The 227692-nt window shown below is 69.1% G+C and carries 201 protein-coding genes and 1 pseudogene (2 of these 202 cut by a window edge); 116 read left to right on the top strand and 86 right to left on the bottom strand.

Features of this window, described 5'->3' with window-relative positions; translation table 11 throughout:
* The 3 genes from HRU81_09540 to HRU81_09530 form a co-directional block, all read right to left on the bottom strand.
* On the bottom strand, positions 1 to 1602 hold the 5' portion of the coding sequence (locus HRU81_09540) for a TonB-dependent receptor (GenBank protein QOJ32329.1). 1251 nt of this gene lie to the left of the window's left edge; the window shows 1602 of its 2853 coding nt (coding positions 1-1602); it begins with the start codon at positions 1600 to 1602; the stop codon falls past the left edge of the window.
* A gap of 414 nt (positions 1603 to 2016) precedes the next feature.
* Complete coding sequence (locus HRU81_09535; GenBank protein QOJ32328.1) at positions 2017 to 4014, bottom strand: hypothetical protein; 1998 nt, start codon at positions 4012 to 4014, stop codon at positions 2017 to 2019.
* Positions 4015 to 4046: 32 nt separating this feature from the next.
* Complete coding sequence (locus HRU81_09530) at positions 4047 to 5159, bottom strand: OmpA family protein (GenBank protein ID QOJ32327.1); 1113 nt, start codon at positions 5157 to 5159, stop codon at positions 4047 to 4049.
* A gap of 695 nt (positions 5160 to 5854) precedes the next feature.
* Between HRU81_09530 and HRU81_09525 the strand changes: the two genes are divergently transcribed.
* Positions 5855 to 6652 carry a hypothetical protein gene (locus HRU81_09525; GenBank protein QOJ32326.1) on the top strand — a complete coding sequence of 266 codons (798 nt, stop codon included), beginning with the start codon at positions 5855 to 5857 and terminating at the stop codon, positions 6650 to 6652.
* A 96-nt stretch (positions 6653 to 6748) separates the two neighbouring features.
* Positions 6749 to 7546: a hypothetical protein gene (locus HRU81_09520; protein QOJ32325.1), complete on the top strand. Its 798-nt coding sequence runs from the start codon at positions 6749 to 6751 to the stop codon at positions 7544 to 7546.
* A gap of 294 nt (positions 7547 to 7840) precedes the next feature.
* Here HRU81_09520 and HRU81_09515 read toward each other — a convergent pair whose 3' ends face one another.
* Positions 7841 to 9058, bottom strand: coding sequence for a ChaN family lipoprotein (locus HRU81_09515; protein ID QOJ32324.1), 1218 nt, complete (start codon positions 9056 to 9058; stop codon positions 7841 to 7843).
* A 112-nt stretch (positions 9059 to 9170) separates the two neighbouring features.
* On the opposite strand from HRU81_09515, the gene HRU81_09510 reads away from it, so the two are divergent.
* Positions 9171 to 11888 carry a M1 family metallopeptidase gene (locus HRU81_09510; protein QOJ32323.1) on the top strand — a complete coding sequence of 906 codons (2718 nt, stop codon included), beginning with the start codon at positions 9171 to 9173 and terminating at the stop codon, positions 11886 to 11888.
* A 113-nt stretch (positions 11889 to 12001) separates the two neighbouring features.
* Here HRU81_09510 and HRU81_09505 read toward each other — a convergent pair whose 3' ends face one another.
* Positions 12002 to 15418: a M20/M25/M40 family metallo-hydrolase gene (locus HRU81_09505; protein ID QOJ32322.1), complete on the bottom strand. Its 3417-nt coding sequence runs from the start codon at positions 15416 to 15418 to the stop codon at positions 12002 to 12004.
* Positions 15419 to 15617: 199 nt separating this feature from the next.
* Between HRU81_09505 and HRU81_09500 the strand changes: the two genes are divergently transcribed.
* Positions 15618 to 16661: a hypothetical protein gene (locus HRU81_09500; protein ID QOJ32321.1), complete on the top strand. Its 1044-nt coding sequence runs from the start codon at positions 15618 to 15620 to the stop codon at positions 16659 to 16661.
* On the top strand, positions 16654 to 16878 hold the full coding sequence (locus tag HRU81_09495; protein QOJ32320.1) for a hypothetical protein: 225 nt from the start codon (positions 16654 to 16656) through the stop codon (positions 16876 to 16878). The genes HRU81_09500 and HRU81_09495 overlap by 8 nt, the downstream gene beginning before the upstream one ends.
* A 12-nt stretch (positions 16879 to 16890) precedes the next feature.
* Here the strand turns inward: HRU81_09495 and HRU81_09490 are convergent, their stop codons facing one another.
* Positions 16891 to 19305, bottom strand: coding sequence for a fatty acid cis/trans isomerase (locus tag HRU81_09490; protein QOJ32319.1), 2415 nt, complete (start codon positions 19303 to 19305; stop codon positions 16891 to 16893).
* A gap of 10 nt (positions 19306 to 19315) precedes the next feature.
* On the bottom strand, positions 19316 to 19837 hold the full coding sequence (locus tag HRU81_09485) for a nuclear transport factor 2 family protein (GenBank protein QOJ32318.1): 522 nt from the start codon (positions 19835 to 19837) through the stop codon (positions 19316 to 19318).
* Positions 19838 to 19929: 92 nt separating this feature from the next.
* On the opposite strand from HRU81_09485, the gene HRU81_09480 reads away from it, so the two are divergent.
* The gene (locus tag HRU81_09480) at positions 19930 to 21138 is read left to right on the top strand and encodes an acyl-CoA dehydrogenase (GenBank protein QOJ32317.1); all 1209 of its coding nucleotides are present in this window, start codon (positions 19930 to 19932) and stop codon (positions 21136 to 21138) included.
* 30 nt (positions 21139 to 21168) lie between these two features.
* On the top strand, positions 21169 to 22653 hold the full coding sequence (locus HRU81_09475; protein QOJ32316.1) for a tetratricopeptide repeat protein: 1485 nt from the start codon (positions 21169 to 21171) through the stop codon (positions 22651 to 22653).
* 7 nt (positions 22654 to 22660) lie between these two features.
* On the opposite strand, the gene HRU81_09470 is transcribed toward HRU81_09475, so the two are convergent.
* The gene (locus HRU81_09470; protein ID QOJ32315.1) at positions 22661 to 23836 is read right to left on the bottom strand and encodes a hypothetical protein; all 1176 of its coding nucleotides are present in this window, start codon (positions 23834 to 23836) and stop codon (positions 22661 to 22663) included.
* A 244-nt stretch (positions 23837 to 24080) separates the two neighbouring features.
* Here HRU81_09470 and mrcB point away from each other — a divergent pair, with 244 nt between their 5' ends.
* Positions 24081 to 26432 carry a penicillin-binding protein 1B gene (mrcB, locus tag HRU81_09465; GenBank protein ID QOJ32314.1) on the top strand — a complete coding sequence of 784 codons (2352 nt, stop codon included), beginning with the start codon at positions 24081 to 24083 and terminating at the stop codon, positions 26430 to 26432.
* Positions 26432 to 26932 (top strand): tetratricopeptide repeat protein, encoded by a 501-nt coding sequence (locus tag HRU81_09460; protein QOJ32313.1) that lies wholly within the window; start codon positions 26432 to 26434, stop codon positions 26930 to 26932. Before mrcB ends, HRU81_09460 begins: the two co-directional genes overlap by 1 nt.
* Positions 26933 to 27142: 210 nt before the next feature.
* On the opposite strand, the gene HRU81_09455 is transcribed toward HRU81_09460, so the two are convergent.
* Positions 27143 to 27955, bottom strand: a complete 813-nt coding sequence (locus HRU81_09455; GenBank protein ID QOJ32312.1) for an undecaprenyl-diphosphate phosphatase — start codon at positions 27953 to 27955, stop codon at positions 27143 to 27145.
* 73 nt (positions 27956 to 28028) lie between these two features.
* The gene (locus HRU81_09450; GenBank protein QOJ32311.1) at positions 28029 to 29879 is read right to left on the bottom strand and encodes a DUF885 domain-containing protein; all 1851 of its coding nucleotides are present in this window, start codon (positions 29877 to 29879) and stop codon (positions 28029 to 28031) included.
* Positions 29880 to 31408: 1529 nt separating this feature from the next.
* Between HRU81_09450 and HRU81_09445 the strand changes: the two are divergent.
* Positions 31409 to 32767, top strand: a pseudogene (locus tag HRU81_09445) (oxygen-independent coproporphyrinogen III oxidase-like protein).
* Positions 32768 to 32790: 23 nt separating this feature from the next.
* Here the strand turns inward: HRU81_09445 and HRU81_09440 are convergent.
* Complete coding sequence (locus HRU81_09440) at positions 32791 to 33663, bottom strand: neutral zinc metallopeptidase (protein ID QOJ32310.1); 873 nt, start codon at positions 33661 to 33663, stop codon at positions 32791 to 32793.
* Between the two features lie 106 nt (positions 33664 to 33769).
* Here HRU81_09440 and HRU81_09435 point away from each other — a divergent pair, with 106 nt between their 5' ends.
* A complete protein-coding gene (locus HRU81_09435) occupies positions 33770 to 36184 on the top strand; it encodes an ATP-binding protein (GenBank protein QOJ32309.1) in 2415 nt (804 codons plus the stop codon).
* Between the two features lie 4 nt (positions 36185 to 36188).
* Here the strand turns inward: HRU81_09435 and HRU81_09430 are convergent, their stop codons facing one another.
* Positions 36189 to 36752, bottom strand: a complete 564-nt coding sequence (locus tag HRU81_09430; GenBank protein ID QOJ32308.1) for a C40 family peptidase — start codon at positions 36750 to 36752, stop codon at positions 36189 to 36191.
* Positions 36753 to 36919: 167 nt separating this feature from the next.
* On the opposite strand from HRU81_09430, the gene HRU81_09425 reads away from it, so the two are divergent.
* The 5 genes from HRU81_09425 to HRU81_09405 all read left to right on the top strand — a co-directional run bounded on the left by HRU81_09425 (position 36920) and on the right by HRU81_09405 (position 42822).
* Positions 36920 to 37666 carry a DsbA family protein gene (locus HRU81_09425; protein QOJ32307.1) on the top strand — a complete coding sequence of 249 codons (747 nt, stop codon included), beginning with the start codon at positions 36920 to 36922 and terminating at the stop codon, positions 37664 to 37666.
* 124 nt (positions 37667 to 37790) lie between these two features.
* Positions 37791 to 38849 carry an agmatine deiminase family protein gene (locus HRU81_09420; protein QOJ32306.1) on the top strand — a complete coding sequence of 353 codons (1059 nt, stop codon included), beginning with the start codon at positions 37791 to 37793 and terminating at the stop codon, positions 38847 to 38849.
* 100 nt (positions 38850 to 38949) lie between these two features.
* Complete coding sequence (locus HRU81_09415; protein ID QOJ32305.1) at positions 38950 to 39921, top strand: deoxyhypusine synthase family protein; 972 nt, start codon at positions 38950 to 38952, stop codon at positions 39919 to 39921.
* A 22-nt stretch (positions 39922 to 39943) separates the two neighbouring features.
* Positions 39944 to 41920 (top strand): biosynthetic arginine decarboxylase, encoded by a 1977-nt coding sequence (speA, locus tag HRU81_09410; GenBank protein QOJ32304.1) that lies wholly within the window; start codon positions 39944 to 39946, stop codon positions 41918 to 41920.
* Between the two features lie 11 nt (positions 41921 to 41931).
* Positions 41932 to 42822, top strand: coding sequence for a carbon-nitrogen hydrolase (locus HRU81_09405; protein ID QOJ32303.1), 891 nt, complete (start codon positions 41932 to 41934; stop codon positions 42820 to 42822).
* 28 nt (positions 42823 to 42850) lie between these two features.
* On the opposite strand, the gene HRU81_09400 is transcribed toward HRU81_09405, so the two are convergent.
* Together HRU81_09400 and HRU81_09395 are read right to left on the bottom strand one after the other, a co-directional pair.
* Positions 42851 to 43537, bottom strand: a complete 687-nt coding sequence (locus tag HRU81_09400; GenBank protein QOJ32302.1) for a DUF3313 family protein — start codon at positions 43535 to 43537, stop codon at positions 42851 to 42853.
* Positions 43538 to 43589: 52 nt separating this feature from the next.
* Positions 43590 to 44849, bottom strand: a complete 1260-nt coding sequence (locus tag HRU81_09395; protein QOJ32301.1) for a class I SAM-dependent methyltransferase — start codon at positions 44847 to 44849, stop codon at positions 43590 to 43592.
* Positions 44850 to 44989: 140 nt separating this feature from the next.
* Here HRU81_09395 and HRU81_09390 point away from each other — a divergent pair, with 140 nt between their 5' ends.
* From HRU81_09390 to HRU81_09380, 3 genes are read left to right on the top strand one after another with little or no spacing between them, the layout of a single operon-like run.
* Entirely contained in the window at positions 44990 to 45379 is a 390-nt protein-coding gene (locus tag HRU81_09390) for a hypothetical protein (GenBank protein ID QOJ32300.1), read from the top strand.
* A gap of 51 nt (positions 45380 to 45430) precedes the next feature.
* Positions 45431 to 47194, top strand: coding sequence for a copper resistance system multicopper oxidase (locus HRU81_09385; GenBank protein QOJ32299.1), 1764 nt, complete (start codon positions 45431 to 45433; stop codon positions 47192 to 47194).
* Positions 47187 to 47978 carry a copper resistance protein B gene (locus tag HRU81_09380; GenBank protein QOJ32298.1) on the top strand — a complete coding sequence of 264 codons (792 nt, stop codon included), beginning with the start codon at positions 47187 to 47189 and terminating at the stop codon, positions 47976 to 47978. Before HRU81_09385 ends, HRU81_09380 begins: the two co-directional genes overlap by 8 nt.
* A 1-nt stretch (position 47979) precedes the next feature.
* Here HRU81_09380 and pdxH read toward each other — a convergent pair whose 3' ends face one another.
* From pdxH to HRU81_09360, 4 genes are all read right to left on the bottom strand, one after another.
* The gene (gene pdxH / locus HRU81_09375; GenBank protein ID QOJ32297.1) at positions 47980 to 48630 is read right to left on the bottom strand and encodes a pyridoxamine 5'-phosphate oxidase; all 651 of its coding nucleotides are present in this window, start codon (positions 48628 to 48630) and stop codon (positions 47980 to 47982) included.
* Between the two features lie 49 nt (positions 48631 to 48679).
* Positions 48680 to 49462: an SPOR domain-containing protein gene (locus tag HRU81_09370; GenBank protein ID QOJ32296.1), complete on the bottom strand. Its 783-nt coding sequence runs from the start codon at positions 49460 to 49462 to the stop codon at positions 48680 to 48682.
* Between the two features lie 85 nt (positions 49463 to 49547).
* Positions 49548 to 51671 carry a PAS domain S-box protein gene (locus HRU81_09365; GenBank protein ID QOJ32295.1) on the bottom strand — a complete coding sequence of 708 codons (2124 nt, stop codon included), beginning with the start codon at positions 51669 to 51671 and terminating at the stop codon, positions 49548 to 49550.
* Between the two features lie 145 nt (positions 51672 to 51816).
* Positions 51817 to 52710 carry a hypothetical protein gene (locus tag HRU81_09360; GenBank protein QOJ32294.1) on the bottom strand — a complete coding sequence of 298 codons (894 nt, stop codon included), beginning with the start codon at positions 52708 to 52710 and terminating at the stop codon, positions 51817 to 51819.
* Between the two features lie 74 nt (positions 52711 to 52784).
* Between HRU81_09360 and HRU81_09355 the strand changes: the two genes are divergently transcribed.
* Positions 52785 to 54521: an outer membrane protein assembly factor gene (locus HRU81_09355; protein ID QOJ32293.1), complete on the top strand. Its 1737-nt coding sequence runs from the start codon at positions 52785 to 52787 to the stop codon at positions 54519 to 54521.
* Complete coding sequence (locus tag HRU81_09350; GenBank protein QOJ32292.1) at positions 54518 to 57958, top strand: translocation/assembly module TamB domain-containing protein; 3441 nt, start codon at positions 54518 to 54520, stop codon at positions 57956 to 57958. The genes HRU81_09355 and HRU81_09350 overlap by 4 nt, the downstream gene beginning before the upstream one ends.
* Before the next feature lie 21 nt (positions 57959 to 57979).
* Here the strand turns inward: HRU81_09350 and HRU81_09345 are convergent, their stop codons facing one another.
* The 5 genes from HRU81_09345 to HRU81_09325 are packed head-to-tail and all read right to left on the bottom strand — an operon-like array spanning position 57980 to position 62315.
* The gene (locus HRU81_09345; protein QOJ32291.1) at positions 57980 to 58645 is read right to left on the bottom strand and encodes a hypothetical protein; all 666 of its coding nucleotides are present in this window, start codon (positions 58643 to 58645) and stop codon (positions 57980 to 57982) included.
* On the bottom strand, positions 58642 to 59490 hold the full coding sequence (locus HRU81_09340; protein ID QOJ32290.1) for an SDR family oxidoreductase: 849 nt from the start codon (positions 59488 to 59490) through the stop codon (positions 58642 to 58644). The genes HRU81_09345 and HRU81_09340 overlap by 4 nt, the downstream gene beginning before the upstream one ends.
* On the bottom strand, positions 59487 to 60188 hold the full coding sequence (locus HRU81_09335; GenBank protein ID QOJ32289.1) for an iron-containing redox enzyme family protein: 702 nt from the start codon (positions 60186 to 60188) through the stop codon (positions 59487 to 59489). Before HRU81_09335 ends, HRU81_09340 begins: the two co-directional genes overlap by 4 nt.
* A complete protein-coding gene (locus HRU81_09330) occupies positions 60163 to 61665 on the bottom strand; it encodes an AMP-binding protein (GenBank protein ID QOJ32288.1) in 1503 nt (500 codons plus the stop codon). The genes HRU81_09335 and HRU81_09330 overlap by 26 nt, the downstream gene beginning before the upstream one ends.
* Before the next feature lie 2 nt (positions 61666 to 61667).
* The gene (locus HRU81_09325; GenBank protein ID QOJ32287.1) at positions 61668 to 62315 is read right to left on the bottom strand and encodes a thermostable hemolysin; all 648 of its coding nucleotides are present in this window, start codon (positions 62313 to 62315) and stop codon (positions 61668 to 61670) included.
* 205 nt (positions 62316 to 62520) lie between these two features.
* Here HRU81_09325 and HRU81_09320 point away from each other — a divergent pair, with 205 nt between their 5' ends.
* The 3 genes from HRU81_09320 to HRU81_09310 all read left to right on the top strand — a co-directional run bounded on the left by HRU81_09320 (position 62521) and on the right by HRU81_09310 (position 66668).
* Positions 62521 to 63141 carry an RNA polymerase sigma factor gene (locus tag HRU81_09320; GenBank protein ID QOJ32286.1) on the top strand — a complete coding sequence of 207 codons (621 nt, stop codon included), beginning with the start codon at positions 62521 to 62523 and terminating at the stop codon, positions 63139 to 63141.
* Positions 63142 to 63145: 4 nt separating this feature from the next.
* Positions 63146 to 64153, top strand: coding sequence for a FecR domain-containing protein (locus HRU81_09315; protein QOJ32285.1), 1008 nt, complete (start codon positions 63146 to 63148; stop codon positions 64151 to 64153).
* A gap of 202 nt (positions 64154 to 64355) precedes the next feature.
* Positions 64356 to 66668, top strand: a complete 2313-nt coding sequence (locus HRU81_09310; protein ID QOJ32284.1) for a TonB-dependent receptor — start codon at positions 64356 to 64358, stop codon at positions 66666 to 66668.
* Positions 66669 to 66699: 31 nt separating this feature from the next.
* Here HRU81_09310 and HRU81_09305 read toward each other — a convergent pair whose 3' ends face one another.
* Positions 66700 to 67077, bottom strand: coding sequence for a PilZ domain-containing protein (locus HRU81_09305; GenBank protein QOJ32283.1), 378 nt, complete (start codon positions 67075 to 67077; stop codon positions 66700 to 66702).
* A 15-nt stretch (positions 67078 to 67092) separates the two neighbouring features.
* On the bottom strand, positions 67093 to 67356 hold the full coding sequence (locus tag HRU81_09300) for a DUF2934 domain-containing protein (protein ID QOJ32282.1): 264 nt from the start codon (positions 67354 to 67356) through the stop codon (positions 67093 to 67095).
* 153 nt (positions 67357 to 67509) lie between these two features.
* Here HRU81_09300 and HRU81_09295 point away from each other — a divergent pair, with 153 nt between their 5' ends.
* Positions 67510 to 68250 carry a Crp/Fnr family transcriptional regulator gene (locus HRU81_09295; GenBank protein QOJ32281.1) on the top strand — a complete coding sequence of 247 codons (741 nt, stop codon included), beginning with the start codon at positions 67510 to 67512 and terminating at the stop codon, positions 68248 to 68250.
* Here the strand turns inward: HRU81_09295 and HRU81_09290 are convergent.
* A complete protein-coding gene (locus tag HRU81_09290) occupies positions 68240 to 69172 on the bottom strand; it encodes a 50S ribosomal protein L11 methyltransferase (protein ID QOJ32280.1) in 933 nt (310 codons plus the stop codon). The two genes, HRU81_09295 and HRU81_09290, sit on opposite strands and share 11 nt — an antisense overlap.
* 98 nt (positions 69173 to 69270) lie before the next feature.
* Between HRU81_09290 and HRU81_09285 the strand changes: the two genes are divergently transcribed.
* Positions 69271 to 69777 carry an Appr-1-p processing protein gene (locus HRU81_09285; protein QOJ32279.1) on the top strand — a complete coding sequence of 169 codons (507 nt, stop codon included), beginning with the start codon at positions 69271 to 69273 and terminating at the stop codon, positions 69775 to 69777.
* Here the strand turns inward: HRU81_09285 and HRU81_09280 are convergent.
* Positions 69774 to 71828 carry a pyrroloquinoline quinone-dependent dehydrogenase gene (locus HRU81_09280; GenBank protein ID QOJ32278.1) on the bottom strand — a complete coding sequence of 685 codons (2055 nt, stop codon included), beginning with the start codon at positions 71826 to 71828 and terminating at the stop codon, positions 69774 to 69776. The two genes, HRU81_09285 and HRU81_09280, sit on opposite strands and share 4 nt — an antisense overlap.
* A 137-nt stretch (positions 71829 to 71965) precedes the next feature.
* Here HRU81_09280 and HRU81_09275 point away from each other — a divergent pair, with 137 nt between their 5' ends.
* The gene (locus HRU81_09275) at positions 71966 to 72763 is read left to right on the top strand and encodes an SDR family oxidoreductase (GenBank protein ID QOJ32277.1); all 798 of its coding nucleotides are present in this window, start codon (positions 71966 to 71968) and stop codon (positions 72761 to 72763) included.
* A 9-nt stretch (positions 72764 to 72772) separates the two neighbouring features.
* On the opposite strand, the gene HRU81_09270 is transcribed toward HRU81_09275, so the two are convergent.
* From HRU81_09270 to HRU81_09260, 3 genes are all read right to left on the bottom strand, one after another.
* On the bottom strand, positions 72773 to 74860 hold the full coding sequence (locus HRU81_09270) for a TonB family protein (protein QOJ32276.1): 2088 nt from the start codon (positions 74858 to 74860) through the stop codon (positions 72773 to 72775).
* A 157-nt stretch (positions 74861 to 75017) separates the two neighbouring features.
* Positions 75018 to 75272: a hypothetical protein gene (locus HRU81_09265; GenBank protein QOJ32275.1), complete on the bottom strand. Its 255-nt coding sequence runs from the start codon at positions 75270 to 75272 to the stop codon at positions 75018 to 75020.
* Positions 75273 to 75435: 163 nt separating this feature from the next.
* Positions 75436 to 76191 carry a class I SAM-dependent methyltransferase gene (locus HRU81_09260; GenBank protein ID QOJ32274.1) on the bottom strand — a complete coding sequence of 252 codons (756 nt, stop codon included), beginning with the start codon at positions 76189 to 76191 and terminating at the stop codon, positions 75436 to 75438.
* Between the two features lie 156 nt (positions 76192 to 76347).
* Between HRU81_09260 and HRU81_09255 the strand changes: the two genes are divergently transcribed.
* From HRU81_09255 to HRU81_09230, 6 genes are read left to right on the top strand one after another with little or no spacing between them, the layout of a single operon-like run.
* Positions 76348 to 77421: a nitrilase gene (locus HRU81_09255; protein QOJ32273.1), complete on the top strand. Its 1074-nt coding sequence runs from the start codon at positions 76348 to 76350 to the stop codon at positions 77419 to 77421.
* A gap of 32 nt (positions 77422 to 77453) precedes the next feature.
* Positions 77454 to 80234: a molybdopterin-dependent oxidoreductase gene (locus HRU81_09250; GenBank protein QOJ32272.1), complete on the top strand. Its 2781-nt coding sequence runs from the start codon at positions 77454 to 77456 to the stop codon at positions 80232 to 80234.
* 19 nt (positions 80235 to 80253) lie between these two features.
* Positions 80254 to 81282 carry a respiratory nitrate reductase subunit beta gene (locus HRU81_09245; GenBank protein ID QOJ32271.1) on the top strand — a complete coding sequence of 343 codons (1029 nt, stop codon included), beginning with the start codon at positions 80254 to 80256 and terminating at the stop codon, positions 81280 to 81282.
* Between the two features lie 21 nt (positions 81283 to 81303).
* Entirely contained in the window at positions 81304 to 81681 is a 378-nt protein-coding gene (locus tag HRU81_09240) for a nuclear transport factor 2 family protein (protein ID QOJ32270.1), read from the top strand.
* Positions 81678 to 82358, top strand: coding sequence for an MgtC/SapB family protein (locus HRU81_09235; protein ID QOJ33357.1), 681 nt, complete (start codon positions 81678 to 81680; stop codon positions 82356 to 82358). Before HRU81_09240 ends, HRU81_09235 begins: the two co-directional genes overlap by 4 nt.
* A 28-nt stretch (positions 82359 to 82386) precedes the next feature.
* Entirely contained in the window at positions 82387 to 83151 is a 765-nt protein-coding gene (locus tag HRU81_09230; GenBank protein ID QOJ32269.1) for an NAD(P)H-binding protein, read from the top strand.
* 18 nt (positions 83152 to 83169) lie between these two features.
* Here the strand turns inward: HRU81_09230 and HRU81_09225 are convergent, their stop codons facing one another.
* From HRU81_09225 to HRU81_09215, 3 genes are all read right to left on the bottom strand, one after another.
* Complete coding sequence (locus HRU81_09225) at positions 83170 to 84108, bottom strand: hypothetical protein (GenBank protein QOJ32268.1); 939 nt, start codon at positions 84106 to 84108, stop codon at positions 83170 to 83172.
* A gap of 2 nt (positions 84109 to 84110) precedes the next feature.
* Complete coding sequence (locus HRU81_09220) at positions 84111 to 84710, bottom strand: TetR/AcrR family transcriptional regulator (GenBank protein QOJ32267.1); 600 nt, start codon at positions 84708 to 84710, stop codon at positions 84111 to 84113.
* Between the two features lie 137 nt (positions 84711 to 84847).
* Positions 84848 to 85363, bottom strand: a complete 516-nt coding sequence (locus tag HRU81_09215; protein QOJ32266.1) for a cytochrome b/b6 domain-containing protein — start codon at positions 85361 to 85363, stop codon at positions 84848 to 84850.
* A gap of 182 nt (positions 85364 to 85545) precedes the next feature.
* Between HRU81_09215 and HRU81_09210 the strand changes: the two genes are divergently transcribed.
* Positions 85546 to 85947 (top strand): hypothetical protein, encoded by a 402-nt coding sequence (locus tag HRU81_09210; protein ID QOJ32265.1) that lies wholly within the window; start codon positions 85546 to 85548, stop codon positions 85945 to 85947.
* Positions 85948 to 86040: 93 nt separating this feature from the next.
* Here HRU81_09210 and HRU81_09205 read toward each other — a convergent pair whose 3' ends face one another.
* From HRU81_09205 to ubiM, 3 genes are all read right to left on the bottom strand, one after another.
* Positions 86041 to 87273: an alginate export family protein gene (locus HRU81_09205; GenBank protein QOJ32264.1), complete on the bottom strand. Its 1233-nt coding sequence runs from the start codon at positions 87271 to 87273 to the stop codon at positions 86041 to 86043.
* 1 nt (position 87274) lies between these two features.
* The gene (locus HRU81_09200) at positions 87275 to 89263 is read right to left on the bottom strand and encodes a c-type cytochrome (protein ID QOJ33356.1); all 1989 of its coding nucleotides are present in this window, start codon (positions 89261 to 89263) and stop codon (positions 87275 to 87277) included.
* A gap of 318 nt (positions 89264 to 89581) precedes the next feature.
* Complete coding sequence (gene ubiM, locus HRU81_09195; protein QOJ32263.1) at positions 89582 to 90826, bottom strand: 5-demethoxyubiquinol-8 5-hydroxylase UbiM; 1245 nt, start codon at positions 90824 to 90826, stop codon at positions 89582 to 89584.
* 202 nt (positions 90827 to 91028) lie between these two features.
* Here ubiM and HRU81_09190 point away from each other — a divergent pair, with 202 nt between their 5' ends.
* The gene (locus HRU81_09190; protein ID QOJ32262.1) at positions 91029 to 92183 is read left to right on the top strand and encodes an aromatic ring-hydroxylating dioxygenase subunit alpha; all 1155 of its coding nucleotides are present in this window, start codon (positions 91029 to 91031) and stop codon (positions 92181 to 92183) included.
* Positions 92184 to 92306: 123 nt separating this feature from the next.
* Complete coding sequence (locus HRU81_09185) at positions 92307 to 93485, top strand: NnrS family protein (protein ID QOJ32261.1); 1179 nt, start codon at positions 92307 to 92309, stop codon at positions 93483 to 93485.
* Positions 93486 to 93593: 108 nt separating this feature from the next.
* Here HRU81_09185 and HRU81_09180 read toward each other — a convergent pair whose 3' ends face one another.
* Positions 93594 to 94769, bottom strand: a complete 1176-nt coding sequence (locus tag HRU81_09180) for an aromatic ring-hydroxylating dioxygenase subunit alpha (protein ID QOJ32260.1) — start codon at positions 94767 to 94769, stop codon at positions 93594 to 93596.
* Between the two features lie 151 nt (positions 94770 to 94920).
* Between HRU81_09180 and HRU81_09175 the strand changes: the two genes are divergently transcribed.
* Entirely contained in the window at positions 94921 to 95151 is a 231-nt protein-coding gene (locus HRU81_09175; protein ID QOJ32259.1) for a PspC domain-containing protein, read from the top strand.
* 21 nt (positions 95152 to 95172) lie between these two features.
* Here HRU81_09175 and HRU81_09170 read toward each other — a convergent pair whose 3' ends face one another.
* Entirely contained in the window at positions 95173 to 95796 is a 624-nt protein-coding gene (locus HRU81_09170; GenBank protein ID QOJ32258.1) for a class I SAM-dependent methyltransferase, read from the bottom strand.
* Between the two features lie 80 nt (positions 95797 to 95876).
* On the bottom strand, positions 95877 to 97088 hold the full coding sequence (locus HRU81_09165) for an aromatic ring-hydroxylating dioxygenase subunit alpha (protein QOJ32257.1): 1212 nt from the start codon (positions 97086 to 97088) through the stop codon (positions 95877 to 95879).
* 274 nt (positions 97089 to 97362) lie between these two features.
* On the opposite strand from HRU81_09165, the gene HRU81_09160 reads away from it, so the two are divergent.
* The 6 genes from HRU81_09160 (at position 97363) to HRU81_09135 (ending at position 101918) form a co-directional block, all read left to right on the top strand.
* A complete protein-coding gene (locus HRU81_09160) occupies positions 97363 to 98499 on the top strand; it encodes a Rieske 2Fe-2S domain-containing protein (GenBank protein QOJ32256.1) in 1137 nt (378 codons plus the stop codon).
* Positions 98500 to 98618: 119 nt separating this feature from the next.
* Positions 98619 to 99395 (top strand): helix-turn-helix domain-containing protein, encoded by a 777-nt coding sequence (locus HRU81_09155; GenBank protein ID QOJ32255.1) that lies wholly within the window; start codon positions 98619 to 98621, stop codon positions 99393 to 99395.
* Between the two features lie 10 nt (positions 99396 to 99405).
* Positions 99406 to 100527: an NnrS family protein gene (locus tag HRU81_09150; GenBank protein ID QOJ32254.1), complete on the top strand. Its 1122-nt coding sequence runs from the start codon at positions 99406 to 99408 to the stop codon at positions 100525 to 100527.
* A 124-nt stretch (positions 100528 to 100651) separates the two neighbouring features.
* On the top strand, positions 100652 to 101068 hold the full coding sequence (locus HRU81_09145) for a hypothetical protein (protein QOJ32253.1): 417 nt from the start codon (positions 100652 to 100654) through the stop codon (positions 101066 to 101068).
* Positions 101068 to 101487: a hypothetical protein gene (locus HRU81_09140; GenBank protein QOJ32252.1), complete on the top strand. Its 420-nt coding sequence runs from the start codon at positions 101068 to 101070 to the stop codon at positions 101485 to 101487. The genes HRU81_09145 and HRU81_09140 overlap by 1 nt, the downstream gene beginning before the upstream one ends.
* A 107-nt stretch (positions 101488 to 101594) precedes the next feature.
* Positions 101595 to 101918: a ferredoxin family protein gene (locus HRU81_09135; GenBank protein ID QOJ32251.1), complete on the top strand. Its 324-nt coding sequence runs from the start codon at positions 101595 to 101597 to the stop codon at positions 101916 to 101918.
* Positions 101919 to 101928: 10 nt separating this feature from the next.
* On the opposite strand, the gene HRU81_09130 is transcribed toward HRU81_09135, so the two are convergent.
* Positions 101929 to 102501 (bottom strand): toxin-antitoxin system YwqK family antitoxin, encoded by a 573-nt coding sequence (locus tag HRU81_09130; GenBank protein ID QOJ32250.1) that lies wholly within the window; start codon positions 102499 to 102501, stop codon positions 101929 to 101931.
* An 18-nt stretch (positions 102502 to 102519) separates the two neighbouring features.
* Positions 102520 to 103305, bottom strand: a complete 786-nt coding sequence (locus HRU81_09125) for a toxin-antitoxin system YwqK family antitoxin (GenBank protein QOJ32249.1) — start codon at positions 103303 to 103305, stop codon at positions 102520 to 102522.
* A 309-nt stretch (positions 103306 to 103614) separates the two neighbouring features.
* On the opposite strand from HRU81_09125, the gene HRU81_09120 reads away from it, so the two are divergent.
* The 9 genes from HRU81_09120 to HRU81_09080 all read left to right on the top strand — a co-directional run bounded on the left by HRU81_09120 (position 103615) and on the right by HRU81_09080 (position 113273).
* Positions 103615 to 106026 (top strand): cbb3-type cytochrome c oxidase subunit I, encoded by a 2412-nt coding sequence (locus HRU81_09120; GenBank protein ID QOJ32248.1) that lies wholly within the window; start codon positions 103615 to 103617, stop codon positions 106024 to 106026.
* Between the two features lie 189 nt (positions 106027 to 106215).
* Positions 106216 to 106395, top strand: a complete 180-nt coding sequence (locus HRU81_09115; GenBank protein QOJ32247.1) for a hypothetical protein — start codon at positions 106216 to 106218, stop codon at positions 106393 to 106395.
* 105 nt (positions 106396 to 106500) lie between these two features.
* Positions 106501 to 106686 (top strand): hypothetical protein, encoded by a 186-nt coding sequence (locus HRU81_09110; GenBank protein QOJ30619.1) that lies wholly within the window; start codon positions 106501 to 106503, stop codon positions 106684 to 106686.
* A 21-nt stretch (positions 106687 to 106707) separates the two neighbouring features.
* Positions 106708 to 107268: a cytochrome C oxidase subunit II gene (locus tag HRU81_09105; protein QOJ32246.1), complete on the top strand. Its 561-nt coding sequence runs from the start codon at positions 106708 to 106710 to the stop codon at positions 107266 to 107268.
* Positions 107265 to 108962: a cbb3-type cytochrome c oxidase subunit I gene (locus HRU81_09100; protein ID QOJ32245.1), complete on the top strand. Its 1698-nt coding sequence runs from the start codon at positions 107265 to 107267 to the stop codon at positions 108960 to 108962. Before HRU81_09105 ends, HRU81_09100 begins: the two co-directional genes overlap by 4 nt.
* Before the next feature lie 7 nt (positions 108963 to 108969).
* Positions 108970 to 109902, top strand: a complete 933-nt coding sequence (gene cyoE / locus HRU81_09095; protein QOJ32244.1) for a protoheme IX farnesyltransferase — start codon at positions 108970 to 108972, stop codon at positions 109900 to 109902.
* A 3-nt stretch (positions 109903 to 109905) separates the two neighbouring features.
* Positions 109906 to 110733 carry an SCO family protein gene (locus HRU81_09090; protein ID QOJ32243.1) on the top strand — a complete coding sequence of 276 codons (828 nt, stop codon included), beginning with the start codon at positions 109906 to 109908 and terminating at the stop codon, positions 110731 to 110733.
* 31 nt (positions 110734 to 110764) lie between these two features.
* Positions 110765 to 112852 carry a hydrogenase iron-sulfur subunit gene (locus tag HRU81_09085; protein QOJ32242.1) on the top strand — a complete coding sequence of 696 codons (2088 nt, stop codon included), beginning with the start codon at positions 110765 to 110767 and terminating at the stop codon, positions 112850 to 112852.
* 16 nt (positions 112853 to 112868) lie between these two features.
* The gene (locus tag HRU81_09080) at positions 112869 to 113273 is read left to right on the top strand and encodes a hemerythrin family protein (protein QOJ32241.1); all 405 of its coding nucleotides are present in this window, start codon (positions 112869 to 112871) and stop codon (positions 113271 to 113273) included.
* 478 nt (positions 113274 to 113751) lie between these two features.
* Here the strand turns inward: HRU81_09080 and HRU81_09075 are convergent, their stop codons facing one another.
* The gene (locus tag HRU81_09075) at positions 113752 to 114519 is read right to left on the bottom strand and encodes a phytanoyl-CoA dioxygenase family protein (protein QOJ32240.1); all 768 of its coding nucleotides are present in this window, start codon (positions 114517 to 114519) and stop codon (positions 113752 to 113754) included.
* A 159-nt stretch (positions 114520 to 114678) separates the two neighbouring features.
* Here HRU81_09075 and HRU81_09070 point away from each other — a divergent pair, with 159 nt between their 5' ends.
* Together HRU81_09070 and HRU81_09065 are read left to right on the top strand one after the other, a co-directional pair.
* The gene (locus tag HRU81_09070) at positions 114679 to 114999 is read left to right on the top strand and encodes a metal-sulfur cluster assembly factor (protein ID QOJ32239.1); all 321 of its coding nucleotides are present in this window, start codon (positions 114679 to 114681) and stop codon (positions 114997 to 114999) included.
* A complete protein-coding gene (locus tag HRU81_09065; protein ID QOJ33355.1) occupies positions 114999 to 116099 on the top strand; it encodes a hypothetical protein in 1101 nt (366 codons plus the stop codon). The genes HRU81_09070 and HRU81_09065 overlap by 1 nt, the downstream gene beginning before the upstream one ends.
* Positions 116100 to 116124: 25 nt before the next feature.
* On the opposite strand, the gene HRU81_09060 is transcribed toward HRU81_09065, so the two are convergent.
* The gene (locus HRU81_09060; GenBank protein ID QOJ32238.1) at positions 116125 to 118449 is read right to left on the bottom strand and encodes a TonB-dependent receptor; all 2325 of its coding nucleotides are present in this window, start codon (positions 118447 to 118449) and stop codon (positions 116125 to 116127) included.
* A 175-nt stretch (positions 118450 to 118624) separates the two neighbouring features.
* Here HRU81_09060 and HRU81_09055 point away from each other — a divergent pair, with 175 nt between their 5' ends.
* The gene (locus HRU81_09055) at positions 118625 to 119566 is read left to right on the top strand and encodes an alpha/beta hydrolase (GenBank protein QOJ32237.1); all 942 of its coding nucleotides are present in this window, start codon (positions 118625 to 118627) and stop codon (positions 119564 to 119566) included.
* On the top strand, positions 119563 to 120567 hold the full coding sequence (locus HRU81_09050) for an alpha/beta hydrolase (protein QOJ32236.1): 1005 nt from the start codon (positions 119563 to 119565) through the stop codon (positions 120565 to 120567). The genes HRU81_09055 and HRU81_09050 overlap by 4 nt, the downstream gene beginning before the upstream one ends.
* A 9-nt stretch (positions 120568 to 120576) precedes the next feature.
* Here HRU81_09050 and HRU81_09045 read toward each other — a convergent pair whose 3' ends face one another.
* Positions 120577 to 121557 (bottom strand): hypothetical protein, encoded by a 981-nt coding sequence (locus tag HRU81_09045; protein QOJ32235.1) that lies wholly within the window; start codon positions 121555 to 121557, stop codon positions 120577 to 120579.
* 292 nt (positions 121558 to 121849) lie between these two features.
* Here HRU81_09045 and HRU81_09040 point away from each other — a divergent pair, with 292 nt between their 5' ends.
* From HRU81_09040 to pgl, 4 genes are read left to right on the top strand one after another with little or no spacing between them, the layout of a single operon-like run.
* Entirely contained in the window at positions 121850 to 122545 is a 696-nt protein-coding gene (locus HRU81_09040; protein QOJ32234.1) for a VIT1/CCC1 transporter family protein, read from the top strand.
* A gap of 17 nt (positions 122546 to 122562) precedes the next feature.
* The gene (gene gnd, locus HRU81_09035) at positions 122563 to 123552 is read left to right on the top strand and encodes a decarboxylating 6-phosphogluconate dehydrogenase (GenBank protein ID QOJ32233.1); all 990 of its coding nucleotides are present in this window, start codon (positions 122563 to 122565) and stop codon (positions 123550 to 123552) included.
* A complete protein-coding gene (gene zwf / locus HRU81_09030) occupies positions 123549 to 124949 on the top strand; it encodes a glucose-6-phosphate dehydrogenase (GenBank protein ID QOJ32232.1) in 1401 nt (466 codons plus the stop codon). The genes gnd and zwf overlap by 4 nt, the downstream gene beginning before the upstream one ends.
* Positions 124950 to 124957: 8 nt before the next feature.
* Positions 124958 to 125659 (top strand): 6-phosphogluconolactonase, encoded by a 702-nt coding sequence (pgl, locus tag HRU81_09025; protein ID QOJ32231.1) that lies wholly within the window; start codon positions 124958 to 124960, stop codon positions 125657 to 125659.
* On the opposite strand, the gene HRU81_09020 is transcribed toward pgl, so the two are convergent.
* Together HRU81_09020 and HRU81_09015 are read right to left on the bottom strand one after the other, a co-directional pair.
* A complete protein-coding gene (locus HRU81_09020; GenBank protein QOJ32230.1) occupies positions 125640 to 125876 on the bottom strand; it encodes a hypothetical protein in 237 nt (78 codons plus the stop codon). The two genes, pgl and HRU81_09020, sit on opposite strands and share 20 nt — an antisense overlap.
* A 161-nt stretch (positions 125877 to 126037) precedes the next feature.
* Entirely contained in the window at positions 126038 to 126943 is a 906-nt protein-coding gene (locus HRU81_09015) for a hypothetical protein (GenBank protein ID QOJ32229.1), read from the bottom strand.
* 115 nt (positions 126944 to 127058) lie between these two features.
* Between HRU81_09015 and HRU81_09010 the strand changes: the two genes are divergently transcribed.
* The 5 genes from HRU81_09010 to HRU81_08990 are packed head-to-tail and all read left to right on the top strand — an operon-like array spanning position 127059 to position 129793.
* The gene (locus HRU81_09010) at positions 127059 to 127424 is read left to right on the top strand and encodes a translation initiation factor Sui1 (GenBank protein ID QOJ32228.1); all 366 of its coding nucleotides are present in this window, start codon (positions 127059 to 127061) and stop codon (positions 127422 to 127424) included.
* 9 nt (positions 127425 to 127433) lie between these two features.
* A complete protein-coding gene (locus HRU81_09005; protein QOJ32227.1) occupies positions 127434 to 127808 on the top strand; it encodes a phage holin family protein in 375 nt (124 codons plus the stop codon).
* A complete protein-coding gene (locus HRU81_09000; GenBank protein ID QOJ32226.1) occupies positions 127805 to 128098 on the top strand; it encodes a hypothetical protein in 294 nt (97 codons plus the stop codon). The genes HRU81_09005 and HRU81_09000 overlap by 4 nt, the downstream gene beginning before the upstream one ends.
* 31 nt (positions 128099 to 128129) lie before the next feature.
* Positions 128130 to 128411 carry a peptidylprolyl isomerase gene (locus HRU81_08995; GenBank protein QOJ32225.1) on the top strand — a complete coding sequence of 94 codons (282 nt, stop codon included), beginning with the start codon at positions 128130 to 128132 and terminating at the stop codon, positions 128409 to 128411.
* Positions 128412 to 128416: 5 nt separating this feature from the next.
* Positions 128417 to 129793: an MFS transporter gene (locus HRU81_08990; protein ID QOJ32224.1), complete on the top strand. Its 1377-nt coding sequence runs from the start codon at positions 128417 to 128419 to the stop codon at positions 129791 to 129793.
* Here the strand turns inward: HRU81_08990 and HRU81_08985 are convergent.
* Positions 129779 to 130825 (bottom strand): dihydrodipicolinate reductase, encoded by a 1047-nt coding sequence (locus HRU81_08985; GenBank protein ID QOJ32223.1) that lies wholly within the window; start codon positions 130823 to 130825, stop codon positions 129779 to 129781. The genes HRU81_08990 and HRU81_08985 overlap by 15 nt on opposite strands.
* Before the next feature lie 136 nt (positions 130826 to 130961).
* On the opposite strand from HRU81_08985, the gene HRU81_08980 reads away from it, so the two are divergent.
* Complete coding sequence (locus HRU81_08980) at positions 130962 to 131756, top strand: SDR family oxidoreductase (GenBank protein QOJ32222.1); 795 nt, start codon at positions 130962 to 130964, stop codon at positions 131754 to 131756.
* 260 nt (positions 131757 to 132016) lie between these two features.
* On the opposite strand, the gene HRU81_08975 is transcribed toward HRU81_08980, so the two are convergent.
* Genes HRU81_08975 through HRU81_08965 form a run of 3 tightly spaced genes read right to left on the bottom strand, consistent with a single transcriptional unit; the run spans position 132017 to position 136078 of the window.
* Positions 132017 to 132670: an NAD(P)H-dependent oxidoreductase gene (locus HRU81_08975; GenBank protein ID QOJ32221.1), complete on the bottom strand. Its 654-nt coding sequence runs from the start codon at positions 132668 to 132670 to the stop codon at positions 132017 to 132019.
* 19 nt (positions 132671 to 132689) lie between these two features.
* Positions 132690 to 134849, bottom strand: coding sequence for an enoyl-CoA hydratase/isomerase family protein (locus HRU81_08970; GenBank protein QOJ32220.1), 2160 nt, complete (start codon positions 134847 to 134849; stop codon positions 132690 to 132692).
* Between the two features lie 20 nt (positions 134850 to 134869).
* Positions 134870 to 136078, bottom strand: coding sequence for an acetyl-CoA C-acetyltransferase (locus HRU81_08965; GenBank protein ID QOJ32219.1), 1209 nt, complete (start codon positions 136076 to 136078; stop codon positions 134870 to 134872).
* A gap of 264 nt (positions 136079 to 136342) precedes the next feature.
* Here HRU81_08965 and HRU81_08960 point away from each other — a divergent pair, with 264 nt between their 5' ends.
* Together HRU81_08960 and HRU81_08955 are read left to right on the top strand one after the other, a co-directional pair.
* On the top strand, positions 136343 to 137371 hold the full coding sequence (locus HRU81_08960; GenBank protein ID QOJ32218.1) for an MBL fold metallo-hydrolase: 1029 nt from the start codon (positions 136343 to 136345) through the stop codon (positions 137369 to 137371).
* Between the two features lie 218 nt (positions 137372 to 137589).
* A complete protein-coding gene (locus HRU81_08955; protein ID QOJ33354.1) occupies positions 137590 to 139134 on the top strand; it encodes a long-chain-fatty-acid--CoA ligase in 1545 nt (514 codons plus the stop codon).
* 11 nt (positions 139135 to 139145) lie between these two features.
* Here the strand turns inward: HRU81_08955 and HRU81_08950 are convergent, their stop codons facing one another.
* Entirely contained in the window at positions 139146 to 140147 is a 1002-nt protein-coding gene (locus tag HRU81_08950) for an NADPH:quinone oxidoreductase family protein (GenBank protein ID QOJ33353.1), read from the bottom strand.
* A gap of 16 nt (positions 140148 to 140163) precedes the next feature.
* Positions 140164 to 140778, bottom strand: a complete 615-nt coding sequence (locus tag HRU81_08945; GenBank protein QOJ32217.1) for a MaoC family dehydratase — start codon at positions 140776 to 140778, stop codon at positions 140164 to 140166.
* Between the two features lie 17 nt (positions 140779 to 140795).
* On the opposite strand from HRU81_08945, the gene HRU81_08940 reads away from it, so the two are divergent.
* The 4 genes from HRU81_08940 (at position 140796) to HRU81_08925 (ending at position 147112) form a co-directional block, all read left to right on the top strand.
* Positions 140796 to 142109, top strand: a complete 1314-nt coding sequence (locus tag HRU81_08940; GenBank protein QOJ32216.1) for a beta-ketoacyl-[acyl-carrier-protein] synthase family protein — start codon at positions 140796 to 140798, stop codon at positions 142107 to 142109.
* A 2-nt stretch (positions 142110 to 142111) separates the two neighbouring features.
* Complete coding sequence (locus HRU81_08935) at positions 142112 to 143623, top strand: acyl--CoA ligase (protein ID QOJ32215.1); 1512 nt, start codon at positions 142112 to 142114, stop codon at positions 143621 to 143623.
* 148 nt (positions 143624 to 143771) lie between these two features.
* Entirely contained in the window at positions 143772 to 145973 is a 2202-nt protein-coding gene (locus HRU81_08930) for a TonB-dependent receptor (protein ID QOJ32214.1), read from the top strand.
* A gap of 104 nt (positions 145974 to 146077) precedes the next feature.
* A complete protein-coding gene (locus HRU81_08925) occupies positions 146078 to 147112 on the top strand; it encodes an MBL fold metallo-hydrolase (GenBank protein ID QOJ32213.1) in 1035 nt (344 codons plus the stop codon).
* 19 nt (positions 147113 to 147131) lie between these two features.
* Here HRU81_08925 and HRU81_08920 read toward each other — a convergent pair whose 3' ends face one another.
* The 7 genes from HRU81_08920 to HRU81_08890 form a co-directional block, all read right to left on the bottom strand.
* On the bottom strand, positions 147132 to 147638 hold the full coding sequence (locus HRU81_08920) for a MarR family transcriptional regulator (GenBank protein QOJ32212.1): 507 nt from the start codon (positions 147636 to 147638) through the stop codon (positions 147132 to 147134).
* A 293-nt stretch (positions 147639 to 147931) separates the two neighbouring features.
* Entirely contained in the window at positions 147932 to 148537 is a 606-nt protein-coding gene (locus HRU81_08915) for a VOC family protein (protein QOJ32211.1), read from the bottom strand.
* Positions 148538 to 148667: 130 nt separating this feature from the next.
* Entirely contained in the window at positions 148668 to 149864 is a 1197-nt protein-coding gene (locus HRU81_08910; GenBank protein QOJ32210.1) for an acyl-CoA dehydrogenase family protein, read from the bottom strand.
* A gap of 33 nt (positions 149865 to 149897) precedes the next feature.
* Entirely contained in the window at positions 149898 to 151058 is a 1161-nt protein-coding gene (locus HRU81_08905; protein QOJ32209.1) for a CoA transferase, read from the bottom strand.
* Entirely contained in the window at positions 151055 to 152239 is a 1185-nt protein-coding gene (locus HRU81_08900) for an acyl-CoA dehydrogenase family protein (protein QOJ32208.1), read from the bottom strand. Before HRU81_08900 ends, HRU81_08905 begins: the two co-directional genes overlap by 4 nt.
* Positions 152236 to 153033, bottom strand: a complete 798-nt coding sequence (locus HRU81_08895) for an enoyl-CoA hydratase/isomerase family protein (protein QOJ32207.1) — start codon at positions 153031 to 153033, stop codon at positions 152236 to 152238. Before HRU81_08895 ends, HRU81_08900 begins: the two co-directional genes overlap by 4 nt.
* Positions 153030 to 153941, bottom strand: coding sequence for an SDR family oxidoreductase (locus HRU81_08890; GenBank protein QOJ32206.1), 912 nt, complete (start codon positions 153939 to 153941; stop codon positions 153030 to 153032). The genes HRU81_08895 and HRU81_08890 overlap by 4 nt, the downstream gene beginning before the upstream one ends.
* A gap of 124 nt (positions 153942 to 154065) precedes the next feature.
* On the opposite strand from HRU81_08890, the gene HRU81_08885 reads away from it, so the two are divergent.
* The 3 genes from HRU81_08885 to HRU81_08875 are packed head-to-tail and all read left to right on the top strand — an operon-like array spanning position 154066 to position 156230.
* A complete protein-coding gene (locus HRU81_08885; GenBank protein QOJ32205.1) occupies positions 154066 to 154857 on the top strand; it encodes an SDR family oxidoreductase in 792 nt (263 codons plus the stop codon).
* Between the two features lie 30 nt (positions 154858 to 154887).
* Entirely contained in the window at positions 154888 to 155850 is a 963-nt protein-coding gene (locus tag HRU81_08880) for a phosphotransferase family protein (GenBank protein QOJ33352.1), read from the top strand.
* Positions 155850 to 156230, top strand: coding sequence for a hypothetical protein (locus HRU81_08875; GenBank protein QOJ32204.1), 381 nt, complete (start codon positions 155850 to 155852; stop codon positions 156228 to 156230). The genes HRU81_08880 and HRU81_08875 overlap by 1 nt, the downstream gene beginning before the upstream one ends.
* Positions 156231 to 156268: 38 nt before the next feature.
* Here HRU81_08875 and HRU81_08870 read toward each other — a convergent pair whose 3' ends face one another.
* On the bottom strand, positions 156269 to 156469 hold the full coding sequence (locus tag HRU81_08870; protein QOJ32203.1) for a dodecin domain-containing protein: 201 nt from the start codon (positions 156467 to 156469) through the stop codon (positions 156269 to 156271).
* Positions 156470 to 156613: 144 nt separating this feature from the next.
* Here HRU81_08870 and HRU81_08865 point away from each other — a divergent pair, with 144 nt between their 5' ends.
* The 5 genes from HRU81_08865 (at position 156614) to HRU81_08845 (ending at position 160765) form a co-directional block, all read left to right on the top strand.
* On the top strand, positions 156614 to 158227 hold the full coding sequence (locus HRU81_08865; protein ID QOJ32202.1) for a glycosyltransferase family 39 protein: 1614 nt from the start codon (positions 156614 to 156616) through the stop codon (positions 158225 to 158227).
* A complete protein-coding gene (locus HRU81_08860; protein ID QOJ32201.1) occupies positions 158224 to 158973 on the top strand; it encodes a glycosyltransferase family 2 protein in 750 nt (249 codons plus the stop codon). The genes HRU81_08865 and HRU81_08860 overlap by 4 nt, the downstream gene beginning before the upstream one ends.
* Positions 158974 to 158999: 26 nt before the next feature.
* Positions 159000 to 159299: a lipid-A-disaccharide synthase N-terminal domain-containing protein gene (locus HRU81_08855; GenBank protein ID QOJ33351.1), complete on the top strand. Its 300-nt coding sequence runs from the start codon at positions 159000 to 159002 to the stop codon at positions 159297 to 159299.
* A 125-nt stretch (positions 159300 to 159424) separates the two neighbouring features.
* Positions 159425 to 160318, top strand: coding sequence for a hypothetical protein (locus tag HRU81_08850; protein ID QOJ32200.1), 894 nt, complete (start codon positions 159425 to 159427; stop codon positions 160316 to 160318).
* Between the two features lie 6 nt (positions 160319 to 160324).
* Positions 160325 to 160765, top strand: a complete 441-nt coding sequence (locus HRU81_08845; protein ID QOJ32199.1) for an aldehyde-activating protein — start codon at positions 160325 to 160327, stop codon at positions 160763 to 160765.
* A gap of 2 nt (positions 160766 to 160767) precedes the next feature.
* Here HRU81_08845 and HRU81_08840 read toward each other — a convergent pair whose 3' ends face one another.
* A complete protein-coding gene (locus HRU81_08840; GenBank protein ID QOJ32198.1) occupies positions 160768 to 162009 on the bottom strand; it encodes a DUF1015 domain-containing protein in 1242 nt (413 codons plus the stop codon).
* Between the two features lie 122 nt (positions 162010 to 162131).
* Between HRU81_08840 and HRU81_08835 the strand changes: the two genes are divergently transcribed.
* The 3 genes from HRU81_08835 to HRU81_08825 all read left to right on the top strand — a co-directional run bounded on the left by HRU81_08835 (position 162132) and on the right by HRU81_08825 (position 164705).
* Positions 162132 to 162821 (top strand): DUF642 domain-containing protein, encoded by a 690-nt coding sequence (locus tag HRU81_08835; GenBank protein QOJ32197.1) that lies wholly within the window; start codon positions 162132 to 162134, stop codon positions 162819 to 162821.
* Positions 162822 to 162951: 130 nt separating this feature from the next.
* Positions 162952 to 163923 (top strand): hypothetical protein, encoded by a 972-nt coding sequence (locus HRU81_08830; protein QOJ32196.1) that lies wholly within the window; start codon positions 162952 to 162954, stop codon positions 163921 to 163923.
* A gap of 11 nt (positions 163924 to 163934) precedes the next feature.
* Positions 163935 to 164705, top strand: a complete 771-nt coding sequence (locus HRU81_08825; protein QOJ32195.1) for a hypothetical protein — start codon at positions 163935 to 163937, stop codon at positions 164703 to 164705.
* 13 nt (positions 164706 to 164718) lie between these two features.
* Here the strand turns inward: HRU81_08825 and HRU81_08820 are convergent, their stop codons facing one another.
* The 4 genes from HRU81_08820 to HRU81_08805 are packed head-to-tail and all read right to left on the bottom strand — an operon-like array spanning position 164719 to position 167120.
* Positions 164719 to 165486 (bottom strand): phosphatase PAP2 family protein, encoded by a 768-nt coding sequence (locus HRU81_08820; protein ID QOJ32194.1) that lies wholly within the window; start codon positions 165484 to 165486, stop codon positions 164719 to 164721.
* Between the two features lie 12 nt (positions 165487 to 165498).
* On the bottom strand, positions 165499 to 165936 hold the full coding sequence (locus tag HRU81_08815; GenBank protein QOJ32193.1) for a DUF1330 domain-containing protein: 438 nt from the start codon (positions 165934 to 165936) through the stop codon (positions 165499 to 165501).
* Between the two features lie 19 nt (positions 165937 to 165955).
* On the bottom strand, positions 165956 to 166384 hold the full coding sequence (locus HRU81_08810; protein QOJ32192.1) for a universal stress protein: 429 nt from the start codon (positions 166382 to 166384) through the stop codon (positions 165956 to 165958).
* Between the two features lie 10 nt (positions 166385 to 166394).
* On the bottom strand, positions 166395 to 167120 hold the full coding sequence (locus HRU81_08805; protein QOJ32191.1) for a TerC family protein: 726 nt from the start codon (positions 167118 to 167120) through the stop codon (positions 166395 to 166397).
* 128 nt (positions 167121 to 167248) lie between these two features.
* Between HRU81_08805 and HRU81_08800 the strand changes: the two genes are divergently transcribed.
* The gene (locus tag HRU81_08800) at positions 167249 to 168046 is read left to right on the top strand and encodes a methyltransferase domain-containing protein (protein ID QOJ32190.1); all 798 of its coding nucleotides are present in this window, start codon (positions 167249 to 167251) and stop codon (positions 168044 to 168046) included.
* Between the two features lie 43 nt (positions 168047 to 168089).
* On the opposite strand, the gene HRU81_08795 is transcribed toward HRU81_08800, so the two are convergent.
* The gene (locus tag HRU81_08795) at positions 168090 to 169544 is read right to left on the bottom strand and encodes an FAD-dependent oxidoreductase (GenBank protein QOJ32189.1); all 1455 of its coding nucleotides are present in this window, start codon (positions 169542 to 169544) and stop codon (positions 168090 to 168092) included.
* Between the two features lie 211 nt (positions 169545 to 169755).
* Between HRU81_08795 and HRU81_08790 the strand changes: the two genes are divergently transcribed.
* The 3 genes from HRU81_08790 to HRU81_08780 all read left to right on the top strand — a co-directional run bounded on the left by HRU81_08790 (position 169756) and on the right by HRU81_08780 (position 173484).
* Positions 169756 to 171021 carry a PD40 domain-containing protein gene (locus tag HRU81_08790; protein ID QOJ32188.1) on the top strand — a complete coding sequence of 422 codons (1266 nt, stop codon included), beginning with the start codon at positions 169756 to 169758 and terminating at the stop codon, positions 171019 to 171021.
* Between the two features lie 164 nt (positions 171022 to 171185).
* On the top strand, positions 171186 to 172343 hold the full coding sequence (locus tag HRU81_08785) for an aromatic ring-hydroxylating dioxygenase subunit alpha (GenBank protein ID QOJ32187.1): 1158 nt from the start codon (positions 171186 to 171188) through the stop codon (positions 172341 to 172343).
* 70 nt (positions 172344 to 172413) lie between these two features.
* Positions 172414 to 173484 carry a PD40 domain-containing protein gene (locus tag HRU81_08780; GenBank protein ID QOJ32186.1) on the top strand — a complete coding sequence of 357 codons (1071 nt, stop codon included), beginning with the start codon at positions 172414 to 172416 and terminating at the stop codon, positions 173482 to 173484.
* Positions 173485 to 173500: 16 nt separating this feature from the next.
* Here the strand turns inward: HRU81_08780 and HRU81_08775 are convergent, their stop codons facing one another.
* On the bottom strand, positions 173501 to 174064 hold the full coding sequence (locus tag HRU81_08775; GenBank protein ID QOJ32185.1) for a DUF882 domain-containing protein: 564 nt from the start codon (positions 174062 to 174064) through the stop codon (positions 173501 to 173503).
* Positions 174065 to 174098: 34 nt separating this feature from the next.
* Here HRU81_08775 and HRU81_08770 point away from each other — a divergent pair, with 34 nt between their 5' ends.
* From HRU81_08770 to HRU81_08760, 3 genes are all read left to right on the top strand, one after another.
* The gene (locus HRU81_08770; GenBank protein ID QOJ32184.1) at positions 174099 to 175847 is read left to right on the top strand and encodes a L,D-transpeptidase family protein; all 1749 of its coding nucleotides are present in this window, start codon (positions 174099 to 174101) and stop codon (positions 175845 to 175847) included.
* A gap of 82 nt (positions 175848 to 175929) precedes the next feature.
* The gene (locus HRU81_08765; GenBank protein QOJ32183.1) at positions 175930 to 176355 is read left to right on the top strand and encodes a hypothetical protein; all 426 of its coding nucleotides are present in this window, start codon (positions 175930 to 175932) and stop codon (positions 176353 to 176355) included.
* Positions 176356 to 176386: 31 nt separating this feature from the next.
* Positions 176387 to 177874 (top strand): DUF4397 domain-containing protein, encoded by a 1488-nt coding sequence (locus HRU81_08760; protein ID QOJ32182.1) that lies wholly within the window; start codon positions 176387 to 176389, stop codon positions 177872 to 177874.
* 6 nt (positions 177875 to 177880) lie between these two features.
* On the opposite strand, the gene grxD is transcribed toward HRU81_08760, so the two are convergent.
* On the bottom strand, positions 177881 to 178801 hold the full coding sequence (grxD, locus tag HRU81_08755; protein QOJ32181.1) for a Grx4 family monothiol glutaredoxin: 921 nt from the start codon (positions 178799 to 178801) through the stop codon (positions 177881 to 177883).
* A gap of 19 nt (positions 178802 to 178820) precedes the next feature.
* Positions 178821 to 179147, bottom strand: coding sequence for an iron-sulfur cluster assembly accessory protein (locus tag HRU81_08750; protein ID QOJ32180.1), 327 nt, complete (start codon positions 179145 to 179147; stop codon positions 178821 to 178823).
* Between the two features lie 103 nt (positions 179148 to 179250).
* On the opposite strand from HRU81_08750, the gene HRU81_08745 reads away from it, so the two are divergent.
* Positions 179251 to 179850, top strand: coding sequence for a MarR family transcriptional regulator (locus HRU81_08745; GenBank protein ID QOJ32179.1), 600 nt, complete (start codon positions 179251 to 179253; stop codon positions 179848 to 179850).
* On the opposite strand, the gene erpA is transcribed toward HRU81_08745, so the two are convergent.
* Complete coding sequence (erpA, locus tag HRU81_08740) at positions 179847 to 180200, bottom strand: iron-sulfur cluster insertion protein ErpA (GenBank protein QOJ32178.1); 354 nt, start codon at positions 180198 to 180200, stop codon at positions 179847 to 179849. The two genes, HRU81_08745 and erpA, sit on opposite strands and share 4 nt — an antisense overlap.
* 48 nt (positions 180201 to 180248) lie before the next feature.
* Between erpA and HRU81_08735 the strand changes: the two genes are divergently transcribed.
* Positions 180249 to 181310 carry an aminoglycoside phosphotransferase family protein gene (locus HRU81_08735; GenBank protein ID QOJ32177.1) on the top strand — a complete coding sequence of 354 codons (1062 nt, stop codon included), beginning with the start codon at positions 180249 to 180251 and terminating at the stop codon, positions 181308 to 181310.
* A gap of 13 nt (positions 181311 to 181323) precedes the next feature.
* On the opposite strand, the gene HRU81_08730 is transcribed toward HRU81_08735, so the two are convergent.
* Together HRU81_08730 and HRU81_08725 are read right to left on the bottom strand one after the other, a co-directional pair.
* Positions 181324 to 182700, bottom strand: a complete 1377-nt coding sequence (locus tag HRU81_08730; protein QOJ32176.1) for an MFS transporter — start codon at positions 182698 to 182700, stop codon at positions 181324 to 181326.
* Positions 182691 to 184454 (bottom strand): FAD-dependent oxidoreductase, encoded by a 1764-nt coding sequence (locus tag HRU81_08725; protein QOJ32175.1) that lies wholly within the window; start codon positions 184452 to 184454, stop codon positions 182691 to 182693. The genes HRU81_08730 and HRU81_08725 overlap by 10 nt, the downstream gene beginning before the upstream one ends.
* A gap of 81 nt (positions 184455 to 184535) precedes the next feature.
* Here HRU81_08725 and HRU81_08720 point away from each other — a divergent pair, with 81 nt between their 5' ends.
* Positions 184536 to 186794 (top strand): xanthine dehydrogenase family protein molybdopterin-binding subunit, encoded by a 2259-nt coding sequence (locus tag HRU81_08720; GenBank protein QOJ32174.1) that lies wholly within the window; start codon positions 184536 to 184538, stop codon positions 186792 to 186794.
* Positions 186795 to 186861: 67 nt separating this feature from the next.
* Here HRU81_08720 and HRU81_08715 read toward each other — a convergent pair whose 3' ends face one another.
* Together HRU81_08715 and HRU81_08710 are read right to left on the bottom strand one after the other, a co-directional pair.
* Positions 186862 to 187263 (bottom strand): DUF411 domain-containing protein, encoded by a 402-nt coding sequence (locus HRU81_08715; GenBank protein QOJ32173.1) that lies wholly within the window; start codon positions 187261 to 187263, stop codon positions 186862 to 186864.
* Between the two features lie 235 nt (positions 187264 to 187498).
* On the bottom strand, positions 187499 to 187924 hold the full coding sequence (locus tag HRU81_08710) for a hypothetical protein (protein ID QOJ32172.1): 426 nt from the start codon (positions 187922 to 187924) through the stop codon (positions 187499 to 187501).
* 299 nt (positions 187925 to 188223) lie between these two features.
* Between HRU81_08710 and HRU81_08705 the strand changes: the two genes are divergently transcribed.
* From HRU81_08705 to HRU81_08680, 6 genes are all read left to right on the top strand, one after another.
* The gene (locus HRU81_08705) at positions 188224 to 188829 is read left to right on the top strand and encodes a hypothetical protein (protein ID QOJ32171.1); all 606 of its coding nucleotides are present in this window, start codon (positions 188224 to 188226) and stop codon (positions 188827 to 188829) included.
* A gap of 376 nt (positions 188830 to 189205) precedes the next feature.
* Entirely contained in the window at positions 189206 to 190165 is a 960-nt protein-coding gene (locus tag HRU81_08700; protein ID QOJ32170.1) for an IS5 family transposase, read from the top strand.
* Between the two features lie 239 nt (positions 190166 to 190404).
* Entirely contained in the window at positions 190405 to 191118 is a 714-nt protein-coding gene (locus tag HRU81_08695) for a hypothetical protein (protein ID QOJ32169.1), read from the top strand.
* A 58-nt stretch (positions 191119 to 191176) separates the two neighbouring features.
* Complete coding sequence (locus HRU81_08690; protein ID QOJ32168.1) at positions 191177 to 192904, top strand: GH3 auxin-responsive promoter family protein; 1728 nt, start codon at positions 191177 to 191179, stop codon at positions 192902 to 192904.
* Complete coding sequence (locus tag HRU81_08685; GenBank protein QOJ32167.1) at positions 192897 to 193931, top strand: hypothetical protein; 1035 nt, start codon at positions 192897 to 192899, stop codon at positions 193929 to 193931. The genes HRU81_08690 and HRU81_08685 overlap by 8 nt, the downstream gene beginning before the upstream one ends.
* Positions 193932 to 194054: 123 nt before the next feature.
* Complete coding sequence (locus tag HRU81_08680) at positions 194055 to 195140, top strand: IS5 family transposase (protein ID QOJ32166.1); 1086 nt, start codon at positions 194055 to 194057, stop codon at positions 195138 to 195140.
* A 101-nt stretch (positions 195141 to 195241) separates the two neighbouring features.
* Here the strand turns inward: HRU81_08680 and HRU81_08675 are convergent, their stop codons facing one another.
* A complete protein-coding gene (locus HRU81_08675; protein ID QOJ32165.1) occupies positions 195242 to 196258 on the bottom strand; it encodes a hypothetical protein in 1017 nt (338 codons plus the stop codon).
* Positions 196259 to 196563: 305 nt separating this feature from the next.
* Between HRU81_08675 and HRU81_08670 the strand changes: the two genes are divergently transcribed.
* The 3 genes from HRU81_08670 (at position 196564) to HRU81_08660 (ending at position 204326) form a co-directional block, all read left to right on the top strand.
* Positions 196564 to 202860, top strand: a complete 6297-nt coding sequence (locus tag HRU81_08670) for a hypothetical protein (protein ID QOJ32164.1) — start codon at positions 196564 to 196566, stop codon at positions 202858 to 202860.
* Between the two features lie 6 nt (positions 202861 to 202866).
* The gene (locus HRU81_08665; GenBank protein ID QOJ32163.1) at positions 202867 to 203442 is read left to right on the top strand and encodes a hypothetical protein; all 576 of its coding nucleotides are present in this window, start codon (positions 202867 to 202869) and stop codon (positions 203440 to 203442) included.
* Positions 203443 to 203741: 299 nt separating this feature from the next.
* Complete coding sequence (locus HRU81_08660) at positions 203742 to 204326, top strand: hypothetical protein (protein QOJ32162.1); 585 nt, start codon at positions 203742 to 203744, stop codon at positions 204324 to 204326.
* 74 nt (positions 204327 to 204400) lie between these two features.
* Here HRU81_08660 and HRU81_08655 read toward each other — a convergent pair whose 3' ends face one another.
* The 8 genes from HRU81_08655 to HRU81_08620 form a co-directional block, all read right to left on the bottom strand.
* On the bottom strand, positions 204401 to 204823 hold the full coding sequence (locus tag HRU81_08655) for a putative toxin-antitoxin system toxin component, PIN family (protein QOJ32161.1): 423 nt from the start codon (positions 204821 to 204823) through the stop codon (positions 204401 to 204403).
* Complete coding sequence (locus tag HRU81_08650) at positions 204807 to 205040, bottom strand: hypothetical protein (GenBank protein QOJ32160.1); 234 nt, start codon at positions 205038 to 205040, stop codon at positions 204807 to 204809. Before HRU81_08650 ends, HRU81_08655 begins: the two co-directional genes overlap by 17 nt.
* Before the next feature lie 11 nt (positions 205041 to 205051).
* Complete coding sequence (locus tag HRU81_08645) at positions 205052 to 205249, bottom strand: hypothetical protein (protein QOJ32159.1); 198 nt, start codon at positions 205247 to 205249, stop codon at positions 205052 to 205054.
* Positions 205246 to 205431 carry a hypothetical protein gene (locus HRU81_08640; GenBank protein QOJ32158.1) on the bottom strand — a complete coding sequence of 62 codons (186 nt, stop codon included), beginning with the start codon at positions 205429 to 205431 and terminating at the stop codon, positions 205246 to 205248. The genes HRU81_08645 and HRU81_08640 overlap by 4 nt, the downstream gene beginning before the upstream one ends.
* Before the next feature lie 241 nt (positions 205432 to 205672).
* Positions 205673 to 205837 carry a cbb3-type cytochrome oxidase assembly protein CcoS gene (gene ccoS, locus HRU81_08635; protein QOJ32157.1) on the bottom strand — a complete coding sequence of 55 codons (165 nt, stop codon included), beginning with the start codon at positions 205835 to 205837 and terminating at the stop codon, positions 205673 to 205675.
* The gene (locus HRU81_08630; GenBank protein ID QOJ32156.1) at positions 205834 to 208308 is read right to left on the bottom strand and encodes a heavy metal translocating P-type ATPase; all 2475 of its coding nucleotides are present in this window, start codon (positions 208306 to 208308) and stop codon (positions 205834 to 205836) included. Before HRU81_08630 ends, ccoS begins: the two co-directional genes overlap by 4 nt.
* Positions 208309 to 208452: 144 nt before the next feature.
* Positions 208453 to 210639, bottom strand: a complete 2187-nt coding sequence (locus HRU81_08625) for a TonB-dependent receptor (protein QOJ32155.1) — start codon at positions 210637 to 210639, stop codon at positions 208453 to 208455.
* 144 nt (positions 210640 to 210783) lie between these two features.
* Positions 210784 to 211377 carry a hypothetical protein gene (locus HRU81_08620; protein QOJ32154.1) on the bottom strand — a complete coding sequence of 198 codons (594 nt, stop codon included), beginning with the start codon at positions 211375 to 211377 and terminating at the stop codon, positions 210784 to 210786.
* A 223-nt stretch (positions 211378 to 211600) separates the two neighbouring features.
* Between HRU81_08620 and HRU81_08615 the strand changes: the two genes are divergently transcribed.
* The 10 genes from HRU81_08615 to HRU81_08570 all read left to right on the top strand — a co-directional run bounded on the left by HRU81_08615 (position 211601) and on the right by HRU81_08570 (position 220193).
* On the top strand, positions 211601 to 212269 hold the full coding sequence (locus tag HRU81_08615) for an isochorismatase family protein (protein ID QOJ32153.1): 669 nt from the start codon (positions 211601 to 211603) through the stop codon (positions 212267 to 212269).
* Between the two features lie 50 nt (positions 212270 to 212319).
* Positions 212320 to 213261 (top strand): polysaccharide deacetylase family protein, encoded by a 942-nt coding sequence (locus HRU81_08610; GenBank protein QOJ32152.1) that lies wholly within the window; start codon positions 212320 to 212322, stop codon positions 213259 to 213261.
* Positions 213262 to 213296: 35 nt separating this feature from the next.
* The gene (locus tag HRU81_08605) at positions 213297 to 213569 is read left to right on the top strand and encodes a hypothetical protein (GenBank protein QOJ32151.1); all 273 of its coding nucleotides are present in this window, start codon (positions 213297 to 213299) and stop codon (positions 213567 to 213569) included.
* A gap of 10 nt (positions 213570 to 213579) precedes the next feature.
* Complete coding sequence (locus HRU81_08600) at positions 213580 to 214539, top strand: DUF4437 domain-containing protein (GenBank protein ID QOJ32150.1); 960 nt, start codon at positions 213580 to 213582, stop codon at positions 214537 to 214539.
* A 61-nt stretch (positions 214540 to 214600) separates the two neighbouring features.
* Positions 214601 to 215518, top strand: a complete 918-nt coding sequence (locus HRU81_08595) for a DUF4437 domain-containing protein (GenBank protein ID QOJ32149.1) — start codon at positions 214601 to 214603, stop codon at positions 215516 to 215518.
* A gap of 79 nt (positions 215519 to 215597) precedes the next feature.
* The gene (locus tag HRU81_08590; GenBank protein QOJ32148.1) at positions 215598 to 216794 is read left to right on the top strand and encodes an MFS transporter; all 1197 of its coding nucleotides are present in this window, start codon (positions 215598 to 215600) and stop codon (positions 216792 to 216794) included.
* Between the two features lie 37 nt (positions 216795 to 216831).
* Positions 216832 to 217983, top strand: a complete 1152-nt coding sequence (locus HRU81_08585; protein ID QOJ32147.1) for an aromatic ring-hydroxylating dioxygenase subunit alpha — start codon at positions 216832 to 216834, stop codon at positions 217981 to 217983.
* Positions 217964 to 218734: an EAL domain-containing protein gene (locus HRU81_08580; protein ID QOJ32146.1), complete on the top strand. Its 771-nt coding sequence runs from the start codon at positions 217964 to 217966 to the stop codon at positions 218732 to 218734. The genes HRU81_08585 and HRU81_08580 overlap by 20 nt, the downstream gene beginning before the upstream one ends.
* 124 nt (positions 218735 to 218858) lie before the next feature.
* A complete protein-coding gene (locus HRU81_08575) occupies positions 218859 to 219647 on the top strand; it encodes an SDR family oxidoreductase (protein ID QOJ32145.1) in 789 nt (262 codons plus the stop codon).
* 51 nt (positions 219648 to 219698) lie between these two features.
* Positions 219699 to 220193: an N-acetyltransferase gene (locus HRU81_08570; GenBank protein QOJ33350.1), complete on the top strand. Its 495-nt coding sequence runs from the start codon at positions 219699 to 219701 to the stop codon at positions 220191 to 220193.
* Here HRU81_08570 and HRU81_08565 read toward each other — a convergent pair whose 3' ends face one another.
* Entirely contained in the window at positions 220194 to 221144 is a 951-nt protein-coding gene (locus HRU81_08565) for a WD40 repeat domain-containing protein (protein QOJ32144.1), read from the bottom strand.
* Positions 221145 to 221244: 100 nt separating this feature from the next.
* Between HRU81_08565 and HRU81_08560 the strand changes: the two genes are divergently transcribed.
* Positions 221245 to 222318 carry a 3-deoxy-7-phosphoheptulonate synthase gene (locus tag HRU81_08560; GenBank protein ID QOJ32143.1) on the top strand — a complete coding sequence of 358 codons (1074 nt, stop codon included), beginning with the start codon at positions 221245 to 221247 and terminating at the stop codon, positions 222316 to 222318.
* A gap of 16 nt (positions 222319 to 222334) precedes the next feature.
* On the opposite strand, the gene purU is transcribed toward HRU81_08560, so the two are convergent.
* Positions 222335 to 223225: a formyltetrahydrofolate deformylase gene (gene purU / locus HRU81_08555; protein ID QOJ32142.1), complete on the bottom strand. Its 891-nt coding sequence runs from the start codon at positions 223223 to 223225 to the stop codon at positions 222335 to 222337.
* A 53-nt stretch (positions 223226 to 223278) separates the two neighbouring features.
* On the opposite strand from purU, the gene HRU81_08550 reads away from it, so the two are divergent.
* Positions 223279 to 224655, top strand: a complete 1377-nt coding sequence (locus HRU81_08550) for a glutamine synthetase (protein ID QOJ32141.1) — start codon at positions 223279 to 223281, stop codon at positions 224653 to 224655.
* A 78-nt stretch (positions 224656 to 224733) separates the two neighbouring features.
* Positions 224734 to 226509 carry an acyl-CoA dehydrogenase gene (locus HRU81_08545; protein ID QOJ32140.1) on the top strand — a complete coding sequence of 592 codons (1776 nt, stop codon included), beginning with the start codon at positions 224734 to 224736 and terminating at the stop codon, positions 226507 to 226509.
* Positions 226510 to 226548: 39 nt separating this feature from the next.
* On the opposite strand, the gene HRU81_08540 is transcribed toward HRU81_08545, so the two are convergent.
* On the bottom strand, positions 226549 to 226893 hold the full coding sequence (locus HRU81_08540; protein QOJ32139.1) for a cupin domain-containing protein: 345 nt from the start codon (positions 226891 to 226893) through the stop codon (positions 226549 to 226551).
* A 134-nt stretch (positions 226894 to 227027) separates the two neighbouring features.
* Here HRU81_08540 and HRU81_08535 point away from each other — a divergent pair, with 134 nt between their 5' ends.
* Positions 227028 to 227692: the 5' portion of a PLP-dependent transferase gene (locus HRU81_08535; protein ID QOJ32138.1), read on the top strand. Its footprint extends 493 nt past the window's final position; only the first 665 of its 1158 coding nucleotides appear in the window; it begins with the start codon at positions 227028 to 227030; its stop codon lies off the right edge, out of view.

The following is a 227692-nucleotide window of genomic DNA, read 5'->3' as shown; positions in this document are numbered from 1 at the left end:
CAGGCTCTTCTTGTGGTCCTTGTTGTAGCGCAGTTCGAAGCGGGCTTCCAGCTTGTCGGTGATGTCGAAGTCCGTGGAGCCGAACACCGACCAGGACTTCTCCTTGTCCTCGTACAGGGTGCGGTTGAGCGGGTCCATGCCGCCGTCGGGCGTGAAGGACGTGGCAAAGATATAGCTGCCGATGGCGAGCCAGGTGGGCGCTGCCACCGGTCCCAGGGCGATGTTGCCGCCCGGGCCGATGTCGCCGGGAAGCGGGCGCGTGGCGATCGGGTTGCCCGAACGGCTCTCCAGGGTGGAGTGGAAGTAGTAACCGCCCACCTGCCAGCGCAGGCGCTGGTCACGCGGCCCGGTGAACCGCAGCTCCTGGCTCCATTCCTCGACCGTGGAGCCGAACTCCTCGTCGATGAAGCCCATGGGCACGCGCGACCAGGTGTAGGGCGGGTTGCAGGCCGGCGGATTCTCGTTGGTCGACGGGTAGCAGTAGGCGAACGGCGCGGTGTCGCCGGAGCTGCGGTTGAAATCCGAGATGCTGTTCTGCCGCAGGTTCGAATAGCCGGTGATGCTGGTCAGGGTGCCGGCGTCGGTGTCCCAGGCGATGTTGAGGTTGCCGCGGGTCAGGTTGCGGTCCTCGCCGGTGGCCAGCGCGTTCTTCGGCATGGTGTCCTTGGAGATCGAGCCGGGGACCTGCACGCCGTTGGGGAACTGGCTGGCGTCGAGCATGCCCGGCAGTTCCTTGAGCTTGGGAATCCGGCCGCACCAGTTCTGCAGGCGCTCGCCGGCACCGCCGTTCACGTCCTCCTGCGTCTGCTCGACCTGGTCCTCGCAGTTGGTCAGCAGGCCGGCGACGCCGGCCTCGTCGATCTCGTCGTTGGAGCGGTACAGGCCGAGCGTGATGTCCAGGCTGTCGGCCGGCCGCCAGCGCAGCTTGCCCTGGAAGCTGCGGTAGCGATAGCCGCCGATGTCGTTCTCCGGGGCGAGCGAGTTGTCGTAGGAGCCGTCCCATTCGTCGTACATGGCGGAGACGCGGCCGGTGAGCGCCTCGCTGAAGATCGGGCCGCTGATCTCGCCCATGATCTTCTGCTTGCCGCGGTTGCCGCCCTCGGCCTCGACCTTGGAGGAGAACACGTCGCTCGGCGCCTTGGTGACATAGTTGATGGCGCCGCTGAAGGCGTTGCGGCCATAGGTGGAGCTCTGCGGGCCCTTCAGCACCTCGATGCGCTCGATGTCGAGCTGGCTGAAGTTCAGGCCCTCGCGGCCGGCGACATAGACGCCGTCGACGAAGATGGCCGCAGCGTTTTCGCCGAAGATGTCCTGCGGCACCACACCGCGGATCACCGGGGTCGGCAGGTTCTCGCCCAGGGGATTGAAGAAGGACAGGCCGGGGGTGAGGTTGGCCACGTCCTGGAGGTTGCTGATGCCCTTGGATTCGATGGCATTGGCGTCGAAGGCGGTGATGGCGAGCGGGGTCTCCATCAGTTTCTCTTCGCCCTGGCGGCGCGCCGTGACGACGATTTCGGCGATTTCCTGCGCGCCGGCCGGCAGGGTCATTGCCACCGCCAGGCCCAGCAGGGCCCCCGCCGCCAGATTCCTCTTGATCCTCATTGCCCGGTCTCCCTGGAAAAACCTGAAATGGAAACGGGGATTTGCCGTGACGCGGGTGCTCGCGCGCGCACAGGTCCGGCGATGGGCCTGTGGCTGTGCGGTCCGCTCATGGTTCGGCTGCTCCCCGGTCAGCGGGCGGTCCCGCGGCCTGTGTCGACGGCCGCCGGGCCTGCTCTATGCATATGTTGTCTGATTCACGCCGGCAACCCGGGACCTTCCGTCCCGCCCCCTGCCAGCCTGCACGACGGAACTTATCCCAATCGACATCAGGGAACAAGCCGCACCGCCGATGCAGCGCGGCCCGATGCGGCCGCGCCACAGGCGGCCGCCTCGCGGGGCGTGATGACGATGAACCAAAAAAAAGCGCCCGCGGCCGGAAAGCCGCGGGCGCCCCTGGGACGCTTCAGCCAGGCCTCAGCCTGCGCGGCGCCGGCGCAGCCAGAGTCCGCTCGCCAGCAGCGAGAGGGCCCAGGCATCGAGCGAACCGCCGCCACCGGGCAGCAAGTTGGCGGTCGTGCCGCCACCACCGCTGGGCGGTGCCGCGTTGACCGTCACGCTGACCGTGCCGGTGCCGGTAGAGCCGTCGCCGTCGGTGACGGTGATCACGCAGCTGTCGGCACCCACGTAGCCGGCACTGGAGGTGTAGGTCACCGAGGTGCCGCTCACCGCGCAGTTGCCGTTGGTCGCCTGGGTCGTCACCGCCAGCGTGTGCTGCGACACCGCGCCGTTGCCGGCGGTGATGGTCAGCGCCTTGGGCGCGGAGGCGCTGCCGGAGGTGGCGGTGACGGTGGTGTTGGCGAGCGACGGCGCCACGTTGGCGATGGTCACCGTGATGGTGCCGCTGGCGCTGTCGGGCGTACCGGGATCGGAGTCCGTGATGGTGTAGCTGAACGTATCCGTGCCGGAGAAGAACGTCGCCGACGGCGTGTAGGTGATGACGTTGCCGGCGACGCTGGTGTTGCCCTTGCTGCCGGCGCCGGCGGTCACCGTGGCCGGGGTGTCACCTAGGCTGTTGCCGGCGATGCTGCCCACGTTGACCGTGCCGCTGGTCGAGGACGGGTTGGCATTCGCGGTGGAGATGGTGATGCCGCCGGCATTGGCCACGGGCACGTTGTTGTTGACCGTCACGGTCACCGTGGCGGTGTCGGTCAGGACGCCGTCGGTGATCTGGTAGGTGCAGACTTCCGTGTACGAGGCAGAACCGGGTGCCGTGGTGGCCGGCGTGTAGTTGATGCTCGCCGAGGCAACCGGGCCCACCGCGCCGGGCGTGAAGCTGCCGCCCTGGTCACAGGAGCCGACCTGGGTGACAGTCACGTTGCCGGCGGTGAAGCCCGTGTCGTTGGCACCGACGTTGATGGTGATGCCCTTGTTGCGGGTGGTGGTGCCGGTGTCGGGGTTGGCGCCGACGTCGAGCAGCGTGATGGTCACCGTGGCGGTGTCGCTGCCGTTGGCATCGGTGGCGGTGTAGGTGAAGGTATCCGTGCCGGTCGCGCCGCTGTTGCCGGTGTAGCTGATCGAGATGCTGCCCGGTGCACCCGGGCTGCCGACCACCGTGGCCGTGCCCTTGGTCGGCGCGGTGCCGATGGCCACGGTGACGGGGTCGGTGAAGGCCAGGTCGTTGGCCATCACGCTGATGGACTTCGGCACCGTCGCGATGGCATCGGCGGCGTCGTCCACCGCATCCGGCGCGCGCGTGAAGATCAGCCAGGAGGCGCCGCTGTTGACGATCGACCCGTTGGAGATGACCAGGTCGCCGGAAGCGTCGCCGGTGCCGTCCTGCTCGATGGTCCAGAGGTTGAAGGCGCCGTCGCCCGCGTCGCAGCCACCGCCGCCGGCGGTGTTCATCAGCGTGCGCACGTTGCCCGTGCTGCTGTCATCGCCGCCGATGGTGCGCTGCACGCAGTTGGCGTTGCCGCCGACGTTGTAGACCACGGAGCTGTTGAGGACGCCGTCGGCGCCGAGGTCGAGATTGAGGCAACCGTTGGCGCCGACGCCGGCGAGGAAATTGCCCTCGAGGCACTGGTAGGTCGCGGCTGTCGTGGTCTGGGTGCCGGTGTTGATGATCAGGTCGGTGACCTTGTCACCGTTGACCGCGCTGGCCACCGCCGAACCGCTGCTGCCGATGGTCGAGGCCGCATTGAACATGCCGGTCATCGACAGCACGCCGGTCGTCGGGTTCCAGTCCCATACGGCGGTCGAGGCCGTCAGGCCCATGTTGGACAGGTTGTTGTTGGCCGGGTTGATGCAGCCCGTGGCCGACGTGTAGGTCGTGCAGCCCGACCACTTCAGGGTGCTCAGCGTGCCGCTGCTGGCGCGCTGGTGGACTGCGGTCATCCGCACCGGATAGGCCTGCGCCGTCTCGACGAGCGCCAGCGCGGCCAGCGCGATCAGTGAAAATGTTGTCTTTCTCACGAAACTACCCTCGGAAAAAGTGAAAACGGGGATCAGTTGGCGGATGCGCCGCAGTTCGTGCGGCGCAGGACGACGCGGCGGTTCTCGGCGCGGCCCGCCTCGGTGCTGTTGTCGGCCACCGGGTCGGCTTCGCCCATGCCGACGGCGGACAGCCGGCCGGCGGCGATGCCAAGGCTCTCGAGGTAGGCGGCGACAGCCTGGGCACGGCGCTCGGAGAGCCGCTGGTTGTAGGCTTCGTCGCCGACGCTGTCGGTGTAGCCGGTGACCGTGCCCTCGATGAACTTCAGGCGGGCGAGGTTCTCGGCGACCTTGTCCAGCGTGGCCTTGCCTTCATCGGTGAGCTCGGCGGAATTGAATGCGAAGCCCACCTGGCGGGTGATGTCGCAGGAGCAGCCCTGGGCGTCGACGCGGTCGCCGCGGGCGGTGTCGGGGCAGAGATCCGCGCTGTCGGCGACGCCGTCGTGGTCGCTGTCCTCCGGCTCGGGCGGGGGAGGCGGCGGCGGAGGAGGCGGCGGGGGCGGGGCGGCAACCGCGGCAGCCACCGGGACAGCGGCGACCGGGGCGGCCTTCTGGCCGAAGAAGTACTCCAGGCCGATGTTGACGCTGCTGAGGTCGCCCACGTCGGCGTCGAACCAGTCGAAGTCCAGCCGCACGCCGAGGTTCTCGGCGATCTTCAGCAGCATGCCGGCGCCGGCGACCAGGCCGCGCTCGGAGGAGTTGGAGATATTGCTGCCGTTCAGCACCAGCTCGTCGCTGAAGTCGTAGTAGCCGGCCTTCAGGTAGGCCTGGAAGTCCTCGATGGTGGTCGGGATGTAGACCAGGCCCTGTGCGGACCAGCCGTCGAAGCTGAGCTTGAGCTGCCCGGGCGGCAGCGAGGAGCTCTTCTGCTTGTCCTTGAAGTTGTTGGTGTAGTGGTAGGCGCCCTCGATGGCGAACCAGTCGTTGAGCGGGTACTGGCCGTAGATCTTGAAGCCGACCGCGTCGTCATCGATGAACTTGTTGCCGAGGGTGCCCGCCGGGTTCTCTTCGCCTTCGAAGCGGCCGAAGGCGGCCGCGGCGCCGATACGGGGTTCCAGGGCACTCTCCGCCGCCTGGGCGGCGAGGCTCGCCAGGGCGAGCAGACCCAACACTGCAGTACGCTTCATTGCAAGACTCTCCTCAGGAAAAACGGGTGGAACCTGGGCCTGCCGCCGTGGAGGCTGCGGTCGCGTCAGTAGGCCGGCACCTGCGGGTTGACGGAAACATCCGGGAGGGCGAACGGCTGCCGGGGCGCAGGGCCGGGAATGGGCCTGACGCTGTGCAATCCGCTCATGGAATCGTACCCCCCTCGGCCGACGGGCCGGTCCGGGGTTCCGCTGCCTTTCCCCGGCCTGCCGCTTCTCTATGGATGACTGCGTCGCGCCGGTGGCCCGGGACCCCTCGTCCCGCCCCCGCCGGTACACCGGGCGAAACTTAGCGCAATAAGCGGCGGGGGACAAGCCGCAGCCGGATGCTCTGTGGCAGCGGGGATGTGCGTCGCGGGGCCGCGGCAGCCGCTGCTGTCGGCAGCGCGCGACGTACGCATGCCGCGACCTTTTGCCGCACCCGTTTTGCCTTCGCGACGCAGCTTAACAATATGTTAAGAAACCCTTTACGCGATTTGGCGACGGGGTATAGAGTCGGCCTACCGTGTGAGAAGGAATACGCTCATAACCGACATACGGCAGGGGGCAAGAGGTCTGGGACAGACGCTCGCAGACGCCTGACACGACGCGAGCGAGGGGAAGCCAAGCCAGACCGCCTTTCCAGACGGCGAACGAAAGATACTTTCAACAATCGCTAACTCTCGTTTGGAGGACTCATGAAGAAGGTAATTATCGGAGCAGCGCTGCTGGCTCTTTCGAGCCAGGCCGGCGCCATCTCCCTGACGATGACCGCTGTCAACCAGCGCAGCAGCTCCGGCTCGCTGAGCACGCTGAAGTGGGACGGCTGCACGACCTACACCAGCGCCACGGGCTGCATCAACCCGGCCAACAACAACCTGTCCAACATGGGCCTGACGGCCTCGACCGCCGTATGGGACTGGAACCCGACGACCGGCGTGCTGTCGATGACCGGCATGTTCAATGCGGCCTCGACCATCGGCAGCAGCGGTTCGGCGGTGGCCAGCGCGGTCAACGGTGACAAGGTCACCGACCTGATCATCAACACCGGCACCCAGACCACGACAGCCGCGACCTACCAGTGCCTCGAGGGCAATTTCCTCGCCGGCGTCGGCGCCAACGGTTGCCTCAATCTCGACCTCGGCGCCGACGGCGTCCTCAACAGCTCCGTGGTCTACAACGTCGGCGGCAACGCCAACTGCGTGCAGCGCACCATCGGCGGCGATGACAGCAGCACGGGCAACGTGCGCACGCTGATGAACACCGCCGGCGGCGGTGGCTGCGAAGCGGGCGACGGCGCCTTCAACATGTGGACGGTGGTCTCGTACACCGGCCCCGGTGGGCAGCTGATCGTGTCCAACGGCATTCCGCTGGCCAGTGCTGGCACCAGCTACCTGACCTTCAGCGTCGCTGCCGTGCCGGTGCCGGGCGCCGTGTGGCTGCTCGGCTCGGCCATCGGCCTGCTGGGCCTGGTGCGCCGTCGCATCGCGGCCTGATTCCCGGACTCCGGGTACTGAACCCCGGGCGTGCAGGTTCTCCTGTGCGCCCGGGGGACTCCCGGAACCGGCAATGAATCTCCATCAGGAGGAATCATGAAGAAGATCATTTTCGGAGCCGCGCTGCTGGCCCTGTCGAGCCAGGCGGGGGCGATCGCCGTCAAAATGACTGCGGTCAACCAGCGCGCCAGCAGCGGCACGCTGAGCACCCTGAAGTGGTCGGGCTGCACGACCTACACGTCGGCCACGGGCTGCATCAACCCGGCCAACAACAACCTGTCCAACATGGGCCTGACGGCCTCGACCGCCGTATGGGACTGGAACCCGACGACCGGCGTGCTGTCGATGACCGGCATGTTCAATGCGGCCTCGACCATCGGCAGCAGCGGTTCGGCGGTGGCCAGCGCGGTCAACGGTGACAAGGTCACCGACCTGATCATCAACACCGGCACCCAGACCACGACAGCCGCGACCTACCAGTGCCTCGAGGGCAATTTCCTCGCCGGCGTCGGCGCCAACGGTTGCCTCAATCTCGACCTCGGCGCCGACGGCGTCCTCAACAGCTCCGTGGTCTACAACGTCGGCGGCAACGCCAACTGCGTGCAGCGCACCATCGGCGGCGATGACAGCAGCACGGGCAACGTGCGCACGCTGATGAACACCGCCGGCGGCGGTGGCTGCGAAGCGGGCGACGGCGCCTTCAACATGTGGACGGTCGTGCAGGACAACCTCGGGTCGGGTGGTACGCTGATCATCTCCAACGGCATCCCGCTCAATGCCTCGGGGACCAGCTACCTGACGTTCGCGGCAGTCCCGGTCCCGGCCGCAGCCTGGCTGCTCGCTCCTGCGGTCCTCGCCGCGGGTCGCTTCAGCCGCCGCCGCAAGGCCGCCTGACGCACCTCGACGCTTCCCTTCCGGGAAAAGAAAACCCCGCCCTCCGGCGGGGTTTTTTTTGGAAAGGAAAAGGTGTCAGAGAAAAAGGTGTCAGACATATTTTCCGGAAAAAGGTGTCGGAAAAAGGTGTCACGGAAAAAGGTGTCAGACTTATTTTCCTACGAAGGTGTCAGAGTCATTTTCCATCTTCACTGCAGAAAATAAGTCTGACACCTTTTTCCGTGACACCTTTTTCCGACACCTTTTTCCGGAAAATATGTCTGACACCTTTTTCTCTTTTTCCCCTCTTTCCGCTCAGGGCCGGATGCGGCGGATGGGGACCTCGATGTCCTGCTCGACACCGCCGCGGCTGATGCGGGCCTTGGCGCTGTCGCCCCAGCGGTAGCTGGAGAAGACACGGTTGAGGGTATTGCTGGAGTCGATGGCGGTGCCGTCGAGGCTGAGCAGGATGTCGCCCACCTTCAGTCCGGCGCGATCGGCCACGGAATCCTTGCTGACCTGGATGATCTGGCCCGTGGCCTTGCCGAAGGAGCCCATGAGGGAGACGCCGAGCGACGGGTAGACGGTGTCGCGCTCCTCGGGCAGGCCCCAGACGAAGTTGGCGTAGGAGGCCCGCACCTGCTTCACCGGCTTGCCTTCGTCGTCGACCACGGTGACCGGCACCAGCGAGCTGATGCGCCCGTCGTAGTAGGGATCGATCTGTCGCTCGGCGCCGAGGCCGTAGGTGACGTGCCCGGCGCCGATCATGACCACCATGATCGCGTCCTTGCCGCCCTGGTTCTTCAGCGCCTGCAGCGCGTTCCAGCCCATGGTGGCGTCCCACATCGTCTGCGCGCGGTACAGGCCCTCGAGCATCGGGCCCTTCATGTGCAGCGCGTCGTCCTTGCTGAAGACGCTGCGGAACAGGGTCTCGTAGGCCTCGGTCTGCGGCGCGATCTGCGGCGGCAGGTGCGCGCGCTCCTCGGGGGAGAGGGCGTCGAAGCCCTTGCTGCGCACGGTGTTCACCGCCGGCCGCGGGCTGTTGAGCGCCACCATGCGCAGACCGTGGTCACGGGCGTAGAGGAAGATGTCGCGGTAGTAGTTCCAGTTGTAGCTCCAGTTGTCGTACCAGCGGCCCAGCGCGAGGAAGCCCTCCTCGGTGTAGCGGCCGGCGACCCAGTTGTCGAGCACCGCCTGCTCGGTGTAGGGGAACATCTCCAGGCCGATCATGACCTCGCGGCCGGCCTCGTGCAGCGCCCTGATGCTGCGGAACTGCACGTGGTGGAAATCGAGGTTGGTGTGGTTCTCGCCGATGAAGAGGATGCCGGTGCCGGCGAGGCGCCGCGCCATCTCGTCCGGCGTCACCAGGTCGCCCCTGGCGGTGTCGCGGATGCCGTCGAGCACCAGCGGCAGTTCATGGCCGCTGCGGGCCGGGTCGCCGATCTTCAGGTGCAGCGAATCCTGGTTGGCCCAGGCGGCGGCAGGCAGGGTGGCGATGATCGCCGCCAGCAAGGTGTTGCGCATTGGCTTCATTGAGGGGTCTCCCTGAGAATCGTGCGATCATGCCACGGATCGGGTGATTTCGGAGCCTGCACGGTGGCCTCCTGGCCGGGCCGTGCTGCACCGCCATCGGAGGAGAAGATCCATGCGCCTGCTGCCTGCCATCCTCGTCCTTGCCGTGCTTTCGGTCCTGCCTGGCGGTGCACGTCCTGCCAGCGCTGCGGAGACCGCGGACGCGAACCCGCCGGTGCCCACCGGGCGGCTCGGCACGGCGGTCGTCCCCAGTGCCTATCGCCTGGACTTCACGCTGCTGCCGGATCAGCCGACCTTCTCCGGGCACGGCCAGATCGACGTGCGGATCGCGGTGCCGACGCGGGTCATCTATATCCATGGCAACGGGCTGGACGTCAGCCGCGCGGTGCTGGTGCCCGCGGGCGGCGGACAGCCGCTGGAGGCCCGCTACGAGCAGGTGGACCCGCTGGGCGTGGCGCGTCTCGGCTTCGACGCACCCGTCCCGGCCGGCGGGGCGACGCTCGAGTTCACGTGGACGGCGCCGTTGCGCGAGCGCGCCGACGGCCCCTACCGCTCCACGGTGGCCGGCCAGTCCTATGCCTTCACGCAGTTCGAGGCCATCGACGCCCGGCGCATGTTCCCCGGCTTCGACGAGCCGCTGTTCAAGACGCCCTTCGACATCACGGTGACCACCCGCGCGGACAACACCGTGGTGGGCAACGCGCCGGTGTCCCGCGAGGAAGCGGCGGGCGAGGGCCTGAAGCGCGTGGTGCTGGAGCGCACCGCGCCGCTGCCGACCTATCTGGTGGAAGTCGCCGTCGGACCCTTCGACGTGGTGACGGCCGGCCCCGTGCCAGCGAATGCCGTGCGCCACAGACCGCTGCCGCTGCGCGCCGTCGCCACCCGCGGCAAGGGCGAGCGGTTGCACTACGCGCTCGACAACACGCCGGCGATCCTTTCCTACCTCGAGGCCTATTTCGACCGCGAGTATCCCTACGCCAAGCTCGACCTCATCGCCTCGCCCGAGTTCGGCACCAACGCCATGGAGAACGCCGGTGCCATCGTCTACGGCGACCAGCGCATCCTGCTCGATGCGCGCAGTTCGCTGGAGCAGCAGCGCGGCTTCGGCGTCATCCACGCCCACGAGATCTCGCACCACTGGTTCGGCAACCTGGTGACGCCGAAGTGGTGGGATGACATCTGGCTCAACGAGAGCTTCGCCAACTGGATGGGCAACAAGGCCGCCAACGCCTGGCGACCGGAGCTGCAGCTCGAGGTGCTGCCGCTGCAGGAGGCACTGGCCGCCATGCAGCTCGACAGCCGCATCGCCGCCCGGCGTATCCGCCAGCCGGTGGACAGCAACATGCAGATCGGCAGCTCCTTCGATGCCATCACCTACCTCAAGGGTGGCGGCGTGCTGTCCATGTTCGAGGGCTACCTCGGCGAGGACGCCTTCCGCGCCGGCATCCGCACGTACATGCGCCGCTTCCCCTACGGTGTCGCCGATGTCGAGGACTTCATGGCATCGCTGGCGCAGGGCTCGGGACGCGCGGACGTGGTGCCGGCTTTCCGCAGCTTCATCGACCAGCCCGGCGTGCCGCTGGTCAGCGTCGGCGTTCATTGCGACGGCAAGGGTGCCAGCCTCGAGCTGAAGCAGGAACGCTACCTGCCGCTCGGCTCCCGCGGTGACCGCAAACAGGCCTGGCAGATCCCGATGTGCCTGCGCTACGGCCAGGGCACTGCGCTGGAGAAGCAATGCGTGCTGCTCAAGGACGCCTCGGCCCGCGTTCCGCTGGCCGGCAGCGGCTGCCCGACGGTGGTGATGCCCAACGCCGGCGGTGCCGGCTACTACCGCTTCGCGCTCGATGGCGCGGGCTGGCGGGCGCTGCTCGCCGATTTTCCGGCGCTGACCCAGCGCGAGGGGCTGGTCCTTGCGGACAGCCTGTCCGCCGCCTACCAGGCGGGGCAGCTGAAGACGGACGAGCTGCTGGCCGCGTTGCGCGTCATCGCCGCTGCGCCCCAGGCGGCGCTGGCGCTGGCGCCGCGCGCGGACCTGATCCGGCTGCGCGATGCGCTGGCGCCGGCCGCCGACCGCGGGCGCATCGAGGCGCTGATGCGCGAGTTCTACCGCCCGCGGTTCGAGGCGCTGGGTCCGCAGGCGGCCGAATTCGCCGTGCGCGACACCGCCCCGCCGGCGACGGCGGACGCCATCAACGCCGCATTGCTGCGCACCGGGCTCATCCGCCTGCTGGCGCTGGAGGCCAACGACACAGCACTGCGGGGCCGGCTGGCCGCGCAGGCGCGGCAGTACCTGCGCATGGGCGAGGCCGCCGGGCTGGACGAAACGGCGCTGCAGCCGGGACTGGTGGAGACCGCGCTGCGCGCCGGGGTGCAGGACTACGGCACGCCCTTCGTCGATGCGCTGCTGGCGCGCCTGTTCGCCTCCAGCGACGCGCAGTTCCGCGCCGAGGCCGCGGCCGCGCTGTCCAGCACCGACGACCCGGCGCTCGGCGCGCGGGTGCGTCAGCTGGTCCTCGACCCGCGGCTGCGGGCCCGCGAGCCGACGACGCTGCTCTTCGCGCTCGCCGCCCGTGCCAGCCAGCGGCGCGCCACCTTCGACTGGTTCAAGGCCAACCAGCCGGCCTTCACCGCGCAGCTCTCGCCGTTCGCGCTGCGCAACCTGCCACGCCTTGCGGAAGGCTTCTGCTCCAGGGCCGAGGCCGAGGAGGTCGAAGGCTACTTCAGGCCGCTGGTCGCCACCTGGCCCGGCGCCGCCCGCAGCCTCGCCGAAACCGTCGAAGGCATCGAACTCTGCGCCGCCCTCCGCGCCGCCAGACAACCTGATTTTTAGGTGCCAGGCCGGGCTTTTCGGGCTTTTCGGGCTTTCGCGTGGTTGCCTGAGTTCGCAGGCCAACAGGAAGCCCGAAAAGCCCGAAAAGCCCGGCCTGGCACCGTATTACGGTATTAGCGTGCGGTCAGCTCGGCTTCGCCTTGCTGGGGGGTGCCGTTGCGGGTCCACTCGAGGTGGACGCGGTCGCCGGGCTGGTGCTTGCGCAGCAGCTCGTTGAAGCCGCCGAGACCGGCGACGGGTTCACCGCCGAAGCGCAGCAGGATGTCGCCGGCCTTCAGGCCCGCCTTCTCGGCGGGTGAGCCGGGCACCACGCTGTCGAGGCGCAGGCCGGGGCCCTGGAAGGCGAAGTCCGGCATGGCGCCGAGCGAGACCTTGCGACGGTCGCCCGAGGCGACGGGCGGCGGCACGCCGCTGCCGACGCCCGCGCCGGTGAGCGTGAGACGCTTGTCGGTGGAGGCGAGGTATTCGATCGCCTCGGTCACCACCGACGCCACCTTCACCATGCCGGCGGCGTCGACGGTGTCCGGCGTGTCGCTCGGCCGGTGGTAGTGCAGCGTCGCGTTGCCGAACACCTGCACGCCCGGGATGCCCTGGTCGATGAACGCTTGCTGGTCCGAGGACACGCTGGCGCCGACCACGCTGCGCGTGGGGATGCCGGTGGTCGCGGTGATGCCGCTGAAGACGAACGGCCACTCGCGCGCGCTCTCGGTGGCGAGGATCGACACCGGATGCTCGCCGAGGCTGCCGACGGTGTCGAGGTTGAGGTCGGCGATGATGCCGGCGAGCGGCACCGGCGTCGGGTGCTTGACGTAGTAGCGCGAGCCGAGCAGGCCCGACTCCTCGCCGGTGAAGGCGATGAAGACGATGCTCCTCGGCGGTGGCGGGCGGGCGGCCAGCGCGCGCGCCACCTCGATCATCACCGCCACGCCGCTGGCGTTGTCGTCGGCGCCGGGATGGATCTTGCCGATGTCGCCGGTGCGCGCATCCGGCCAGCCGAAGCCGAGGTGGTCGTAGTGCGCGGTGAGCAGCGCGGCCTGTCCCGCGAAGCGCGGGTCCGAGCCGGGCAGCACGCCGATCACGTTGCGCAGCGTGCGCTCCTGCTTGTCGACGCCGCCGACGGCGGTGAAGGTCTGGAACCAGCCGCCATCGCCGGCGCCCGGCTGCAGCCCCGCCGCGGCGAACTGGTCGCGGATGTAGTCGCCCGAGGCGGCGAGGCCGGCGCTGCCGAAGCCGCGGCCCTCGCGTTCCGGTGCCGCCAGCCAGTCGACGTGGGACATCAGCCGCTGCGCCGAGTAGGCCGGCGGCGGCTCGGCCAGCGGCGCGCGCTTCGGCAGCCGCGCCATCACCACCGGCGTGCCCGCGCCCTGCAGGTTGACCAGCAGCGGGGAATCGGTCGCCAGCCACTCGCCCTTGGCGAGGCTCGCCGCATCGGCGCCGCTGAATGCCAGCCAGGAGTACTTGCCGTAGTGGGGCAGCTTGCGGCCCAGCGCGGCGATGGCGGCCGGCGGATCCGCGGTGATCCAGCCGATGGCCAGGCGCGGGTCGGCCGGATGCCGGCGCGTGATCACCAGCGAATGGCCGGCATAGGCGATGTCCTGGCCGCCGATGGTGACGCCGCTGGCGCCGACCTTCAGCCCCTGGGCGGCATCGCTGCCGAAGAGCTTCGCGGCCAGGCGGTTGCCGCGCCCGAGGATCCAGGTGCTGCGATCGGGCGGCAGCGCCTTCGCCTCGCGGTCGCTGACGATGGTGACGTGGCTCGCCGGGCTCTCCCAGCCCTTGAGCATGGCGCGCCAGGCGTCCTGCTCGGCCTCGGGCACCACGGCGGTGACCTCGCTGGCGCCGAACAGCTGGCCGATGCTCGGCGCGGTCTCGCGCGGATCGAGCACGCGGAAGACGTCGAACTCGGGATCGACCTCGACCCCGAGCGGCTTCGATGTCGTCTCCACGCGGAACGGCGTCGCGGCCTCGTGGCTGGCGATGCGGGTGATCACCGGCTCGCCGGTGGTGGCGACGACCAGCGGCACGGCGAGGTCGTAGGGCCCCGCCTGGCGCTGGCGCAGCGTGCCGGTGACGACGAAGCCGTTGCCGGCCTTCGCCACCTTCACGCCCTCGACGGCGATGTCGGCGGCGCCGGTGCGGTTCACCCATTCGTCGAAGAAGCGGCCGAGGTCGCGGCCGCTGACCGCCTCGAAGGCGCTGCGCACGTCGGCGAAGCTGGCGCGTCGGCCGCGGTCGTCCTTGTAGAACCGCACCAGCGCCTGGCGGAACAGGTCATCGCCCAGCGCGCGGCGCAGCATGTGGAAGCCCATCAGTGTCTTGCCGTAGCCGACCGCCTCGGTGGCGGCGCTGTGGCGCGAGCGGAAATCCTTCAGCGGGAAATCGCCGTTGCTGGCGGCGAAGTCGCGGTAGCGCTTGAGGGTGTCGCGGCGGTACTCGGCGCCCTGGCCCTCGACTTCCTTCAGCAGGTGGTCGGCGAGATAGGCGGTCAGGCCCTCGCACCAGTTGCCGGTGGCGTAGTCGACGTAGACGGAGTTGCCCCACCAGTTGTGCAGGATCTCGTGCGGATAGGAGGAGGTGAGGATGAAGGGGAAGCGGATGATCTGCGGCCCAAGCAGCGTGTAGGAGGGCATGCCGTAGCCGGTCTCCCAGAAGTTCTCCACCAGCGCGAACTTCTCGTAGGGGTAGGGGCCGATCAGCTCGCTGTACATGCGCAGGTAGCGGCCGGTGGCGTCGAGGTACTTCTGTGCCAGCGCGGGGTCGGCCTCGTGCAGGTAGACCTGTGCCTGCACCTTGCCGCTGCGGGCGCTGTACTCGGTGAGCGGGCCGCCGGCCAGCGAGATCTCGTCCACCGCCGAGGGCGTGCTCCAGCGCGCCTTGCCGTCGGCGCCCGAGGACACACCGTTGCCGGGCGCGATCAGGTGCCACCCGGAGGGCGTGTTGACCTCGAGCGAGTAGGTCATGAGCTCGCTCGCCACCGGCTTCACCAGCTGCGGATACCAGAGCGTGCTGCCGGCGAGATAGACGCCCTTCGGGTCGATGATGCCCGGCGTCTCGGCGAAGCTGCGCGCGTATTCCTGCTTGCTCACCTCCGGCTGCATGTCCACGAGGCCGGCGTAGTGCAGGCTGAAGCTCGTGGCACCGGCGGGCAGCGTCACGCGGTAGCGGCTGACGCCGCGGCGGCGCGCGGTTTCCTCGCTGCTGCCGTTGATGCCGGAGAAGGCCTCGTCGCCGGCCGCGGCCGGCAGCTTCTCCAGCGCCGGGTTCGCCTTGTCCACGGCGAGATTGCCTGCCAGCACGAACTCCACCGCCTGGCCGGCGGCCGCCGGCGGCACCGTCACGGTGACGTCGGCCTCCAGCCGGTGCGTGGCCGGGTCGATGCGGGCATCGATGCGGTAGTCGGTCCATTGCGTGGGCGCGGCGGCCTGAGCCAGCGGCGCGAGCGCGCTGGCCAGCCACAGCACGGCGGCGGCAGCCCGGCGCTGCGCGGTGGACGGATGGAGGAGGCGGCGGTTCCCGGCGGGGTCGGACATGTTGATACCCTGGTGTCCCATTCGTGGATGTTATGTCGCCAGTTTGCCACGGGTGGATGGCCGGTACTTGCGTCATGCTGTCGCAGCCCGCAGCGGGCTGCTTGACAGAAGACAAGCCTGGTGAAGTTTGTGCTTTCCGCGGGATGCCGCGCTCCAGTACCATCGGCTCGTCGACGTGACCAGAAGAAGGACCCGAGGCGTGCCAACAGCCCAAGGTTTCCTGCGGCGCCCGCTCGCCGCGCTGATCGCCCTCCTGTTCGTCTCCATCGCCGCGCTGCCGGCCCTTGCCGCGCGGCCCGCGCACGTTCCGCAGCGCTTCGATCGCGCCTGGCAGACCCAGCAGCGCTTCCAGCGCGTGCTGCTCCAGCGCAGCGGCGTGGTGGGCGTGGCGCTCGGCGAGAACGCCGCCGGCGAGCCGGTGCTGAAGCTGTTCCTCGAGCGCGCCGGCATCACCGGCCTGCCCGACTACGTGGACGGCGAGGCCGTGGAGACGCTGGTGACCGGCCATTTCCGCGCCGGCCAGTTCGCGCCGCAGGCCGGCGAGTCACCCGCGGGACGCTGGCCGCGCCCGGTGCCGATCGGCGTGTCCATCGGCCACCAGGACGTCACCGCCGGCACGCTCGGCTGCCAGGTGTTCCAGGGCAGCGGCTGCCACGTCACCAATTACTACATCCTCAGCAACAACCATGTGCTGGCCAACTCCAATGCCGGGCAGATCGACGACCTGATCCTGCAGCCGGGCAAGGTCGACGGCGGCAGCTACCCCGGCGATGTCATCGGCAAGCTCTACGACTTCCAGCCGGTGGAGATTTCGACCACCGCGAACAACATCATGGATGCCGCCATCGCCTATGCCGTGCCGAGCGACGTCGGCTTCGCCACGCCGGCGGATGGCTACGGCGCGCCGGTCGGCTCCACCGTCAGCCCGGTCATGAACCTCAAGGTGCGCAAGTACGGCCGCAGCACGCGCATGACCGGCGGGCGCATCACCGCCATCAACGCCACGGTGATGGTGGACTATCCGGGCGGCACCGCGCAGTTCGTCCAGCAGTTCATCGTCAGCGGCGACAACAGCCAGCCGTTCAGCGGCGCCGGGGATTCCGGTTCGCTGGTGGTGGTCAACGGTGGCAGCAACGACCGCAAGGCCGTCGGCCTGCTGTTCGCCGGCGCCGGCAACCTCACCGCCGTCAATCCCATCGGTCCGATCCTCGCGCGCTTCAACGTGCAGATCGCCGGTGACTGAGCCGGCGGCGGACGTCGATCAGGTCATCGCGCGGCATCGCGCGGCGCTGCTGGCGCTGCCCGGGGTGATCGGCGTCGGCCGCGGCGAGGCCGATGGCGCGCCCTGCATCGTCGTCTTCGTCTCCAGCCATGAGGCGACGCCGCCGGCGCTGCCGGCGGTCATCGAGGGCTTCCTCGTGGTGGTGCGGCGCACCGCGCCCTTCCGTCCCCAGGGCTGAACGCCGCGCTGCTCAGCGGTTCTCGTAGCGGTTGAGGTCGAAGATGCCGGCCTCCAGCGGCTGCAGCCGCCGGTAGGCCGCCTGGAACCAGTCCGCCTGCGCCCAGAACCCGGGGTTGGTGCGGCGCAGGCCGTAGAGCGCGACGAAGCGCTCGTAGTCGTCGCGGTCGCGGATGGCGGCGAAGCGCGCCACGAAGGCATCGATGCCGGCGGCATCCACGTCGAGGAAGAAATTCGGATAGCTGGCGACGAAGCCGGGCACCACCGTCAGGCTGTCGTGGTCGGGATTGCGCCGGTCCTCGTCCTCGAGCATCGACACCAGGTTGCGGTAGTCCTTGTTCAGCACCAGGGTGTAGGCGAGGTCGCCGGCCGGGTCGGCCCCGGTGCGCACGCGCAGGAAGCTCGCGTCCGGCAGCGGCAGCAGCTGGCGGCCGCGCAGCGCGCTGATGCGCCGCAGGGCCTCCTCCACCCGCGCCCGCACCGTATCGTCGGCCGGGAGCAGCGCGCAGCCGCTGCCGCAGCGGTTGATGCTGTCGTGGCCGGCCAGCGGACCGAGGTGCTGTTCGATCCGCCGGTAGAGCTCGCGCTGCGGGTCGTCGCCCTGGTAGCCGGTCACCGACTCGACGCTGAGCCAGTCCAGCGGCTCGGAGAACTGCTCCTGGCGCCGCTCGCGGATGCCGAGGTACCAGCTGTCGCGGATGGCGCGGCGGTGGCTCGCGGGCAGGAAGGCGAGGAAATAGTCCTCGCCCTCCATGCGCAGGAAGTCCATGTAGACGCGCGTCAGCAGCTGGTGGCCGACGTTGCCGTAGACATCGAAGCCGGCAACCAGCAGGTAGTGGATGCGCTCGAGCAGCGGGTAGTCGATGACCCAGGCGGTCTTCGGGTAATCGCCGACGAGGCCGTTCATGACGAAGGCACTGTCGGTGTGGCGGAAGATGGTGAGCGCCGCGTTGGGGTTGCTGCCGGCGCCATCCCAGATGTAGGCGAGCGCGGCATCCAGCGGTACCGCCTGCCGGCTGGCGAACAGCCGCTGCTTCGCCTCGAGGTAGGTTTTCTGGCCCTTCCAGTACTCGGTCCACAGGCTGGCGACATTCAGTGTCTGGGTGCCGCGGTCTGCCGGAATCCGCAGGTAGGCGGCGTTCTGCGCGATGAACTCCGCCTGTTCCATCACGGGCAGATGGTCCGGCGAGAGGAACAGCACCCAGAAGCGGTCGTCGATGACGTTCAGCGCCACCTGGCCGCGGCACACCGGCCCCTTGATGAAGCCTTCGATGAAGTAGCGGGCATCGTCGAGCAGGAAGCGGTAGCGGGAATCCATGGGGATGGCGGCGAAGGTGAGCAGCGGATTGCCCGCGGTCTCCGCCGTGTAGCCGGGCAGTTCGGCGATGTCCCAGTGCGTCGCCAGGAACAGCTCGGTGTAGCGCGCCATGCGCGCCGCGGACCACTCGTAGACGATGTGGTCCTTGGCGACGATGCTCTGCGGATCGAGCCACAGGCGATACCAGAAGCTCGTGCCGGGATCGTCCAGCGGCCGCACGGTGGGGATCTCCTCGATCGGCAGGCCGGGCGGGGTGCGCGAGCGTACCAGGCGGTAGAACTCGCGGTCGCCGGTGCCGGCGAGGTGCAGGTGGCCGATGAACAGGTGTTCGTAGAGGTAGCGGCTCATCAGCCGTTCGCGCGGCGTGCTGCCGTTGAGGAAACGTTCCCAGCCGGCGATCTGCTCCTGTGCCGCGGGCGACGGCCGGGCTGCCGGAGGTGGCGGTGCGCCGGTGGCGATCCAGCGCACCAGCTTGCGGTACTCGGCCTCGCCGAGGTTGGGCAGGCCATAGGGCATGCCCCACAGCGGGTTGTCGCGCGCGAAGTCGTCGAAGCCGTCCTCGGTGGTGCAGACCTGCTCGCGGTCGAGCCCGGTGGTGACGGCCCCGGGCAGCATGCCGGTGAGCGGCTGCGGGTGCAGCTGCTTGAGTCGCAGCATGCGGTAGAGCACCGACTGCTCCATGCGGCCGGCTGCGGTGGCCGCGGCCGGGCTCATCACCGGGTGGAAGCCCTTCGCCTGCCATTGCGCGGGCGTGTGCGCGTCGATGAACAGCCGGGTCGGCGCCGCGGCGCGGATGCGCGCGCCGTCGTAGACCTTCCCGGGATTGGCGCCGCGGTCGAGCCCCTCCCAGGAGGAGAGCTTCAGCTGGCAGGGCGCGTCGTAGCAGGCGTGGCAGACGACGCAGCGGCCTTCGAGCACGGGTTTCACGTCCTCGTTCCAGCGCACCGGGGCGGCGGCCGGGTCGAGCACCAGGTCGTAGTCGACCACCGCCTGGCCGGCGGTCACCGGCGGCGCCGATCCGGCACAGGCGCCGAGCAGGGCCGCGGCGGCCAGCGGCATCAGAAAGCGCAGCATCGCGGCCGCAGCGCTCCACCGGTCATGGTGCCGCATGTCGCGGTCCTCAGCGCGAGCGCAGGCGCTGCATGGCGCGCTCGTGGCAGGGGGCGAACTTCTCCTGGTCGACATCGCGCTCCATCAGCTTCGTCATGTAGCGGGTGGCGGTCATCGGCGATTCGGCCCAGTGGATGTAGCGCCAGCCGGCCGCCGTGCGTCGCAGGACGGCGCTCACCCGCACCTCCTCGCCGATGGGCGGGCGGCCGATGATCTTCATCTCGAAATGCATCCACCAGGCGGCGATGGCGAGGCCGGGCGCGGGGAACTTCACGTGGATGTCGCGCATGTCCTCGCGGATGCCCTGCACCGCCGGGCTCGGACGCGGCGGAGCCAGGTAGGCGCGCAGCGCATCCCAGCCGATGAACCAGTCCTGCTGTTCCTCGGCGAGGTAGAAGGGCAGGGGCTCGTCCGCGTCCCACAGCGCGAGCACGCGCGAGAAGTCCTGGGAGTTCCAGGCCTCGGCGGTCGCGTGGATCAGCGCCTGCACCTCGGCGCGGTCGCTCGCCGCCGCGTCGTTCTCCGCTGCCATGGCTGTCTCCCCGGCGCACCGGCGCCGCGGGGCCTACGGTAGAATGCCGGCGCCCTCGCGGGCAACCGCCCGCCCCGACAGGAGTGCCCGCCATGCCTGGTGCATCGCCTTCCGGCAGGACGCCTGCCGCCTTCGCCTGGGACGATCCGCTGCGGCTGGAGGACCAGCTCTCCGCCGAGGAGTGCCAGGTGCGCGATTCGGTGCGTGATTTCGCCGCGAACGAGCTGGCGCCGCGGGTCATCGCCGCCTTCGAGAAAGGCGAGTTCCAGCGCGAGCTGCTGCTGCGCATGGGCAGCCTCGGCCTGCTCGGCGCCACCATCCCCGAGGAATACGGCGGGGCGGGGCTGTCCCAGGTCGCCTACGGGCTGGCGGCGCGGGAGATCGAGCGCATCGACTCCGGCTACCGCTCTTCCATGAGCGTGCAGTGCTCGCTGGTGATGCATCCGATCCATGCCCATGGCAGCGAGGCGCAGCGGCGCCGCTACCTGCCGAAGCTCGCCAGCGGCGAGTGGGTCGGCTGCTTCGGCCTCACCGAGCCGGACTTCGGCTCCGATGTCGGCGGCATGCAGGCACGCGCCGAGAAGGTCGCCGACGGCTACCGCCTCACCGGCACCAAGCTGTGGATCAGCCACTCGCCGGTGGCCGACGTGTTCGTGGTCTGGGCGAAATCCGCCGCCCATGACGATGCGGTGCACGGCTTCATCCTCGAGAAGGGCATGAAGGGCCTGAGCGCGACGAAGATCCCCGGCAAGCTGAGCCTGCGCACCTCGATCACCGGTGACGTGGTCATGGATGGCGTGATCGTCCCGGAGGAGAACCACCTGCCCGGTGCCCACGGGCTGTCCGCGCCCTTCGGCTGCCTCAACCGCGCCCGCTACGGCATCGCCTGGGGCGTGATGGGCGCGGCGGAGTTCTGCTGGCATGCCGCGCGCGACTACACGCTGGCGCGCCGGCAGTTTGGCCGGCCGCTGGCGGCCACGCAGCTGGTGCAGAAGAAGCTCGCCGACATGCAGACGGAGATCGCGCTGGGGCTGCAGGCGGCGCTGCGGGTCGGACGGCTGGCGGACGCGGGCGCGCTGATGCCCGAGGCGATCTCGCTGATCAAGCGCAACAACTGCGGCAAGGCGCTCGACATCGCCCGCCAGTCACGCGACATGCACGGCGGCAATGGCATCACCGGCGAATACCAGGTCATGCGCCACATGATCAATCTCGAGACCGTGAACACCTACGAGGGCACGCATGACGTGCATGCGCTGATCCTCGGCCGCGCGCAGACCGGGCTGCAGGCGTTCTTCTAGGCGGCCGTGGCCAGCTTGCTGGATCGGGCCATGGAGGCCCACCGCGCCGGGCAGCTGGCCGAGGCCGAGCGCCTCTACCGCCGCGCCGTCGAGGCCGATCCCGCCGATGCGCAGGCGCAGCGGCTGCGCGGGCTGCTGGCCCGCGAGCGCGGCGACCTCGTGGCCTCGGGCCGCTACCTGGCGCGCGCGGCGGAACTGGCCGGCGCGGACCCGCGGCCGGCGGCGGAGCTGGGTGTCACGCGCCTGGCGGCCGGCGATCTCGATGGCGCCGAGGCGAGCCTGCGCGCGGCGCTGGTGCGGGACCCCGGATACGCCCGGGCCCATGCCAACCTGGGTGCGCTGCTCCAGTACCGCGGCCACATCGAGGCGGCGATCGCGCATCACCAGGCCGCGCTGGCGGCGGATGCGGATGATGTCGAGGTGCGCTGCAACCTCGCCCGCGCGCTGGTCGACGCCGGCCGCGGCGAGGACGCGCTCGCCTGCTGCGACGATGGCCTGGACGCGGCGCCTGCCCACCCGGCGCTGCTGGCCGCGCGCGGTGCGGTGCTCTGCGACCTCGAGCGCTGCGCCGAGGCCCTGCTGCCGCTCGAGGCCGCGCTGCTGCGCTACCCCGATGACGACACCGCGGGCATCAACCTCGCCTATGCGCGCGCGACGCTCGGCGACCTGCCCGGCGCCATCGAGGCGCTGCGCCTGGCCCTGCGCGCCAACCCCGACAGCGGCCGCGCCACCGCGGATCTCGTCAACCTGCTCGCCGCCAGCGCGGCGATGGACGAGGCGCTGGCGCTGGCCGCGGCCTTCCTCGAGGCGCATCCGGGCGAGCGCCAGGTGCTCGCCGCGCAGGGCCTTGCACTTCGCGATGCCGGCCAGGCCGCGCAGGCGGACGCGCTGCTCGATTTCGGGCGCATGCTGCGGGTGGTCGAGCTGGCGCCGCCGGCGGGCTATGCAGACCTCGACACTTTCAACACCGCACTCTGCGCGGCCATCGAGGCCGATCCCTCGCTGCTCGCCAGCCCCGCCAGCAAGGCCACGCGCGGCGGCAGCCAGACCGGCGAGCTGCGCTTCGACGCCGGCGGCGTGCTCGCGGGCTGGCGCGACGCCGTGGATGAGGCGGTCCGCGGGGTCGTCGCCGACTGCCTGGCCTCGGGCTATGCCGACCACCCGCTGATGGCCCCGGCTGCGCCGGACTGGACGCTGCGCGCCTGGGGCACGGTGCTGGAGGAGGGCGGCCACCAGGCCTCGCACATCCACCCGCTGGGCTGGCTCTCCGGTGTCTACTACGCGCGGCTGCCCGCGGGGATGTCGGCCGGCGCGGCCGGCGCCGGCTGGATCGAGTTCGGCAGGCCGCCACCGCGGATGCGGGTGGCCACGGAGCCGGTGACGCGGCTCATCGAGCCGCGGCCGGGACGGCTGCTGCTGTTCCCGTCCTGGGCCTGGCACCGCACGCTGCCCTTCGCGGCGCCGGGCCGGCGCATCAGCCTGGCCTTCGACGTGATGCCACGGCGGCGCGCCTGAGCGGCCGTCAGCGCAGGTCGCTCTCGGGCACCGGACCGAAGTACATCTCGAAGCCCAGGCCCACCCCGGGGTTGATCTCGCGTTCCTCGGCCAGCGTTTCGCGTGGCCAGGTGAGGCTGCTGCGCGCTTCGAGGAACAGCCACTTGCGCAACACCCGCACCCGGTAGCGCACTTCCACGCCGTAGTCGCGCACCGGGATGTCGGTGTTCATGACGCCGCGCACGAAGCCGGTGTAGGCGAGCGCGCGGCGGTTGCCGAGGCTCTGGAAGGTGACGAGCGAGCTGTACCACTCCAGGCGGCGCACGTCCTCGGCCAGCGTGGCGCCGTTGTCCCAGCGCAGCAGCAGCCGCTCGGTGAGCAGCTTGTCGACGCTGACCTCGGTGGTCTCGCCCCAGCCGCGGCTGTCGCGCCAGAACAGCGTCTGCCGGGCGCGCAGCGTGACGTCGTCGCTGAAGACGAAGTTGTGCCGGTAGGTTGCCTTGCTGTACGGGTCCACCGGCGTCCTCAGGCGCACGCCGGTGCTGAAGTCGAAACCGTTGTGCAGCTTGCCCTGCTTCGAGTAGCCCAGGCCCAGCAGCCAGGATTCATCCGCCACCTTGCCGAAGCTGCTCGGCAGGTTGGTGCCGGCCTCGGACTGCGAGTCCTGCTCGATCTCCTGGTCGTCGACGCGGCCGAACAGCAGCTTCAGCCGCTTCTGCGCCGTGGGCAGGGCGATGCGCGCGCGCAGCCGCACGCGGGTGCGGAAGTCGTCGCGGTCATCCCAGAACTCGGTGACGCCGAGGCGGCCGAAGGTGGCATCGGAATCCTGGTCGTAGCGACGGGTGCCGAACAGGCCGTCGAACCAGCGCGCGGTGCCGCAGACGCTCAGGTAGACCCCGCGCTGTACCAGGTCCAGCATCTCCTGGCCGTCGGAGCCCGGCTGGTCGCACTGGTACTCGGCGGGCTTGCCGGGGTCCGTCGTCGCGGCGTCGGGCACCGGGCCCGCCGTGGTATCGGGCACCGGGTCCGCCGTGGTATCGGGCACCGGGCCCGCCGTGGCGGGTTCGGGCCCGGCCGCCGCCGGCTCGGGCGTGACGGGCACCTCGGCCTGCGCCGCCGCCATGTCGGCGGCAGCGAAGCACAGCGCCAGGCCGGCAGCCGAGGCGCAGCACAGGCGATGGAAGTCGTGACGCGCACCGTCCATGACGAACAGATCCCCGTGGCTGGCCTCATCCTACCCCGGCCCGCGTCCGGCGGAATACGACAGGGTTCCCCATTGCGCTGCCGCAAGCGTGACCCGCCGCAGCGGTTATGATGTGCGACCGCAACCGTCCAGGCCGCCGGCGCCGCAGGTGCCCGGGCCCGCATCCGCATGACACGCAGCACCCGTCCCTGCAAGCCGCTCCTGCCCTGCGCGGGCCGCCGCGTCCCGAGTCGTGTCCTGAGCCGTGGCCAGGAAGGCTAGGACTCCGGGGCGACGCGGCCTGGGTGCGCGCGTCCGGGCGGGCATCCGCGGCATCGGCCGCGGCGCCTGGTGGTTGCTGCGCCTGCCGCTGGTGTGGGTACCGCTGGTGCTGCTGCTCGCGGGCTTCATCGGCTATCTCTTCTACCTCGATCATCTGGTCACCAGCCGCTTCGACGGCCGGCGCTGGAACCTGCCGGCCCATGTCTACGCCCGCCCGCTGGAACTCTACGAGGGCCGTCCGCTGACGGCCGACGGCCTCGCGGCCGAGCTGCGCCGCCTCGGCTATCGCAGCGTGGCCGTGGCGGACCAGCCGGGCAGCTTCCATCGCAGCGGCGGACGCATCGAGCTGATGACGCGGCCGTTCCGTTTCTGGGATGGCGCCCAGCCCGCGCAGGCGGCCAGCGTGGCCATCGCCGGCGGCACGGTCGGCTCGCTGCGCGGCCCGGCGGGCGGCCCGCTGCCGCTGCTGCGGCTGGACCCGCTGCTGATCGGCAGCGTGTTCCCGGCCGATGGCGAGGACCGCATCATCGTCGAGCCCGGCGATGTGCCGCCGCTGATCCCCACCGCCCTGCGGGTGGTGGAGGACCGCCGCTTCGACCAGCATCCCGGCGTCGACCTGCTGGCGATCCTGCGCGCGCTGGCGGTGAACGTGGCCTCGGGCAAGGTGCGCCAGGGCGCGAGCACGCTGACCCAGCAGCTGGTGCGCAGCTACTTCCTCAGCAACGAGCGCACGCTGGCGCGCAAGGGCCGCGAGGCACTGATGGCGCTGCTGCTGGAGGCGCACTACAGCAAGGCCGACATCCTCAATGCCTACCTGAACGAGATCTACCTCGGCCAGGACGGCAGCCGCGCGGTGCACGGCTTCGGCCTGGCGAGCCAGTTCTACTTCGGCAAGCCGCTGGCCGAGCTGCAGCTGCACGAGATCGCCACGCTGGTCGCCATCGTGCGCGGGCCGTCCTACTACGATCCGCGGCGTCACCCGGAGCGGGTGCTGGCACGGCGCAACCTGGTGCTGAAGCTGCTGGCGGAGGATGGCGCCATCACCGCCGCCGAGGCCAGCACGGCCGGGGCGCGCAAGCTCGGCGTGGTGCTCGACCGCAATGTCGGCGCCACCTATTTCCCCGCCTTCATGGCGCTGGTGCACCAGGAGCTCACCGAGCACTACCGCGAGCAGGACCTCACCACCGAGGGCCTGCGCGTGTTCACCAGCCTCGACCCGATGCTGCAGTCCACGGCGGAAGACGCCCTCGCCGACGGCGTGCGGCGCCTGCAGCGGCCGAAGAAGCCGGCACTGGAAGGCGCCGTGGTGCTGGTCAACCCGCAGACCGCCGAGGTGCTGGCCGTGGTGGGCGGCCGCCGCTCCGGCTTCGAGGGCTACAACCGCGCGCTCGAGGCACGCCGGCCCATCGGCTCGCTGATCAAGCCGGTGGTCTACCTCACGGCGCTGGAGGCCGGGCGGACACTCGCCACGCGCATCGACGATGCGCCCATCGAGGTGAAGCTCGCGCGCGGCAAGACCTGGCTGCCGCAGAACTTCGACCGGCAGGCCCATGGGGAGGTGCCGCTGCTGCGCGCGCTCGCCGAGTCGATGAACATGGCCACCGTGCGCCTGGGCATGGAAGTGGGCGTGCCGAAGGTGGTGAAGATGCTCGGCAGGCTCGGCGTCGGCGTCGATGTGGATCCCAATCCTTCGCTGCTGCTCGGCGCGCTGGACCTGGCGCCGCTCGACGTCGCACAGCTCTACAGCACGCTCGCCAGCGGCGGCTTCCGCTCGCCGTTGCGTGCGGTGCGCGCCGTGCAGGGCCCCGATGGCGCGCCGCTGTCGCAGTTCCCGCTCAGCACGGAGCAGGCGGTGGACCCGGCCGTGGTCTACCAGCTCGACCATGCGCTGGTCGAGGTCCTGCGCCGTGGCACCGGGCGCGCGGCGGGCAGCCGCCTGCCGCCGGGCATCGTCGCCGCGGGCAAGACCGGCACTTCCAACGACCTGCGCGACAGCTGGTTCGCCGGCTTCACCCAGGACCTGCTGGGCGTAGTCTGGATCGGCTACGATGACAACCAGCCCACCGGGCTCACCGGTGCCAGCGGCGCCATGTCGGTGTGGAGCGCGATCTTCGCGAAGGCGCCGCTGGTGAGCTTCACGGCACCGCTGCCCGATGGCCTGGCGATGCTGAGCATCGATTACCCGACGGGACTGGCTGCCAGCGGCAGCTGCGGTGATCCGCTGTGGGTGCCGGTGCCCGCGGGCACCGAGGTGCCGCCGCTGCCGGGCTGCGGCAGCGGTCCGGCCGGCATTGCGGAGAAATCGATCGAATGGTTGCGTGGCCTGATCCAGTGATGAATCGCTCGTCGTTCCGCGCCCGGCGTCCGCTGCGGCTCCTCGCCGCGTTGCTGCTGCTGCCGGCTGCCTGTGCGGTGCCCGTCTACGAGCCGCCGCCGGCGCAACCGGTGCCGCGGGTCGAGTCGACGCCCGTCCCGCCGGCGCCCGTGCCGGAGCCGGTGCCGGTACCCGAGCCGCCACCGCCCGCGCCGCCGCCACCGATCCCGCCGCCACCGCCCCCGGCGAGCAGCGGTGCCACCGCCTCGCTGCTGCAGCAGGGCCGCCAGTACGCCGCTGCCGGCAATTACCCGCTGGCCACGTCCTCGCTGGAGCGCGCGCTGCGCATCAACCCGAACGATGCCGACATCTGGTACGAGCTCGGCCGGGTCAAGCTCCGGCAGGGCGACCGCGCACAGGCCGAGAGCATGGCACGTCGCGCCCTCGCCCTCGCCGGCAGCGACGCCCAGCGCCGCGCGCGCTGCGAGGACCTCATCGCCGAAGCACGCCGCAGCAAATAGCGGCGATAACGGTGCCAGGTCGGGCTTTTCGGGCTTATTTTGTTGATGACGCACACAGCACAGGTCTTCGGACAATAAGCCCGAAAAGCCCGACCTGGCACCGTGATGCCCTCAGCAAAATAAGCCCGAAAAGCCCGACCTGGCACCGTGATGCGCAGCAAAATAAGCCCGAAAAGCCCGACCTGGCACCGTGATGCACCGTGATGCGGGCTACCAGTGCACCAGGCCGAGTGCCGAGGTGGCGAGCACGAGGCCGCCGAAGACGATGCGGTACCAGGCGAAGGCGGCGAAGCTGTGGCTGCCGACGTAGCGGATGAAGCCACGCACCGCGAGCAGGGCGGTGATGAAGGAGCACACCGCCGAGAGCAGCAGCGGGCCGAGGCTCGCGCCGGCCAGCAGCTGCCAGCTCTTCAGCAGTTCGTAGCCGGTGGCGGCGAGCAGCGTCGGGATGGCGAGGAAGAACGAGTACTCGGTGGCCAGCCGGCGCGACATGCCCATGCTCACGCCGCCGATGATGGTGGCGGCCGAGCGCGAGGTGCCGGGAATCAGCGCCAGCGATTGCCACAGGCCGAGGCGCAGGGCCACGGAGGGGCTCACCTCGTCGGCGAGCTGCAGCCGCGCCTCGTCCTCGCGCCGGTCCACCAGCAGGATGGCGATGCCGCCGACCACCAGCGCCGTCGCCACCGGCACCGGATGGAACAGGTAGCCCTTGATGACGTCCTGGAAGGCGAGCCCCAGCACCGCCATCGGCAGGAAGCCGAGCACCAGGTTCAGCAGGAAGGCGCGTGACTTCGCCTCGTGCACGAACGTCAGCGCCGTGTGCGTCAGCATCCGCCGGTACTCCCAGCACACCGCGAGGATCGCCGCGCCCTGGATGACGATCTCCACCGCCACCGACTGCTCGCCCTGGTAGCCGAGCAGCGAGCCGGTGAGGATCAGGTGGCCCGTGCTGGAGACAGGCAGGAACTCGGTGAGGCCCTCGACGATGCCGAGGACCAGGGCGGTGAACCAGTCGAGCTGCATGGGCAGGGGCGCCCCGTGTGGATGATGCCAAGCGCCTTGTAACCGAGGCCGCGGCGCGCCGCAACGACGGCGTTCAGGTTTCCGCCGCCGCGCCCTGGCGCACCGACTCGATCCAGCGGCGGATCTTGCCCTCCAGCACGGCGAGCGGCATGGGCCCGTCCTCCAGCACCGCGGCGTGGAAGGCGCGCGGGTCGAAGCGCGCGCCCAGCGCCTGCTCGGCCTCGCTGCGCAGCCGGCGGATGCCGAGCGCGCCCATCTCGTAGGCCAGCGCCTGGCCGGGCCAGGCGATGTAGCGTTCCACCTCGGCGGTGGCGTCGCTGCGGGCCATGGCGCTGTGGGCCAGCAGGTAGTCGATGGCCTGCTCGCGGCTCCAGCCCCTGGCGTGGATGCCGGTGTCCACCACCAGCCGCGCCGCGCGCCAGGAGGCGTTGAAGAGGTTGCCGAGCTTCATCCAGGGGTCGGTATACAGGCCGAGCTCGTCACCGAGGCCCTCGGCGTACAGCGCCCAGCCCTCGACGTAGGCGGTGGTGATGTCGGGTTCGTTGCCGAAGCTGTCGTCGCTGCCGAAGCGCTGGAAGCGCGGCAGGCGCGTGTTCTCCACGGTGAGTGCCAGCTGGAAGTGGTGGCCGGGGATGGCCTCGTGCAGGAAGGTGGTCTCGACGTCGTAGCGGGGGCAGGCCGCCAGGTCGGAGGTGTTGACGTAGAAGATGCCCGGGCGCGAACCATCGGCCGCCGGCGCGTAGTACTCGGCCGCGGCCGCGGAGCGGGCGCGGAAGGCTTCCATCGGCCGGATCTCCAGCCGCGCCTTCGGCACCAGGCTGAACAGCCGCGGCACCGCGGCCAGCACACGCTGCTCCTCGTGGCGGTAGGCATCGAGCAGCGCGGCCTCGCTGCCGAAGCGCTGCTGCGGGTCCTGGCGCATCGAGGCGGCCAGCGCCGCGACGCTGCCGCGGAAGCCGGCGCGCCCCATCTGCGCGGCGATCTGCGCCTCGATGGCCTCCACCTCGCGCAGGCCGATGGCGTGGATCTCCTCCACCGGCGTGTCCGTCGTGGTGTAGGCGCGGGCGAGGAAGGCATACCACTGCCGGCCGTCGGGCAGCGCCTCCAGGCCGATGCTGGCGCGGGCCTTCCACAGGTACTGGTCGCGGAGGAAGGCGAGGAGGCGCTGGTAGGCGGGCAGCACCGCGCCGCCGATGACATCGCGGTAGGCGCGCGTGAGGCGGGCGCGATCGGCCGCGGAGAAGGTCTTCGGCAGATTGGCGATGGGTTGCCAGAACACGCTCTGCTCGGCAGTGGCGGCGGCAATGGCGGCGACCTGCGGGATGCTGCGCTCCACCACCACCCGCGGGGGCACGATGCCGCGGGCCATGCCGGCGCGCATGTTGGTGATCGCCTGGTTCACCCAGGCCGAGAAGTGGCTCATGCGGGTGGCGAAGCGCTCGTAGTCCTGCACGGTGGCGAAGGGCTGCACGCCGTCGCCCGAGCCCAGCTGGGCGAAGAAGGCCGCCGGATTGTTGAACTGGTCGATCGGCAGCAGCAGGCCCGGGTACCGGTGGTTCTCGAGGGCGGTGCGCCGCGCGTAGTCGAAGATCTCCCAGGTGATGCGGTCGGAAGGCTCCAGCGCGGCCGGGTCGATGCCGGCGAGGCCGTCGAGTCCGCGCTGCTGCAGGGCCTTCGACGCCGCCTCGTGGGCCGCATCGGGGATCGCCAGCAGGGCGTCGTAGCGGTGGTCGCCGATGAAGGTGGCTGCCACCGGATTGAGCTTCAGGTAATCCTCGAACCAGCCCTCGACGTGATCGCGCAGCCGCTGGCCGGCCGGTGCCTGCGGTGGGGCCGGCGCCGGGGCCACCGCGGGCGGTGGCGGCGGCGCGCCACAGGCAGCGAGCAGCATCAGGGCGCCGAGCGCCAGCATCCTTGGTTTCATGTGCACGGGTCTCCGGTCGCGGCCAGGCCTCGAACGCGCTGCGGGGCGAAGTTTGACATAACCAGTGCAGGAGGCATTGCCCGGCACCCGGCAGTGGGCTAGCGTGATCACATCAATCATAACGATTCGCCATCGGGTGACCCTCATGCGTGCTTCCCTCGCGACGATTTCGCTGCTGGCCCTGGCGCTCTCCGCCTGCGGCGGTGGCGGCGGCAGTGCCGGTGTGCAGGGCGATGCGGGCACGGGTCCCGCCGCCAGCCATGCCACGGTCAGCGTGCTGATCACCGATGCGCCCACGGCCGGCTGGGATCAGGCCATTGCCACCATCACCTCGGTGGAACTCATCGGCGGTTCCGGCAAGGTCTCGCTGTTCTCGGGCAGCCGGACCGTCGACCTGCTGCGGCTCCGCGATTTCTCCGAGCTGTTCGCGGTATCGGACCAGGTGCCGGCCGGCAGCTACAGCAAGATCCGCCTGCAGCTCGCGGACCTGGTCCTCAATCGCCTGGATGACGGCGGCCATGTCGTCGAGAGCACCCGGCCGCAGCTCGTCGGCAACGGCAAGATCGACCTGAACCCGCGTGGCCCGTTCACCCTGAGTGGCGGTGACGTGATCTTCGTCGAGCTCGACTTCGACATGGACAAGGCGCTCAAGCTCACCACCACAGGCAACGGCAAGATCATCCTGCGACCGGTGGTGTTCGTGAACATCCGTACCGCGCAACTCGGCGGCCGCCTCACCCGCATCCACGGCGAGATCACCGACATCGATGCGGTGGACGGCGCGCTGCGCCTGTGCCAGAGCCGCTTCGCCTCCGGTGGCCCGGATGTGCAGCCGCTGCATGCAGGCCAGGACGCCGATGACGATGACCATGATGACGACGAGGGCAACCACGATCCGGCCGGCACGCGCTGCGTGACCGTGCGCAGCGATGCCGCCACCGGCATCTTCGACGCCGATGGCCTGCCGCAGGACTTCGCCGGCCTGGCAGTCGGCGAGGAGGCCACCGTCGTCGGCCGCCTGCGACCGCTCGATCCGCAGCCGATCCCCCACCACGACGACGATGACTTCGGCTACGACCATCGCCTGGCCCTGGACGCCGTGGTCATCGAGGAAGGCCCGCTTGGCACCTATCGCCGCATCGCCGGTGTGGCCAATTCGGGCGTCGATTCCAGCCAGGTGTTCGGCCTGGACGTGGCGGCCGGCCAGGGTTTCGGCACGGGGACCATGCTGCCGGTGCAGCTGTTCGACAGCTCCCGCATCTTCAATCGCGCCGGCCACGAGCTGCAGCCTGCCGACATCCGGCCGGGCGTGGCCGCGCTGGCCGACGGCGTGCTGCAGATCGGCAGCAGCGACCTGCTGCGCTCGCCGCTGGTCATCCTCGACGCCGGCCCGGCGCCCGGTGCCGCGCAGATCGAAGGTCCGGTGGTCGACATCGATACCGTGGAGCACAGCCTGCGGGTCAATGACGGCAGCGCCGATCGCTGCGTGGACGCGGCGCAGGCGGCCATCTTCGAGGTGACCAGCGGTGATGGTTTCAGCTCCAGCCGCGTTGGCCTCGGCGACCTCGTCCCCGGCCAGCAAGTCTCGGTGTTCGGCGTGGAGCGGCTGGACGGCTGCCTCGCGGCGGACACCATCATCGCCGACGGCGACTGAACCGGGCGGCGGGCCCCGCGCGGCGGGGCCTGCGGCGGGCGGCCGCCGGCGGGATGGCTAGAATGGCGGCGTGCAGCCGCCATCCTTTCCCTCACTGCCGCCGCTCACGCTCTACGTGCACCTGCCCTGGTGCGTGCGCAAGTGCCCGTACTGCGACTTCAATTCCCACGAGCATCGCGGCGCGCTGCCGACGGCCCGGTACGTGGACGCGCTGCTGGCGGACCTCGACGCCACGCTGGAGGCGGCACAGGGGCGCAGCCTGCAGGGCATCTTCATCGGTGGCGGCACGCCGAGCCTGTTCCCGGCGGAGGATGTGGCGCGGCTGCTCGCCGGCATCGGCGCGCGCCTGCCGCTCGTCGCCGATGCCGAGGTCACCCTGGAGGCCAATCCGGGCACGGCCGAGGCGCAGCGCTTCCGCGCCTATCGCGAGGCGGGCGTCAACCGCCTCTCGCTCGGCGTGCAGAGTTTCGACCCGGCGCGGCTGAAGAGCCTCGGCCGCATCCACGACGAGCGCGAGGCGCAGCGGGCGGTGGAGCTGGCGCAGGCGAGCTTCGAGCGCATCAACCTGGACCTGATGTACGCCCTGCCGGGCCAGGACCTGGCCGGTGCGCTCGCGGATGCCCGCAGGGCGCTCGCCACCGGGGTGGGGCACCTGTCGTTCTACCAGCTGACGCTCGAGCCCAACACGGCGTTCTTCAGCCGGCCGCCGCCGCTGCCGGATGACGACGAGGCGGCGGCCATCGAGGCGGCGGTGCACGCCGAGCTGGCGGCGGGCGGCTTCACGCGCTACGAAGTCTCCGCCTGGGCGCGTCCGGGCGCGCAGTGCCGCCACAACCTCAACTACTGGTGGTTTGGCGATTACCTCGGCATCGGTGCCGGGGCGCACGCGAAGATCACCTGGCCTGGCCGCATCCGGCGCGAGGCCCGCACCCGCGTGCCGGCCGACTACCTGCGTCGCGCGGCAGCCGGCGAGGCGGTGACGGAGCAGCGCGACCTGGTGCCGGCGGACATCGTCTTCGAGTTCATGCTCAATGCGCTGCGCCTGCCGCAGGGCTTCCCCGAGAAGCTCTTCGGCGAGCGCACCGGCCAGCCGCTGGCCGCCGCCGAGCCCGGGCTGAGCACGGCGCTGGAACGGGAGCTGCTGCTGCGCGAGCGGGGCACGATCCGCCCGACGGCGCTCGGCCTGCGATTCCTCAACGACCTGGTCGGCCTGTTCCTGCCCGGCGCCGGCTGACGCCGGCCGCGGCCGGCATGGCGCTACAGCTCGCTGGCGCCGAAGGTGTCGCAGCTGTCGGGGTCGCCGCTCTCCAGGCCGCGGCGGAACCAGCGCACGCGCTGCGCCGAGCTGCCGTGGGTGAAGGAGTCCGGGGTGACGTAGCCGCGGCTCTGCTGCTGCAGGCGGTCGTCGCCGATGGCCGTGGCTGCCGCCAGCCCTTCCTCGACGTCGCCCTGCTCGAGGATGGCCCGGGCCTGGTCGGTGCGCCGCGCCCAGACGCCGGCGAAGCAGTCGGCCTGCAGTTCCAGCTTCACGGATTTCGAGTTGGCGCCTTCCTCATCCATGGGGCCGCGCTGCCGCTGCATGCGCGAGGAGATGCCGAGCAGGTTCTGCACGTGGTGGCCGACCTCGTGGGCGATGACGTAGGCCTGCGCGAAATCGCCGGGTGCCTGGAAGCGGTCGCGCAGCTCGCGGAAGAAGTCGAGGTCGATGTAGACCTGCTGGTCGGCCGGGCAGTAGAACGGTCCCATGGCGGCCTCGCCGAGGCCGCAGGCGGAGCGCGTGGCGCCGGTGAACATCACCAGCCGCGGCGGCCGGTAGCTCTGGCCGGCATTGCGGAAGATGGCGGACCAGGTGTCCTCCGTGTAGCCGAGCACCGTGGCGACGAATGCGGCCTGCGGGTCGTCGGCGGCAGCCTGGCCGGAGGCCTGTCCCGCTTCCGGCCCGGCGGGCGAGGGCGCCGTCTCCACCGGCAGGTTCTGCAGCAGCATGGTCGGGTCCATGCCGGTGAACCAGGCGAGCAGCAGCACCACGACGACGGTGCCGATGCCGCCGCCGATCATGCCACCGCGGCTCACCGGCATGCCGCGCCGGTCCTCGATGTTGTCGCTGCGCCTGCCGCCTTCCCACCGCATGATCGACTCCTGCCGCCGGGGCCGGCGGCCATGGTGCGCATCCTGCCCGCGTTGCCGCCCCCGCATCAAGGCGCGGGCGCCGCGGGCGCTGTCGTATGATGCGCCCATGCAGGATTTCGAGAAACTCGGCGTCTTCTACCTCGGCCGGCGCCTGGACCCGGCCGCCGGCAAGCTCACCGACGACCTCATCCTCTACGACTCGAAGGACCTGACCACCCATGCCGTCATCATCGGCATGACGGGCAGCGGCAAGACCGGGCTCGGCATCGGCCTGATCGAGGAAGCGGCGATCGACCACATCCCGGTGATCGCCATCGACCCCAAGGGCGACCTCGGCAACCTGCTGCTCGGCTTCCCGGATCTCGCGCCGGCCGATTTCGAGCCCTGGGTGGATCCGCGCGCCGCCGCCGAGGCCGGGCAGACACCGGCGCAGTTCGCCGCCGCGCAGGCCGCCGCCTGGAAGCAGGGGCTCGCCGACTGGGGCCAGGGACCGCAGCGCATCGCCGCGCTGCGCGCCGCCGCCGACTTCGCGCTGTACACGCCGGGGAGCACCGCCGGCCTGCCGCTCTCGGTTCTCAAGGCCTTCGCGCCGCCGCCGGCGGCCCTGGCCGAGGATGCCGAACTCTGGCGCGAGCGCCTGCAGGGCACCGTGACCGGCCTGCTGGCGCTGCTCGGCGTGGCCGCCGATCCCATGACCAGCCGCGAGCACATCCTGCTGTCCACCATCCTCGACGGCGCCTGGAAGCAGGGCCAGTCGCTCGACGTGGCCGGCCTCATCGGCCTGGTGCAGAAGCCGCCGTTCGCGCGGGTCGGCGTGCTGGACCTCGAGAGCTTCTACCCGGCCGCGGATCGACAGGCGCTGGCGCTGCGCCTGAACAACCTGCTGGCGGCGCCGGGCTTCGACGCCTGGACCCGCGGCGAGCCGCTGTCGGCCGATGGCCTGCTGTTCACCGCGGCGGGCCAGCCGCGCGTCTCGGTGCTCAGCATCGCGCACCTCGACGATGCGCAGCGCATGTTCTTCGTCACCCTGCTGCTCGCGGAGCTCATCGCCTGGATGCGCCGCCAGCCGGGCACGCCGTCGCTGCGCGCCATCCTCTACATGGACGAGGTGTTCGGCTACATGCCGCCGGTGGCCAATCCGCCGACGAAGCTGCTGCTGCTGACGCTGCTCAAGCAGGCGCGCGCCTTCGGCCTCGGCATCGTGCTGTCGACGCAGAATCCAGTGGACCTGGACTACAAGGGGCTCGCCAACGCGGGCACCTGGTTCATCGGCCGGCTGCAGACCGAGCGCGACAAGGCCCGGGTGCTCGACGGCCTGCTGGGCGCCGCGGGCGGCGAGCGGCTGGATCCGAAGGCGCTGGAGCAGACGCTGGCCGGCCTCGGCAAGCGGCAGTTCCTGCTCCACAACGTCAACGAGGAGCGCCCCGAGGTCTTCGGCACGCGCTGGGTCATGAGCTACCTCGCCGGGCCGCTGACCCGGGAGCAGATCCGCCGGCTGGGTGCCGGGCGCGCGGCATCGGCCGCGGCAGCGCCGCCGGAGGCGCCGGCCGCGCCGCCGGCGCATGCGCCGCTGGCGCGCAGCCGCCCGGTGCTGCCGGCCGCGGTGAAGCAGTTCTTCGTGCCCGCCGCGCGCCTGCCCCATGCGGGCGAGCGGCTGGTCTACCAGCCGCAGGTCCTGGCCGCGGTGGCCGTGGGCTATGTCAATGCCGCGCTCGGCGTCAACGAGCAGCGCGAACTGCTGCTCGCGGCGCATCCCGGCGAAGGTGCCGCCGGTGTCGACTGGTCCGGCGCCGCGGAGCTGAGCGTGCGTGCCCGGGACCTCGAGGCGGAGGCCGAGCCCGATGCCGCCTTCGGCGAGCTGCCCGGCGCCATGGCGCAGGCGGCGAGCTACCGGGAATGGGAGCGGCAGCTGCGCCGCTGGCTCGGGCTGGAGCGCGCGCTTACCCTCTACAAGTGCGCGAAGCTCGGCGTCACCTCGCGGCCCGGCGAGGGCGAGCGCGAGTTCCGCATCCGCCTGCAGCAGCTCGGCAACGAGCGGCGCGATCTCGATGCCGCGAAGCTGAAGCAGAAGTACGCGCCGAAGTTCTCGGCGCTGGAGGCCCGCGAGCTGCGCGCCCGCCAGGCTCTCGAGCGGCAGGCCGGCCAGGCCACCGATGCGAAGCTCGGTGCCGCCGTGGCCGTCGGCACCGCCGTGCTCGGCGCGATCTTCGGCCGCGGCCGCTCGCTCGGCTCATTTTCGCGGGCCGGCACCGCGGTGCGGCGCACCGGCAGCATCCTGCGCGAATCCGGCGATGTCGCGCGCGCCGGGGAGCTGCTGGAGAAGGTGCAGGCCGACAGGGAGGCGCTGCAGGCGCAGTTCCAGGAGGAGCTCGATGGCCTGGCCGGCAGCTTCGACGCGCAGTCGGAGCCGCTGGCGGAAACCGTGCTGCGGCCGAAGGCCGGAGACATCGACCTGCGGTTCCTCGGCGTGGGCTGGGTGCCCTATATCGAGGATGGCGCCGGCGAGCGCCAGCCCGCCTGATCCCTCAGCAGCGGCCGTCCGCCGCGCCGTTGCAGCTGGCGGCTTGCGTCGCCACCCCCTGGAGCCGCCCCGCGCGCACGAAATGATCGTGATACCAGGACTGGTCGAGGCTGCCGATCTCGACGTTGCGGCCGGTGAACGGGGCGTGCACGAAGCGGCCTTCGCCGAGGTAGATGCCGACGTGGGCGCTGCTCTTGCTCCGGAAGAACAGCAGGTCGCCGGGAGCGGCGTCGGCCAGCGTCACGGCCGTGGTGGCGCCGAGCTGGTCGCGCGTGGTGCGCGGCACGCTGAGGCCGGCGCTGCGGTAGGCGTACTGGACGAGGCCGCTGCAGTCGAAGCCCGTGGGTGTCGAGCCGCCGTAGCGGTACGGGGTCCCCAGCATCTGCAGGGCAGTGAAGACGATCTGCGAGCGCACGGGGTCGGGTGCCGGCGCGGCGCTGGCCGGCGGCGCCACGACCACGGGATCCGGCCTGTCGGCGGGCCGCTGCGGGGCCGTGGAGCAGCCACCGAGGACCAGGCCCAGAGTGGCGGCCAGCAGGGCGATCTCTGCGCGAAAATGCCGACGCATCAAGGCATCCCGGAATCGAACTCAGGGCGATTCTAGCCGAGCCGCGGGCACGGGGTTGCGCCGGGCGTCACAGGCTGCGGGGACGGGGCCGCATCCCTGGGCCGGGCAGGGAGTCGGCGAGGCGCTTGCGTATACTCGGCGCCGTCCCCTGTCCGGAGCCTGGCCCCATGCCCAAGCCGCTGCTGCCCGTGGTCCTGTCGATGACGCTGCTCGCCACGCTGCTGGCCGCCACCGGCCGGGCCGAGCCGGCACCCGCTCCGGCGCCCGCGCCGCCGGCCAGCCCGGCACCCGAATACGGCTCGAGCCTGGGGCTGGGCAGCAATCCGGGCCGGCCGCCGCCGGATCTCGCGGCGCTGATCCCGCAGGTGGACATCCGCGGTCGGCCGATGCTCGGCGACCCGGCGGCGCCGGTGACCATCGTCGAGTTCATCGACTACGAGTGCCCCTTCTGCCAGGGCTATGCCCACGACACCTGGCCGAAACTGAAGGCGAACTACGTGGACACCGGCAAGGTGCGCTACGTGGCCGTGGATTTCCCGCTGCGCAAGCACGACCGCTCGCGTCCGGCCGCCATCGCCGCGGCCTGCGCCGGCGAGCAGGACCGCTACTGGGAGATGCACGATGCGCTGCTGGATGCGGGTGGCCTGCTGGGCGACGCGGAGCTCGCGGCGCAGGCGCGGCGCCTCGGCCTGGACGCCGACCGGTTCGATGCCTGCCGCGCGGCCGATCACCACCAGGCGTGGCTCGACGCCGGCATCGCCGCGGCCCGCGCCGCCGGTGCCCGCGGCACGCCGAGCTTCCTGGTGGGCGCCAGCGCCGGCGATGTCGCCCGCGGCCGGCTCCTGCAGGGCGACGAGGACTACGCCGCCTTCGAGAAGGTGCTGGCGCGCTATCTCGGCACGGCCGCGCGCTAGCCCGTCCGCGTATTGACACCCCTCGCAGCTGACCTATAGTGCGCGGCCTTCCCGCGGGCATTTGGCCCGCGACTGTCTCCACTCCGGCCGGTGACGGACCGGATGCCAAGGGGTGATCCAGCGCATGAGCAGCGCCACTTCATCAGCGCCGACGCCCGCCGCCGGCGGCTACCGCATGCCGGCGGAGTGGGCCCCGCACCAGGCGACCTGGCTGTCCTGGCCGCACAACCCCGACACCTGGCCGGGCGCGCTCGCCGCGGCGGAACGGGCGCTGGCCGGTGCCGTGGCGGCGCTGAGCGAGGGCGAGAGGGTGCACGTCAACGTGCTCGACGAGCGCCACGAGCGCCATGTCGCCGGCCTGCTGGCGGCTGCCGGCGCCAGCGCGGGCCAGCTGCGCCTGCACCGCCAGCCGACCAACGACGCCTGGTGCCGGGACCACGGCGCGATCTTCGTCACCCGCCCGGATGCCGACACGCCACTGCTGGCGCTCGACTTCGGCTACAACGCCTGGGGTGGCAAGTACCCGCCCTTCGACCTCGACGACGCCATGCCGCGCCACATGGCCGCCCGGCTCGGCGTGCCGCACCGGACCGTGGACATGATCCTCGAGGGCGGCTCCATCGAGGTCAACGGCGCCGGGACGCTGCTCACCACCGAGCAATGCCTGCTCAACCCCAACCGCAATCCGCGGCTGTCGCGGGCGGACATCGAGCGGCGCCTGCGCGAGAATCTCGGCATCGACCAGGTGCTGTGGCTGGGGGAGGGCATCGTCGGCGACGACACCGACGGCCATATCGACGACCTGACGCGCTTCGTCGCCGAGGATACGGTGGTCACGGTGGTGGAAGCCGACCCCGCGGACGCCAACTATGCCGCGCTGCGCGAGAACAGCGCGCGCCTCGCGGCGATGCGCCTGGCGGACGGCCGCGCGCTGCGGGTCATCGAGCTGCCGATGCCCCGGCCACTGGAGCGGGAGGGCATGCGCCTGCCGGCCAGCTATGCCAATTTCTACATCGGCAACCAGGTGGTGCTGCTGCCGGTGTTCGGCTGCCCCGCGGACGAGGCGGCGGCGGCGACGCTCGCCGGCTGCTTTCCCGGGCGGCGCGTGGTGCCGGTGGACTGCCGCGACGTCGTCGTCGGCCTCGGCACCCTGCACTGCCTGACGCAGCAGGTGCCGGCGTGAGAGGTGGTGCCGGTGTTAGCTTATTGACTTTCGCTTGGGCGAAAGTCAATAAGCTAACACCGGCACGCTGCTGCAGCTGAAACAGCGAGTGAGAGGACAGATGGGCACGATCAGCGAGTTCATCCACCACCATTACCGGCATTTCAATGCCGCGTCGCTGGTCGATGCGGCCGACGCCTGGGTCCGCCACCTCGACAGCGGCGGGCAGATGCTGGTGACCCTGGCCGGTGCCATGAGCACGGCGGAGCTCGGCCGCTCGCTGGCGGAGATGATCCGCCGGGACAAGGTGCACGCCATCTGCTGCACCGGGGCCAACCTCGAGGAGGACATCTTCAACCTCGTGGCCCACGAGCACTACCTGCGCATCCCGCACTACCGCGAGCTCACGGCGGCCGACGAGGAGGCGCTGCTCGCCCGCCACCTCAACCGGGTGACCGACACCTGCATCCCGGAGGAGGAGGCCATCCGCCGCCTGGAGAAGGTGGTGCTCGACGAGTGGATGGGTGCCGACCGCCGGGGCGAGGCGTATTTCCCCCACGAGTTCTTCTACCGCATCCTGCGCTCGGGCAGCCTGCGCCAGCACTACCAGATCGATCCCCGCGACAGCTGGCTGCTCGCCGCCTGCGAGAAGAACCTGCCGATCATCGTCCCGGGCTGGGAGGACTCCACGCTCGGCAACATCTTCGCCAGCCACGTGATCAGCGGCGAGGTGAAGAACGTGCACACGGTGCGCACCGGCATCGAGTACATGATGGAGCTGGCGAAGTGGTACCAGGCCACCTGCCGCCGGCACTCCATCGGCTTCTTCCAGATCGGCGGCGGCATCGCCGGGGATTTCCCCATCTGCGTGGTGCCCATGCTGGAGCAGGACCTGCGCATCCACGACATCCCGCGCTGGGGCTACTTCTGCCAGATCAGCGATTCGACCACCAGCTACGGCTCCTACTCCGGCGCGGTGCCGAACGAGAAGATCACCTGGGGCAAGCTCGCGGCCGAGACGCCGAAGTTCATCATCGAATCGGACGCCACCATCGTGGCGCCGCTCATCTTTGCCTGCGTGCTGGGGCAGTAGACGCCAGGGGAGACCGCGCAAGATGGCCAAGTCCCGCAGCAGTGCCGCCAGCCGTGAGGAAGTGCCGCCCCCGGCCCCGGAGCCGTGGTCGATCGAGCGCTCGGCAGAGCTCTATCGCATCGACGCCTGGGGCGAGGGGTTCTTCTTCATCAACGAGCAGGGCCACGCCTCGGTGCGTCACCTGCCCGACAACGACGTCGCCATCGACCTGGTCGAGGTGGTGGCCGAGATCCGCCGGCGCAACGCCGGCTTCCCGGTGCTGATCCGCTTCCAGGACGTGCTGCGCGCCCGCGTGCGCCGCCTCAACGAGGCCTTCGCCGCGGCGGTGGCCGAATCCGGCTACGGCAATGTCTACCGCGGCGTGTATCCCATCAAGGTCAACCAGATGCACGAGGTGGTCGAGGAGGTGCTCGACGCCGGCAAGCCCTGGGGCATGGGCCTGGAGTGCGGATCGAAGGCGGAGCTGGTGGCCTCGCTGCCGCACATCGACAACGGCCGCCTGCTCCTCTGCAACGGCGTCAAGGACCGTTCCATGCTGCAGCTGATCCTCTCGGCGCAGCAGCTCGGCCAGAACGTGCTGCCGATCGTCGAGAAGTATTCGGAGTTCGAGCAGCTGATCGCGCTGGCGGATGCCGCCGGCGTCAAGCCGCGGCTCGCGGCGCGCATCCGCCTCGCCACCCAGGGTTCCGGCCGCTGGTTCGAGTCCGCCGGCGCGCGCTCGAAGTTCGGCATCGCCATGCCCGAGCTGCTGCGCATGGTGCAGGAGCTGGAGCGGCGCGATTGCCGCGACGGCCTGCAGCTGCTGCACTTCCACCTCGGCAGCCAGATCGCCGACATCCAGGTGCTGAAGAAGGCCGTCACCGAGGCCTGCCAGGTGTACGTGAGCCTGGTGAAGCGCGGTATCGGCGTCACCCACCTCGACGTCGGCGGCGGCCTGGGCGTGAACTACGGCGCCGGCTATGCCCGCGACGAGGACGGCATCAACTACGGGCTGCAGGAATATGCCAACGCCGTGGTCTACGCCGTCAAGGAGGTCTGCGAGGCACGCGAGGTGGCCCCGCCGGTGCTGGTTTCGGAGAGCGGGCGCGCCATCACCGCGCACCACTCGGTGCTGATCGTGCCGGTGCTCGGCACCCACCACCCCGACCAGCAGCAGGATGGCGAGCTGCCGGACAAGCCGCACAAGACCGCCAAGGGCATGAAGAAGATCCTCGACGGCCTGCGCCGCCGCCACAGCAAGCCGGAGGAGCTCCTCGAGGCGTACCACGATGCCAAGGACCTGCGCAACGAGGCCGACCAGCTGTTCTCGCTCGGCTACCTGGCGCTGGAGCAGCTGGCCGCCGTGCAGCGCCTGTACTGGGGCGTGTGCCGCGAGATCCTCCCCGGGCTGCGTGCCGCCGAGCTCGATCCGGTGCCGGCCGAGCTCGCCGAGCTGGAGGAGCGGCTCACCGACCTCTACCTCTGCAACTTCTCGGTGTTCCAGTCGATGCTTGACCACTGGGCCATCGGCCAGGGCTTTCCCATCATGCCCATCGACCGCCTCGAGGAGAGCCCGGGGCGCCGCGGCGTGGTGGTCGACCTGACCTGCGATTCCGACGGCAAGGTCAGCAACTACATCTCCGCGCTCGACGACAAGAGCTTCCTGCCGATGCACGCGCTGCAGCCTGAGGTGCCGTACTACATCGGCATCTTCCTGGTGGGCGCCTACCAGGACATCATGGGTGACACGCACAACCTCTTCGGCCGGGTGCCGGAGGTGCACGTGTACGCGGATGCCGAGGAGCCCGGCAATTTCTGGATCGAGAAGCAGATCCCCGGCATGACCGTCAACGAGATGCTGGCCCAGGTGCAGTACTTCCCCAACGAGCTCAGCCGCCGCATGAGCGAGCTGGTGCGCCGCAAGATCGATGCCGGCCAGGTGCGTCCCGGCGTCGGCATGCAGATCCTCGACCAGTACACCGCCTGCTTCAGCGAGACCACCTACTGCAACGCAGGCTGAGGGACCCGCAGATGGCAAAGCTCAGGCTGGCACTGGTGCAGATGCGGATGGGCGCGGACCCGGCCGCCAACCTGCAGCATGCGCTGGACCTCACCGCCGGCGCCCTGCGCGACGGCGCCCGGCTGGTCTGCCTGCCGGAGCTGTTTCGCTCCCGCTATTTCTGCCAGACGGAGGACGCCGGCCAGTTCGGGCTGGCGGAGGCGATCCCCGGGCCGAGCACCGAGGCCTTCGCGCGGCTCGCCGCCGCGCACGGGGCGACCATCGTGCTGTCGCTGTTCGAGCGGCGCGCACCCGGGCTGTACCACAACACCGCGGCCGTGCTCGACGGCGCGCGCGGACTGGTCGGCACCTACCGCAAGATGCACATCCCCGACGATCCGCGCTACTACGAGAAGTATTACTTCACCCCGGGCGACCTCGGCTTCCGCGTGCACGACACCGCGGCCGGTCGCCTCGGCGTGCTGGTGTGCTGGGACCAGTGGTACCCGGAGGCGGCGCGCCTGACGGCACTGCAGGGCGCCGGCATCCTCATCTATCCGACCGCCATCGGCTGGCACCCGGAGGAGAAGGCGGCGGTCGGCGAGCGCCAGCATGCGGCCTGGGAGACCATCCAGCGCGCCCATGCCATCGCCAACGGCTGCTTCGTCGTGGCCATCAACCGCAGCGGCTTCGAGCCGGAACCGGGCGGCACGGGCGGCATCGAGTTCTGGGGACAGAGCTTCGTCGCCGGGCCGGATGGGCGCGTCATCGGCCGCGCCGCGGCGGACCGGGAAGAGGTGCTGATGGCCGAGATCGATCTCGACGAGATCGAGCGCCAGCGGCAGGGCTGGCCGTTCCTGCGCGACCGGCGCATCGACGCCTACGACGGCATCACGCGGCGCTTCATCGACGAGGCGGGCTGAGCGGGCAGCGCGCCTTGCGCCAGGCCGCTCAGCGCGGCTTGGCGGCGAAGTACAGCTGCTCGACGCGCCGGTCGAGGCTCATGCCCCAGCTGCGGACCACGCGGCGCACCTCCTGGGTGACACCGACGGCGTTGCCGCGCACGGCGCCGAAGTCGCCGTAGCCGCCGCTGCCCTCGGCATTGCGCCGGTCGGTGGCGGTGCCGAGCACCTGGCCGCTGGCGCCGTCGACCAGCGTGACCACCAGCGTCGCCTCGCCGACGCTGTCGAGCAGCACCTCGGAACGTCCCGGCGGCTCCTCCGGCGGCATCCGCGACACGATGTCGCGCAGCGCCGGTTGCAGCACCAGCACGCCCGCGCCCGCTTCCTCGACCAGGCTGAAGTGCTTCGACTTCGACAGCTCCTCGCGGAAGATGCGGTTGACGTCGCGGCCGAGCGCTTCACGGTCGCGCCCGGTGACCGGAAACTCGCTGCGCGTGCCAGGCGCCCCCGGCGGGCCGGCCAGCGGCGCCACCTCGCGGAACTGCAGTTCCACCGGCGCCAGCATGATCTTGTCGAACGACGCCGGCCGCACATCGCTGTTCCAGCGGATCTCGAGCCGGGGATTGCGCACATCCAGCCCTGCTTCGGCCGGGGTCGCGGCCTGGCCGGCCGCGCCGGCGCCCAGGTCGAGCAGGGTGGCCAGCAGCACTGCAGCGAGGCGGATATTCATGGCCATGTACCTCCGGTAGCGCCTCTGACCGCGCGCCCCGCGCCGCGTTCCCGCCGCTTCAGGCGGGGAGCGGCTGCACGCCGCCAGGCTTGTCCAGGACCAGCTGCACGTCGCTGATGCTGCGCTCGAGGAAGCCGCCCTCGCAGTAGGCGAGGTAGAACTCCCACATGCGGATGAACTCCTCGCCGAAACCGAGCTGGCGCACCGCCGGCAGCTGCGCCATGAACCGGCGCCGCCACTCGCGCAGCGTGCGGGCATAGTGCTCGCCGATGTCCTGCAGCCCCACCGCGCGCAGCTCCGTGCTGCGAGCCACCGCGGCCTGGATGGCGGCGAGCGAGGGCAGGGCGCCACCGGGGAAGATGTATTGCTGGATGAAGTCCACCGAACGGCGTGCCTGCTCGTAGAGCTGGTCGGCGATGACGATGCCCTGCAGCAGCATGCGTCCGCCCGGGCGCAGCCGCGCATTGCACACACGGAAGTATTCGTCGAGGAAGCCGAGCCCCACTGCCTCGATCATCTCCACCGACACCAGCTTGTCGAACTGGCCCTCCAGATCGCGGTAGTCGCGGTCGAGCACGGTGACGCGCCCTTCCAGGCCCGCCGCCCGCACCCGGGCCTGCGCATACTCCCGCTGGCGTGCGGACAGGGTGGTGGTGGTGACGCGGCAGCCGCAGCGGCTGGCCGCGTGCAGCGCCAGTCCGCCCCAGCCGGTGCCGATCTCGAGCAGGTGGTCGCCGGGCCGAAGGTCGAGCTTGCGGCAGATGAGGTCGAGCTTGTGGACTGCGGCTTCCTCGAGGCTGCTCGCCGGACCCGGGAAGATGCCGGCGGAGTAGCTCATGGTGGCGTCGAGGAACAGCGCGTAGAACTCGTTGCCGAGGTCGTAGTGGGCGCCGATGTTGCGCCTGGCCTGCCGCCGCGTGTTGCGCCGCCACCAGTGCGACAGCCGCTGCACGGGCGCCACGAGGCGGGCCAGCCCGGCCTCGATGCCCTCCATGGTCTCGCGGTTCGCCACCATCAGGCGCACCAGCGCCGTGAGGTCGCTCGCCGTCCACTTGCCCTGCATGTAGGCCTCGGCGGCGCCGATGGTGCCGCGGCGGACGATGTCGGCGTAGGCCGAGAGATCGGCGATGCGCAGCCCGGCGCTGTTGCCGTCGCCGCCGCCGAACTCGGCGCGGCCCATGGCATCGGTGACGGTGAGCCGGCCGCGCTCCAGCCTCGCCAGTCGTGCCAGGACCTGGCGACGGAAGAAGCGGAGCAGGGCGCCATCGGGCGCGGCTGCCGGCCGCTTGTGGAGAGCCTCGTCGGAACCGGCTGCCATCGCGACCTCGCTGGTCGGCGTGCCATTCCCCGCCCCATGGTAGGAGCCCGGCCGACGGGGTCAAGTCGGGCATGTCCGGCAGCCGGTCTTGCGCCGGTCGATGGATTTTTCCGCCCGGCGCCTATAACGTCTGCCCCGACATGCCCGCCCTGTCCCTCAACGCACTGCGCATCCGCAGCATCGCCGGCCGCCGGGTCTGGGCGCTGGCGCTGCTCGCCTGGCTGGGTGTCATCGCCCAGCCCTGCCTGGCCGCGCAGGCCCCGCAGGCGATGTCCCACTGCCATCATGCGGGCGGTGCCGAGCATGCCGCGCCCATGGCCGGCATGCCCTGCCACACCATGGTCGCGGCGGATTGCGGTCACGACGGGGCGCTGGCGACCGCCGGCCTGGCAATGCCGGCCGCCACGTTCCAGCACGCCGGCTTCACCATGGCCGACGCCGGCCGCCTGGCCCTGCGTACCGGCGAGGCCGCACCCCGCGGCGGAACCGGGCCACCCGCGCACATCCTCTTCTGCAGCCTGAGCAATTAGCCCTCCTCGCGACGCGTTTCCGTTCCGCGTTTCCAGCCGAGGAGGTCAGTCATGAACATCGAGCGGGGCCCGCGTGCCCCATCCATCCACCCTGCCGGCCTGAGCCGCCGCCGCTTCGTCCAGGGGATCGCCCTGGCCGGCGTCGCGGGGGTTGCCGGCCGCAGCCGTGCCGATACCGGCATGGCCTCATCACCGGGCGTGCTTTCGGGCACGGAGTTCGACCTGGACATCGCCCCTGCCGCCGTGAACTTCACCGGCAGGCGCAGCATCGCCACGGTCATCAACGGGCTGCTGCCGGCGCCGCTGCTTCGCTGGCGCGAAGGCGACACCGTGCGCATCCGCGTCAGCAACCATCTCGCCGAGCCGACCTCCATCCACTGGCACGGCATGCTGGTGCCGGCGGCGATGGACGGCGTGCCGGGTTTCAGCTTCCCCGGCATCCTGCCTGGCGGGAGCTTCGAGTACCGCTTTCGCGTCCGCCAGGCCGGCACCTACTGGTACCACAGCCACTCCGGCCACCAGGAGCAGACCGGAGTCTACGGACCGCTGGTGGTGCTGCCGCGGGATGCCGACCCCGACGGCGTGGAGCGCGACCATGTGGTGATGCTCTCCGACTGGAGCGACGAGGACCCGCGGCGCATCGTGCATCGCCTCAAGGTGCAGGGCGACTACTACAACCACGGCCAGCGCACCGTGGGCGACTTCTTCCGCGACATCGGCCGCGACGGCCTCGGTGCCACGCTGGCGGACCGCATCGCCTGGGGCGGCATGCGCATGACGCCGACGGACCTCGCCGACGTCGGCGGCGGCGCCTACACCTACCTGATGAACGGCACGACGCCGGCAGGCAACTGGACCGGGCTGTTCCGGCCCGGCGAGCGCGTGCGCCTGCGCTTCATCAACGCCGGCGCCATGACCTATTTCGACGTGCGCATTCCCGGCCTGCCGATGACCGTCATCGCCGCCGACGGCCAGCCGGTGGAACAGGTGACCGTGGAGGAATTCCGCATCGGGCCGGGCGAGACGCTCGATGTCGTGGTGGCGCCGCCGGATGCGGAGGCCTACACGGTGTTCGCGCAGTCCATGGACCGCAGCGGCTTTGCCCGCGGCACGCTCGCGCCGCGCCCCGGGATGAGCGCCGCGGTGCCCGCCCCCGATCCGCGGCCGCTGCTGACCATGGCGGACATGGGCCACGGCGGGCATGCCGCGGCCGATCCGCATGCCGGGCATGCGGGGCACGAGGGCCACGAGGGGCACACGATGCCCGGCGCGGCGGCCCCGCAGGCACATGCAGCGACGGAGTTCGGCCCGACCGTCGACATGCGCGCCGAGGCGCCCTCGACGCGCCTCGATGACCCCGGCGTCGGCCTGCGCGACAACGGCCGGCGCGTGCTGACCTACGCCGACCTCGCCAGCCGCTTCGCCGACCCGGATGGCCGCGACCCGGGCCGCACGCTGGAGCTGCACCTCACCGGCCACATGGGCCGCTACATCTGGTCCTTCGACGGCGTGCCCTACGCCGACGCCGGCCCGCTGCGCTTCGCCTACGGCGAGCGGCTGCGCATCCGCCTGGTCAACGACACCATGATGGAGCACCCCATGCACCTGCACGGCATGTGGTCCGACCTCGAGGACGAGTCCGGCGCGTTCAAGCTGCGCAAGCACACGGTGAGCATCAAGCCCGGCCATGCGCTCAGCTACCGGATCAGCGCCGATGCGCTCGGCCGCTGGGCCTATCACTGCCACCTGATGCTGCACATGACCAACGGCATGTTCCGCGAGGTCATCGTCGACGAGGAGAGCCGCCATGGTTGATCCCATCCACAGCAGGACGGCCCTGGCGGCGGTCGCGGCGTCGCTGCTCGTCGCCATTGCCGCCCCCGCGCGCGGGGCCCCGGCGGTCACGCCGGAGGAGCGCGCTGCCGCATTCCCGGCGATGCCCGCCGGCTTCCACGACGACATGCACGGCGCGCAGATGGACGGCTCGTTGCGCGCGGAAGAGCTGGAGTGGCAGGCACGCGATGGCACCGACGCCCTCGCCTGGGATGTCATCGGCTGGTACGGCAGCGACATGCACCGCCTGTGGTTGCGCGACGAGGGCGAGCACGTGCGCGGCTCGCGGGTGGAGAACCGTGCCGAGCTGCTCTACGGGCAGCCGGTGGCGGCGTGGTGGGACTTCGTCGGTGGCCTGCGCCAGGACACCGGGGCCGATGCCTCGCGGACCTACGTGGCCCTGGGCCTGCAGGGCCTCGCCCCGCAGTGGTTCCATGTCGAGGCGACCGGCTACCTCGGCGAAGGCGGCCAGCTCGGCCTGCGGCTGCAGGCGGAGTACGAGTGGCTGTTCACCAACCGCCTGATCCTCGCCGCGCGGGCCGAGGCCGAGGCCTGGAGTGATGACGACCCGCGTGCCGGCATCGGTTCGGGCATCGGCGAAGTCAGCAGCGGGCTGCGGCTGCGCTACGAATGGCGCCGCGAGTTCGCGCCCTACATCGGCATCGAGTGGGCCGGCATCCACGGCGACAGCGCCGATCTCGCCAGGGAGGAGGGCGAAGGCACCAGCGACCGGCGCTTCGTCGCCGGCCTGCGCTTCTGGTTCTGATTCAGGGTGCGAGGCGCTCGATGCGCCAGGCGTCGCCTTCACGGCTGTAGGCAAAGCGGTCGTGGAGGCGGCTTTCCTGGCCCTGCCAGAACTCGATGTCCTGCGGGACCACGCGGTAGCCGCCCCAGAAGGAGGGCAGCGGCACCTCGCCGGCGGCGAACCGGCGCTTCATCTCGGCGAATTTCTCCTGCAGCACCGCGCGCGAGGAGATGACCTGGCTCTGGCTGGACACCCAGGCGCCGAGCTGGCTGTCGCGCGGCCGGCGCAGGAAGTACGCGAGGCTCTCGGCGCTGCTGCAGCGGCTGGCGTGGCCGCGGATCTTCACCTGGCGGAACAGCTCCGGCCAGAACAGCAGCAGCGCCACCCGCGGGTTCGCTTCGATCTCGCGGGCCTTGCGGCTGCCGTAGTTGGTGTAGAAGACGAAGCCCGAGCGGTCGTAGAACTTCAGCAGCACGGTCCGCGAGGAGGGCTGGCCATCGGCGGCCACCGTGGCCAGGCACATGGCATTGGGCTCCGGTACCGCGGCGCGGGTCGCCTCGCGGAACCAGCGGTCGAACTGGACGAAGGGATCGGCATCCAGCTCGGCACGGCGCAGGGGCTGGCCGCGGAATTCCCGGCGCAGGTCGGCGAGGTCCTGGCGGGTGTCGGCCATGTGCCTGTGCTGGTCCTGCGCGGGTCCCGCGCCGGCGGCGTCTCCGCCGCTAGCGCTGCACCACCACGCAGTCCTGGCCCGAGCGCTTCAGCGACTGGCACGCCGAGCGCGCCGCCGCCTCGGTCATGCCCGCCGACTTCACCCGGTAGACCGCCTCGCCGCCGGATGGCTTCTGCACGCTGAGCGGGCCCACCACCGAGCGGTAGCTCTTCTCCAGCCGTGCCTTCCCGGCCTGCGCCTTGTCCATCGTGCTGAAGGCACCGAGTTGCACCTGGTAGTTGCCGGCGGGCGGCGTCGCCGTGCCGCCCGCCTTGCCCGACGCCGGCTTGGCCGGTGCCGCCCTGCCGGCGGGCCGGACCGCGGGTTTCGCCTGCACTTCGGGCGCCGGAGCCGGCGGCGGATTCAGCTCGGCAAGGCGCGTGCGCGCCTGCTCGGCCTGCGGCGCATCGGCATAGCGGATGAGGAAGTCCTCGATCGCTTCGCGGGTGCCCGCGGACTGCGCGGTCTGCCAGGCCGCCTCGGTCTCGAGGTCCGAGATGCGCTGGCGCGCCTCGCCCATGTGGGCGCCGGTCGGGTGTGCCAGCAGGTAGTTGTTGTAGCCCTCGATGGCATCGGCGCTCTGGGCGTTCTCCCAGTCGCGGGTGTCCTTGATGGCGTCGAGCTGGGCCTGGGCCTTCTGCGCCCACTCGCCCTCGGGGTGCCGGTCGAGGAAGGCCTGGTAGGCCGCTTCGGTGTTCTCGGCTTCGGCCTTCTTCCAGTCGCCTTCGGGACTGCTGCAGGCTGCAATGAACGCGATCGCCGCCGTCGCAACGGCCAGCCGCCATGTCTTCATGGATCTTCCTCCCCCGTGGGGCGCACACGACAACGGCGGGGATTATCTGCTTCGGCCGCGTCTTTGAACAGACGCCGGCCGGGACTCAGGCCGCCGTGCGCGAGCTGCCGGCGCCGGCCTCCAGCGGCAGGCGGATGATGAACTCCGCCACCACGCCGTGGTGCGCCGCGCCACCGGTGTCCAGCGTGATGCTGCCGCCATGCTTCTGCACGACGACCTCGTGCGCCATCGCCAGCACCGGATTCTCCGGCCCGACACGCCGGTCGAACAGGGCGCGGCGCGCCTCCGGCGACAGGCCGTGGCCGGTATGGCCGATGCGGATCTCTGCCCAGTCACCCAGATGGCGGGTGCCCACGGTGATGATGCCCTTGCCGCGCAGCCCGCCGGCATTGCCGGCGGCGATGGCGCCGGCGCAGGTCACCAGCAGGTCGAGCAGCATCAGGCTGATGTCGGCCACCACGCAGCGCACGGGCGGCAGCCGCGGATCGAGGTCGGCGTGCAGCTCCGCCACCGGTTCCCACTCGGCGGTGGCCACGGTGACGGTGCTGCGGATGGTGCGGTTGAGGTCGGCCGCAGTCTTCTCGTCGCCGTGGCTGGTGCCGGCGATCTCGCGCATGGCCTCGACGATGCCGGCCACGCGTTCCAGGCCTTCGCCGGACTGCGCGAGCATGCCGCGGATCTCGCGGCGCAGGAAGTCGGCATCCGCGCGCTGCAGGCAGCCGGCCAGCGTGGCGGGAGGCACCGGCCTGCTGTCGCCCGCGAGGGCGGTGAGGTCCGCCAGCAGGGCATCGAGGCCGCCGAAGGCGCGCTCGAGCCTCTGCAGCCGCTCGCCGATGGCCCGCAGCGGGTCACCGATCCCGGTGGCGATGCCGCCGGCGATTTCGCCGATGGTGTGCAGCTTGTCGCGCTGCCGGGCCTGGGCCTCAAGGCGGCGGCGTTCCGCGGCATCGCGCTTGACGACGATGTAGCCGGTGATGCGGTCACGGTCGTCGCGCATCGGCGAGACGGTCGTGTCCTCCTCGCGCAGCTCGCCATCCGCGGTGATGACCTTCAGTGTGCCGGACCAGGCGCGGCCACCGCGGAAGACGGTATTCAGCATGTCCTCGTAGCTCGCGGCGTCGGCGCCGAAGTCGCGCAGCGCTTCCGGGCGGCTGCCCCGCACCTCGTCCAGGCGCTGGCCCGTGCTGGCCTCGCAGGCGGCGTTCAGGTAGACGATGCGCCCCTGGGCATCGATGATCTCGATGCTGTCGGCGCAGTGGCGCAGCGCTTCGGCCAGCCGGTGCCGCTCGAGGTCCGCCTCGATGCGCCGGGTGACGTCGCGCAGCACCGCAACATAGGCCGACAGCGCACCGCCGGCATCGAGCACCGGCGTCACCGTCAGCTCCTCGTCGTAGCTGGACCCGTCGCGGCGATGGCTGCGGACCCGGCCGGTCCAGGCGCAGCCCTGGCCCACGGCGTCCCGGATGCCGGCATAGACCTCGTCGGCGTCGCCACCGTGGCCCGGCTTCTGGCCCAGCACCTCGTCGCGCAGGTAGCCGGTCTGGCGCTCGTACTGCGCGTTGACGTACTGCATGCGCTGGTCGGCACCCATGATGGCGATGGCATCGCCGGCGCATTCGATCGCCGCCGCCAGGCGCCGCAGCCGCGCCTCCTGGTCCCAGCGCGCGCTCAGGTCGCGAATGGTGCAGCTGAACAGCTGCCTGCCATCCACGCTGAAGTCGCTGATGGAAATCTCCAGCGGGAACAGCGTGCCGTCACGCCGGCGCCCGGCACGCGGATGCACCCAGCGCCGGCGCGTGCGGGGCTGGGCCGCCATCCAGTCGCTGCGCTGGTTCCAGTCCTGGCGCGCCGCCAGGCCGCCGTCGTTGATCAGCAGGCTCACCGGCTGGCCGATGATCTCCGCGGCCGGCCAGCCGAAGACTTCCTCGGCGGCCGGGTTGAAGCTGCTGACGATGCCGCGGCGGTCGACGACGAGGTGGGCATCGAGCATGGCGTCGACGACCGCGCGGTTGCGCGCTTCGCCGTCGCGGACTGCCGTGCCGGCCCGGGTGAGCCGCGCCTGCAGGGCACGGATGGTGCGCCAGACGAGGAAGGCGAGGAGCAGGCAGCCGGCGATGGCGACCAGCCAGGCCGGTGAACGGGCAAGCGACGGGATCAGGGCGATGATCCCTCCGAGGCTGTCCTGGTCCGCAAACCGCCAGAAGTCCACGCGCCCTTGCTCCCTGCCACGGCTGGCCGGGTCGCGGCGGGTCAGGGGCTGGCCCGCCGGCGTCCGGTCCTTTTGACAGAACGCAAGGATGCCGCAAGCCGGTCAACGGCTCCGTGCGGCAGTTCACGCGGGGCGCAGGTGCCGTTCAGCGGAGCCGGGCGCGGCGCAGGCGTGCCGTGACGTGGCCGGCGATCTTCACGTTGCCGCTCAGTTGCAGCGGCAGCCGGGCGACCGGATCGACCAGCAGCTCGAGGTCGCCGCGCAGGCCGAGCAGCTCGAAGTCCTCGTCGCCATCGGCGCCGGCGTCGATGGGCTGGCCGCGGATGCGCATGACGATCGCATCCACGCTGTCCTTCCTCTGGCGGCTGCCGGTGGCCGAGCGTTCCTCGAAGTCCACGCGGACGGCGCGCCGGCCGGTGACCTCGATGGTGACGCGGTTCACGCGCTTGCGCGAGAAGGTCAGCACTTCGCCGCGGTCGCCGGCGCGCTGGTAGTCGCCGGCCGCTGCCAGCCACAGCAGCATGGTCGGTTCGGTCACGGCCTGGCCCACGGCCGCGGCGGGGTAGGCGCGCAACCCCTGCGTGCGCTCGGTCCAGCGTTCCGGCGGCAAGGGCTTCTCGGCGTCGGTGGCCGGCCAGCGGCTGAAGTGGTAGGCGCCGATGTCGGTGAAGCGGTAGCTGCGCCAGCGCTGGCGGCTGCCGCTGTCGAGTTCGGTCCTCTGCAGGGTGGCGCCGCTGGCCGGGTCGGCCCACAGCGTGGTGACCGATTCGCGGCCGAAGCCGCTCGCCCGGTAGACCAGCTCGAGCACCTCGCTGCCGGGCTGCACCGGACGACCCTCGGGCGTGGCGAGCAGCGCCGGGGTGACTTCGGCCGCGGGCAGCCGGCGCACCTCGACATCGGCCCGGGCCGTCATGAAGAACTTCGCGGCGACGAACTCCAGGCGGGACCAGCCCGGCACGGTGTTCGCGCCGGCCGCGGAGGCGGCGAACAGGCCCAGCCACGCCAGCAGGCGCGCCGGCCGCGATGACATGTGCATCATGGCGGCAGTTAACCCAAGCGTGGGAGCCGGGTCAACGGTGTCGGCGGCCGGGCCAGCGGGTATGCTGGCTGCAGATGCTTCCGCCGCGAGCCGCCACCGGTTTCTTCTGTTGCCTCCTGCTTGCCTGGACCGCCGCCCCGGCCAAGGTCGAGGTCAGCGGCGTGCGCGGCAAGCTGCGCGACAACGTCATGGCGCATCTGACGCTCGCCGCAACGGCCTGCGATGCGCCCTCCTGGCGGGTGCGGCGGCTGACACGCAAGGCCGACCCGGAAATCCGCGAGGCGCTGGAGGCCTACGGCTACTACAACCCGACGATCCGCATCGACAGCAGCGTGAAGTCCGGCTGCTGGCTGGTGAACATCGGCATCGAGCCCGGCGAGCCGGTGCGGCTGCGCAAGGTCGATGTGGCGGTGACCGGCGAGGCGGCCGGCGACCGGGAATTCCAGCGGCTGCTCAGGTCCGGGCAACTGGCGCCCGGCGACCAGCTGGACCATGCCGACTACGAGCGCCTGAAGAAGGCCCTGGGTGACCTGGCCCGGCAGCGCGGCTACTTCGCCGCCCGCTTTCCCGAGAGCCGCATCGACATCTACACGCGGGAGAACGCCGCGGACATCGTGCTGCACTACGATTCCGGGCCGCGATACCACTTCGGCGCGGTGACCTTCCACCAGGACGTGGTGCGCCCCGACCTGGTCGAGCGTTTCGTCGATTTCCGGCCCGGCGATGCCTACGACGGCACCAAGGTCAGCGATTTCTACAACGCCCTGCTCGCCACCGGCTATTTCTCCTCGGTGGACCTGCGCACCAGCCCCCAGCCACCGCCGGACCTGACGGTGCCCGTCTCGGTGACGCTCGCGGCCGCCAAGCGGCAGGTCTATACCCTGGGCACCGGCTATTCCACGGACAAGGGCCTGAAGTTCCGCGCCGGCTACACCAACCGCCGCCTGAACGAGTCCGGCCACCAGTTCGACAGCAGCATGGACCTGTCGAAAGTGGAGTCGATCGTCGGCGTCAGCTATCGGCTGCCGCGCCGGGACCCGCGCGTCGAGTGGCTGAGCATCGACGCGGGCTTCAAGTACGAGGACACCGCGTCCAAGCGCGCCGACACCTACAAGATCGGGCTCAAGGAGTTCCGGCGACGTCCCGCGGACTGGATCGAGACGCGGTTCATCGATGCCAGCGTCGAGGAATACACCATCGCCGACGACAAGAGCCGCGAGTTCCTGCTGATCCCCGGCCTGAGCTGGACCCATGCCTTCCCGAACAGCCCGGCCATCACCCGCCCCGACAAGGGCCATCGCTTCAGCTTCAAGGTCAGCGGCACCACGGAGCTGATCGGCTCGGATTCCGAGTTCCTGCAGGCGGACATCTTCGGCAAGCTGATCGTGCCCGTCTGGCCGGGCGGGCGCCTGCTGCTGCGCGCCGAGGCGGGCGCCACGCTCATGGACCAGTTCCGCACCCTGCCGGCCTCGGTGCGCTACTTCGTCGGCGGCGACTACAGCGTGCGCGGCTATGACTACGAATCGCTCGGTCCCACCGACGACCAGGGCCTGGTGGTCGGCGGCAGCCACAAGCTGGTCGGCAGCGCCGAGGTGGACCAGCGTGTCTGGGGCAACTGGTCGGTGGCGGCGTTCATCGATTCCGGCAACGCCTTCGACGACTTCTCCGGCCTGACGCTGAAGACCGGCGTCGGCGGCGGCCTGCGCTGGTATTCACCGCTCGGCCCGATACGCGTCGACATCGCCGTCCCGCTGGACAAGGATGCCCCGGACAGCTGGCGCCTGCACGTCACCCTGGGGCCCGACCTGTGATCGGCCGCTGGCTGGCCGCGTTGTTGCTGCTGCTGGTGGCCGTGCTGGCCGGCGGCGTGCTGCTGCTCACCGGCACCAGCGCGGGTGCCCGCTGGCTGGCGCAGCGGGCGGAGGCGTTCAGCGGCGGCGTGCTGGCCTTGCAGGATGTCGACGGCAGCCTGGCCGGCGGGCTGCGCGTCGGGCGCATGGAGATCCGCGCCGGGGGGCTGGCGGTGCGCGTCGAGCAGCTCGAGCTGGTGCTGCGCCCGTCGGCATTGCTCCGCGGCCGCCTGCAGGCCGACCGGCTGGCGGCGGGGCGCGTGGCGGTGGACCTGCCCCCGCCCGGCCCGGATGAACCGTTCCTGATGCCCACACTGCGCACGCCGGTGCCGCTGCGGCTGCGACAGCTTGCGGTGGCGACGCTGGAAATTCGCCGCGGCGATGAATCCTGGACGCTCACCGGGCTGCATGCCTCGGCTCGCCTGCGCGGCTCGCAGCTGCTGCTGAAGCAGGCGCGCGGGGAGTTCGCCGGCCTGGTCGTGCAGCTGGCCGGCCAGGCGGAGCTGCGGGCGCCGCTGCCGCTGCAGGCGCGTCTCGGCTGGAGCCTGCCGGCGCAGCAGCTGTCGGGTGCGGGCACCGTGCAGGGCAACCTCGACGAGCTGCGGGTGGCGCAGGCGATCCGCGTGCCGGAGCCGGTCACCGTGCTGGCGACGCTGCATGACCTGGCGACGAAGCCACGCCTCGTGGCCAGCGCGAGCTGGGCGTCGCTGGCGCGCGAGCTGCCGGGCCTGGGGCGGGTCGAGGCGCGCGCCGGGCAGCTCGGCCTTTCGGGAGTGCTGGACGACTGGCAGGCCACGCTGCAGGCGCAGCTGGCGGGTGCCCTGCTGCCGCCGCTGGCCGCGACGGCGCGGGCCCATGGCAACGCCAGCCAGGTCGTCATCGAGCAGGCCAGGATGGAGGGCGCGAGCGGCCGGCTGGCCACCCGCGGCGTCGTCGACCTGCCGGCCGCCGGCGCCGCCGCGGGCCCGCGGCTGCGCCTGGACATCATCGCCCGCGAGGTGGATACCGCCGCCTTCCGCCCCGGTCTCGATGGCCGCCTCTCCGGCCGGTTGCGGCTGGCGATGGCGCCCGAGCTGCCGCTGCGCCTGGATATCGTGCAGCTGCAGGGCCGCCTCATGGGCCGGCCGCTGGCCGGAACCGGGGTGCTGAGCTATGCCGATGGCACGCTGGGCTTCGACAGGCTCGCCCTGCGTGCCGGCCCCAATCACCTCGATGCCCACGGCAGCATCGGCACGCGGCTGGCCGGCCGCTTCGCGTTCGATGCACCGGACCTGGCGCTGCTCTGGCCGGGGCTCGCGGGCCGGCTGGCGGGCCATGCGACCCTGGCGGGCACGCGGCTGCGTCCGGTGGTCAGCCTGCAGGCGCAGGCGCGCTCGCTGGTGTTCGAAGGGAACAGCGTGGCCGAGGCCGAGCTGCGGCTGCAGGTCGATCGCCGCCAGCAGACGGACCTGGACCTCGACGCCCGCGGCATCCGCAGCGGCGACCAGGCGCTGGGCGACCTCGAGGCCCGGGTCGATGGCACGCTGGATGCGCACCGGCTGCACGCGGCATTGCGCGGCGGTCCGGTGGCGCTGACGCTGGCCAGCGAGGGGCGCTGGGACGGCACGGCGCTGCGCCACCGGCTCGAGGCCGCATCGATCACCGCCGATGCGGCCGGAACCTGGCGCCTCGCGGGCGAACCCGAGCTGGTGCTCGCCGCGACCCAGGCCGAAGTCGGCGCCCATTGCTGGGAGCAGGCGCCCAGCTCGCTCTGCATCAGCCGCGCGCACTGGACGCCGCGCGAGGCGGTGCTTGCGGCCGGGCTGCGCGAGCTGGACCTGGCGCGCTTCAACCGCTGGCTGGGCGAGGACCTGGCCGTCACCGGCCGCGCGCAGGCGGATCTGCTCGCGAGCCTGGCGGCGGACGGCGCCCGCGCCGAGCTGCACTGGCGGCAGCAGGGCACCACGGTCTACTACACCGGCGGCGACGAGCCGCTGGTCACCACGCTGCCGGTGGTCGAGGCCGACGCCAGCCTGGCGCCGCAGGCCGGAGAGCTGCGCTTCAGCATCCAGGGCCAGGAGGGCCTGCAGCTCTCCGCCCAGGCGCGCATGCTGGGGCTGCCGGGCGTCGACGCTCCGCTGGAGGCACAGCTCACCGGTGGCCTCCCGGACATCGCGCCGCTGGTGCCGCTGCTGGCCGGCGACGTCGATATGTCGGAGGTGACGGGACGGGTGACGCTCGATGTCCAGGCGAGCGGCAGTCTGCGCGCGCCGCGGCTTGCCGGCGCCGCACGCCTGCGTGACGGCACGGTCGCCCTGCCGGATCTCGGCGTGAAGCTCGAGGCCATCGAGCTGGCGCTACTGGGTGATGGCAGCGAGACGCTGCGCATCGACGGCAGTGCCATGGCCGGCGGCAGGCTCGGCATCGATGGCGAGCTGCAGCCGCTGGCCGCGGGCGGGCCGCGGGGCTGGCTGCGCGTGCGCGGCGAGCGCGTGGATGCGGTGCGCCTGCCCGACCGCCATGTGCAGGTATCACCGGAGCTGCGGCTGGACTTCGCGCCCGGCAGCCTGGCCGGCTCGGGCCGCATCGTCATCCCGCAGGCGGAGATCGTGGTGCGGGAGCTGCCGCAGAGTGCGGTATCGCCGTCGCGCGACGCCGTGGTGCGCGACCGGCCGCCGCGCGCCGATGCATCCGCGATCGGCACCGTCATCGGCGGGGAGATCGAGATCGAGCTCGGCCGCAAGGTGCACATCGAGGGCTTCGGCCTCGACACCCTGGTGGAAGGCACCCTCAAGGTCTCCCAGGCGCCGGATGGCACGCCGCGCGGCTTCGGCGTGCTGCATCTGAAGGAGGGCCGCTTCGGCGCCTATGGCAAGGAGCTGGTCATCGAGCGCGGCACGCTGGGCTTCTCCGGGCCGCTGGACGATCCGGCGGTGGATATCCGCGCCAGCCGGCGCGTGGACTACGAGGGGCGCAGCGTCACCGCCGGCATCCAGCTGTCGGGCACGGCGAGCCGGCCGCAGAGCCAGGTGTTCTCCGACCCGGCCATGTCGCAGGCGGATGCGATCTCCTATCTCATCGCCGGCCATCCCATGCAGGGCGGCAGCCAGAACGACCAGTCGGCGGTGGCCGGCGCGGCGCTGGCGCTGGGCATCCAGCAGACCTCGCCGCTGACGCAGGCGATCGGCAGTGCCGTGACGCTCGATGAGCTCGGCGTGGAGGGCGGGGCGCTGAACGAGGCCCAGGTGGTGGCCGGCAAGCAGCTGGGTTCCGACCTCTACCTGCGCTTCAGCTACGGGCTGTTCAACCAGATCGGTACCGTGATGGCGCGCTACCGCCTCAACCGCCATCTCAGCATCGAGGCCTCGAGCGGCGAGGACCAGTCGCTCGACCTGGTCTATTCGGTGGAGCGCGACTGAGACGCGGCTGCCGCGGCTCCTTCAGTGCAGTTTCTTGCGCACCTTGCCGATGAGCGCGCTGATCTCGGCCTGGCGCCCCGAATCGGCCAGCTCGCGGCCAGGCCGCGGGGGCGCCTGCTGCGCGACCTCCAGGTAGCGGAGCGCCTGGGCATAGTCACCCTCGTCGTAGAGGAACTCGCCGTAGAAGTAGTTCGGGTCTATGCCCCGGGGACTGATTGCCAGCGCCTTCTCCAGGTACTGGCGCGCCTTGTCGTCATTGCCGAAGCCGATGGGCCAGCCCGGCACCTTGTGGTACAGGGTGCCGAGGCTGGTACAGGCCGAGCCATCGAGCGCGCGCTCGTCGATGGCCAGCGCCGCCTCGAAGCGGGCCTTCGCACGCCGGGCAGGGCCGAGGGCGCCGAGGCCGCCATTCACCCCGGCGTAGGTGCTCTGCACGATGCCGTCCCAGATCAGGGCCTCGGGTCGCTGCGGGTTGTGGTCCGCGAACGCCGCCGACCGCGCCATCAGCTGCTTGAACGCCGCCTCCTGCTGGTCTGCGGGCAACTGGTAACGAGCGGTGGCCCAGGCGTCGCGCACGGCGTCGAATTCGGCGTCGAAGGCGGCGTCGGCGCGCGCAGCGCCCCCGGGCAGGACCAGCATCGCGGCAAGGGCCAGCAGGGCGAGGGCGAGGAGCGGGCGAGGGTTCATGCGGGGTGACTCCCGGGGTTCGGGGCCGCCGTGGCGGCCATGGATGGCGTGTCCTGCCGGCGCGCATGGCGGCGGATCACGGGCAGTTGCCGGCGGATGGCGCCATCCACCACGCCAGGCAGGAGCGCATTCACGCGCGCGAAAAGCTTCTCGGGCCAGCCGATCACCGCGCTCGGGATTTCGCGCTGCAGGATGCGGCGCACGGCGCGGGCGACGACTGCCGGCGGGTCCATGGCCACGTGCAGCTCGGCGTTCATGCGGGTCACCGCCGCGGAATTCAGCGGCGTGCGCGTGGCGCGCGGCGCCAGGTAATGCACCCGCACGCGGCTGTCCGCCAGCTCGCGGCGCAGCGCCTCGCTGAAGCCGCGCAGCGCGAACTTGCTGGCCGAGTAGGCGGCGTAGCCCGGGTAGCCGATATGGCCGAACACCGAGCCCATGTTGAGCAGCTGCGCCTGCGGTTGCTGCTTCAGGTGGGGCAGCAGCTCGGCCACCAGCAGCATGGGTGCCAGGATGTTGATGGACAGCGTCTGCGCGTGCTGCGCGGGCGTCAGCTCCTCGTGCAGGCCGAAGTGGCTGACGCCGGCGTTGTTCACCACGACGTTCACGCCCCAGGCGATGGCCTGCTGGCAGAGCCTGGCGCGGCTCGCCGTGTCGGTGAGATCGGCGACCGCCGTGGCGAGGCAGCCGTCGGCCGCGCCGAGTCTGCCGGCGACGCCATCGAGCGCCTCGCCGTTCACGTCGGCGAGCATCACCCGGGCGCCGGCGGCCAGCAGTTCCGCGGCGATGGCCGAGCCGATGCCGCCGGCACCGCCGGTGACCAGCACCCGTGCCTGGCCGAGGTTCATGCGCTCGCCTCGCGTGGCGCGGCCGCCATGGGCGCCCGGATCTCGTCCAGGGCCCGGAACATGTGGCCGTAGAGCCAGTACACGCTGCGCGCGCAGCCGATGACGGCCGCCTGGTCGTCGGCGTCGCCGAGGCGGACGAGGATCGCCTCCAGGTCGCGGACGTGCTCGCGGTCGAGTTCGCCATGGCTGCGCAGGTAGCGGAAGGCGCTGTCGGGCAGGCCGAGCGTCGCCTGGATGCAGTCGGCGGCCTGCAGCGCCAGCGCGGCACTGGTGCCTTCCAGCACATGCACCATGCCGAAGATGCCCACGGGGTTGCGCCGCTGCACCTGGTCGTAGACGCGGGCCACCAGCGCGTCGGTCGCCGGGTGGGGCCAGGCATCGTGCACCGCCTGCGCATCGCCGCCGGCGGTGCGGATGTCGTCGAGGATCCAGGCGTCGTGGCCGGCTTCCTCCTCGATGTAGTGGAGCACCCGCGATTGCAGCCAGCCGAGGCGCGGCGGCAGCCGGCTGCCGGCGGCCATCAGCAGCGGCACCGTGTGGCGCACGTGCTGGTACGCCTCGCCGAGGAAGGCCAGGTAGCGGGGCAGGGTGATGACGCCGGCCAGCGCGTCGCGGATCGGGCCCGCCGACAGCAGGAACTCGCGCTCCCGCTGCGTCGCCAGGCCGAGTCGTTCAGGCAGTGAGGTGGGCACGTTCATCCTCCAGGCAGAGTGATTCGATGATGGCGCCATGCTGCGCGAGGATGCGTTCGCGCCGCGGGCGCCCGTTGGCGGTGAGCAGCCCGGCCGCTGCGCTGAGCGGCTCGCGCAGCAGGTGGTGGCGGGAGACCCGCGCGTAGGCGGGCAGGCGCAGGTTGGCGCGTTCGACGGCCGCCGCCACCGCCGCCGCGGGCAGGCCCGCGTGCGCCGGCGCCAGCAGCGCCACCAGGCGCTCGCGCGCCTCGCCGAAGACCACCGCCTGGCCGATGGCCGGCTCGGCGCACAGTTCACTCTCGATCCATTCCGGCGACAGGTTGCGCCCGAGCGAGGTGATGATCTGGTTCTTGATGCGGCCGCTGACGCGCAGGTAACCCGCCTCGTCCAGTTCGCCGAGGTCGCCGGTGGCCACCTCGGCCGGCGCGGCGCGATCACCGACGTAGCCGGCCATGATGCTGCCGGCGACGTGGATCTCGCCGCGCGCATCGACGCGCACCGCGGCGTGCGGCAGCGGCCGGCCCGCCGTGCCGGGGCGCGAGGCGCCCGGCAGGTTGAGGCAGACCACCGAGCCGCATTCGCTCAGGCCGTAGCCCTCGAACACCGGCAGCCCGGCCTCCGTCGCCTGCTGCAGCAGCCCTGGAGCGACCCGGGCGCCGCCCACGGCGATGAACTTCGCGCCGGCCGCGGTCCAGCCCTGTCCGGTGGCCGCGACCAGGATGCGCAACAGCTCCGGGACCAGGATCAGGCTCTCGGGCGCCGCGCGGTCGATCTCCGCCAGCAGGATGCCGGGAGTGAGCGAGCCCCGGGCGATGGCGCCGGCCGCGGCCGCGCCGAGGTCGCAGCAGGCCCCGGCGAGCCAGGCCGCATGCAGGCCAGCGACATTTTCCAGCAGCGTGGCCAGCGGCAGCACGCAGAGGTGGCGGCGCAGGCCGAGCCGGCGGCCGACGCCGGCAATGGAAGCCGCCACCGCGGCGAGGTGCTCGCCGGTCAGGCAGACCCCCTTCGGTTCGGCGGTGCTGCCCGAGGTGTAGGTGACCTTGAGCGTGCCGGGCGGCAAGGCGACCGCTGCCAGCCGGTCCCGCTCCCGCGTGAGCAGCGTCAGGCCGGTGCCCGCGCGCTGCCCGCGGATGGCGAAGCCGGCTTCGAGCTCCAGCAGGCGGCCCGGCTCGTCGCTGAGCACGGCATCCACGCCGGCGCTGTCCAGCGCATGGCGCAGTTGCCGGGCCCCGAAGTGCTGCGGCAGGGGAACCATGGCCCGGCCCGCGGTGAGCAGGGCGAGATCGGTGATCGCCCAGCCCCGCCCGTTGTCGGCCAGCAGGCCGAAGCGCTGCGCACCAGAGGCGGCGAGCCAGCGGCTTTCGCGCGAAACCTCGTCGAGCAGCTCGCGGGCGTCGAGCGTGCCGCGGGCATCGATGAGCGCCGTCGCGCCGGGCGGAAAGCCCGCCAGCGCGCGGTGCAGGGCATCGGCCAGGTTGCGCATCGTCAGCTGCGGCCGGTACGCCCGATCGCCGGGTCCCATGAGGGCACGTAACCGAGCATCACGCGCGGGTCCTTGTCGTAATAGCGGCCCCAGTCGTCGGCGGCGACGAGCTGGCTGCGCTGCGCCAGTGCGAGCTCGGTCAGGCGCAGGCCCATGTGGTGCATGATGCCGCGCACCGTGCGGGTGGCCGTGAACACCACCCAGTCGTGGCGCCGCTCGCGCAGCAGTTTGGCCAGCACGCCCACCATGGTCGCGGCGGTGGCGCAGTCGCGGCAGGCGAAGTTGCCGATCTCGGCGATCGCCGTCCGGGCAATGGCGCCGGCGCCGAACCGGCTGGCGATGATGTCCTCGACCGGCCAGGCCAGGTACTGCTCGAGATACAGCGGTCCTTCGGCGCCGGGCCGGTAGCCGGCCACGCCGGCCAGCCCGCCGGCGGCATCGCGCAGGCCGACCAGCACCGGCAGGTAGGCGCGCACCGTGGCCCCGTGCTGCCGGCGAAAGGCGGCGCCGACGAAGGCTTCCAGTTCGGCGCGGTCGGCAGCCTGTGGTCCGGAGAGGAAGGCGCCCGGAGAGGGAGGGAGGGCGCTCCGCAGGGCCCAGATCGGCTCCGGGGCGGGCGGGGGTTCGGCAACGTCTTGAAAGTCCAGCATGAATCCCTTCGATGCCAGAGCGGTGCTGGCGCCGGCATTGCGATCCTTCGGGCTTTTGACGTCCACAGCCAGAGTGATCAATCGGCCCCGCGCAACCGTCGCGCCGGACTATGTAATGATGCCGCCGGAGCACCTGTGCGGCGGTTGATCCGCCGCGGTGCCATCGTCTAAACCCATGACAGCAGGACGGCGAGTGGAGCACGACTTGCAGGATGAACAGCAACTGCTGCGTCGCATGCTGGCTGGCGACGAGCGGGCCTTCAGTGAGTTCTTCAACGAGTATTTCGCCCGCTTGTACCGCTTCGCCCTGCCGCGGCTCAACGGCAATGCGGACGTTGCCCAGGAAGTGGTGCAGGCCACCCTGTGCAAGGTGATGCGCAGGCTCGATACCTTTCGCGGGGAAGCTGCCTTGTTTACCTGGATCTGCCAGATTTGCCGCCACCAGATCGCCGATTACCTGCGGGAGAACCGCCGCCACACCGAGCGCGTGGTGCTGATCGACGACAGCCCGGCGGTGCAGGCGGCGCTCGATGCCATCCAGGCCCCGGACGAGGAGCGGCCCGAGCAGCACTACGGCCGGGGGCAGACCGCCGCGCTGGTGCGCGCGGTGCTGGACCGGCTGCCGGCGCGCTACGGCGATGCGCTGGAGTGGAAGTACGTCGAGGGCCTGTCGGTGGAGGAGATCGGCGCCCGCATGGGCGTGGGCACCACGGCGGCGCAATCGCTGCTGGCGCGGGCCCGGGTGGCATTCCGCGACGCCATCGAGCAGGTCTTCGGCGCCGCGCGGGCAGCGGAGATCATCGCCGGCGAGAATCCCGGAGGATGAACCCATGAGTGAGCGACGGCACATCGATCGCGAAGCCGACGACAGCAGCCTGGGCGGCCTGGTGCGCCAGGCCGGTGCCCGGCCGCAGCCCGACGCGCGCCTGCGCGAGGCGGTGCGCAGCGTGGTGGAGGTCGAGTGGCGAGCCGTCGTCGCGCAGCGCGCGCGCCGCCGGCGCCAGCGCTGGACGCTGGCGGCTGCAGCGGCAGTGGCGGGCCTCGCCGTGCTGGTGGTGGTGCCGCGCCTGCTGCCCTCGGGTCCGGTGCTGGCGACCGTGGCGCGCGTCGAAGGCCCGGCCGGTTTCACCGCGGCCGGCTGGCTCGCCACGCGGGTCGGTGCCCGTGCGGGACAGCCCCTGCGGGCCGGCAGCGACCTGCGCACCGGCGCCGGTGGCCGCCTGGCGCTGGAACTCGGCGGCGCCAGCCTGCGCCTGGACCAGCACAGCGAACTCGCCATCGTCGCCGCCGATCGTGTCGAGCTCCGGCACGGCGCGCTCTACCTGGATTCCGGGCCGCCGGGCACGGCAGCGTCCCGGCTGGTGGTCGCCACCCGTTTCGGCAGCGTCGAGCACCTCGGCACGCAGTACGAGACGCGTGTTTCCGACCAGGGCCTGCGACTGCGGGTGCGCGAGGGCCAGGTACGGCTCCTCTCCGGCGACCGCGTGCTGCAGGGCGTGGCGGGCGAGCAGGTCTCGCTCGGCGCGGATGGCACGGTGAGCCGCGAGCCCGTGTCGCGCTCGGGTGCCGACTGGGCCTGGGTGCACGCGGTGGCGCCGCTGTACGACATCCAGGACCGGCCGCTGATCGAGTTCCTCGGCTGGGTGAGCCGCGAGACCGGCCGCGACCTGGTGTTCGATTCCCCGGCCGCCGAGCAGGCGGCGCGCGAGGTGGTGCTGCACGGCTCGGTGCAGGGCCTCAGCCCCGAGCAGGCGCTGGCGGCGGTGCTGGTGACCACGGGGCTGCAGTACAGCGAGGTGCCGGGCCAGCTGCACGTGCGTTCGAATTCGGGCGATTGACCGGCGGCGACTCCCCGATCCCCGGAGCAGCCTGACGGTGTGGCTCCACCTTCGCCCGATATTGTGGGCGGCAATCTTCTCCCCCTGGATCGCCGCCCTTTTTTCTGCACGCTGCGGTCCGCTGCAGGAACTCGGCTAGACTTGCGCCGCAGCGACTGGCGCTGGGCCGGGAACCGGCAGGGACATGGGGATTCCTTCTTGCGTGGCTGCGGGGCGCGCCCGCACCGCCCTGCTGGCGGCGACGCTGCTGTGGGTTTCGCTGGCGCTGGGCGCGCCGCTGGCCGGACGGCCGTTGCAGGACGTGCTGCGCGAGTTCCAGGCGCAGGGCCTCAACATCATCTTCAGCAGCGAGCTGGTGACGCCGCAGCTGCGGGTGCTGGCGGAGCCCGCCGGCGGCGGCATCGCCGCGGCGCGCGAGGTGCTCGCGGCGCATGGCCTGGTGCTGGTCGATGTCGGTGCCGGCGCCTGGGCGGTGACCCGCGGGCCGGGCGTGGCAGCGGGCGCCTCGGCGGCTCCACCCGCGGCTGAGCCGGCCGCGGCGGTGCCCGCGCTGTCGGAGATCGTCGTCACCACCAGCCGCTACGCCCTGGCGGGCAGCGAGGCCGATCCGCATGTGTTCCTCAGCCAGGCGGACCTGCAGGCCCTGCCGAAGCTGGCCGACGAGCCGCTGCGCGCCGTGCAGCGGCTGCCCGGCTCGGCTTCCTCGGGGCTCTCGGCGCAGACGCACCTGCGCGGTGGCGAATACGACGAGGTGCTGATGGTGTTCGACGGCCTGCCGTTGAACGAGCCCTTCCACCTGAAGAACTTCCTGGCGCCGGTGAGCGTGTTCGATGCCGAGGCCATCGGCGCCATCGATGTCTCCTCCGGCGGCTTCACCGTCAACCACGGCGACCGCATGAGCGGCGTCATCGACATCACGCCGCTGACGCCGCCGCAGGACCGCTACACCGTGCTGGGCCTGTCGCTGTTCCACCTGAACGGGCTGAGCGCGGGCCGCTTCGACGACGGGCGCGGCCAGTGGCTGGCCTCGGCCCGGCGCAGCAACCTGGGGCTGCTCGCCGATTTCGCCGAAGGCGATGTCGGCAGCGTCGAGTATCACGACCTGCTCGGCCGGGTGAGCTACGCTGTCGCCCCCGGCACCACGCTGCTCGCCGGCCTGCTGTCATCCAGCGACGAAATCAGCGGCAACACCTCGGATCACAGCGAGCGGACCTCGGCCAGGTACCAGAACCAGTATGTCTGGACCGGCTGGCAGCAGGACTGGGCCGATGCGCTGTCGAGCCGGCTGCTGCTGGCGCTCACCCATATCGAGAGCCGCCGCTCCGGCACGCTGGACCAGCCCGGCCAGCAGCTCGGCTGGCTGGAGGACGACCGCGACCTCGACGTGGTGATGGCCCGCCTCGATGTCGAGCACCACGGTGACCGTCTCTACAGCCGCTTCGGTGCCGAGTACCGCGAATCCCACGGCAAGTACCGCTACCGCAGCGAGGTGAGCTACCTGCCCGGCTGGCCCTTCCCGGGCGATGCCGGCAGCAGCGTGGCGCGCGATCTGCGGCCCTCGCCCGAAGGCCACCAGGCCGCGCTCTATGCCACCGGCCGCCTGCGGCTGACCGGGCGGCTGAGCGCCGAAGCCGGCCTGCGCTGGGATGACCAGACCTACGACGATGCGGGCGGACCCGAGGAATTCTCCCCGCGCATCAACCTGCTGTACGACCTCTCGCCGCGCAGCCGCCTGCGCCTGGCCTGGGGCCGGTTCTGGCAGTCCCAGGCGGTCAACGAGCTGCAGGTCGAGGATGGCGTGGAAACCTTCCACGAGCCGCAGCGGGCGGATCAGCTGATCGTCAGCCTCGAGCAGGCGCTGGCCGACGGGCTGGACCTGCGCATCGAGGCCTACACCAAGGACTACGATCACGTCAGCCCGCATTTCGAGAACCTGTTCGATCCGCTGCAGCTGTTGCCGGAGCTGCAGCCCGACCGTGTGCGGGTGGCGCCCGAGGCGAGCCGGGCGCGTGGCGTGGAGGCCCTGCTGCGCGGGCGCGGCGACGGGCCCTGGTCCTGGTGGCTGGGCTACGCCTGGTCGCGGGTCACCGACGACATCGATGGCCGCGAGGTGCCGCGCAGCTGGGACCAGCGCCACAGCGTCAATGCGGGGTTGCGCTATGCCGGCCGGCACTGGGAGTTCACCGTGACCGACAGCTACCACACCGGCTGGCCCACCACCACGCTGGGCCTCGCCACCGATCCGGACACCGGCCTCGCCATCGCCGACGTCGGCCCGCGCAATGCGGTGCGCTTCAGCCACTACAACAGCGTCGACTTCCGCGTGCTGCGCCGCTTCGCGCTGCCGGCCAGCACGCTGGAGGCGTTCTTCGAACTGACCAACGCACTGGCCCGGCGCAATCCCTGCTGCACCAGCTACGAGGTCCAGGGCAGCGGATCCGCTGTGACGCTGGATCGCGACGTCGATTACTGGCCGCGCCTGATCCCGAACCTCGGCGTGGCCTGGCGGTTCTGAGCGCGCGGCTGCCGGGTGCCGCCGGGCCTGCTCAGTGCGGCGAGGCCAGCCGGCCGGCCGGGGTGCGCAGGGGCACGATGCGTGGCAGCAGCTCGGCGTCGTCCATTTCGGCGTTGGCGATCAGCCGGCCCACCGCGGGTGGCCGCAGGCGGTCGAACATCAGTCCGACGCCTTCGCCGGTGCGGCGCACCACCATGGCCTGCCAGCGGTAGCTGCGCAGCCCCGAGGTGCCGGCGACCGTGAGCTCGATGTCGATGACGCTGTTGGTGACGAAATGCGCCGACGCCACGTCGACGAACATGCCGCTGATGCTGACCTCGCGCGTGTGGCCGCGGACCGGGGCGCCGCCTGCCGCGTACAGCACCACGAGCGTGCGCAGCGGGTGGCGGTTGCCGCAGCGGTGTTCCATGCGGCGGTCCACGGCTCAGGCCCGGGCGTCGTCGTCGGCATCGAGCAGCGCGCAGATCTCCAGCTCCGCCGCCAGCCAGTCCTCGAGCTCGCAGCCGGGCACGAAGCCGCGTTGTTCGGCACGGAAGTAAGCGGCCTCGGCGATCAGCCGGTGGCGGTCCTCGCCCGCCATCGCCTGCTTCTTCGTGCCCGCCAGCACCGTGCGCTTGACCGACACGTCCTTGCGCGCACCGACCAGCCGCTCGGGCGGCGCCACCACTGCCTGGCCTTCCTGGATCATGGCAAGTTCCTCCGCGACAGAAACCGAACCCGAGCTGTCATCTTGTCGGCCATCGTCGCGGCACGCCTTAACTTATGTTAATAAATGCCGACAAGTGATCCTGCGGCCGGTGACTGCCGGGCCGTGCGCTTCAGCCACCGGAGAGTGCGCGCCATGGCGACGCCGCTGGTATCGAAACTCGCGAGCGTGGTGGATCTGGCCCCGGCCGACATCGCGGCGCTCGACGCGCTCGGCGGCAAGCGCCGCCACTGCGTGGCCGGCCAGATGCTGCTCGAGCCGGGCGGGCGGGTCACCGCGGCGCTGCTGATCCACCAGGGCTGGGCCTTTCGCCATCGCACCCTGAGCGATGGCCGCCGCCAGGTCATCAATTTCGACCTGCCGGGCGACCTCTGCGACCCGGCGGTGTTCGTCACGCCCCGCGCCGGGCATTCCATGCAGGCGCTGACCGACATGAGCTATTCGCTGGTGAAGGCCGAGGAGGTCCTCGACCTGGTGACGCGGTTTCCGCGCATCGGTGCCGCGTTCTGGTGGGCGGAAGCCCATGAAGAAGCCATCATCCGCGCACACCTCGTGGCCGTCGGGCGCATGAGCGCCTTTGAGCGGGTGGCCTACCTGCTCTGGGAACTCTGGGCGCGGCTGCGGGTGGTGAAGCTGGCCGACAGCAACGGCTTCGAGCTGCCCGCGGGCCAGGATGTCATCGCCGATGCGGCAGGGTTGAGCTATGTGCACGTGAGCCGCATGCTGCAACGGCTCGATCGCGAGGGCCTGGTGCGACGCTCGCAGAAGCACTGGCGGGTGCTGGATGCCGGCCGGCTGCGCGCCCTGGCGCAGATCTCGGATGCCATCGACTTCGCGCCGCTGGCGCGGCGCATCCAGGACCGGCTCAGCCGATGAAGCCGCGGCCGATGTCATGCTCGTGGCTGGCGATCACCTGCCCGGCGCGCCGCTGCGTGACTTCCCAGCGCAGGCCGATGCCGGCCTCGCCGCCGCCGGTCTCCATGCCGATGTCGATGGCCAGCTCGTCACCCGCCGCGCAATCCAGCGCTTCGGCCACCGGTGCGTAGACCTGGTCCCAGTGGGTCGGTGGGCCGAATGGGCTGGTGCCGAGACGCACGCCGGCCACCAGCTCGCAGTCCCACCACAGCGCGAAGCCGTGGATGCGGACGGCCGCGGGCAGCGTCCAGCGGGCGCTGCCGTGCCGCCGGCCGTCGGTGACGCTGGCGAAATCGAGCGCGTCCCAGCGGCGTGCGCAGTCGCCGGCCAGCAGGTCGGCCGGGACGATGCGCCGCACGTAGACGTTGTCGAATGACAGCCTGCGTGCCGCGCTGAAATCGAGGCCGAGCGGCACGCGGTCCCAGCTGCAGAGTTCCTCGCGAAACGCGGCGTTGCCAACCGGCGCGACGAACTGCTCGATGCGCACCGGAACCAGGGTGCCGCCGTCCCTGAGGAAGCGCCGGGCATCGGCCAGCGTTTCCAGCGCGTTCTCCTCCAGCGCGAGGTTGCCGAGGATCTCCGCGACCACCACGTCCACCTGCGGCGGCTCGAGGATGTCCGCGGAATGCGCCTGCCAGAAGTGCAGCCCGGGGATGGCGTTGGCATCGGCCAGCTGCGCCGCGAGGCCGATGACTTCGCCCTGCTCGACGAGGTGCACTTCGCGGGCACCCAGCCGTTGTGCCATGAAGCCGAGCAGGCCGGTGCCGGCGCCGATGTCGGCCACCGTGCTCTGGCCGGGCGTGATGACCCGGCGCAGCGCGGCCTCGAAGGCCGCCGAACGCACCTGGTCCGCCAGCATCTTCCTGTGGAACTCGATGATCATGGTGTGGATTCCGCGGCGACTGTAGCACGAGCTGCCGCCGCCACCGCAGCAGGCCGTGCTATTCTGCCGCCCGCGCCGACTCAACGGATGAGGTCGACATGATTTCCCAGGTTTCAGGAGACATCCTGCTCAGCGGTGCCCAGGTCATTGCCCATGGCGTGGCGCCGAACGACGATTTCCACCAGGGCCTGGCCCTGGCCCTGCGCGAGCAGTGGCCGGCGCTCTACAAGGACTTTCGCCACTACTGCAAGACCACCCACGCCCGGCCGGGGTCGCTCTGGACATGGGCGGGACCGGGTGGCCGGCGCATCGTATGCCTGTTCACGCAGGAAGGCGCCTATGGCCGCGGCGAGAAGCCCGGCAAGGCCACGGTGTCCTACGTCAGCCATGCCTTGCGCAACCTGCGCGAGCTGGCGATCCGCGAGCGCTTTGCCAGCCTTGCGCTGCCGCGGCTTGCCACCGGCGTCGGCGGGCTGCAATGGAGTGACGTCGAGCCGCATATTCACGAGACGCTCGGTGTCCTCGACATCCCGGTGATTGTTTACACCATCTATCGCAAGGGCGTCCGTGCCCGCGAGAACCTGCCTGCCGACAGCGCGCGCTAGTGTTTCGCGGCGGAGGCGGGTAGCGCGTAGGCGCGAATCAGGTCGCCGGGCTTCGGGTAGACGAAGGCATGGCCACCCGCGGCCACCACCACGAACTGGCGGCCGTCCACTTCGTAGGACATCGGCATCGAGAAGGCGCCGGTGGGCAGGCGGGCACTCCACAGCTCGCGGCCGCTCCGCGTGTCGAAGGCGCGGAAGCGCTCATCACCGGTGGCGCCGATAAAGGCGAGCCCGCCGGCGGTGATGAGCGGTCCGCCGAAGGTGGGCGTGCCCCATTGCAGGGGCAGGGGCAGCGAGAAGGGCGCGCCGGCCATGGGCGGCGGCAGGCTGTGGTCCCAGGTGCCGAGCGTCGTTTTCCAGACGATGCTGCCCTGCTCGAGATCGACGCCGACGAGCTGCGCGTAGGGCGGCGCGGTGCAGAGCGAGGCGGGCGGGGCGATGAGCGCCATCTGCCGCAACGCGTAGGGTGTGCCCCGCAGTTCGCCCGGCGCGCCCATCATGTTGTCGGCGATGCTGCCGCCGGCCGGCTGCCGCAGCTGGTCCAGCGGGATCAGCTGCGCGTAGTGGGCCATGCGCAGCACGTTGACCACCAGCAGCTTCGACAGCGGGTCGATGGCCACGCCGCCCCAGTTCACGCCCCCGGCCGTCGAGGGCACGATGATCGTGCCCTCCAGCGAGGGCGGGGTGAAGATCGGCCCGCGGCGCGCGCCCTTGAAATACTCCATGCACCGGTTGCGCTCCCAGGGCGTGATGCCCCAGAAGTCCGCATCGTCGAAATCCTGCGGCACCAGCGGCGGCGGCTTCACCGGGAACGGCTGCGTCGGCGACAGCCGTTCGCCCGGCACGCCGCCCTGCGGGACCGGCCGTTCCTCGATGGGGAAGAAGGGCTCGCCGGTCTCGCGGTGGAAGATGTAGAGCATGCCGGTCTTGGTCGCCTGCACGACCGCCGGGAAGGGGCGGCCGTCGCGGGTGAGGTCCACCAGGGCCGGCTGCGCGCTGTTGTCGTAGTCCCAGACGTCGTGGTGGATGGTCTGGAAATGCCAGACCAGCTCGCCGGTGGCGCCGCGCAGGGCGACGATGGAGTCGGCGTAGCGGTTGTCGCCCGGCCGCGTGCCGCCGTAGTAGTCGGGTGATGGCCCCGAGGTGGGCATGAACACCAGGTCACGCGCCTCGTCTGCGCTCATCATGCCCCAGACGTTGGCACCGCCGGTGCTGGCCGCGGACTCCGCCGTCCAGCCCGCATGGGCGGGATCGGCGGCACTGCGCGGTACGGGATCGAAGCTCCAGCGCGCCGCGCCGCTGCGGGCATCGAAGGCGCGCACGGTGCCGGCGGGCGCGTCGGCGCGATTGAAGTCGCGCACCGTGCTGCCCACCACCACCACGTCGTTCACCACCAGTGGCGGGCCGGGGAATTTCACCTCGCCGATTGCCGCGGCCGGCCGCGAGGCGAGCACCAGCGGTTCGATGTTGACGATGCCCTTGTCGCCGAAGCCCGGGCAGAGCCGGCCCGTCCTGGCATCGATCGCCATGAGCCGGAGATCGTGTGTCGCCAGCAGCACGCGCTGGCTGCAGGCCGCGGCCGGATCGGCCGCCCGGTCGGCCCAGTAGGCGACGCCGCGGCAGTTGGCGAAGGCCGGGCTCGCCAGCCCCTGCGGATCGCCCGCCGTGGCGTAGCCGCCGATGCGGATGTTGGGCTCGAACACCCAGCGCTCGCTGCCGGTGGCGGGGTCGAGCGCGACCACACGGCTGAACGGCGTGCAGATCAGCAGGTGGCCGCCCGCCTCGGGTGGCAGCAGGATCGGATTGAGCTCGACCTTGGCCGACTCGTTGACGAAATCACCGCGCCGCTGGATCTCGCCGGTGTGGTAATCCCAGGCGACCACCAGCTGGTCGACGTTGCCGGCGTTGATCTGCGTGAGCGGCGTGAACTTGCGGGCGCCTTCGCCTCCGACCTGCGGCCACTGCGCGCCCCACGCCGTCATGCCGGCCAGTGCCAGCAGCAGGCACAGGCAGGCGGTCGGGCCGGGGGCGACGACGGCGCGCTCGGGCATGGCGGGCATCTGCGTGGCTGGGATGCGCGGATCTTAGCCGTGGGCCGCCCCCGTGTGCCATGACTTGACGACCCGTCGCGCGGGCGGCACCGTGCAGCCGGTGCGGGAGCAACCGCAGGCGACAGGGGAAGCGCGGCATGAACATCGTCATCACCGGCAGCACCCGGGGCATCGGCCTCGGCATGGCACGGGAGTTCCTCCGGCGCGGCCACGCCGTGACGGTATCGAGCCGGGGCCGCGAGGCCGTGGATGCCGCCGTCGCCCGGCTCACCGGCGAGTTCCCGCAGGCGAGGGTCGCCGGACATCCCTGCGACGTCGCCGAGTACGCGCAGGTTGAGGCCTTGTGGGATGCGGCGGCGGCCGCGCACGGCCGCGTCGACATCTGGGTCAACAACGCGGGACGTGATGGCAGCAAGGCGCCGTTCCTCACGCTGGCACCGGAGGATTTCCGTGCCACCGTCATGACCAACGTGCTGGGCCTGATGAACTGCAGCCGGGTCTGCGTGGCTCGCATGGTCCAGCAGCAGGGCGGCTGGATCTGGAACATGGAGGGCTTCGGCAGCAGCGGCGAGGTGCGTCCCACGCTCGCGGTCTATGGCGCGACCAAGTGTGCGCTGCGCTACTTCACGCGGGCCCTGGTCGCGGAACTCAGGCAGACGCCGGTCAAGGTCGGCTTCCTCAGCCCGGGCATGGTGCTCACCGAACTGTTGCTGCCGCGGCCGGAGCAGCGCGGTGCGGGCTGGCAGCAGACGCGCAGGATCCTCAACATCCTGGCGGATACGGTGGAGACCGTCACGCCGTTCCTGGTGGAGGGCATGCTGGCCGCGCGGGAGAGCGGCGCCAGCGTGCGCTGGCTCACCGGCAGCAAGATCCGCGGGCGGTTCCTCAGGAGCCTGTTCGTGAAGCGTGACATCCTCACGCCGCTCGGGTACTGAAGCCGCGGCTCAGGGCGCCGGCTCGAAGCGCAGGCGCACCTGGGTGCGGCGCTCCACCGGCTGGCCGTCTTCCAGCACCGGCGCGAAGCGCCAGCGCTGCACGGCGCGCAGCGCCACCTCGTCGTAGTCACCCGCCGGTTCGGAGCCCGTGACCTGCACGTCGCGCGTGTGGCCATCGGTTCCCACCACGAAAGCCAGGCTGACCCAGCCGCGGCCCACCGAGCCGGGCAGCAGCTGCGGTTCGGCCGGCTTCACGTAGCGCAGCAGTTCGAGGTCGCCGAGCGGAACCTCGCGTGGCCCGGCCTCGGCTGCCGGAACCGGCGCCGGCGGGCTGGCGGTGACTTCGGCGGCTGCCACGAGGGCTGGCGCGGCTGTTGGCCCGGTGCTGGTGCTGGCGGCAGACGTTGTCGCATCGGTGCCTGCCAGGCCCGGTGCTTCCGGTGCCGGTACTTCCGGTGCGGGTGCAGGCGCCGGGAGCAGCGATGCGGCGGGCGGCATCGGCTCGGCCGGCGCGACGGGGGGCGGCGTTGGCACCGACGGCGCTGCTTCCTCAGCCTGCTGTTGCGGGAGGCGATGCGTTGCCGGGCGGTCCGTGGCGGGCGGTGTCGCGGCAGGTTCCGTTGTCGTGGCTGCCGTGGCGGCTGCGGGGGGCGTGGCAGCCGGCGGGGCAACATCGAGGGGCGGGGGCATGGCCGTGGGGCCCGGCGCGGGCATCGCCGTACCGGCGGGCGCCGCTGGCGGTGGCGCTTCGCCTGGCCGCGACAGCAGGATCAGCCCCGCTGCCGCCAGAACTGTCGCCATCGCAGCCGCCACCTGCCATGCGGGTCTGCGTGGGCGCCGCGGCTTCGGCGTCGGTGCCACGGGCGCCGGTGCAGGCTCCGCGGCGGGCGAGATGGCTGCTGCAGGACGGTAGGTTGCCGTGGCCACCGGTGGCGTGGCGCTGAATGCACTGATGAAGGAGGCGATGTCCGGCGTGCGCGCCTCGCGGCGCAGGGCGAGCGCCTGTGCGAGCGCCTGCCACTGCGGCCCGGGCAGGTTGCGGATCGCGGCAGGCTTGCGGCCGGCCTGCTCGGCGGCGAGGGCATCGTGATGGCCGAAGACGCGCCGACCTGCGAGCATGCGGTAGGCCACGCAGGCCAGCGAGTAGACGTCGTCCTGCGGCGTGGGCGGCTCGCCCTCCAGGACCTCGCAGCTGGCATAGGCCGGGGTGCGCGCCGTGGCGGGCCGCGGGGGATCGGCGCTGGAGCGCGCCACGCCGAAATCGAGCAGCCTGGCGCTGCCGTCGCGGCAGATGAAGATGTTGCCGGGCTTGATGTCGGCATGGGTGATGCCCTGGCCGTGCGCGAAGTGCAGTGCGTCGGCCACCTCGCCGAGGATCTGCCGCGTGTGCGCCAGGGTGAGGGGGCGATAGCGCTGGCGCGTGAGCAGTTCCGCCAGCGACTCGCCATCGAGCCATTCCATCGCCAGCAGCGCGTGCCGGTCGTCCTCGGCGAAGCCGAATACCCGGGCGATGTGCGGGTGCTGCAGCGCCTGCGCGAGCGCGGCTTCACGTTGCAGCATCTGCCGCGATTGCGCGTGATGCGCCGTGCCGGGGACCACCAGCTTCAGTGCCACCCAGGGGTTGCCGGCATGCGCCTGCTGGCGCTGCCGGTCGATGGCCTTGAGGACGTCGCTGGTGCCGGTGGCGCCCAGGCGGCCCTGCAGGACGAAGCGCTGCATGAGCACCGCACCAGGCTGCAGCCCGGTCCCGCTGCGGACATCGGTGGCCTGCTGCGTCTCGCCCGGGCTCAGGGTGTCGCTGCCGGGAGCGGCTTCGTCGACGAGTTCCTGGGACCACTCCGTCGGCACGTCCTCGCCGAGGTAGCGGTTGATGTCGGCCGTCAGCGCCGCGTACTCCTCGGCGCCGAGCCGGCCCGCCTCATGGGCATCGTCGAGCAGGTCCTGGGCCGCGGCCGCACCTTCTTCCTGGTCGAGGGTGGCTGCCAGCATCCGCCGCGCCAGCTCCAGGCCGGCGACGCCGGCGATCACGCCCTCGAGCGCGTCGGCGAAGCTGTCCGGCATCACCGGTGGTGGCAGGTATGGCGAGGCAGTGGCCATGGCGGGCGGAGGCGTGCAGCCGTGACGGGATCGGGTCGAGTCTAGCGACCGCAGGCGCGGCGACCCGGTGACCGTGCTCACGCTTTGCCCGGCGCCCGGGCGGGGCTGAGAACTGGATCACGGCACGCGGCCATCGCCCGCGGCCGGTGCGGTCGCCTCAGGTAGCGTGGGTGGCGAGCAGCCCGAACTGCGGGGCCCCGGCCATGCGGCGCATGTGCAGCCTGCGGGCGAGGCTGCGCGATTCCTCGATGCGGCTGAGGAGATCCCCGTAGCGCTGGCGATCCTCATCGGCACGAATGTCGGCCGGCGCGCCGTTGAGGTGCTGTTGCCAGAGACGTTCTTCCCAGGCGGCCGTGCGGGTCTTGTTCTTGTAGTCCAGGTAACCGAGTACCTGGCCAGGTGCCTCGTTCATGGTGTGCTTCTTTTTCTTGTTGTTGGCAGTGAACGCCGCTGATTCTAAGCCGGTTGTCGTGCGCGGCGAGGAAACGCGTCACGGCATTCTGGCAAGAACCGCGCCGTTGCCCGCCATTTGACGTCGTGCTTACGTCGTTATGTCGGCAGCGGATGCGCGCGGATCATTCCGGCTTGATGGCGAGGACCCCGGCGTTCTCGCGGCCGTCCAGCGCACCCAGCCCGCGGAAATCGGCGCGGTCGATGAAGCTGGCGCGTTTCACGCGCAGCCCGGCTTCGGCGCAGATGCGCGCCAGCAGTTCCGGATCCATCAGGTTGAGGAAGGCGGGCCGGTCGATGTAGCGGTGGATGCCCGGGGTCGGCAGGTAGTGGTGCAGGCCAGTCATCATGCCGGGCCAGCGCGCACCGGCGCGCCGCGCGGCCTCGAATGCCGGGATGAAGTTGCGCCAGATGCCGTAGGGCGTGTCGGCCACCAGGTAGAGCCGGCCGCCGGGCCTGAGCGCGCGGGCCATGGTGGCGACGGCGCTGTCGATGCCGGCGCCGTCGAGGAAATGCAGCACCCGGGAGCAGAGGATGGCGCCGAAACGCTCGCTGCCGAAGTCGGCTTCGGGCAGCGTCGCCGCGAGGCAGGTCAGGCGCTGGCGCATCGACGGCGTGGCCCTCCCGGCGAGGATCGCCAGATGCCGGGGTTCCATGTCGCAGGCCACCACCCGGGCACCGGCCTCCAGGGCCTCGAGGGTCGCCACCCCGTAGGCGCAGCCCACCTCCAGGACCGGGTCGGCGATACGGCCGGCATGGTGGATCCATTCCTCGGCGTAGCCGTCCAGTACCTCGAACATGAATCCGGTGCCGTTGAGGGTCGGCACCATGTGCTCGATGGCGAAGCGGGGAATGGCGGGGTTGCGGGCGGCCTCTGGCATGGGCGCGAAAATACCCGGCGCCCCGGGATGGCACAAGGCAGGGGGCGCGCAACTGCCACGCGGACAGGTTGGCCTGCTCCATGCCGCCCGGCACCATGGGCTCTTATATACTGCGCACCGCCGTAGTCCGGCCTGCAAGCCAGGGAAACCCAGAAGATGACCGAACAGAACCCCGCCGTGGTGGAATACAGCGCCGTCGCGCTTCAGGTTTCCGTCAAGGGTGTCAATCGCTGCAAGGGCAGGGAGGCCTCGCGGGCGCGGATCGGCGAGAACCTCCAGCGGATCGGCGAGTACGCCAGCGCCGCGGCGGGCTTCCTCAAGTTCTTCTATGGGGCGCCGGTGCGCCTGGTGGCGTTGCCGGAGTACGCGGTCACCGGCTTCCCGCTGAAGGAGTCGCCGGCCGAGTGGCGCGACCGGGCCTGCCTCGAGCAGAACGGCCCCGAGTACGAGCAGCTCGGCCGGATCGCCCAGTCCAACAACATCTACCTCTCCGGCAACGTCTACGAAATCGATCCGAAGTTTCCGGAGCTGTACTTCCAGACCTGCTTCATCATCGCGCCCAACGGCAACGTCATCCTGCGCTACCGTCGGCTGACTTCCTGCTTCGAGCCGACGCCGCACGATGTCTGGGACCGGTACCTCGACATCTACGGCGCGGACAGCATCTTCCCGGTGGCACGCACCGAGATCGGCAACCTCGGCACCATCGCTTCGGAGGAGATCCTCTACCCGGAGATCACGCGCTGCCTCACCATGCGCGGCGCCGAGGTCATCCTGCACCCGACCAGCGAGCCGGGCAGCCCGGAGGCGACCATCAAGGAAATCTGCCGTCGCGCGCGGGCGATCGAGAACCAGGTGTTCGTGGTGGCGGCCAACACCGCCAGCATCGACGACATCCCGATCCCCGCCCACACCTGCAGCGCCATGTCCACCATCATCGACTACAACGGACACATCCTCTGCGAGGCGGCGCAGGGCGGCGAGGCCTTCAACGCCAACGCCGTCATCGACATCGGCGCGTTGCGGCGTACGCGCCGGCGCACCGCCATGGCGAATGTCATGTCGCGCCAGCCATTCCAGGTCTACGCCGACAGCTACGCGAAGGCCCGCTTCCACGAGGGCAACTTCCTGCTTCGCGACGGCAAGGTCATCGAGCCGCCGGACCGCGACAGCTTCCGTCGCCGCCAGGAGGCGAACATCGAGCGGCTCGTCAAGGCGGGGCTGCTGTAATATCCGGGAACGCTGATCGCAGGGGACGTTGCATGACCGCCATGTTGACCGATCGCCGGCAGGTGCTCGCCTCGGGCGGCGCCATGGCCCTCGGGCTGTCGCTGAAGTACGCGCCGGCGGGCGCGCAGGATCCGACCCAGCTCGCCAGGCCCTACGCCCGCTGGGAAGACCTGATGCGGCAGAAGTGGACCTGGGACCGCGTGGTGCGCGGCAGCCGCGGCATCAACTGCACCGGTCACTGCGCCTTCAACGTCTACGTCAAGAACGGCATCGTCTGGCGCGAGGAGCAGCAGGGCGAGTACGGCCGCTCCGGGGACGACACCCCCGACTACGGCCCGCGCGGCTGCCAGAAGGGCATCCGCCAGGCCAAGTACATGTACGGCAAGCAGCGCGTGCTTTATCCGATGAAGCGCGTGGGCAAGCGCGGCGAGGGCAAGTGGCAGCGCATCAGCTGGCAGCAGGCCACCGCGGAGATCGCCGCGAAGTTCATCCAGCACGCCACCGAGACCGGCCCGGGCTCCATCACCTTCGCCATGGGCACGCAGATGATCCTGAAGAGGGCGTCGTTCGCCGCGCTCTTCAGGCTCTGCAACATCACCGGCATGATCTGCCCGGAGACCTTCGCCGGCGTGGGCGATCTGCCGGCCGGCGCCTGGATGACGCTCGGCAACGACCTGCCGGGCGACAGCATGGCGGCGGTGTTCAAGTCGAAGTGCTGCCTGGTCTGGGTGTGCAACCCGGCGGTGACCCGCATCCCCGACGCGCATTTCTTCTGGGAAGCGCGCTACAACGGCACCGAGCTGATCACCATCACCCCGGACTTCAACGGCTCGGCCATGCACTCCTCGAAGTGGCTGAGCCCGAAGCCCGGCACCGACACGGCGCTCGCCATGGCCATGGTGCAGACCATCATCGCCGAGCGGCTCATCGACTGGGATTACGTCCGCGAGCAGACCGACCTGCCCTTCCTGGTGCGCACCGACACCCGCAAGTTCCTCCGTGGCAGCGACCTGGGCGTGGAGGGCGAGGGTGCGGCCAGCACCTTCTATATATGGGACGAGGCCACGGGCGGGCCGGCCGTCGCCCCGGCTACCGGCATCGTGCCGAAGCCGGGTCCGCCGGGCACCCCGCCCGCGGGCAGCCTGAAGCTGGGTGCGCTCAGGCCCGCGGTGGAGGGCCGCTGGACCATCACCACGGCCGACGGCCGGCGGGTGGAGGTCACCACCGTGTTCGAGCTGACCCGGCTGCTGTGCAACAGCGACTACACGCCGGAACTGGCCCAGGCAACCTGCGGCGTGCATCCCGACGTGACGCGCTTCGTGGCCCGCAAGTTCGCCAGGTCCGGCGCCGGGATGATCTTCGCCGGCTACCGCTCCTGCAAGTGGCTGCACGGCGACAAGCTGCATCGCGCCTGGCTGCTGATGTGCGCGCTGACCGGCAACACCGGCCGCGAGGGCGGCGGCATGCAGGTCACGCAGCTGTCGAAATCCGATGGCGTGCTGAAGTTCGTCTTCGACGGCGTCGGCCCGCGCCTGAAGGTGGCGGCCATCTCGGTGTGGGACTACGCCCATGGCGACGGCAAGGCGCTGAACGAGAGCGCCTACAGCCGCGAGCTGGCCGAGCACTTCGACCGCTACTACCGCGAGGCCATCAACAACCGCTGGCTGCCCGATTACTCGCGCACGCCGTGGAAGATGGCGATCATGGCGGGGAACAACCCGGCCAACTGGCGGGCATCGGGCACCCGCTGGCGCCACGACATCTTCGAGAAGCTCGACTGCATCGTCGCCATGACGCCGGACATGAGCGTCACCGCGATGTATTCCGACTACGTGCTGCCCATCGCCCACCACTACGAGCGCCACGACATCACCATGGAGGGCCGCACGCCCTACCTGCAGGTTCTTGACCAGTCGGTGCCGCCGCTCGGCGAGTCGGTCGACGACTACACCGCCATGCTGCGTCTGGCGACGGCCATCAGCGACCAGGCGAAGGCCCGCAACCTGCCGCCGATCAAGGACAGCTTCAACGGCCAGCCGATCGAGCACGACTACACGAAGCTGCATGAGCTGATGACGCTGGGCGGCAGGATCCGCGACAACCGCGACATCGTGCAGTTCCTGCTCGACAATTCCTTCGGCATTCCGAAGACCAGCTACGCGGAGCTGGCGAAGAAGGGCTTCGTGCGGGTCAACGACTCCAGCTCCACGCAGTTCGGCCCGCAGTCGCCCTACTCCTACAAGACGCTGGCCAGCACCCGCGACAAGGTTCCCTACGAGACCCTGACCCGGCGCCAGCAGTACTACATGGACCACGACTGGTTCCTCGCCGAGGGCGAGCAACTGCCGGTGCACAAGGCACCGCTGGCCAATCCCGGCCACAGCGGCCGTCTGCTCATGGGCCACGCGCGCCACGGCATCCACAGCTGGTGCCGCGACGACTGGCTGATGCTGCATCTGCAGCGCGGGGAGCCGGACGTCTACGTCAATGCCGAGGACGCCAGGGAGAAGGGCGTGGCGGACGGCGACCTGGTCCGCGTCTTCAACAACCACGGCTCCTTCGTCGCCATGGCGCACCTCAGCGGCGGCCTCGGCCGCGGCCAGCTGTTCATGTACCACGGCTGGGACCCGATGATGTTCCGCAACCGGCAGAACTTCAGCGCCGTGATCTCCACCGATGGCCTGCTCAAGCCGACCTCGCTGGTCGGTGGCTACGGGCACATCGGTTACCGCGCACCGAACTACGTGCCGAACCTGACTTTTCATGATACGACGGTGAGCTTCGACAGGTACGAAGCACCGGCCCGGGCCTGAGCCCCCAGAGGACGCCGACATGACCACGCGCCAAGTCGCCATGGTGATCGACCTGAACAAGTGCATCGGCTGCCAGGCCTGCACCGCCGCCTGCAAGAGCCTGTGGACCGACGAGCCGGGCCAGGAGTACATGCTCTGGAACAACGTCGAGACCAAGCCCGGCCCGGGTTATCCCCGCGACTGGGAGGAGCACGGCAAGAAGGCCGGCTGGAAGGACGGCGTGCTCCAGTACGGCGGCCTTCACGACGACAAGGACTACGGCACCCCCGCGCAGCTCAACCACGAGGCCGTCTATTTCCAGGGCACCGAGGAGCGCCTGCAGCGCCCCGAGCCGATGGAGTATGGCCCGAACTGGAGCGAGGACAGCTCCTCCGGCGAGTTCCCCAACAACTACCACTTCTACCTGCCGCGGCTGTGCAACCACTGCACCAAGCCGGCCTGCCTCGAGGCCTGCCCGGTGCGCGCCATCTACAAGCGCGAACAGGACGGCATCGTGCTGGTGGACCAGGACAAGTGCCAGGGCTTCCGCCTCTGCAACCAGGCCTGCCCGTATGACAAGGTCTACTTCAACTACATCAAGCGCAAGACGCAGAAGTGCATCTTCTGCTTCCCGCGCGTGGAGCAGGGCATCGCGCCGGCCTGTGCGCGCCAGTGCCCGGGCCGGCTGCGCTTCGTCGGCTACCTTGAGGACGACGGTCCGATCCACAAGCTGGTCAACGAGTGGAAGGTGGCGATCCCGCTGCACCCGGAATACGGCACCGAGCCCAACGTCTATTACATCCCGCCGATCCTGCCGCCGCGCTTCGATGCCGAGGGCCGCTTCGACGAGGAGAATCCCCGCGTGCCGATGGAGTACCTGCGCTACCTGTTCGGCCCCGCCGTCGATGCCGCGCTGATCACGCTGCACGAGGAGATGGAGAAGAAGAAGGACGGCAAGCCCAGCGAACTGATGGACCTGCTCATCGCCCGGGACTGGAAGAGCCTGTTCAACATCCCCGAGGTGAAGATCGCCTCGACCCTGGACGGCACGTTTCCGGGAACCGTGTAGCCGGGCGGGGCCGGGTGCAGCATGAGGCGCGAGGAAGTCGCTACCTTCGCCGCGCAATGGGCAGCGGCCTGGAACCGCGCCGATGTCGAGGCGGTACTGGCCCACTTCCACGATGACATCGTCTTCACCAGCCCGACCGCGCTGGCGGTGGCGGGCACGGCGACGGTCCATGGCAAGCCCGCGCTCCGCGCATACTGGAGGGCGGCGCTCGCCGGCATCGGCACGCTGCATTTCACCGTCGACCGTGTGCTGTGGGACCCGGCGAGCCGTGAGCTGGCCATCATCTATGTCTCGCGGGTCGATGGTCGGGTCCGCAGGATGTCGGAAAACCTGCGCTTCGGCGAGGACGGGCTGATCATCGCCGCCGAGGTGTTCCACGGCGTGGCCGGGGAAGACTGATGCCGGCCACCGAACTCATCACGCGCCTGCTGCTTGCAGCCCTGCTCGGCAGCCTGATCGGCCTCGAGCGCGAGCGCCTGCACTGGGTGGCGGGCCTGCGCACCCACATGCTGGTGTGCGTCGGCTCGACACTGTTCATGATCGTCTCGGCCTACGGCTTCGCCGGCGTGCTGGGGCAGGCGAATGTCACCCTGGACCCTTCGCGGGTGGCCGCCCAGGTGGTGAGCGGCATCGGCTTCCTCGGCGCCGGCACCATCCTCCTGCGGCAGGAAATCGTCCGCGGCCTGACCACCGCGGCCAGCCTGTGGGCGGTGGCGGCCATCGGCCTCGCCGTCGGCGGCGGGCTCTATCTCGCGGCGGTGAGCACCACGGTGCTGATCCTCGCCATCCTCGTCGGGCTCAAGCCGCTGGAGCGGCGCCTGATGATCCGCCGCCAGCAATACCAGCCGCTGGTGCTGCGCATCGATGCGCGCATGACCTCGCAGGCCGACATCGAGGCGGCGCTGGTGAAGGGCGGCATGGGGTTCCAGCATGTCGAGGCGCGGCCGGGCAGCGGGCCCGCGCAACAGGAACTGCACCTGGTGATCCGGGCGGGCTCGGCGGAGGAGATCGCCGAAGTGACCCGGTACCTCGCGGCCCTGCCTGGCGTGCAGGATGTGGCGATGGACGATCAATGACTGGCCCAGTTTGAGGAGGACCGCCCACATGAACCGACACCGCGGCCTGTTCGGGGCGCTGCTGCTTCCCCTGGTGCTGGCGTTGCTGCCGATGCTGGCCGGCGTGCCGGCCACGGCGACGGCGGCAGCCGAAGCGCCGCGGGATGTCATGGTCTTCGGCGGCACCGGCCAGCTCGGTGCCGAAATCGTCCGTCGACTCGTGGCCCGTGGCGATCATGTCACGGTGTTCACCCGTCCCGGATCCGACCGGCGGCGCCTGGACAGCCAGGCCGTCCGCTTCGTCGAGGGCGATCTCATGAACCCGGGCGACATCGACGCGGTATTCAGGGGGCGGCACATGGACGCGGTCATCACCGCGGTGCGCGTCGAGGATGGCGATACGCACTTCTACGGCAAGCTGATGCCGCCGCTCACCGCAGCGGCGAAGGCCGCCGGAGTGCGCCAGTTCATCCACAGCAGTGCGGTCGGCGCGGGTGCCAATATCGGCAAGTTTGCCTCCGCGGGCTGGGAACGCGTGCCCGGGTTGCTGGACCGGCTGCAGGACCAGGGCGTCGGCGAGGACGTGCTGCGCCAGAGCGGCCTGCCGTTCACCATCATCCGCAACACGCGCTTATGGCCGGATGGCACGCCGCCGACCGGCAAGGCCGAACTGACCGAGGACGACGGCTGGATCGGGCCGATGACCCGCGCGGATCTCGCGGCGCTCACGGTCTCCTGCCTGGGCCAGGCCGCCTGCCTCGGCAAGACCTACCACGTCCGCGACACCTCGCTCGCCTGGCCGCCGCCGCGCTGACGGCAGGGCCGGGCGGCCTCAGGCGGGCTGCCCGCGGTTCTCGCGGTCGCGTGCCGCCTTCTGGTGCTGCGGAGTCAGCACGGCGACCGTCGCCGCGACGATCAGCGCGCCGAAGAACAGCGTCAGTTCCAGCCAGTACTTGCCGGGTTCCACCCAGATGTCGGCGAACAGGTTCCAGCGGCCGACGATCTCGTAGGCGCTGTAGGCGATGATCGCCGTCGGGATGGCGTAGCGGATCGCGGTGGTGACCTTCCACATCTGGCGCAGGCGGTTGATCAGGTACAGCGACCAGGCGGTGGTGACGAAAAAGATGGCGTAGGTCACCGGATGGCGGTCGCCGAGGATGTTGTCATCGTAGATGAAGAGCAGCACCAGGTAGCAGAACCAGATGACGTAGATGGTTTCCAGGCAGGTGATGTAGCCGAAGTTGCGCTCGTAGCCGTGGCTCGGCTTGCCGGTGCGCAGCCGCAGGTTGCGCTGGAACCAGGCGAACATGTTGCATTTCGTCTCGCGATTCATCAGCAGCGGGAACAGCGTCGCCAGCAGCACGCCCGCCGAGGACATCATCACCAGGTACTCGGCCTTGGTGGCGATCTGCCCGGGCGCGTACTTGTCCATCAGGTCCGGGACGTTGAGCATGTTGGCGGACCACACGTAGGTGAACTCCACCCAGCCGGTCCACAGGCAGGTTCCGGCGAAGAAGCCGAGCCAGGTCGCGGTGACCTCGCTCCTGCTGCGCATGGCGAACCACAGGCAGATGGCGCCGATGAGGCCGGTGAGGAAGGCGGACTCGTAGACGTAGCGCTCGCCGAAGATGGCCTCCATGAGGACCATCTGCGTGTGGCCCAGTCCCTGCATGAGGAACACCACGAAGAAGGCGAGCATGCCCACGAAGGGCGGCCGGTAGAACACGCGCTTGAAGCTGCTGCCGACATGGGGAAGGGTGGCGGTGGTCATGGCTATGCCTCGGGTTTGATGAGCAGGCCATTCATGGCCTGGTGGAACAGGGTGTCGATGCGTGGATGGTCGCGGTAGACCTCGAGTATCGGCACCGCGGTGCGGGCGATGATCCGCGCCGAATTGATGCCACTGTCATTGAGGAGCAGCCCGGCGGTTTCCACGCGCCGCATGGCATCGATCAGCTGCTCGCGGAAGCGGCGGTGCAGGTCTTCGAACAGGCGGAAATACGCACCACCGGTCCGCGTGACCAGCCGCAGGGTGTCGGGGCTGGCCGACCAGAGGCGCAGGTAGACGTCGCAGATGCCACCCATGACCTCCCGGGGTGGCCGCTGCCCGACCTCCCCCATCATGCCGATGCCGGTCTCGAATACCGGGCGCATGATGCTGGCCAGGACTTCCTCGCGATTGGAGAAGAACCGGTAGAAGCTGCTGCGCGCCACCTCGGCGGCCGCGACGATGGCATCGACGCTGACGCTGTCGTAGCCGCGCGTCAGGAACAGCCGGGTGCTTTCGGCGAGGATGCGCTCGCGCGTGCGGCTCTGCCGGCTGGCGACCTTGCTGCTGGTGACGGGCGACGGGAGGGCGGCACTGCTGGACACGGCTGGCTTCCGATGCTGGGACAGTGATGTATCAAATCGTACACCTCTGTCCCAGAACCGTCACTGTGGCAATCTGCCACAGCTACCAGCCAGGGAAAACGCCCGTCTGGTCAGCGTGATGGCGCTCCGCGGGTTGCTCAGGCAGGCCCGGCTACCGGTGCCTCGTCGATGAACGCGGTCCGCCCGCGGTCGACGCCGTGGATGATCGTCAGGGTGATCAGCAGCCAGGCCATCCACTGGTGCATGGTCAGGAACATCTTGCTGGTTGCCGGGTTGTCGGCGGCCAGCGACGAATAGGGGATGAAGCCGAAGCCCAGGATCGGGATGTCCACGAAGGCAGCCTGCGCGACGCCGATCAGCACCTGCGTCACGACCAGCGGGTAGAACACCCACTGCAACACCATCGTCGGCCGCTTCCACCAGCGTGGCGGCTCATAGAGCCTGTTCGACTTGCGCCACCACCAGCGCACCAGCATGAGGATGAAGATGGTCGTGCCGACGCTGGAATGGACCATCATCAGCACGATCTTGATGTCCCGCTCGAAGTTGTCCAGGCGCCAGCCTGAAAGCAGGTTGAAAACGATGAAGACGAAGGCAATCCAGTGAAGGATCTTCGCGATCTTGTAGCTCTGTGCTTTCGTGCGCTTGGCCATGGTGCTGCCTTCCGTCCAGTCTGCTGCTAGGTTTACCGGAGGGGGGGCATGGTCAAAATACGTGGAATCCGCAGGCGGCCCGTGATGTCGCCATCCGTACTTGCCGCAATCGGCGCAATCAGTGGCCACGGCCAGTCGCCGACATGTCAGGATTCCGCCATGCGTCAGCGGAGGAGATGACCATGAACGGTCTCATCGCAGTCAGCGTCGTGGTGCCCTTTGTCTTCCTGGTCCTGTGGTTCCTGGCAAGCCTCTGGCTCGCCCATCGCAAGGATGCCGAGCTCAATCGGCGCCTGCCGGATACGCTTTCCTACAAGTGGGGCTACTTCCTCGGCTACAGCGGCGTCATCGGCGCCGTCGGGCTCGCCGTCAGCGCCGTCGCCGTGCTGCTTGCCGGCGTCGGTGACGGCTGGTCGCTGGCGGTACTCGCCTGGGCCCTGCTGTTCGGCGTCGCCAGCTATGGCGTGCTGCAACGGCGCAGGTGGGGCTGGCTGTTCCACATCCCGCTGTCGCTGAATCCGGGGCTGTGGGCGTTCAACAGCGTCTACGCCAGCAATCGCTGGCGGGAACTGGTCCGCCAGTGAGGGTGGCCGCGCCGGCCACATGAAAGAAAAGGGCGCCAGCCTCGCGGATGGCGCCCCTCACGGTCCGGGCGATGGCCGGCGGCTGCCGGCCTCTCAGAAGTTGGCGCTGAGCATCAGCCAGTACTTGCTGGTATCCGCCGCGAAGTCATCGGCGTCGTAGCTGGCGCCCTTCAGCAGCACCGCGTAGTGCTTCGCCAGGGGCCAGTTGGCGGAGAAGTCGAACTCCGTGCCCCAGTCGCTGCTGCCTGCCTCGGCGCGGAAGTCGTGGAAGCGCAGCAGCAGGTCGGCACCCAGCGCCTTGCCGGTCAGTGCGACGTAGAAGTCCTCCACGCCCTGGTTGGGGGTGGTGGCGAACTTGTCCGCCCAGCCCTGGAAGGCATGCGGTGTCGCCAGCGGCGTGCGGAAGGCCTTGCCGGCGACGCGATCGCCGTCGAGCACCTCGTAGCCCGCCTTGACACCCACCTTCGCGGAGCTGATGCCGATCTCCGCCAGGTAATAGTTGGCGTGGTAGGAGACCGGGTTGTCGGCATTGTCGCTCTGCGTGGCGAACTCGGCGGCCCAGGGCATCTTCCAGGTGCCGTCGAGGGCGAAGCTGCCGGTGCCGCGCAGGCCGACGGTCTGGTTGGACGACGTGTCGGCGTTGCTGAAATCCATCAGGTACCAGTAGCCGGACAGCGTCAGCGCCTGCCCGAAGGCGTAGCTGGCATCGACCAGGTGCGTGTTGCTGTCATAGTCGGCCGGTGGCGTGCCGTCGTCCGGGCCGTTGATGCGGTTGACCTGGCCGATCCAGGCGTAGGACGCGGTCAGCCTGTCATCGAACCGGTGGCTGATGCTGGCTGCATCGAACGTCTGCTCGTTCTGCCGCCAGCCGGAGCCGCTGATGAAGCGCTCGTTGTTGCGCTGGATGCGCTGGCGGCCGAGGATGATGTCCGTGCCCTCCAGGCCCGTGTAGCGCAGGTAGGCCTGGTTGACGTCGGTGCCCTCGGGATCGGCGACGGTCGGCCGCGTGGTGACACCGTTGCGGGTGTCGTTGAACTGGCCTTCGGTGCCGATGTCGCGGACATCGTCCACTTCCAGCAGCACGCCGAAGCCGCTGATGGGCTTCGGCGCCACCGTGAGGCGCGTGCGCAGGGTGCTGGCCGACGCATCCTTGCTGAAGGCGTCGTCATCCACCGACTCGAAGCGATAGCGGAAGCCGAGGTTGACGGTGCTTTCCCTGACCGAGGTCGCCAGCTGCTCCGTGAAGCTGTCGGCCCGGGCACCCGGCGCGGCCGCGAGGATCGCGGCCGCGAGGGTGCTGAGGGTACGGATGGTACCGCGCGCCATGTCAGTAGACGTCGTGCACGGTGTTGTAGACGTTGAACTTGCCCGTCGGCGTGATGACCCTGGGGTCCTTGATCACGGTCTTCAGCTTGCGGGTGCGGTCATCCACCACGACGATGGCGGACTTCTCCTCCTTGCCGCTCCACACCGAGAACCAGATCTCGTCGCCCCGGCTGTTGTATTCGGGCTGGACGATGCGCTTGGGGCCCGGGCCGAGGTTGGCCCAGTCGCCGATCGGCAGCACCTGGAAGCCGGCATCGAGGTTGTCGATGTCATACACCGCCACGCTCTGGCTGATTGCCGGTTCCGGGTTCAGTGGCGTGTCGACCCAGAGGTTGCGTGACTTCGGGTGGGTCTTGACGAACAGCGAGCCGCCACCCTGGCCGTGGAGCACCTTGACCACCTTCCAGGCGTACTGCGGGTGCTTGTCCGGGTCGGTGCCGATCAGCGTCACGTTGTCGTTGCCGAGCGCGCTGGTCACCCACACCGGGCCGTACTCCTTGTGGTTGAAGTTGGCGCCGCGGCCCGGGTGCGGGGTCTCCTCGACCGGGATCTTGGCGACCAGCTTGCGCTCCTTGGAGTCCACCACGACCACGGAATTGGACTTGTTCGCCGCGGTCAGGAAGTAGCGCAGCGTGGAGTCCCAGCCGCCGTCGTGGAGGAATTCCTTGGCATCGACGGTGGTGATGGCGAGGTTGCCGATGTCGCTGTAGTCGACCAGCAGGATGCGCCCGGTCTCCTTGACGTTGACGATGAACTCGGGGTTCTGGTGCGAGGCGACGATCGCCGCCACCCGGGGCTCGGGGTGGTACTCCTGCGTGGTCACGGTCATGCCGCGGGTGGAGACGATCTTGAACGGCTCCAGCGTGGCGCCGTCCATGATCACGAACTGCGGCGGCCAGTAGGCACCGGCGATGGCGAACTTGTCCTCGTAGCCCTTGAACTTCGAGGTTTCCACCGAGCGGGCCTCCAGGCCCATGCGGATCTCGGCGACGGTGCGCGGCACCTTCATCCACAGGTCGATCAGGTCGATCTTGCCGTCGCGGCCGATGGTGTAGACATAGCGGCCGGAATGCGACAGCCGCGAGATGTGCACCGCGTAGCCGGTCTTGATGGTGGTGACGATCTTCTTGGTGTCGCCGTCGATCAGCGCCACCTCGCCGGTGTCACGCAGCGTCACCGCAAAGATGTTGTCGAGGTTGAGGTTGTTCTGCTTGCTGGTCGGCCGCTCGCCCACCGGCACCAGGACCTTCCACGAGCCGCGCATCTCCGCCATGCCCCACTCCGGCGGCTGCGGCGGATCGTGCTGCAGGTAGCGGGCCATCAGGTCGACGTCGGCATCGGTGAGCTGGCCCGAGGTGCCCCAGTTGGGCATGCCGGCCGGGGAGCCGAACTTGATCAGCGCCTTGAGGTAGTCGGTGCCCTTGGGGATGGTGATGTCCGGCGTCAGCGGCTTGCCGGTGGCACCTTTGCGCAGCACGCCATGGCAACCGGCGCAGCGCTCGAAGTACACCTGCTGGCCCTTCTGGAACTCGGCCTCGGTCATCTTCGGCGCGTTGCTTGCCTTGCTGACGTGGAACTCGGTGAGCTGCGAGGGCTGCGACTGGTAGGCCTGCTCGGCCTCGCCGGTGCCGGGATGGCGCTCGCCGGCGGCCTGCTTGGCTTCCATGCTGGTGCCCTTGCGGAAATCGGCCACCTGCTCCGGCGACACCATGCCGCCCGGGTTGCCCCAGCTGTTGAGCACGTAGCCGATGATGTGGCTGAGCTCCTCGTCGCTGAGGTAGCTCATGGCCGGCATGACGTTGTTGTATTCCTTGCCGTTGACGACCATCTTGCCCTGCCGGCCCTTGACGGTGGTCTCCAGCACGTTCATCGGGTTGGCGGCGATGAAGTCGGACTTGGCGAGCGGCGGGAAGGCGCCCTCGAGGCCCTGGCCGTTCGGCTGGTGGCAGGCGGCGCAGTTCTTCTTGTAGAGATCCGCGCCCCTGGCCATCGCTTCGGCGCCCGGCTTGCCCTGGGCCACCTCGGCCTGGTGCTCGAGCGGTGCGTTCTTGTCGGCGCCGGCGGCCAGCGCGCCCAGCGTGGCCAGCAGGCCCGCTGCGGCGAGGAGGCCGACACGGCGTGATCGTGATCGGGGGAAGACATTCATGGCCCAGCTCCCATCGTGTTGTGAGTTGCGATCAACCCGGATTGCCCTGTTCAGGCGGGTGAAGTATCCAAGGCGCGGCCGTACCGAGCGATACGGGAAACCACTAGGCGGCGACTGCGGCAAATCCGTATTGTGGAATCCGCTGCTGCGCGGACGAGGCGCTCAGCCACGGAGGGCGTGGAACAGGCCGCGCAGCGGTGTCGTCGCCTGCCTGCTGTCGCCAGCCTGCATCAGGCTGTGCGCCACCGCGCGGCGCAGGGGTGGGAGCGAGCCGGCGGCGGACAGCACTGCCCGGCGCAGCAGCCGCGCCGGTGGCGCGTCGTTGGTGTACAGGCGCGTGATCAGCAGGGTGGCGAGATAGAGCGGCCGGGTGGCGCGCCGCAGGTCACGCCCGTAGCGCGCCAGCATCCGCGCGTCGCCCGGGTCGCGAGTGTAGCCGGTGCCGCCACTGGCGGCTGCGAGCCCGAGCACCTCCCGGGCGAGCAGGTCCTGGCCGAGCAGGCCGAAGTTGAAGCCGTGCGCCGTGACCGGATGCATGCCCACCGCGGCATCACCGACCAGCGCGAAGCGCTGCGCCGTGAAGCGCCGGGGATAGACGCCGACCAGCGGGTAGGCGTGGCGCGTGGTCGTCAGCTGCATGCGGCCGAGGCGGCCGTGGAAGCGTTGTTCCATGGCGGCGGCGAAATCGGCCTCGGTGGCGGCCATCAGGCCCTGGATATCCGTGTGCGGCAGCGTCAGCACCACGGATGACTCCCCGTCGCCGAGCGGCAGCAGCGCCAGCGTCTGGCCGTAGCCGAACCACTCCCAGGCGACCTGGTGATGGGGCTGGTCATGCCGCATGCGGCAGACCAGCATGGTCTTGCCGAAATCGTGGCTGTCGGCGGGGATGCCCATGGCGCGCCGGGTCTCGGAGAAGCGGCTGTCGGCCGCCACCACCAGCCTTGCCCGCAGCGACTGCCCGTCGGAGAGGCGCAGGCGCGAGTGCTCCGCACCCGGCTCGATGCCGGTGACGCGGCGCCCGCAGAGGAGCGTCACGCGCTCCTGGCCGCGCAGCACGGCAAACGTCGCCCGGCGGATCAGCTGGTTGCTGACCAGGTAGCCGAGCTGGGAACGCGGCCCGTCGCTGTGGTCGATGCGCATTCCCGGCAGCGCGGTGCCATCGAGAACCTGCGCGTCGCGCAGCGCGTGGATTTCCTGCTGGGGAATCTGCGCCCAGGTGCCGAGCTGGCGCAGCAGGTGCACGCTGTGGTGGGTCAGTGCGATCTCGCGGCCGTCGAATGGCGGATCGGCGAGGTCGGGCTCGGCCTGCGCCTCGACCAGTGCGACCTCGAGGCCCGAACCCGCCAGCGAACGCGCGAAGCACAGGCCGGCAGGGCCGGCACCGACGATGACGATGTCGAAAACCACGATAGGAACAGCCGCTGCGCCTGACGGGCGCATGATGCACCGGATCGCCCGACGTGGTGATGACCTGGATCACCCGGGCGCCTGATGCAGGTCAAGATGCCGGCGCGGACGCCATGCATAGATGCGCTGGCAGCCAGGCTCGGCGGCACCGCATGCAGGCGGCTTTCCTGCGTCATCACCGGCATCCCGGGAGGATCATTCCATGTACATCAATTTCTGGTACGTCGCCGCGCGCAGCGGCGAGATCACCTTCGGCGCGGAGCGCCCGGTGAAGGTGAAGATCCTGGGCCACCACTTCGCCCTGTGGCGCGACCGCAGCGGCAAGGTCTGCTGCATCAGCGATACCTGCAGCCACCGCGGCGGTGCCCTGGCGGATGGCAGGGTCCGCGGCGACTGCGTGGAGTGCCCCTACCATGGCTGGACCTTCAATGCCGAAGGCCAGTGCGTGCGGCTGCCGTCGCTGGGCCCGGATGCCAGGATCCCCGAGCGCACCCACGTGGATGCCTATCCCGTGCAGGAAAAGTACGGCCTGGTGCATGTATTCCTCGGGGATCTTCCCGAGGCGGAGCGGCCTCCCGTCATCGACATCCCGGAGTACGACGATCCGGCCTGGCGCTTCATCAACCTCGAGATGACCTGGAACATCGACTACAAGCGTTCGATCGAGAACACCATGGACCCGGGTCACAACGAGTTCACCCATCCGACCCATGGTTTCCTGGGCGTGAAGCCCGACTACCACGTCAAGGATTTCGACCTGAAGGACGAGCCCTGGGGCACGGGTTGCTTCATCCGCATGGATGCACCGACCCTGGCCCAGCGCGACATGAATGCCGCCGCCGGACGCAGCGGCGACAAGGTGATCGAGAACGGCGTGGGCAATTTCGGCCCGCACTGCACCTGGACCTACATCCACCCGTCTGACCAGGCGCGGATGCATGGCTTCGCCTTCCACACGCCCGTGGACGAGGTCACGGATCACATCTACGTGCTGTTCGGCCGCAACTTCCTCGGCGACCCGAAGTACGACCAGACCTTCGAGCACCGCGCGCTGTACGTGGCCGAGCAGGACCGCTACGTGCTCGAGCCCCTGCACCCGAAGCTCACGCCGCAACAGACCAACCGCGAATTCTTCGTGCCGGCCGACAAGTGCATTGCCCGCTACCGGGAGTACTGCCGGCAATGGGAGGAGCGCGGCTGGCGCATCGACGTCGCCCGCCTGCGCGCCGACCGCGACACCGTGGCCTACGCCATTCCCGGCCCGGCCCGCCGCCAGCAGAAAGGCTGGGTACTGCCCCCGGTGCCGCTGCTGGCGCCCGCGGCAAGCAGCGCGGCGGCTCGCCGCGGCAAGGGCTGACCCGGTTCGAGATGTGCAGACACGTCGCCGCCAGGCCAGCTGCGGGCCTGGCGGCGAGTCTGGCGCTGTGCCCGGCGTTCACCGACAATGGCGCCCCGCCTCTGTTGCCCGGCGCCAACGTCCATGAACCCGACCCGCAGTTCCGTGCTCTTCAGCTTTGCATTCCGTGCTTTCTTCCTGCTTGCCGGCGCCTATGCGGTGATCGCCCTGGTGCTGTGGATCGCGGCATTCCATGGCCTGCGCTGGCCAGGGGCGCCGGCTGCGCTCTCGTCGCTGTGGCATGCGCGCGAGATGGCGCTGGGATTCTGCGGGGCCGTGGTCGCCGGGTTCCTGCTGACCGCGGTCGCCACCTGGACCGGACGCCCGCCGCTGCGCGGTCCGCTGCTGATGGTGCTGGTGGCCAGCTGGCTGCTGGGACGCTTCGCCGCCATGATCGGCGGCGGGCTGCCGCAACCCTGGCTTGCCGCGGCCGACCTGGCGTTCCCGGTGCTGCTGGCGGTGCTCGCAAGCCGCGAGATCCTCGGTGGCGCCAGCCGGCGCAATTACGGCATCGCGGCCATGACCTGGGTGCTGGCCGCGCTCACGCTGCTCTATCACCTGGGCGAGGCGGGCTTCATCCGCGGCGGCGAACAGCTGGCCACCTCGCTGATGGTCCATCTGCTTGCGGTGCTGATCGCCGTCGTCGGCGGCCGGGTCATTCCGCTGTTCACGGCCAACTGGCTGCGGATGCGGGGTGACACGCGGCTGCCCCTGCCGCGGCCGCGGCTCGACCAGGCCGCCATCGGCCTGGTCATCGCTGCCGGGGTCGCCGATGGCTTTGCACCCGGCACGGCGCTCACCGGTGTGCTGTGCATCGCCGCGGGTGCCGTCAACCTGTGGCGGCTCGGCGGCTGGCGCGGCAGCATGATCGTCGCCAACCCGCTGCTGTGGTCCCTGCACCTGTCCTACGCCTGCGTGGCCGCGGGCTACGCGCTGCTGGGCGCCGCGGCCCTGGGCCTGCCGCTGCCGCGCACCGCGGTGCTGCATCTGCTGACCATCGGCGGCGTGAGCGGCATGATTCTCGCGATGATGACCCGTGTCTCGCTGGGCCACACCGGGCGGCCGCTGGCGGTCGTGCGCCCGGTGGCGATCGCCTACGTGCTGGTGGCGGTGGCCGCGCTGCTGCGCAGCCTCGGGCCGGCCCTGCCGGGCCCCTACATGGCGATGATCGACACCGCAGCGCTGCTCTGGGTGATTGCCTTCAGTATCTTTCTGGTGGTCTACACGCCAATCCTGACCGGTCCGCGCGTCGACCAGAAGTAGGCCGCAGCCACCGGGAGGAATCCGGGTACAGGCCCGGCCACGAAAAAAAACGGGCGGCCCGGAGGGGGCCGCCCGTCATCTCGCCTTCCCTGACGAAGGCCTGGAGGATCAGGACACCTTGGCGGCCTTGCGGGCCTCCCGGTTCTTCAGCATCGGCACCGGCTCCAGCACCCAGTTGCCCGAGGTGCGGCGGCCGGGGCAGGGGATCGCGAAGGCGATGTCACCCTTGCCATTGCGGGCCTTGAACTCGTTCCAGTCGATGCGCCAGCCGTTATCGTCGAACTTGGCCAGCCACTCGCGGTAGCCCACCACCGCCTTGTCCGCCGGCATGTGCACTTCCTTGGTGCTGGAGATCGGCGTGCGCAGCGGGTAGACCTCGCTGAGGATCTCGATGTCCTGCTGGGCGATGACCTTGTTGCGGGCGTGGATGGGGCCATCGTTCTTCGCGTCGAGCATGAAGTTGCGCATGTTGACGAAGAAGATGCGCGTGCGGTTGTCGTCCACCGGCTGCTCGATGAAGTACTGGCGGAACATCTTGCCCGGCGAGACCTCGATCTGCGTGATCATCGCATTGGGGCCGAAGGTCTCGGTGCCGGCATAGATGTCGGCGGCCGGGGCATCGACGCCCTTCCAGGTTTCGTGCTTCAGGCCGGGGGCCGCGTAGCGGTGCTTGAAGACGATGCCGAGCTTCTGGTCGCCCTCGACGACGTCGTGCTCGCGGACCTTGTATGTCTCGCGGTTGATCGCCGAGTGACCATGGGTCGGATGCACGAATTCGTTGTGCGCCGGGTCGATGCCGTTCTCGATGGAGCGCTCGTAGTAGTAGGGCACGTCGAGCACCAGCACGGAGTTGGCGCGCCAGTCGGGGTGGCCCCACTCCTTGACATCGATCATCGGTGGGCGCTCGTTCTCCGGCAGGTCGCCGAGGAAGGCGAACACGATGCCGTACTTCTCCACGGTCGGATAGGAATCGACCTTGGCGCGGGCCGGGGGCTTGGTGCCGTAGCCGATGGAGGGGATGTTCTTGCATTCGCCGTCGCCGCCGAACTCCCAGCCGTGGTACGGGCAGACGACACAGCCATTGACGATGCGCGGCTGGGTCGGCAGTTCCCACGGGCCGCTGATGGAGCCGCCGCGGTGGGTGCATGTGTCGCTCAGCGTGCGGGCGATGCCCTCGCTGTCACGGAACACCGCGAAGTTCAGGCCGAGGACCTTGACCTTCTCGGGCTTGTCGGGGCTCAGGTCCTCGCTGCGGACCATCGGATACCAGAAATTGATGTACATGGACTTCTCTCCTGCCAGAGGTTTTTCTTGGACGGGATTTTTATAGCAGACGCTCCGGCGGCTCGATCCCGTGGAATGTACCTAGGAAAACCCTTGAAATTACCGTACAAAACGCTGTTTCCCTGTCCGGTGAAGGACTACCATCTGCGCCATGGAGACCAGCGAGAGAAAGCCCCGCGCACCCTTCCGCCGCTCGCGCAACAAGGTGATCGCCGGCGTGTGCGCGGGCTGCGCCGACTGGCTGCGCTGGGATCCGACCGTCGGCCGGTTCTTCTTCTCGCTGATCACCGTGATGAGCGTCGTCGTGCCAGGGATCATCGTCTACCTGTTGCTGTGGACGATCATGCCGAAGCCGGCTCCCGGAGAGGGACCCGGCGGCTGAGCCTGGCACGGTGCCGGCCGCTCAGTGCTCGCGGCGAAACCAGTAGCGTCCGACCAGCGCGCTGCGCCCCATGAACAGCGGCATGCCGCCGAGCAGCTCGGGCTGGTAGGCCCTGAGGACGAGCTCGGGCGCCAGCAGGCGCTCGATGGTGTCACGGGCGATGCGGTTCGGGCCGACCGGCCAGCGGTCCCACCAGCCGCGGCTGGCGCAGTGCACGAGGATGAAATCTCCGCCTGGCGCGAGCCACTGCAGCAGGCGCGCCTTGTATGCCGCGCGCTGCGCAGCGCCGAGGCTGTGCAGGCAGCCGACATCGAGCACCACGTCGAACGGGCTCGGCGCGGCCCAGGTGGTGACATCGGCCCTGACGGCGGTGATGTCCAGCGATTCCCTGGCCGCCTGCTGCGTCAGCAGGCTGACGGCTTGCGGCATGAAGTCCACGCCGGTGACCCGGTAGCCGCGCTTGGCCATGTACACCGAGTAGGTGCCCGCACCGCAGCCGACGTCGAGGGCGAGGCCGGGCGCGGCACGCGCATCGAGCGCCTCGACCAGCAGGGCAGGGGGCTGCGCCCGGTGCCATGGCAGGTCCTCGGGCCGTTTGGCCTTGCCGTAGAGGCGATCGAAAACCTTGCGGCTCTGTTCTCCCATCGTCATACCTCCCGCCGGAAAAAATGGGGGCCGGCACCGGCCTGCCTGCCGGCACCGGCCCCGCGCCTCATCTTACTGCGTCAGGCGGCTTCCTCGCGGTCCTTCAGGTCGCGCTCCGCGCGATCCTTCAGCAACGGCACCGGATCGAGCACCCAGTGGCCCGAAGTGCGGCGCCCCGGCGAGGGGATCGCGTAGGCCTTGTCGAGGCCATGGCGCCGGGTGAATTCCTTCCAGTCGATGCGCCAGCCCCGGTCATCGAACCGGCGCAGCCAGTCGCGGTAGGTGGCGATGGCCTTGTCGGCGGGCATCAGCACCTCCTTCGCCTTGCTGAGCGGCGTCATGGCCGGGTTGACCTCGAGCAGCAGGGCGATGTCCTGCCCGGCGATGACCTTGTTGCGCGCATGGATCGGTGCATCGTTGTCCGGCTCCAGCAGGAAGTTGCGCATGTTGAGGAAGAAGATCCGCGTCTTGTGCGCGTCGACCGGCTGCTCGAAGAAGTACTGGCGGAACATCTTGTCGGGCGCCAGGTTGATGTAGGTCGGCATGATGTTCGGTCCGTAGGTGCCGCCACCGGCGAAGATGTTGGTGCGCTGGGTCTTGGAGTTTCCCCAGGGCGTGTCGCTGTCCTTCGCGGTGACATGGCCCTTCTGCGGCAGCGGCGGGGAGTCGAACTTGTGCATGAACCAGAAGCCCCAGCCCTGGCGATGGTTCTCGACCTCGTACTCGTTGACCTTGTAGGTCTCGCGGTTGACACCCTGGTGGCCGTGGGTCGGGTGCACGAACTCGTTGTGTGCCGGGTCGAGGCCGTTCTCGATGGAGCGCTCGTAGTAGTAATTGACCTCGAGCACCAGCACCGAGTTGGCGCGCCAGCCGGGCTGGCCGTATTCCTCGATCTGCAGCAGCGGCGGACGCTCGTTCTCCGGCAGGTCGCCGAGGAAGGCGAACACGATCCCGTACTTCTCCTGCACCGGGTAGGAGTCGACCTTGGCCCGCGCGGGCGGCTTGGTGCCGTAGCCGATGGAGGGGATGTTCTTGCACTCGCCGTCGCCACCGAACTCCCAGCCGTGGTACGGGCAGACGATGCAGCCGTTGATGATGCGGGGCTGGCCGGCGTTGGACCAGGCTCCGCCCAGCGAGGCGCCGCGGTGCGTGCAGGTGTCGCTCAGCACCCGGGCATGGCCCTGCTGGTCGCGGAAGGCGACGAGATCGCAACCCAGCACCCGCACCTTCTGCGGGACGTCCGGCGCCAGGTCTTCGCTCCGGACGATGGGGTACCAGAAATTGATGTACATGTGCCGTCTCCTTGTGAAGGCATTGCGCCCACTTCGAGACTGCCGGATGGTCCGCCCGTGAAGATGATCTGGATCATCGATCGCCGCGCCGGCGTAGTGGCTTGTACGTAGGCGGCCCGGTCATTGCTGACGGTCTGCAGCAGGCAATGGCCGGCGCCGCCCGGGCACGGGCTGATGTACATCAGGGTTTCGCGGGAGCCGAAGGGCGTATGTTCCGTGCGTGGGACGGTCGCCCAGGCGGCTGTCGGGACCAACTGAACCATGGAGAGCAATCATGCTGATCAACAACTGGTACGTGGCTGCAGCCGCCTCCGAAGTGCGCAAGGACAAGCCGCTGAAGGTGCGCATGCTGGCCTGCGATTTCGTGCTGTTCCGCGACGAGAAGGACAAGGCGGTCTGCCTGAGCGACGTCTGCTGCCACCGGGGCGCGTCGCTCGGCAAGGGCGAGATGAGCGGCTGCAACGTCGTTTGCCCCTACCACGGCTGGGAATTCAACGGTGACGGCCGCTGCACCCTGATCCCGGCGATGGGTCCCGAGATCAACATCCCCAAGCGCGTGCGCGTCGACAGCTATCCGACGCAGGAGAAGTACGGCTGGGTCTGGGTGTTCCTCGGCGACCTGCCCGAGAGCCAGCGCCCGCGCATCCCCGACCTGTTCCCCGAGTACGACGACCCGGTCGGCTGGCATCGCATTCCCTACGGCTTCGAGGCCAAGACCAACTGGATGCGCTTCGAGGAGAACTCGCTGGATACCGCCCACACGCAGTTCGTGCACCGGCAGTTCGGCGCCCGGCGCACGCCCAAGCTGGAGAACTTCCCGCTGGAGGAGTCCGAGTGGGGCGCACGGGTCACGCGCCGCAAGCCGGCGCCGAAGCCTGACCAGAAGACGGGCGAGATGGCCAAGATGCTGGGCGAGGAGCGCCTGAACACCAACGTGGCGCTGGAGTTCAGCCTGGTGGGCCTCTGCCACCGCATCCAGCCGACGTTCAAGGAAGGCATGACACAGATCAACTTCACTGCGAGAACCCCGGTGGATCGCAAGCTGAGCCGTGCCATCGGCTGGCAGGCGCGCAACTACCTGAAGGAGCCCCAGTTCGATGCCGAGCGCATGGCGGGCATCCAGCTGGCAGTGGTGGAGGATCTCTCGGTGGTCGAGGATCTCAAGCCGCCCATCACGCCGTCGAAGCTCTCCGACGAGTTCCTCACCGAGACCGACAGCATGGAGACCGCCTTCCGCAAGCGCTGCTTCAAGTGGGCTGCCCAGGGCTACGAGATCGATCTCGACGAGTACGAGCGCCGCAGCCAGACGGAAATGCTGGTGATCCCGTCGCCGGGCCGCCGTGAGGACCCGAAGAACTGGGTGCACAAGACGGTGCCGCTGAAGCCGGCCTCGAAGGAATCGCGCGACTGAGGCGCGGACCTCGCGTCCGCACCGGGGGGAGGTCGGCGGCGAACCTGCCACGCCGCCGTCCTCCATGCCCGGTGGAAGGCTCCCGGGGCGTCGGGTAGCATCGCACCAGGAGGTTTGGCATGGCAGGGCACGGGTCCGCGGTGGCGGACGCCAATCAGGGAGCCCGCCTGGCGGCACGGCGCAACGCCGAGTCCGAGGGCATCCAGCCGTGCACCCGCTGCCCGGTGGCGGGGGTCTGCCTGCCTTCGAGTGTGCCGGAAGGGCAACTCGCGCAGCTGGAATCGATGGTCACGCGCCAGCGCGTGCTGCGCGCCGGCACGGTGCTGTTCCGTGCGGGCGAGGAGTTCACCTCGCTGTTCGCCGTGCGCTCGGGCTGCCTGAAATCCACGGTGATCGATGCGGACGGCCGCGAGCACATCCTCAATTTCCACCTGCCGGGCGAGGTCCTCGGCTTTGCATCGATCTACCAGCGGCGGCACGCGGGCAACGCCATCGCGCTGGCCACTTCCACGGTGTGCTATCTCTCCTTCAGCGAAATCCTGAGGCTGTCGCAGCAGTTTCCCGAACTGGTCCTCGGCCTGCTGCGCATTGCCAGCCGTTCGGCGCTGTACACCGGCCGATTGACCGGCGACCACAATGCCGTGGTGCGCGTCGCCGCCTTCCTGCTGAGTGTGTCGGGCCGGCTCAGGGCCCAGGGCAGGCAGTCCTCCGAGTTCGGACTGGTCATGTCGCGCGAGGACATCGCCAACCACCTGCGGCTGGCGCCCGAGACCGTCAGCCGGGTGCTGACCCAGCTGCGCAGGCAGGGCGTGATCAGCGCCAGGGGCAAGGCAGTCAGGCTGCTCGACGAGGACCGTCTGCAGGCCCTCGCCGGACCCATGCTGCCCTACGGCTAGGAACCCGGTATTGGCGCGTCTCTTCGAGCCCTGGCGACTGTTCTTCCCTTCCGCCCTGCTGCTGGCGCCGCTCAACGTGCTGGCCTGGCTGGCGGTGCGCCAGGGTATCGTCGACTGGCCTGCGGCCTCCGCATCCTGGCATGGGCGCGAGATGGTGTTCGGCTACAGCTTCGCCGTGATCGCCGGCTACCTGCTGCCGGCGTTCCCGCTGCGGCGGGTCGTCGGCCTCTGGTTGCTGTGGCTGCTCGGGCGGCTGGCCTGGATCGTTCCCCCTGGAACCCTGCTGCCCTGGCTCCAGCTGGCGGCGGGTGCGGCGTTCCCGGCAACGGTGGCCATTCTCGGCTTCCGCCGTTTCCACGCGGCGAAACGCGCCCGCAACCTGGCTTTCCCGATGATCATGCTGGTACTCGGCGCGGCTGGCGTGGCCACGTACGCCGCCGAGGTGGGCTGGCTGCCCATGCCGGCGCAGAATCCGGCCGTGCTGTCGGTCTACGTGGTTTCGTTGCTGGTGATGGTGATGGGCGGCCGTGCGGTGCCGACGGCGACCGTGGGGTCGCTGCGGGCGCAGGGCCAGGTGCTGCGTGTCGTGCCGCGCCCACGACTGGAGGCGGCCGGCATCTTCGGCATGCTCTCCCTGCTGGTGCTGGACATGCTGGGACTGGGGCTTGCGGCAGGCCTGGCAGCGCTTGCGGTGGCCGTCGTGCTGGCGCTGCAGATGGTGCGCTGGCACAGCCTGAGCGTGCTCGGCGATCCGGAGACCTGGCCCCTGCACCTCGGCTTCTTCTGGCTTGGGCTGGGCCTCACGCTCATCGGCCTGCAGCGCCTCGGGTTCATCCTGCCGCCGGACGCCGGTGCGCTGCATGCACTGGCAGCAGGCGGCATCGGCACGGTGACGCTGGTGATGCTGCTGCGTGTTGCGCGACAGCGCTCCGGGATACTGCCTGCCTCGCCGACGCTGCTGCAGGCACTGCAGCTTGCCCTGGTGGTGGCGGTGACACTGCGCGTCGGCGGCGGCTGGGTCTTGCCGGGGCATCGCGAACTGGTGCTCTGGCTGGCCGGGATGGCGTGGCTGGTTGCCTTCGGCCTCGGTACCGCCGTGCTGGTGCCGGCGGCGCTGCGGGCGGCGCGATGAGCGTGCCGGCCCGGCCGCGTGGCAGGCTACGGACTTTCCCTATTCCCATCTCCCGGGCTGCCCTGCAACATGGCTGCTCATCAGGTCACCGGCAGGTCCCGGGACGGGCAGCAAGGAACCCCCAATGATCCAGCGACTCGGTCCGTGGCAGCGCTTCTGGGGCATGTTCGCGCTGGTATTCCTGGTCTCGACCATCGTGCTGATCATCAGCATCTGGCCGTCGCACGATGCGGCCGTCGTCGCCGATCTGCAGGCGCCCGGCTGCCGGGAGTGGCGGGAGATGGCGGACACGGGTGGGCCGTACTACTACCCGGAGCCCGGCGTGCCCTGCCGCGCCATCCGCCTGTTCCTCTACGAGCAGCATCTCACACTGCGCTCGGAGGCCGACTACGATGCCTTCCTGCTGAAGGCGGGCATGCGCAGCGCCTTGCTCAGCCTTGGCGTGTGGGCGGGCTTTTCGGCGCTGATGTATGCCCTGGGCCTGTTCGCCAGGAAGTTCGTGGTCAACGTGCTCGACCGGGGCAAGCGCGGGACCGGGTGATGCTGTTCGCCATCATCCTTGGCACATTTGGTGGCGCCGTGCTTGCCTACCTGTCGTCGCGCTGGCTGCTCGTCAGGGCGGCCGATCGCTTCGCCACCCGGCCCCAGGGGCGCAGCGCCATCTTCGTCTGCGGCCTGGTGTTCGGCGCCATATCGCTGGCGCCGGCGATCTTCCTCTCGGTCATGGCTGGCGGCACCCTGGGCATGCGCATTGCCGGCGGCATTGCCTCTGCGCTGGGAATGGGCGGGTTCTTCGCCACCCTGGTACTCGCCCTGGAAGTCGTGCTGGGCACCGTGGTGACCGTGATCGGCAATGTCATCATCGGTGCCGCGCTGGGTGTGCTGGTGGCGCGCAGCGTGTTCGGTGGCCCGCCTGGTGGCGTGCAAGGGCCGGCGTCACGCGGCAGCGGTCCCGGGTAGCCGTCCCGGATAAGGGATTTCCACCATCGCCGTGCCGTGCTTCATGGCGATAGCCTGTCCCTGGCGGCTGGGCGCATGCCCGGCCCGCCAGGACGAGGTGAAGCACCATGGCACTAGTCGTCACCGAGAACTGCATCAACTGCAAGCACACCTACTGTGCGGATGTCTGCCCCGTGGATGCGTTCCGCGAGGGGCCCAACTTCCTGGTGATCAACCCCGACGAGTGCATCGATTGCGGCCTGTGCGAACCGGCCTGCATCGTCGGTGCCATCATGGACGAGCATGCCGTCCCCGGCCAGTTGCGGCAATTCATCCAGCTCAATGCCCAGCTGGGCGAGGTGTGGCCGAAGATCCGCGCCGGGAAGCCTCCACCGCCGGATGCCGAGGAATGGGACGGCGTGCCGGGCAAGCTGGCGCTCCTTGAGCGCTGAGCTGTCCGTCTCAGTAGAACGCGCCAGCGTCGTCGGTCTTGAAATTGTGCTGGCGGGTCAGCCGGCCGGCCTCGTCGAAGTATTCCCAGAGCCCTGACCGCCTGCGGTTCATGAACCGGCCGCGTTTGCGGATCTGACCGCATGGATAGTAGAAGTGCCACAGGCCCTCGGGCCGGCCCTCGCGGTAGCGGCCGGTTTCGGCGAGTCGGCCATTCTCGTGGAATTTCTCGTACAGGCCTTCGAGATCACCGGCCTTGTAGTTCAGCCGCTCGTAGAGCTGTCCGGTGGCGTCGAAGCGTTCGAAGAGGCCATCGGGTTTGCCCTCGCGGGAGCTGCCGCGCACCTTGAGGCGGCCATTCTCGTGGAAGATGCGCCAGGGGCCATCGCGCTCGCCATGCCGGTAGGTGCACTCGATTTCCAGCTGGCCATTGGGATAGTAGAACTCCCAGGGCCCTTCCTCCCTGCCGTCCCTGAACGTGCCCCGGAAGCCGATGTTGCCGTTGTCGTGGAGGCCTTCGGCCGGCCCGTCGGGTTGCCTGAACCGGGATAGCCAGCGCCTGATGTAGTACCTGAGGTTCAGCATGGCCGTGACCCCATGGCGCTATTGCCGCGCGCCATTGCGGAACTCACCCATCTCCAGCAGCTGGCCGTCGCTCGCGTAGGTCTCGAAGCGGCCATCGAGCACGCCGAAGCGGTAGTGACCGCGGCTCTTCAGCTGGCCATTCGCATGATAGGACTCGCAGCTGCCGTCGCGCTTGCCGTCGCGGTAGTTCTCCCGCAGCTGCAGCTGGCCATCGTCGTAGAAGAGTTCGAGCGTGCCATCGACGACATCGTTCCGGTAGCTGGCCTTCAGCCGCAGTTCGCCGTTCGGGTGGTATTCCTCCCATGGACCGGAGCGCTTGCCTTCGCGAAATTCGCCCCTGGCCTGCAGCTGACCATTCTCATGGTAGGACTCGTATGGTCCCTCGCGCAGGTCGTTGCGGTGGGTGCCGCGGGAACGCAGCTGTCCGCTGATGTAGTGGACCTCGAACGGCCCGTTGCGCAGGTCCGCGACGAAGGTTCCGCTCGATCGCAGCTGGCCGTTCGGGTGATACAGCACCCAGGGCCCGTCCTTCCTGTCGTGCTTGTACTCCTGTCGTTCACGCAGCGCGCCGCTGGCGTGGAACCACTCCTGCACGCCGTGCAGCTGGCCCTTGAGATAATTTCCCCTGAAGCCGACCTGGCCGTTGGCGAAGCGGGTCTCGACCACGCCGTCGGGTGGGCCACCGGCGCCGTTGGTGGCCGGCCGCGCCTGGGCATCGCCTGGCTCCCCGGGCTCGCCAGCCGCGGGCGGTGCAGTCGCTCCGGGTGCCGCCCAGGCACGGATCAGCGACTTGAAAAAAGCCATTTTCCCTCCGTCCTGCCGGGAGCGGTGTGTGGCGTCCACGCGACCGACCAGCTCGCACGGCATTGCACATCCCGATTCTTGTGAGCCCTCTGTCTCGGGTCAATAAGTAGAGAACCCAAGTTGTCGACGCCGCGGCCGGTGCCGCCGACGCACCATGCGGCTTCCTGCGCTACGTAATATCCCGTACAGCAGTACTCGTTATTCCACTCGCAAACTTGATCTAGATCATGACCAGAAATGCAGGGGCGATGCACCCTGCAATCACCATTTCGGTCGGGAGTGGCGACCCTAATCGCAGGAGCCATAGTCATGAGTACAAAAGCAGCAAACGTGAGTACCGGCGACTCCAATCTGGCAATGTGGTTGCTGAACAAGAAAAACTGGTTCACGCATTTCCTGATTGTCGCCATCATCAGTATCGCGGGCCTGGTCTACCTGGGCAGGGAGACCTACGTCGGGGCGCCGCCGCTGGCCAATTTCGTCACCTCGAACGGCCAGGTGTTGATGACGACCGAGCAGCTGGCACGCGGCAAGGAGATCTTCCACCTCCGCGGCCTGATGCTCTACGGCTCCTTCTGGGGCGACGGTGCCGAGCGTGGCCCGGACTTCACCGCCGATGCCATGCACCGGATCGGCGCGTCGATGCGCTCGTATTACGAGGAAGAGACGAAGCGCCGCACCGGTGCCGAGTCCCTCACCGGCTACGAGAAGGATGCCATCGCGCAGCGTGTCCTCCGGGAGATGCACAACAACACCTACAACGCCGAGGCCGGGACCATCGTCCTGAACGACGCCCAGGTCTTCGCGTTCGACGAGTTGCTGCAGCACTACACCCGGATGTTCACCGACCCGACCTATCCGGATCGCATGGATCCGATCAACCAGGTATCCGGTGAGCAGAACCTGCGTGACCTGACGACCTTCTTCTACTGGGGCGGCTGGGTCTCGGCGGCCAACCGGCCGGGCGAGGAGTACAGCTACACGCACAACTGGCCTTATGAACCCGAGGTGGGCAACGTACCGACCACCGCGACGTTCATCTGGACCTTCATCTCCATCTTCGCGCTGTGGATCGGCATCAGCGTCGTGCTGTACGTCTACGGCCAGATGAAGGAGCAGCCGGTCGACGTGTTCTCCCAGGAAGGCGCCAACGGGCACTCGCTGACGACCTCGGACCTCGAGAATGGCTACGTCCGCGAGACCCAGCGCAGCACCTACAAGTTCTTCGCCCTGGCGATGATCGTCTTCGGCCTGCAGGTGCTGGGTGGCGTGGTGAGCGCCTGGGACTTCATCCGGCCGTTCGGCATCAACCTCAACGAGCTGCTGCCGTTCACGGTTTCGCGCAGCTACCACGCGATCCTGCAGATCTACTGGTTCTTCATGTGCTGGGTGGGTTACACGATCTTCTTCCTGCCGCGCCTGACGAAGGTGCCGAAGGGGCAGAAGTTCCTGATCAACCTGCTGTTCTTCCTGTCCTGCGTAGTCGCTGTCGGTGCCGTGGGCGGCATCTATGCCGGCCAGCGCGGCTGGATCGACGACACGATGTCCTACTGGTTCGGCAGCCAGGGCTGGGAGTTCATCGAGCTCGGCCGCTTCTTCCAGTGGGTGCTGCTGCTCGGCTTCTCGCTGTGGATCTACATCATCTACCGCGGTGTGAAGCCCTGGATCAGCGTGAAGAACGTCTGGTCGGTGCCGGCGTGGCTGCTCTGGGGCAGCGGCGTGATGGTGCTGTTCCTGTTCTTCAGCGTCCTCATGACGCCGGATTCCAACTTCGCCATCTCCGACTACTGGCGCTGGATGACGGTGCACATGTGGGTGGAGGTCACCTTCGAGGTCTTCACGACCGTGATCGTGGCCTACCTGCTGGTGCAGATGGGCCTGGTGACCCGGATGATGGCCGAGCGCGTCATCTTCCTGGCCGTCATGCTCTTCTTCGTGACCGCCATCAACGGCATCTCCCACAACTTCTACTGGATCGCGAAGCCGACGGGCATCATCGCGGTGGGCAGCGTGTTCTCCACGCTGCAGGTCCTGCCGCTGCTGCTGCTCACCCTTGATGCCTGGCAGATGCGCCAGGAGGGTGGCCGTGCCCACGAGTTCCGCGTCCAGGGCAAGCAGGTCGTGGTGATGGAAGGCGTGTGGCTGTTCATCCTCGGCGTCAACTTCTGGAACATCTTCGGTGCCGGGGTGTTCGGTTCGCTGATCACGCTGCCGATCGTCAACTACTACGAGCACGCCACTTACATGACCGGCAACCACGCGCATGCCGCCATGTTCGGGGTGAAGGGCAACGTCGCCCTGGCCGGCATGCTGTTCTGCCTCCAGCACCTGTTCCAGAAGACTGCCTGGAACGAGAAGCTGGTGCGGACGGTGTTCTGGTCGTTCCAGATCGGCCTCGCGCTGATGATGTTCCTCGACCTGTTCCCGGTGGGCCTGTACCAGATCTACGTGGTGCTGACGGAAGGCCTCTGGTATGCGCGGTCGACCGAGGTGATCATGGGCCCGGTGTTCGCGACGCTGACCTACCTGCGTACGATCGGTGGTGCCGTGTTCATCTTCGGTGGCCTGCTGCCGATCATCTACTTCGTGCTCTCCGGTGCGAGCCGGCTGCGCAAGGAAGTGGATGTCACCACCGACGAGTGGGCGCAGTACCACAAGGAGTATGGCAACGAGGGTGGCAAGGAGTGGGCGGCCCAGGAGGAGCCGAAGGTCTCCCGCTAAGCCGCTGACAACCTGAGTCCTCCGGCCGGGCCCTGTGCGGGGTGATGAACCCCCTCAGGGCCCGGTCCTTTTTCCGGGCCCGGCTGCCGCCGTGGCTATTCCGTTTGTGGCGGCTTCGTGCGATGGTGTCGACGCCTGCAATGTCCGGCCGACGCTGGCCGGACCAGGCGCTGACGGGCGAAGGTGCAGATGGAAGTCATCTACTTCACGCTGACCGCGATAGTGCTTTATCTGGCGGCAGACTATATAGTGCGGCGTCTGGAGGCCGCCTCGGCCCTGGTCACCGAGTATCGCGCGGTGGTTTTCTTCGCCGTGCTGCTGGGACTCGCCCTGGTGAGTTTTGCCTTCATGCGCAGGGTGCTTTCCTGAGACGGGGCGGGTTACGTACAACTGCTGATTTCAAGAGCCAGCGGGTGGAGACAAGCTAGCCGCAAATTTTTGGCTGGCGTTGGGCAAGTCAGGGGGGATGACACCATGAGTGAAGACGGCGCCAGGGGCGGCATGCCCCAGCCGGGGCAGGATCCGGACGAGCGGGTCCCGGTGTGGCAGCGGGTCTGCGACAACCACTTCCTGTTGCTGTTCATCGGAGTCGTGGTTCCCACGGTTCTCTACCTCATCTGGGGAATCATGGAGATCGCACAGATTCCCGTTGCGCCGTAACCGATCCCCGGGAGCACTTTCATGGCAATCACGTCTCCGGCCAACCGCCTGTGGTGGAAGGAACCGATCCATCGCGTCGAGCTCACCTGGATCATCATCGCCTTCCTCTGGGGCCTGGCGATGTTCTTCACGATGGTCTACTGGCATGCGGTGGGCGAGCAGAACCTCGCCAACACCACCTACAAGATCACGCCGGCGGCCTTTGCCGCCAAGGCCGAGCGCATGGCCGAGCAGTACAAGGTGCGCGACGAGCTCGGCATTCCCGTGGTGCGGCCGCCGCCGGGCGGCGATGTCTATCTGCTCGGCCGCATCTGGATGTGGTGGCCGATCCTCGAACTGGAGAAGGGGCAGAGCTACCGCATCCACCTCTCGGCGATGGAGTATTCTCACGGCTTCTCCCTGCAGCCGGTGAACATCAACATCCAGGTGCAGCCGGGCTACGAGCACGTCTTCACCATGACCCCGACTGACAGCGGCGAGTTTGCCATCCTCTGCAACGAGTACTGCGGCTTTGGCCACCACACCATGGCCAGCCGCATGTACGTGGTTGATTCGGGTACGGCCAGGAGTCCGCAGGAATGAGCGCCCCCCAGCAGTTTCGCGTTTGCCCCACCACAGGCCTCAAGGTCTACAGCGGCGCACAGACGCTCATCAAGGCCAATGCCGTCGCGGCGGTGATCTTCCTGGCCATAGGCGGGCTCTTTGGCCTGTCTGTCGCCCTGACGCGCTGGCCCGACGTGCACCTGCTGCCGATGGACTGGTTCTACCTGGCGCTGACGGCACACGGCCTGGACGTGCTGCTGTGCTGGATCATTTTCTTCGAAGTGGCGGTGCTGTATTTCGCCTCCGCGGTATTGCTGAACTGCCGGCTGGCATCGCCGCGATCGGCGTGGGTTGCGTTCTGGCTGATGATCATCGGCGCCGTGCTCACCAACATCACCATCCTGCAGGGCAACTCGACGGTGATGTTCACCTCCTATACGCCATTGAAGGCAGAGCCCAACTTCTACCTGGGCCTGATCATCTTCGCGGTCGGCGCGCTGGTGGCCTGTGGCGTGTTCTTCGGTACCCTGGTCATCGCCAAGGATGAGCGCACCTATGAGGGTTCCGTGCCCCTGGTCACTTTCGGTGCGCTGACGGCAGCGATCATCGCCGTGTTCACGCTTGCCTCCGGGGCCATCATCCTGGTGCCAACCTGGCTGTGGTCGCTGGGATACATCAGCAACATCGACCCGCTGATGTACAAGCTGGTCTGGTGGGCCATGGGCCACTCTTCCCAGCAGATCAACGTCTCGGCGCACGTATCGATCTGGTACGCCGTCGCCGCCATCCTCCTGGGGGCAAAGCCGCTGTCGGAGAAGGCAAGCCGGCTGGCCTTCCTGCTCTATATCTTCTTCCTGCAGCTGGCGAGTGCACACCACCTGCTGGTGGAGCCGGGTGTCGGCTCGGAGTGGAAGATCTTCAATACCAGCTACGCCATGTACCTCGCCGTGCTCGGCAGCATGATCCACGCCATGACCGTGCCCGGGACCATCGAGGCGGCACAGCGGCGCCTGGGCTTCAACAAGGGCATGTTCGAGTGGCTGCGCAAGGCGCCCTGGGGCAACCCGGCGTTTTCCGGCGTGTTCCTCTCGCTGGTGATGTTCGGTTTCCTCGGCGGCATATCCGGCGTGGTGCTGGGCACCGAGCAGATCAACCTCATCATGCACAACACGCTGTACGTCCCCGGGCATTTCCACGCGACGGTGGTGACGGGCACGACACTGACGTTCATGGCGGTTACCTACCTGCTGGTGCCGCTGGTGTTGCAGCGCGAGATCATGTTTCCGCGCCTGGCCAAGTGGCAGCCCTACGTGTTTGCCATTGGTGCCGCCGGCATCTCGCTGTTCATGATGGGTGCCGGCACCCTCGGGGTTCCGCGCCGGCACTGGGATATCACGTTCGCGGATTCCATCTTCCCGTACCAGATTCCCTCGGCCGGCTTCCTGATGATGGCGCTCAACGGCATCAGCGCGGTCTTTGCGGCAACCGGCGGCATCATGTACATCGTCAACGTCGTGGCCTCGGTGTTCTTCGGCAAGCGCACTGCCGATGCTCCCGCCAAGGCCAGCACCCCGGTGCTGTCGATGGCCAGGCCGGTGGTGGCCGAGTACGGCAGCGCCGGCACGATGTACATCCCGGGAACGATCTTCCTCGTGGGCGTGTTCTTCGTCTCCTTCGTCCTGTACTACTTCGTCAACTGGAAGTACCTGGCCGAAGTCTGGCCCCTGAGGTAGGCCGGGGATGCCGGCCGAGCCTGCCGCGACGGTCCTGGGTGCTGCCGCCGAATCGGCCGGTCGCGCCGCCAGGGCGCGGCAGGTGTTCTCGGTCTTCAAGCCACGCATCGCGCTGGAGATCACCTTGACTGCGGTGGCGGGTGCCGCCGTCACCCCGGGGCCGTCGCTGAGCCTCGGCGAGGTGCTGGCGCTGGCGCTGGCGGTGTTCCTCTCGGCTGCGGCCGCCGGTGCCTACAACCAGGTGTCGGAGCCGGATATCGATGCCCGCATGCTGCGTACCCGCCTCCGGCCCTTCGCGACCGGGCAACTGGCGCCGGGCCCGCTGTGGCTGGTGCTGATCGCCGGGCTCACGGCATTCTCGGTGGTGCTGGCCGCCACCGTGCTGAACACCATGGCCGCGGCGCAGGTGTTGCTGGGTGGGCTGACCTACGGCTACATCTACACCGCATGGCTCAAGCGGCGCACCTGGCTGAACATCGTCATCGGCGGGCTGGCCGGCAGCTTCGCGGCACTGGCCGGCTCGGCGGCGGTGGATCCGCAACTGCCCGCAGCCGCCTGGGTATTCGCGGCGGCGCTGTTCTTCTGGACGCCACCCCATTTCTGGAGCCTGGCGTTCTACAACAAGCGGGACTACGCCAGGGCCGGCATTCCCATGCTGCCGAACTTCATGGCCGACCGGCCGCTGGCCATCGTGGTCCTGGTTCACACCGTGGTGCTGGTGGCGCTGACGCTGCTGCCGGCGCTGCTGGTGACGGGCTGGTTCTACGTGCTGTGTGCCGCCACAGGCGGCGCTTACTTCATCTGGACCAGCGCGGTGTTCGTCCGCAACCCGACCCGCGGCAATGCCATGGCCACATTTCATGGTTCGCTGTGGCAGCTCGGCCTGCTGCTCCTCGGTGCCATTGCCAGCGCGGTGCTGTCCGGCCACCTGGCGGCCTGAGTGATGGCCGCCCGGTTCCTGCGCGGCCGCCTTCGTTCCGGGCCGCTGGCAGCGGCAGTCGCCACGGTGTTGTCTGTCATCGGCGCCCCTGCGGCAGCACTCGACGAGGCACAGGCCCTGGCCACCAGCCAGGCAGCCATCGGCCGCGAGACCGGCAATCACCGTTTCACGGACCAGGACGGACGGCCGCTGGAACTGGCCACGCTGCGGGGCCGACCGGTGGTGCTGAGCTACATCTACACCAGCTGCGCGTTCATCTGTCCGACCCTGACCTCGAGCCTCGCGCAGGTGGTGCGCGTGGCGCGCGAGACACTGGGCGACGGGGCCTTTTCGGTCGTCACCGTGGGATTCGACACGCGGGTGGACACCCCCGAGCGGATGCGCCTGCATGCCGCCGAGCGCGGCATCAGGGATCCCCGCTGGTACTTCCTGAGCGGTGACGAAGCCGAAGTGGCGGCCCTGGCCCGGGAGACCGGCTTTGTCTACGCGCCCGTCGCCGGTGGGTTCGACCACCTGACACAGGTTACAATCCTCGACAGCGCCGGACGGGTGTACCAGCAGGTCTACGGGCCTGAATTCCAGCCGCCGATGCTCGTCGACCCCCTGAAAAGGTTGGCGCTCGGCATGCCGGTGGCCGAGCGGCCGCTCGCTGATTTGTTGTCCCGGGTACGCCTGTTATGCACGTCCTACGATCCGAAGAGCGGCCGATACCGTTTCGATTATTCGCTCATCCTCGAGATTGCCATCGGGCTGAGCTGCGCCCTGCTGGTGCTCGGCTTCGTCCTGCGTTCCTGGCGACAGGGGCAGCCCGGTCCGCGTCCGCGCTCGTAGCCGGTCAGGCACCGGTATCGGGAGTGCTGGCATGAACGGGCTGAAGCGCCTGATCCGTGGCGGCTTCGAACGCCTGGAAAGCGGTCTCGATGCCGTCTGCGGCCCGCAGCTCAATCCGCTGGTGCAGCTCGGTGCCCTGGGCTGGCTGCTGTTCTGGCTGATTGCCATCAGCGGCATCTACCTCTACATCTTCTTCGATACCGGTGTCACCCAGGCCTATGCCTCGGTGGAGGCGCTGACCCACGACCAGTGGTGGGCTGGCGGCATCCTGCGCAGCATCCACCGCTATGCCTCGGACGCGCTGGTGGTGGTGACATTCGTGCACATGCTGCGCGAGTTCGGCATGGACCGCCTGCGTGGCGTGCGCTGGTTCGCCTGGGTGACGGGCCTGCTGCTGATCGGCTTCATCTACGTCTGCGGCATCACCGGCTACTGGATGGTCTGGGACCAGCTGGCCCAGTACGTGGCGCTGACCACCTCGCGCTGGCTGGATGCGCTGCCGATCTTCGCCGAGCCGATCTCGCGGAACTTCGTCAGCAATGCGGGCCTCAGTGGCCGGTTCTTCTCGCTCATGGCCTTCGCGCACATCGCCGCGCCGTTGCTGATGCTGCTGTTCATGTGGGTGCACATCCAGCGCTACAGCCATGCCAGGGTGTATCCGGCGCGCAATCTGAGCATTGCCACCGTGCTGGCCCTGGTGGCGCTGTCGCTGGTCGAGCCGGCCCTGAGCCAGGGTGCCGCCAATCTCGACGCGCTGGCCGCCTCGGTCGGACTCGACTGGTTCTACCTGGCGTTCTACCCGCTGATGGATGTCATCGGCGCCGGCGGACTCTGGGCGCTTTCGCTGGGCTTCCTCGTGCTGATGGCCATCCTGCCCTGGGCGCCTCCGTTGCGGCGGCCGGCGCCGGCCGTGGTCCACCTCGACAACTGCAATGGCTGCGCACGCTGCTTCGATGACTGCCCGTACAGCGCGATCACCATGCAGGCGCGCAGCGACGGTGCGCCGTTCTCGCAGGAAGCCGTCGTCGATGCCGATCTCTGCGTGAGCTGCGGCATCTGCGCCGGCGCCTGCCCGACGGCGACGCCGTTCCGGCGCGCCACGGCGCTGGTGCCGGGGATCGAACTGCCCGAGCATGGCATCGCGGCGCTGCGCGACCGCGTGGCCAGCGCCTGCCAGAATCTCGCCGGCCAGCCCGGCGTGCTGGTGTTCCGCTGCGAGCACGGGGCGGATGTTGCCCAGCCGTCGACCGGCTCGGCGGCCGTGGTCGACGTGCCCTGCGCGGGCATGGTGCCGCCGTCGTTCATCGACCTGGTGATCACGCGGAAGATGGCGGCCGGCGTGATGCTGGCCGGCTGCCACGAGGTCGGCTGTTACCAGCGCCTCGGGACGGAATGGACCAGCCAGCGCGTCGCCGCCACGCGCGATCCCTACCTGCGCCAGCGCATACCGCGCGACCGCGTGGCCCTGTCCTGGGCGAATGCAGCGCAGCGGGGGGCGAGGGCGGATGCCGTCGAACGGTTCATCGGTTCGCTGGCCGGGCGCGGCGACATGGCCTTGCACACCCCTGCGCCTGCCGACGCCGCGGTCCAGACTGCCTGGCAGGCGCCGCCGCGGCGCCTCGCCGGCTGGCTGCGCTGGCCGCTGCAGGCCCTGCTGCTGGCCGCGGCCATGTGGCCTCTGGGCTTCCTCTCGGCAAGGCCGGAGGTGGCGCTGCGGGGCGACAACGAAGCCGTGGTGACGTTGACCTTCAGCCACGCGGGCCGTCCCCTGCAGGAGTGCCGGAAGCAGACGCCGGAGGAACTGGCCAAGCTGCCACCCAACATGCGCCGGCCCGTGGATTGCGCGCGTGGGCGCTGGCCGGTATACATTGAGCTGGAGCTGGACGGCCGCACGGTGTTTGCCGGCACCGAGGAACCGGCAGGCCTGTGGAACGACGGTCCCTCCAGCCTGTTCGAGCGGTTCCCGGTCCCCGCTGGTCCAAGGCAGGCAGTGGTCCGGCTCCGTGACAGCGGGCGCGAATCCGGTTTCGACTACAGCGCCACCGCGGACCTCGACCTTCGCCCTGGCCAGAACCTGGTCGTCGAGTTCCGGCAGCCGGGCGGCTTCACCTTCAGATAGGCACGAGTTGCGTCAGATGACCCGCATCGATTGGCGACCGGAGTTCTCGATCGGCATTGCCGATGTCGACCACGAGCACCAGGAACTGATCGCCTGGATCAACCGCACGCTGGTCGCCAGCCTCGATGCGGCGGGCGACAGGTCGGTGGTGACGGACCTGCTGGGGGAAGTGTTCGCCAAGGTCTCCGCGCACTTTGCCCTGGAAGAGCGTGTCATGCGCGACCAGGGCTACGACCAGTTCACCGAGCACAAGCGTGATCACGAGCTGCTGCTCGATGACATCCGCGACATCATGGATGACTTCGAGGCCGGCGGCGAGCTGGTCGAGGAGCGGTTCGCCACGCGCCTCAGCGAATGGTTCGGCGTGCACTTCCGGACGATGGACGCGCGTTTCCACCATCGAATGTCGGGCGCCGGATAGCGTGCGAGGCAATCCCGCAGGCGGGGCACTGCCAGTCCCGCAGGGCGGACGCATGCTGGTGGCTGCTGCGTGGCCGCCGCGCCTGCGCCACCAGGCTGCGATCGGACTGGTGATAGCGGGCGACCGGCCTGGCTGCCGGGAGCGGGACGGCAGGCGGTGCAGCGGCGGGAAACCGCAGCGCAGCCAGGGCGGCACGGCCGATGAGGCGCGCCGCGAGGATGGCGGCGACGAGGATCGCCGGCACCAGCAGCAGGGCAGTCGCCAGTCCCGCCAGCGGACCGCCGAGGCCGCGCCAGGCCCTGGCCCGGCGGCGGGCGCTCCTGTCCGAAACCCTTGTTCCTGTTCGCGTCGGCATGTCGGCGATGCCCCGGCTGCTTGCCGTTCCCGCCCGGAAATCCAGCATCTCCAGGCTTTGGTGCAACGCTATGCCGGCGGATGCCGAAGGCGCTGTAGCGGATTGTGCGTAACGGGGGGACGGTCAGACGCGATAGCTGCCCGTGCTGCGCGCCTGCCCGGGCCGATTGGGCGGATAGCTGGCCCACTTGTCGCGGTAGTAGCGCAGGCGCAGGTCGCCGGCCGATTCGCGGTTGAAGGTCAGGTAGATGTTGCGCCGCTGGCGATTGCTGGTATTCGGCGGTGAACCGTGGGGCACGTAGCAATCGAAGAACACCACGTCGCCCGGGTCGGCCTCCAGCAGCTGGTAGTCCCCGGCCGGCTCGTAGGGCGGATCGGCCTCGGTGAGCGGCTGCCACTCCGGGCCCATGAGCGCGCGCTCGTAGTTGCCGGTGGCAAGGAAGCTCAGGGCGGCGTTGTCCTTGCGGTTGGCGTCCACCACGATTGCCATGGTGACGAAGAAGTCGGCGTAGGCATTCCAGCCGGCGGCCTGGTCCTGGTGAAGCTTGTCCGCGCGGCAGCCGGGCAGCTTGAAGTTGACCTTTTCCTTGAACAGCACCGCGCGCTCGCCGAGCAGCGCCGCGAGGGCATCCATGACCCGCGGCGACAGCATCAGCCGGGTCATCTGCGGGTTGTGGTCGCCGAGGATATGCTCGGCCCGCACCAGCAGCGTTTCCCCGGAGAGCGGGCTTTCCTCGTAGTAGCAGGCCTCGGCGCCTTCGCGTGGCGGGTTGCTGCGCAACCTGTCGAGGTAGTCGGACATGCTGCGCATGTCTGCGGCATCGAAAAAGCCGCGACGCACGCAATAGCCGCGTTGCCTGAAGTCGCGGATGTCCTGGGCCGTGATGTCCATGCCCGCCATTGTCGCCTCCACGGGCGGGCAGGGGCCTAGCTGTAGAAGTACCTATTGTTCTGTCACGGCGGCCCGACACCCGCCTACGGCCGGTTCCGGCCCGGGGCCGGCATGCTATCCTCGGACCCGTTCCAGCTGACCCCCTGTCATGGTGCCAGGATGCCCGATCAACCGGCCGGTACTCCAACCGCCGAGTCACTGCGCCAGTCGCTCAGGCAGGTGGTCGATCCGGAGGTGGGCCTGGACATCGTCGAGCTCGGGCTCGTCTACGACATCCGCTTCGCCGGCAACCGCGTCGAGGTCGACTTCACCATGACGACGCCCTCCTGCCCGATGAGCGCGATGATCGAGGACGACATCCGTGGCGTGCTCGCGGCGGCGCTGCCGCCCGGCACCGACATCGCCACCCGGCTGGTCTGGGAGCCGCCCTGGGAGCCGTCGATGATGAGCGGGCAGGCACGCCAGCACTTCGGCTGGTGATGACGCGGGACCTGGGGCGGGGCTGGCGGGTTCCACTGCTGGTCCTCGGCATGCTCTCGCTGGCCGCCGGCATCGAGGCGGGCCTGGTCCGCCTGGGCTGGGCGCTGCCCGCGCCCGGCGCGGCGACCGTGCTGGACCACGGGCCGCTGATGATCTGCGGCTTCTTCGGCACGGTCATCAGCCTGGAGCGTGCCGTGGCGCTGGGCATGCGCTGGGCCTACCTGGCGCCGCTGTCCGCCGGGCTCGGTGGCCTGGCGCTGCTGGCTGGTGCCGGGGCGCCGCTGGCGCCAGCCTTGATGCTGGCAGGCGGTGTGCTGCTCTCCGCGGCGAGCCTGCAGGTCTGTCTGCGCCAGCCCGCGCTGTTCACGCTGACACTGTTCGCCGGTGCCGCGGCCTGGGCGGCCGGCAGCGCGCTGGAACTGGCCGGATGGCCGGTGCCCGCGGTCGTGCCGCTATGGGTGGCCTTCCTGGTGCTCACCATCGCCGGCGAGCGGCTCGAGCTGTCGCGCTTCCTGCCACCCTCGCCGCGGGCCCGGCGTGTGTTCGCCGGCATTGCCGTGCTGCTGCTGGCCGGGGCCGTGGCGGTCGCAGCCGGTGTGGGTGTGGGTGGGGCCGGGTTCGCCTTCGCCCTGCTGGCGCTGGCGGCCTGGCTGCTGCGCCAGGACATCGCGCGACGCACCATCCGCGAGCGCGGCCTGACGCGCTTCATCGCCGCCTGCCTGTTGCTGGGCTATGCCTGGCTGGGCATCGGCGCGGTGATCCTGCTGCTGGATGGCGGGCTGCTACCGGGCAGCCCGGGCTACGACGCCGGCCTGCATGCCGTGCTGATCGGCTTCGTTCTGTCGATGGTGTTCGGCCATGCGCTGATCATCATTCCGGCGGTACTCGGCCTGCGCCTGTCCTACGGCGCCGCGTTCTACCTGCCGCTGGTGTTGCTGCATCTCTCGGTGGCCCTGCGCATCGGTGGCGATCTCGCCGGTTCCTTCGGGGCCCGCGCCGGCGGCGGCCTGCTCACTGCGGTGGCGCTGCTGCTGTTCGTGCTGACGCTGCTGCTCGCCGGTGCGCGCGGGATCCGCCCGGGACAGGTCGCGCCGCGCTGAGCGCGGATGACGGCTTGCGCCCCGCTCAGAAACGGTAGGAGACGGTGGCGCCCAGTTGCCGGCCGCGTGGCAGCGGGATCGCGAAGCCGCGTGGCGTGCTGCTCGGCCGCGAGCCCTGGTACGGGTATGGGGGCAAGGTCTCGTAGCGGCCATCGAAGAAGCGCAGGACGTCCACCGGCGTGTCGTCATCGAGCAGGTTCTTCGCCCAGAAGGAAAAATCCCAGCGCTCGCGGATCAGGCCGGCACGCAGGCCGACCAGGCTGCGGTCGCCGGTTTCGATGAGGTTGTCCTCGGCGGCATACCGGGACGATTCGAAGCTGTAGTCGACGCTCCCGTACCAGTCCAGCGTCGGCGTCAGCGGGCGCTGGTAGCGCAGCACCAGCGAGGCCATGTGCTTCGGCACGCGCGGCGAATCATGGCCGGCCACGCTGCCGAGCGCCTCGTTCTCGGCGAAGCTGCCATCGCTGCCGCGCAGGTCGGCCTCTTCCTGGCTGGTCCACTCCCTGATCTCGGAGTCGGTCCAGCTGTACGTCCCGCGCAACGTGAGGTTCTCGCCGAGCGCGGCGCTGGCCTCGGCTTCCAGGCCCCAGACCCGGGTGCGCCCGGCGTTGGTGAGGATGGAGGCGGTGCCCACACCCGGTATCTCCAGCAGCTCGGTGACCTGCTGGTTCTCCACGTCGAGCCGGTAGGCGGCCAGTGCCAGGCTCAGGCCCTGCTCCGGCAGCAGCGCCTTCATGCCGATCTCGTAGTTCCAGGCGCTTTCCTCGTCCACGGCGCGGTAGCGTTCGTCCGGTACGCGCGGGTTGAAGTCAGGCGGCTTGGTGCCCTTGGAGACGTTGATGTAGTAGGTCGTCGAGTCCAGCGGCCGCCAGTCCAGGGTGAAGCGCGGCGTGATGTTCTCCGGCACCGTGCGGTAGCGGGCGGACGGCGCGTTCACCGGCAGGTTGGTGACGGTCACCTTGTCCTCCGCCCAGCGCAACTCGACGCCGGCCGTCCAGCGCTCGGCGAAGTCCCAGGCAAGCGCGCCGAACACCGCGCGGTTCTCGACCTCGTCGCGCTCCCGATCCACGGCGAATGCCTCGTTGATGCAGGGATCGATGCGATCGCGCGCCGCGACTTCGGCTTCGCCCTTGTAGTAATAGGCGCCGGCGGTGAAGCGCAGCGGGCCCGCGGCATCCGACGACAGCCTGATCTCCTGCGAGAAGTCGTCGTAATCCATGCGCTCGTGCAGCAGGAAACTGCCACGCGGCGGCAGGAACGGTGGCATCGGCGTGGCGCAGGTGAAGGTGCGCGGCACGCTCGGGTCGTAGCCCGCCTGCGAGGTGTCGTACCCCTGGCTGTACTCGTCGCGGATGAAGCCGGTGAGACTGGTGAGGGTGAAACCGGCCAGCTGCCAGTCCACCGCGAGGCTGCCCAGCCGCCGGTCGAGTTCGGTGCCGGCACCGCCGTGCTGCTCCAGCAGGTCCGTATAGAGGTTGACCTGGTCCTCGGGCATGGCCTTGCCGACGAAGTATTCGCGCGCCCGTGGCGCCTCGGCCGAGCGGAAGCAGCAGTTGTTCAGCGTGGAAGGCTGCAGGTACATGGCGTAGTGGTCGTCGTCCGTGCCCTGCCAGCCCAGCTTCAGCGTGATCTCCAGCCCTTCGGCGGCCTCGAACAGCAGCTTCGCCGAGACCTCGTCGGATACTTCGCCGCCGATGTCGCTGTCATCGCGCTGGTTGGTCCACTCGCCACCGTACTCGTGGTGCCCGGCGCCGAGGGAGTATCGCAGGCGTTGCGTGCCGAGCGGGCCGCTGACCCAGCCCGAGAAATCCCGGCTGTCGTGCTCGGCAATGCCCGCCTTCAGCTGGCCTTCGAGCTGCGCGGACGGCTTGCGTGTCACGTAGTTCACCGCACCGACATAGGTGTTGCGGCCGAACTGCGCCGACTGCGGGCCGCGCAGGATCTCCACGCGCTCGAGGTTGTCGAGGTCCGTGGTGAGCAGCGCCGCGCCGACGTAGACGCCGTCGACGAAGGTGTTGCCGGCGTTGGAGTTGGCGACGCCGTTGCGCATGGTGGTGACGCCGCGGAACACCGGCCGGTAGGAGGCCGGCTGGCGGCCGGTTGCGGAGTTCAGCGCGAAGCCCGGGGTGAAGCGCGCAATGTCGCCGAGATCCGCCAGGCCCAGTGCTTCGATGCTGCTGGCAGGGAAGGCAGTGATGGCGACCGGGACTTCGAGGATGTTCTCCTCGCGCTTGCGTGCCGTGACGATGATCTCCGGCATCTCCGCAGCGTGCGAGGCAGGGGCGGGCAGCCCGGTGACCGCCTGGGTGCCGAGCGCCGCGGCAGCGGCCGCGAAGACGGTCAGCAACATGTGCAACCTCCCCCCGAAAACCGGCCGCCATGATCCGCTGCGCAACCGGTTCGCCGCAACCGTGGAATGTCCCCACCCGATGATGACCCGCCAGCGGGGCAGGCACTACCCGGCTGGACATGCCGCACAAACTGGGCAACCCTGCGCCGGTCGATTCGCAGCCCGGAGGCAGCGCATGCCCGCATTCGCCCGCCCGCATTGCTTTGCGTCCGCCCTGCTGGCTGTGCTGCTGGCGGCGACGGCGGCCGGGGCCGGTCCGCAGACCAGGCTGGTGGCGGGCACGGACGGTGTGCCGATCTGCGTGGCCGAAGCCGGTGACCCGCAGGGTCCGGTGCTTCTCCTGCTGCATGGATTCGGGCAGTCACATGCCGTGTTCGCGCGCCAGTTCGGTGGCGAGCTGGCCCGCGACTTCCGGCTGATCGCGCCCGACATGCGTGGCCACGGCTGCTCGGGCAAGCCCTGGACCGACGCGGCCTATGCCGGTCCGGCGCCCTGGGCCGGGGATCTCGCCGCCGTCCTGCACGCCAGCGGCGTGACCCGGCCGGTGGTCATCGTCGGCTGGTCGGCCGGTGGTTACTGGGCCATGGACTACCTGCGGGTGCAGGGCGTGGCTGCCGTCGCGGGCCTGGTGCTGGCCGGATCCCACGGCGGGCTGGCGACCGCGGAAATCGATCCGGGCCTCGAGGCAAGGCTGGCGACCGGCCGTTCCGCCGCGGCCGCCTATCCGCTGGACATCGACCAGGCCATCGCCCAGGCCCGGCAGGCCCCGGGCCGGATGGCTGCGCAGCCGCTGCCGGAGGACATCGCCCGCGTCATGTCGGCCAGCACGCTGATGCTCCCGGCCTACGTGCGCCGGCACATGAGCGGCTGGAACCTCGACAACACCGACCTCGCCGCGCGGCTCAGGCTGCCGTTGCTGTTCATCGTCGGCAGCGCGGATGCCGTTGCGCCGCCGGCGCAGGTCGAGGCGGTGGCCGCAGGCCTGCCCGCGGCCGAGGTGCGCGTCTACGCCGGTGCGGGCCATGCGACGTTCGCGGAGCAACCTGCCGCCTTCGATCGCGACGTGGCCACCTTTGCCCGCCGGGCCTACGCCGCCACCGGGATGCCGCAGCCATGATGCCCGGCAGCCGGCGCCGCTTGCTGGGCGGACTCGCCGGCCTGCTGGCGCTCGCCATGGCTGCGGTGGGCCTGTTCGCCTGGGCGATCAGCCATGGATGGCTGGAACTGCCGATGAACGAGCTGGAGGCACGCTACCGCCTGCCGCAATCCCGGTTCCTCGATGTCGACGGCGTGCGGGTGCACTACATCGCCAGCGGCACGGGGCCGCCCGTGGTGCTGCTGCATGCGTCCTGGCTGAGCCTGCGAAGCTGGGACGCACTGGCCGATATCCTCGATGACCGGTTCCAGGTGATCCGCCTCGACCTGTCCGGTGCCGGCCTCACGGGCGACGATCCCGGCGGACGCTACGGCATCGAGCGCAACATGGAACTCATGGAGGGCGTGCTGGCCCACCTTGGCCTGGAGCGCTTTGCGGTGGTCGGCACTTCCTCCGGCGGCGTCACGGCGTTCCGCTACGCCGCGGCCCATCCGGAGCGGATCGAACGCCTGGTGCTGATCAATTCCGCCGGGCTGCCGCGCACGCCCGCCAGCAACCCCAACAAGCCGCCGCCTGGGGGCATCCTTGGCTGGTTCCAGACACGCTGGCGGCCCTGTTCCTTCTGGGAGCGGTCGCTCGGCGCGAACTTCGTGCCGCCGCACCGGCCGTCGCCGGAGCTGGTGCAGATGACCTGCGACATGAACCGGCGCAGCGGCTGGCGCGATATCGGCATGCGATACCTCGCGGCGTTCCGGACCGGCGATCCCCAGGCGGTGCTGGCGCAGGTCCGGGCGCCGACGCTGGTGCTCTGGGGCCTGGACAACCGCACGCTGACCCACCTCGAGGCCGAGGTGTTTGCCTACTGGCTCACGGGCACCACGGCGATGATCCGCAAGTATCCGGGACTCGGCCACTACGCCTACATCGAGGAACCCGCCGTGGTGGCGCGCGACCTGCTGGCGTTCCTGTCGGGCGACCGCGCGGCGATCGCCGATGTCGCGGCGCAGGGCGTGGACCGCTAGGCCGGCGGCTCAGCCGGCCGTCACCCGTCGCCGGATTCGCGGAGCACAGGCGAGCAGCGCCGCCGCTGCCAGCCAGCCGGCGGCTGGCAACGGTATGGCTGGTACCCCGGCCAGGTTCGAGAAGTACACGGTGGTGTCGAGGGCCGCGTCGGAGGTGTCGGCGACGATGAAGCGCAGCGTGTTGCCGGTTGCATTCACCGTGCCGCCGAAGGTGAGCAGCGGATTGCCACCCGGCGCCAGCACCGCATCGAGTTCGGTGCCGGCGATGTACGCCATGTCGGGATGGCGGATATTGACCGGCCTGCCGCCGGTGATGGCGATATTGGTGCCGTTGAGGAACAGGCCGAAGCCGTCGATGTAGGGCGAGTCCACGTACTCGGGCCATTCCTCGGAGCCAAACACCACGTTGAAGGCCACGTGGTCGTAGCCCGGCTGCATGTCGAAGTGGATGATCAGCTCGGTGACGTCGAAGTGATCGAAGGTGTTGTCCGGTGGATCGAGGTCGGGCCGGTCGGTGATCGGATCGAGCAGGTCCTCCTGCCCGGGGGTTGCCGGCACACCGATTTCTGGGTTGTTGGGGTCAGGGGGGAAAACCCCGCCGTAGGCCCAGGTGGTGCCGCCTTCCGCATTCGGTCCATCGGCGTATCCCGTTGCCAGCGTACCCGTGAGCGACGACCCCACGGTGCTGACGCTGCCGGTGCTGAGCACGACGCCGGCGCCGATGCCATAGGTGCCGCTGGCATTGGCGTAGGTGCCGGAGGACAGGATCTCGAGCGGCGGTTCGTCGGGAATGGCGAAGCTGTCCCGGTTGCCGTTGAGGCTGATGCTGGTGACGACGATGCCCGAGCCACCGCCGCCCAGCAGGGCGTCGAGGAGCTGCTGAGTGTTCTGCGTGGCGGTGACGACGACGGCATGGGCCGGTGTCGCGAGCCAGCAGCCGGCGCAGAGGACGAGGGTGGCGAGGCGAAGTAACGGTGCGAGGGCATTCATTGTTGTTCTCCCGCGCGAGCTCCGGGCCGGTGGCCCGGGCAGCCTGTGGTATCGACTCTATTCCTGCGTTGCGGCTGCGTAAAGCGCAGCATTTCGATGTGTGCGACGCTTCAGAGAAAGATCACCCAAGCTATGGATTTCAAATAGGAAAACAAATGACTGGAAAGAGTGGGCAACAACCGGCTGGTGATCCCGTGTGGCGTCATGCCGCGTCGCTGCCGCATAGGCGGCTGACGCAGGGGGGCAGTGTAGAATCCCGGCATCCATCGGTATCTGGTTGCAGGGCGGCGCCATGCGCTCCGTACACATCGAGAGGCATCGCGCGGACCGCGTCGGCTGGCTGCGCGCGGCCGTGCTCGGGGCGAATGACGGCGTCGTGTCGGTGGCGAGCCTCGTGGTCGGTGTCGCGGCCGGGGGTGCGGACCCGGCGACGGTGCTGCTGGCGGGGATGGCCGGGCTGGCGGCTGGCGCCATGTCGATGGCGGCGGGCGAGTACGTGTCCGTCAAATCGCAGGCCGACACCGAACATGCCGACCTCGAGCGCGAACGCCGTGAGCTGATCGAGGATCCGGCCCATGAACTCGACGAGCTCACCGAGATCTACGTGAGCAGGGGACTCGACGAGCCCCTGGCGCGCCAGGTCGCCGTGAGGCTGACCTCCGTGGATGCACTGGGTGCGCACGCACGGGACGAACTGGGCATCACCGAGACCCTGCGCGCCCGGCCTGCCCAGGCCGCACTGGCCTCGGCACTGGCCTTCGCGCTGGGAGCGTTGCTGCCCCTCCTCGCGGCCGTGCTCGCGCCGACGTCCCGGGCAGGGATCGCCATCGTCGTGGTCACGCTGGCGGCCTTGCTGCTGCTGGGTGCCACCGCGGCCTGGGCGGGCGGCGCGGCACCGCTGCGCGGCGCCCTGCGCGTGACATTCTGGGGCGCCATCGCCATGGCGCTGACTGCGGGGGTCGGGCGCCTGTTCGACCTCGTCGGCTGACACGGGAAGGAGCGAGGATGCAACTCGGGATGATCGGCCTTGGCCGCATGGGCCGGAACATGGTGCAGCGGCTGCTGCGTGCAGGCCACGCCTGCGTGGTCACGGACCGGAATCCGGGACCGGCTGCCGAGCTGGCCCGCGAGGGTGCCACCGCTGCCGCCTCGCTGCCCGAGCTGCTGCAGCGGCTGGCGCCGCCGCGAGCCGTGTGGATCATGGTGCCGGTGAATGCGGTGCAGGGCGTGGTGGACGAACTCGCGCCGCTGCTGCAGCCTGGGGATTGCATCATCGATGGCGGCAACTCGCCCTTCGAGCATGCCATCCGCCGCTCCGGCGAGCTCGGCCCCCGCGGCATCGACTACATCGACGTCGGCACCAGCGGCGGCGTCTGGGGCCTGGAGCGCGGCTATTGCCTGATGATTGGTGGCCCCGTTGCCGTCGTGCGCCGCCTCGAGCCGCTGTTCCGTGCACTGGCACCCGGCCGCGGCGAGGTGGTGCCAGCCGCGCCGCCGGCCGCCGGCAGCACGGCCAGCGAAGGCTATCTCCACTGCGGCCCGTCCGGCGCAGGCCACTTCGTGAAGATGGTCCACAACGGCATCGAGTACGGGATGATGGCGGCCTATGCCGAGGGCTTCAACCTGTTCCGGCATGCCAACGCCGGGACGGGCGATGCCTTGCCAGACAACGCGGCGCGCTACCGCTACGACCTTGACCTGCCGGCCATCGCCGAACTCTGGCGTCGTGGCAGCGTGGTGTCCTCCTGGCTGCTGGACCTGACGGCGGCTGCCCTCGCGGCCGACCCGAAGCTCGCCGGTTTCCACGGACGTGTTGCCGACTCCGGTGAAGGACGCTGGACGCTGAAGGCGGCCATCGACACGGCGACTCCCGTGCCGGTGCTGTCCGCCGCGCTGTACTCGCGCTTCGATTCCCGCGGCGAATCCGACTTCGCCAACCGCCTGCTGTCGGCCATGCGCCAGCAGTTCGGTGGCCACAGGGAGCCCGGCCAGTGAGCGTTCCCCGCAGTGATGCGCTGGTGCTGCTGGGCGCGACGGGTGATCTGGCGCATCGCAAGATCTACCCGGCGTTGAAGGGGCTGGTGCGACGCGGTGCGCTCGATGTGCCGGTGGTGGGCGTGTCGCGCTCCGGCTGGGACCTCGGGCAGTTCCGCGAGCGCGTCCGCGACAGCCTGGTGCAGCGTACCGGGGAGGCCGATTCTCCCGAGGCCACGAAGCTCCTCTCCCTGCTGCGCTACGTTGATGGCGACTACAACGATGCCGCGACGTTCTCGCGCGTGCGCGAGAGCCTGGCCGGTGCGCAGAGGCCGCTGTTCTACCTGGCGATCCCGCCAAGCCTGTTCGGCCCGGTGGTGAAGTTCCTCGGCGCCAGCGGCTGTGCGGCCGGCGCGCGCGTGGTGGTGGAAAAGCCCTTCGGCCGGGACCTGGCCAGCGCGCGCGAGCTCAACCGCACCCTGCACGAGGTGCTGCCGGAAGCCTCCATATTCCGCATCGACCATTTCCTCGGCAAGGAACCGGTGCAGAACCTGCTGTATTTCCGCTTCGCCAACTCCTTCCTCGAGCCGATCTGGAACCGCAACTACGTGGAGAGCGTGCAGATCACCATGGCCGAGACGCTTGGCATGGAGGGCCGTGGGCGCTTCTACGACGAGGTGGGCGCGATCCGCGACGTGGTGCAGAACCACCTGCTGGAGGTCGTGGCGAGCCTGGCGATGGACCCGCCGGTCGGCTACTGGGGCGAGGCGCAGCGCGACGAGCGCATCAAGGTGCTGCGTGCCATCAGCCCGTTCAGCGGGCAGAGCCTGGTGCGCGGCCAGTTCCGCGGCTATCGCGAGGAAAAGGGTGTGGCGCCGGATTCCGAGGTGGAAACCTTCGCGGCCCTGCAGCTGCACCTCGATTCCTGGCGCTGGCAGGGTGTGCCGTTCTTCATCCGCGCGGGAAAATGCCTGCCGGTGACGGCGACCGAAGTCATGGTGATCCTCAAGGCACCGCCCCAGCAGGTGTTCGACGAGCCCGTGCCGCCGCAGTCGAACTACTTCCGCTTCCGGCTCGGTCCGGACAAGGTGGCCATCGCCGCCGGGGCCCGTGCCAAGGCGCCGGGCGAACGCATGGCGGGCGAGGAGGTGGAGCTCTATGTCTGCAATTCCTCGCCGGAAGCGCGCGAGGCCTACGAGAGGCTGATAGGCGATGCCATGGCGGGCGACGCCACGCTGTTCGCCCGCGAGGACGGCGTGGAGGCGGCGTGGGCCATCGTCGATCCCATCGTCAACCATGACGGCCCGGTCTATCGCTACGAGCCGGGCAGCTGGGGCCCGCGTGAGGCCGACCGCATGGTGGCGCCCTTCGGCGGCTGGTACGACCCGCCCGCAGACGGCGCTGGCCCGCGGGGCTGAGCACGCCGATGCGGGTGGTTGCCGGGCCATCGCCTGAAGCCGCTGCCGCAGGCGCCGCGGAATTCATTGCCCAGAGCCTGGCCGCGGCGCTCGTGGCCCGGGGGCGGGCCACGCTGGCGCTGAGCGGTGGCCATTCGGCGCTTCCGCTGCTCGCTGCGCTGGCACGCCAGGTCCTCGACTGGTCGCGGGTGGCGGTTTTCCAGGTCGACGAGCGCATGGCGCCCGATGGCGACACGGCGCGCAACCTCACCGCCCTGCAGCGCGCGCTGGTGGCGGAGGGACCGCTGCCCGCGGCGAACCTGCACCCGATGCCGGTGACAGACGCTGAACCGGCCGCGGCTGCTGCCGCATACGCGCAGCAACTGCGGGAGCGGGGAGGCAGCCCGCCGATACTCGACCTGGTCCATCTCGGTCTCGGGGCCGACGGGCACACGGCCTCGCTGTTCCCGGGTGACGCCGTGCTGCAGCTCACCGCCCGGGAGGTTGCCGTGACCGGCCCCCACGCCGGCTACCGGCGCATGACCCTGACGCTGCCCGTCATCAACGCAGCGCGTGCGCGGGTCTGGCTGGTCATCGGCGCCGGGAAGGCGGGTGTGCTGGCGGAGCTGGAGGGCGGGACGTCCGGCATGCCCGCCGCGATGGTCGCGCGCAAGGACGCGACGGTGTTCGCCGATGCGGCGGCGAGGCCGCTCAGGCCAGCAGGTCGATGACGGTACCGCGTGCCTGGTCGGCGCGCTTCACGGCATTGGCGTTGGCTTCGGCCGCCATCTCGGCCTGACGGCTGCGCACCAGGGCGCCACCGAGGTCGGCGGCGCCGCCGTCCACCGCGGCATGGGCAACGGTCCGGGCCTGCTGGCGCAGGTCGGCCAGCGAGCGGCGCATCCCGGCCATGCCGATGGAATAAGTGGCGAAGATTGCATCCGCCATCGCAGCCCTCCACACAACGACAGGGCCGATGATAGGAGCCGTCGTGCGGCGATGCCGCCGCCACCGGACATAAACGCGGACCCACGCGGCATTATCCGCAGCGAAACCGCGCGCCGGATGCGACGCGGCCTCCCGGGGACATAATGCGCCCGCCTGCGCGCTCAGGCCTGGCGTCGCTGCGGAAGGAAAATGGTGATGACGAACAGGGCGGCGAAGAGGCCGAGGATCGCCAGCATGGCCCGCGGGTAGTCGAACGGGTGCAGCCAGACTTCCTCGTAGAGGCCGTATTTCGGCAGGGATTCGCCGAAGGTCATCCAGAGTATGGCCTTGGTGGGGATCGCATAGCGGATGGCGGCCATGACGCGGGTGAACTTCAGCAGGCGCCACAGCAGGTAGAGCCCCCAGATGGTGAGGCCGCCCACCACGACATAGCTGGCGGGGCTGGAATAGCCGATGAAGCGGGGGTCGGCAAGGAACAGCGCGGCGCCGTAGCAGAACCAGGTGACGTACACCGTCTCGATGAAGGTGATGCGGCAGAAGTTGCGGCCCTGTGCCGATTCGGGCCGGCCGAGATCGATGCGCAACAGCCGCTGCAGCCACAGGAAGGCGTTGCAGCGGGTGTCGCGGTTCAGCGCGAAGAACAGCAGGGTGACGATGCAGATGCCGATCGAGCCCTGGATGAACAGCAGGTTGCTCGGCCAGCGTGTTTCATCCGCCAGCACCGGCATGGGCAGGCCGAGCGAGATCTCGTTGAAACGGAAGGCATACGCCGCCCAGCCTGTCCAGGCCAGCATGCCGGTGGCGAAGCCGATGAGCGTTCCGGCGACCTCCGAGCGCTGGCGGATGCCGTAGACCAGCAGTGCCAGTGCCAGCAGGCCCATGGGCAGGTACACCAGGGCCGGATCGACGAAGTCGGCGAGCCGCCGTGCCACCATCGACAGGCTGTGTGTCAGCGGCAGCGCCAGCATCACCACCACCAGTGCCACCAGGCCCACCAGCGGCGGCCGGTAGAGCCGGCCAAGGGTGCCGCGTTGCGCCGGCGTGTCCTGTGCTGTTCCCGCTGTCATGCCTGCCACTGCATTGCCTCCGTGGGATGGTTGATACACCGGCCTCCCTCGTGGCGTCAATCATGCGTGGCCATTGCCGCCGGCCCTGTCGTGCACGTACGCTGGCGGCCAGCGCATGAAACAAGGGTCGGCAACATTCCGCGGCGTGGTGTACTCCACGGGGCAGGGGCGCATGTGCCCGGCCTGCGGCCGCCCGCTGGCGCAGTGCGCCTGCGGGCAGGGAGTGTCGCGACCGGCCGGCGACGGCGTGGTCCGGGTGTCGCGCCAGACACAGGGCCGCAAGGGCAAGGGCGTCACGGTGATCACCGGCCTGCCGCTGGACGATGCCGGGCTGCGGGTGCTCGCGGCAGAGCTGAAGAAGCGCTGCGGTTCGGGTGGCACCCTGCGCGAGGGCACCATCGAGATCCAGGGGGATCACCGTGACCTGCTGGTCCCGCTGTTGTCGCAGCGCGGTTGGACGGTGAAGCGTGCGGGAGGGTAGCATCCGCCCATGACGCATTTCTTCCTCCGTGCCGCCATCGCCTCGCTGGGCCTGTGGCTGGCGAGCAGCCTGCTGCCCGGGCTGCACTTCGACTCTGGCGGCTGGCTGATTCTCGCCGCCATCCTCCTCGGCATCATCAACGGCCTGGTCCGGCCGCTGGTGGTGATCCTCACGCTGCCCATCACCCTCATCACGCTCGGGCTGTTCCTGCTGGTGGTCAACGGCATCATGCTGGCGCTGGTCGCGGCCTTGCTGCCCGGCTTCGGCATCACTGGTTTCTGGGATGCGGTCTGGGGTGCGCTGATCGTCAGCATCGTCAGTGGCATCGGTTCGGCACTGTTCGGTCCACGGGGCGGCATCCAGGTGACGATAGACCGCCGATGAGCACAGGTTCCGTCCTCAGCCTGACCAGCCAGTACTGGAAACTCGCCGTCGGCGTGGCCGGATTGCTCGTCGGCAGCATCGCGCCGCTGTTCGAGGCCAGCGGCATGTCGTGGACCGTCGGCACGATCGTCGCCTGCGTCGGCTATGCCTTCACGCTGCTGGCGGTGCGCTGCCCTGATTGCGGCAGCCGCTGGTTCTGGCAGGCGGCCCTCGATGCCAGCGTCTATGGCCCGCTTTTCAAGGGCACCGCCTGTCCTGCCTGCAAGCACGACTTCGCGGACCCAGGCTGACCGCCGCCCGATTGCACCGGAGGAATCCCGCATGAAGACCGCCAGCGCACGCCACATCCTCGTCGCCGACGAGGCCACCTGCCGGAAGCTCCGCGAGGACATCGAGGCCGGGCAGGATTTCGCGACCGTGGCCCGGGCCCGGTCGCTGTGTCCGTCGGGCAGCGAAGGCGGCGACCTTGGCAGCTTCCGGCCGGGCGAGATGGTGCCCGAGTTCGACCAGGTCGTGTTCAGCGCCGAAGTCGGCCGTGTCCACGGGCCGGTGAAGACGCAGTTCGGCTATCACCTCATCGAGATCACCCGCCGCAGCGACTGAGCGGCATGGCGGCGCGGCAGCCGGCCATTCCGCGGGAGAATCGCCTGGAATACAGCGAGCCCAAGCCGTCGACAGCCTGGTTTGCCCTGGCGGTCCTCATGGTGGCGTATGCGCTGTCGTTCGTCGATCGACTGATCCTCAGCCTGCTGGTCGAGCCGATCAAGCAGGATCTGCAACTGACCGACCTGCAGGTGAGCCTGCTGCAGGGCCTGTCGTTCGCGGTGTTCTACACGCTGGCCGGCATCCCCATCGGCCGGCTGGTCGATGTCGGTCGTCGCACCGCGATCATCGCGATCGGCATCCTGTCCTGGAGCCTGATGACGGCCATATGCGGCGTCGTGCAGCATTACTGGCAGCTGTTCCTCGCCCGGGCCGGCGTCGGCCTCGGCGAGGCGGCCCTGGGTCCGGCGGCCTACTCGCTGCTCGGCGACCTGTTTGCGCCGGAGCGGCGCGGCATGGCGCTCGGCATCTTCTCGGCAGGCAGTTCGATCGGCGCTGGCCTGGCGTTGATCGTCGGTGGCCTGGCCATCGGTGCCATCGAAGGAGCCGGTGCACGGTCGCTGCCGTGGATCGGCGTCCTGCAGCCCTGGCAGCTGACCTTCCTCTATGTCGGCCTGCCCGGCCTGCTGGTGGCGGGGCTGGTGATGCTGATCCCCGAGCCGGCACGTCGTGATGAGCGGCCCGCATCCGCTGCGGGCACCGTGGCGATGCCGCTGCCCGAGGTGATCGGCCACTTCCGGCGACACGCGACGACCATCAGCCTGCACCATCTCGCCATGGGCCTCTCGGCCATGGCGGCCTACGGCATCCTGTCCTGGGCACCGGCCATGCTGATGCGCGTGCATGACTGGGGGCCGGCCCAGGCCGGCACGATGATCGGCAGTTGCGTGCTCGTCGCCGGCACCCTTGGCGTGGTGGCCGGTGGCGCGTTCAGCGACTGGCTCCTGCGCCGCGGGCGCGAGTCCGGCCGGCTCGACGCCGCGGTGCTGGCCATGGTCTGTGGTGCCACGGGCGCGGCCTGGTACCCGCTGCAGTCGTCACCGGCGGCGATCGCCGCCGGCTTCACGCTGGCGATGTTCGGCGCCTTCATGGTCATCGGCTGTGCCGGTGCGGCGCTGCTCGACATCACGCCCAACCGCCTGCGGGGCCAGTCCACGGCGGTGTTCTTCTTCGTCACCAGCGTGCTCGGCATCGGTCTCGGGCCGACTGCCGTGGCCCTGGTCACGGACCGGGTGTTCGGCCATCCGGACGCGGTCGGCAGCGCCCTGGCGATCGTCCCGGGCACGGCCTTCCTGCTCGCCGGGCTGTGTTTCCTGGCAGTGCGCGCACCCTTTCGCCGCAGCTGCCGCTCGCTGGCGGACGCGGCCTTACAGGCGCGGTGACCAGGCGGCAAAGGTCGGCGGCAGGAGGATGCCGGGCGCGGCGCGAACCACCTCCGGTATCGCGCGGATCACGGGGCCCGCGACGGCATACTGCATCGCCTTCGAGCGGTCGGGCATGCCCTCCGGCTCCACGAGGTCGATGCGCACGTCGATGCCCGGTGCGCCGCGGATGCGGATGTTCCAGCCATCGCCGTGGTCCCATCCGGGCAGCGAGCGGTCGGCGATCCACAGCATCTCGGTGGTGAAGAACGGCACGCCGTTCCTGCGGCCATGCCAGCGCCAGCGGAAGTTGACGACGCCGCCTGCCGGCGCGACGCCGGCAGGCAGGGTGACGTCATGATCGGCTATGCCGAACTCGTGGTCGGGAACGATATCGTCGAATTCGACCCGCAGCGCGTGACCGACGTAGGCAACCACCTCGGTGAAGATGTGGCGGAATACCCGCTGGATGCCGGTCTCCGTGCGGAAGGCGCCAGGCGGTCGGCCGATGCCCATCAGTTCGAAGAGGAAGCCGGGGGAGCGCACGGCGGAGACGTCGTAGATCTCCGTGAAGATCACGCGGTCGACCCGCGTGCAGGCCGTGGTCAGCGCCACCGACAGCCGCTCGGCCATGAATCCCGGATTGATGCCGGTGCCGAACAGGGTCGAGCGGCCCTGCCGGCAGGCGTCCTCGAAGCGCCCGGCGTAGGCCGCGCCGTGCGCCAGCGGATAGGTGTGGGCGGTGGTGGTGATGACGTTCTTGCCGGAGCGCAGGAGGCGGATGATGTTCTCGTCGTGGACATCGAGCGAGTCGGCTGCGTTCAGCGGCGTGTACAGCACGACATCCGCCGGGGTCGCGATGATGTCCTCGACCGAGCGGGTGGCGCGGATGCCGGTCGGCGGCCGGCGGGCAATCTCGCCGGCATCCTTGCCATCCTTGGCCTCCGAGTAGACGAGCAGGCCCGCCAGCTCCAGGTCCGGGTGGTCGATGACCTGGCGCAGGCAGGTCTTGCCGATGGCGCCGGTGGCCCACTGGATGATCCGGTACGTCATGGTGGCTGCTCCAGCCAGGCTGCACGCCAGCCTCCGGAAACATGCCGGGCACCATGGCCGTTGTCAAATCGATTGACAATCAGCGCCGTGGCTTCCTATCGTCCGGGGCACATGTCGCGGCTGCTGGAGGCGATCCATGGGTGACTTGAGCGGACGCACGGCGCTGATCGTCGGTGGCTCGGCGGGGATCGGGCTGGCCACCGCCAGGGAGTTCCTCGCGGCCGGCGCCCGGGTGGCCATTGTCGGGCGACGGCAGGAGCCGCTCGCTGCTGCACGGAATTCGCTCGGGGCGGATGTGCTGGCCATAGCCGCTGACGCGGGCGACGACGCGGCGGCGGCGCGTGTCGTCGACGACGTGCTGCGGCGCTGGGGCCGGCTTGATATCCTCGTCAACAACGCCGCAGTCAATCCGCAGGATGGCGCGCTGATCGACATGCCGCTCGACGACTTCGATGCGGTGATGCGCCTGAACCTGCGCGCACCCCTGGTGTGGAGCCAGTGCGCCTGGCGCGCCGCCATGAAGGAGCACGGCGGCGTCATCCTCAACATGGCCTCGCTCGGCGGCCTGATGCTCTACCCGGATATCGGCGCCTACAGTGCCAGCAAGGCCGCGCTGATCCATCTCACGCGGGTGCTGGCCGCGGAACTCGGTCCGGGCGTGCGGGTGAACGCCCTGGCGCCTGGCCTCGTCAGGACCGGGATGTCGGCCAGTGCCTGGGAGGGCGGGCGCGGCGAGCGTTTCGCGGCGCGTCTGCCGCTGCAGAGGCTGGGCGAACCAGTGGATGTCGCGCGCAGCGCCCTGTTCCTGGCGAGCGATGCTGCTGCCTGGATCACCGGGGAAACGCTGACGATCGATGGCGGCACCGCGGTGCAGGCGGGGCGCGGCCGTTCGCGTCAGCCAGGTGGCGACGGTTCGGGCAAGGCGAGATAGGCCTCGCGCAGCAGCGCGCAGCGCACGGCGCCGTGGCGCGCGCCGTCCCGGCCGGTACGGCCTGGGGCGGCTCGTCGGGCGCAGCAGCCGCCGATCCGCTGGCATTGCACAGCGACAGCAGGGCACTGGCGAGGCGCACCTGGTCGATGCGGGTGAAGCCGTAGAGCGCCGCCTGCTCGAACACCGACCGGGCCAGCGTCTCGACCGTCGCGGCGGGCATCTGTGGCCGCGTGTTGTCCGTCATGTTGCCGCCGCGGCGACTAGAACGAGCGCGCCGCCGCGCGTGCCTCCTCGATGCCGCCCTGCATCAGCGCGTCCACCTCGCCGGGTACCGGATGGGCCGTCGGCTGGATGCGGATCACGCGGATGTCCTCGAAGCCCAACCAGCGCCCGACATGCAGCAGGTAGGCCTGCAGGAAATCGGTCTTGGTGCCGCCATCGGCACGGGGGAATCCCGGCGCGTAGGCGCTGCCGCTGGCGATGATCAGCTGCAGGGGCTTGCCGCGCAGCTTGCCGACGTACTCGCCTTGCCGGTTGACGTAGAAGGTGAGCCCCGGCTGCAGGATGACGTCCAGGTAATGCTTGAGCCGGTAGGGCAGGGAAAAGTTCCACATCGGCGTGGAAATCAGCACCTTGTCGGCCGCCTTCAGCCGCTCGATCTCGGCGACGACGCCAGCCCACTTGCCGACCGGCTCCACGCCCTGCTCGCCGCGCATCAGCTGCGCGATGTGCTGCATCTTCTGCGCGGCGGCCTCGGCGTCGAAGTCCGGCAAGGCATGCTCGAACAGGCGCAGCTGTTCGATCTCGTCCTGCGGGTGGCTGCGCCGGTACTCGTCGACGAAGGCTGCCGCGGCGCGCGAGGAGAACGACTCCGCGCCCCGCGGGCTCGCCTCGATGTGCAGCAGCTTCGCCACGCGCCCGGCGCTTCCCGCCTCAGCTGGTGGATGCGGGGAAGTAGAGCTCGCCACGGCTGGCCATGCGCTTCAGGCCCTCCGTCGGCGCGAAGCGCGGACCATAGGCCTTCGCCATGCGCTCGCACTCGGCGACGAAGGTGGCGGGGCCGACGGTGTCGATGAGCGAGAGCGTGCCGCCGGTCCAGGACGGAAAGCCCCAGCCGAGGATGGCGCCGATATCGGCATCCGCCGGCGCGGTGATCACCCCCTCCTCATGGCAGCGGGCGGTCTCCAGCGCCTGGATGTAGAGGATGCGGCGCTTGACCTCGGCAATATCCGGTTGCGTGGCCGCGTGCGGATACAGCCTGGCGAGTCCCGGCCACAGGTGCTTCTTCTGCCCCTTGGGGTAGTCGTAGAAGCCGCCACCCTGGCGGCGTCCAGGGCGCTTCTGCTTGTCCACCATCTCGTGCACGACATCGATGGCCGAGGGCGCCTTGTAGGCCGAGCCGAGGTCGAGCCGGGTCTGGCGGTCCACCTTCTGGATCAGTTCGATGGTCACCTCGTCGCTCACCGCGAGCGGGCCCACCGCCATGCCGGCCTGCACGGCGGCGTTCTCGATGAGCGCCGGGTTCACGCCGTCCTTCAGCAGCGCCATGCCCTCGTTGGTGTAGGTGGCGAAAACGCGGCTGGTGTAGAAACCGCGGCTGTCGTGCACGACGATCGGTGTCTTGCGGATCTGCCGCACGAAGTCCAGCGCCCGGGCCAGCGCCTCGTCGGAGGTCTGCTTGCCGAGGATGACTTCCACCAGCGGCATGCGGTCCACCGGCGAGAAGAAGTGCAGGCCGATGAAGGACGCGGGCCGCTTCGACAGCTCCGCCAGGCCGGTGATCGGCAGTGTCGAGGTGTTGGAGGCGAAGATGGCCGTCGCCGGCAGCACCTGCTCCGCCTGGGCGATGACCTTGCCCTTGATTTCCCGGTCCTCGAATACCGCCTCGATCACCAGGTCGCAACCCGCCAGGTCGCTGTAGCTGGTGGTGGGCTCGATGCGCCCGAGCAGGGCCTCGGCCTCCGCGGCGGTCGTGCGCGACTTCTCCAGCGCCTTCTGCGTCAGCTTGCGCGAGTAATCCTTGCCGCGATCGGCTTCTTCCCGGGTACGATCGAGGAGCACGGTGTGGATACCGGCGCCGGCGCTGCAATAGGCGATGCCCGCACCCATCATGCCGGCGCCGAGGATGCCGAGCCTGGTGACGCGGCTGGCCGGCACGGCTGCCGGCCGGCGCACCAGCTTGTCGGCGGCCTGCTTGTTGACGAACAGGGTACGCGTCATGTTGCGCGCCACCGCACCCGCCATCAGCTGCGTGAAGTAGCGCGATTCGATGCGCAGGCCCGCGTCGATCGGCACCGTCGTGCCCTCGTAGACCGCGGCGAGGATGGCCATCGGGGCGGGGTAGTTGTCGCCACCGGCGGCCTTGCCGGCAAGTGCCGTCGCCACCGTGAACAGCTGTGCCGATGCCGGGTTCTCGAAGCCCGTACCGCCTGGCAGGCGGAAGCCGCGCTTGTCCCAGGGTTGCACCGCTTCGGGGCCGGACTGCAGCCAGCGCAGCGCGGCGGCCCTGAGTTCGCCGGGCTCGACCACCTCGTCGATGACACCGAGCGCCAGTGCCTCGTCCACGTTCAGGTGGTTGCCCCGGGTCAGCAGCTCGAGTGCCTTCTGCACGCCGATCAGGCGCGGCAGGCGCTGCGTGCCGCCGCCGCCCGGCAGCAGGCCGAGTGTCACCTCGGGCAGGCCGAGGCGCGTCTTCGCCTGGCGGGCGGCAATGCGGTGGTGGCAGGCGAGGCAGACTTCCAGGCCGCCGCCGAGCGCGGTGCCATTGATGGCCGCGACCACCGGCTTGCCGCAGGTTTCCAGGCGGCGCAGCGCGCGGTTGACCGTCGAATGCGTGGCGTGCAGCTCCGCGACCGGGCGCCCGCGGGACATCTCCTGGAGCATCCACTTGAGATCGGCACCGGCGACGAAGTCCGCTTTGCCGGAGGTGATGATCGCGCCCTTGATCCTGGCGTCCGTCGCCACCTGCTCGACCAGTTGCTGGAGACAGGCGGTGAAGGCGGGGTCCATGACGTTCATCGGCTTGCCGGGCACGTCGATGGTCAGCGTGGCGATGCCGGCGGCATCGACTTCAAGGCGGATCGGTTCGTTCATGTGCGTCGTGTGCCCCTTGTTCAGACACGCTCGATGATGGTGGCGGTGCCCATGCCGGCGCCGACGCACAGCGTGATCAGCGCCGTGCGCAGGTTGCGTCGCTCGAGCTCATCGATGGCGGTGCCGAGGATCATGGCGCCGGTCGCCCCGAGCGGATGCCCCAGGGCGATGGCGCCGCCATTGACGTTGACCTTGTCCGGCGCCACGTCCAGCGCCTGCATGAAGCGGATCACCACCGCGGCGAATGCCTCGTTGACCTCGAACAGGTCGATGTCGCGGATGCTCATGCCGCAGCGCTTCAGTACCTTCTCGGTCGCCGGGGCCGGCCCGGTCAGCATGATGGTCGGCTCGGTGCCGGTGGACGCAAAGCCGACGATCCGCGCCCGGGCCCGCAGCCCGAGTGCCGCGCCGATCTCGCGGTTGCCGATCAGCGTCGCGGCCGCACCGTCGACGATGCCGCTGGAGTTACCGGCGTGGTGGATGTGCTCGATGCGCTCCAGCTGCGGATAGCGCTGCAGGGCGATGGCGTCGAAGGCGAAGTCCTCGCCCATGCGCTCGAAGGAGGGCTTGAGGCCGGCGAGTTCCTCCATGGTCGTGGCCGGGCGCATGTGCTCGTCGCGGTCGAGTACCGTCTGGCCGATCTGGTCCACCACCGGCACGATGGAACGGGTGAAGAGACCCTGCTGCCAGGCCTGGGCTGCGCGACGCTGGCTCTCCACGGCAAAGGCATCCACCGCCTGGCGGGATATGCCATAGAGCGTCGCCAGCAGGTCGGCGCTGATGCCCTGCGGGATGTAGCGGGTCCTGTGCGCCACCTGCGGGTCGGCGGCCCAGGCGCCACCGTCGGAGCCCATCGCCACGCGAGACAGCGACTCCACGCCGCCACCGATGCACAGGTCCGATTGCCCGGCCATGATCTGGGCGGCGGCGGTATTCACCGCCTCCAGGCCCGAGGCGCAGAAGCGGTTGAGCTGCTTGCCCGGCACGTTGATGGCGTAGCCGGCATTGAGGGTGGCCACGCGCGCGATGTTCGCACCCTGCTCGCCGATCGGCGTCACGCAACCGAGCACCACGTCGTCGACGCGGCTGGTGTCGAGCGAGTTGCGATCGCGGATGGCCTGCAGCGCCTGCGTGGCCAGCTCGATGGACGTGATCTCGTGCAGGCTGCCATTGGGCTTGCCGCGGCCGCGCGGCGTGCGCACGTGGTCATAGATGAAGGCGTCGATCATCCCCGTGATCTCCGGTTTGCGGAAGGGCGGCGGCCAGAGGGCAACGCCACGGCGGTAGTCAACCGCCTTGACATGCTAGCCGAGGCCGGCTCGCGGCGTCCAGTGGCGTCCGGCGGCCGGGCCCCGCGCGGTGCAGGCAGGCGCCTGGGTCGTTGAGAATGTCAATATGATTGCCTAGAATGCCGTACCAGGGCGCGGCCACGCGTCGCCGGATTGCTCCCCAGACCCATGGCCTACGGCCGCACGCACACAGCCACCGGCAGCATGGCGTCCGACGCCATCGCCTACCCGCATGCGACCCTGCCTGAGCCGGGCGGATCGGTGGCGGTTGCCGACGGAGTCCACTGGCTGCGGATGCCGCTGCCGTTCATCCTCAACCATATCAACCTCTGGCTGCTGGCGGACGGCGATGGCTGGACCATCGTCGATACCGGGCTCGACACCGCGCAGATCCGTGAACTCTGGCAGACGCTGCACGCGGGCATGATGGCGGGCCGGCCGGTCCGGCGCCTCATCGTCACGCATCACCACCCCGACCACTTCGGTCTGGCTGCCTGGCTGGTCGGGCGTTTCGGCTGCGAGCTGTGGATGACGACCCCGGAGTTCCGCATGGCCGGGCAGGCCGTCGCCGACGACAGCTTCGACAGCGACGGCAGCCGGCTGGCGTTTTTCCGCCACCATGGCCTGCAGGGCGAGCGCCTCGGGGCGCTGCAGGCCTGGGGCGGGACCTACCGGCGTGCCATCTCCGGCCTGCCAGCCGGGTTCAAGCCCCTGCATGACGGCGCCGTGCTCCGGATTGGCGGCCAGGACTGGCGGGTGATCACCGGCCAGGGGCATTCACCGGACCACGCCACGCTGCATTGTCCGGAACTGGGGCTGCTGATCTCCGGCGACCACGTGCTGCCTGCCATCACCCCGCACATCGGCGTGTGGCATGTCGAGCCCGATGCCGATCCCATCCGCCAGTACCTGGCCTCGCTGCAGCGTTTTGCCGTGCTGCCGGCCGGGACGCTGGTGCTGCCGGCGCACGGCCAGCCGTTCACGGGGTTGCAGCCACGCCTGGAGGCGCTCGCTGGCCACCATGCGCAGCGCTTCGAACTGCTGTTGCGCCATTGCGTGGAGCCGCAGACCGCGGCCGATGTCCTCGCGTCGCTGTTCCGCCGCCGGCTCAACGCGCACCAGCTGTACTTCGCGATGAGCGAAGCGATCGCGCACCTCAACCATCTGTATCGCGGCGGCCAGCTGCTGCGCGAGCGGGACGCCGGCGGCACCTTCCGCTTCCGCCGGCCCTGAGGTCCCGGCGGCGGGTCAGTCTGGACCAGGCCGCAGCCGGCGCCAGGTGGAACGCATGGCCCTCCGCCGTGCTCCACAGCCAGACAGTCGCCTCGCCCGGGTGGACGAACGGGATGCAGGGATATATGGTCCGGGGATGCCTTGCAGCAAGGCAATCATCCGCTGGCAGCCCCGCGGATGCCGGGACGGATCCATAGCACATGTACTCGTTCGCCAACATGCTCCGGCGTGCCGCACTGGTCAACCGCCACGGCATCGCCACGCGCTTCGAGGGCCGGCAGACAAGCTGGGCGGAAACCCTCGATCGCGTGCAACGCCTCGCGTCCGCGCTGCAGCGGCTGGGGCTGGCGCCCGGCGACCGCGTGGCGATCCTCGCCGCCAACAGCGAACTCTATGTCCAGCTGCTGTTCGCGATTCCCTGGGCAGGCGGCGTGGTGGTACCCATCAATACCCGCCTCGCCGGCGAGGAGATCGCCCACTGCCTGGCCGATTCCGGCAGCCGGCTGCTGATCGTCGACGATGGCTTCCTGCGCGCGGCGCGACAGTTGCAGGCCCTGGCGCCAGGTCTCGTGCAACTGGTCTACGCCGGCGGCGCCAGCGAGACCCCCGGAGACTGTCTGGGCCTGGCGGGGCTGCTCGCGGCCTGCGAACCCGCGGCGGACGCCGGGCGCGGCGGCAGCGACCTGTTCGCGCTCTATTACACCGGTGGCACGACCGGTCGTTCGAAGGGCGTGATGCTGACTCACCAGGGGATGATCACCAATACGCTGCAGTGGATCCTGGAGATCGGTGTCGGCCGCGATGACGTGCTGCTGGTCGTCGCGCCGATGTTCCACCTGGTCGGCGGGCTGAACGCCATCGCGGCGGCAGCCCTCGGCGCCGGCCTGTGCCTGATGCCGCGCTTCGATCCACGCGCCGTTCTGCAGATGATCGAGGCCGAGCAGGTGACCAAGGCGGCCCTGGTGCCGACGATGATCAATGCGATCGTGGCCCACCCCGAGATCGCGAACTTCGACCTCTCCAGCCTGCGCCGCATTTCCTATGGCGGCTCGCCGATTTCCGAAACGCTGCTGCGGCGTACGCTCGCGGTCATGCCGCAGACCCTGCTGTACCAGGTCTACGGCCAGACCGAGGGCGGGCCGAACATCAGCATCCTGAAGCCCCGGGACCACCGTATCGCCGTGGATGGCAGCAGCAAGCTGGGCTCTGCCGGCCAGCCGATCACCGGCACCGAGGTGGTCATCCTCGACCACGACGAGGCCGTGCTGCCTGCCGGCGCGGTCGGCGAGATCTGCGTGCGCGGGCTCACCGTGTCACCCGGCTACTGGAACCTGCCGGAGGAAACCGCCAAGGCCCAGCGCGGCGGCTGGCTCCACACCGGCGATGCCGGTTACCTCGACGCCGACGGCTTCCTCTACATCGTCGATCGGATCAAGGACATGATCATCACGGGTGGCGAGAACGTCTACAGCCAGGAAGTCGAGAATGCGCTGTATTCCCATCCCGCGGTCGCGGAGTGCGCCGTGTTCGGCATTCCCGACGAGCGCTGGGGAGAACGGGTGCATGCCGTGGTGCGCCTGCGCGAGGGATGCAGCGCAAGCGGCGTCGAACTCATCGCCCACTGCCGCAGGCAACTGGCTGCCTACAAGTGCATCCGCAGCGTCGATTTCCGCAGCGAGCCGTTTCCGCTGAGCGGTGCCAACAAGATCCTGAAGCGCGAACTGCGGGCGGCCTACTGGGATTCGCGGCCCCGCCAGGTGTAGGCCTGCTGGCCTCAGGCCGCGCTGGTTGGGGTACTGCCACGCAGGCTGACGACGACCTTGCCCTCGACGTTGCGCTCCTGCAGGCAGGCGAGGGCGAGGGCTGCCTGTTCCAGCGGGAAGACCTGGTGGATCGGTGGCGCGAGGCGACCGGCGTCGAGCAGGGCGCGCAGCGCGCGCATGTTGGCGGCCGCCTCCGCGGGTTGCTCGTCGCGAAAGCGGCCGTAGTACACGCCGACGACCGCGTAGCCTTTCAGCAGGGCGAGATTGACCGGGAAGCGCGGGATGGTGCCGCTGGCGAAGCCGATCACCAGCAGGCGCCCGTTCCAGGCGAGGCAGCGGCTCGCCTGGTCGAAGGCCTCGCCACCGACAGGGTCGAATATCACGTCCGCCCCGCGTCCGCCTGTCAGGCCCTTCACCGCATCGCGCAGTGCGCCGTCGCGGTAATCGATGACGGCGTCGGCGCCCTGCGCGCGCAGGAAGTCGAGCTTCCGCTCGCTGCCGGCCGCGGCCAGGACCCGCGCGCCGAGTGCCTTGCCGATCTGCACGGCGGCAGTGCCGGTGCCACCGGCGGCACCGAGCACCAGCAGGGTCTCGCCGGGCTGCAGGCGGCCGCGTTGCACGAGGGCGTGATACGCCGTGCCGTAGGCACCCGGGAAGGCGGCGGCCGCCTCGGGCGAGAGGCTGGCGGGGCGCGGGTCGACGTCGCGGGCCCGTGCCACGGCGTACTCGGCCAGTCCGCCGAGAAACGTCGCCGCCATCACCGGCTGGCCCAGCGCGAGGCCGGTGACACCGGCGCCCAGCTGATCGATGACGCCGGCGACCTCGCCCCCGGGAATGAAGGGCAGGGCCGGCCGCTCCTGGTACTTGCCGGCGACCAGCAGCAGGTCGGGAAAGTTGATGCCGCAGGCCTCGACCTGGATGCGTACCTGGCCGGTCGCGGCCTGAGGCAGCGGCACGGTGCCGGGCTCCAGGACCCCGGGCGGGCCGAGCCGGCGGCAGAGCATGGCCCTCATGCCCGCAGCCATGGTGTCATCCGGCCGCGGGCGCCGCCCCGAGGACCCACATCGCCAGCGTGGTAGCCGCCAGCGCCGGGCGGTCCGAGCCGCGGATCTCCACGGCCACCTCCGAGCGCATCAGCAGCCGGCCGCCGCCCTTGTTCTCCACGGCCAGCAGCGTGGACACGGCGCGCACCGCGGCACCCGCCGGCACCGGCGCCAGGAAGCGCAAGCGGTCGAGGCCGTAGTTGAGGCCCCAGCTGACGCCTTCGGGCTGCAACTGGATGGGCTCGAGCAGCAGCGGCAGCAGCGACAGCGTCAGGTAGCCGTGGGCAATGGTCGAGCCGAAGGGCGTGGCGCGTGCAGCGACGGGATCGACGTGGATGAACTGGTGGTCGCCGGTGACTTCCGCGAAGCGGTCGATCCGTGCCTGGTCGATCTCGAACCAGTTCTCGGCGACCAGCCGTCGGCCGACATACGCGGCGAGCCCGGCGGTGCTGACGAGGATCGGCAAGGGGGACCTCCCGTGGCTGGCGTGGCGATGCCCGCGCGTCGTTCGGTCGCAGCCTAGCAGCTTGTAAACGAAATTGACAAGCAAGGGGAGTGCAGGATAGCGTCCCCATGATGGGCGGCAGCCGTGCCCGCCCATTGACCGGGAGATGGCGGATGGCGGATTCCGGCACAGGCAGCGCGCGACCGGCGGTGGCCATCACCGGCATGGGCGTGGTGTCCGCGTATGGTTGCGATCCCGGGGTGTTCTACCGCGGGCTTCTGGACGACAGGCTGGTGATCGAGGCCGTGCCCCTGCCAGGGGACCCCGCAGGGCGCAGCGTCTGGTGGTCCATGGTCAGGGACTTCGACCCCGGCGCCTGGATGGACGAGAAGGTCTGCAGCGGCACCGACGTGCTGGCCCAGTGGACCATCGCCGCCGCCACACAGGCCCTGCGCCAGTCGGGTCTGCAGCCCGATCCGTTGCGCACCGCGGTGGTCCAGGGCACGAGCATGTCCGGCGTGCAGTCGCTGATGCGCGCCCAGCACGAGATCGATTTGCGGGGGCCGGCCGCCTTCCCGCGCAAGACGATGATGAAGGCGCTCAGCAACATGGGCGCGGCGCAGATCACCATGCTGCACGGCCTGCATGGGCCCAGCCTCACCGTCTCCACCGCCTGCGCATCGAGCATCGACGCCCTCGGCATCGCCAGCGGCCTCATCGCCGGCGGCCGCGCCGATGCCGCCATCGTCGGCGGCACCGAGGCCGGCCACAGTCTCGTCTCCGGCGGCGCCGACGGCGGGTTCGTCCCCGCCATGGTCTATGCCCCGGCCATGTTCGGCATGCAGTCGCCTTCGGCGGACCCGCGACGTGCCTGCATGCCCTTCGACGCCGAACGCTCGGGCATCGTCACCAGCGAAGGCTCCGCGGCCTTCGTGCTGGAGCGCGCCGACCTCGCCGCGCAGCGGGGTGCGCGCATATTCGGCTACGTGCGCGGCTACGGCTCTCTCGCCGACGCCTTCCATCCCTCGGCGCCCGAGCCCACGGGCCGCTGGGAGGCGCAGGCCATGCGCCTCGCGCTGGAGGATGCGCAGCTGGCGCCGGCGGAGGTCGATGCGCTCTATGCGCACGCCACCGGTACGCCGGTCGGAGACACGCCGGAGATCCGCGCCATCAACAGCGTCTACGGCGGGCGGCGCAGGCCTCTTGCCGTCACTTCCATCAAGGGCCATTTCGGCCATGCCGCGGCGGCCTCGGGCGGGCTGTCGCTGGTCGCCGCGCTGCTGGCGATGGGCGAGGGCCGCGTGGTGCACACGGCCAACACCTCGCGGCTCGACACCGAGATCGGCTTCGATGTCGTGCTCGGGCAGCCGCGAGAGATGCCGGTCGCGGTGGTCGGCATCAATGCCTTCGGTTTCGGCGGCCAGAACTCGGCGCTGCTGGTCAGCCGTGCGCCGCCCGGCCCACGCTCCGCCACTCGGCAGGGCTGACCATGCTGCTGGGCATAGCCGACAGCATCGTCCTGCGCTGCTTTGCCTCTCCGGAGCGGACCGCCATCGAGGTGGTCGGCGGCGTTTCCCTGACCTATGGCGAGGTCTGGCGTCGCATCCGCGGCCTGGCGGACGCGGTGTCGGGTTGTGCTGCCGGCCGCCACGGCCGCATGGTGGCGCTGTTGCTGCCGAACGGCGCGGACGCGGCCCTGGCGCTCGCCGCCTGCCAGATTGCCGGTGTCGTCGCCGTACCCCTCAACGGGCGGCTGACGGCACCGGAGATGCGCCACATCCTCATCGATGCCGACTGCCGGCTGCTGCTCACCGCCGGGCAGTTCCTCGGCATCGCGCGCCAGGCGGCCAGCGGCCTGCCGCTGGAGGTCATCGATGCCGCAGCGCTGCCGACCCCGGCGCATGCCGCGCGACCCGAGCTCGGGCGCCGTGATGCGGGTGCCGAACCCTGCGTGGTCGGCTACACCTCCGGCACCACCGGCTTTCCCAAGGGCGCGGTCTACACCCACGATTACTACACGATGAACAACTACCGCTGGGGCTGGGCATTCGGCCTCTCTGGCGAGCATGTCGTGCTCATCGCGGGTCCGATGTTCCACATCTCCTACGCCGGCTTCGCCCTCGCGGGGCTGACCATCGGCGCGCGGGTGCGGATCATGCCGGAGTTCTCCGCGGCCATGGCGCTCGATGAACTCGACCGGCACTGCAGCTTCGCCTTCCTGGTGCCGACCATGCTGCGCATGCTGGCCGACGAGTGGGAGCAGCGCGGCCGTCCGCCCATGGGTGCCGCCCGCCACCTGATCAGTGCCGGTGCGCCGGTGACGGCCAGCCTGCTGCGCACCATCATGCAGATGTTCCCGGCGGCGAAGATTGCCGAGATGTATGGCTGGACCGAGGGCTCGTTCGCCACCTACGAGGTCAAGCAGGCCGACGACCTGCTGCCCAACAGTGTCGGCTGGCCGGCGCTCGGCGCCGACGTGGCGCTGTTCGGCGAGGATGGCGAACCCTGCGGCGTCGGCGTGGCCGGCGAGATCGGCGTGCGCGGGCCGGTACCCTTCGCCGGCTATCTCGGCAACCCCGAGGCGACCGCGGCAGCCTTCCACCGGGGCTACCTCATGTCGGGCGACATCGGCGTCTTCCAGCCCGACGGGCGCCTGTGCCTCGTCGACCGCAAGAAGGACGTCATCATTACCGGCGGCGAAAACGTCTACACCATGGAGGTCGAGCGAGTTCTGCTCGAGCATCCCGCGGTACGCGAATGCGCGGTAGTCGGTCTGCCCGACGAGCGCTGGGGCGAGCGCATCGGTGCGCTGCTGGTGGTGGACGACCCGGCGCCGGACACCCGGCAGTTGCTCGAGTTCTGCAGGTCGCGGCTGGCGGGGTACAAGGTGCCGCGCCAGTTTGCCTTCGCCAGCGAGTTGCCCCGCAATTCGATGGGGAAGGTGCAGAAGGCGCGGGTGGCGGAGCACCTGTCGGGCAGTGGCAGGGTCTGCAATCAATGATGCCGGCACCGATTGACAGCCTGTGATTGATCAAGTAGGTTGACAAAAGGAGTGACTTAAATCATTGCATTGCTTCCGGGCCTGTCGCTTCGCGCGGCTGGCCTGCGAGGCGCTTGTATGCAGGGGTCGGGTTCACCGGGGAGGTGTCATGTCTCAGTTCAGGATGGGAAGTGTCGTTATCGGCGCAGCAGTCGCCCTGGCCACCATGGCCAGTCCGGCGGTTCAGGCCCAGCAGCAGGGCAGCAGTCTTGCGCTGCCGGAGATCATCGTCACGGCGCAGAAGCGCGAGGAACGCCTCGTCGACGTTCCCGTGTCGGTGGCAGTCGTCAGTGGCGACGTCCTCGAGGACTTCAAGATCACCGCGCTGGACGACATGGACCGCCTGGTACCGTCCCTCTACATCAATTCCACGCCGGGCAACAACGCGGTGTTCGTGCGCGGCATCGGCTCGACCGCCGGCAACCTCACGGTCGAGCAGTCCGTGGCGCTGTTCGTCGACGGTGTCTACAGCGGCCGCGCCCGGCAGTTCATGGCACCCTTCCTCGACGTCGAGCGGGTGGAAGTCCTGCGCGGACCACAGGGCGCGATATTCGGCATCAATACCAGCGCCGGCGCGGTGAGCGTCACCACGGCGAAGCCGACCAAGGACTTCGTCGCGCACGTCAAGGCGGGCTATGAGTTCGAGTACGACTCCTACGAACTCGACGGCGTGGTCTCCGGTCCGCTCATGGACGGGCTGCAGGGCCGCCTCGCGGTCAACTACAAGGACATCGGCGGCTACCTGAAGAACACCATCACCGGGGATGACGAGCCGGAGTCGGAGAACTTCCTGATCCGCGGCTCCCTGGCCTGGCAGCCGACCGATGCCATCTCGGCGCTGGCCAAGCTGGAGTATGCGAACTTCGATACCTACGGCAGCAACTACCAGCGCTACCTGATGCCGGAGTACTACTCCATCGATGACCGCAAGGAGGAGGGCGGCATGTGGCACAAGGATGTCGACCACAGCGAGGCGGCCAACTTCGAGCTGACCTTCAATTTCGACATCGGCCAGGGCATGCTGACCTCGATCTCTGCCTACTCGACCTTCAACTACGACAAGTGGATCAATGCAGACCAGATGCCGCAGAACGCCTGGCTGACCAATTTCCGCGAGGACTTCCAGCAGTTCTCGCAGGAGTTGCGCTACACCTCGCCGGCCGGCGGACTGTTCGAGTATTTCTTTGGCGGATATTTCCATTACAACGAGATCGACCCGCTGGTCGCCATGAGCCAGGTGCAGATCCCGCTGAGCACGTCTGCCACTGCCAAGCACCAGGTCACCTACCGTCAGGACGACAATGTCTATTCGCTGTTCGGCAGCCTGACCTGGAACATCAATGATCAGTGGAGCCTCACCGGCGACCTGCGCTATACCGATGACAGCAAGAGTGCCATGCAGGAGCGGCACACCATTTCCGGGGTGACGCCGCCAAGCTGGGGTGCCCAGACGCTCAATGGACGCCGGACCGACAGCACGCTGGACCCGGCGGTCAAGCTGAAGTGGGAGCCCAGCACGGACCTGATGGTGTACCTGTCCTATGCCGAGGGTTCGAAGAGCGGTGGCTGGCAGGGGAATGCGCGTGACCTGACTGCGGCCACCTGGGAAATCAAGGGTGAGTCCTCGGAGAACATCGAGGCGGGCGTCAAGGCGCAGCTGCTGGATGGCCGCGCCTTCGTTGCCGTGACGGTCTTCGACACCGACTTCGAGAACCTGCAGGTTTCGCAGTGGACGGGCACGGCGTTCTCGCTGAAGAACGCCGCCAAGGCCAATTCCAAGGGCGTGGAAGTCGACGGCTCCTGGCGCATCGCCGAGCCCTGGACCCTGCAGGGCGGCTTTGCCTACCTCGATGCCCAGTACGATGACTTCCCCGGGGCCCCATGTCCGTTCGACAACCCGACGTGCAACCCGGCGACCAACAACCTCAAGGGCGCGCAACTGGGCTGGGCGCCGGAATGGAGCGGCAACCTGTCCCTCACCTACGAGCAGATACTGGCCGACAGCATGCTGCTCAGGGCGACCCTGTCCGCCCAGTATCGTGACGATGTGTGGCTGGACACCGCTGGCGACAGGGGCCCGGCCTACAACAAGCAGGATGCCACGACCTGGATCGATGCCCGGGTGGCCGTGGGTCCCGACGACGACCGCTGGCTGTTTGCCTTGTACGGCAGGAACCTGACCGACGAGAAGACCAAGTCGCACAACTACCCGTTCCCGTTCCCCGCCAACATCATTGCGGGGCGCACCACCTACGTCGACGGTACCGACCGGTTCCGCGAAATCGGTGTCGAGGTGACCTACAACTTCTGATCAGGCGCATGATGGACGCCGGCGGGTCCGGTTCCCGCCGGCGTCTGCACGAGAAGGACGCATGCGCAGCGCACTGCCCGCAGTCGCTGCACAGGGGGGTATCGATGAACAGCAACATCTCCCGGCTGGCTGGCCTGATTCTGGCCTCCGTATTCATGATTCCCGGCGGGGCGCTGGCGGCGCAGGCCGCGGACTCCCGGGCGAAACCCGCCCCTGCCGCGGGGTCACCCGCGTCGGCGACCAGCCGGATCGTGCTGCTCGGCACCGGCGGCGGCCCCATCGCCCGCATCGGGCGTTCGCAGCCGGCCACGCTGCTGCAGGTCGGGACCCGGGCCTATCTCATCGACGTCGGCGAGGGCACGCCCCGCCAGATGGTACGGGCCGGCGTGAAGCCCAGCGCCGTGGATGCGGTGTTCTTCACCCACCTGCATCTGGACCACACTGCCGGCCTCATGGGCTTCCTTGCCCTCGACTGGACCGATCGCCGCCAGAAGCCGGTGGAAATCTACGGACCGCCGGGGACGCAGTCCCTGGTCCACGACACGCTGCAGGCGCTGAAGACCGGGGAAGTGATCTATCGGCTGCAGATCCCGGGACTGCCGGAGATGGCCTCGGTGTTCTCCGGGCACGACTGGGAGGTGACGACCGCACGCGAGGTGTATCGCGACGGCACCATCACCGTGCGCGCCGTCGAGAATTCCCACTACAGCACGATGCAAATGCCCAGGACGGACCATGGCATCGATCGTGCCTATTCCTACCGCTTCGACATGCCTGGTCGTTCGGTCGTGATCACGGGCGACACCGGCCCGAGCCGGGCCGTCGAGGAGCTGGCACGGGGTGCCGACGTCCTCGTCAGCGAGCTGATCGACCTGGATTCGGTGATCGCCAGCCTGCAGGCACGCAAGGCGGCCACCGGGGTCGACCAGCAGCCGCTGATCGACCACATGGAGAAGGAACACCTGACGCCCGAGAACATCGGCCGCCTGGCCGCAGCTGCCGGCGTGAAGCGCGTGGTGCTCACGCACTTCGGCACGGCCCCGGGGGTGGAGGCGATCGACCGCGACGCGATCATCGCCGGCATCCGCAAGCACTACCAGGGGCCGGTCGATCTCGGCGAGGACCTGGCAGCCTACTGAGCAGGCAGCCCGTCCGGGCTCAGAGATTGCTCTTGCGCCAGCGCGAGGTCCTGATCCGCGGGGTCGGTGGCCGTGATGAGCGCCTGGCGCGGGTGGTGACGATGACCGGCCCCCAGTCGGCGTAGAGCATCCGGTGCAGGTCGCTGATGGCCTTCTTGCCCAGCCGTCGCTCGAGTTCCGCTTCCATGGCGGCGATGGTGCGCAAGGCTGCGGTGTAGATGCCCTTGCCGTCCTTGCTGGGCTCGACGATCTTGGCACGCCCGTCGGCCGGATCGGGCACCAGTCTCACCAGGCCGTCACGTTCCATTTCCACGAGGGTGCGCTGGACTGCCTGCCGGCTGACGCCAATGGCACGGGCGAGGTCCGACGGCCGCGTGATGCCATCGGACAGGTTCACCATGATCATCGACTGGGTGCGGGACAGCGACGGCCAGCCATCGGCGGCCAGGCTCTTCTGCAGGCCTTCGTCGCACCAGTAGAAGGCGTGCAGCAATCCCCTCATCAACGACTTGTCAGGTACCGGCATGTGGCCTCGCGCTGGGCATGCGACCCGGAAACTCAGGTGGAACCGCGAAGCCCGGGCCGGTGATCGATCGCGCGGATCGTTCGTCCGGGGCTGCTGCGGCTGGCCGCTATGTTAATGCGTTGCGCGGCCGAATTCCGCCTGTTCCGTCCATCCGGTGGCGATAGTGCGTAAAAACAGCGGAACCGGCGGTGGCAGGTATCCGCCGGTCCCGCTGCCGTCCCGGCAGGGGTCATTCCCGCCCCATTTCTGACCAGTCGGAAGCGGCTGTCTGGCGGGCTGCACCCTGGCCCGGACTATTTCTTCCTGGTGGAGGGCTGTGCGGTACGCCGGTCGAGGGCGGCCGCTCCGAACTTGGCCTCCTTGGTGGCGCGTGTGCGGGCATTCCACTTGCGGATGTTCTCGCCGGCGACCTTCTTCTGCTCGGCCATGGCTGCGTCATAACCCGGTGCCCGCAGGCAGATTTCGGTCTGCAGGCCGTTGGGATCGTACATGTAGATCGAGCGGACGATGCCGTGGTCCACCGGCCCGTGGCAGCTGACGCCGGCCGCGTTGATGCGCTTCTGCCACTCGAGCAGCTCCTTCTCGGTGTTCACCAGGAAAGCCACGTGGCGGTCGAAGCCCGCGGTGCGCTGGAACTGCCCCTCGGAGGCGCCGTCCGGCTCGTCGAAGAAGGCGATGGTGTTGCCGTCGGCGAGGGCGAAGAACAGGTGCAGGTAGGGAATGTCCTTCTCCAGGCCGGCGACTTTCTCGTTGATGATCGCCGCCACCAGCGGCAGGCCGAGGACATCCTCGTAGAACCACCGGGTCTGCTCGGCGTCGCGGCAACGGTAGGCCGCGTGATGGATGCTGCTGATCGGCGCGAGGGCGCCAGTGCTGGCTGTCTGGGCTGCGTTGCTCATCGGTGAATGCTCCCTCTGATTGCTGCGTGGGGCGGCGCCCGGGGCAGGGCCGGGCATCCATCGCCCGGGAAGCGTCCCACGGCGCGGAAGAATTGTCAATATGGTTGACGGAATCCGCGACTGGCGTGGCTCAGCCGCCGTCGGCATCGCCGAAGTCGACCCCCGGCCCGCCGGCCCGGTACTGCTTCAGGTAGCGTCGCGCCACGGACTGGATGTGGACCTCGTCGGGGCCGTCGTAGATGCGCGCCTCGCGGGCATGCCGGTACATCCGGCTGAGCGGCGTGTCGTCGGTGAGGCCGAGCGCGCCGTGCACCTGGATCGCCCGGTCGATGACGTTGTGGAGCATGCGCGCGCCCACCACCTTGATGGTGCCGATCATCTCGCGCGCTTCCAGGCCGGCGTCGAGCTGCCGGGCGGCGTCGAGAGTCAGCATGCGGCAGGCCTGGATCTCCGCCGCGCTCTCGAATACATGACTCTGCATCAGCTGCTTGTGGGCGAGGGGCTCGCCGAAGGCGATGCGCTCGTTGAGCCGCCGGCACATCAGGTCGAAGGCCCGCTGCGCCTGCCCCAGCCAGCGCATGCAGTGGAAGATCCGCCCCGGTCCCAGGCGCTGCTGGGCGATGCTGAAGCCCTTGCCGCGCGGGCCGAGCAGGTTCTCCTGCGGGACGCGCACGTCGTCGTAGACGACCTCCCAGTGGCCCCCTGCGATGCCGAGCAGTGGCGTCTCGCGCACGATCCGGTAGCCCCGCGTGCTGGTCGGCACGATGATCATGCTGAAGCACTCGTGGCGCGGGCCATCGGTCTCCGTCCGGCACATGACCGTGGTGTACTCCGCATCCCCGGCGCCGGTGGTGAACCACTTGCGCCCGTTGATCACCCACTGCCCGTTCTCCAGCCTGGCGGTGGTCTGAAGCTGGGTCGGATCGGAGCTGGCGACGTCCGGCTCGGTCATTGCGAAGCTCGGGATGATCTCGCCCGCGACCAGCGGGGCCAGGTAGCGCTCGCGCCACTGCGGGGCCGCGTGGCGATGCAACATGAGCGAGTCCTGCAGCGACAGCGTGCCCAGTGCCTGCATGGCATGGAAGGAGCGGCCGATCACCTCGTTCACGTGCACATAGTCGAGGAAGGGCATGCCCTGGCCGCCGATCTCCCGCGGGTGGCCGAGGGCCCAGAGGCCCGCCGCCTTGGCTTCCTCGATGAGCCGGGCCATGACGAGGTTGCGCTGGGTGCGCGTGCCCTGGTCCAGTTCCGTCTCGGCCGGATAGACGCGATCCTCGACGAAGCGCAGCACGCGGCGGCGCAGGTCCTTCCAGTCGGGTTTGTTCACGGTCTTCTCGTTGGCTGTGAAGTGGGGACCGCCTCAGCCGCCGATCACGCCGGCCCGGGCGAGCTCATCGATCTCCGCGGCAGCGAAGCCCGCTCCGGACAGCACGTCGCGCGAGTCGCTGCCCGGCAGGGGTGGGGACTGCGGAGTGCCGGGCGGCGTGCGGCTGAAACGCGGTGCCGGCGCGTGCTGCAGCACGCCGCCGACCTCGATGAACGACTGGCGTGCGACATGGTGCGGATGGCGCGCCGCTTCCGGCCCGGTCAGCACCGGTGCGAAGCAGGCGTCCGTGCCTTCGAGCAGAGCGCACCATTCTTCGCGGGTACGGCTGCGGAAGACTGCCGCCAGTTCCGCCCGCAATGCCTGCCAGTTCTCCCGGCTGGCCTGGCCCGATTCCATGCGAAAGCCGCATGCGGCGAAGCGCGCCGGATCGAGGCCGGCCTTCTCGATCAGCAGGGCATAGAACTGCGGCTCCAGCGGGCCGATGGCCACGTACTTGCCGTCGCGGGTCTCGTAGGTACCGTAGTAGTGCGCGGCACCGGAGAGGAAGCCGGTCCCCGGGCGGTCGTCGTACAGGCCCATCGCCCGCATGCCGTGGAAGGTGGCCATGAGGGCATTGCTGCCATCGATCATCGCCGCGTCCACCACCTGTCCCTTCCCCGTGCGGCGCGCCTCCAGCAGTGCGCAGACCAGGCCGAAGGCGAGCAGCATGCCACCGCCGCCGAAGTCGCCGACGAGGTTCAGCGGCGGCACCGGCGGACCACCGGGCTGGCCGATGCCGGCGAGGGCCCCCGCCAGCGCGATGTAGTTGATGTCGTGGCCCGCAGCGGATGCCAGCGGCCCATCCTGGCCCCAGCCGGTGACGCGCCCATAGACCAGCCGCGGATTGCGCGCGAAGCAGTCCTCCGGGCCGAAGCCCAGCCTCTCCGCGACGCCCGGGCGGAAGCCCTCGAAGAGCGCGTCGGCGCCGGCTGCCAGCCGCAGCAGCACGTCGACCCCGCGCGGGGATTTGAGATCCAGCAGCAGCGAACGACGATTGCGGCACAGGGGGTCTAGACGCTGCTGTGCGCTGGTGCCCGGGCGATCGATGCGCAGCACCTCGGCACCCATGTCGCCGAGCATCATGCCGCAGAACGGCCCGGGACCGAGGCCGGCCACCTCGATGATGCGCAGCCCGGCGAGCGGACCCTGGCTCATGACGCCTTGCCGCCGCCCGGACCTGCGGATTTCTTCCGCGGGTCGAGGCCGATCGACCGGGCGATGATCTCGCGCATCACCTCCGAGGAGCCGGCGAAGATGCGCGAGACGCGCGCGTTGCGGTACATGCGCGAGATCGGGTACTCCTCCATGTAGCCGGCCCCGCCGTGCAGCTGCACGCACTCGTCGAGCACGCGCCCCTCGACCTCGCTGGCGAACAGTTTGGCGCGCGCGGCCATGTCGGCCGTGAGCTGGCCGGCGTTGTGGCGCCGCACGCAGGTATCGACGAACACCTGGGCGACATCCAGCTCGGTGCGCATGTCGGCCATCTTGAAGCGGTTGACCTGGAAGTCGGCCACCGTCTGGCCGAACATGCGGCGTTCGCGGATGAAGTCGAAGGTGATGTCGAAGGCCACCTGGGCATTGGCGACGTAGGTGCAGGCGCCGAGCAGGCGTTCCTCGGCGAGGAACTGCATGAGGTAGTAGAAGCCGCGCTTCGGGTCGCCGAGCACGTTGGCCTTCGGCACCCGCACGTTGTCGAAGAACAGCTCGGCCGTATCCTGGGCATCGAGCCCCATCTTCTTCAGCCGGCGCCCGCGCGAGAAGCCTTCCATGCCGCGCTCGACCAGGAACAGGCCGATCTGCCGCGGCACGGTCGGGTCGGTGCGCGCCGCCACGACGAACAGGTCGCCGATGATGCCGTTGGAGATGTAGGTCTTCTGGCCGTTCAGCAGGTAGTGGTCGCCACGATCCTCGGCGCGGCAGCGCATGCCGGCGAGGTCGCTGCCCGCGCCGGTCTCGGTCATGGCGATGCCGAGGATGGTCTCGCCGCGGACACAGGCAGGCAGGAAGCGCTGCTTCTGTTCCTCGGTGCCGAGCACGGCGATGTAGGGCGCCACCAGCCGGCTGTGCAAGTGCAGGAACAGCCCGGCATCGCCATGGCGGAAGTTTTCCTCCATGACGATCTGCTCGTAACGGAAGTCCTCCACGCCGGCGCCGCCGTAGGCGGGATCGAGGAACATGCACAGCAGTCCCTGCTCGCCGGCCTTGCGGTAGACCTCGCGGTCGACCTGGCCCTGTGCGCGCCAGGCCTCGGCATGCGGGGCGATCTCGTTGCAGAAGAAGCGGCGCGTGGCTTCGCGGAAGATCTCGTGGTCGTCGTCGAAGTGTCCCTGTCTCATCGTCGCTCCCCATCCTTGCCCGCCACCGACTTCGTGGCAGGACGCTTGTTGCGGAATTCCTCCAGGCGCTCGCGGAAGTATGCGCTCGCCCCGCATGCTTCCTGGAGCACCGCCTCGCGGCGGAAGACCTCGTCGAAACCGGCCTGGGCCGCCAGGCGCATGAGGCGCTTGGTGCCCGCCACGGCCGCGGGCGACAGGGCAGCCAGCCGGCCCGCCCAGCGCACGGCCTCCGCCATCAGCTCCGCCGCCGGAACCACCCGGTTGGCGAGTCCCAGTTCCAGTGCACGAGCGGCCGGGATGCGCTCGGACTCCAGCGCCAGCTGCAGCGCGCGCCGATATCCCAGCTGGCGGACCAGCAGCCAGCTGGCGCCGCCGTCGGGCACCAGGCCGATGCGGCTGAAGGCGGCGCTGAGGTAGGCGTCCTCGGCCATCAGCAGCAGATCGCAGTGCAGGGCGAGCGACATGCCCACCCCCGAGGCCGGGCCGGCGACGGCGGCGATCACCGGCTTGTCCATCGCGGCGATCGCCTCGAAGCAGGGCAGGTATTCCTCGAGCAGCTCGCGCTCGACATTCCCCGAGCCGGCTTCCTTGAGATCCGCTCCGGCGCAGAAGGCACGGCCACGGCCGCCCAGCACCACGGCGCGGATCGCCTCGTCGCCGGCAAGGCGGTGGAGCGCCTCGCCGAGTTCCCCGCGCAGCTGCCGCGTGAAGGCATTCAGCGCCTCCGGGCGGTCGAGCAGCAGTACGGCGACGGCGCCGTCGCGCTCGAGCGCGAGCTGCCGCTGCGCGCTCATGCCCTGGCTCCCAGCGCCCGGCGCAGCGAATCCTCGACAGCCTGCGGGTAGTCGGCATCGGTGTCGAAGCCGGTCACCTCGCCCCAGCGGGCGAGGACCGCCTCGGCAGTGAGTGCGTCGCCGGCGTCCAGCCGCAGGCCGCGGCTCCTCTGCCAGCGCAGGCCGGCAAACCAGCCGCCGCCCGCCTCGAACAGCGCGCCGTTCTCGCGGCAGTCCTCGTGGGCCAGCACGACCAGCAGCGGCACCACCTGCCCCGGCTGCAGCTTCGCGGCGAGTTCCGCGGGCATGACGCCGCTGGTGAAAGGCGTGGCGGCCAGCGGCGCCACCGCATTGCTCAGCAGGTTCTTCGCCGCGCCTTCCCGCGCCAGCGTGCGCATCATGCCGACGAGGCCGAGCTTGGCGGCAGCGTAGTTGGCCTGGCCGAAGTTGCCGTAGAGGCCGGCCGCCGAGGCGATGAACAGGATGCGCCCGAACTGCCTCCCGGTCATGTGCGGCCATGCCGCCCGGGTGATGCGCCAGGCGCCGGTCAGGTGCACGTCATTGACGGCCCGCCAGTCGTCCTCGGTCATCTTGCCGAAGCTGCGGTCGCGGATGATGCCGGCGTTGTTGATGAGCACGTCGACGCTGCCGAAGGCATCCATCGCCGCCGCGATGATGTGCCCGCCGTCGAGCACCGAGTCGGTATTGGCCACGGCCCGTCCACCCCGGACGGTGATGGAATCCGCCACGGCGATGGCGCTGCGGGTGCCGTCTGCAGCCACGCCGGGATCGTTGACGAGGACGTTCGCACCGCGTTGCGCGAATTCCAGGGCATAGGCCCTGCCGAGCCCGGAGCCGGCGCCGGTCACCACCACGGTGCGCCCGTCAAAGCGCAGTGCGCCGGCCGCCTGGGTCACGCTGCCGCCCATCCTGTCCCCTTGCTGCCGTTGTGGTGCTGCCGGAAGTGCTGCTGGCAGATAGTCAAATACATTGACATGCTAGACCGCCTCTCGTCTACTAGTCCAGTGTCAGCCAGCAGGCGGAAGCATTGCCGTGAACACAGCTGAAACCACGCCAGTCCCGCACCAGTTCGACCTCCACGGCCAGGTGGCGCTGGTCACCGGCGGCGGCAGCGGCCTCGGCCGCGCCTTTGCCGCCACGCTCGCCCAGGCCGGTGCCGACATCGCGCTGTGCGCGCGCCGGCGCGACAAGCTGGCCGAGACGGCGCAGCTGCTCGCCGGCACGGGCCGCCGCGTCATCTGCGTCGCCATGGACGTCACCGACGAGGCGAGCATCAAGGCGGCGCTGGACGAGGTCAGCGCGCAGCTCGGCCTGCCCGACATCCTGGTGAACAACGCGGGGATCAATCGCCCCATGTTCGCAACGCAACTCACCGCCGCGGACTGGGACGCGGTCGTGGACACCAACCTGAAGGGGGCGTTCATGACGGCGCGGGCCTTCGCCCTGCAACCGGGTCGCGCGGAGAAGGGCGGTGCCATCGTCAACGTCGCCTCGATCCTCGGCCTGCGCGCGCAGAAGGCGGTGGCGGCCTACATGGCATCCAAGGCGGGCCTGATCCACCTGACGCATGCCCTGGCGCTGGAATGGGCGCGCATGAACATCCGCGTCAACGCGCTGCTGCCGGGCTACTTCCGCACGGACATCACCGCGGATTTCCTCGATACCGAGGAAGGCCGCCGCATCGTCGCCAACATTCCGCTGCGCCGGCCCGGCAACCTCGAGGAGCTGTCGGGGCCGCTGCTGCTGCTGGCGAGCAGGGCCGGCAGCTTCATGACCGGCACGGTCGTGGTGGCCGATGGTGGGCACCTGCTGAGCAGCCTCTGAGCCGTGGACGGGGCCGAGCTCGCAGAGCGCCTGGCTGGAGCCTACCGGCGCCAGGCCGCAACCGCGGTACGCATCGATGGACTGCAGCGCCTGTCCGCAGGCGCCTCGGCCGAGACCTGGCGCTTCGAGCGCATCGCCGGCGGTGCCCGCGAGCCGATGATCCTGCAGCGGTTTACCGGCGAGAAGCAGTTCACCGCCGCACTCGACAAGCGCACGCAGGGGCTGGTGCAGCGCGCGGCCCACGATGCGGGAATCGCCACGCCACGGGTGGACCTCATCCTCGAGGCCGCCGACGGCCTCGGCGAGGGCTTCGTCTCCGCTTTCGTGGCCGGCGAGACCCTGGGCCAGCGCATCACGCGAGCCCCGGAGCTGGCGCGCGCCCGCGGGCAGCTGGCGGGACAGTGTGCCCGTGCGCTGGCCGACATCCATCGCATGGGCCGCGACGGGCTGCCGCCGCTGCCGGCAGAGCAGCCGACGGCGATGATCGGCCGCCTGCGCCGCGCGCACGATGGCTTCGGCGTCCGGCTGCCGGTGTTCGAACTGGCCTTTGCCTGGCTGCAGGAACGCCTGCCGGCGACGGTGGAGCAGCGGCTGGTGCACGGGGATTTCCGCAACGGCAACTTCATCGTCGACGGCGGCGGGCTCGTCGCCGTGCTCGACTGGGAGGCGGCGCATCTCGGCGATCCGCTCGAGGACCTCGGCTGGATGTGCCTCAATGCCTGGCGCTTCGGGCAGATCGCGCAGCCGGTGGGCGGCTTCGGCGGGCGCGAGGAGCTGTTCCAGGCCTACGAGGCGGCGACGGCAACCGCCGTGGACCGGCAGCGGGTCCGTTTCTGGGAAGTCTTCGGTACCCTGCGCTGGGGCATAATCTGCCAGTGGTTCGGCAACCAGTTCATCACCGGCGAGGTGCCGCTGATCGAACGCGCGGCGATCGGTCGCCGCGTGGCGGAGACCGAGCTCGACCTGCTCGACCTGATCGAGGGAGTGGAGTGATGCCGCTGAATCCGCCGGACCGGCTGCGCCTGCTCGATGCCATCCTCGGCGTGCTGGAGGGCGAGAGGGATGCGGCAACGGCTACCTACGAGACGCGCATCGCGCTGAGCCTGCTGCGGCTGGTGCGGCGCGAGGTGGAACACGGCGAAACGCTGCTCGCCGGCGAGCGGACACGCCTCGCGGCGATGCTCGGCGAGGATGGTGATGCCGCCGCGCTCAATGCGCAGCTCTGCGAGCGCATCCGCAGCCAGGCCATCGCCGTGGACGACCCGGCGCTGCTGCAGCACCTGCGCAAGACGGTGCTGGCGAAACTCGCCATCGACAATCCGCGCTACTCGGCGTACCTGCGCGCCACGGAGCCGCCAGGCGCAAGCCGCTAGCCCGCGGGCGGCGCGCGGCCGGCCGGCACCGGCCGCCGCTACTCGAGGACGAACGTGACGCGCATGCGCACGCGGTACTCGGTGATGCGGCCGCTGCTGACGACCACGTCCTGGTCCTGGATCCAGGCGCCGGAGACGTTCTTCAGGGTCTTGCCGGCGGTCTTCAGGCCATTGCGCATGGCGTCGTCGAAGCCCTTCTTCGAGCTGGCGATGATCTCTATCGTCTTGGCAACGCTCAAGGTCATTCTCCTCTCAGGGTGATTTGCCTGAACCCCGGGGATTCTGCGGCCGGGGCTACCGCAGCACAACCGCGCCAGCCGGCCCGGTGAAGGCATGGCCGGCCGGCGGCGACTGATCCGGGCCCGCCGGGACGTCCAACGCGCATGGATCCACCATATGCAGGCGCGCCCGGCCGCTGGGGCTGGGTGCTGGTGCTGGCCTTGCCGGCCTCGCTGGCGCTGCTGCTGCGCCCGCTGATACCACCGGTCGAAACCCGCTACATCAACGTCGCCTGGGAAATGTGGTCCCAGGGGCATTTCCTGGTCCCGGTGCTCAACACCGAGGCCTACTCCGACAAGCCGCCGCTGTTCTTCTGGATGATCCACGCCGGCTGGGCTCTGTTCGGCGTCAGCGAATGGTGGCCGCGGCTGATCCCCGCGCTCCTCGCCGCAGCGAACACCGCGCTGGTGGGAGTGCTGGCCTCGCACCTCTGGCCGCGGCTGCCGCAGCTGCGCCAGCTCGCCACCTGGATGATGGCCGGCACGCTGGCCTGGATGATCTTCGCCGTGGCGCTGATGTTCGACATGCTGCTCGCCAGCTGCGTGCTGCTCGGCCTGATCGGGCTGGTGCAGGCGGCATCGGGCAGCTGGCGCGGGCATGCGCTGTATGGGCTGGCCATCGCCCTCGGCGTCCTGGCGAAGGGACCCGTGATCCTGCTCCACCTGCTGCCGCCCGCGCTGCTGGCACCGCTCTGGCTGGCATCCGCCAGCGATCTGCGCCGCTGGTACCGGCGCACGGCAGCGGCCGTGGCGGGCGGCATCCTGCTGGCCGGCCTGTGGGTGGTGCCGGCGGCACTGTTCGGCGGCGACGCGTATCGGGAGAAAATCCTCTGGACCCAGACCGCCGGCCGGGTCACCGACAGTTTCGCGCACCGGCGCCCGTGGTGGTTCTATTTTCTGGCGCTGCCGCTGCTGGCGCTGCCCTGGTGCATCTGGCCGCGGGTCTGGTCGGGGGTGCGCCGGCTGCTGGAGCAGGGTGACCGCGGCCTGCGCTTCCTGCTTTGCGGGCTGGTGCCGGTGTTCATCGGCTTCAGCGCCATCAGCGGCAAGCAGATCCACTACCTGCTGCCCTGGCTGCCGGGCGTGGTGCTGCTGGCAGCCGCCGGGCTGGCTGCAGCCAGCCGGGATGGAGAAGCCGTGCCGCTGGCCGTGCCGGCCCTGGTCTGGATCGCCCTGCCGATTGTTGCGGCCGCTGCTGTGATCCTGCGTGCCGGCGGCGCGGCGGCGGTATCACTGCCCTGGGCGCTAGTCTGTGGCCTGGCCGCTGTCGCCGTGGCGGTGGCCCTGGCGCTGCGCCGCCTGCCGCCGCTGGCTGGCGTGCGCTGGATGGCGGCGGGGGGCAGCCTGGTGCTGACGCTGCTGCTGGTGATCTTCGTCACCGCGCCGCTGGCGACCCGCTACGACGTCGGGCCTGCGGCCCGCGTCATCGGACGCTATGCCAGCGCCGGGGCTCCGCTGGCCAGCACCTCTGCCTACAACGGCGAGTTCGGCTTCTTCGCCCGCCTGACGGTTCCGGTCCAGAACGTGGGTGCCGGTGGCGTAGCGGGCTGGTGCGCGCGGCACCCGGAGGGATTGGTGATCGACCGGCGCCAGCCGGGCAGTCCCCCGAGACCGGGTGCGGCGCCGCTCTATCACGCGCCTTTCCGCGGTCTGACCCTGCGGCTGTGGAGCTGCGGTCCCGGCCTGGCCTGGGAGGGCGAGCGGAGGCATGCAACATGAGCCCGGGCATATCGGTGGTCATCCCGTTCTTCAACGAGGGCGGCAACGTGTTGCCGCTGGCCCGCGAAGTCTTCGCTGCACTGGACGGCGAGGACTTCGAGCTGGTGATGGTGGACGATGCCAGCACCGATGCGACGCTGGCGGAGATGCACCAGGCGCGCGCGGAGCTCGGTTCCCGGGTCCGTGTCGTGCGGCACCGATGCCGCGCGGGACAGAGCACCGCGCTGGTCACCGGCGTGCGCGCGGCGCGCTTCCCCTGGGTGGCGAGCCTCGATGGCGACGGGCAGAACGATCCCGCCGACATCCCGCGGATGCTGGCGCGGCTGCGCGGGCCCGGGCTGCCGGCCAGGGTGGAGCTGGTGATCGGCGATCGCCGCGCCGGGCGCCGTGACCACTGGCTGCGGCGCGCATCGTCCCGCGTGGCGAATGCCGCGCGCAATGCGCTTCTGCACGATGGCGTCCCGGACAGCGGCTGCGGGCTGAAGCTCCTGCACCGCGACGCATTCCTGGCCCTGCCGTACTTCGACCACATGCACCGCTTCCTGCCGGTGCTGGTGCGCCAGGGCGGGGGGCAGGTGCTGTCCGTGCCGGTCAATCATCGCCCGCGGCTGCGCGGGCAGTCGAAGTACGGCGTGGCCAACCGCCTGTTCGTCGGCGTCGTCGACCTGTTTGGCGTGGCCTGGCTCGGTCGCCGCAACCGCCGTACCGAGTGGCAGGTCGAGGAACCGGAGTCATCCCCGTCATGAGCCTCATCGATGGCCTGCTTTCCCATCTGACCACCGATACCGTCTGGGTGAGCGTCGGCTTGCTGGGTCAGGCGCTGTTCGCCGGTCGCTTCGTGGTGCAGTGGCTGGTCAGTGAACGGCAGGGGCGCAGCATCGTGCCGCTCGGCTTCTGGTACCTGAGCATCGGTGGCTCGGTGATCCTGCTGGCCTACGCCCTGCACCGGCACGACCTGGTGTTCACGCTCGGCCAGGCCTTTGGCTTCCTGGTCTACGGGCGCAACCTGAGCCTCATCCGCCGCGAGCGCCGGCAGCCGCCCGCACTGCGAACCGGCGATACCGCTGCCTGACGGGCCGAGGCTGTCCGGGCTGCCCGCAGCCGGCCGTTGTCAGGGCCCGCCCGCAGGGCGGAGAATGGCCACGGGCCGGCCATCCAGGGCCGGGAAGCGGGTCAGCGGTGGTTCGCATTGCGCGCGTGGCAGCAGGAGTGCATCCCCCGGGCTGGCGGGCCGCGGCGGCTGCGCTGCTGCTGTTCGTGCCGATGGGCATGGCCGCGGCATCCGCCGCCCTGGTGTTCCGCGAGTCCGAGGCCATCGAGGCCGCAACCGGCCCGTTCCGCCAGGTGCGCGAAGTCTTCGCTGCCGGCACGGACTGCAAGGTGGTGGTGCGCGAGGGCGGCGACAGCCTGGCGCCGGCTGGCTCCTACATCATCGCCAACGGCAACGACGCCTTCCAGGTGGACCCGGGACGCAGCATGGTGACACCGCTGGATACCACCGGCATGGAGCCCGTGTCCGAGATTCCCGGTGACGCCGCCGTGCAGACGATTGCCGAGGTCAGCCTGCTGCAGGACCTGGATGAGGCCGGCCCGGTGGTCCACGGCTTGGCGACACGCCACTATGTCTATCGACTGCGCTACCTGGAGCACACGCCGCCGGCGGCCGCGGCGCCGGAAGGCAGCCGCCAGTGGGAGGAGCGCCATGAGTTCTGGGCCGCACCGTGGCCTGGCGGGGCGCACCTGGCGGCAACCTGGTTGCGCCTGCGGGTCAGCGAGGATGCCGGCATCGGCTGGGCGGCGCCGGACATGCGTGCCGCGGTGGAGCGCATGCAGGCGCACGGCCTGATGCTCAGGCAGATCATCCAGCGGGAACGCCAGGGCGGACCCGGCGGCACGCCGCCAGAGCGCGAGCGCGTGGATCGCGAAGTCGTGGAACTGGCCCAGCGCGACCTGGCGGCGGCCGAGTTCGCCATCCCCTCGGGCTACGCCCATGCGGAATTCCTCGCGCCCGCACCCGACGAGCCGGCCTCCAGCGAGGCGCCGATGGCGGTGGATCGCCCGGTGCCGGCCCCGGCGGGCACGGCGCCCTGACGGGCCATGGGCGCCGCTCCCGCACTGCGTGGCTACGACGGGAGCTGTCACTGCGGGGCGCTGGAATTCACCTTCGAGACGCGCCGCTCGCCACGCGCCTGGGTGGTGCAGGCCTGCCAGTGCGGCTTCTGCCGCGGCCACGGGGCACTCGCCACCGCGGATCCTGCCGGAGCGGTGCACTTCCGCTACGTGTATCCCGATCGCCTGCGCCGCTATCGCTTCGGCCTGCGCACGGCCGATTACCTCATCTGCAGGGAGTGCGGCGTGTGCATCGCCGCGGTGCTGATGACCGGCAGCGGCGCCGTCGCCAGTATCCACGTCAACGCGCTGCGTGAACGGCCGCGCGGCCTGGCCAGCGCCAGGCCGCAGCGCTGCGGCCCGGAGACCGTGGAAGAGCGCCGGGCCCGGCGCCGTGTTGCCTGGACCCCGGTCTACGGACCGGTCTGAGCTCAATCGAGGACGTGGGAGACCAGGCCGTCGGCCAGCTTCGGCTCGAACCAGGTGGATTTCGGCGGCATGACCTGGTTGGCGTCGGCCACCGCCATGAGCGCCGCCATGCTGGTGGGGTACAGCGCGAAGGCCACCGCCATCTCGCCACTGCCCACGCGCTTCTCGAGTTCGCCCAGTCCGCGCATGCCGCCGACGAAGTCGATCCGCCGGTCGGTCCGCGGGTCGTGGATGCCGAGCAGGGGCTGCAGCAGGTTGTCCTGCAACAGGCTGACATCGAGGCTCGCCACCGGATCCGCCGGCACATGCTGCGGCCGGATGCGCAGCCGATACCAGCGTCCGGCGAGGAACAGGCCGAACTCGCCGGCCTGGCGCGGACGCGCCTGGCCGGTGGCCGGCTCGACGTCGAAGCGTGATGCCACGGCCGCGAGGAACGCCTCCGGGCTGTGGCCGTTGAGATCCCTGACCACGCGGTTGTAGTCGAGGATCTGCATCTCGTCGTGCGGGAAGGCGACGCAGAGGAAATATTCGAAGGGCTGCTCGCCGCCTGCAGCCCCGCTGCGGCCGCGCAGCTCTGCCGCGACCCGCGAGGCCGCGGCCGAGCGGTGGTGGCCATCGGCGATGTAGAGCGCGTCCATGGCATCGAACAGGCCGGTCAGGCGCCGCTCGGTGCCGGCGTCGTCCACGCGCCAGAGCGTGTGCACGATGCCGTCGTCGGCCGTGGCCTCGCAGAGCGGCCTGCCGCGGGCGACCTCGGCGAGGATGCCGCGCACCGTATCACTGGCGCGGTAGGCGAGCAGCACCGGGCCGGTCTGGGCGTTGAGCGCCGTGATCTGTCGCACCCGGTCGTCTTCCTTGTCCGGCCGGGTGTACTCATGCTTGCGGATGCGGTTGGCATCGTAGGCGGCGACGCTGCCGGTGCAGACGATGCCGGTCTGCACATGCGCACCCATGCGCAGGCGGTAGACGTAGTAGCGGGGCGAGGGCTCGCGCACCAGCACGCCGCTGGCCACCATGGCGTGGAAATTCTCCGCACCCCTGGCGTAGACCCGCGGGTCATGGACATCGATGTCCTCCGGCAGGTCGATCTCGGGCTTCGAGATATGCAGGAACGAAGCCGGCCGCCCGGCCGCGCGCAGCCGCGCTTCGGCGGAGTTCAGCACGTCGTAGGGCGGGGCGATGACGTCGGCGGCGCGGCCATCCGCCGGGCGCAGGCCGCGCAGGGGCTTGATCAGGGTGGGCATGGTCGCCTCCGTTCTCCGGGGCGGCGCAGTGTGCAGAACGGCGATGGCGGCGTCCAGCTGCTGCCCTGTGCCCGGTTCCTGGAGTAGTATCGGCGGCACAAGAACAAGAACGGGAGCGGTACATGCGCCTGGACTCTCGGATTCCCGCCCTGGGCCTGACCTTCGCCCTGGCCATATCGCTCGCCATGCCGCGTGCCGGGCACGGCGATGACAGTCTCAGGAAGCTCACGGATATCCTCGGTGCCCTTGGCAAGGCCGGGCAGGCGGGCAACCTGATCACGAACGGGGGCTTCGAGCAGCCCGTCGTGGCCAGGGGCCGCTACCTCAGCGTGCCGGTCGGCCAGGCCTTCGATGGCTGGGAGGTGGTCGGTACCGGCATCGTCTCGCCCATCAGCGGCGACTACGCGCAGAGCGGCATCCGCTTCCTCGCCCATGGCGGCCAGCAGTGGCTGGACATGACCGGGCCAGGCACCAACCAGCCGGCGGGCGTGCAGCAGACAGTCAGGACGCAACCGGGTGCAAATTACGAGCTGGCGTTCTGGGTGGGCAACGTGGCCGCTGCCGGGTTCGGCACCTCCAGCACCATCGAGGTATTCGTCGATGGCCAGTCACTCGGCACCGCGCGCAATGACCGGTCCATTGCCGGCCAGCAGGGCTGGGGACGGTTCCGGATGCCGGTGGTCGCCGCGGGCAGCACCATGACGATTGCGTTCATCAACCGCGACCCGGCCGGTGACAACAGCAACGGGCTCGACGATGTGTCGCTGCTGCCGGTCCCCACGGCAGCGGGTGCACCGGCCGGCCCTGAATGAACGACTGGCCGGGGCACTTGCTCCGGACGAGCTGCCTTGCATTAAGATGCCGCCATGCTGCGCCGCATCGTCCCGCCGGGACAGCCTGCGGCCACTGCTGACAACCAGGGGGGTAGACAGCATGCGTACCGTGAATGTCCTCATCGCTCTCGCATCGATGATCCTGCTCGCCGCCTGTGGCGGCAAGAATGACGCGACGCCTGGCGCCGGGCCGGCCGCGACGGGTTCGGCGCCGAGGCCAGCCGCATCCGGCAATGCCACGGCCGAGGAAGTCGCCGAGGAGGTGCGGGGCGACGTCGATTGCCCGGCCGAGGTGAAGACACCGGCGCCGGCTGCCGGCGCGCCGGTCGCCGACGTGGTCGGGGTCCGGCCGGGCATGACCTACGAGGAGGCGGCCAACGTCGTGATGTGCAGCAACGAACTCATGGTCGTCACCAGCGGCGGCACCGGCGGCTTCAACATCCAGACCTACGGGACGCCGTTGCGCCAGGGCTTCACGGCGCGCCTGGCCGAGCCGAGGGTGGAGAAGACCAGCAAGCAGATCATGGAGGAGATGCAGGACGACATGATGGCGCGCAGCGGCAACGCGGTGCGCTACGACCTCAAGCCGGGGCAGGCGAAGTGGACGGTCACCACGATGGGCCTGCCCGGCGCGGAGAAGGTCATTGCCGCCGGCCGCGAGGAATGGTTCGCCGAGGGCAAGAATCCCGCGATGCCCGCCGTCGCCGATGCCCTCATCAAGAAGTACGGCAATCCGGGCATGAACATCGACCAGCCGGGCCAGCGCTGGATGCGCTGGATCTACGACCCGCGCGGCCGGCCGGTCACCGAGACCTCGCCGCTGTTCAACAGCTGCGTGGGCACGGGCGCATCCGGCGGCGTGAACCTCTCGCCCGACTGCGGCCTGGTGATCGAGGCGCACGTCATTCCCATGCAGGACAATCCTGGCCTTGCCCGCTCCATGGATGTCGGCGTGGTCGACCAGGCCGGCGGCTACCAGCTCGTGACCTCGACCGAGCAGGCCCTCGAGCAGGCCGAGCAGCAGAAGCGCTCGAAAGCGGTCGAGGAAGCGTCGAAGAACGCCGGCTCGCCCACCCTGTGAGGTCAGTCACCATGATGCGAAGACTTTCGGGACTCGCCATCCTCGCCTGCGCGATGGCCGGATGCGGCAACCCGGCTCCGCCGGCGGCCGCTCCCGGGCCGGGTGCCACCGCTGCCGATGCCGCGGCCGGCGCAGCGCCCGCGGCCGGCGCGCCTGGCTCGTCTGCTGCAGCGGCGCCGCAAGTCCCGGCGGCACTCACGGGTGGCGGTGCCTTCGCCAGCCGCAGTGGCCAGCTCGTCAACCCGGACGAGAGCACCATGGTGCTCCTCTATTACGACCTTGCGGGCCTGCCCCTGCCACTCGACCGCTGGGTCGAGGACGACAACCGCGTGAGATTCGCGCCGGCGATCGACAAGGCTGCCCAGCGTGCGGCGGTGAGGGCCGAGCTGGAGGCGGCTGCGGCTGCGGTACGTGGCGCCGGCCTGCTCCGCGTGACCATGGCCGCGAATCTGAGCGACTACGACCCGACCTACGGCGAGTTCACCGTCAGGGCGCTGGCACCGAGTTCGCTGGTGACCTACAGCGCGTTCGGGCAGAAGGTGGATGTCGGATTCGACAACGGCCTGGTCGCGCAGACCTGGAAGGTGCCGGCAGCCGAGGCGCAGGGAGTGCGGGACCGGATCGGGCCTTACGCCAACGTTTCCGCCGACGTCCTGCTGCGGATCACGGGGGTACAGCCCGGACCGGGCGGGGGGCGGATCACGACCTCCGTGGCCGAGTACGAACTGCGCAACGACCAGGCGGGTGCCACGCTGGCGCGGATCCAGGTGCCGCAGCAGTAACTCCCGCGCGCGGTCAGGGGGTCGGCGCCAGGCCGGCCGCGGCCATTTCCGTTCTTGCTGCCTCGAGGTCGGCGCGAAAGGTCGCGCTGGCAAACATCTGCGCGGCGACCACGGCGGCTGCCAGGCGGCCGGCAGCGAGGTCGGTCGGGTAGTGCACGCCGCCGACCACCCGGCTCTGGCCATAGGCGATGCCCCTGGCGAACAGCGCATCGTGCTGCGCCGGCAGCAGGTCGGCCAGCAGGATGGCCCACAGGTAGCCGCAGGCCGCGTGGCCGCTCGGGTAGGAGCCCTCGCTGACGTTGCCGATCACGGGCCTGACTTCCGCGCTGGCCCTGAACGGCCGCGGGCGATCCCAGTGGCGCTTGGCCGCCGCCACCGCGAAGCTCGTTTCGCGGCAGGCCTTGCCGGCCAGCGCGAAGCTTCGTGGCAGGTTCTCCGCGGTGAATGCGGGTCCGAGGACATCGGCAAAGTGCGCGACCGAGACGGTCTGGTCGCGACGCGCGGCTTCGACCTCCGCCGGGGTGCGCGCGGCCTGGCTCGCCAGCACGGCGGCGAGATCCCGGGCCTGCTCCGGCGAGTCGGCGGCCGGCGGTGGCGGCAGGAAGCGCAGGAGATCGGGCTGGCCCGCCTCGAGATAGCGTGTGGCCGGGGCTCGCCGGACACTGGCGGCCGACACGGCATCCGGCGCTGCGGCGGGGGCCGTGGCGCAACCGGGCAATGCGGCCAGCAGCACCGCAGCGAGCGTGGATGCAGCAAGCCGGCGGATCATCTGCCTGTCCATGGTCATGCCTCCTCAGCCGAAGCTGGCGCCTGCCGGCAGCGGCGCAAAGCGGATCAGCCGGCTGGTGAGCACCGCCGCCTGCCGGTGCACGACGGCCTGCTTGTAGGCGGGATCGGTGATCATGGCGAGGAACGCAGCCGCATTCGGGTAGGCGGCGATGAACGCCAGGTCCCATTGCTTGTCCTGCGGGCCGGTGACCATGCATTCCATGCGACCGCGCCAGGCGATGCGGCCACCGACGCTGGCGAAGACCGGCTGGCTGGCGCGCCCGTACTCGTCGTAGGCCTGGGCTCCCGTCAGGCCGCGGCCGGCATGGCCGTGTCCGGCCGGGTACTCGGCCAGGCTGCGGAACCGCAGCAGGTTCAGCATGTGGATCGGCGTGTCGCGCGGCAACGCCTTGAAGGCATCGAAGCTCGCACGGGTGGGATCGACATGGATGTCTTCGGCCATGTGACGGCTCCCGATCAGGTCATTTCACCAGCACCACCGGCACCGGCGACAGGTTGACCACCTTCTGTGCCACCGAGCCCATCACCGCCCCGGCCAGCGCGCCGCGGCCCTGGGTGCCCATGATCACTTCGGCGCAGCCGGTGCTGCGGGCGTAGTCGGCGATGACCTGGCCGGGATCGCCGACGCCGATGTGGTGCTGGCAGGCGATGCCGGCCTGCGCCAGGCGCTCGCGTGATGCGGCCAGCACCTCCAGGCCCTGCTCGCGCGAGTACTCCTGCTGGCTCTCCGCGCTGATGAACAATTTCACGTTGACGCCGCCGAGCGGCAGCTGCACGTTCAGCAGCCGCAGTTCCACGGCTTCGCGCGAGTTCGCCACCCTTGCCATGGCGTAGCCCAGGGCGCGGTCGGAGTAGGCCGAGCCATCGACGGCAACCAGCAGGATCAGCATGTCGGTCTCCTCACTCGGTATCCCGGCGCGCCAGGTCCACCGGGCCGGCCGCCGCGACGGGCGGGCGGCGGGCCGCCAGGAGCTTGCCGATGACCACCACCAGCAGCGCCCCCGCCACCGGCGGCGCCCAGGCGAGCGGACCCGGCAGCAAGCCTGCCACATGATCGTGGATGGCGACGTCGTGGGCGATCATGTCGCCGGCGATCCAGCCGAGCAGGGCTGCGCCACCGACGATGACGATGGGGAAGCGGTCCATCAGCCTGAGGACGAAGCGGCTGCCCCAGACGATGATCGGCACGCTGATGACCAGGCCGAATACCACCAGGCCGACGTGGTCCTTGGCGGCGGCAGCGATGGCGATGACGTTGTCCAGGCTCATCACCGCGTCGGCGACGATGATGGTCTTGATCGCGCCGAGCAGGTTGGCGCTGGCATCGATGTCGCGCCCTGCGCCCTCTTCCTGCGGCAGCAGCAGCTTCACGCCGATCCACAGCAGCAGCAGGCCGCCGCCCAGCTTGAGGAAGGGAACCCGCAGCAGCTGGAGCGCGAAGAAGATCAGCACCACGCGCAGCGCCACGGCGCCGAAGATGCCCCAGAAGATCGCCTGCCGGCGCTGCTCCTGCGGCAGGCGGCGGGAGGCGAGCGCGATCACCACGGCGTTGTCGCCACCGAGCAGGATGTCGATGAGGATGATCTGCCCGATGGCGATCCAGAATTCCGGGTTGGTGACATCCATGGCGTGGGGCACAGTCTACTGGATTGCCCGGGCGTGATGGGCGGGCTGCGACCCCCGCACTTGGCCGGCCGGTGCTTTGCTGTTAGGTTCGCGGGCAGCCGTCCGGCGGGGAATCACGAAAGCAGCTCATGCCACAGCCCACGGGATTCGACCACAGCTCGGACCCCAGCTTCTTCGACTACTACGCGCGCGAGAGCCTGTCCGCCGGGACGGTGCAGCGCTTCGAGCGCGTGCGTGACCGCGCGCTGGCCCTGCTGGCGCGGCGCGGCCGCCACGGACCCTTCAGCGTTCTCGACATCGGTTGTGGCGCCGGCACCCAGGCCATGCTCTGGGCCGGGCTGGGCCACCAGGTCGCGGCGATCGACGTCAACGAACCGCTGGTCGTGCTCGGCCGGCGACGCGCCGCGGAGCGTTCGCTGCCGATCCGCTTCGATGTCGGCTCGGCGACGGCACTGCCCTACGATTCCGCCAGCGTCGACGTGGCGCTGCTTCCCGAACTGCTGGAGCATGTGGCCGAGTGGGAGGCCTGCCTCGGGGAAGCGGTGCGCACGCTGCGGCCGGGGGGACTGCTCTACCTGTCGACGACCAGCTGGCTGTGCCCGCGGCAGGAGGAATTCACGCTGCCCGGATACTCCTGGTACCCGGGGCCGGTGAAGCGCTGGTGCGTGCGCCGGTCGCTGACGACGCACCCGCAATGGGCCAACCATGCGCGTTACCCGGCGGTGAACTGGTTCTCGTACTACGGCCTGTCGCGCTGGTTGCGCGCGCGAGGCTTCCAGACGCTGGACCGCTTCGATGTCCTCGCGCAGCAGCCGCTCGGCGGTTTGCAGGCGACGGTGGTGGGCGCGATCCGCGCCCTGCCACCGGCGCGTCTGCTGGCACACATGGCGACCGCGGGCACCACGGTCTGGGCCCTGCGCGACTGAGCCGCGGCCGGGCGCGACAGCGGACGGCCCGCGGCGTCGCCGGTCAGGCGGCCTGCACGACTTCCAGGGCGGCCCGCTCGCCGGACTCCATGGCGCCCTCCATGCCGCGGTTGGACACCGCGGTGTGCTCCCCGCAGAAATGCAGGCGCCCATGGGCCTTGCCGATTACCTGCGAGAAGGCGCTGATCTGCCCGGGATGCCAGACGGCCCAGTCACCGAGGGCAAACTCATCCTGCTTCCAGGAGTGATAGGCGAGCACCTCGAGCTGGCCGCGTGCGGCCGGGCGCAACTTCTCGAACTCGGCGACGACCGCTTTCCTGGCGGCGGCATCGCTGAGCCGGTCCATCTTCGCGGCATTCTGCCCCTTCAGCCATACCGTCAGGCTGGTGACTTCCTTCGGGTCGGCGCCCTTGCGCTCGGCGATCACCATGTTGATGAGGCCGTCGCTGGCCATGCCCGGCGTCGAGCCATCCTTCTCCCAGAACGGGGTCTTCGGCACGACGTGCATCAGGCTGATGCTCTGCACGCCCAGTTCACCGATCGCCCTGGCCTGCGCCGGCGGCAGCGCCGGCGTGATCCTGATCTTGCGCAGCACGGTGGTGGGGATCGAACAGACGACGTGATCCGCGTGGAACTTCCTGCCGTCCGCGCAGCGTACCTCGACACCGGCCTTGCCGGCGTCGATCGCCACGACCTTGCTGCGGAACTCCACCGGGGTCTTCAGCGCTTTGGCCATCGCCTCCGGAATGGACTGGTTGCCGCCCTTGGCGATGTAGAAGCCCGGCTTGCCCTTGGCGAGCTCGCGCTGGGTCTGGGCGAACTTCAGCGCGCCGAGGATCATCAATGTGGAGACATCGCGGGCCGAGTCGCCCCAGCCGGGGTCGATGTCGTAGCCCATGTGGATCATGGCATCGGACCAGCCCTGGCCCTTCAGCCAGGTCTCCAGCGGCACGTCGAGTGCGGAGTTGGCCGCGGCCAGCCAGGCATCGTTGGTCGTCAGCGGGTTCTTCGGGCCGATGGAGGCACCGAGGAACTGGAACGGCAGGATTTTCTTCAGCGGTTCAGGGAACGGGTTCTTCGGGTGCGTGGCCCAGGCGCTGCCGCTGATGCGCTCGGTGCCGAGGAACAGGTCGCGCTGGTTGAAGAACGGAAAGATGGGCGTCAGGTCCACCAGCTCGACGCCATGGCTGGCGCAGGCCGACATCAGGCGGGCGTAGCCCGGGGCGAACGAGGTGCCACCGGATTCCGGATTGCCAGGCACCTCACGCTGGGAGAGCACGCGTCCACCGACGCGGTTGCTGCCCTCGATGACGCGCACGTTCATGCCCGCTTCCTGCAGGATCAGTGCGGCCTGCAGGCCGGCGAGGCCGGCGCCGAGGACCAGCACCTGGCTGTGGTTCTGTGCCCGCAGCGCACGGGGCAGGGCGGCGAGGGCGGCGGTGGCGCCGGCGCCGGCGAGCAGGCTGCGGCGATCGAGGATCTGCTGATGCTTGTTCATGGCAGGAGTTCCGGTGGCTGGAGCGGTTGGCGAAGCGCGGGCTTCTGGCGGGCGAGTATACCGGGAACCGTTGCCGCGGCGTTTCGCCGCGCTGCTGTCCGGGCCCGCCATTTTTTACTATGATCCGCGGTGCTCCTTCGGGCAGCGGCCCTCACCATCGGTTCCCGAAGTCCACTCCCAACCAAGGATCCAAACAAGGGGGATTGCCGTCATGACACTCGTTTCCACCTCGAAGTGGGCTGCATCCGCCCTGGCCCTGCTGGCCGTGGCGCTGGCAGGTTGCAGCAAACCCGCGAGCACGCCGCAGGGCGACGCTGCCGGTGGTTCCGCGACACAGGCGCCGCCTGCGCAGAAGCCGGATGCCGTGTCCCAGGCCAGTGCCGACACCGGCCCGCCGCCGGAATGGGCCGGCAAGGAACTGCCGGTCCGCAAGATCCCGAACATTCCGCAGGCGGCGGAAGCGTACTACTCGCCCGACAACCTCCACGTCATCGCCCAGACCCAGGATCCGGCCGCCCAGCATCCCGAGGGCGAGCGCGTCGGTGGCGCGCTGACCTACACCTTCACCGACACCGGCGAGGAGATCACGCGCATCAACGACCATGGCCAGGACGCCTGCTCCTGGTTCGTGCTTCCCGATGGCAAGCGCCTGATCTGGACTTCCACCCGCGACCACATGGACATGCCGCTCGGTGACTGGTCGAACGACAACAACTACCCGCAGGGCGCGGAGCTCTACACCTCCGACCTCAAGGGCGGCGACATCAAGCGCCTGACCAACAACCAGTACTACGAGGCCGAGGTGACCACCTCGCTCGACGGCAAGTGGGTGTTCTTCGGCCGGCAGATCGACGGCAAGATGGATATCTGGAAGATGCGCATCGACGGTACCGGCGAGCAGCAGCTGACCTTCACCGAGGACTGGCAGGAAGGTGCGCCGTATCCCACCCCGGACGGCGAGCACCTGATCTTCCGCGCCTGGAAGACCAGCGAGAAGAACCGCCTGGAGAAGCTCGCCAAGGATACCGGCCAGCGCAACCAGACGCCGATGACGATCTTCACCATGAAGACCGACGGCTCGGACGTGCAGCCGCGCACCTTCACCTACGACATGAACTGGGCCCCGTATCCGGCCCCGGACGGCCGCCACTTCTTCTATGTCCGCGTGTTCGACGGCAACAACTGGGAGGTCGTCATGAACGATCTCGCCGGCGGCGAGCCACAGCGCATCACCTGGAGCAAGACCTTCGACGGCTTCCCGGCGACATCCTGGGATGGCAAGAAGCTGCTGTTCGCGCGCAGCGAGGGCTCCGGCATGGGGTCGGGGCTCTGGACCTACGTGATGGACATCTCCTCGCTCAACATCGGGCCGGAGAACTTCAAGGGCAGCATCCCGGCGAAGGCCGAGCGCCCCGCCGGCTGGGTCGAGGATCCCGACATCGCCGCCTTCAGCAAGCGGCCTGCCGGAAAGAAGTAGGGCCAGCCATGTCGTATGCGGCCGCCCGCATCCCAGCTGCCCGGGATCCGGCGGACGCCCGCGCGAATCCGGGCCCACCCCGTCGGCTGACCGCCGGAGGGGTGGGCCCTTTCCTTTTGGCGGCATGACCGGGGCTGCATGTCGTCTCGCCCGGAGCCTGCGCGATGTTCATCAATTTCTGGTATGCCGCGGAGTGGAGTGACAAGGTCACAGACCAGCCGTTGAAGCTGCGCATGCTGGGACAGGACTTCGTCCTCTGGCGTGACGGTACCGGCAAGGCGCATTGCCTCGCCAATGTCTGCGTGCACCGCGGCGGATCCCTCGCCGGAGGGCGCCTGCGTGGCGACTGCATCGAGTGCCCCTATCACGGCTGGCAGTTCGACGGCGAAGGCCGGTGCCGGAAGATTCCGTCGCTGGGCCCGAAGGGCCAGGAGCGGATTCCCGGGCGTGCCCGCGTGGATGCCTATCCGGTGGAGGAGCGCTACGGGCTGGTGCATGTGTTTCTCGGCGACCTGCCGGAGGCCGAGCGCCCGCCCATCATGGACATCCCCGAGTATGGCCAGCCTGGCTGGTACGCCAGCTGCGAGGACAGCATCGGCCAGGGTGACTTCCGCCGCGCGGTGGAGAACGGCCTCGATCCGGCCCACAACGAGTACGTGCACCCGACCCACGGCTTCTCCGGCAGCCGCGAGGACTACTTCGTGCCGGAGCTGAACATCGAGGAGCAGGCCTGGGGCTGTGGGTTCATCACCACCTACTTCTCGCCGCCGCTCAAGGACCCGGGCATGCAGCAGGCATCGGGGCGCAGCGAGAATGCGCTGATCGAGGCCGGCACCTTCCACCACGGGCCGACCTGCATGATCACGCGCATCCGCCCGACGGCCCAGTACGCCATCAACCAGAATTCGTTCAAGACGCCCATCGACGAACTGAGCTCGCGCAGCTTCCTGGTCCAGACCCGCAACTTCCTGCAGGGGCCGGAGCACGACGCCCGCTTCAGGGAGCGCAATGCGGTGGTGCGCAACCAGGACGTCGTGGTGCTGGCAGACCTCGAGCCGAGATTCACGCCGGAGACCAATGCGCACGAGCTGCTGGTGCCCGCCGATCGCGCCGTGGCCCGATATCGCGAGTGGCTCAAGGACTGGGAGGCACGCGGCTGGCGCATCGACACCGCGCGGGTGGCGCGCGAGCGACCGTACAAGACCTACGTGATCCCGGGCCCGGCGCGGCGCCTGGAGCCGAAGGGCTGGGTGCTGGATGCGGTGCCGCTGATGGCGGCGCGCGGTGCCGCGGCGACGGATGCCGTGGCCCGGAGTGGTTGAAGTACCGCCGGCCCGGCTACCGGGTCGGTGGGCGCGGACTGGGACGCAGCTGTTGCAGGGGAGAGGAACGATGAAGAAGAGGATTGTCACGGGCATGGCCCTGGGTTTCATGTCCGTCGGATTCGCCGCTGTCGCGGCCGATGCGCCGGCGACAGGCGCCGAACTGCCGAGCCGCATGGTGCCCATCAAGCCCAATGCGGCCGAAGCCTACTGGGCACCGGACTCGCGCCATCTCATTGCGCAGACGAACGACCCGCAGGCGGTGCCGGGCGCGCGCGGCGGGCTGGGCAATCTCACCTGGATCTTCTCCGATGACGGCAAGGAGCTGTGGCGGGTCAATGGCCGTGGCCAGGATGCCTGCTCCTTCTTTTTCCCCGATGGCAAGCGCGTGGTGTGGACGTCCACCCGCGATCACCTGGATGTCCCGGCGGGGGACTGGACCGATCCCGACAACTACCCGCAGGGCGCCGAGCTCTACATCTCGGACTGGAAGGGGAACAACGTCAGGCGGCTGACCAACAACAAGTACTACGAGGCCGAGGTGTCCGTGTCCCCGGACGGGCAGTGGGTGACCTTCGGCCGCCAGACCGACGGCCATATGGACATCTGGGTGATCCGTCCCGACGGCACCGGCGAGCAGCAGGTGACCCGCGCCGCGGACTGGGAGGAGGGCGCGCCGTTCTTCATGCCGGACAGCGACCACATCATCTTCCGTGCCTGGCGCACCGCGGACCAGAAGAAAACCAAGCCCACGCCGATGACGGTGTTCAGCATCCGTCGCGACGGCAGCGACTGGCGCCGCCATACCTTCGACGAAGGCATGAACTGGCATCCGACGCCGGCGCCCGACGGCCGCCACTACGTGTTCGTGCGCGCCGAGACGCCGACGAACTGGGAGATCTACCTCGGCGATCTCGCCGGCGGCGAGCCGCGCCGGCTCACCTACTACGACAAGATGGACATCCTGGCGCAGGTTTCGCCGGACGGGAAGAAGATGAACTGGGGCCGCGCGACCGGCGCGAAGTTCATGAGCGACATCCGCACCTTCGTCATGGATGTGTCGTCGCTGGATATCGGGCCGGAGCGCCGCGTGGACTGGAACCCGGAATGGGGCCAGCCCATGGTGCCAGGCAAGCCCTGATCCCGGGCGCCGGCGGCTACCAGGCGCGGACGCGCCCGGTGTCGAGGTGCACGAAGTCCGAGTCGGGGTAGTAGCCCACGCCGCCGCGGCCCAGGGACAGGGCCGCACGGCGCAGGTTACTGGTGGCAAGACCCTCGAGGCGCACGTCCACGGCCTGGCCCTGCAGGTGCAGGCTCTTCTGCGCGACGCCTGAGGACTTGTGCCGCAGCATCTCGTTCGTGGCCGGGGAACGGAATGCGGAGATGATTTCGTAGCGCCCGGAGCTGCCGCTCATGGCCTGCACATCATGCAGCACGTCGAGCAGCCGCGGGTCGATGGGGTGCACGGCCCCGCTGCGGAAGTCGCGCAACAGGTGGTTGATCTCGTCGAGCGCCTGCGGAATGTAGGCGCCATCCTCGGCATACACGACCGCGAGTTTTTCGCTAGTATGCGTGTGGTAGAAGCGCAGCTCCCGGGTGCGGCGCGTGCGGGCCAGCGCGGCGACGGGAGACAGTGCCAGCGGCACCGCGGGCAGCAGCAGCCCGACGGCCTTCAGCAGGCCGCGACGGTTGCGAATTTCCTCCACGCGTCCCTCCCGCATGCCTCTTTTCTGAGCCGAGGCTGTTTGACAGAAGATGGCGATTCTCCCAGAGGCCGCCTCATGCGGCAACGACGGCCTGCGCACTTCCGTGAATGAGCCGGGCCGCGGTTCTCCGCCGCGGTGGCTGTTCCTGCTGCTGACGCTGCTGCTGGCGGGGGTGCAGCCTGCCCTGGCAGATGGCAGCGATGCGCTGGTTGCCGCGCTGCGCCAGCGGGTGACCGAGTTGCGTACGGCTGGCCGGCTCGAGCTGCAGGGCGTTGTGCTGGGCCGTGAAGACATCCTCGCCGAGTTCTATGCCCGGCGCGGTTACCAGCCGGCGTGGGACGACCCGGCCCGCGTGGCGGGCCTGCGCACGCTCATCGGGCGGGCCGCCGAGCATGGCCTCGACCCGGAGGACTTCTTCGCCAGCCGATTGCAGGCGCTGGTGCCGGCGGCTGCCGGGCCGGATTCCCGGGCGGAACTCGACCTGCTGCTCACCGAGGCCCTGATCCGCTACGGCCATCAGCTGCACTTCGGCAAGGTGGATCCGGCAGCGATGGAGCCGGCCTGGAATTTCCGCCGGGGCTTCGCCAACGATGCCGATCCCGTCACCGTGCTGGCCGAGGCCGTGGCGGCGCCCTCGCTCCAGGGCTTCCTGGAAAGCCGGCTGCCTGGCGGGCCCTGGTACCGGCAACTGCAGCAGGCGCTGGCACACTACCGCGCCATCGTCGCGGGTGGCGGCTGGCCGCTCGTGGCCGACGGGCCGGTGCTGCGCACCGGGGACCGCGATGCCCGCGTGGCCGTGCTGCGCCAGCGGCTGACGCTGGAAGGCGACCTGCCGGCGGGCCCGGACGGAGGCGATGCCGGGTTGTTCGATGCCGCCCTTGCCGGCGCGGTACAGCGTTTCCAGGAGCGCCATGCCCTGGCCCGTGACGGCAGCGTGGGAGCCAGGACCCTGGCGGCCCTCAATGTGCCCGCACAGGCCCGCGTCGACCAGCTGCGCATGTCCCTGGAGCGGGTGCGCTGGCTGGCCGACGATGTGCCGGACACCTACGTCGTGGTCAACGTGGCCGGCTTTCGCGTCGCTTTCGTGCGCGAGCATGCCGTGGTCTGGAGCAGCCGGGTGGTCGTGGGCCGGGCGGCGCGGCAGACACCGATCTTCGGCGGGCTGATGACCTACCTCGACCTCAACCCCACCTGGACGGTGCCGCCGACCATCCTGCGCGAGGACATCCTGCCGAAGCTGCGGCGCGATCCGGGCTACCTGGCGCGCGAGAACATCAGCGTCATCGATCGCAACGGGCGGACGGTGGACCCGCGGGGCATCGACTGGGCGGCCTACGGCCGCGGCATTCCCTACACGCTGCGTCAGGAGCCGGGGCCGAACAATGCCCTCGGCCGCATCAAGCTCATGTTTCCCAACCGGTACGCGGTGTACCTGCACGATACGCCGGCCAGGGCGCTGTTCGACAAGCCGGAGCGCGACTTCAGCTCGGGGTGCATCCGCGTCGAAGACCCGCTGGCGCTCGCGGCGCTGGTGCTGGATGATCCGCAGTGGGACCGCAAGGCGCTGGAAGCCGCCATCGCCACCGGCAAGACGCGGCGCGTCCGGCTGCGCTCGCCGGTGCCGGTGCTGCTGGTCTACCTCACCGCGGTGGCGGACCGCTCGGGCGTGACGCGCTTCTACCGCGATGTCTATGGCCGGGACGCGGCGCTGCTCGCCGCCCTGGATGGACCGGTCAGCCTGCAGCGGCCCGACCGCCAGGTCGCCGGACTGGGGAAATTCGCACCCGATCCTTTGTGAGCCGGCCCGGGACCGGCACAATAGGCAGCTGGATTGCCACACCCCGCCTGGGCGAAGACGCGCCGGCCATGGAGAATGCAGAATGAAGATCAGGTCGCTCATCCCGCTGGCCGCGCTGCTGGCACTCAGTTCCTGCAGCCTGTTCCAGAAGGGGCCCGGGATGTCCGTGGTCCGCTTCTACAACAACAGCGGCCATACGGTCCTCGTCGAGGACAATGAACTGCGCCCGGGCCGGGAGGGCACCTTCAAGTATCCGACCGACAGCGGACGCGCACTGATTGTCTTCTGGAGCGGTTGCGTCCACACCTATATCGCCCCGGATCGCAAGCCGGACGAGTTCCGCGCCACGGACTGGATGCTGCGCGGTGCCTACCGCACGCAGCTGGAGAATGACGGCAGGCTGTACCTGCTGCCGCCGGAAGTGGACCCGCCTGCCGATACCGCCACACTTCAGCAGCCGGCCGGCTTCCCGCTGCTGCCTCGTGAAGGTTCCACCTGCCTGCCCTAGCGATCGCGACCCCGCCGGGCGGAGAAGAAGAATGAAGCGATGGACATGGATGGTGGTGCTGCTGATGGCCGGCACCGGCGGTTGCGTCAACAAGCAGGACGCGAGCAGCAGCGCCGTGCGGATCCTCAATGCGGTGCCGGACGGATCGCGCATGTCGCTGATCGTCAATGGCGCGACCCGGGCCAGCGGCTACGACTACGGCTCGGGCACGCCCTGGGTGGTGCAGGCGGCCGGGCAGACCGCGGTGCGTATCGACGAGGCGCTGCCCGCGGATGCGAGCCCGGCCTACCGCACGCTGCACGATGCCAGCCACTCCTTCGCCGTCAACGACGAGCTGACCTTGGTGGTGCTGGGACAGGCAGCGGGCCAGGCCGAGGAGGTGGTGCAGATCGCCACCCGTACCCGCGGCGTGCCCACGGGCAAGACCCGCTTGCAGTTCATCAACGCCAGCTCCGCCGTCGGGCCGGTCGACGTGTACCTGCTCGCGCCCGGGACCCTGGCCAACCCGGGCACGCAGCTCACGGCGGGCCTGGCCTACAAGGCTTACACGTCCGAGGTCGAGGTCACCGGCGGCAACAACCAGATCGTTGTCACCGAAGCCGGGCAGCCGCAGACCGTGCTGCTCGATTCGGGCCAGCTGTACCTGCCGCTGGAGGGCGCATGGACGGTGGCGATCATCGCCAACCCGGGGGTCGATTCGGCGACGCGCAGGATCAACCTCGTGGTGCTGTCGGGAAGTGGTTCTGCCCTGATCCTGGACAAGGCGGCCAAGGCCCAGGCACGCTTCGTCAACGCCTCGCCTGGCAGTTACGCGATCGACAGCTTCATCAATGCGCTCTCCGTGGATGGCACCGCGAGGCAAGCCTGCGATCCATTGACCACCGAGACCGACACCGTGCTGGAGGAGTGCGCCCAGCCCTACGGCTTCGTCGGCGCGTTCCATGGCATCGCGCCGGGTGCCTACGGCATCAAGACCCAGAAGGCAGCCGATGCCGGTGTCAGCGCCAGGACCCTGTCCGGGACGCTGGCTGCCGGCGTGGCGAGCACCATGGTGATCGATGGCCTGGTTGCCGACACCGACACGACCACCACCACCGGGATGCAGACCCTGCTGGGCACGCGGCGCATGGCCACGGCAGCGCAATTGCGCGTCGTCGATTTCTCGCTGGCCGCGTCGGCGACGCTGGAGGGCGACCCCGCCACCGACCGGCTGGAGCTCTACATCACCCCGCCCTGTGCTGCGCTCGATGACGAGGAGCCGGATTTCTACAACCTGGTGCTGGGCTCGGACATCGGCTACCGGCAGCTGGTGCCGGGCGATTACCAGGTGGTCCTGGCGCGCGGTGACACCGCGGCAACCGCCGGTCCGCCGGTGGTGCTGCTGAGCAAGCGCATGACGCTGGCCGCCGGTGGCATCTACACGGAGCTGATCACCGACAGCCTGGGTGGCGTGCTGCCGGTGGGGTTCCTTTCGGTGGATGACGACCCCGGCCTGCAGGACTGCCCGGCGCCGCCCTGAGGCGCATCAGTAGCGCGGCACCGCCGGGTCGATTTCCAGCGACCAGGCGTCGATGCCGCCGGCGAGGTTGTGCACGTTGCGGAAGCCGCGGCCGCGCAGGTACTCGGCGGCCTTCTGGCTGCGTCCGCCCTTGTGGCAGTGGAACACCACCATGGCATCGCGGGGCAGTGCATCGAGCATGCGGTCGGTGGCTTCGTCCCAGGGCCGCGCGCCGGCGATGGCGGCCTTTTCGCGCTCGTCCGGGCCACGCACGTCGATGAGCTGCAGCGCTTCACCGGCATCCATGCGCGCCTTGAGCGAGCTGACGCTCATCTGCTGCACGGGCGGCGGCGCGTTGGGATTGTCGAACCTGGCGCGGGTGCCCTGCAGGCTTTCTTCCATGCTGATGCGCAGGCCGTCGGCACGGGCCGCCGTCCAGGGTTCCATGTAGAGGTCGATGCCACCGGTGGCGACGCAGAGATCGCCCGCGGCAACCGGACCGAGGCTCAGCGCATGCTGCCAGCGGGCATCGATGCGCAGGTGCACCACCACGCCCTGACGCTGCTCCATGGCGCTGCGCATCATCGCCGCCGCGTCGGCCGCCACCTCCACGCGCGGCGTGCCACTGGCCGGCGCCTCGACGCCGAGCACCTCGGCCAGCTCGCCGGACTCGAACATCTGCAGCACGATGTCGCTGCCGCCGATGAGCTCGCCGCCGACGTAGAGCTGGGGGATGGTCGGCCAGTTGCCGTAGACCTTGATGCCCTCGCGGATCTCCGGGTGGTCGAGGACGTTGATGTCGAGGTACTCGGGCAGCAGCATGTCCAGGGCCGCCACGGTCTTGGCCGAGAACCCGCACTGCGGCTGCTGGCGCTGGCCCTTCATGAAGAGCACCACGCGGTTGCTCCGCAACACGTCTTCGATGATCTCGCGGGTCTGGGTATCCATGGTCCTGCAGGTCCTGGTGCTATTGCACGCTGAAGCTTTCGCCGCAGCCGCACTGGCTGGCAGCGTTGGGATTGCGGAAGGTGAACTTCTCGTTCAGGCCTTCGCGCACGTAGTCGATCTCGGCACCGTCCAGGAACGGCAGGCTGTCCGCGGCGACCACCAGCCGGACACCGGCCGCGTCCATCTCCACGTCCCCGGCACCCACCGCCTCGGCGAACTCCACCGTATAGGTCCAGCCCGAGCAGCCCGACTTGCGCACGCCGAGGCGCAGCCCCACGGCAGCGGCGTTGCGGGCCAGGTAGTCGCGGACCCGGCGGGCGGCAGTTTCGGTCAGGTGGATGGCCATGGCAGGGGATCCTGGTTTCGGCTCAAAACCATGTGCGCATGTTACCGGATATCGGGCCGGAGCCGAAATTGTCAACATTTTGGGGCTCCGCTACCATCGGCGCATGGCCAGGCAGAAACTCAGCGCCGAGCGGCGCGTGGCCGAGCTGGCGCTGCAACTCGGCAGGGCGGCCTACGGCGAATCCTCCGCGGCGAGCCTGACGCCTGCCCAGTGGATGGCGCTGCGATTCTTCGCCCGCGCCAACCGTTTCTCGCGCACGGTATCGGCCTTCGCCGAGTTCCATTCCACGACGCGCGGCACCGCCTCGCAGACCGTCAAGAGCCTGGTGGAGCGCGGCTTCCTGACCCGCGTGCGCTCGACGCGGGATGGGCGCAGCGCCACCTTCAACCTCACCGACAAGGCACGCCGGCAACTGGCCAGGGATCCGTTCGAGGCTGTGGTCGACGCGGCCAACACCCTCACCCCTGCCCAGCGCGATCGCACCGCCAGCGGGCTGCGCCTGATGCTTCACCGGCTCTCGGTGGAACGCGAGCGCCCGGTCCCGGGCATCTGCACCCTGTGCGGGCACCTCTCGGGCTGCAGTGACACGGGATTCACCTGCCGGCTGATGCACGAGCCGCTGACCGCTGCCGAGCTCGAGCAGCTGTGCGTGCACTGCAAGGATTGTGGTGCCGGCGGCAGGGAGAAGCCGGCGAGACGCTAGACCGAGAAGGAGGAGCCGCAGCCGCAGGTCGTGGCCGCACCCGGGTTGCGGATCACGAAGCGCGCGCCCTCGAGGTCTTCCTTGTAATCTATCTCCGCACCGGCGAGGTACTGGATGCTCATGGGGTCCACCAGCAGCGTGACGCCCTGGTTTTCCACGTGGGTGTCGCCTTCCTCGGAGTTCTCGTCGAAGGTGAAGCCGTACTGGAAACCGGAACAGCCGCCACCCGAGATGAACACCCGCAGCTTGAGGTTCGGATTGCCTTCGTCACGGATCAGCGTCGAGACCTTGGCGGCCGCCGCGTCCGTGAACACCAGCCCGGGGGCATCGTCGCTCGTGGAAGTATCCATGCCGCATAGTCTCCGGGGGCTGGGCGGGCACTGTCAAGGAAGCCGGGCGTGGGCGCCATGACGCCTGCCGCGGCGCCTGCCGCAGGCCTCGAGCCGGTGCTGGCGGCCTATGGCGCCGCGGGCAGCCCGGTGGCGCCGCTGGGGGCGGGCCTCATCAACCAGACCTTCGTCGTGGATGCGCCGCAGGGGAGGTTCGTGCTGCAGCGGCTGCACCCCATCTTCCAGGCCGCGATCAATGCCGACATCGACGTGGTCACGCGCCACCTGGCCGGGCAGGGGCTGGTGACACCGCTGCTGGTCCGCACCGCGACCGGTGCGCTCTGGGTGGAGCAGGACGCTGCGGTGTGGCGGGCGCTGACCTGGATCGATGGCGTGGCACTGGACCGCCTCGGGCTTCCCGGCCAGGCACGCGAAGCGGGCCGGGTGCTGGCGGGCTTCCACCGGGCGCTGGGCCCCCTCCGGCATCGCTTTCAGAACGCGCGGCCGGGCGTGCACGATACGGCGCGGCACCTGGCCAATCTGCGTGCCGCACTGGCCCGCCACGCCGGTCATCGGCGCTACGCTGCGGTGGAACCGCTGGCGCGGCGCATACTGGCTGCCGCCGCAGGCCTGCCCGCCCTGGAGGCGGTACCCGAGCGAATCGTCCACGGGGACCCCAAGGCCGGCAACATCCTCTTCTCGCACGATGGCCAGCATGCCCTCTGCCTGGTCGACCTCGATACGCTGGCGCACATGCAGCTGCCGCTGGAACTCGGCGACGCGTTCCGCTCCTGGTGCAACCCCGGCGGCGAAGACCATGCCCAGGCCTGCTTCTCGCTGGAGTTGTTCCGCGCGGCGGTGACCGGCTACGCGGAAGCGGCCGCCGGCTTCGTCACCGCGGCCGAGTGGCGCAGCCTGGTGACGGCCACGCACAGGATCTACGTCGAGCTGGCGGCGCGCTTCTGCGCCGATGCCCTCGAGGAGAGCTATTTCGGCTGGAACGCCCGCGACTTCGCCAGTGCCAGCGAGCATAACCAGCGGCGCGCCGAGAGCCAGATGGCGGCAGCCGCGTCGCTGGCGGCCCAGGCGACGCAGGCCGAGGCGGTAGTCAGGGCGGCGTTCGACGGCTGAAGCAGGGGCGTCCTCAGCGCTGGTCCCAGCCCTCGGCCTCCAGCATGGCGGCACGATACAGGCGCAGGTTGGTGGCGAGGAAGCCGAGGGCGAGGATGCCGGCGCCGGCACCCACAACCGCCAGCGAATAGCGCAGCGCCTGCGGGTCGCCGAAGCCATAGTCGGTGATGAGCGCCACGGCCGTCGGCCCGATGGTCAGGCCCAGCGCATTGAGCACGAAGTAGTAGAGGGCCGTCACCTGCCCCCGCAGCTGGTTGGGCGTGATCATCATCAGCGCCGCCACGCCCGTGGCGGTGATGGCGGCGCCAGCCAGGCTCGACGGGATCAGGAACAGGACGGCACCGGCTGCCGTGGGCATCAGCGGTGCGATGACCGAAGCGGGCACGAAGACCAGCGCGGCAGCGAACAGGCTGGTGCGCATGAGTCCATCGCGCATGCCGCGGGCGTAGAGGCGGTCGGCGATCCAGCCGCCGAGGTTGACGCCAAGCGGGCCGCAGACCAGGGTGATGAGGCCGTAGGCATAGCCGCTCTCGGGGATCGTCCAGCCCCAGCTGCGCACGAACATCGTCGGCACCCAGAAGAACAGCGCATAGCCGATGATGGTGACCACCGACATGCCGACGAAGTGCGTGGCGTAGGTCTTCCAGCGCGCGCCGAGGAAGCGCAGCGCGTCTGCCACGGAGAGCTGTTCCTGGACCGTGCCGTCGGCGCCGGCGAGGCGCAGCCGGTCGCGGCGGGGCGGCTCGCGCACGGTGAACATCAGCAGCGCCACCAGCAGGCCCGGCAGGCCCACGAACATGAACACCAGCTGCCAGGGCTGGAGCGGGCCGTAGCCGGGCAGCACCATCGCAGGTGCCGCGGTCGCCACGGAGATGGCCCAGGCGCCGACGATGTTGGCGATGCCGACGCCGAGGCCCACGCCCATGTTGTAGAAGCTGATGGCCTGGCCGCGGCGGTGGCGCGGGAAGTAGTCGCTGATGAGCGACAGCGCCGCGGGATTCAGCGTCGCCTCGCCGACGCCGACACCGACACGCGCCAGGAACAGGGTCCAGTAGTTGCGTGCCAGGCCGCAGGCGGCCGTCATCAGGCACCAGAGCGTGACGCCTATGGCGATCAGGCCGCGGCGGCTGCGCCGGTCGGCCAGGCGGCCGATGGGGATGCCGAGCAGCGTGTAGAACAGCGCGAAGGCGAGCCCGCCGACCAGGCTCACCTGGGTGTCGCTCAGGCCGAGGTCCTCGCGGATCGGCTGGATCAGCAGCGCGAAGATCTGCCGGTCGAGGAAGGAGACCACGTAGCCGAAGGTCAGGACGACGACCACGTACCAGGCATAGGCTGGCGCGGGGTAGTCCTGCGCGGCGTCGCTGCGCGCGGTGTCCGGCGTCAGTGGCATCGCACGCAGCTGTCCAGCTGCACGATACGCTGTGCCGCCGTGGTCGCCGGGCCGGTGCCCCATGGGCTCTTGTGGCAGCTGTCGCAGGACTCGCCGCGTTCCACCACGAGGGCGTGGGAAACGCCGAAGTGCCAGTAGCCGCGGCGTTGCTGGGCCAGCAATGCCGGCAGATTTGCGGGCTGGGCCCGGGGAGCGACCGCGGCCGGCGATGCGTCCGCGGGAGCTGCGTCCGCTGCCTGGCGCCTGCCGAGCGCCTGCGGACCCAGGGCCTGCGCCACCGCGCTGCGGCCGGCGACGCGGCCGATGAGCACGCTCGGGCCGAGGAAGGTTCCCTCGCCGCCATGGCTGCCGTTGATGCCGGCCACGCCCGTCGCCTCGCCCGCGGCGAACAGCCCGCGGATGACCTGGCCGGCACCGCCGAGCACGCGCGTCTCGTGGTCGATTTCCAGGCCACCCATGCTCTTGCGTGTCATCGGGAACAGCTGGATGGCGTAGTACGGCGGCTGGCGCAGCGCCGGCGGCGGGGCTTCGCTCATGCCGGGGCCAATGCGGCCGAAGTCGGTGTCCATGCCCTGGTCGACGAAGCGGTTGAAGCGCTGCACCGTCTCCACCAGCGCGTCGGGCGGCAGGCCGGCTGCTGCGGCCAGCGCGGCAATGTCGTCCGCCCTGCTCACCAGGGTTGGGTTGTCGAGGATTTCCTCCTCGATGGTCTTCGCCGACAGCCAGGCCGCGCCGCGGATCGTCAGCTGCCTGGCGCCGGTGGCGTCGAACACCAGCCAGTGCGTGGCGGGCGACTGGCGCAGCACCGCCCGGTCGGTGACCTTGCTCGAGGCCGCCTCGTTGGTAAAGCGCCGTCCTGTGGCATCGACCCAGATGGCCGCCGGGTTCTGCGTCAGCAGACCGTGGCCGCCACCGGGGTCACGCGGATCCGGCAGGCCGTTGACGAAGGTGACCTGGTGATCCATGCGGGTGAGGGCGGCGCCGAAGGGCTCGACCAGCCGCAGGCCGCTGCCGGTCGCGTACTGCCCGGCGCCGATCAGCAGCCGCGCCGGCGCCGGCAGGTCACGTCGCCAGCTGCGGCGCACGAGATCGAGGTTGCTCTGAAAGCCGCCGGTGGCGAGGATCACGGCCGGCGCGTGGTACAGGCGCCGGCCGCCGCTGCGGCTGCGCTCGGTGCGCACGCCGGCAATCCGGCCGTCGCGGCGGAGGATCTCGGTGACTTCCGTATTCCAGAGGAACTCGATGCGCGGGCGGGCCAGCGCCTCGCGGATCATGGGCACGACGGCATTGACGGCGGCGCCGCGGGTGAAGTGGAAGCGCGGCACGCTGGCCTGGGGAGCGGGCACCACCACGGTGAACTTCACGCCCATGGCCGTGAGCCAGTCGTAGACCTGCTCGCGGGAATTGTCGACGTAGAAGCGCACCCACCAGGGGTCCGCATCCTCGCCCCAGGCCATGAGGTCGCGGTAGGCGATGTCGGGGGAATCGTGGTAGCCCCTGCTGCGCTGGAGCGGCGTGTCGACGAGGGCGAAACCGCCGGCGCGCACCGCATGGCCGCCGGCGACGGAATTCGCCTCGATCACCAGCACGCGCGCACCGTGGCTCTCCGCCTCCAGCGCCGCCGCCAGGCCGGCGATGCCGGCACCGACGACGATGACGTCGGCATCGGCGGCCACGGGATCGGCAGGCTGGCAGGCCGTCACCGCCAGTGCGGTGACGATGGCCAGCGCAGCCAGGCGGCGCCCGGCCGGCATTACGCGCGTGGTCCTCTTCGCGGATGCATCGTCACGGCCGCAGGCCCTCCAACCCCGCGCCAGTATACTAGCCGGCGGACCATGGCGATCTCGCGCAGGACAATCATCCTCGGCAGCCTCGCGGCCGGCGGCGGGCTGGCCGTATGGGCCATCGCCCGGCGGCTGGACGACAGCGCCGCGGCCGCGCGCTTCGCTGCCTCCACGCCGGGGGCGAAGGCCGTCAACGCCTGGGTGAAGATCGGCGCAGAGGGCGAGGTCATCCTCGGGGTGCACCGGGCCGAGATGGGCCAGGGCGTGACCACCTCGCTGCCCATGCTGCTGGCCGAGGAACTCGACGTCGACTGGCAGCAGGTGCGATTCGAGTTCACGCCGGTCGATCGCGCCTACTACAACTTCGGTCCCGCGCAGCGCACCGGACCGCTGGCGGCACTGGAGGCCGGCAGCCTCGCGGAGCGCATTGCCCGCGACGCGTTCCACGCCATGGGCCATGCCGTGACACTCGGCAGCGCCAGCATGCTGGACGCCTGGGATACCGTGCGCGGCGCCGGCGCCGCGGCGCGCGCCATGCTGGTGGCAGCGGCCGCGAGACGCTGGGCGGTGCCGGCAGCAAGGCTGCAGAGCTTCCGCGGGCTGGTGGTGGATCCCGTGACCGGCGCCAGCCTGACCTATGGCGAACTGGCCGAAGCCGCCGCGAACGAGCCGGTGCCCCGCGACCTGCCGTTGCGCGACCCGGCCAGGTTCCGCCTGGTCGGCACCTCGCCGCAGCGCCTGGACATCCCCGCGAAGGTCACCGGCGAGGCGCGCTACGGCATCGACACCGTGCTGCCGGGCATGCTCTTCGCCGCCGTGCGCCACAGCCCGCTGGTGGGCACGCGCATCGCCGGCATCGACAACGCGCCGGAGGTGAGCAGCCTGCCGGGCGTCTCCGGCGTGGTGCGCCTCGGCTCGACGGCGGTGGCGGTGGTCGCGGCGGACAGCTGGACGGCGCTGCGTGCCGCCGCCCGCCTGTCGCTGAAGCCCGAGCCGGCCGACCGGCTGGCGCTGTCCGGCGCTGCGCAGGCCGTGAGCTGGCGGCGCGCGCTGGATGACCCGGACCCGGCGGTGTTCCGCGAAGAGGGTGATGTCGCCACCGCGCTGCAGGCAGGCGCGGTGGTCGAGGCCGTCTACGAGCAGCCGTACCTCGCGCACCTGTGCATGGAGCCGATGAACTGCACCGCGCGGGTGGACGACAGCGGCGTCACGCTCTGGGTCGGCACGCAGGCGGCGAGCATCGCCCGCGACGTCGCGGCGCAGGTGGCGGGGGTTCCGGCGGCGAAGGTGACGGTCTACAGCAGCTTCCTCGGCGGCGGCTTCGGCCGGCGCGCGGAAATGGACTTCGTGCGCCATGCGGTCGGTGCTGCGCGGGCCTGGCCGGGGCGACCGGTGAAGCTCCTCTATTCACGCGAGGAGGATGTGCGCGCCGACATGTTCCGCCCGGCCACCGTGGCGCGCGCCCGCGCCAGGCTCGATGCCGGCGGGCGCATCGCCGTGCTCGACTACGTGCTGGCGTCGCAGTCGGTCGCCGCCAGCTATTTCCGCAGGACGCCGACGCCACGCGGTGGCGACGCACGCGCCGACGCCGCCGCCATGTCCGGCGCGGCCAACCTGCCCTACACCGGCATCCGCCACCTGCGCTGCGCCTTCCAGCCGCGCGAGACCGGCGTGCCGGTCGGCTTCTGGCGCAGCACCGGGTACTCCCAGAACTGCTTTGTCATCGAGTCCTTCATGGACGAGCTGGCGCATGCCGCCGGCCAGGATCCGCTCGCTTTCCGCCTGGCGCACCTCGACGGCCGCCCGAAGCACCAGGCGGTGCTGCGCGAGGCCGCGCGGCGCGCCGGCTGGGGCCAGCCGCTGCCGGCGGGGCAGGGCCGCGGCCTCGCTTTCATCGAAAGCCACGACAGCCTCGTCGCCCAGGTGGTCGAGGTGGCGGTGGATGCCGATGCCGGCAGCGACAAACCCGGCTTCCGCGTGCTGCGCGTCAGCTGCGTCATCGACCCGCGTGTCGTCATCCACCCCGACACCGTCGTCGCGCAGATGGAGGGCGGCATCCTCGACGGACTCTCTGCGGCGCTCTACGGGCGCATCAGCATCCGTGGCGGCGTAGTGGAGCAGGGCAACTTCGACGACTGCCGGCTGCTGTCCCTGGCGGAGACGCCGGAGATCAGCGTGCAGCTGCTACCCCAGGGCGGGCGTCCCGGCGGTGTCGGCGAGCCCGGCGTGCCAGGCCTGGCACCGGCGCTCGCCAACGCGCTCTTCGCGGCGACGGGGCGGCGGCTGCGCAGCATGCCTTTCAGGCTCTAGTCCAGAAGCCGTCGATTGCCGTGGCGACAAATCTCAGGTGAAATCCCGCGGCAGACTACGAAGCCGTCTACTTGCCTTCGAGCGCCGGCTGCCTTTCCCTCTCCGCCGATGGCGCTTGCTCGTCGGATGATGTGGCTGGTGGTTCCTGCGAGCCGGTGTGCGATGCAAAAACGCTGGTGGCACCGTTTCGCTGGAATGCAATCACATCATAGGGCTCCGACCCGGGGCCATCCATTCCGGGAGCGCCCTTTGGCATGCCCTTGATTGCTAGTCCCATGATATTTGGTTTTTTTGTCAGCAACTTCCGGATTTCATCGGCTGACAAGTGACCTTCGAGCAAGTAGCCGCTGATCCTGGCGACATGGCAACCCGCTACTTCCATGGGAATGCCGTACTCTTGCCGGAGCGGCACGAGATCATTCACGTCAAAGCTGGTGACACTAAACCCGTTGGCTTGAAGGTACTTCATCCACGTCCGGCAGCATCCGCAGGTGGGAAGTTTGTATAGAACCAGGTCAGTTGGCCCGCTTGGCGGAGCGGACGCATCCCCTGCGAGCGTCGGTGACGTTAAGATTAGTGATACTAGGATGGCCAACACCATGCATGCAGATCTCTCGATGCCCTGCCGTGTTGTCGAGCCACCATCAGATTGGTGAAAAGAATGACCTCTGAATCGCATGGCGGCGCGTCGTTGGGGGAACGCTTCAAGGTGATGAGGTCTGTGGCTTTTGATTGGTGTTCCAAACACCACCAAGTCGCTGACAGCCTGTGGAGAGAGAGGACGACTTGCCTGAGTAGAAAAAACGCTGCTTGTCGCCCGTCGTGCACTCGCCAACTACCCCTTGCGTTGCACAGGCACCTTCGGCATATTTGACCTCGCTTATCCCTTTTGAGACCGCGAGCGTTTCACAAGTGCCATTACTTGCTGGCATCTGGCACATCGGAAACCAGCGATTGAGGCGCGGCGAGAACTGCTTATAGTCGCAGTGTCCACTGGCCCGCACGCCAGATGCCGTAATTAACGAGAACAGCAGCGTAACCGCGGTAATTGTCCGACGATTCGACCAGACACTGATCAGCACAACGATCTCCCCAATGTACTGCAGCCGAGTGAGTTCGGCAGGCTTCATGTCTATCGGTTATGAACCTACAGCGGTTCTCCCTGTACTGTCAATCTTCGCAGTCGCGTCTCGGAATAGCTGCGAGTGCCGTCTCACCCAAATGGGTGAGGCAAACATGACCAAATTGAAACGAGAGAAGGCGTACGGGCTGGAGTTCTCGGGGATTGATGGACAGGTGGAGGTGGTGGCGAGAACCGACAGACATGTACCCTTACTGCATAGACTGCATGCACTGGTAGGTCACAGGGTCGGTAATTTTTATGGTGCTCTCTGGTTCCGATGACCTTTCCGCTACGGTTTCTGCCGACATGATGAGTGGTGCAGCTAGGGTGTGGCTGAAGATTGCTCACCGACATATGAGCTTGCGGAGTGTCGTGCTACCGGGAATTGTTCTGCTAATTTTGGCAATTGCACTCGGTTTTGCACATGCTAAGGAGCCGGGTGAGCCAGTGCACGCTGCGGAGCCCGGCGATGCTGCCGCCACCGCCCAGCGGGACGTTCGCGCAGCGATGGAGGCGCTTTACTCAGGTGATATAGATGGAGTTCTGAAATTCACCTTCGCCGACATCCGCGCCGCTCCAGGCGGCGCAGATGCGCTGCGTTCTGCTGCCGCCATGGCCGTCAAACGGATCAGGCAGGGGAACATGCGTATCGAGTCATTCACGTTCCCTGAGCCGCCCACAGTGGTGAATTCCAAGTTTCATGATTTCGCGATAGTACCAACTCTGATCATCATTTCAGCTAACGGCTTGCGCATCGAGAGCCGTAATTTCCAGTTCGGAGTGCGTAAGCCAGGGGCAGGGTCTTGGGCATTCATAGACGGTGCGCACGTTGACTCGTCCATCCTGCATCAGATATTTCCCGACTTTCCCGGTGTGGTGCAGCTACCGCTGGTGACCAAGCGCAGGCTATGAGATGTGGTGGTGGCTCCCCTACTCACAACCAACCAGCTAGCAGCCCAAGGCGATACCGATCCGGCCCTGGCCTCACTGGAGGCGCTCCTCGCCAACGCAGAGCGATCCTACAGCCAGTCCATCAAGCTCAACGCGTCGGAGAACCTGCCTACCCCTGGGGTTCAATTCTGCGGGCAGTGCAATGGCCGGTGCTCGCGGCAACGACTGTGGAGAGCGCCATGGGTGCCAGATTCCAGGGAGCATTATCGAGTTTGGATGCCGTCGAACAGAAGGCAAACGACGCTGCGTGCCGTTTGTTCGGGGCCAGCAGCGCTAAGGAAATTCTGATTTACCCCCGCCCGCTGAGGCATGATTGCTTAATCGTGCGGAGGTCGTGATGAAGCAGCAGACACTGGGTGGATTTGAGAAGTTCGGCAAGACCACACGCCGTGCGAAGTTCCTTGGCGAGATGGAGCGGATCATGCCGTGGAAGGAGCTGGCCGCGGCCATCGATCCGGTGTACCCGAAGGGCGGTGGAGCATCGGGCGGCAGACCGCCGGTGCCGCTGGAGCGGATGCTGCGCATCTACTTTCTGCAACTGTGGTTCAACCTGTCCGATCCCGCGGTGGAAGAGGCGCTGTACGACTCGGCGACGATGCGCAGCTTTGCCGGTGTTGATCTGGGAATCGAAGCGGCGCCGGACGAGACCACGATCTGCAAGTTCCGCCACCTTCTGGAGCGCAATGGGCTGGGCAAGACGCTGCTGAAGGCGACCAACCAGTACCTGAAGGAGAATGGAATGAAGATCGGCAATGGCACCATTGTCGATGCCACGATCATCAGCGCGCCCAGTTCGACCAAGAACCAGGACAAGGAGCGGGACCCCGAGATGCATCAGACCGCCAAGGGACAGCAGTGGTACTTCGGGATGAAGGCGCATGTTGGGGTAGACAGCAAGACGAAGTTCATCCACACGATCCTCGCTTCGGCCGCCAACGTGGCCGACAGCGATGCACTGCCTCACCTGCTGCATGGCGAGGAGACGCGCGTGTGGGGCGATCAGGCGTATCAAGGGCACGGAGATGAAATCCGCCGGGCTGCGCCCCGAGCCAAGGACTTCACCAACCGGCGATACCGCATCGGCGGGCGGATCGATGAGCAGATCAAGGCGTGCAACCGGCGCAAGTCCTCGGTGCGCGCGAAGGTCGAGCAGAGCATCGCCATCATCAAGCGCGTGTTCGGCTTCAAGAAGGTGCGCTACCGCGGGCTGGCCAAGAACCGGCATCGGTTGGAAGTGACCGCGGCGTTGGCCAACCTGTTCATGGCGCGCAGGAAATTGCTGCATGCACGAGCGTAGGATCCGTGTCGATGAATGTCGCCAAAAGCAGCGTTCAGACCCGCAATCGGGGTCGAAATCACCGACAGGCAGCGACAGGCATCGCGTTCGGTTCGAAATCCCCATTCTCATGACCGGTAGATCAGAGCTTCCCTAACGTGCAGCCTGTCACCGCCAATGGCCAAATTGGCGGTGTTGAGCGCACTGCGAGCGATGAGTCGTGACTTTCGGGTGCTGGTCGTGAACCACCTCTGCGGCGGGTGGCAAACGAAATCGGTGCGTTGCTGGTTATGGATATGGTCCACATTGCTAGCCTAGTGGCTGCCGGGACTTATCTCGCGCCCATCAACTGCTCCCATCCCACCACGGCAAGCACCTACATGACGCTGTGCGGACAGGATTTCGATTTGGCGTTCAGCAGGGAGTTGATCAGCGCTGTCAATAGGACCCTGTTTCCGGGGCTGCAGATCTCAAAAAATATGGCGTTACTTGCCGGGAGGGCAGCTTGCTTCATGGAAAGCGCGGGCCCGGCATTTCGGCGCTACGCAGAAGCTTTCGTGGGCAACGCCAGGACCTTGGCGGCGACCCTGTGTGAAGCCGGTCTGCCAGCGGTCATGGGTGGCACCGATACGCATGTGGTGCTTGTGGAAGTTGGGAGACTTGGCTTGGCGGCCTCGGAGGCCGAGCAAGCGCTGGCAACTGTGGGCGTCACCGTCAGCTATGCTTGGGTGCCCAGTAGTGTCAATGACATGGCTGTACCCCGCGAGTTGCGTCTCGGTGCGCCGTTGGCGACTGCACGTGGACTTCCAAACGAAACGTTCGCCGAGCTCGCACGGCGCATAGCCCGCATACCGTCGGTAACGGCTGCATGCCGGACAGGGGGTGAGTGCCCGGGCGCCTTCGTTCTGAGGGAGGCGGGTGCGGCAATAGGGGAAAAGGCTGCCGCGTACCCGGCTGCGGCGGCTTGGCGATAATGGATCGCGTGTCTTCCGCAACTCGGCGGCAATGCGCCAAGTCGGATCGCTGCTTGCCATGAAGAGCGTGCGAAAGAAGCTGTTTCATGCCGCCAGCGCGCTGGCGCTCCGCTCGTTCGAGCGCCGTCTGCCGCACGCCGATGCAATCAACTTGCGCGAATTGCGGTCGATTTTGCAACGGAATCAAGCGAGCGAGTTTGGACGGCGGCACGACTTTGCCGGTATTCTGACCAGTCCGGACATGGTCTCGGCGTATCGGGCGGCAGTGCCCCTGTCGGCGTACTGTGATTACCTTGATCCGGTCGCCAGAATCTCTCGCGGCGAAGCCAATGTCCTAACCGCCGATCCCGTTACAACCATTGTCGGCAGCGCCGGCACCACAGGTACGCCGAAGCGCATTCCGCGCTCGGCGCGAGCAGTAGGAAAGACGGTGTTCATGGTGGCTCTTGTGGAGCAGGGGGTGCTCGATCGAGGGGTCGAAGGAGCGCGAGGCCCGGGGCGTGGAATCAGCCTGATGGGCACCTACCAGGCGCCGGCGGAGCCAGGATTGCAGGTGCCCCTCGTTTCGGGCCCCAATGCCGGAATGGCGCGAATCCGGCGGCAGATACCGGTGCTGTGGACCTCACCTGAGGCGGTGTTCGCAGTGCAGGATCCAGCAGCAATGCTGTATCTGCATGCCCTGTTCGGTCTTGCCGATCGGGATGCGATGTACATCTCGACCCCGTTCGCCCCGCAGTTGACGGCATGGTTTAGACTTCTTGACCAGCATCGGGACGAGCTGGTCGATAACCTCAGATCCGGGACCATACCATCCTGGCTGAAACTCACGGCGGAAGAGCGCGGGGCCGTGCTGCGCGTCTGCGGCTCTCGCCCGCAACGCGCTGCCGAGGTGGAGCGGGTCTTAGCAGACGGCATGGAGGGCATGGCCCGGCGGCTCTGGCCTGGGATGAAGTACTTCAGGACCGTGACCTCCGGTTCCTTTGCGCTTTCCGTACCCCGGCTGCGGCAGCTCGCTGGCGATGACATCCTTTTCTATTCAGGCTGTCATTCATCTACCGAGGGGATCCTGGGCATCAACCTCAAGCTGGACGGCCGCAATGACTATGCCCTCGCCGTGGGGAATGCATTCTTCGAGTTCCTGCCGCTCGAAGGGCTCGATGCGGCCGTACCGAGGACGGTCGACCTGGCGGATGTCCAGTTGGGACACGAATACGAACTCGTGCAGACCAGTTGCGCGGGTCTCTACCGGTACCGGATGGGGGACATCGTCCGCGTAGTCGACCGGGTGGGGCAGGCGCCGGTGTTCAACTTTCTGTACCGGCGCGGCACGATGATCAACCTCGTCGGCGAAAAGGTCACGGAGCATCAGACGGCGCGTGCTGTCGAAGAGGCGCTGGGTGCATGGCGTCCTGCGGGTTCAGGCGTGCGTGACTACTCCGTGATGGGCACCATCACGCCGCTCGGCCAGGGTGAGTACACCTTCTACATCGAATTGGAAGGGGCATTGCCACAGGTGGACGATATAAGGGAGCTGTCGGTACATCTGGACCGCAACCTGAAGGAAGTCAACCCATACTACGACTTGATGGGCCGATCGGTGGAGCGCCTTGTCGAGCCGAAAGTGAAGATCGTCAGGAGCGGTACGTTTTCCGAGCTTCTGCAACTGCAGGCGAAAAAGGAAGGGAGCGTGCCGGGCGCGCCGGTCAAGGTTCCTCGTGCGGTCTTGGGTGACGAGCAGCGGGATCTGCTTGAATCCTGCGTCGTGGTGGAAGTCGGGGATGGCTGACATGCTCGGTTTGGCGTGCGTGCCGAGGGTGGTATGGGGTGCGCGTAATCTTGCAGTCGTTGTCGTGCTGTTTGCTTCAACGGCGGGGAATCCCGCGTTTGCTGCGGTCGTCGAGACGCCGGTGGAGGGAACCTTCAATCGCAGTCAGGAGAACGGCTGCATCCACATCTCATTGTTCTGGTACAAGGTGGATTGTTCCTACGAGCATGCTCATGGCGAATTGGGCGGCCAGGCCATTCCCTGGGTCGGGCCTACGGTGAATACGGTCTACTATGCGCTGGGGAGCCCCGAGGCGCTTATTTCACACGTGCCATCGCCGGCCGATGGCCGGATTGCGCCCGTGGTCAGCGGAGTGGTTACCGTCGATCCAGGACCTCCGGGCGCGCCGGGAAAGGCAGTGATATCGGCAGTCTTCGAAGTCGGTCCCGCGGTCCGAAGCGTGGCAACAAGGGTTGGTGCCGCCACGAAAGTGCTGAGGGCGGTTGAAGAGTGGCGCACCATGACTCACCGGCTGGCTGCCACCCGGGTCACGAGCGCGACGAGGAACGACTCAGGTGGTTTCGACTACGTTATTGGATCGAGGGGATATCCAAAGAGGATTTGTCGTACGAAGGACCCGGGCGACTGTTACCCGAGCGCCGAAGCGGCGCTGACTACCGATGGGAAGTGGGGTGAAGGCACCTGGCAGAGTCCGGGAGAATTGCCTGTCGGGCGCAGCCCGGCATTGGGAGGCAATGTTGGCGCCGTCACGACCGCGGAGTTTTCTGGCTACCAATGCCATGACAACACGGGCGGTGGAGAGTGTACGAAGGGCATCAGCATCTGGGGAGCCGGAGAGAATCCGGGACTGGATAACCTGCTGCTCCGGGTGACCACCGACAGTGAAAGCCGTGTGACGTCTATTCAGGGCTTCTGGACGCAGGAGTATCGCATTGGGGTTGGTCCGCCGAATCTCCAGGCGCCCGCGGGCCAGGATGACTCGTGGCTCGGCGGGTACATGGAGCTTCACCGATCTGGGCTGAATTAGGCCAGGAGTCCGATGGTACGGACTCACGTTCGCGGTTTGTTAACAGGGTGATGCAAAACACCGCTCGCGACGTCGTTCACAGCGGGTAATAATCGGGCCAGCATATCTGTCGGAGCGCGAACGATGCGCGGCGAAGTCAGCCCCCAGTCCGGTCTGTTTTCCTACGTGTCGCCGGAACGCCGGATTCCGGCAGATCACCCGCTGCGCTCGATCAAGGCATACGCCGATCAGGCGCTGGCAGCGATCAGCGGGGAGCTTGACGAGCTGTACGGCTCGACCGGCCGCCCCTCGATCGCCCCGGAGCGGCTGCTGAAGGGGCAGCTGCTGATCGCGCTGTACTCGGTGCGCTCGGACCGGGCGTTCTGCGAGCAGCTCGACTACAACCTGCTGTACCGCTGGTTCCTCGATTTGAGCCTGGACGACCCCGGGCTCGACCAGTCGAACTTCTCGCGGCTGCGCGAACGGCTGGTGGCGACCGATATTGCCCGGCGCTTCTTCGAGCAGGTGCTGAAGCTCGCCCGGGGGCAACAGCTGCTCGGCTCCGAGCACTTCACGGTGGACTCCACGCTGATCGAGTCCTGGGCCAGCCTGAAGAGCTTCAGGAAGAAGGGCGGCCCGCCGCCGAAGGACGGCGGCGACGGCACCGGCATGGTGGACTTCAAGGGGGAACGGCGCACCAACGCCACCCACGAGAGCAGCACCGACCCGGAGGCCAAGCTCATGCGCCGGGGCTGGGGCCAGCCGGCCAAGCTCAGCTTCGCCGGCCATGCCCTCATGGATAACCGTCACGGGCTGTGTGCCGATCTGCAGATCACCGATGCCCGGCTCGCCGAGCCGGTGGCGGCCGCACAACAGCTGGCCCGCCAGCGGCGCAAGCGCGTGCCGATCGACACGCTCGGTGCCGACAAGGGCTACTGCAATAAGGCGTTCGTCGCGCACCTGCGGGAGAAAGGCATCCGCCCGCACATCGCCCGCATCGAGAGCCGCCGCACGCCGGGCCTCGATGCCCGCACCACCCGGCATGCGAGCTACCGGCTCAGTCAGCGGCAGCGAAAACGCATCGAAGAGATCTTCGGCTGGCTGAAGACCGTCGGCGGGCTGCGTAAGAGTCGCTTCGTCGGCATCGAGCGCAACCAGTTGTACGCCTACCTCGCAGCCAGCGCCTACAACCTGCTCAGGATGGCGCGGCTGGCGCCGCTGGTGACGTAGGAACAGCGGCCCGACCGGGCGGCATGAACGACCAGCGCCGGGAACAACGGCGAGTCCTGCTGAGGTAACCATGCGAATCGATGACAACCGCTTCGAATCCGTCAGTTCTGCATCACCCTGTTAATCTCCATATTGGCAGGCCGGTCATCGTCGATCCTGAGTTTGAGCGTCTGCCCACGCCGGTCGATGGTGAAGGTAAGCGACGTTTCTGCGGCGAGGCTCTGAAATGGAGCGGTGGGATCCGATGCCGTAAGCTTGCGGCCATCGATCTCCGTAATGATATCTCCAGGCTTGAGTCCAAGCCTGGAAAAGTCCTCGCCGCGTTCACCCGGATACACTTCGAGTCCCGAGAATCGCCCGCCCGTGACATGCGGTCGGGACGTCATGATGTCGGCGAGGCGGGGCGGAGATGGAGCTGTCTGTTCCGGGTGGCCTCCTCCGGATAATTCCTCCGGGTCCGTGGCTGTGGGTGCGCCTGCGAGGCGATCAGCAGTACGCCGGGAATCGCCGTACTCTGGCAGCCGCAATGTTTCATACTGGCCCGCGTGATTCAGAATCACCCTGTCGGTATAGATGGCCGCCAGTTTGATACCCTGAGAAATATCGCTCTCGAGAAAATAGATTCCTTCTCGGCCGGAGCCGTCTGCGATGAGGGCATGTGAGAAGCGGGCATCGGTGCTCGCCACCACGCCATGCAGGCTGAACGACAGCGTCGTTAGCGGTGCTTCAATGACATCGGCAGGTGCATTGACGCGAGGTGCCGGGGTGCCGAACAGGTGTGAGGACCAGATGGCCTTGTAGTCCGAAGCGCCAGGGACTCGGGCCGCATCATATGGGCTCGACGGTGGCGTCCAGTGAACCGTTTCCTCATCAGCGAATGAGTGCGCCAAGCGGATGGTGACCAGTGCCACAGCCGGTACCAGCAGGAGCGTGACCGCCGAGGCGGCCTTGCGATTGAGCCACAGGGTTCGTTCCAACTCCGACATGCGCCGCCAGGCTAGTCCAGTGGCGTCGAGACGGGCTCGAATTGCGGTTGCGATAAGGGTGTAGTAGTTCGCAAGACAGACTATGGCACCACGGTCGGCTGCTTCTGCATGGGGCGTGGTGAGTGGTGTCATGATGCGCGCGCGTCTGTGGCTGGCAATCACGATTTGCCTGTCATCGTAACGCAGGACGTGGAGAGAGGGAAGTTCAGCCCATTGGCTTCACCCAAATGTGTGAGGCAAAAGTGACCAAGTTGAAACGTGAGAGGAGGCGTAGGGGAAGTTGCCTGGGTGGCTGATTGAGAAGCGTTGACAGGGGATGCAGAGGTCGAGTAATTAGAGCGGCGCAGGGGAAGGATTCCGAACGCTATCTGCAGCGCGGGACGCGCGCTCCGGACTCGACAGTCAGTCACCCGACCGGGTGGTGAGGAGTGAGGCTGATGAACGTCCGCGCGATCCATCGCCTGGTGTGGGCAGTCCGGTCGCTGTGGCTGCTGGCCGCAGCGTTCATGGTGGTAGCGGCTCTGCCCGCTGGTGCGCAGGCGGCGGTCGGCCGCATAGGTGGCAGCGGCGACGTAACCCCGATGGGTTCGGCGACGTACACGATACCGATCGATGTGGCGGCCGGGGTGAACGGTCTGAAGCCGGACATCGGGCTGGTCTACGACAGCCAGTCTGGAGATGGTCTGGCCGGTGTCGGCTGGACGCTGTCGGGGTTCTCCAAGATCCATCGCTGCCCGCGGACGAAGCCGTTGGACGGGTCCGCTGCCGGCGGGGTGACCTACAGTGCGACGGACCGCTTCTGTCTGGATGGCGCACCGCTCGTGCAGATCGCCAGCGGTACGTATGGCGCGAATAACATGGAATACCGCGCCGAGGTGCATTGGTACCAGAAGGTGGTATCGGTTGGCACGCAGGGGACCGGGCCGTCCTATTTTCAGGTGAGCTTGCCGAACGGTCTGACCTACCTCTACGGCAGCGACACGGACTCGCGGATCACGGCGCCGAATACCACGGAGGTGCGGGTCTGGGCGCTCAATACGATCCAGGACAAGTTCGGCAACCAGATCAGCTTCACCTACACCTCGCCGGTAACCGGGGAGTACGTACCGGATAACGTGACTTGGACGAGCAACGGCGGCACCGCACCGTACAAGATCCAGTTTACCTATGACGACCTGAACACGGTGCTCCCCGGGGCGGTGCGTGGGGGTTACGTGTGGGGCTCGCAGTGGCAGGCCACGCGGCGGCTGCATTACATCGATTACTCGTTCAGCGGCAGCACTGTCCACCGTTACACACTGAACTATACCTCCGGCAGCACCGGTAAGAGCCGCCTCCTGAGCATCCAGCAGTGCAACAGGATGGGAAATGACTGTTTGCCCCTTACAGCAATTGATTGGCAGGACGGCGCCGTTGGCTTGGCGGTCGCACAAGATGGGCCGGGGCTGCCTGCCGATAGGGCTGCCTACGGTGACTACGATGGGAATGGCACGATCGATCTATTTATCCCGGTGGCCGGCTCTTGGCATGTCTACAAGTCGGATCCAGAAAGCGGCGTATTCTCGGTTGATATTGACTTGGCGAGGCCAGTCTATGGTCAGCTAATTGGGCATACGCTCGAATTCGACGGCGATGGACTTGCAGACCTCATGGCGGTCGGTGCTGATGGAAACTGGCATGTCTATCTCGGCAGCGGAGCTGGCTGCAGCAGTGGTGACTGCAATACCAACATATCAGCATCAGCAACTTGGAGTTTCGCTCTGATAGACGTGAACGGTGACGGCCTGTCCGATATGGTGTACGCGGATAAACTCCGAATTAATGCAGGCTTGGAATTCGGTGGCGAGCAGGAGACTGGCTTGATTGGCGAAGAAGGTAGTTATGTGTCATCCAGGGGAAGACGTGGTGGAATTGACTTTGATGGAGACGGCAGGACGGATTTGATTCGAACGCTCAGCACGTACATTCCACCGCCGGTCAGTAGGACGATTACACGATTTGAGGTGTCTCGGTCATTTTGGAACCTGGAGGCGATACCAAGTGCGCGAGATGACCTTCAGGTCATGTTTATTGTCGAAGCCGGGCCGGGGGGTGGATTTCTACCGCTTGATATCAACGGCGATGGTCTAACGGATTTCATGTATATGTCAGGAACGTGTGGTGCTGGCTGCTTCACATGGCGCTACACCCTGAGTATTGGCAAAGGCCACACTGAGTGGGCGAGTATCAGTGCACCCGCAGCCTCAATGGCTGCGATTGATTACGATGGCGACGGCCGAGAGGATTTGCTCTATGCATGCGGATCCCAGTGGTGCATCCGGCGTTCGAATGGTGATGGTTTTGAGTCGATATCTATTGGAGTGGGTGGTGATAGCCCGGCCGTGGTGACGACATTGATGATTGCGGACACAACTGGTGATGGCTATGCCGATGTGATCATGCACAACGGTTCCAAATGGCGCCATCGAATCCGGAACGGGAATCGTGCTGACCTGCTAGCAAGCGTCACCGACGGTTTGGGTGGCACATTCAAGCCGACGTATCACGCGCTGACGAACTGGGCGTACAACGCGGGGACCGGTGAGGGCTATACGGCGAACGCGACGGTGAATCCGCCGACGACGCGGCTGGTACGCGGCGGGGCGACGTATGTGGTGAGCCAGACGGAGGAGACCACCGGGGTCGGGACGGGGACGTTCCTGACGCATTACGCCTATTGGAACGCGAAGGTGGACGGCACGGGCCGGGGCTACCTCGGCTTCGAGTCGGTGAAGGAGACCGACTCGCGCAACAGTGTGGTGACCGAGACGCTGTACAAGCAGGGCTTCCCGTTCATCGGCCGGCCGGAGAAGGTGACGGTGTGGAACGGCGCCAACAAGGTATCGGTCTACGACCCGACGTGGACGGAGCAGACGCCGGTACCGGCGGGGGTGGCCGACAGTAATCACGGCGCTGGCAGCGCCCACCAGTACCACTTCGTGCACCTGGACCAGGAGGTGACGGAGAGCTACGAGGTGGACAGCGGCGGGGCGCACAACGGGCAGCTGGCGCGCACGGTGACGCACAAGACCAACGTGTCCGGCTACCCGTGGAACTACACCCACGGGGCACCCGGCCACGAGGAGGTGGCCACCACCTCGCCGCAGAGTGTGACGACCCTGAGCAGCACGACGGACCGAACATTCTACAACGGGGTATCGGCCTGGTGCCTGGGGTTGCCGGCGACGGTCAGTGTGACGAAGAGCGACGGGGTGACGACGCCGCCGGCACGCCAGGTGGCCTTCAGCTATTACAGCAACTGCCGCCCCTGGACGGAGACGGTGGGGACGACGACGGCCAAGCAGCTGCAGACCACCTACGCGTATGACAGCCTCGGGCGTCTGCAGACGATGATGCAGGATGTGGCTGGAGCGGCCACCCCGAGCCGCCAGGTGACGGTGCAATACACCGATACGGCGAACATCCGCCCGACGAGCGAGACGATCCAGGTGGGTGGGGTGGCCCACGCGGTGGGCCACGCCTGGAACAACGCCCTTGGCCTGGAGAGCGGGCGGACGAACGTGCAGGGGCAGTCGACGGGCTGGGCGTACGATGACTTCGGGCGGCTGATCACGGAGACGCGGCCGGCGGGCAGCTCCACGATCACGTACACGGCGTGCTCAGGGTGCTGGCCGTCCAATGCCGTCTACAAGATCCGCGAGACCCGCACGGACGGGTTCTGGTCGGAGTCATACCGGGACGCCTACGGGCGGGTGGTGGGTAAGGCGAACCTGCTGGCGAGTGGATCCGGGCAGGCGCGGCAGATCCTCATCTATGACGATATGGGTCGTCTCGTTTACGAGACCGTACCGTACCGGGTGGTCGACGGCATGTATTACGGCCTCACGCGGACCTACGACCTGGTGGGCCGGATAAAGAGCGAGAGTCGGCAAGTGAGTGAGGCGGACACCAGCCTGCAAACGACTAGTTGGATGTACGACCGACTGACCACGACGGTCACGGATACGGAGGGGCGTACCCGAGTGTTCGTGGTGAATCCACAAGGCAACCTCGTGACAGTACAGGAACCGTTTCCGGGAGGGACGACAAGCTACGGATACACGCCTTGGGGCGAGTTGAAGTCGGTGACCGATGCGGCCGACCACACGACAACGATGACCTATGACGATGAGCGGGGCTTCCTTACGGAGGTGAGCGACCCCGATGCGGGCAGCTGGACCTATGAGTACACGGTGTGGGGCGAGCTCTACCGGGCCCGTGACGCGCGCACGGCGTGGCCGAACTGGACGCTGACCAACACCTATGACGCCCTGGGGCGGCTCACGAACCGGGTGGACTACGACCCGGTGACGACGCAGAGCGCGACGACGACGTGGAGTTATTACGACAACACGAACGCCGGCACGGGGGCCCGGCTGGGGCTGCTGCAGACGGCAACGACCTACGCCGGGGCGGTGGGCAGCACGATCGAGTTCCAGGAGACCTCCAAGTACAACAGCCTGGCACTGGTGAGCCAGACGGTGACCAGCATCAACGGCGCGCCACAGGGCTCCTACACCACCGACTACACCTATGACGGCGAGGGGCGGCCGGGCACGATCACCTACCCGACCACGGTGAGCGGCCTGCGGCCGCAGTTCGTCTACACCTACAGCAACGGGTATCTTGATACCGTCACGCAGGTGGAGAACAGCGTGAGCTATCCGCGCTACGACCTGGTGGCGATGGACGCGCGGGGCTGGGAGATGCAGGCGAGCCTGGGCAACGGGGCCCTGGACGTACAGACGCTCTACGACCGGGTCAACGGGCTGGTGAACGCTATCAAGACCGGTCCGGGGCTGACCACGGGGGTGCAGAACCTGTCGTTCACCTGGGACAAGGTGGGCAACCTGAAGAGCCGCACCGACAGCAACCAGTCGGGGCTGACCGAGACGCTGACCTATGACGCACTGAATCGGCTGACCGATGGTGCCCGCAACGGGATCACCAATCTGGACACGAGCTACACGATCGACGGTAACATCAACTCCAAGCGCCGGCCGGACGGATACACCGACTACTACACCTACACCACCCCGGGCAAGCCCCACGCGGTGTCGAGCACCGCCTACAGCTATCCGAGCGGCTGCGGCAGTGCCAGCAACATCTACTACTACACCTACGACGCCAACGGCAACATGCTGACCCGCGCTTTCAACGGCACGACGGCGTATGACCGCTGGGTCACCTGGACGGCGTTCAGCAAGCCGAAGCAGATCAGCGTGGGCAGTGCCAACTGCGGTGGGGACTGCACCACGTTCACCTACGGGCCGGACCGGCAGATCGTCAAGCAGGTGGCCAAGGCCGGGGGGGCGACCCGGACGATCTACTACGTGGGGCCGCACTTCGAGGTAGAGGTGGGGCCGAGCGTCACCGAGTACCGCAGCCATGCGCTGGCGAACGGGCAGGTGGTGTACACGCAGGTCGAGGACAGCGGCGGGGTGGGCTGGGAGGCGTACTACCCGCTGCGTGACCACCTGGGTAGCGTGGCCTCGCAGTACCGGACGATCGGCGCCGGTGCCCAGACCCTCAGCTACAGCTACGACCCGTTCGGGCGCCGTCGCAATGCGAACTGGACCGACGACGGCAGCGGGTCGCAGATGACGGCGACGCTGTGGAACCACCGCGGGTTCACCGGGCACGAGATGCTCGACAACGTGCAGTTGATCCACATGCAGGGGCGGGTGTATGACCCAACGCTTGGCCGGTTCCTGTCGCCGGACCCGCTGCTCGATGACCTGCAGATGCCGCAAAGCCTAAATCCCTACAGCTACGTGGCCAACAACCCGCTCTCCTACACCGATCCGACGGGGTATGGGTTGTTCAACTTCTTCAAGCGGCTGGTCAGCTTCAAGTGGGTCAAGAACGTAGGGCCGGAAATCATCGCTTTCGTGGCATTCGCAGTCTGCGAGGTAGGAAGTGACGCGACGGCCTCGCCGGCCTGCACCTCCATCCTCAAGTCCGTGGGTCTGACCGCTGTAGCTACTACGGCCGGGCACAGTTGGGGATCAGCTGGGAGTCGGAATACGGTGTCCTCCGGGCACGGCAGCTGGGGAGAGTCTGGCACCTTCGGATCTGGTGCCTGGGGCAACGGGTCGCTGGCGATGAGTGCCGCCGATGGTCGCATGGGCTTCGAACCGGACTGGAGGGAGGTTGACTGGACCGGAATAGGTGCAGACATGATCTGCAACTTTTTTCCGGGCTGCGGCGAGGCGGTGGATATCTGGCTGATCATCGATCCGGAGTCGACCGACCGTGATCGGCTCCTTGCGGCAGTAAGCCTTGGCGCCAATATCCTCACCGCCGGTGAATCGCCAAATTATGGAGTGATGCGACGAATTGCGAAGAAGGCGGCGGATGCGGAGGCTGGGGCGGCGAAAGCCGCAAGGGCGGGAGGTCGACTTGGTGGTACGGCTCACCGCGCAACTGTCGCCGAGCGCGCGGCGCAGCTTGAGCGAGAAGGCCATACGATTACGGCGGGTGGAGGTCGTTTGCCGGAGCGCTCGGTGATCACGCCGGAGGGCAAGCGGCGCTTCCCCGACATATCGTCGCGAGATCCATCGGGGAACCCATACCACGAGAACGTTGGTCGCAGTACTGCTTCGGGCGACCCGATCGCGCGGGAGAGACGAGCGCTCGACGACATTCGGCGTGCGACCGGAACCGAGCCGGGCTATACGCCCTACGACCGGTAGCTGCCGATGAGCAAGCTAAATCAAGAGTTCTTCTGGATGCCCGATGAGTTGGCTGCTTGGGTCAAGCACGTCTGCGCGGAACTCGGATTGTGGCTTGTTATCTGGCAAGTCGGCCGCAACGCAGATCTGGTCAAGCCTGCGGCACTGCAGTCGTCTTGGTTTACGGGGGCTGATGACTCGGTTCAGCTCTTCTTGGGCGACCCGCGGCTGTGCCCAGAGCCTCATTGGCGAGTTGCGGGTGATCGACGCGAACTGGACTTACGGCGCACGTACGCCGTGCAATTGGTTCCAAGCCTGCTCGCGAAAGATGGCCGTACGCTACTTCAGGGACGCCTCGCGATCATGCGGGAGTCCGACTACGGTGACGACTCGCGCTACGCCGCCTTGGGTGCCCTCTTCAGACGGCTCAGAAGCGATCTGAAGCGCCGCTCGGACAGTAGTCACGTCGTCGTGCAACCGCTATCCGGTGGAGGTCAAAAGCGCTGGAACGACATCCAAGTCGGCGCTGCCGTCCCTGGCTCCGCGAAGGTCTTGAAGCAGTTCTCTGGAGGAGAAGTCGAGTTCCGCGTCGAGCCGGCGTAGTTTGTTGCCGCAAGGGGAACAACGACCGTTATTGGTCGCACCAAGGACCTTGGGAATCTGGCGAAGGGCGAGCGATCACTGTTGGATCGCCTGAAGGGTGACCTTGGCAGCCCGCAAGCTAACTGGAAACGAAACTCCGGTGTTCTACGAGAGGAAATGCGACGAGGGCAGCCGATTCGAGATGCCTCGCCCGGCGACAGCGGTGGCGTGTTCCTGAACGCGGAGCGGAATCTACTCAGGGATCGAGGCTGGACCTTCGACTCGAATTCAGGCTACTGGATGCCGCCGGTGCCATGAACATGAGCGCGAGCAATCAGGTCGGGCGTGAGAGAACGCGACTAAACTTCGCCGATGCCGTGAGCAAGCACTTTGCTTTCCTCGGCGGGTTGGGGTTCAGTGAAGTGGAGTCGTTACCGACCCTTGTGCGCTACGCAAGTGGTGATCTCGAAGTCGCTATCTACCATGGCCGGCAGTCGTTCGAGATCGGCTTCGAAATCACCCGGTCGGGGACTCGCTACTCAATCGAGGAGCTGATCCGGATCGCGGACCCAGAGGCGGCGGCGAAGTACCGGAACTTTCAGTCGACCACCGCGCAGGGGATCCAGGAGGGCCTTGCGCAGCTGGAAGGGTTGGTGAAGCAGTACGGCGAACGGGCACTGAGCGGCGATCCGGTTTTCTTTGCGGCTCTCGATCAACAGCGGAAATCGTGGGCGGAAGGGTACGCATTGGATGTGCTTGCCGGGCAGATGCGCCCGAAGGCCGAGGCTGCCTTCCGCAGCGGCGACTATCGCCAAGCCGCTGACCTCTACGAGAGAATCCTCGCGCGCCTTACTCCCGCGGAACTAAAGAAGCTGGCGCTCGCCAAGGAGCGCGCCGGGTTGTAGGTGTGCGCCGTTGGTTGAGCGATGCAGGATAGCCATCGGCTAAGCGTTGTGGCCCAAATGGCCCCAGGGGCGGCTCAGCGTGCGGCGGTGGCGATGAGGTCGAGCGTCTCGCGGGCGGCGAGGATGCGGATGTCGCGGAACGTGCCGAGGGTGAGCAGATCGCGGTCGCGGGTAACGATGAGGGCGGCCTGTGCGCCGAGGGCGCAGGCGAGGACGTGATCATCGTCAGGGTCGTGCGCGGTGGGATCGATCACGGCGGGCCGCACGGGCGTGGCCAATGCGCGGTAGCCGGCGATCATCTGCGCCGCGGAGCTGCCGACCTGGGCGATGCGGGCAGCGAACTTCTCACGCGCGAGTACGTCCTCGAGCTCGGCAAGCAGCGCGGCGCTGGTGAGCAGCGTGATGCGCCCTTCACGCGCGGTGACGAGGACCTCGGCGGGTAATCCACCCCAGAGGAACGCCGAGACGACGGTGTTGGTGTCAGCGACGACGCGCACGGTCGGCGCGGGCGGCGGCGATCTCGGCGTCGATCTCGGCCTCGGTCAGGGCAGGTTCGAGCGTGGCGAGCTTGCCCATGGTGTCGAAGAGCTGGTCGACCTGGCGCTTGCGCATCGCATCGCGCAGCAGCGCGGCGATCGCCTCATCGCGAAGCAGTCCGGCGGACTGGGCCTGGCGGGCGAGATCGTCGGGCAGCCGGACAGTGATGTTGGTCATGGCGGTCTCCTTCAGGCGCGCGCTGCGGCGCGTTCACCGAGTCGTTCGTTCGTGCGCTCGCCCTGGGTGGCGCGGCGCTTGAGTTGCCCGCGCTCGATGAACGCATCGACGAGCTGCAGGATCTGGTGGCGCTCCTCCGGCGGCAGACTGGAGATCTGCTGCAGGCGGCGCTGCATGCGGGTATCAATCGCCTTATCGAGCATCCTCACCAGGCTTCGATCTCGCGGGCGAGCTCGTCGGCGCTGACGGTGCGGCCGGCGTCGATGTTCTTCAGGCCCTGCTGAATCTTCCCCATGACGTAGAGCCGGTGGACGATCTCATCGAGGGGCACGTCGTCGGGGAGCCGCTCGATGGCGTGGATGGCGTCTTGCTTGGCAGAGTGGGCGTGCATGGTGGCTTCGATTATCGTGCGGCCCGGGCGAGCGTGCCGTCAAGCATCTCCAGGACGTGCTGCTGCCTGGGCTTGGGGGCTCAGGCGCTCGATCTGCTCCAGACGCCGCTCCAGGCACAGGCTCAAGGCTAACGGGCGGCGCTCGTCGGCGCCGATCTGGCCGAGCAGGGCATTGGTGGTTGTGTGGCGACCCCGAAGGGCAATGGAGTCGACAGGCCCGGATTGCCTGTCGCGCAGGCAACTATTCCCCTCGTTTAGGCGGCCGCCCGTCATCATCCATCGGGATACGCCAGGCTGGCGTCTCCAGGTCGTCGAACTGCCCGTTGCGCACTGCCCAGAAGAAGGCGGCGACCGCGGCGACCAGCAGCATGAGGCCGAGGGGAATCAGCAGGTAGAGGCTGTTCACGCGGCGACTCCGTCGGTGCTGGTGCCGGGCGCAGCCTCAGCCGCGGCGGCTGCCGGCGCGGCGGGCAGCCGGCCGAGCCGCAGCGCATTGAAGGTGACCAGCAGCGAGCTCGCCGACATGCCGATCGCCGCCACCCACGGCGCCAGCAGGCCCAGCGCGGCGAGCGGCACGGCGATGGCGTTGTAGGCCAGCGCCCAGGCGAGGTTCTGGCGCACGATGCGCAGGGTGCGCCGCGCCAGCGCCACGGCCCGCGGCAGCGCGCCGATGCCGGCACCGACCAGCACGCAGTCGGCGGCGTGCTGCGCCAGCGAGGTGCCGCTGCCGATGGCGATGGAGACGTCCGCGCCGGCCAGCACCGGGGAATCGTTGATGCCATCGCCCACCATGGCGACGGTGCGGCCCTGCTGCTGCAGGCCGCGCACCAGGGCGAGCTTGTCCTGGGGCTGCAGCTGCGCGGTGTAGCGCCCGATGCCGAGACGGCGTGCCACGGCGCGCACCGGGCCCGGCTGGTCGCCGCTGGCGATGGCCACCGTCACCGACTCGCGGGCCAGGGCCTGCAGCGCCTCGGCCGTCCCGGGCCGCAGCTGCTCGGCGATGTCGAAGCGCGCCCGCAGGCCGCGGGCGTCGCCGAGGTAGACGGACTGCAGCTCCTGTTCCGGCTCGTTGCCGGCAGCAGCCGTGGCCTGTGCAGCAAGACCGAGGGCGAACTCGCGCGAGCCGAGGCGCAGCGGCTCGCCGTCCACCCGGCCTTCGATGCCGCGGCCGGGCACGGCACGCACCCCGGCGACATCGGGTGTTCCCGCGGGCTTCGGGAAGGCGCGCGCCAGCGGGTGCTCCGAGCGGGACTCCAGCGCCGCGGCCGCCGCCAGCGCCTGCTGCGGGTCGCCGCCGTCCAGCGCCTCGATGTGCTGGATGCCGGTGGCATGCTCGGTGAGCGTGCCGGTCTTGTCGAACACCATGTCGGTGACCCGGCCCAGCACCTCCAGCGCTCCGGCCCGGCGCAGCAGCACGCCCTGGCGTGCCAGCGCGCTCATGCCCACGGTGAAGGCGGCCGGCGTCGCCAGCGCCAGCGCGCAGGGGCAGGTGACCACCAGCACTGACAGCACCACCTCGAAGGCCCGGTCCGGCTCGATGGCCCACCAGGCCACGCCCACCAGCGCCGCGAGCACCAGCACCGCCGTCACGAACCAGGCGCCGACACGGTCGGCGAGCTGCACCAGCCGCGGCCGCTCGGCGCGCGCCGAGGTGATCAGCTGGCTGATCTGCGCGAGCACGGTCCCGGCGCCGGTGCGTTCCACGCGCACGGTGGCCGCGGCGAGCAGGTTGATGCTGCCGGCGATGATGCGCTCGCCGCGCTCGCGCCGCAGCGGGCGGGATTCACCGGTGAGCAGGGATTCGTCCACGCGCGCGCCGTCGCTTTCGAGCAGGCCGTCCACCGGGAAGGCCTGCCCGGGCTGCACCAGCACCAGGTCCCCGGGTTCGAGCTCGGCCACGGCAACGGCCTCGCCCCGGCCTGCCACGAGGCGTGTCGCCACCCGCGGCAGGTGGCGTGCCAGGGCACCGGTCAGGCTCGAGGCGCGGTGGCGCCCGGCCATTTCCAGGAAGCGGGCGGCGGAGAGAAAAAACACGAACATCACTGCGGAGTCGAAATAGACCTCGCCCTCGTTGGCGAACGTGTTCCAGACGCTGGCGGCGTAGCTGGCGGCGATGGCCAGTGCCACCGGCAGGTCCATGCCCGGGTGCAGGTTGCGCAGCCCGCGCCAGGCGCCGGCGAAGAACGGCGTGGCGGAGTAGAACACCACCGGTGTCGCCACCAGCAGGCTGACCAGGCGCAGGAAGTGCGCGGTCTGCGCGTCCATGCCCTGGGTGGCGCCAAGGTAGATGGCGGTGGCATAGCTCATCACCGCCGACATGCCGAAGCCGGCGACGACCAGCTGCCGCAGCGCCTGGTTGCGTTCCTGCGCCGCGGCCCGGTCGCCCTCGTCGTCGGTGAAGGGGCAGGGGTCGTAGCCGAGCGCCGCGATGCGTGCCAGCAGCGTCGACAGCGTCGTCCTGGCCGGATCCCAGGCCAGGCGGGTGCGCGTCGTCAGCGGATCGACACTGATGCCGCGCACGCCCGGCACGCCGGTCATGGCGCGCTCGATCAGCCATGAGCAGGCGGCACAGCGCACGCCCTGCACCAGCAGCTGTGCCTCGCGGCTGCCGTCGGCGCGATCCACCACGAATTCGCGCTGCAGGACCGGCCGGTCATAGGTGGCCCAGCGCGTCGCCTCGGCTGCTGCGCCACTGGGCGGCACCGGGCCGCTGCGGAAGCGGTAGAAGCCCTCGAGACCGTCTTCGACGATGCGGCTCGCGATCTCGTGGCAGGCCGGGCCGCACAGTGCCACCTGCCGGCCGTCGACCACCAGCCGGTGCACGGGCGCCTCGCGCAGGGCCGCGCCGCAATGGAAGCAGTGGCTGGCGCCGGTCATGGCATCAGGGGCGCCGGGCGCGGGGCTGCTGGATGAGGGTGGGGATCATGGAGCCTGCTGCCGGTCGGAGCGGCAAATTCTACGCGAAAGGAAAAGGGGCGCCGTGGCGCCCCTGTTCCGTTGGCTGCTGCTGCCTCGCGGCGGTCAGTACCTGTACTTGAAGGTCAGCATGAACTCCGACGGCGGCAGCGGCGTGCGGATGTTGGTGAAGCCCGGGACATAGATGCCCGACACCATGTCTTCCTCGTCGGTGATGTTGCGGCCCGTCAGCACGACCTGCCAGTGCTGGTCGGGGGCGCCGATGCCGACCTGGCCGTTCAGCCGAGCGTAGCTGTCGATCTTCAGCGAGTTGTCCGCCGTCGTGTAGTAGTCGTCGCTGTAGAAGATGTCGGCGCCGTAGAAGAACTCCACCAGGTCGGAGACGCCCATGGTGTAGACGAAGCCGACCTTGCCCTGCAGCTTGGGGTTGGACGGCAGGTCGTAGTTCTTCTTCGCCTGCGCGGCCGGTGCCAGGTGGTCGTAATCGCCGCTTTCCTGCCAGCCCAGGTGGCCGAAGATGCTCAGCGCATCGCTCGGCGTCCAGTTGGCTTCCAGCTCGATGCCGTAGACGTCGATGTCGCCGACGTTGGCCTGCGGGAAGGCGCCGAAGCGCTGCTCGGTCTGCTGGATGTCGTCGTACATGGCGTAGAAACCGGCCGCATTGAGGCGCAGCTTGCGGTCGAACAGCTCGGTCTTGACGCCTGCTTCGTAGGAATCGACGGTCTCGGAGTCGTACACCACGCCGGCGCAGCTCATGTTGCCCAGGCACAGGGTCTGGTAGCCACCGGCCTGGAAGCCCTGGGCGAAGGTCAGGTAGAGCAGGGTGGTGTCGTTCAGCTGGTAATTGGCGCCGAGCTTGAACGTGGTTTCGTCGAAGGAATCGTCCAGGTGTACCGCATTGGAGCCATCCGGCGCCGCCACGCAGCTCGTACCCGTGCAGACGCTGTCGAGGTCCTTCTCACTGTCGGTGTAGCGCACGCCGGCGACGACGGAGAAGCGGTCCGTGAAATGCCAGGTGCCCTCGGCAAAGGCGGCATAGCTGTCGGTGTCGGACTGCGAGGCTTCGGTGAAGTCGCTGATGGCGAACGGCCCGGCCACGGTCCAGTGGCCGGAGTATTTCTGCTGGCCATCCTCGTTGAGGTAGAAGAGCCCGACCAGCCAGTCGAGGCGCCTGTCGAAGGCCGAGCCGAGCAGCTGCAGCTCCTCGCTCCAGCTGTTCATGCTGGCGTCGGAGGCGATCAGCAGGCCATTGTTGCCGGTCTCGAGGCCCGGCGAGGGCAGCGGGAAGCTGCCGGTGCCGCCGCCGGCCAGGTCGAAGCCGAACTGGTCATCGGTGCTGGTGAGGCCGGTGATGGAGCGCAGCGTCACGCCACCGAAGTCGTAGGACAGGTTGATCGAGCCACCGGCCTGGTCGCTGTTGCCGTAGTTGACGCTGTCCCTGGCGACCAGGGTGTCGTAGAAATGGCCGCCCAGCGGGCCACCGCTGTCCTCGCCCGAGGGCGCGGCCGCCGGCGCCGTGTCCCAGGGCACGCCGTTGTAGCCGTCGTTCTCGAGGTTGGCGCCCCAGGCGCTGACGACGATGTCGAGCCCCTCGGTGCCGTACCAGTGCAGCTTGCCGCGGACCACGAAGTTCTCGTGCTCGCCCGGCTCGTTGCCGGTCACGGGGTTGTCCTGCCAGCCGCGGCCGCGATCCTCGTACACCGCGGAGATGGAGCCGGCCAGCGCGCCGTCCTCGATGGGCCCGCCCACCGACCCGGTCAGCTTCAGGGTGTCGTAGTTGCCGTAGCCGGCCGAGGCATTGAGCCAGGTCTCGTCACCGGGTGTGCGGCTGACGAGCTTGATGGCGCCGGCAATGGTGTTCCTGCCGTAGAGGGTGCCCTGCGGGCCGCGCAGCACCTCGATGCGCTCGAGGTCGGTCAGGTCGAGGTTGGCGCTGCCCAGCCGCCCGAAGTAGACATCGTCGATGTAGATGCCGACCGGGGACTCCGCGGTGTTGAACGCCGGGTTCTGCACGCTGGCGCCGCGGCTGAACACCTGCATGGACTGCGAGCCCGCGGTCACGGTGTAGGTCTGCAGGTTGGGCACATTCTGGCCGATGTCCTTCACGGTATTGATCTGCAGCCGGTCGATGGTACCGCTGTCGAAGGCGCTCACCGCCAGCGGCACCTCCTGCAGGTTCTCGGCGCGACGCTGCGCGGTGACGACGATTTCGTCGACGGCGAACGCCGGGCCGGTGCCGGCTGCGGCCACCATCACTGCTGCCAGCACGGTGACCTGACTGCGGATCTTCATTGGTTCATCCCCCTGAATTGGACAAAGCCGCGACATGCAACTGCGCGGCCGAAGCCGGGCATGGCAGAAATACCACAATCCCTCCGCGCTGGCCGGCGCCGGGATGGTAGCAAATGTTGCAGGGCCGGGCAGCAGCCGGACCAGTCAGTCGACGAGCCCGACGGTGATGGTGCCGTCCGCAGCGATCGGCGAGACGTCGAGCTCCACGCCCATGGTCCGCGCGTAGCCCTGCAGCCGCGGACGGGTCCACTGGTCGTGGATCTCCTGGACGGTGAGGTCGAACTGGCCGATCTTCCGGCACTGCTCCAGGACATGGCCGAAGGGTTCCTTCCAGCTGCGCTGGCGCCCGTCGCCACCGGAGGTCAGCGCCAGGCCATAGTGGCAGGCGGTGCGGTCGAAGAGCGCGACCAGCGCAATCTCGCGGATGCCCGTCTTCTCGATGATCCCCTTCATGCGCAGCGTGACCGGCTCCATGGTCCTGATGTCGTGGGCAACGTATTCGGCGAGCTCACCCCGGTTCTTCGCGAACTGGATGGCCAGCAGGTGCGCCTTCACCAGCGGATCGTTCATCTCGTGGGCGTAGCCGGCATCGTTGTGCAGGACTTTCAGCAGCACGGACAACGAGCGGCCGAGCTCCTCCTCGCGGCCCTCGAAGCCGCTCAGGGTCTTGTATCTGTCCGCCTCGCCGCGCGCCCCCGCCGTGGCATGGATGGCGGGCCTGGTCTGGGTCTGGGCCATGGGACACCTCCTCGTCCCGGCCATGATCTGCGAGACCGGCGACCCGCAGCCAGACCATCCGGCCTTCCAGCCACGCAGTGGTCAGGCAGGCCGTTGCCGGCTTGCAGCCACATGCCGTCCGTGGAAGGATGCGGAGGATATCCACGAGCACCACATCCGCTGCGCAGCGTGTCCGGCACCTGCCGGGCGGCGGCAGGTGCCCCAGTCATCCCGGGGAACGAGCATGGCCAGAAAGAAGGCAGCCACCAGCAAGAATGCATCCGGCGTCACCGCCAGGCAGAACTACGCCGGAGTCTGGGGAAACCGCATCGGCTTCGGCAGGAAGGCGGCGGTGATCGTCATCGACCTGCTCCAGGGCTACACGCTGCCGGGTGCGCCGCTGTACGCGCCGGGTGTCGTCAAGTGCGTGAAGGAAGTGCCCGAGCTGCTGAAATGGGCGCGCAAGAAGAAGGTGCCGGTGATCCACACCCGGGTGCTCTACAACCCGAAGACCTTCGAGGACGGCGGCGTCTGGATCCGCAAGGCGCCGGTGCTCAAGTCGCTCGTTCCTGGCAGCAAGTACGCCGAGTTCTGCCCGCAGGTGAAGCCGCCCAGGGGCGAGACGGTGATCGTCAAGAACTACGCCAGCTGCTTCTTCGGCACCTCGCTGGCCGCGACCCTGACGGCCATGGGCGTGGACACGCTGATCATTGCCGGCTGCACCACGTCGGGATGCATCCGCGCCTCGGCGGTCGATGCGGTCCAGCACGGATTCCGGCCGATCGTGGTGGAGGAGTGCGTGGGCGATCGCCACGAGGATCCGCACAATGCCAATCTTTTCGATATCAACGCGAAGTACGGTGATGTCGTCAGCAAGGCGGAGGCCATCAGGTATCTGAAGTCGCTGCGTTGATGTCGCGGCGGACCCGTAACCACGATCCAGTATCACCGGGAGGTAGAGGCATGGCGAAGAAGCCCGTGAACAGGGTGACTGGCGGAAAGCGCCGCGACGACCTGACCCAGAGCCCGCACTACGACTACGTGCCGATCATCGACCGGCCGAAGCTCAGGATGCCGAAGGGCGCACGGGTCGCGGTCATCCCCTACATCAATATCGAGCACTTCCCCCACGACATCCCGGGCACCGCCATCATCCCGGGCACCCAGCGCTTCAATCCGGACCCGCTGAACTACGGCTGGCGCGACTACGGCAACCGCGTCGGCCTGTGGCGCATGATGGAGCTGATGGACCGCCTCGGCATGCGCGGCACGGTATGCCTGAATTCCGAGATCATCCGCGAGTACCCGCGGATCATGGACGAGGCCATCCGGCGCAACTGGGCCTTCATCGGCCACGGCATCAACAACGCGCCGGCCAATTTTCTCTCGGGGATCGACGAGAAGAAGGAGCGCGCGATCATCGGCGGCGTGCTGAGCGCGATGGAAAAGCGCATCGGCCGCAAGACCAGGGGCTGGCTGTCGCCGTTCCTGACCCACACCAACAACACGCCGCGGATCCTCGCCGAGCTCGGCGTCGAATACCTCTGCGACTACACGGCCGATGACCACCCGTTCCCGCTGAATGTGCCGCGAGGCAGCCTGATCTCCGTGCCCTACACGGTGGAGCTGAACGATATCCCGGCGTTCCAGAACGTCGGCGTCAGTTCCGCGGCGTTCGGCGACGCCATCGTCGACCAGTTCGACGTGCTCTACGATGAGGGTGCGGACAACGCCCGATGCATGCCCATCTGCCTGCATACCTTCTGGGTCGGCCAGCCAAACAAGTTCAAGCACCTGAAGCGCGCCTTTGCCCACATCGCCAGCCATGACCATGTGTGGTTTGCCACGGGTGATGACGTCAACGACTGGTACCGGAAGAACTACCTGCAGGCGCCCCGGACGTGAGATCATTGCCAAGTCCACTGAATCGAGGATGAGCCATGGCTAAACGAGTGCAGGACCTGAAGCCGGCGCGCAAGGCGGACGCGAAGGCCTGGATGAAGGAGAACGTCGCGGAGCAGAAGAAGCGCTACGCGGCCATCGTCAAGGAGCAGGATGAGCTGGGCCCCGAGCGCGAAAAGTGGGTGGCCGGATTCCTGCAGGTCATCCAGACACGCGGCTTCAACGTCACCGGCGACACGCGGCGGATCATCAAGCCCGGCGAAATCCCGAAGAAGCCCAAGGGCATGAAGAAGCACCAGGTGGTTTTCTAGGAGCAGTACCGTGGCACGACCGCATATCGAACCCTACGTCGAACTCGACAACCCCTACAAGACATTCGACCTCGGCGGCTTCAAGGGCAGCCACTACAAGGTACTGTCTCTGGACACCGACACCGGAGCCTGCACGCTGAAGGTGCGCTTCGACGGCGGCTACCGCCGCAAGCCGGGCCTGAGCTACTCCGATATGGAGATCTTCCTGCTGAACGGCTCCATGCAGGTCGGCAAGGAGACCTGGCGTGAAGGCCACTATGCCTTCCTGCCGGCGGGCACGGCCCTGGGCGCCATCCGCGTCTCCCAGGGTGCCGAGGCCCTGGTCATGTACAACGACAGCGAGCCGACCTTCGTGGAATCCGATCGCCATCACCCGCTGGTGCTGGGCGATGCATTCGTTTCCGTCAATTCCTACGAGGACCGGCCCTGGGGTTCCGGCAGCATCGTGGCGCCGTCGGTGGCCACCGGCTGCATGATCAAGCTGCTGCACTTCGACCCGATCACCGAGGCCATCAGTTTCCTCTACTGCATGACGCCGCGCTACGCGCAGGACAACATCTCGTATCACGACTGCGCCGAGGAGTCCTATCACATCTGGGGTACCTCGTGGATGATGCAGTTCGGCGACCTGCCGACCGGTGGTTACTTCTGGCGGCCGCCCTACATCAACCATGGCTCCTTCCGCTGCAAGTACGGCACCCTTGCGTTTGGCCGCACGGACACAGTGCTGTTCAACTATTTCCACTACAACCCGTGGACCAACCCCGACGAGAACAAGCTGCGTGCCGCGGCCTTCCAGTACCGCAAGCGCCCGCAGCTCTTCCAGTGGACGGTCTCCGACGGCCACAACCATCCCCACGGGCCGCCTGACTTCGAGACGCCCGACTACGGCGACGAGGCCCAGGTGCGGCTGCTGCACGGCCAGCCGGTGGGCGGTTCCACGGGCCGCAGGCGCAGCAAGCGCCTCTGAGGCTCCGCGGCCCGGTCGGCCGCAAGGCGACCGGGCCCGTTTTCCCATGGAGTGACGAGGCGTGGCACGCCCGCATATCGAACCCTACGTCGAGCTCGACGACCCCTACCGGAAATTCGACATCGCCGGATTCCGCGGCAGCCTGTACAAGGTGTTGTCGCTGGATCCCGACACCGGCGCCTGCACGCTGAAGGTGCGCTTCAACGGCGGCTATCGCCGCAAGCCCGGTCTGTCCTACTCCGACCTCGAGGTCTTCGTCCTCAACGGCGAGATCCGCGTCGGCCGCGAGCGCTGGGGGGAGGGCCACTACGCCTACGTCCCGGCCGGCGTGGCCCTGCCGGCGCTGTCCGTGCCGCAGGGAGCCGAGGCGCTGGTCATGTTCAACGACAGCGAGCCGAACTTCGAGGAATCCGCCGAGAACCATCCGCGCGCGCTCGCCGAAGGACTGGTGTCGCTCGACGCCTACGAGGACCGGCCGTGGTTCGCGGGTGGCCGCGTGCAGCCCAGCGTCGCCACCGGCTGCCTCAGCAAGGTGCTGCGCATGGATCCGCTGACGGGTGCGTACACCTTCCTCTATTGCATGGTGCCGCGCTTCGAGCAGGACAACATCTCCTACCACGACTGCGCCGAGGAGTCCTACCACATCTGGGGCACGTCCTGGATGATGCAGTTCGGCGAGCTGCCGACGGGCGGCTACTTCTGGCGGCCCGCGTACATCAACCACGGCTCCTTCCGCTGCACCTACGGCACGCTGGCGCTGGGCCGCACCGATTCGCAGCTGCACAACTACTTTCACTTCAACCCCTGGACCAACCCGCAGGAAAACCTGCGCCGGGCCGCGGCCCGGCACTACCGCCAGCGGCCGCAGCTCTACCGCTGGCAGGCGACCGACGGGCACAACCATCCCCATGGTCCAGCGGACTTCGAGGCGCCGGACTACAGCAACGATGCCCATGTCCGCGCCCTGCACGACCGCTAGGCAACTGGCACGCCGGTCCCGGCCTCACCTTCGGCGGTAGCACGCGGCCCGTCGGGGCCGCCCTTGCGGGGGAGAGCCGATGCCGATACTGCTGGCAACCGTCGTCCTTTCCGGGCTCGGCTTCGGCCTGGTGCTGCCGGGCATGCCCTTCGTGGCGGAGAACCTCGGCGCTTCCCCGGCCCTTGCGACCTTCATCCTCGGGCTCTACGCCTGGGGCCAGTTCTTCGCCACCACCCTGTGGGGACGGCTCTCCGACCGCTTCGGCCGCAAGCCCATCCTGGTGATCACCAACGGTGGTGTGGCACTCGCCTACCTGCTGATGGCCCTGGCGCCGAATGTCTGGGTGCTGGCGGCGGCGCGCGCCCTGACCGGCCTCATGGGCGGGCTGGCTCCGGCCATGGCCTATGTGGCCGACGTGACACCGTCCGAGAAGCGTGCCCAGGGCATGGGCTGGGTCGGTGCCGCGACCAGCTTCGGCTTCGTCATCGGCCCGGCCCTGGGTGGCCTGCTCGGCGGAGAAGACGCGGGCTCGGCTTCGCTGCTGATGCCGGGCCTGGCGGCCTTCGGCATCGCGGCCGCTGCGACCCTCGCCACGCTGTTCCTGCTGCCCGAGAGCCTGCCGCCGGAGAAGCGGGTACAGCCTGCCGCCCGCGGTGCCGCGAGCGGCGAGGCCGGTGTGGGACTGAGGCAACTGCTGCACCGGCCGCTGATGGCCCGGTTGCTCGTTCTCGGCTTCGGGGTGTATGTCGCCATGGCGATGTTCGAGACCATCTTCGCGTTCTGGGCCAAGGCGCGCTTCGGCTGGGGGCCGCGCGAAGTCGGCCTGACCTTCACCTATCTCGCCATGGTGGTGGGCCTGATGCAGGGATTCGTCGTCGGCCGCTTCGCACCCCGCCTCGGCGAGGGCCGGCTCGCGATTGCCGGTCTGACCAGCTACGCTCTGGGGCTGCTGGTGATGACACAGGCACCGCGCTGGGAATGGATGATGCTCGGCGTCACGCTGACCGCCGGTGGCGGCGGCACCTTCCTCACCTCGATGTCGAGCTTCGTCTCCAGGCTGGCCGGGGCCGGGGAACGCGGGCTGGTGCTGGGAACCTACCAGTCGGCCAGCTGGGGCGGCCGCTCGGTGGGGCCGGCGCTGTCCGGCGCGATGTTCAACAGCCTGGGAGCGGACAGCCCGCTGCTGGCCGGCGCGCTGGTGATGATGCCGTGCATTGCCCTGCTGGTGACCATCACGAATCGCAGTTGTCGGGACGGGATACGGTCGCCGGGATGAGACGCCGGGTCACCGCGGCTGCCAACAGGAGGACAGCATGCTGATCAATTTCTGGTACCCCATGGCGACGTCGGGGGAGCTTACCGACAAGCCCATGGCGGTGCGTGCCCTGGCGCAGGATTTCGTGGTGTTCCGCGATGCGCAGGGCCGGGCCCACTGCCTCGCCAATACCTGCACGCATCGCGGCGGGGCACTCGCTGGCGGCAAGATCGTCGGTGACAACATCCAGTGTCCGTACCACGGCTGGCAGTTCGCCGGCGACGGCCGCTGCAAGCGCATACCCTCGCTGGGCGTCGATGCCGCCATCCCCGCCCGCACGCGCGTGGATGCGTACCCGGTGGACGAGCGCTACGGCATCGTCTTCGCCTTCCTCGGTGACCTGCCCGCGGACGAACGTCCCCCCATCCTCGCGGTGAGGGAGTGGGACCAGGCCGGCTGGCGCGCCACGCTCCAGCATTTCGGCATCAGGGGCTACTACGAGCGCTCGGTCGAGAACGGCATCGATCCGGCGCACAACGAGTACGTGCACGACACCCATGGGTTCAGCGGCGAACGCGAGCAGGAGTACCGCGTCGGCGACATGCGCATCGAGGAGGCGCCGCCCTGGGGCAGGGGCTTCTGGCACACCTTCAAGGCGCCGCCGCTGCAGGGCGAGCTGAAGCAATACCGCCCTGGCGAGGGCAGCCTCGAGGCCGGCACCGGCTACTTCGGCACCAACCACGTGTGGACGTTCATCCACCCGGCACCCAATTACCTGATCCACCAGTACCTCTACGAGAGGCCCATCGACGAGGAGAGCACGCATCTCTACCTGGTCTGCATGCGCAACTTCGCGCTGGAGGAGAAGAGCGACGCCTACGTCATGGAGCGCAACCTGTACGTGGCGAAGCAGGACATGGCGATCATCGAGAACCTGCACCCGGTGCTGACGCCGGACACCAATACCCGGGAGTTCATGGTGAACTCCGACAAGTGCATCCTCTACTACCGCGAGTCACAGAAGGAGTGGGAGCGCAGGGGCTGGCGCATCGACATGGACGAGGTCAACCGCAACCGCGGCAAGCTGGCCTATGCCATCCCGAGCCCGGCGCGTCGCGAGCAGAAGGGCTGGGTGCTCGATCCGGTGCCGCTGCTCGGGGCTGCCGCGGTGGCCGGTACGGGAGCCGCCGATGACCACGGCCGACGATAGCCGCATCCGGCGCCTCACCGCCTGGTACCAGCCCGTCGTCGACCTCAACACCGGGCGGGTCGCCGGTTTCGAGGTCCTCAGCCGCCTGGTGTCGGCGGACGGCGGCGCGGCGTCCGCCGGCCGGCTCATGGAGGAACTCGAGCGCGAGCCGGAGGCGCAGTACGTGCTGATCCGGCGGCTGCTCTCGGCGGTGCGCAGCGACATCGTGCCGCTGTTCGAGCGCCGCCCCGAGTTCTACGTCAGCGTCAACATCCCGCCGTCAGTACTGGGCACCGGGCGCATCGGCCAGATCGTGCAGGACCTCGGGCTGGAGCCCTGGCTCACGCGGCTGGTCGTGGAGGTGACCGAGCGTCAGGCGCTGAGCGACATCGGCCGCACCGGCATCGACGTCGCGCGCTCGCTGGGCATCGCCGTGGCGCTGGATGATTTCGGCACGGGCCACAGCGGCCTGTCGCAGTTTGTCGGCCTGGACCTGGACATGCTGAAGATCGACCGCAGCCTGCTGCTGCCGATCCTCGAGAACCGGGCCGCCGCGCGCATGCTCCGCGGCATCGTCGGCCTGGCCGCGGCGTTGCGACTGCGCACCGTCGCCGAGGGCGTGGAAAGCTGGGAGCAGGCTTTCTTCCTGCGCGCCGCCGGTGTCGACCAGGGCCAGGGATATTTCTGGAGCAAGGCCGTGCCGGCGCGGGAACTGGAGGCCCTGCTCGACCAGGGCTTCGCCGGAACGTTGCTGCGCCCGCCTTCGCGCTGAGCCGGCCGGCGGGTTGATGCGGCCGGGCCGGCCTGCGGCAAGTTGACGCCGCCGGCACCGGGCGCTCCCGCGGCGGTTAGGATGACGGCAGGACTTCCACCGCCTGAACCAACCGGAGACCGACATGACCGCCTTGCAACGCCTTGCCGCGATCCTCGGGGCCCTGCTGCTCGTCACCGGCGCCGTCCGCGCCGCCGATGCCCCGGCACCCACCATCCTCATCACCGGCGCCAACCGCGGCATCGGCCTGGAGTACGCGCGCCAGTCCGCGGCCCGGGGCTGGAACGTCATCGCCACGGCGCGCCACCCCGCGCAGGCTGCCGACCTCAGGGCGCTGGCCGAGGCCAATCCGCGGGTGGTCATCGAGACACTCGACGTCACCGACTTCGCCCAGGTCGATGCGCTGGCCGCGAAGTACCAGGGCAAGCCGATCGACGTGCTGGTGAACAACGCCGGGATCAGTGGTTCGATGCAGGACCAGAACTTCGGCAAGCATTCCGACTGGGACATGTTCGAGCGCATCCTGCGCACCAACACCATCGCACCGCTGAAGATCGCCGAGGCCTTCCTGCCCAACCTGCTGGCGAGCCAGCAGAAGAAGCTGATCAACATCTCGAGCAGCGAGGGATCGATCGGCAGCGTGACCCATCCGCGGAATTACTTCTACCGCACGAGCAAGGCCGGATTGAACATGGAGATGCGCAACGTCGCGCTGTCGCAGAAGGGCAAGGGCTTGCTGGTGGCCAACATCAATCCTGGAATGGTGGATACGGACATGCTCGCCAGTCTGCCCAAGGCCATGCTGCGCCCGAAGGAGGACGCGGTGAAGGACCTCATGCGCATCAGCGACCAGCTCACCGCCGACAACACCGGCCGCTTCTGGGACTACAGCGGCAAGGAGCTGCCCTGGTAGCGGCCTGCAGTCGCTGCCGGCCAGCCGCGGTGCGCCGTGCCGGCGCCTGAGATCGTGCTGCGCCCCGCGCAGGCAGCGGACGCGCCGGCATTGCATGCGCTGGTTACACAGGCATTCGGCCGCGAGTCCGAGGCGGTGCTGGTCGGGCGCCTGCGGGCCTGGCCCGACACCGTGGTGCTGCTGGCGGAGGCCGATGGCGAGCTCGCCGGCTGCGTGGTGTTCAGCGAGGTCACCCATGCCGGCAGGCAGCGCCTGGCGGGCCTGGGGCCGATGGCCATCGCGCCGTTCTGGCAGGGGCAGGGCATCGGCACGCTGCTGATGCAGCAGGGCCTGGCGGACTGTGCCGGACGCGGCATCGATGCGGTGGTGGTGCTCGGCCACCCCGACTTCTACCGGCGCTTCGGTTTCCGTCCGGCCGCCGAACGCGGCATCCGCTGCAAGTGGGTGGTGCCCGAGGACGCCTTCATGGTGGCGGAGCTGCACCCGGGCGCACTGGCCGGCGTGCGCGGCCAGGTGAGCTACCGGCCCGAGTTCGACGAGGTCTGATCAGCCGGCGAACTGCGCCAGCCCCGCCAGCGAGCGCTGCGTGCCCGTCTCCGCTGTCGCCAGCATCTCGCCGCTCGCCAGGCTGAACTTGCCGAGCTGGCCGGTGAAGAAGTTGCCGATGAGGATGGTGTCCTTCTCGATGGACTTGCCCATGTTCGCCCAGCCGGGACCGGGCAGCGTGTAGCTGCGGATCACCTCGCCGGTCTCGCTGAGCTGGTCGAGGAAGAAGCCTTCCCTGCCCTTGGCGCGGACGTGCAGCAGCCGCCCGTCGGGTGTGTACATGATGGAGATCACCATGGTGCCGCTCTCCGGCGGATAGGTGACGAGGTTCGGCAGCGGCCTGTCGTTGACCAGGTCGTAGACGCGGATGCTGTCGGAGAGCTCCGAGAGGTAGAGCATGGTCTTGCCGTCGGCGCGCAGCGCTGCGCCGGTCAGGCCGAGGAAGCCCGGCATGCCGCCGTGGACGGGCGTGGCGAATTCCCGGAGCAGCTTGCCGTCCTGCGTGAACTGGTAGAGGCGGCCATCGCCGAAGCGGTCGGTGCCCGGCAGTTTCGGCAGCGTCGTGCCCAGCGTGCTGCCGGGGCGCAGGCGCACCGTGTTGCCGACCAGGTGCTCGCCCAGGTAGATGGTGCCATCGGCGGCGAAGTTGATGTTGGAGAACGCGCGGTCCGCGAAGCGGATCCGCGGCAGCTGCCTGCCCTCGGGGCTGACGCGGATGACCGTGAAGCTGTTGCTGTCGAAGGCCCACAGCGTGCGGTCCGGCGCGAAGGCGAGGCCGCCGACGAGGTGCGTGGTGCCCTCGGTCCAGAGCACGCCCTTCTCCCGCAGGTTGCTGTCGTACTGGATGATGCGCCCGTCGCCGGCGTGATCGTCGTCCTTGCGGTTGAGCAGCGTGGAGCCGGCGAAGATGTCACCCCTGGCAAAGGGCTTCATGGTGGAGGCATTGGCCATGTTCTTGTTCTCCGGTGACCGAGGCTGGCCATTCTAGCTGCCGTTGCCCGGCCCGCCTAGGGAACGGGCAATCCTCGCCGCCTGGTGGCACAATTCGCCCATGAGCGATTCAATCTACAACATCAACGTCGTCTCCGAGACGGACCTGCCGCCGCCGGCGGCCATCAAGGCGCAGCTGCCGGCGGCGCGTGCCGCCACGGCAACCGTGGTGCGCAGCCGCCGCGCCCTGCAGAACATCATCGACGGCATCGACCCGCGGCTGTTCGTCGTGGTCGGTCCCTGCTCCATCCATGACATCGGCGCCGCCATGGAGTACGCGGGGCGCCTGAAGCCGCTGGCCGAGGCGGTGCAGGATGCGCTGCTGGTGGTGATGCGCGTGTACTTCGAGAAGCCGCGCACCACGGTGGGCTGGAAGGGCCTGATCAACGATCCCGACATGGATGACACCTTCCACATGGAGAAGGGCATCCGCACCGCGCGCCGTCTGCTGCTCGACCTGGCGGACATGGGGCTGCCCACGGCCACCGAGGCGCTGGACCCGGTGATGCCGCAGTACATGGGCGATCTCATCAGCTGGACGGCGATCGGCGCGCGCACCACGGAATCCCAGACCCACCGCGAGATGGCCAGCGGCCTGTCCACGCCGGTGGGCTTCAAGAACGGCACCGATGGCGGCCTGCAGGTGGCGGTCAACGCGCTGAAGTCCGCACGCCAGCCGCATCATTTCCTCGGCATCAACCAGGACGGGCGCCCGGCGGTGATCCACACCAGGGGCAACGCCTACGGCCACATCGTGCTGCGCGGTGGTGGCGGGCGGCCGAACTACGATTCGGTCTGCATCGCGCTGGCCGAGAGGGCGCTGCAGGGTGCCGGTCTGCCGGCGCGCATCGTCGTCGATTGCAGTCATGGCAATTCCAACAAGGACCCCGCGTTGCAGACGCTGGTGGCGAAGGACTGCGTGGAGCAGGTGGCCAACGGCAACCGTTCCATCATCGGCCTCATGCTCGAGAGCCACCTCAACTGGGGCAACCAGGAAATCCCCGCCCGGCTGGCGGACCTGCGCTACGGCGTGTCGGTGACCGATGCCTGCATCGACTGGGCGGCCACCGAGAAGGCCCTGCAGGACGCTGCCGCGGTGCTGCGGCCGGTGGTGAAGGCGCACAAGAGCGCCTGAGGGAACGCCCCCGGGCTCAGCGCAACACCACCGTGCGCCGCCCGTTGAGGAACACCCGGTGCTCGAGGTGCAGCTTCACGGCGCGGGCCAGGGTGAGGCACTCGACGTCACGGCCCACCGCCACCAGGTCCTCGACCGACTGCTTGTGGTCGACACGCTCCACCGACTGCTCGATGATCGGGCCCTCGTCGAGGTCCGCCGTGACGTAGTGCGCCGTGGCGCCGATCAGCTTCACGCCGCGGGCGTGGGCCTCGAAATAGGGCTTGGCGCCCTTGAATCCCGGCAGGAAGGAGTGGTGGATGTTGATGATCCGGCCGGGGAAGCGCTCGCAGAGGGCGGGGGAGAGCACCTGCATGTAGCGGGCCAGCACGATCAGCTCCGCCTTGGTGTCGTCGATGATCTCCAGCAGGCGCGATTCCGCCTGCGGCTTCGTCTCCGTCGTGAGTGGCACGTGGAAGAAGGGCACGCGGTGCCATTCCGCCAGCGACGCCAGGTCCATGTGATTGGAGACGATGGCCGGGATCTGCATCGCCAGGGCGCCGGTGCGGTAGCGATACAGCAGGTCGTTCAGGCAGTGGTCGTGCCGCGACACCATCACCAGCACCCGTGGCAGCACCTTCAGGTCGTGGACCTGCCATTGCATGCCGAAGCGCTCGGCGATCGGCCGGAAACCCTCGGCGAAGGCCGTGCGCGAGAAGCTGCCGGCGGGCGTGAACCGCGTGCGCATGAAGAAGCGCCGCGTCTGCGGGTCGCCGAAATGCGAGGACTCGTCGATGAAGATGCCCTGGGCGCTGAGGTAGCCGGCCACCGCGGCGACGATGCCGGTGGTGTCCGGGCAGACGATGGTGAGGACGTGCATCGCTCGGGTGGATCCTGTGAACCGGTAGACTGTGGGCCGGCAGCGCATGGTAGCAGGCCCGCGGCGGGCCGGCCGCTGCCACCCCGGACGAACCGCCACCGATGCACCAGTCCTTTCCCGATGACATCGAACGGCTGCGCGGCGTCTTGCCCGGCCTGCGCCAGGTCGAGCTGCTGCTGCCGGACATCAACGGCATCCTGCGCGGCAAGCGCTGCACACTGGCCGAGTTTCGCAGACTGGCCCGGGATGGCCTGCCGTTTCCCGCCACCGGGCTGATCCTCGACAGCCGCGGCATGCTGGTCGGGGGCCTGCCCCACGGCCACGAGGACGGCGATCCGGATTTCCCCTGCCACCCGGTGCCCGGCTCGCTGGTGCCGGTGCCCTGGTCGCGCGCGCCGCTGGCGCAGGCGCTGCTCGGCATGCAGCAGCGCGACGGGGCGGCGCATTTCGCCGACAGCCGCCAGGTGCTGGCACGGGTGGTGGCCCGCTTCGCCGAGCTCGGCCTGACGCCAGTGATCGCCGTGGAGTTCGAGTTCCACCTGCTCGAGGATCCACGTGGCACGGCGCCGCGCCCGCGCCGGGGCCGCGTCCCCGGTACTGTGGCGCCGGCGGTGGGCCCGCGGGCCTACAGTATCGAGGACCTGCACGAGCTCGAAGAGCTGTTCGACGCCATCGCCAGCGCCTGCGAGGCGCAGGGCATCCCGGCCGGCAGCGTGGTCTCCGAGTACGGCGCCGGACAGTTCGAGGTCAACCTGCAGCACGTGGACGATGCCGTGCTCGCCTGCGACCACGCGGTAATGCTGCGCCGGCTGGTGCGCGGCGTGGCCGCGCGCCAGGGGCTCGCCGCCACCTTCATGGCCAAGCCGTTCGCCGGGGCGGACGGTTCCGGCATGCATGTGCACGTCAGCCTGCGGGATGCCGCCGGGCGCAATGTCTTCGCGACGCAGGCGGGCGCTGGCGACGGCTGCGCAGCGCCCCTGCGCCATGCCATCGGTGGCATGCTCGCGGCCCTGCCGGAGTCGCTGGCGGTGTTCTGTCCCAATGCCAATTCCTTCCGGCGCATCCAGCCCGGCTGCTTCGCGCCCGTGGCGGCGGACTGGGCGGCGAATCACCGCGGCGTCGCCATCCGCATCCCGGTGTCCGACGACGCCAACCTGCGCTTCGAGCACCGCGTCGCCGGCGCGGACTGCAACCCCTACCTGGCGGTGGCGGCGCTGCTGGCCGGGGCTCATCACGGGCTGGTGCGGCGGCTCGAGCCGCCGCCGATGGCCGTGGAGGGCACGCCGCCGGGCCGCGCGCTGCCGCTGGCGCGCCGGTGGGAGCCCGCGATCGATGCCTTCGAGGCCGGCGGGATCCTCCCGGGCTACCTCGGCGAGGCGTTCTGCCGGGTCTACGGCGCCGCCCGGCGCTTCGAGGCCGAGGCCTACCATGCGCAGGTGCCCGGGCTCGACTTCGACTGGTACCTGCCCGGCATCTGAGGCCCAGGTCATCGCGGCGCCGCGGAGTTTTCCCCTAGAATACGCGGCCCCCGATGCACGGAAGGGATCTGCCCCGACATGTCCGAGTACCACGCCCCCGTCAAGGAGATGCTCTTCGTCCTGCGCCACGTGGCGGGACTCGACACCGTCGGCCGCCTGCCCGGCTACGAGGATGTCACACCGGACCTGGTGGAATCCGTACTGACCGAGGCGGCGCAGCTCGCCGCCAATGTCATCGCCCCCACCAACCGGGTCGGCGACGCCCAGGGCACGCGGGTGGAGGACGGCCATGTCATCGTGCCGCCCGAGTTCGTCGCCGCCTACCGCGAGTTCGCCAGCGGCGGCTGGCCCGGCCTGTCGCAGAGCCCGGAGTCCGGCGGCCAGGGATTGCCCTACCTGGTGGGCGTGGCCGTGGAGGAAATGTGGCAGGCCGCCAACCTCGCCTGGTCACTGGGTCCGCTGCTGACCCAGGGCGCGGCCCGTGCCATCGAGGCCCATGGCAGCGAGGCGCAGCGTGCCCTGTACCTGCCGCGGATGGTGGCCGGCGAGTGGAGCGGCACCATGAACCTCACCGAGCCGCAGGCCGGTTCGGATCTCGCCGCCGTGCGCACCCATGCGGTGCCGGATGGCGACCGCTACCGCATCACCGGCCAGAAGATCTTCATCACCTGGGGCGACCACGACATGACCGGCAACGTGGTGCACCTGGTGCTGGCGCGCCTGCCTGACGCGCCGCCGGGGACACGTGGCCTGTCGCTGTTCCTGGTGCCGAAGTTCATCCCGGGGCCGGACGGCCAGCCGGGCGCGCGCAATACGGTCCACGTGGTGTCCGTGGAGCACAAGCTCGGCATCCACGGCAGCCCGACTTGCGTGATGGCCTTCGAGGGCGCGCTCGGCGAACTGATGGGCGGGAAGAACCAGGGCCTCGCCTGCATGTTCACCATGATGAACCACGCCCGTCTCGGCGTCGGCATGGAGGGCATCGCCATCGCCGAGCGGGCCTACCAGCAGGCGCGCGCCTACGCGCGCGAGCGGGTGCAGGGCCGCGTGCCCGGCATCGAGGGTCGCGCTGCCATCATCCACCATGCCGACGTGCGGCGCATGCTGCTCACCATGAAGGCGCAGATCGAGGCCATGCGCGGCGTCGCCTGCGTCGCCGCCGCGTCGCTGGATTTCGCCCATCGGGCGACGGACCCGGCCGAGCGCGCGCACCACCAGGCGCGCGTGGACCTGCTGACGCCGGTGGTCAAGGGCTGGTGCACCGAGACAGGCCAGCAGCTCACCTCGATCGCCCTGCAGGTGCACGGCGGCATGGGCTACGTGGAAGAGACCGGCGCTGCACAGCATTTCCGCGACGCGCGCATCACCACCATCTACGAGGGCACCACCGGCATCCAGGCGGCGGACCTGGTCGGACGCAAGATCCTCGGCGATGGCGGCGCGGCGCTGCAGGCACTGGTCACCGACATGACCGCTACCGTGGCCGAGCTGGAGCGCGCCGGTGAGCCCCTGGTCATCGTGCGTGCCGCGCTCCAGGAAGGCGTGGAGTGCATCGTCGCGGCGGGTCGCTGGCTGGCTGCCAACCATGCGCGGCACGCGGGCGTGGCAGGTGGCGTGTCATGGAACCTGCTGATGCTGATCGGCACCGTGGCCGGCGGCTGGGCCATGGCACGCGCGGCGCTCGCAGCCCGTGCGCAGCTGGCGGCCGGCACCTCCGACGTGGCGTTCTGCGAGGCGAAACTGCTGACGGCGCGCTTCCACGCGACCCAGGTCATGCCGGCGGCGGCCGCCTGGCGGCGCGGCATCGAGGCCGGCTGCGAGGCGCTCCTGGCGATGCCCGAGGAGCAGTTCTAGCGCGCTGCCGCGCCCGGCAGGCGCAGGACGCGCGGCGGCTCAGTGGCGCCCGGCGCGCCCCGAGGCGCTGAACAGCGTCAGCAGCGTCAGGTCCTTGCGGATGTCGACGAAGGCGTGGCGGGCATCGGCGGGGATGAACAGCACCATGCCCGGGCGGACTTCCTGCTCCGCCGTGTCGATCCGCAGCCGCGCCTCGCCCTCGAGCACCACGTAGACCTCGTCCTCGAGATGCGGCCCCTGCAGGTCGGTGGCGCCGGCGGGCAGCCGGTAGATCGCACCGGACAGGCGCCCGCTGCCGAGGAACTCGAAGAAGCGGGGCTCGTGGCCCTGTACGCGCTGCTTCAGGTCGGCGAGATCGAAAGCCTGCCAGGCCGGCTGGTTCATGGGGCCATGATCCCGGATCGGGGCAGGGGCTGCAACCGCGCGCTGCGGCGAGCCGCCCGGCGCCACAGCGGGTAAACTAGCCCATCCCCGTCGAATGCATGGCCTGGCTGCAGGCCTGAAGAAAAGGACGCCCCATGGGCTTCAACACCCGTCAGATCCACGCCGGCGTGACTCCGGATCCGGTGACCGGCGCCATCCTCACGCCGATCTACCAGACCACCACCTACGTGCAGGATTCCGTCGACGAGTACCTCGCCAAGGGCTATTCGTATTCGCGATCCAGCAATCCCACGGTGCGCGCGCTGGAGAACAAGCTCGCCGACCTCGAGGGCGGTGTCGACGCCACCTGCTACGGCACCGGCATGGCAGCCCTGCAGGCCGTGTACCTGGCCTTCCTCAACGCGGGGGACCACGCCATCGTTTCCGACGTCGTCTACGGTGGCACCTACCGGCTCTCCACCAGGGTGTTCAGCCGCTTCGGCGTGAGTTTTTCCTTCGTCGATACCTCGAAGCCGGAGCAGCTGCGCCAGGCGCTGCGGCCGAACACGCGCCTGATCCTCACCGAGACGCCGGCCAACCCGACGCTGAAGCTCACCGACATCGCCGCGGTCTCGGCCATCGCCCGCGAGGCGGGCGTGCTGCACGCCGTGGACAATACTTTCCTCACGCCCTATTACCAGCGCCCGCTGGAACTCGGCGCCGACCTGGTGGTGCACAGCACCACCAAGTACTTCGACGGCCACAACGCCACCGTGGGTGGCGCCGTGGTGGCACGCACGAAGGAGCTGGACCAGGCGCT

The organism is Gammaproteobacteria bacterium (assembly GCA_015709695.1).
GTDB lineage: Bacteria > Pseudomonadota > Gammaproteobacteria > Steroidobacterales.
Note: the sequence above shows the minus strand (reverse complement) of the source record. Positions and strands in the feature narration are given on the sequence as shown.

Coding starts and splice junctions, on each gene's coding strand:
- HRU81_09530 (QOJ32327.1), bottom strand. CDS start 5,159: ATGAAGCGTACTGCAGTGTTGGGTCTGCTCGCCCTGGCGAGCCTCGCC.
- HRU81_09525 (QOJ32326.1), top strand. CDS start 5,855: ATGAAGAAGGTAATTATCGGAGCAGCGCTGCTGGCTCTTTCGAGCCAG.
- HRU81_09520 (QOJ32325.1), top strand. CDS start 6,749: ATGAAGAAGATCATTTTCGGAGCCGCGCTGCTGGCCCTGTCGAGCCAG.
- HRU81_09515 (QOJ32324.1), bottom strand. CDS start 9,058: ATGAAGCCAATGCGCAACACCTTGCTGGCGGCGATCATCGCCACCCTG.
- HRU81_09510 (QOJ32323.1), top strand. CDS start 9,171: ATGCGCCTGCTGCCTGCCATCCTCGTCCTTGCCGTGCTTTCGGTCCTG.
- HRU81_09505 (QOJ32322.1), bottom strand. CDS start 15,418: ATGTCCGACCCCGCCGGGAACCGCCGCCTCCTCCATCCGTCCACCGCG.
- HRU81_09490 (QOJ32319.1), bottom strand. CDS start 19,305: ATGCGGCACCATGACCGGTGGAGCGCTGCGGCCGCGATGCTGCGCTTT.
- HRU81_09485 (QOJ32318.1), bottom strand. CDS start 19,837: ATGGCAGCGGAGAACGACGCGGCGGCGAGCGACCGCGCCGAGGTGCAG.
- HRU81_09480 (QOJ32317.1), top strand. CDS start 19,930: ATGCCTGGTGCATCGCCTTCCGGCAGGACGCCTGCCGCCTTCGCCTGG.
- HRU81_09475 (QOJ32316.1), top strand. CDS start 21,169: ATGGAGGCCCACCGCGCCGGGCAGCTGGCCGAGGCCGAGCGCCTCTAC.
- HRU81_09470 (QOJ32315.1), bottom strand. CDS start 23,836: ATGGACGGTGCGCGTCACGACTTCCATCGCCTGTGCTGCGCCTCGGCT.
- HRU81_09460 (QOJ32313.1), top strand. CDS start 26,432: ATGAATCGCTCGTCGTTCCGCGCCCGGCGTCCGCTGCGGCTCCTCGCC.
- HRU81_09455 (QOJ32312.1), bottom strand. CDS start 27,955: ATGCAGCTCGACTGGTTCACCGCCCTGGTCCTCGGCATCGTCGAGGGC.
- HRU81_09450 (QOJ32311.1), bottom strand. CDS start 29,879: ATGAAACCAAGGATGCTGGCGCTCGGCGCCCTGATGCTGCTCGCTGCC.
- HRU81_09440 (QOJ32310.1), bottom strand. CDS start 33,663: ATGCGGTGGGAAGGCGGCAGGCGCAGCGACAACATCGAGGACCGGCGC.
- HRU81_09435 (QOJ32309.1), top strand. CDS start 33,770: ATGCAGGATTTCGAGAAACTCGGCGTCTTCTACCTCGGCCGGCGCCTG.
- HRU81_09430 (QOJ32308.1), bottom strand. CDS start 36,752: ATGCGTCGGCATTTTCGCGCAGAGATCGCCCTGCTGGCCGCCACTCTG.
- HRU81_09425 (QOJ32307.1), top strand. CDS start 36,920: ATGCCCAAGCCGCTGCTGCCCGTGGTCCTGTCGATGACGCTGCTCGCC.
- HRU81_09420 (QOJ32306.1), top strand. CDS start 37,791: ATGAGCAGCGCCACTTCATCAGCGCCGACGCCCGCCGCCGGCGGCTAC.
- HRU81_09415 (QOJ32305.1), top strand. CDS start 38,950: ATGGGCACGATCAGCGAGTTCATCCACCACCATTACCGGCATTTCAAT.
- speA (QOJ32304.1), top strand. CDS start 39,944: ATGGCCAAGTCCCGCAGCAGTGCCGCCAGCCGTGAGGAAGTGCCGCCC.
- HRU81_09405 (QOJ32303.1), top strand. CDS start 41,932: ATGGCAAAGCTCAGGCTGGCACTGGTGCAGATGCGGATGGGCGCGGAC.
- HRU81_09400 (QOJ32302.1), bottom strand. CDS start 43,537: ATGGCCATGAATATCCGCCTCGCTGCAGTGCTGCTGGCCACCCTGCTC.
- HRU81_09395 (QOJ32301.1), bottom strand. CDS start 44,849: ATGGCAGCCGGTTCCGACGAGGCTCTCCACAAGCGGCCGGCAGCCGCG.
- HRU81_09390 (QOJ32300.1), top strand. CDS start 44,990: ATGCCCGCCCTGTCCCTCAACGCACTGCGCATCCGCAGCATCGCCGGC.
- HRU81_09385 (QOJ32299.1), top strand. CDS start 45,431: ATGAACATCGAGCGGGGCCCGCGTGCCCCATCCATCCACCCTGCCGGC.
- HRU81_09380 (QOJ32298.1), top strand. CDS start 47,187: ATGGTTGATCCCATCCACAGCAGGACGGCCCTGGCGGCGGTCGCGGCG.
- pdxH (QOJ32297.1), bottom strand. CDS start 48,630: ATGGCCGACACCCGCCAGGACCTCGCCGACCTGCGCCGGGAATTCCGC.
- HRU81_09370 (QOJ32296.1), bottom strand. CDS start 49,462: ATGAAGACATGGCGGCTGGCCGTTGCGACGGCGGCGATCGCGTTCATT.
- HRU81_09360 (QOJ32294.1), bottom strand. CDS start 52,710: ATGATGCACATGTCATCGCGGCCGGCGCGCCTGCTGGCGTGGCTGGGC.
- HRU81_09355 (QOJ32293.1), top strand. CDS start 52,785: ATGCTTCCGCCGCGAGCCGCCACCGGTTTCTTCTGTTGCCTCCTGCTT.
- HRU81_09345 (QOJ32291.1), bottom strand. CDS start 58,645: ATGAACCCTCGCCCGCTCCTCGCCCTCGCCCTGCTGGCCCTTGCCGCG.
- HRU81_09340 (QOJ32290.1), bottom strand. CDS start 59,490: ATGAACCTCGGCCAGGCACGGGTGCTGGTCACCGGCGGTGCCGGCGGC.
- HRU81_09335 (QOJ32289.1), bottom strand. CDS start 60,188: ATGAACGTGCCCACCTCACTGCCTGAACGACTCGGCCTGGCGACGCAG.
- HRU81_09330 (QOJ32288.1), bottom strand. CDS start 61,665: ATGCGCAACCTGGCCGATGCCCTGCACCGCGCGCTGGCGGGCTTTCCG.
- HRU81_09325 (QOJ32287.1), bottom strand. CDS start 62,315: ATGCTGGACTTTCAAGACGTTGCCGAACCCCCGCCCGCCCCGGAGCCG.
- HRU81_09315 (QOJ32285.1), top strand. CDS start 63,146: ATGAGTGAGCGACGGCACATCGATCGCGAAGCCGACGACAGCAGCCTG.
- HRU81_09305 (QOJ32283.1), bottom strand. CDS start 67,077: ATGGAACACCGCTGCGGCAACCGCCACCCGCTGCGCACGCTCGTGGTG.
- HRU81_09300 (QOJ32282.1), bottom strand. CDS start 67,356: ATGATCCAGGAAGGCCAGGCAGTGGTGGCGCCGCCCGAGCGGCTGGTC.
- HRU81_09295 (QOJ32281.1), top strand. CDS start 67,510: ATGGCGACGCCGCTGGTATCGAAACTCGCGAGCGTGGTGGATCTGGCC.
- HRU81_09290 (QOJ32280.1), bottom strand. CDS start 69,172: ATGATCATCGAGTTCCACAGGAAGATGCTGGCGGACCAGGTGCGTTCG.
- HRU81_09285 (QOJ32279.1), top strand. CDS start 69,271: ATGATTTCCCAGGTTTCAGGAGACATCCTGCTCAGCGGTGCCCAGGTC.
- HRU81_09280 (QOJ32278.1), bottom strand. CDS start 71,828: ATGCCCGAGCGCGCCGTCGTCGCCCCCGGCCCGACCGCCTGCCTGTGC.
- HRU81_09275 (QOJ32277.1), top strand. CDS start 71,966: ATGAACATCGTCATCACCGGCAGCACCCGGGGCATCGGCCTCGGCATG.
- HRU81_09270 (QOJ32276.1), bottom strand. CDS start 74,860: ATGGCCACTGCCTCGCCATACCTGCCACCACCGGTGATGCCGGACAGC.
- HRU81_09265 (QOJ32275.1), bottom strand. CDS start 75,272: ATGAACGAGGCACCTGGCCAGGTACTCGGTTACCTGGACTACAAGAAC.
- HRU81_09260 (QOJ32274.1), bottom strand. CDS start 76,191: ATGCCAGAGGCCGCCCGCAACCCCGCCATTCCCCGCTTCGCCATCGAG.
- HRU81_09255 (QOJ32273.1), top strand. CDS start 76,348: ATGACCGAACAGAACCCCGCCGTGGTGGAATACAGCGCCGTCGCGCTT.
- HRU81_09250 (QOJ32272.1), top strand. CDS start 77,454: ATGACCGCCATGTTGACCGATCGCCGGCAGGTGCTCGCCTCGGGCGGC.
- HRU81_09245 (QOJ32271.1), top strand. CDS start 80,254: ATGACCACGCGCCAAGTCGCCATGGTGATCGACCTGAACAAGTGCATC.
- HRU81_09240 (QOJ32270.1), top strand. CDS start 81,304: ATGAGGCGCGAGGAAGTCGCTACCTTCGCCGCGCAATGGGCAGCGGCC.
- HRU81_09230 (QOJ32269.1), top strand. CDS start 82,387: ATGAACCGACACCGCGGCCTGTTCGGGGCGCTGCTGCTTCCCCTGGTG.
- HRU81_09225 (QOJ32268.1), bottom strand. CDS start 84,108: ATGACCACCGCCACCCTTCCCCATGTCGGCAGCAGCTTCAAGCGCGTG.
- HRU81_09215 (QOJ32266.1), bottom strand. CDS start 85,363: ATGGCCAAGCGCACGAAAGCACAGAGCTACAAGATCGCGAAGATCCTT.
- HRU81_09210 (QOJ32265.1), top strand. CDS start 85,546: ATGAACGGTCTCATCGCAGTCAGCGTCGTGGTGCCCTTTGTCTTCCTG.
- HRU81_09205 (QOJ32264.1), bottom strand. CDS start 87,273: ATGGCGCGCGGTACCATCCGTACCCTCAGCACCCTCGCGGCCGCGATC.
- HRU81_09200 (QOJ33356.1), bottom strand. CDS start 89,263: ATGGCCAGGGGCGCGGATCTCTACAAGAAGAACTGCGCCGCCTGCCAC.
- HRU81_09190 (QOJ32262.1), top strand. CDS start 91,029: ATGTACATCAATTTCTGGTACGTCGCCGCGCGCAGCGGCGAGATCACC.
- HRU81_09185 (QOJ32261.1), top strand. CDS start 92,307: ATGAACCCGACCCGCAGTTCCGTGCTCTTCAGCTTTGCATTCCGTGCT.
- HRU81_09180 (QOJ32260.1), bottom strand. CDS start 94,769: ATGTACATCAATTTCTGGTATCCGATGGTCCGCAGCGAGGACCTGAGC.
- HRU81_09175 (QOJ32259.1), top strand. CDS start 94,921: ATGGAGACCAGCGAGAGAAAGCCCCGCGCACCCTTCCGCCGCTCGCGC.
- HRU81_09170 (QOJ32258.1), bottom strand. CDS start 95,796: ATGGGAGAACAGAGCCGCAAGGTTTTCGATCGCCTCTACGGCAAGGCC.
- HRU81_09165 (QOJ32257.1), bottom strand. CDS start 97,088: ATGTACATCAATTTCTGGTACCCCATCGTCCGGAGCGAAGACCTGGCG.
- HRU81_09160 (QOJ32256.1), top strand. CDS start 97,363: ATGCTGATCAACAACTGGTACGTGGCTGCAGCCGCCTCCGAAGTGCGC.
- HRU81_09155 (QOJ32255.1), top strand. CDS start 98,619: ATGGCAGGGCACGGGTCCGCGGTGGCGGACGCCAATCAGGGAGCCCGC.
- HRU81_09145 (QOJ32253.1), top strand. CDS start 100,652: ATGATCCAGCGACTCGGTCCGTGGCAGCGCTTCTGGGGCATGTTCGCG.
- HRU81_09140 (QOJ32252.1), top strand. CDS start 101,068: ATGCTGTTCGCCATCATCCTTGGCACATTTGGTGGCGCCGTGCTTGCC.
- HRU81_09135 (QOJ32251.1), top strand. CDS start 101,595: ATGGCACTAGTCGTCACCGAGAACTGCATCAACTGCAAGCACACCTAC.
- HRU81_09130 (QOJ32250.1), bottom strand. CDS start 102,501: ATGCTGAACCTCAGGTACTACATCAGGCGCTGGCTATCCCGGTTCAGG.
- HRU81_09125 (QOJ32249.1), bottom strand. CDS start 103,305: ATGGCTTTTTTCAAGTCGCTGATCCGTGCCTGGGCGGCACCCGGAGCG.
- HRU81_09120 (QOJ32248.1), top strand. CDS start 103,615: ATGAGTACAAAAGCAGCAAACGTGAGTACCGGCGACTCCAATCTGGCA.
- HRU81_09115 (QOJ32247.1), top strand. CDS start 106,216: ATGGAAGTCATCTACTTCACGCTGACCGCGATAGTGCTTTATCTGGCG.
- HRU81_09110 (QOJ30619.1), top strand. CDS start 106,501: ATGAGTGAAGACGGCGCCAGGGGCGGCATGCCCCAGCCGGGGCAGGAT.
- HRU81_09105 (QOJ32246.1), top strand. CDS start 106,708: ATGGCAATCACGTCTCCGGCCAACCGCCTGTGGTGGAAGGAACCGATC.
- HRU81_09100 (QOJ32245.1), top strand. CDS start 107,265: ATGAGCGCCCCCCAGCAGTTTCGCGTTTGCCCCACCACAGGCCTCAAG.
- cyoE (QOJ32244.1), top strand. CDS start 108,970: ATGCCGGCCGAGCCTGCCGCGACGGTCCTGGGTGCTGCCGCCGAATCG.
- HRU81_09090 (QOJ32243.1), top strand. CDS start 109,906: ATGGCCGCCCGGTTCCTGCGCGGCCGCCTTCGTTCCGGGCCGCTGGCA.
- HRU81_09085 (QOJ32242.1), top strand. CDS start 110,765: ATGAACGGGCTGAAGCGCCTGATCCGTGGCGGCTTCGAACGCCTGGAA.
- HRU81_09080 (QOJ32241.1), top strand. CDS start 112,869: ATGACCCGCATCGATTGGCGACCGGAGTTCTCGATCGGCATTGCCGAT.
- HRU81_09075 (QOJ32240.1), bottom strand. CDS start 114,519: ATGGACATCACGGCCCAGGACATCCGCGACTTCAGGCAACGCGGCTAT.
- HRU81_09070 (QOJ32239.1), top strand. CDS start 114,679: ATGCCCGATCAACCGGCCGGTACTCCAACCGCCGAGTCACTGCGCCAG.
- HRU81_09065 (QOJ33355.1), top strand. CDS start 114,999: ATGACGCGGGACCTGGGGCGGGGCTGGCGGGTTCCACTGCTGGTCCTC.
- HRU81_09060 (QOJ32238.1), bottom strand. CDS start 118,449: ATGTTGCTGACCGTCTTCGCGGCCGCTGCCGCGGCGCTCGGCACCCAG.
- HRU81_09055 (QOJ32237.1), top strand. CDS start 118,625: ATGCCCGCATTCGCCCGCCCGCATTGCTTTGCGTCCGCCCTGCTGGCT.
- HRU81_09050 (QOJ32236.1), top strand. CDS start 119,563: ATGATGCCCGGCAGCCGGCGCCGCTTGCTGGGCGGACTCGCCGGCCTG.
- HRU81_09045 (QOJ32235.1), bottom strand. CDS start 121,557: ATGAATGCCCTCGCACCGTTACTTCGCCTCGCCACCCTCGTCCTCTGC.
- HRU81_09040 (QOJ32234.1), top strand. CDS start 121,850: ATGCGCTCCGTACACATCGAGAGGCATCGCGCGGACCGCGTCGGCTGG.
- gnd (QOJ32233.1), top strand. CDS start 122,563: ATGCAACTCGGGATGATCGGCCTTGGCCGCATGGGCCGGAACATGGTG.
- pgl (QOJ32231.1), top strand. CDS start 124,958: ATGCGGGTGGTTGCCGGGCCATCGCCTGAAGCCGCTGCCGCAGGCGCC.
- HRU81_09020 (QOJ32230.1), bottom strand. CDS start 125,876: ATGGCGGATGCAATCTTCGCCACTTATTCCATCGGCATGGCCGGGATG.
- HRU81_09015 (QOJ32229.1), bottom strand. CDS start 126,943: ATGACAGCGGGAACAGCACAGGACACGCCGGCGCAACGCGGCACCCTT.
- HRU81_09010 (QOJ32228.1), top strand. CDS start 127,059: ATGAAACAAGGGTCGGCAACATTCCGCGGCGTGGTGTACTCCACGGGG.
- HRU81_09005 (QOJ32227.1), top strand. CDS start 127,434: ATGACGCATTTCTTCCTCCGTGCCGCCATCGCCTCGCTGGGCCTGTGG.
- HRU81_09000 (QOJ32226.1), top strand. CDS start 127,805: ATGAGCACAGGTTCCGTCCTCAGCCTGACCAGCCAGTACTGGAAACTC.
- HRU81_08995 (QOJ32225.1), top strand. CDS start 128,130: ATGAAGACCGCCAGCGCACGCCACATCCTCGTCGCCGACGAGGCCACC.
- HRU81_08990 (QOJ32224.1), top strand. CDS start 128,417: ATGGCGGCGCGGCAGCCGGCCATTCCGCGGGAGAATCGCCTGGAATAC.
- HRU81_08985 (QOJ32223.1), bottom strand. CDS start 130,825: ATGACGTACCGGATCATCCAGTGGGCCACCGGCGCCATCGGCAAGACC.
- HRU81_08980 (QOJ32222.1), top strand. CDS start 130,962: ATGGGTGACTTGAGCGGACGCACGGCGCTGATCGTCGGTGGCTCGGCG.
- HRU81_08970 (QOJ32220.1), bottom strand. CDS start 134,849: ATGAACGAACCGATCCGCCTTGAAGTCGATGCCGCCGGCATCGCCACG.
- HRU81_08965 (QOJ32219.1), bottom strand. CDS start 136,078: ATGATCGACGCCTTCATCTATGACCACGTGCGCACGCCGCGCGGCCGC.
- HRU81_08960 (QOJ32218.1), top strand. CDS start 136,343: ATGGCGTCCGACGCCATCGCCTACCCGCATGCGACCCTGCCTGAGCCG.
- HRU81_08955 (QOJ33354.1), top strand. CDS start 137,590: ATGCTCCGGCGTGCCGCACTGGTCAACCGCCACGGCATCGCCACGCGC.
- HRU81_08950 (QOJ33353.1), bottom strand. CDS start 140,147: ATGAGGGCCATGCTCTGCCGCCGGCTCGGCCCGCCCGGGGTCCTGGAG.
- HRU81_08945 (QOJ32217.1), bottom strand. CDS start 140,778: ATGGGCGGGCACGGCTGCCGCCCATCATGGGGACGCTATCCTGCACTC.
- HRU81_08940 (QOJ32216.1), top strand. CDS start 140,796: ATGGCGGATTCCGGCACAGGCAGCGCGCGACCGGCGGTGGCCATCACC.
- HRU81_08935 (QOJ32215.1), top strand. CDS start 142,112: ATGCTGCTGGGCATAGCCGACAGCATCGTCCTGCGCTGCTTTGCCTCT.
- HRU81_08930 (QOJ32214.1), top strand. CDS start 143,772: ATGTCTCAGTTCAGGATGGGAAGTGTCGTTATCGGCGCAGCAGTCGCC.
- HRU81_08925 (QOJ32213.1), top strand. CDS start 146,078: ATGAACAGCAACATCTCCCGGCTGGCTGGCCTGATTCTGGCCTCCGTA.
- HRU81_08920 (QOJ32212.1), bottom strand. CDS start 147,638: ATGCCGGTACCTGACAAGTCGTTGATGAGGGGATTGCTGCACGCCTTC.
- HRU81_08915 (QOJ32211.1), bottom strand. CDS start 148,537: ATGAGCAACGCAGCCCAGACAGCCAGCACTGGCGCCCTCGCGCCGATC.
- HRU81_08905 (QOJ32209.1), bottom strand. CDS start 151,058: ATGAGCCAGGGTCCGCTCGCCGGGCTGCGCATCATCGAGGTGGCCGGC.
- HRU81_08900 (QOJ32208.1), bottom strand. CDS start 152,239: ATGAGACAGGGACACTTCGACGACGACCACGAGATCTTCCGCGAAGCC.
- HRU81_08895 (QOJ32207.1), bottom strand. CDS start 153,033: ATGAGCGCGCAGCGGCAGCTCGCGCTCGAGCGCGACGGCGCCGTCGCC.
- HRU81_08890 (QOJ32206.1), bottom strand. CDS start 153,941: ATGGGCGGCAGCGTGACCCAGGCGGCCGGCGCACTGCGCTTTGACGGG.
- HRU81_08875 (QOJ32204.1), top strand. CDS start 155,850: ATGCCGCTGAATCCGCCGGACCGGCTGCGCCTGCTCGATGCCATCCTC.
- HRU81_08865 (QOJ32202.1), top strand. CDS start 156,614: ATGGATCCACCATATGCAGGCGCGCCCGGCCGCTGGGGCTGGGTGCTG.
- HRU81_08860 (QOJ32201.1), top strand. CDS start 158,224: ATGAGCCCGGGCATATCGGTGGTCATCCCGTTCTTCAACGAGGGCGGC.
- HRU81_08845 (QOJ32199.1), top strand. CDS start 160,325: ATGGGCGCCGCTCCCGCACTGCGTGGCTACGACGGGAGCTGTCACTGC.
- HRU81_08840 (QOJ32198.1), bottom strand. CDS start 162,009: ATGCCCACCCTGATCAAGCCCCTGCGCGGCCTGCGCCCGGCGGATGGC.
- HRU81_08835 (QOJ32197.1), top strand. CDS start 162,132: ATGCGCCTGGACTCTCGGATTCCCGCCCTGGGCCTGACCTTCGCCCTG.
- HRU81_08825 (QOJ32195.1), top strand. CDS start 163,935: ATGATGCGAAGACTTTCGGGACTCGCCATCCTCGCCTGCGCGATGGCC.
- HRU81_08820 (QOJ32194.1), bottom strand. CDS start 165,486: ATGGACAGGCAGATGATCCGCCGGCTTGCTGCATCCACGCTCGCTGCG.
- HRU81_08815 (QOJ32193.1), bottom strand. CDS start 165,936: ATGGCCGAAGACATCCATGTCGATCCCACCCGTGCGAGCTTCGATGCC.
- HRU81_08810 (QOJ32192.1), bottom strand. CDS start 166,384: ATGCTGATCCTGCTGGTTGCCGTCGATGGCTCGGCCTACTCCGACCGC.
- HRU81_08805 (QOJ32191.1), bottom strand. CDS start 167,120: ATGGATGTCACCAACCCGGAATTCTGGATCGCCATCGGGCAGATCATC.
- HRU81_08800 (QOJ32190.1), top strand. CDS start 167,249: ATGCCACAGCCCACGGGATTCGACCACAGCTCGGACCCCAGCTTCTTC.
- HRU81_08795 (QOJ32189.1), bottom strand. CDS start 169,544: ATGAACAAGCATCAGCAGATCCTCGATCGCCGCAGCCTGCTCGCCGGC.
- HRU81_08790 (QOJ32188.1), top strand. CDS start 169,756: ATGACACTCGTTTCCACCTCGAAGTGGGCTGCATCCGCCCTGGCCCTG.
- HRU81_08785 (QOJ32187.1), top strand. CDS start 171,186: ATGTTCATCAATTTCTGGTATGCCGCGGAGTGGAGTGACAAGGTCACA.
- HRU81_08780 (QOJ32186.1), top strand. CDS start 172,414: ATGAAGAAGAGGATTGTCACGGGCATGGCCCTGGGTTTCATGTCCGTC.
- HRU81_08775 (QOJ32185.1), bottom strand. CDS start 174,064: ATGCGGGAGGGACGCGTGGAGGAAATTCGCAACCGTCGCGGCCTGCTG.
- HRU81_08770 (QOJ32184.1), top strand. CDS start 174,099: ATGGCGATTCTCCCAGAGGCCGCCTCATGCGGCAACGACGGCCTGCGC.
- HRU81_08765 (QOJ32183.1), top strand. CDS start 175,930: ATGAAGATCAGGTCGCTCATCCCGCTGGCCGCGCTGCTGGCACTCAGT.
- HRU81_08760 (QOJ32182.1), top strand. CDS start 176,387: ATGAAGCGATGGACATGGATGGTGGTGCTGCTGATGGCCGGCACCGGC.
- grxD (QOJ32181.1), bottom strand. CDS start 178,801: ATGGATACCCAGACCCGCGAGATCATCGAAGACGTGTTGCGGAGCAAC.
- HRU81_08750 (QOJ32180.1), bottom strand. CDS start 179,147: ATGGCCATCCACCTGACCGAAACTGCCGCCCGCCGGGTCCGCGACTAC.
- HRU81_08745 (QOJ32179.1), top strand. CDS start 179,251: ATGGCCAGGCAGAAACTCAGCGCCGAGCGGCGCGTGGCCGAGCTGGCG.
- erpA (QOJ32178.1), bottom strand. CDS start 180,200: ATGGATACTTCCACGAGCGACGATGCCCCCGGGCTGGTGTTCACGGAC.
- HRU81_08730 (QOJ32176.1), bottom strand. CDS start 182,700: ATGCCACTGACGCCGGACACCGCGCGCAGCGACGCCGCGCAGGACTAC.
- HRU81_08725 (QOJ32175.1), bottom strand. CDS start 184,454: ATGCCGGCCGGGCGCCGCCTGGCTGCGCTGGCCATCGTCACCGCACTG.
- HRU81_08720 (QOJ32174.1), top strand. CDS start 184,536: ATGGCGATCTCGCGCAGGACAATCATCCTCGGCAGCCTCGCGGCCGGC.
- HRU81_08715 (QOJ32173.1), bottom strand. CDS start 187,263: ATGAAGTACCTTCAAGCCAACGGGTTTAGTGTCACCAGCTTTGACGTG.
- HRU81_08710 (QOJ32172.1), bottom strand. CDS start 187,924: ATGAAGCCTGCCGAACTCACTCGGCTGCAGTACATTGGGGAGATCGTT.
- HRU81_08705 (QOJ32171.1), top strand. CDS start 188,224: ATGATGAGTGGTGCAGCTAGGGTGTGGCTGAAGATTGCTCACCGACAT.
- HRU81_08700 (QOJ32170.1), top strand. CDS start 189,206: ATGAAGCAGCAGACACTGGGTGGATTTGAGAAGTTCGGCAAGACCACA.
- HRU81_08690 (QOJ32168.1), top strand. CDS start 191,177: ATGAAGAGCGTGCGAAAGAAGCTGTTTCATGCCGCCAGCGCGCTGGCG.
- HRU81_08685 (QOJ32167.1), top strand. CDS start 192,897: ATGGCTGACATGCTCGGTTTGGCGTGCGTGCCGAGGGTGGTATGGGGT.
- HRU81_08680 (QOJ32166.1), top strand. CDS start 194,055: ATGCGCGGCGAAGTCAGCCCCCAGTCCGGTCTGTTTTCCTACGTGTCG.
- HRU81_08675 (QOJ32165.1), bottom strand. CDS start 196,258: ATGACACCACTCACCACGCCCCATGCAGAAGCAGCCGACCGTGGTGCC.
- HRU81_08670 (QOJ32164.1), top strand. CDS start 196,564: ATGAACGTCCGCGCGATCCATCGCCTGGTGTGGGCAGTCCGGTCGCTG.
- HRU81_08665 (QOJ32163.1), top strand. CDS start 202,867: ATGAGCAAGCTAAATCAAGAGTTCTTCTGGATGCCCGATGAGTTGGCT.
- HRU81_08660 (QOJ32162.1), top strand. CDS start 203,742: ATGAGCGCGAGCAATCAGGTCGGGCGTGAGAGAACGCGACTAAACTTC.
- HRU81_08650 (QOJ32160.1), bottom strand. CDS start 205,040: ATGACCAACATCACTGTCCGGCTGCCCGACGATCTCGCCCGCCAGGCC.
- HRU81_08640 (QOJ32158.1), bottom strand. CDS start 205,431: ATGCACGCCCACTCTGCCAAGCAAGACGCCATCCACGCCATCGAGCGG.
- HRU81_08630 (QOJ32156.1), bottom strand. CDS start 208,308: ATGACCGGCGCCAGCCACTGCTTCCATTGCGGCGCGGCCCTGCGCGAG.
- HRU81_08625 (QOJ32155.1), bottom strand. CDS start 210,639: ATGAAGATCCGCAGTCAGGTCACCGTGCTGGCAGCAGTGATGGTGGCC.
- HRU81_08620 (QOJ32154.1), bottom strand. CDS start 211,377: ATGGCCCAGACCCAGACCAGGCCCGCCATCCATGCCACGGCGGGGGCG.
- HRU81_08615 (QOJ32153.1), top strand. CDS start 211,601: ATGGCCAGAAAGAAGGCAGCCACCAGCAAGAATGCATCCGGCGTCACC.
- HRU81_08610 (QOJ32152.1), top strand. CDS start 212,320: ATGGCGAAGAAGCCCGTGAACAGGGTGACTGGCGGAAAGCGCCGCGAC.
- HRU81_08605 (QOJ32151.1), top strand. CDS start 213,297: ATGGCTAAACGAGTGCAGGACCTGAAGCCGGCGCGCAAGGCGGACGCG.
- HRU81_08590 (QOJ32148.1), top strand. CDS start 215,598: ATGCCGATACTGCTGGCAACCGTCGTCCTTTCCGGGCTCGGCTTCGGC.
- HRU81_08585 (QOJ32147.1), top strand. CDS start 216,832: ATGCTGATCAATTTCTGGTACCCCATGGCGACGTCGGGGGAGCTTACC.
- HRU81_08580 (QOJ32146.1), top strand. CDS start 217,964: ATGACCACGGCCGACGATAGCCGCATCCGGCGCCTCACCGCCTGGTAC.
- HRU81_08575 (QOJ32145.1), top strand. CDS start 218,859: ATGACCGCCTTGCAACGCCTTGCCGCGATCCTCGGGGCCCTGCTGCTC.
- HRU81_08565 (QOJ32144.1), bottom strand. CDS start 221,144: ATGGCCAATGCCTCCACCATGAAGCCCTTTGCCAGGGGTGACATCTTC.
- HRU81_08560 (QOJ32143.1), top strand. CDS start 221,245: ATGAGCGATTCAATCTACAACATCAACGTCGTCTCCGAGACGGACCTG.
- purU (QOJ32142.1), bottom strand. CDS start 223,225: ATGCGCTGCCGGCCCACAGTCTACCGGTTCACAGGATCCACCCGAGCG.
- HRU81_08550 (QOJ32141.1), top strand. CDS start 223,279: ATGCACCAGTCCTTTCCCGATGACATCGAACGGCTGCGCGGCGTCTTG.
- HRU81_08545 (QOJ32140.1), top strand. CDS start 224,734: ATGTCCGAGTACCACGCCCCCGTCAAGGAGATGCTCTTCGTCCTGCGC.
- HRU81_08540 (QOJ32139.1), bottom strand. CDS start 226,893: ATGAACCAGCCGGCCTGGCAGGCTTTCGATCTCGCCGACCTGAAGCAG.